Origin of the sequence: Caulobacter sp. BK020 (genome assembly GCF_004342605.1) — a bacterium.
Classification (GTDB): domain Bacteria; phylum Pseudomonadota; class Alphaproteobacteria; order Caulobacterales; family Caulobacteraceae; genus Caulobacter.
The window spans coordinates 1-227,337 of sequence record NZ_SLZL01000009.1; the positions used below are offsets into that span (position 1 = coordinate 1).

The following is a 227,337-nucleotide window of genomic DNA, read 5'->3' on the forward strand; positions in this document are numbered from 1 at the left end:
GCTCCGCGCGCCGGCCTCTTGCCACCCACCAACACCAAGGCTCAAATCAACCCAGGACTCTCGTTATCGCTGGATGAAAAATGGGGGTCACGTCAGTCCGTCGGACCCGCCCTTTTCTTTTGTCCGGTCCAACAAGACTCGCGGCCCGAACGATGGGGCGGCGCGCCGGCGTGTTTCCATGAACAGTCGGGCCGCAGGCAGAGTCGACGCAAATCAAGATGCAGCGGCAGGACTCTCAATCAAATGAACTCGATTCAACGCCACGACTTTCCGCCGAATCGGAATGACTAACGAGGCGTTATCCACCCCGCGAAATTAGCTGCGACACTTTTACTTTATCGAAAGCACGACCGTGGATGCTGGCGATGAGCAAAATGCTCCCGACCGTCAAAATGACGTCGGCAACCTTGAATGGGAAACCGCCGAAATGGCTCTGAACAGCATCAATACGAACTCGGGCGCGATGATCGCCCTGCAAAACCTGAACGCCACCAACAACGAACTTCAGGTCACGCAGCAGCGCATCAACACCGGCAAGAAGGTCGGCAACGCCAAGGACAACGGCGCGATCTGGGCTATCGCCAAGACGCAGTCCTCGACCGCCAGCTCGATGAACGCCGTGAAGGACTCGCTGCAACGCGGCCAGTCGACCATCGACGTGGCCCTGGCCGCCGGCGACACGGTCACCGACCTGCTGGGCAAGATGAAGGAAAAGGCCCTGGCCGCTTCCGACACCTCGCTGAACACCGCCTCGTTCAACGCCCTGAAGTCTGACTTCGACAGCCTGCGCGACCAGATCACCAAGGCCGTCACCAACGCCAAGTTCAACGGCGTCTCGATCGCCGACGGCTCGACCACCAAGCTGGCCTTCCTGGCCAACTCGGACGGCTCGCAGTTCACCGTCAACGCCAAGACCCTGTCGCTCGTCGGCCTGGGCCTGACCGCCACGTCGTCGTTCACGACCGCCGCGGCCGCCAAGACGATGATCACCACCGTCAGCAACGCCCTGGGCACGGCGACCAACAAGCTGGCCTCGCTGGGCACCAGCTCGACGGGCCTGGACACCCACCTGACCTTCGTCGGCAAGCTGCAAGACAGCCTCGACGCCGGCGTGGGCAACCTGGTCGACGCCGACCTGGCCAAGGAAAGCGCCAAGCTGCAGTCGCTGCAAACCAAGCAGCAGCTGGGCATCCAGGCGCTGTCGATCGCGAACCAGTCTTCGTCGTCGATCCTCAGCCTGTTCCGCTAAGAACGGCGTACCGAGTTGCGTAAGAAAGGGCGGGTCCTCGGACCCGCCCTTTTTCTATCGAGGAACGACGCCCGCCAGCGGCTTGCCCATCCGCACCAGCGGCACCTCGACCCCGCGGGAGGTCGGCGCGGTGAACCGCTCGATCTCCTGATAGCCGCAGGCGCGGTACAGCGGCTCGCCGGCCAGGGTGCCGGCCAGTTCGCAGCGCGTAAACCCCTCCCCCGCCGCCGCGGCCTCGCAGGCCTCCAGGATCAGCCGCCCCACCCCTTTGCGGACATGGTCGGGATGGGTGTACATCGCCCGCACCCTGGCTGCGTCGCGGGTCGGATCCAGCAGCGCCGCATCGCGTCCCGCCGAGTGATCGCCGCCGAACAGCGTGGCCCGCCGGCTCCAGCCACCGCAACCGGCCAGCGCCCCGTCGTCCTCGACCACGAAATAGGTCCCATCGGCGACCAGCTGGGTGTCCAGCCCCATGACGTCGAACGAGGCCGCCACCGCGTCCGGCGCCAGGAACGGCCTGAGCAGTTCGCCGATGGAGGCGTTCATTAGCGCGCGCAGCTGCGGCAGATCTTCCGGAACGGCGAGGCGGAGGGTCAGGCTCACAGGCGACTCCAGTCTGAATCCTCCGGAATCTGGCGGCCCGCCGCGTCTTCGCCAAGGCCGTCCGCCCAACAAAACCAGGGTTTTCAGCTCTGCCTGTAAAAAATTCCATGACAACGTTGTCACGTATCGAGTAGTGCGCTATAGAGGTCTCAGCCCTCGTGGGCGTTTCCTCCTATGCGACTTTCGGCCGTCTTCTTCTCCTGTAGAAGGCGGCCTTTCTTTTGCCCGCGGGTCAGGCCCGACGGCCGATGCGGACCAAGACCCCGACCGCCTCGGCCGCGAACAGGCCGCTGCGCCACGCGCTTTCGCGATCCGGCGCCTCGCCGCTGGCGGCGACGCGGGCGTCGAAATCCATCACCTGCCAGGTCCATGCGTCGTTGCCGGCATGGATCACCACGGCGTAGTCGCGCACCTGGGTCTGGGCGAAAGGCATCGGTCGGCTCCCTGTTCGTCGGGAACGGTCTAGGGGCGTGGGGTCTCGTGGACATGACGGGCCCTTCCACGACCAGGAAAGAGGTCATGGAGATCTCGTGCAGACCCGCAACCGCGGTCAGGCCGTGACGATCCACCCATCCTCCACCCTGACCGGCCAAGGCGACAGCCGCGCGCCGACGCAGGGCCCGCCGACGCAGGCGCCGGTCTCCGGCTCGAACAGCGCCCCATGCCAGGAGCAGGCGATCAACTGGCCGTCGTCGGTCAGGTAGCGGTCCAGCACCTGGGCCAGCGGCAGGCCGGCGTGCGGGCAGCGGTCGACATAGCCGAACGCCGCCTCGCCCCGGCGCACCACGAAGCCGTGGAAGCGCTTGTCGCCGATCTGCAGCACATAGTTCCGCGCTCCGGGATCGGCGATCTGGTCGAGCGGGCCCAGCCTGACGCCCGCCGGCGTGGTCCAGGCCCGCCCGACGTTCGCGTCGTCACTCAAGCCTGGCGCCTCAAGCCTGCGCCACCGTCTGCTCGATCGCCCCGAAGATCGTGTGGCCCTTGGCGTCGCGCATCTCGATGCGCACCGTGTCGCCCGCCTTCAGGAACGGGGTCTTGGGATGGCCGGTCTGGATCGTCTCGACCGTGCGGACCTCGGCCAGGCACGAATAGCCCAAGCCGCCCTCGCTGACCGGCTTGCCAGGACCGCCGTCCGGGCCGCGGTTGCTGACCGTGCCCGAGCCGACGATCGTCCCAGCCGCCAGCGACCGCGTCTTGGCGGCGTGGGCCACCAGGGTCGCGAAATCGAAGGTCATGTCGGCGCCGGCGTCGGCCTTGCCGAAATCCTGGCCGTTCAGCTCGACCAGCAGCGCGCCGTGCAGCTTGCCGTCCTTCCAGGCCTCGCCCAGGGCGTCCAGCGAGACCGCGACCGGCGAGAAGGCGCCAGCCGGCTTGGACTGCACGAAGCCGAAACCCTTGGCCAGCTCGGCCGGGATCAGGGCGCGCAGGGAAACGTCGTTGACCAGCATCACCAGGCGGATCGCCGCCAGGGCCTCGTCGCGGCCGGCCCCCAGCGGCACGTCGCCGACGATCACGGCCACCTCGCCCTCCAGGTCGCAGCCCCAGGCCTCGTCGGCCAGCGGGATGGCGTCGCGCGGCCCCAGGAACCCGTCTGAGGCGCCCTGGTACATCAGCGGATCGGTCCAGAAGCTCTCCGGCATCTCGGCCCCGCGGGCCTGCCGCACCAGCTGCACGTGGTTCACATAGGCGCTGCCGTCGAGCCATTGGTAGGCGCGCGGCAAGGGGCTGGCGGCCTCGCGCTCGTGGAAGCGTTCCCGCGGCACGCCCCCGTCCTCCAGGCTCGCGGCCAGGGCCTTCAGCATCGGCTCGCAGCGCTCCCAGTCGTCGAGGGCGGCTTGCAGGGTGGGGGCGATCGTTCCGGCGTCGGTGAACCAGGCCAGGTCGTTGGAGACCACCACCAGCCGGCCGTCGCGGCCGCCCTTCAGGGACGCAAGCTTCATGGGCGCTTCCTCTTTGCTTCGTTGTTGGGGCCGACCGGCGTCCCTAGGGCAGCTTGGCCTTGGGAAAGCCCGTCCAGCAGGCGTCATAGTCGGCCTGAAGCGCCGAAGTCTCCAGCGCGAACTTCGTCGGCCGGATCACCCAGCGGCTCTCGAACATGAAGGCCATGGTTCCATCGATCTTGTGCGGAGCCAGCTGCGCCTCCGTCGCGGCCTGGTGGCTGGCCAGATCGGGGCCATGGTCGCTCATCGCGTTGTGCAGCGACGCCCCGCCGGGCGAGAAGCCGCCGGCCTTGGCGTCGTAGGCGCCGTGGACCAGCCCCATGAACTCGCTCATCACGTTGCGGTGGAACCAGGGTGGCCGAAAGGTGTGTTCGGCCACCATCCAGCGCGGCGGAAAGATCACGAAGTCGACATTGGCCGTGCCCGGGATTTCGCTGGGCGCAGTCAGGACGGTGAAGATCGACGGGTCGGGATGGTCGAAACTGACGGTGTTGATCGTGTTGAACCGCGCCAGGTCGTACTTGTAGGGCGCGAGGGTCCCGTGCCAGGCCACCACGTCCAGCGGGCTGTGGTCCCAGGTCGCCGCCCACAGGCCGCCCTGGAACTTCTGGATCACCTCGGTGGGGCGCTCCAGGTCCTCGAAGGCGGCGACCGGCGCCAGGAAGTCGCGGCTGTTGGCCAGGCCGTTCGAGCCGATCGGCCCCAGCTCCGGCAAGTGGAAGGCCGCGCCGTAAGTCTCGCAGACATAGCCGCGCGCCGGGCCGTCCAGCTCGACGCGGAACCGCACGCCGCGGGGAATGACCACGATCTCGCCCGGCGCGACGTCGAGGCGGCCGAACTCGGTGATGAAGCGCAAGGCGCCTTGCTGCGGCGCGACCAGCAGCTCGCCGTCGGCGTTCTGGAACACCCGGTCGGTCATCGAGCGGTTGGCCAGGTAGAGGTGCGCGGCCATGCCGGCCTGGGCCGCCACATCGCCATTGCCCCCGATCGTGACCAGGCCGTCGACGAAGTCGACGGGCTCGACGGGAACCTCTATCGGGTCCCAGCGCAGGCGGTTGGGCGTGGGCGGGGCGGCGTCGAACGGGGCGCTCTTCAGCCGGTCGTGGGCGTAGGGCGCATAGGGCCCGTGGCCGGCGCTGGGCCGCAGGCGATAGAGCCAGCTCCTGCGGTTCTCGTGGCGCGGGGCGGTGAAGGCCGTGCCCGACAGCTGCTCGGCATAGAGGCCGAACGGCGGCCTCTGCGGCGAGTTCTGGCCGACCGGCAGGGCGCCGGGGACGGCCTCGGTCGAGAAGTGGTTGCCGAAGCCGGATTGGTAATGGAGCGTGTCGGTCATCTTCTTCTCGCGGCCTCCCCCGCCTTCCGCTCATCCCGGCGAAAGCCGGGACCCAAGCTGCGCCTGGAAGAGATCAGCGGCGGTTCGATCGTTCTTGGCCCATACTGAGAGTCAGCTTGGGTCCCGGCTTTCGCCGGGATGAGCGGAAAGAGAGTAAGCCGCCCCCTCTCCGATCGGAAAGCCCTCAAGCCTCAACCGTGATCACCCCGCGGCGGATCTGGTCCAGCTCGATACTCTCGAACAGGGCCTGGAAGTTGCCGTTGCCGAAGCCCTGGTTGCCCTTGCGTTGGATGATCTCGAAGAAGATCGGCCCGAACAGGTTCTCGGTGAAGATCTGCAGCAGCAGGCCTTCCTCACCGACATTGCCGTCCAGCAGGATGCGGTTCTTCTTCAGCCGCTCCAGGTCCTCGCCGTGGCCGGGCACGCGCTTATCGACCAGCTCGTAATAGGTCTCGATGGTGTCCTGCAGCTTGACGCCCCGGGCCCGCAGCTTCTCGACGGTGTCGTAGATGTCGTCGGTGGTCAGGGCCAGGTGCTGGATGCCCTCGCCGTTGTACTGGCGGATGAACTCCTCGATCTGGCTCTTGTCGTCCTGGCTCTCGTTGAGCGGGATGCGGATGGCCTTGTCGGGGGCGATCATCGCCTGACTGAACAGGCCGGTGGCTTGGCCCTTGATGTCAAAATACTTCTGCTCCTCGAAGCCGAAGACGTCGCGGTAGAAGGTCGACCAGGTGCGCATCTGGCCCCGGCGAACGTTGTGGGTCAGGTGGTCCAGCAGGTCCAGGCCGACGCTGTTGGCGGCTTCGGCCTCGGCGGCGCCGGGGACCGGGGTCCAGCTGGCGAACACCGCCTCGGGGCCGGCCACCAAGTACAGCATCGAACCGCCGATGCCTTCCAGCACCCGCGCGCCCTCGCCCAGCACCGTCCTGGAGGCGTCGGCCGCCACGGCCCCGCGCTTCAGGGCTTCGACATAGGCCTGCTCGACGTCGGCGACGGTGAAGGCCATGCCGTTGGCCGAGGGACCGTGGGCGGCGCGGAACGCGGCGGCCTGGCCGGCGGGCTCGTCATTGACCAACAGGTTGATGCGACCCTGCTTGTAGCGGGTCACGGCCTTGGTCGGGTGGGTCGAGGCGGGCACGAAGCCCAGCTGCTCGAATAGCGCCTTCATGGCCGCCGGCTCGGGGCTGGTGAACTCCACGAAGGCGAAGCCGTCGAGGCCCAGGGGGTTTTCGTTCGTGATGGTCATGGCGAGCTCCGAAAGGTCAGAGAGCAAGGGCGGCCGGCAGGGCGGCGATCAGGCGGTCGTTGTCGGCGGGACGGCCGATGGTGACCCGCACCCAGCCGCCGGGCACGGGCGTGGGACGGATGATAAGCCCTTCGCGCAACAAACGCGCGGCGGCGGCCTCGGCGCCGGTCGGACTGCGCACGAAGACGAAATTGCCGGCGCTGTCGGTGCGCTCGACGCCCAGGGCGTCCAGGGCCGCCTCGACCCGGCCGCGCTCGGCGATCGTCAGGGCCACGGTACGTTCCAGGTGCTCGACATCGTCCCAGGCGGCCAGAGCGGCGGCCTGGCTGACGGCGGTGACGTTGAACGGCGGGCGGATGCGGTCCAGGTAGCCGACCAGTTCGGCCGACGAGCAGATCCCGTAGCCCACCCGCAGGCCGGCCAGGCCATAGGCCTTGGAGAAGGTCCGCGCCGAAACCCAGGTCCCGCCCCAGGCCTTCAGCAGGGCCAGGGTGTCGAAGGCCTGGTGATATTCCCGATAGGCCTCGTCGACGAACACCACGGTCGAGCGCGGGGTGACGGCCAGGATCTCGGCCAGGTCGACGCCACTGGTCGCGTTGCCGGTCGGGTTGTTGGGGGTGCACAGCACCAGCAGCTTGGGGCCCTTGGCCGCCTCGCGCTTGAAGGCCTCGACGTCGAGATCGAAGCTTGGCAGGCGCGGCACGTCGATCAGGCTGGCCTCGGCGCAGCGGGCGAAGATCTCGTAGGCCGGGAAGGTCGGCGAGGACAGCAGGAGGCTGTCGCCGGGATGCAGCACGGCGCGGAACAGGTAGTCGATCAGGGCCTCGGAGCCCGGGGTCATGACGATGCGGGCCGGATCCACCGCCAACCGCTGGCCGATCGCCGCGCGCAGGGTCTCGCAATAGGGGTCGGGATAGATCTCGGGGCTGGCCAGGGCGGCCTGCACCGCCGCCGCGACCTTCGGGCTGGCGCCCAGCAGGTTCTCGTTGCTGGCCAGCTTGGACAGGTCCGCGCGGCCGGCCAGGCGGCCCGCTTCGGCCAGGGTCATGCCGGCCTTGTAGGCGCCGACGCCTTCCAGGGCCGGCCGCACGGGCGACACCAGGGCGGGCGACAGGGACTTTTGATCGACAACCAGCATGCGCCGCGCTCCGGAAAAGGGATACGGCGGCAGGATAGGACGGCGTGAAGGACAGCATCTGGCTATGATGACCACCTTACTGTCTATCACCGTCATTTGATGCTAATTTACGGGTCATTTTTCCATACTTGTGACCGAGCCGATGACGTGACCTTGGGCGTGTCCCTAACAGACGCGACGCATCGCGTGAGGACACGCGCGAGCGCATGTCCCGGCCGGAAAACCCGGCGGGATGGGGAGGCGCGGAGCGGTCCGGGCCGAGCCCGGATGACCGTGGGTAGTGGGTGTGCGTTTCGGCTAGACCTGACCGCTCCGCGAAACCGTTTGTCTCGAGGGACGGCGATTGAGGGCCTGTTTCATCCCGATCGACGTTCCCCCTCGGACGGGCAGGATCAAAGTCGCCCGGAAGGGGCCGTCGACGACTCCGACAGATCCTGGAACAGGCCGGTTTGAACTCCCGGCCCCGTCGACCCGCCTGTCCCGCCATCGTCCCCGCCGGGCCTTGAAGCCTTCTGAGCCCCGCCGCCCGCCGCGGTCCGATCGCCAGGCCCAGGCGGCCCCGCTCGGTTCCATCCCCATCGCCTGCTTGGGCCGGTACCAAGAGCCCTCCCCCGCGATGGGGACGGCTATCATTGTGCAGGCGGTTCGAGGTCCGAGGATCGGTGACGCTTATTATTTTTCCGGGCGTTGAAAGGGTTGAGGTTTTCGGCGGCGTCGGCGGGGATGGACGGCGCTCGACCCCCCTAAATCACCTTCCCGCCCTTATCGCATATGCCTCAGAACGGCTGGCATCCCGGATGAGCGCGCAGCGCGAAAATCCGGGACTGGAGCGTGAGCTCAGCGCTTCCGGCGGTCCCGGCTCGGCGCTCGCCCAAAACAGATATTCGCCTGAGGCTGCGGAACGGACGCTCCGAAGGTCGCCGAAGGGTGGTCTGCGGACCTTCACTACGGACGGTCGACCGCCGTTTTAGGCGTGAGCGACACGTAGGTGGAATGGATCTCTACCTTGGCCTCTTTCACGCCTTCGTCCCAAAGCGACACCCAGTTGCCAGGATGAAAGTCGATGGAATGTGGCTTCCCATCTTCTAGTGTCGCGATGGCTTCTCCTCCTGGTGGAATTTCGTGCTGGTCGCAATACGGCTCGATGGAGAGCGTCAGTGGAACCGCACTGTAATTCCTGATCGAAAAGTCCATGCTGGTCCTCGCTTCGCTCTCACTTCAAGCTCCCGCATCGCCAAAGCACTGGCAATGTCCGACTAGGGTAGAAGAGACCTAGGCTAGGAGATCTGAACCCTGATGCGCCTCGCCTGCTCAGCGACTTGGCGCAGCCCGTCGAGAAGGGACCCACCTGCTGAGGTGCGAAGTTCTGAAAGAGCTTCGGTGTGCTGGAACGCCAGCACTACCTCTCCTGGCCAGCCCGGGCCGCCGCCTTCGATGGCATCCCAGAACGCGTCCAGATTGCGCCCGAATTGCTCGCCACCATCGGGTCGTGTCGCGTCGAGATAGCGTCGCCAGAATTCATCGGCGGAACTCACGCCCGCACAGTCGATGGTGATCGTTTTCATGACCGCATGATCGCGGCCAGCGATGCCGTCCGCAACGGGTCGAAGCCGGAAATCAGTTGCGCCCCCTACTCTAGATAGTCCAGCGGCAGCGCCGTGGCGTCCTTGATGGTCTCCAGCACGAAGGACGAGCGAATGTCCTTGACCGCCGGCATCTTCAGCAGGCGCTTCATGGTGAAGTCGGCATAGGCGTCGAGATTGGGGGCGACCACCCGCAGCAGGTAGTCGTAGCCGCCGGTCATGGCATGGCAGCCCACCACCATCGGCTCGCGGCGCACGGCGTCGGCGAAGGCCTCGGCGGCGGTCTCGCTGTGGCGGTCGACCTGGACCTCGACATAGGCCAGCAGGTCCAGCCGCGCCTTGCGGCGGTCCAGCAGCGCCACATAGCCGGCGATCAGGCCCGAGGCCTCCAGCTGCTTGACCCGGCGCAGGCACGGACTGGGCGACAGCCCCACCCGCTCGGCCAGCTCCACGTTCGTGACCGAGCTGTCCTGCTGGAGGATCTCCAAAATCTTTCGATCGGCGCGGGTGAGCTTCATCGTGACCGGGTCAGTCCAAGAGTTGGCACTTCATGACCCTTAGCATGGAGTGAGCAGAGGGTCATAACACTTGCCCCCACCTGACCGCTTCGCGGTCTGTCCGCCCCCATAGGGGGCGGAGCCTCACGCACTGGCGCTCTTCCCCCTCTGGGGGAAGACGGTCGCGAAGCGACCCGTAGGGGGCAAGTGGTCGCCCCGCCACGGAAGGGCTAAGGCCCAAAACAAAACCCCCGGGGCTTTCGCCCCGGGGGTCTCGGTTACGCTTACAGGTACGCCACTAAACTTTCGGAGACTTTCAGTTGGCCAGGCGGCGCAGGAAGGACGGGATCTCCAGATCCTCGCCTTCGTCGGTGGTCGGCTGGTCCAGCGGCTGCAGCTGCGGACGGGCCGAACCCGTCTGGCGCGGCGGCTGGGCCGGTTGCTGTTCGTAGCGCTGCTGGCGACCGCCGCCGAACAGGCTCATCCAGCCGCCGGACTTCTGCTGCCGGCGATCCTCGTAGGTCTCGCTGTACAGCGGCTCGTCCTCGGCCTCCGCGACCATCGGGTCGACGATGCGGGTGACGCGCGGGGCCGGGGCGGCGATGCGCGGCTCTTCCATCACCGGCTCTTCGAAGCGCAGGTCTTCCTGGGCCTCGACGACCGGGGCGGGTTCCTCATAGGCCGGCTCGGGCGCGTAGGACGCGACCGGAGCCGCGGCGGGACGCTCGATCGGACGCGGCTCGTAGCGCATGCCCGGACGGGTGGTCTCGGCGACCGTCGGGGCCGGGGCCGGGGCGGGCTGCGGCGCGGCCGGGCGGGTCTCGGCGATCAGCGGTTGGGCCGTGGTGTTGCGCGAGACGGGCTTGGGCTCGATCTGGGCGATCGACGCGCCGTCCATGCCGGTGGCGACCACCGACACGCGGATCACGCCGTCCAGCGACGGATCGAAGGCCGCGCCGAAGATGATGTTGGCTTCCGGATCGACCTGGTCCGAGATCGCGTTGGCGGCCTCGTCGACTTCCAGCAGGGTCATGTCCATGCCGCCGGTCACATTGACCAGCACGGCCTTGGCGCCCTTCAGGGAGACTTCGTCCAGCAGCGGGTTGGCGATGGCGTTCTGGGCGGCCATCAGGGCGCGGTCCTCGCCGGTGCCCTCGCCGGTGCCCATCATCGCCTTGCCCATCTCGGTCATGACCGTGCGGACGTCGGCGAAGTCGAGGTTGATCAGGCCCGGCAGCACCATCAGGTCGGTGATCGAGCGGACGCCCGAGTGCAGCACCTGGTCGGCCATGCCGAAGGCTTCGGCGAAGGTCGTGCGCTCGTTGGCGACGCGGAACAGGTTCTGGTTCGGAATGACGATCAGGGTGTCGACATAGCGCTGCAGCTCGCCGATGCCGGCGTCGGCCAGGCGCATGCGGTGGCGGCCTTCGAAGTGGAAGGGCTTGGTGACCACGCCGACGGTCAGGATGCCGCGCTCGCGAGCGCACTTGGCGATGATCGGAGCCGCGCCGGTGCCGGTGCCGCCGCCCATGCCGGCGGTGATGAACACCATGTGCGCGCCGTCCAGGTGCTCGCCGATCTCGGGGAAGCTTTCCTCGGCCGCGCTCATGCCGACCTCGGGGTGTGCGCCCGCGCCCAGGCCTTGCGTGACCTGCACGCCCAGCTGGATGCGGCGGTCCGTCTTGGCGAACTGGAGCTGTTGCGCGTCGGTGTTGGCCACCACGAACTCAACACCCTCGAGGCCGGCCTCGATCATGTTGTTGACAGCATTGCCACCGGCCCCACCGACGCCGAACACCACGATACGCGGCTTCAGTTCAGTGGTACGCGGCGCGGAAAGAGAAATTGCCATGGGACCCTCGCGTCCTAAACGCCGAATTCGTCAACTACCGAGCGGATCAACCGCCGGGAGTCATCTCGACGATCGGGTTAACAGAACAACCACCAACCTTAATCGGTGGTTAACTGCATAAGCTGAGTCGGCGTCCGGTCGATCCCAAGGCAGCCGAAAAAATCCAGTTATCCAAAGGAATCGCCTGGGATTCCTTGGGTTCCCGAACCTAGCCGGGACCGCCGTGCGGCGGAACGCCGCTGAGCGAAAAACCCTTGGAAAACCCCGTTTCCGACGCCTCGAAAACTAGGCTTTCAGGTGTTTCCGACACTTAGATCGTAAACGGTCATGCTTAAGAGCGGTTAAGACTTGGCCGCTGTTCTTAACGAGCTTGGCCAAGACGAAAAAATCATCGGATCACAAAAATTTACAATCGCACGCCGGCGGGCGCGGCTCAGCCAAGCTGGCGCGAAGCTCACCGCAATGCGGGGCCACGCCCCGCGACCGTCCGATCAAAGATTGTCGCGCAGCCAAGCCGCGGCCCGGGCGACCGGGCTGGCGTTGGGGTCGAGCGGACGCTTGCGGATCGCCGCCCCGGCCAGCGCCTTGGGCGAGACCACCTCGCGCGGGCCGAAGGCCGTGCGGTGCAGGACGCCGGCGGCGGCGCAGAAGGCCGGTCCGGAGGCGGCGTCGGCCAGGTGCGGCACCCGACGCGGACGGCCCAGGCGGACGGGACGGTCGAAGACGCGCACGGCCACCTCGCGCACGCCGGCCAGCTGACTGGCGCCGCCGGTCAGGACGATGCCCGCCCCCGGCTCGACGGGCGCGCCCGAGGCCTTCAGGCGTTCGCGCAGCAGTTCCAGCGTCTCCTCGACGCGGGGCTGGATGATGCCCTTCAGCAAGCTGCGGGGCGCGATGACCGGGCCCGCGCCCGGATCGTCGCCGCGCGGCGGGGCCTCGATCATCTCGCGGTCCTCGTTGGCCGAGGCGATGGCCGATCCGTGCAGGGTCTTGATGCGCTCGGCGCCGGCGACCGAGGTCTGCAGGCCGCGGGCGATGTCCTGGGTGACGTGTCCGCCGCCGACGGCCAGACTGTCGACGTGGCACAGGGCGCCGTTGTTGAACACCGCCACCGAGGTCGAGCCGCCGCCCATGTCGATGCAGACGGCGCCCAGGTCCATCTCGTCCTCTTCCAGGGCCGCCAGGGCCGAGGCGAACGGCGCGGCGACCACGCCCTCGAAGCTGAGGTGGGCGCGCTCGACGCAGTGGGCCAGGGTGTGGAAGATGTTCTCGTTGACCGAGACGACCAGCAGTTCGAGTCCGAGCGCGCGACCAAACATCGCTCGAGGATCTCGGATGCCGCGCTGGCCGTCGACGGACCAGGCGATCGGCAGCAGGTGGATCGGCTTGCGGCCGGGAATGCGGACCTGGGCCAGGGCCGAGGCGATGGCGCGCGACAGGTCGGCGTCGCCGATCGGCCGGGCGCCGAGGGACACCTGGGTGTGGACGCGGTGGCTGGCCAGCTGGCCGCCGGCCGTGCAGACGCTGACGCCCTGGACGTTGACGCCGGCCACGGTCTCGGCCCGCTCGACGGCCTGGGCGATGGCCTGGGCGGCCTCGTCCAGATTGACGATCGCCCCGCCGCGCACGCCGCGCGACTGCACATAGCCGACGCCGGCCGTGCTGAGGGTGCGGTTGTCGCGGTGGATCCCGTCGGCCTTCATGATGAAGCAGGTGACCTTGGACGCGCCAAGATCGACGGCCGCGACCGCCGGCTGACGCACGAGCGTCGCCTTCAAGCCTTCGCGGGCTTGCTTCCGGTCATCCAGTCGCGACATCGCTACAGTCACCTCACACACAAGTTCATGTTCAGGCCCCTCCGGCCACGGGCTGCCCGGGCAGCACCGCGTCGCGAGGCCTTACGGCCACCATCTCGGGGTCGCGCAGGTCGATGCGCGCGAAACCGAGATCGAGGATTCGTTGTCGTTGATCGAGCTGATCCAATTGAATCAGCGCGGACTCTTCGTCAATGGCCGGCAGCTGGATCAGCGAACCATCTTTCAGGCGCAGGTCCCAGCGGCGGTCGTCGACCCGCACCAGGGCCTCCAGGCGGTCGCGCAGCCGCGGCCGGGCGTTGACGGCCGGCAGGATGGCGCCGGCGGCCTGGTCGGCGCCCTGCCCCACCACCAGCGGCAGCTGCGGGAAGCGCGCGGCGTCGGCCTCGCGGATGATGCGGCCCTCGCCGTCGATCACCCGCATGGCGCCGGAATGCTGCCAGACGGCCAGGGCCGGGCGCTCTTCGACGGAGATGAACACGGTGTCGGGCAGCAGGCGCACGACCTTGGCGCTCTTGACCCAGCCCACGCCTTCGACGCGGGCGCGCAGGTCGGCCAGGTCCAGGCCCAGGGTCGGCTGGTCCTGGTACAGGGCCGTGGCGTTCAGGATGTCGGCCTTGGCCATCGGCGAGGCGCCCTCGATGTGCACGGTCTTCAGCTTGAAGCCCAGATCCGCGAACTCGCCGTCGACGCCGCGGGCCATGGCCTGGCCCAGGCGCTCGGCCCGGTGGCCGGTGGCCAGGGTGGCGACCAGGGCGACGACCAGGGCGCCGCCGGCCACGCTGAGGGCCAGGCCGGGCGACACGCCCACGCCGCCGCGCGCAGCTTGCAGCTTTCCAGCCGGCGGCGCGGCGTTGCGCGCGGCCGGTCGAGCCTTCGGACTTGCGGGCCCTTCGGCCCGGGGGCGCGTTGGCTTACGCGGTCCCCCCCGCACGCTTGCGGGCATAAGCGTCCTCCACGATCCAGAACACTAAACGATCAAACGAGACTCCGGCGTGATCCGCCTGCTCGGGGACGAGCGAAGTGGGTGTCATGCCAGGCTGCGTATTGACCTCTAGAAGGACCAGAAGGTCGTTAATGTCGTCATAACGAAAGTCCGCCCTGGTCACACCTCGGCAACCAAGACTTGCATGGCCAAGCTCGGCCAGGCGCATCGCCCGGTCCCTGACGGCGTTCGGGATTGGGGCGGGCAGAAGGTGGACCGAGCCGCCTTCGGCGTACTTGGCGGCATAGTCGTAGAAACCTGTGGACGAGCGGATTTCGGTGACCGCCAGGGCTCTGGGACCGGTTGGCTGGCCAAGGGTTGCGACGGAAAGCTCCAACCCGGGGATGTAGGGCTCGACCATCACCTCTTCTCCGAAAGCCCAGTCCGGCGCGGCCAGGTCGCGCGGCGGCCCGTTGGCGCCCTCGCGCACGACGAACACCCCGACCGACGAGCCCTCGGCGTTGGGTTTGACCACGTAGGGCGGCTGCATCACATGGTCGCGCGCGACATCGTGGCGGTCGAACAGGCCGCCGCCGGGCACGGGGATCCCCGCCGCCGCCAGCACCGCCTTGCTGCGGGCCTTGTCCATGGCCAGGGCCGAGGCCAGGACGCCGGAGTGGGTGTAGGCCAGGCCCAGGGTCTCCAGCACGCCCTGCATGCAGCCGTCCTCGCCCCACCGGCCGTGCAGGCCGTTGAACACCAGGTCGGGCTTGAGAGCGGTCAGGACCTGGGCGACGTCGCGACCGGGGTCGACCCGGCTGACCCGCGCGCCCAGCCGCTCGAGCGCGTCGGCATAGGCCGCGCCGGTGGCCAGGCTGACCTCGCGCTCGGCCGACGGGCCGCCGAGCAGGACGACGATGTGCTGGTCGGCGAGCGGGCGTTCGGCTGAGGTCATGGACCGCAGCGGTAGCGCCGTCAGGTGGAGAGCCCAGGGAGACGGCGGGGAATTTCCATGCACCTTCTCCGCGGCGGCTCGATCAGGGATACGCCGCCCCTACCGGAACGGATGCTCGCCCCACTCCGGCCAGACATCGGGAAGATCGGCCGAGACCCTGTCGGGATAGACCGGCGCGCGCTTCTCCAGGAAGGAGCTGACGCCCTCCTTGGCGTCGCCGGCCGCGCCGCGCGACTGGATGGCGCGGCTGTCGGCCTTGTGGGCCTCCATCGGATGGTCGGCGCCGGCCATGCGCCAGAGCAGCTGGCGGCTCAGCGCCACCGAGACCGGGGCGGTGTTGTCGGCGATCTCGCGGGCCAGGGCCCGGGCGGCGGGCAGCAGGTCCTCGGGCGCATGCAGCGAGCGGACCAGACCGCGCTCAAGGGCCTCCTGCGCGCCGAACACCCGGCTGGTGAAGCACCATTCCAGCGCCGTCTGCATCCCCACCAGCCGCGGCAGAAACCAGGACGAGCAGGCCTCGGGCGTGATGCCGCGGCGGGCGAACACGAAGCCGAACCTGGCGTCGGTCGAGGCCAGGCGGATGTCCATCGGCAGCTGCATGGTCACGCCCACCCCGACCGCCGGACCGTTGACGGCGGCGATGATCGGCTTGAGGCTTTCGTACATCCGCAGCACCACCCGGCCGCCGCCGTCGCGATAGACGTCGCCGACCTTGCCCTCCTCGCGCTCCAGGGCCTGGGGGCTGGTGCGGTCGAAGGTGGCCCCGCCGGCGGACAGGTCGGCCCCGGCGCAGAAGGCCCGCCCGGCGCCGGTGACGATCACCACCCGCACGGCGTCGTCGGCGTCGGTGAGGTCGAAGACCTCGATCAGCTCCTTCATCATCCGGGCGGTGAAGGCGTTCAGCTTGTCCGGACGGTTCAGGGTGACGGTCGCGATCCCTGCCTCCACGGCATAGATCAGGGTCTCGAAGCTGGGCGCGGCCATGGTGTTCCTCCGGGTTTCGCGCAATCAAACATGTGTATGAATGATCGGCAACTCCGGCTGGCTCTGTCGCCCCCAATGCAGACGCGAAAAGTTATACGCACGATCTGGATTTGCGTATAACCTACAACCATGATCGAGCGGCTGCCCCTTTCCGCCCACACCAGCTATGCTGAGCTGATGGAGCGACTGCGGCTGGCGCGGTTCGGCGAATATCCGGTCGGCTCGACCTTCGTCTCCAAGACCGTGAAGGGCCGGCTCTACTGGTACGTCCAGATGCCGACTGGCGGCGCCCACAGTCGGCGCCAGATCTACGCTGGACCCGACAGCGAAGCCCTGCGCGAGCGGATCGCCAGACACGGAGAACATCGCGCGGATGTGGACGACCGCCGCCGTCTCGTGGCCGCGATCGTGGCCTCGGGAGCTCCCCGTCCGGACCGCACGAGCGCCCAGATCATCCAGGCCCTGGCCGAGGCCGGCGTCTTTCGCCTGCGCGCCCTGCTGATTGGCACGGTCGCGTTCCAGACCTATGCCGCGCATCTGGGCGTGCGCCTGCCCGTCTCCAGCCTGGCGACCCTGGACCTGGACATCGCCCAGGACTTCGGTATCGCCTCGAACCTGGATGAAACGCTCGACAGGCCGATCCTCGACATCCTGCGCGGTCTGGATCCGCGCTTCTCGCCGGTGAGCTACGCCTTCGACTCGACCCGCACCACGAGCTATGCGCTGGGCGAGCGCTATCGGGTCGATGTCCTGACCACCAATCGTGGCGCGCCGCGCGACACGCCATCTTACCTGCCCACCTTGGGCAGCGACGCCGTGCCCTTGCCCTATATGGATTTTCTGCTGCGCGAGCCGGTGGAGACGGCGGTTCTGCAAGGCGCCGGCGTTCTCGTGAACGTCCCCGCTCCCGCGCGGTACGCCGTTCACAAACTGATTGTCAGTCGCGACCGCAAGGTCAATCCGGAGAAGGGGCTCAAGGACCGGCTCCAGGCCACCCAGCTCATCCAAGCCCTCGCCCAGGACGATCCCTTCGCCCTGCGCGAGGCCTATGGCGAGGCGCGGGATCGGGGCGAGACCTGGCGAAAGCTGCTGGATGAGGCGATCAGCCTCCTGCCCAAGACCGCCAAGGCCGCCCTGGAAGCGTGAGCATGAACCATCTCGAAACCCTTCACGACACGCCGGTGCTGGTCTTCGCGGGCGAAGATCCCAAGCTGGATGTGCGTTCGGTCAACGACTTCCTGAGCGAGGCCTGGACGCGGGACGTTCAGTGGCTAGCCATCCCGCTGGAACGGCTTGACCCAGACTTTCTCGACCTGAAGACCCGCATCGCCGGCGAGGTGATCCAGAAGTTCACCAACTACCGTCTGAACGTCGCCTTCGTCGGCGAGATCACGCCCTGGACGCAGGCCAGCAACAGCCTGCGTGACTTCGTCCACGAGTCGAACCGCGGCCGCACGGTATGGTTCGTGCGCGACATGGCCGAACTGGGAAGGCGACTGGCGAAGGGCTGAAGCGCCTTTCCCTTCTATACGCCGCGCGAATCCACGCTAACGCTTGGGCCATGTTCGCCCTGCCCAAGACCGCCACCGCGCCGTTCTGTCCCGCCGAGGTGCGCGGCGCCGTCGCCGTGCCCGACGGTCTCCCGCCCTGGAAGCGGGCGCTGCGCTTCGCCGGGCCCGGCCTGCTGGTCAGCGTCGGCTACATGGACCCGGGCAACTGGGCGACCGACATCGAGGCCGGGTCGCGCTATGGGACGGCCTTGCTGTTCGTGGTGGTGCTGTCCAGCCTGGCGGCCATCGTCCTGCAGACCCTGAGCCTGCGCCTGGGCCTGGTCACCGGCCGCGACCTGGCCCAGATGTCGCGCGACCGCTATGGCTCGCGCACGGTCAAGGTCCAGTGGCTGCTGGCCGAGATCGCCATCATTGCCTGCGACATCGCCGAGGTGTTGGGCAGCGCCCTGGCCTTCAAGCTGTTGCTGGGCGTGCCGCTATGGGCCGGCGTTCTGCTGACGGGCCTGGATACGGTCATCGTGCTGGGCCTGAAGGGCAAGGGCTTCCGCCAGCTGGAGGCGATCATCCTGGGCCTGGTCGGCACGATCGGGATCTGCTTCCTGGTCCAGCTGATCCTGGTCAGGCCCGACGCCGCGGCGGTGGCGCGCGGCCTGGTCCCGTCGTTGGACGCCCTCAAGCAAGGCAACGCCCTCTATCTGGCCATCGGCGTCGTCGGGGCGACGATCATGCCGCATAACCTCTATCTGCACTCGTCGATCATCCAGACCCGAGTCGTTCCCGTCGACGAAGCCGGCAAGCGGGCGGCCCTGCGGCTGGCGACGCTCGACACCGTGGCCTCCCTGGCCGCGGCCCTGTTCATCAACGCCGCCATCCTGATCCTGGCGGCCTCGGCCTTCCACCGGACGGGCAATACCGAGGTGGCCGGCATCGAGGAGGCCCATCGCCTGCTCGCCCCGCTGACCGGCGCGGCGGTGGCCGGTGCGCTGTTCGCCATAGCCCTGTTCGCTTCGGGCCAGAGCTCGACCTTCACCGGCACCATCGCCGGCCAAGTGATCCTGGAGGGCTTCCTGAACCTGTCGATCCCCTGCTGGCAGCGGCGGCTGATCACCCGAGGCCTGGCCATCGCGCCGGCCCTGGCCGGGGTGCTGACCCTGGGCGAGCACTCGGTCAGCAAGCTGCTGGTCCTGACCCAGGTGGTGCTGAGCGCCCAGCTGCCGTTCGCGATCTTTCCCCTGCTGCGCTTCACCGATGACAAGGCGCTGATGGGCGTGTTCGCCAACGGCCTGGCCACCAAGGCCGTGGCCTGGAGCCTGTTCGCGGTGATCTCGTCGGCCAATGTCTGGCTGGTGTTCCAGACCTTCGCGGGTTGACCGCGAGCCCCGCGACTGGTCTCTATCCAAACAAATGTTTGGGAGCAGAAACACCATGAAGGAAGTCGCCTACGCCGACGTCGCCAGCCTGGTCGGCCAGGAGATCGGGGTCTCCGACTGGGTCGAGATCAGCCAGGAACGGGTCAACCAGTTCGCCGAGGCGACCGGCGACCACCAGTGGATCCACGTCGACGTCGAGCGCGCCACCCGCGAGATCGGCGGCCCCATCGCCCACGGCTTTCTCACCCTGTCGCTGATCCCGATGCTGGGCGAGGCCATCCTGCGTGTCACCGGCGTGACGCGCGGCATCAACTACGGCTGCGACAAGGTGCGGTTCACCGGCATGGTTCGGGTGGGCAAGAGGGTGCGGATGCGCCAGAAGCTGCTCAGCGTCGAGCCCAAGGCTGGCGGCCTGCAGATGAAGAACGAGTGCACCATCGAGATCGAAGGCGAGGAACGCCCCGCCTGCGTGGCCGAGACGATCGCGATCATCTACGGCTAGCCGGATGAAAAAGGCCGCGGGATTGCTCCACGCGGCCTCGTTTCGTCAGCGAAGAACCAAGTCTAATGCTTGATCGCGTCGCCGATCTTGTCCTGGGCCTGGCCGACCTTGTTCTGGAGGTCGCCCTTGGCCTTCTGGGCCTTGCCTTCGGCTTCCAGGCGTTCGTTGTCTGTGGCCTTGCCGGCGGCTTCCTTGACGGCGCCGACGCCCTTGTCGACCGCGCCTTCGACTCGATTGGTGCTCATGGTTCGCTCCTGCGGGGTTTGAACGTCCGCTAGAAACGAGGGGGCCGGAGCGAGGTTCCTGTGTCGGCCAGCCTACCGTGCGACGGCGATAGCGGTGGCCGACACCGCCGCGGCGGCCTGGGTCGCCGCCTGGGTGGAGGGTACGACCGGCTTGGCGGGACTGGCCTGGATCAGCGGCGGGCCCGCCAGCTTGTCCAGCATGGCCACGGTCTCCCGGATGTACTTGGCGTGGGTGACGATGCCGATTTCCAGGCGTTCGCCCGACAGCTCGACCTGCTGGGTCAGCATCCCGGCCACGAACTGCACCTCCTGGCTCTCGGTCGAGCCGGGCCGGCGCCGCGCCCCCTGGGCCATGAACACCGGCCCGCCCGAATTGCCGGGAAACACCGAAAAATCCATCAGGAAGGTCGGGAACACGCTGGCCGGGGCCAGCGGGTAGGAAGCCACCCGACCGGACCGCAGGATCGGGAAGCCGGCCGGGTTGGCCGAAAGGCCGCGCGGAAAGCCCAGGGCCATCATCTCGTCGCCGGGCCCGAGGCTGTACTTGTTGAAGGTGTCGTCCTGGGCCAGCCAGGCGAGAGGGATCGCCGCCTTGGCGAACTCCGGCGGGGCCTCCACCTCGATGGCGGCCACGTCACGGGTGGGATGCTTGACCCACAGGGGATGGTCGCCGTCGCGGATCTTCAGGGTGTGGGGGTCATAGCGCCAGACGCCGTCGGCGCTCTGGATGCGATAGCCGATCTTGGCCGAGGCCGAGGGCATCTTGTCGAAGACGTGGGCGGCGGTGACCAGAATGGTGCGAGGCCGGCCGTCGGGGGTGGGATTCTCGATCAGGAAACCCGTGCCCACGGTCCGCGACCCGTCGCCGAGCGGCTGCTCGAGCTGCACGGTAGCCTGGATCAGATCGACCGACAGATCCCAAGCCATCTAAGCCCTCAAGCCCCCGATTCACCCTACGCGAGGGTCAGTTTGACCAGCGCCGTCAGGACGCACAAGTTGGCGTTCTGACGCATCGCGGGGGAAAATCTGATCATGAACCGGCGCAAAATGATGACGAGCGTGGCGGCGGTCATTACCTCGGTGTCGGTCCTCCAGCCCGAGAGCGCAATGTCCGAGTCTTCCCCCTCCCCTGGCAAACCCGTCCCGCCCGTCGCCCGCAAGATCCCCAAGCGCACCGAACAGCTGGGCCGGGTCCGCGTAGACGACTACGCCTGGATGAAGGACGACAACTGGCAGAAGGTCCTGCGCGACCCGACCCTGATCAAGCCGGAGGTCAAGGAACACCTGACGGCCGAAAACGCCTATGTGAAGGCCCTGCTCGCTCCGACCGAAGCTCTGCAGGCGGCGATGTTCGAGGAGATGAAGGGCCGCATCAAGGAGGACGACGCCAGCGTCCCCGCCCCCGACGGCCCGTGGGAATACTATTCGCGCTTCAACATCGGCGGCCAGCACCCGATCTTCTGCCGCCGACCGAGAGGCGGGACGGATAGCGAGGAGATCCTGCTGGACTGCGACGCCCTGGCCAAGGGCAAGGCCTACAGCCAGGTCAGCGCCGCCGACCACAGCCCCGACCACAGGCTGTTCGCCTATGCCGAGGACGCACAAGGCTCGGAAGTCCACCACATCTATGTGAAAGACCTGGCGACCGGCGAGGTTCTGAAGGAGCCCGTCGAGAGCAGCACCGGCGACTTCGCCTGGTCGCCCGACAGCCAGTGGCTGTTCTGGACCCATCGCGACGACAACGGCCGCTCCGACAAGATCTATCGCCGCCCCGCGCGCGGCGGTCTGAAGGACGACGTGCTGGTCTATGACGAGCCCGACGACGGCTTCTTCGTCAGCGTGGGCACGACGGGCTCGGACGCCTTCATCACCATCACCGCCGGCGACCACGAGACGTCCGAAACCCTGCTGATCCCGGCGTCCGACCCGACCGCCGCGCCCAAGGTGGTCGAGCCGCGCACCGTGGGCCTGCGTTATTCGGTCGAGCACTGGGACGGCCGGTTCGTGATCCTGACCAACGCCGACGACGCCATAGACTTCAAGCTGGTCGTGGCCCCGGTCGCCACGCCGGACCGAGCGCACTGGAAGGATTTCGTCCCCCACAAACCCGGCCATTTCATCACGGGGCTCGCCGCCTACAAGGATCACCTGGTCCGGGTCGAGCGGGTCAACGCCAACACCCGCATCGTCGTCACCGACCGCGCCAGCCAGGCCGAAAAGCCGATCGTCATCGACGAGGAGGCCTATGTCCTGAGCCTGGAAGGCGGCTACGAGTTCGACACGCCGGTCATGCGCTATGTCTACCAGTCGCCGACCACGCCCCGGCAATGGTTCGACTACGACATGGCGACGGGCGAAAAGACCCTGCGCAAGACCCAGGAGATTCCCTCGGGCCACGATCCGGCGGCCTATGTGACCAAGCGGCTCTACGCCAAGGCCGAGGACGGCGCCAAGGTGCCGATCACCGTGCTGATGAAGAAGGGCGTCAAGCTCGACGGCCAGGCGCCGCTGCTGCTGTACGGCTATGGCAGCTACGGCATGTCGATGGACCCGTCGTTCTCGATCCGTAACCTCAGCCTGGTCGACCGCGGCTGGATCTGGGCCACGGCCCATGTCCGCGGCGGCTCGGAAAAGGGCTACGGCTGGTTCCTGGACGGGCGGAAGTTCAAGAAGAAGAACACGTTCACCGACTTCATCGCCTGCGCCGAGCACCTGCATGCGGCGGGCTACGGGGCCAAGGGCCGCACGGTGGCCTATGGCGGCTCGGCCGGCGGCATGCTGATGGGGGCGATCACCAACCTGAGGCCCGACCTGTGGGCCGGGATCATCGGGGCGGTGCCGTTCGTCGACGTGCTCAACACCATGAGCGACACTTCCCTGCCCCTGACCCCGCCGGAATGGCCCGAATGGGGCAATCCGCTGGAGGACAACGAGGCCTACGACTACATCGCCAGCTATTCGCCGTACGACAATGTCGCCGCCAAGGCCTATCCGGCCGTGCTGGCCACCGGCGGCCTGTCGGACCCGCGGGTCACCTATTGGGAGCCGGAGAAGTGGACGGCCAGGCTGCGCGAACACACCACAAGCGGCGCCCCGATCCTGCTCAAGATCAACATGGAGGCCGGCCACGGCGGCGCTTCGGGCCGGTTCGACTTCCTCAAGGAGATCGCCCTGGACTACGCCTTCGCTGTGTGGGCGGTCGAGAAGGGATGGACCAAGGCGTGAGCGGAATGGCGACCAGAAAGACCCTCCCCCTGTGGGGGAGGCGGCCGAAGGCCGGTGGGGGGAATTGCCGGATCGTCGGTAGCCGTCTTCCTATCACTCCCCCCTCCGTCGGCTGCGCCGACACCTCCCCCATGGGGGGAGGAACTCGATGACCGTCACCGTCCGCCCCTCCACCGACGCCGACCTCCCCGCGATCGCCGCCATCTACGGCTGGAACGTCCTCAACGGCCTGGGCACCTTCGAGGAGGTTCCGCCGGACGCGGCCGAGATCGGCCGCCGCCGCGCAACCTTCCTGGCCAGGGGCCTGCCCTATCTGGTCGCCGAACGGGACGGCGTGGTGCTGGGCTACGCCTATGCCGGCCCGTTCCGCCTGCGCGCCGCCTATCGCTACACGGTCGAGGACAGCGTCTATGTCGGCCCGGACGCGGTCGGCCTGGGCGTGGGCAAGGCCCTGCTCGCCGCCGTGATCGCGGCCTGCGAGGCCCTGGGCCTGCGCCAGATCTGCGCGGTGATCGGCGACAGCGGCAACGCCGCCTCGATCGGCCTGCACGCCGCCCTGGGCTTCGAACGCAAGGGCGTGTTCCCCGACATGGGCTACAAGTTCGGCCGCTGGGTCGACCTGGTGTGGATGCAGCGCCCGCTGAACGGCGGCGGCTCGCGCGAGCCCGACACGCCGGGCCTGGAACTCAACGGCGTCTGAGCCGCCAGCCAAACAAAAACCCCCGCCGTCGCCGGCGGGGGTCTTGCTCGATATCGGCCTCTATAGAGGACCGATCAGCCCTTGCGGCCGCGCGGAGCCTTGGCCTTGCGGCCGCCCTGGCCCAGGCCCAGGGCCTTGGCCATGGCCGAGCGGGCTTCGCTATAGGCCGGGGCGGTGGTGGGATAGTCGTTCGGCAGACCCCACTTGGCCTTGTATTCGGCGACAGTCATGCCATGCGTCGTAAGGTGACGCTTCAGCGTCTTGTACGGCTTGCCGTCTTCGAAGCTGATCAGGGCGTCCGGCGTAATGCTGCGACGGATTTGCGCCGGCGTAGCCTTCGTAACGGTTTCAACCGGAGCCGCTTCCGGCGAGCCAATACCGGCCAGAGCATCGTGAGTCGCCCGGATCAGGGCCGGCAGATCGGAGACCGACGTGCTGTTATTGGCCACGTAATTGGCGACGATCTCGGCGGTGAGCTCGATCAGGGTAGCTTTGTCTTCCACGAGTGTCTCTCCGGTGGTTCTTTGACTTGGAAATACACCCGCCCTGTCGAAATACAAGTACTCCATGTGGATAATCGTGCTTGCCGAGCCCTTAAGGCAACGAATCTTGAGAACAGAAACGAGAAATCCATCGCGATTCTAAACCATGAAGCGCGGCCGAAGATCGGTTTTTCCATCTCGAACAAGCGCTGTCAGGGCGACGTTGCTGGGACAAAGGTTTCAGCGTCGCAATGATTCGAGCGCCAGCAGATGAGGCGAAGATCAGTGGCTTTTTGAAGCCGAAGCTTGTCGAAGCTGCGCCTTGCCCTTGAAAACACAAAGACTTGCGAGCGCTCAGAGGCTTTGAGAGGCGGTGGATCATGACAGACGCGGCCTTGGCCTCTGAAGCCAGGGGCGGTCCCGGCGAGCTGGAAGGACTTCAAACCAAAGCCTGAGCGCGGCGCGCGACGGAGGATCGCCTCCGGCAGGAATCCCCGACGCGGGACGCATGGACCAATTTCTGTGGAAAACTGCGACGGAGCGTCAGTTCGGCGGCCGAAGCCACGCAGGGCCCGTCCGGCGCGGATCGATTAGAGAAGAAGAAGTGGCTGGGGAACTAGGACTCGAACCTAGAATGACGGTACCAAAAACCGCAGTGTTACCATTACACCATTCCCCAGCAGGAACGGCGAGACCCGTCTGGGCCCGGCGAGGCGGTGGAGATAGCGCAGGAGTCGGACGGATGCAACGCTGCTTTGAACTTCTTTTTTCCCGCCGTTTTTCTTTTTGTGGAGGGATTTTTGTCGCTTGCGAGAGCGACGAGGCCTGTCTATAAGCCGCCCTCCAAGTCGGAGTGTGGCTCAGTCTGGTAGAGCACTGCGTTCGGGACGCAGGGGTCGCAGGTTCAAATCCTGCCACTCCGACCATTCCTTTCCCGAGATTTCCAAGAGAATAAGACGGCGCGGCGTCGCCCCTGACGGGGGGCGCGAGAGCCGCTGTCCGGCGCCCGCTCGCGAACTTCGCGGCCTTGTGAAACAAGGGTTGCGCGCAGTTCATTTGACCGCGACGCCAGGGTCGCTACTAGCTTGCGCGACACGAGGCAGCAGGACGTCCGATGAAGCAGTTTCTCATGACCGTGGCCGGCGTTTTCGTCGGCTTGGTGTTGTTCCTGGTCGGCGTCCCCTTCCTCCTGATCGTCATGGCGGCCAGCGCCGCCCGCCCCGCCCCGATCCCCGCTCACACGGTGCTGCAGCTGGACCTGCGCGGCGGCCTGTCCGACCAGGAGCCGCAGAATCCGTTCGCGGCGCTCGGCGGCGGCGGCGGCCAGTCGGTGATGTCGATCATCGAGACGCTGCGCCGCGCCGAGACCGACGACAAGGTCGAGGCGGTGCTGGTGCGCCTGCCCGAGGGCGGTATGGCCCCGGCCGCGGCCGACGAGCTGCGCCTGGCCTTCAAGCACTTCCGCGCGGTCGGCAAGAAGCCGATCTTCGCCCACAGCCAGGGGCTCTATCCGTCGGGCCTGGTCACCTCGACCTACATGCTGGGCTCGGCGGCCAGTGAATTCTGGATGCAGCCCGACAGCTCGCTGCAGGCCGTGGGCGCCGCCAGCGAGGAGATGTTCTTCAAGCGCTTCTTCGACAAGTACGGCGTCAAGGCCGACTACGAGCAGCGCTACGAGTACAAGAACGCGGTCAATCCCTACCTCTATAGCGACTACACGCCGGCTCACCGCGAATCGACGCTGTCGTGGATGGGCTCGGTCTACACCTCGGCCCTGACCACGGCCGCCCAGGACCGCAAGGTCGATCCGGCCGCCCTGATCAAGACCATCGAGGCGGGCCCCTACAGCGCCGAGGAGGCCAAGGCCAAGGGCCTGATCGACCGGGTCGGCCAGGTGAAGGACATCCAGGACGCCATGCTGGCCCGCGCCGGCAAGGGCGCCAAGCTGCTGGACTTCGACGACTATGTTACGCGCGCCAGGAAGACCCCGCCCAAGACCGGCCCGACCATCGCGGTCGTCTCGGCGGAGGGGGCGATCATGACCGGCAGCGGCGACGGCGGCTCGCCGTTCGGCGGCGACAGCACGATCTATTCCGACCAGGTGGCCAAGGCGCTGTATGACGCGGTCGACGACAAGGACGTCAAGGCGATCGTGTTCCGCGTCTCCTCCCCCGGCGGCTCGGACACCGCGTCCGAGCAGATCCTGGCCGCCGTCAAGGCGGCGAAGAAAGCGGGCAAGCCGATCGTGGTCAGCATGGGAACCTATGCGGCCTCGGGCGGCTACTGGATCAGCTCGGGCGCCTCGGCGATCGTCGCCGAACCCACCACCCTGACCGGCTCGATCGGGGTGTTCGGCGGCAAGTTCGCCCTGGGCGACGCCCTGGCGCGGTTCGGCGTCGACGTGAAGCAGGTTCATGTCGGCGGCGACTATTCCGGCGCGTTCGGCACGGGCCAGGGCTTCACCCCCGACCAGCGGGCCCGGTTCGCCGGCTGGATGGACCGCATCTATGCCGGCTTCGTGCACCGGGTGGCCGAAGGCCGAAACCTGCCCGAGGCGCGGGTTCGCGAGATCGCCAAGGGCCGGGTCTGGACGGGCGTCCAGGCCAAGCAGCTGGGCCTGGTGGACGAGCTGGGCGGCTTCTACGAGGCCGTCGACAAGGCCAAGAGCCTGGCCAAGATCAAGGGCGAGGTGAAGCTCAAGAAGGTCGGCGGCACCAACTCGCCGTTCGAGGCGCTGGAGAAGATCCTGGGCGTCAGCGAGACCTCGGTCCGCACCCTGGCCGCCTCGGCCTGGCTGCTGGGCGACCCGCGCTCGCAGTCGATCCTGGACGAAATGGCCAAGGCCCGCCTGCGCTCGACCCCCAGTGGGGCGGCGGTGCTGGCGGACACGCCGGTGCGGTAGGACGTCGACATCGAGGATCGAAGGGGCCGTCCGGGAGACCGGGCGGCCCTTTTTCGTGCGGCGATCACTTGCCCCCTACGGGTCGCTTCGCGACCGTCTTCCCCCAGAGGGGGAAGAGCGCTCCGCCCCCTGTGGGGGCGGACAGACCGCGAAGCGGTCAGGTGGGGGCAAGTTGTTCGCCGGCATGGCTTTTCGGCATCGCGCCTGAAGCTGCGAAGTTGGGAAGGGTGCGAAGCGCCCGGGCCTCGCCCGGAGGATTTGCAGTTATGTGTACCGTTTCGACGAAGTTCGAGCGCTTCGCGTGGAGCCGTTATCCGGAAGCCTTCGGGTCGCGGATTCTTAACCCGCTCCGATGGAGGCCTCCGACGGGCGGAGCGTTGGCGCACTCCGGACCGCCCGGGCGATTTCAGCCCGGGCCTGCTGGCCTGATCCGCCTATCCAAGGCGCCGAAGCTTCGTCGCGACTGAGGCGAACCTGCTGCGAACCAACCTGGGACGTCCTCGTGAGACGCGACGGACAAGCCTACCCGCTCGTCCACCCCTGAAAGCCGCATCGGTCGCCGTACGTGCGCCCTCCCCATGCTCTCAGGTGGGAGCATTATGGGGGCGGTCTGGAAGGGTGAGGACAGATCTGGGTCGAGAAAATTTAGAGCGTTGAAATCGCTGAGCTTAGCTCCCTATCCGCCGAGCATGGACCGCCCGCCCGGAAAGCCTTCCCGACACCCGGACGACGCCCAAAGAAAAACGGCGGGCTCCGAAGAGCCCGCCGCCATTCCCAGACTAGCTGAGGACTTGACCTTAGAATTCCAGGTCGAAGCCGAACCGCACGTAGCGCGGGTCCTGGTAGGCGATCGGCAGACCGTATTGCGAGCGACGGGCGCCGCCGTTGGTCTCGCCGCGCTCTTCGAACGAGGTGACGCCGTCGGCGTTCAGCACGTTGAAGACATCGGCGCGCAGGACCAGGTTGCCGCCCAGCGGGATGATCTTTTCCGGCACGGTGTAGCGGAGCGAGAGATCCAGCGAGGTGGTCCAGTCGGTCTCGAGGGCCGAACCGCGCGGCACCGGCAGCTTCTGGCCGGTGGCGAAGTTCGTGCACCAGCGCGAAGCCGCGCCGTAGGCCTGTGACGGACCGTCCGTCGGGTGGACGCCGAAGCAGCCTTGGTGCTTGGGCGAGATCACCCGCAGGTTGGCGCCGAACATCAGGGCGTCGGTCACGGCGTAGGTGCCGAAGGCCTTGAACTGATGGGCGTGGTGGTTCGGCAGCAGGCCGTACTGGTAGTCCGTCAGACCGACGAAATCGTAGAGCACCGTCGAGCCCGCATCGGCCTGAGCGTTGTCGGACAGAACCGTACCTTCGTAGTTCCCCTTGCTTTCCGACAGGGTGTAGGACCCCTTCAGGCCCCACTTGCCGTCAAAGGCGCGCTCGAAGGTGAACTCCAGAGCCACATATTCGCGCTTCGGAGCCGGGAAGCCCAGTTCGCTCTTGCTGAAGGTGAGCTCCTTGGGCAGGGCGGCCGCCGCGGCGATCGTGGCCGCGTCATGGACGCGGGGATCGGCCTGGCGGAGCTTGATCGTCAGATCTTCGCCAGGGTTGAAGACGATATACTGCCAGGAGTTGTTGTAGATGGTGTTGCAAGCCGCCAGCGTGGCGCCGGTGACGTGCGCGTTACACCACTTCACGACGAACGGATCGAGGGTGGTGTCTTCCGAGATGCGGTTCAGCTTGCGGTAGGTCAGGTTGACCCCGCCCTTCCACAGTTCGTTGAACTGCCGCTCGTAACCGACCGAGAACTCGTCTTCCTGGCTGGCCTTGATGCCTTGAGCGGCCTTCGAATAGGCCGGTTCGGCGACGCCGAGGCCGAAGGCGACCGTACAACCCGGAACGCCGGGGGTGCCGGCGACGACGGTGCCGGTCGGGCAGTTGACCAGGGTGCCGGGATCCAGGCCGGGGTTGGTGGTGGTGGTGATCTGCGTGCCCAGCCCGGTCGGCGCGCCGTTGGCGCCGCGCGTGAAGTTCGGCGCGGTGCTGCCCGAACCCGGCACGTAACCCGGAGCATAGAAGAAGGTGCTATAGCCCAGGTCGGCGCCGCGATAGCTCAGGTTCGAAGCCGGCGGGATGTAGTAGCGGCCGAACGAAGCCGAGATCTTGTCCTTGCCCTCGCCGACCGGGTCCCAGGTCACGCCGATGCGCGGGCCCCAGTTGTTCTTCAGGTTCAGAACCCGCTCGCCCAGGAGGTTGTCCAGGGTGAACTTGTCGTTGCGGATGCCCAGCTGCAGGCTCAGGGCGGGGGTGATGTCCCAGGCGTCCTGGACGTACCAGGCCGCGTTCACGCCATGCACCGGCGCGCCGCCGAACCGGTTGGTCGAGATTTCGACGTAGTTGACGCCGTCCGGAACCCCGTACGTGTCGCCCGCCGAACCCTGGTGATAGATGTAGGCGACGCCCGTAGGGCCGGCGCCGGTGTCGATCGACGCGTGGTTGAGCGTCGTCTTTTCATGGTCGTAGCCGCCACGAACGTGGTGGTCGCCCAGCAGGTTGAAGTACAGGTCGCCGTCGACGCGATAGAATTCGCGCAGCGTCTTGCGGGTTTCGATCGTGCCCTGCTTCTGGGCGCTGATCGTGTTCAGCGAACCGGTGGTGTAGTCTTCTTGGACCAGCGGATCGACCGTGTTGCCCGGCAGGACGCTATTGGAGTCGCGGTTCTTGCCGTAGGCGGCCGACAGGGTGAACCAGTCGGTGAAGGTGCCGGTATAGCGGGCCACGTAGTTGACGCCGCCTTGGCGATAGACCGTCGAAGGCAGGGCCGCGCCGATGGTGTCGGTACCCGCGGTGTAGGCGTAGGCGCTGCGATTGATGGTCTTCTGGGTGTCGAAATAGGTCAGTTCGACACGTTGCCGATCGGTGATGTAGCCGTCCAGCTTTGCGCCCCAGAACGGGTCGTTCGACTTGTCGACGGTGTACTGGCCCAGGGTCTTGAAGGCCGTCTTCTGCTCCGTGTCGCGCTGTTGGTTCAGCACGTAGAAGAACAGGTGATCCTTGATGACCGGGCCGCTGACCTCGAACGTGCCGCTCTTGGAGGACTGGCCGCCGCGATGGTTGGCGATCAGGTAGGTGTCCGGCGAGTCCTGGCGCATGCTGTCCAGCTCGAAGTTGCCGTGCACGGCGACCTTGAAGTCGTTGGAGCCGGACTTGGTGACGGCGTTGATCACGCCGCCGGTGGCGCGGCCGAACTCGGCGGGATAACCGCCGGTCTTCACTTCGACCGACTTGTAGAAGTCGAACGGCACCTCAGCAGCGCCGATGTAGTTGTCGAAGTTCGTGATGTTCAGACCGTTGATGTAGAACGCGTTTTCAGCGACCGAACCACCACCGACCGAGGGCTGGCCGCCGAAGTTCGCGGCGCTCGGGGCGGTGCCCACGCGCGCGGCCGAACCGGTGACGACGCCGGGCGCCAGTTGAACCACCGCGGTCAGCGAGCGGCCGATCGGCGCCTGCTTGGTCAGGGTGTCCAGGTCGACGGTCAGACCCTTGGTCGTCGCGGCGAAGTCCAGCTGCGGGTTGGCGGTGGCGGTGACGACCACTTCGCTGACCGAGCCGCCGACTTCCGTCAGGGTGAAGGAGTAGGCGGTCGAACCGCCCAGGCCGACGCGGACGTTGCCGTCGCTGGTCGGCTGGTAGCCTTCCTTGGCGATCGAGACCGAATAGCCGCCGATCGGAATCAGGGGAACGCGGAACTGACCGGCGCCGTCGGTGGTGACGGTGCGGGTGAAGCCTTGGTCCAGCGACTTAACCGTGACGGTCGCGTCCGGGACGGTGACGCCGGCCGAATCCTTGACCGTGCCGATCAGCGAACCGGAGCTGTAGTCCTGGGCGCTGGCCAGGGTCGGGATCGCCGTGGCGACCGCGGTGACGGCCAGCGGCGCGGCGACGGTGGCCAGGCCGGCCAGCAGCGTCGACGTCAAGAGACGCGCGCGCGCGCCGCCCTTGGTGGAAATCATCTTCATCGTATCCCCTCTTGCATGGCGAAGCATCCCGGCCGCCCGCACGCGCCCGTTTCGGGGGCGTTACGTTCGGCCTGTCTGGATTTTTGCCCCAACTCCACCACGAGAACTTAGGTGTCCCGGAAAACATTTCCCCGGTTGCATGGACGTTAGGAGGCCCGCCGCGGGCCGGTCAATTCCCATTACCAATCCGTAATCACATCGCCTTGGGCTGTCGCATTATCGCAACACGATCGCCGCATTTCCGACGAACGCCGCTCAGATTTTCCTCAAACTGACGGATAACGCGGATCTCTCCCCCCGTATCCCGTTGGGCTGAAAGGCAAATTCCACCTGCATGGACACACGCGGCTCCCACGAACGGATGGGCGCGATCTGGGAGGTAAAAACACCCCTCATCCAATTGACTTTCGAGGAATTGGCCCCGGAAACGGCATTTGCGTCGCTATCAAATGCCGGGCGCTGACGATCGCGGGGAGATTCTTCCGATTCATCGCTCAAATTTCGGACACACTTTCGTCGCAGCCGACCGTTGCATGGGCGCCCGGGCGCCGGGATGATGGCCCCCGGCCGTTCCGGCGGCGCCCCCAGCCCTTCCACGAGTGATCAAAACCCATGACCGCCTTCCGACGTGTAACCGACTCGCTTTCGGTCAGTCCCCAGATCGCGCTCGACGACCTGGAGCGCGCCGCCGGCGAGGGCTTCGTGCTGGTGATCAACAACCGCCCCGACGACGAGGAGCCGGGCCAGCCGTCCAGCGCCCAGATCGAGGCCGCAGCCCGGGCGGCGGGCCTGGACTATCTGCATGTTCCGGTGCGCGGCGGGCCAACCTTCGACCAGGTGGAGGCCGTGCGACGGGCGGTCGAGGGCGCGGAGGGTCCGGTCCTGGCCTTCTGCCGTTCGGGCACGCGCTCGATCGTCACCTGGTCCCTGGGCCAGGCGGCCTCGGGCGCGGCCGATCGCGCCACCCTGGTGCGTCAGGGCGCGGACGCCGGCTACGACCTGTCCGGCGTGCTGGGCGGCTAGAGCAAGTCGCGCGATTCAGGAATCGCACGACTTGCTCTAGATTTTTGTTTTCGCATCGCTTTTGCGGAAAACCGGCGTCCACTTTTCCGCGCGATGCTCTAGATCGGCGCTCTGCTAATAGCGGTGGCTGAAGGCGACCCGGGCCGCCATCGGCGAGGGCTCGGGCTCGCAGCTGGCCAGCACGAACTGGGCCGCGATGAGACACAGGATGGCGAACGCCGGGCGCTGGAGCCGTTTTGAGACAAAAATCGCTGCGTCGGCGGTCATGATCCGTACTCCGGGAGGTTAACGCCCCGTTTACCGCAAGTCCGGCGCCGCGCACCTTCCCCGCCATTGTCCCCAGAGGCCGCCATGATCCCCTTCGTCCGCGAGATCGAGTTCGAATACGGCCGCTGCGACCAGGTCTCGCCGTCGATCCGCCGGGTGATCGCCGACAATCCAGGCCCGTTCACCTATGTCGGCACCGGGACCTACATCGTCGGGCGCGGAACGGTGGCGGTGATCGATCCCGGCCCGGACCTCGACAGCCACCTCCAGGCGCTGCTGGCGGCGCTGGAGGGCGAGACGGTCAGCCACATCCTGGTCACCCACCACCACAGCGACCACTCTCCCCTCGCCCGCCCGCTGCGGGCGGCGACCGGGGCAACAGTCTACGGCCGCCGCGCGCCGCATCTGGCCGAGCTGGCGCCGGGCCTGGCGCTGGAGGCCGGCGAGGACGAGGGCTTCCGGCCCGATGTGGAGATCGCCGACGGCGACCTTTTCGAGGGGCCGGGCTGGACCCTGCGGGCGGTGACCACGCCGGGCCACACCTCCAACCACGTCTGCTTCGCCCTGGAGGAAGAGAACGCCCTGTTCTCCGGCGACCACGTGATGGGCTGGTCGACCACGGTGATCACCCCGCCCGACGGCGACATGGGCGACTATTTCGCCAGCCTGGAAAAGGTGCGGGCCAAGGATTTCGACACCCTGTGGCCGACCCACGGCTCGCCGGTCCGCGAGGTCGCGCCGTTCCTCCAGGCCTATGCCGACCATCGCCGGGCGCGCGAGGCCCAGGTGCTGGCCGCCCTGGCTCAGGGGCCGACCACGATCAAGGCCATGGTGCCGACGCTCTACGCCGCCGTGGATCCCCGGCTGCACCCGGCCGCGGCCATGTCGGTGCTGGCCCACATGCTGCTGCTGGTGAAGCAGGGCCGGGCAGCGTGCGAGGGCGCGCCGGGGCTGGACAGCGTCTACCGCCTGGCCTGACGGCTTCACCCCGTCGGCGAGCCGCCCAGGACATGGGTCGCAGCCATCAGGCCCAGGATGGCGACGGTGATCGCCACGGCCAGCAGCGCCTTCTTCCAGAACCGCGGGACACCGCCGAACGCGGCGACGAACAGGGCGAGCACGCCGGTGACGACGCCGAGCACGGCGGCCTTGGGAGCCCAGTCCAGGGTCATCCGGGCGTGGCCGAGCGCCGGCGGGAGGATCCCGAGCTTCACGCCCAGCGTCCCGACCGCCACCAGCACGGCCGGAACCACGGCGACCACCAGCGCCAGGTCGAGCAGGATCGAGGCCGCGCCGCCCTTGTCCGCCTTGTCGGCCTTTCCGTCCTCTTGCGGGGCGGTCGCCAGCATGGCCTGCGGCGGCGACTCGGAGACGAACACCGGATCGGCGTGGAAGGCGTCTTCCGGCACCGGTTCGAATGGCGGCTCGGGAGCCGCGGCGTCCAGCGGCTCCAGCGGGAAGCCGGCCGCCTCGCCCTCGACTTCGGCCGGCGGTTCGCCGTCCGCTTGGGCCAGGGCCTCGACGACCTGCGGCTCGGGCAGCGGCGGCGGTTCCGACAGCGGCTCCTCCGGCTCGGGCGCATAGATCCGCGCCGCCTGCGCCCCGTCGGCGGCGGCCAGGGCGGCGGCCGGCGGCTCAGGCTTGGGTTCGGCCCCCGACTCCGCCGCGCCCTTGTCGGCGCCCGCCACGGCCACCGTCGGCAGCACGTAGTCCTTCATGCGCTGGCGGATCAGCTTCTTGTCGATCTTGCCGGTCGCCCCCAGCGGGATCTCGTCGACGAAGACCACGTCGTCGGGCGTCCACCACTTGGCGATCTTGCCGTGCAGGAAATCGAGGAACTCGTCCTTGGTCGCGGTCTGGCCGTCCTTCAGTTTGACCAGCAGGATCGGCCGCTCGTCCCACTTGGGGTGCGGCACGCCGATCACCGCCGTCATCGCCGCCTTGGGATGGCCCAGGGCGATGTTCTCGATGTCGATCGTGCTGATCCACTCTCCGCCCGACTTGACCACGTCCTTGGCCCGATCGGTGATCTGCATGAAGCCGTGGTCGTCGATGGTGGCCACGTCGCCGGTGTCGAAGAAACCCTCGTCGTCGAGGATCTTGCCGCCCGCGCCGCGGAAGTATTCGGCGGCGATGATCGGGCCCCGGATCTTCAGGTTGCCGAAGCTCTTGCCGTCGTGCGGCAGGCGCCAGCCGGCGTCGTCGGTCAGCTTCAGCTCCACCCCCAACGGCGGCCGGCCCTGCTTGAGCCGGTACGGCATCTGCTGGTCATAGGGCAGCTTTTCCAGTTCGTCGGTCATCACCGACAGCGTGCCGACCGGCGAGGTCTCGGTCATGCCCCAGGCGTGGACCACCTCGACGTCGTAGTCTTCGTGGAAGGCGCGGATGATGTGCTCGGGACAGGCCGCCCCGCCGATCACCACCTTCTTCAGCGCCGGCAGCCTGGCGCCGGTTTCCTTCAGGTGCTGCAGCAGCATCTGCCAGACCGTCGGCACGGCGGCCGAGAACGTGACCCCCTCGCCGTCCAGCAGTTCGAAGATCGAGGCGCCATCCATCTTCGCGCCCGGCATGACCATCTTGGCGCCCGTGCCGGGAGCCGAGAACGCCACGCCCCAGGCGTTGGCGTGGAACATCGGCACCACCGGCAGGATCACGTCCTTCTGCGACAGGCCCATCACGTCGGGCTGCAGGGTGATCAGGGTGTGCAGGACGTTGGAGCGGTGCGAATAGAGCACCCCCTTGGGATCGCCGGTCGTGCCCGAGGTGTAGCAGAGCCCCGCGGCCGTGCCCTCGTCGAAACCGCCCCAGGCGCAGTCGGCGTGGTGCTGCTCGACCAGGTCCTCGAAGCACAGCAGGCCCTTGAAGTTCGGCGTCTCACCCGCGGGCCGGAAATCGGCCGGCATGTGCTCGCGATCGGTCAGCAGCACCACATGCTCGACCGCCGGCAGATGCCGCAGGACGCCCGTGATGATCGGCAGGAAGGTCAGGTCGACGAAGATCACGCGGTCGCCGGCGTGATTGGCGATCCAGGCGATCTGCTCGGGGAACAGGCGCGGGTTCAGGGTGTGGCACACCGCCCCGATGCCCATGATCCCGTACCAGGCCTCCATGTGGCGGCCGGTGTTCCAGGCCAGGGTGCCGACCCGCTCGCCCGGCTTGATCCCCAGGGCCAGCAGGGCGTTGGACACCCGCTTGGCGCGGTCGTGGATCGCGCCGTAGGTGGTGCGGACGATCGGCCCCTCGACCGACCGGGTGACCACCTCGCGCGCGCCATGCCACTGGGCGGCGTGGTCGAGGATCTTGTCGACCGTCAAGGCCCCGTGCTGCATCAAGCCCTGCATCGTCGCGCGCTCCCGGTCCATTATCATTGTTCAGGCGAGGCTAGCGGGGCCACGCCCGCCGCGCAACGCGCCGCGCCCGCGACGCGAACCTTGGCCGACCCAGATCGATCGGCGCCTATCGCCGGCCAGCGTCCGGACGATAGCCGACATCGGGCCTGCCCGGGGTCTGCCAGGGGTCTGCCAGGGGGAGCGGAGTCAGTTTCTTCGAACTGAACCAAGGGGCGCGCACAGATCGCAGGCTCCCGGGCGGCTCCAGAACACGACGCGCGATCTCAAGCCGAGGCCGCCCAGGAAGCTGGCGGCCGTCGCGCCGCGCGATGCGCGAAGTGCGTCGTGTAACGGCCCAGGTGTCGCCTATGGCCAAATCCGCGATGTCACTCGCCTGCAGATAGTTTCCAGCCGTGACGTGATCGGCATAGACATGCACCATCCCCGCTGGCTACCGCTTTGCTCGTTTTATCGAGCGATTGGCCGCTTTGTCGCCGCGCCGAGGTGGGGGCCTTCATGACCGTTGTCACGCTGCACAAACCGATCACGTTTGACGGCTATTTTTATGGCGACAAGAAGGGCGAGGCGAACTGGCTGCTGAGCGTCTTCTATTCGGCGGAAGGCTACAACCTGGTTTCGATCGCCGCCGACAAGGTAGTCTTCAAGGCCACGGCGGCTTCGGGCTTTGCCGGCTACACCGTGGTCCTGACGCCCGACACCAGCTTCACGGCCAGCATCAACCCCGTCGACCTGTTCTTCGGCACGGTCCAGACAGCTCAACTCTACGACCCCAACAACCAACTGGTGGCCAGCGCCAGCCAATTCCCCGGCAACACCCGTTACGACCAGTTGGGCAGTTATGGGATTTACGGCCCGGGCGGCGAGATCGACGGCTCGGCGGGCGGCGACGTCATCCACGCATTCGGTTCGGGTTTTACCCTCGTCGACGGGGGGGCCGGCGACGACGTGATCTACGGCGGTCGCTCGGCGACCGCGGCCAATGGCGCGCAGCCCGACACCTATGTCGACTACCTCATAGGCGGCGCGGGCTCGGACCGTATCTACGGCCTGGGCGGCGACGACGAAATCTCTGCCGACGGCTTGGATTATGTCGACGCCGGCGCCGGCGTCGACGTGGTCTATGTCGACGCCCAAACCCCCGTGGAGATCTGGCTGAACGGACCACGCAACCTAGCCGGAATGCATATCGACAACGCCGAGATTGTCTATCTGGGCGATGGTGGCTTGGTGTTGCACGGCGATGCTGGCGTCACCGCGGTTTTGGGCGGCGCGGGGGCCGACCAGATCGAAGGGGCGGACGGCGACGATCTGCTGGCCGGTCTGGCCGGCGACGACACCCTGCTGGGCGGGTCTGGCGACGACCTGCTGGATGGCGGTTTGGGCGACGACGTCCTCGACGGCGGTTCCGGTTTTGACGAGATCGACTATTCCGCCAGCGCCGTCGGTCTGACCATCGACCTGGCGATCACCGGCCCACAGAACACCGGCATGGGCGTCGATACGCTCAGCGGCTTCGAGCGACTCTACGGCGCCGCCCGCGCGGACCAGCTGATGGGCGGCGAGGCGGGCGAGTTCCTGCATGGCGGCGACGGCGACGACGTGCTGTCTGGCCGCGGCGGAGACGACCTGCTGACTGGCGACGCCGGCGACGACACGATCGTCGGCGGCTTGGGCGCCGACGTCATGACCGGCGACGTGGGTAGCGACCGCTTTGTCTATCTCACCAGCCTGGACTCCACGGCCATCTCCAGCGACGTGATCGGTGACTTCACGACGGGCGTGGACAAGATCGATCTGTCGGCGCTGGACGTCGTCAATGTCGCCATAGCGTCGGGCACGCCCCACGGCGTGCTGACCGTCACCACGACCACGGGCGTCCTGACCATTCTCTACGGTGGCGAACTCAAGACCAGCGACCTGATTCTGCCTACGTCCGGCCGGACCCTCACCGGCAATCTCGCTTACGATCAGCTGACCGGCGAGGCCGGGGCGGATACGATCTGGGGCAAAGGTTCGGCCGACAACCTGACCGGCGGCGGCGGTCCAGATGTGTTCAAATACACAGCTTATGGCGACTCCACCCAGTCGGCCTACGACATCATCACCGACTTCCAGACCGGTATCGACAGGATCGACCTGACCGCTCTGCAGCCCGCCTATATCAGCATGCTGCACTACCAGGGGGCGACTTACTTCTTTCCCCTGACCTCCGACGGCAACATGCTGATCGCGGCCATCGGCGACGTGCGGGCGACCGATGTGCTGACCAACGCGGCGACCAACTACTACATCGTCGGCGATGACGCCGGCATGACGCTGGTCGGCGGCGCCAATGACGACAGCATCGTCGGCGGCGCAGGCAACGATGTCGTAATCGGCGGCGCGGGCGGCGACGCGCTGTTCGGCGGCGCGGGGACCAACATCTTCCGCTATACCTCGGCCATCGAGTCCACCAACGCCCACCTGGACATCATCCACGACTTCAAGGCCAGCGTGGACAAGCTGGACCTCACCGCTCTGAATCCCAAAAACGTCAGCGTCCTGCACTTCAATGGCGGGACGTACATTAATGGTGACGGGACGAACGGCGGCTTCCAGATCGCCTCGATCAACGACCTCAACGCCGCCGACGTTCTAGGTTTGACCAACGGCGCCTATGTTGTCGGCGACAACACCGCCACGACCCTGATCGGCAGCGCCCAAGACGACACCATCATCGGCGGCGGCGGCGGTGACGCCCTGTTCGGCGGGAGGGGCGCGGACACCTTCCTCTACAGCACGGCGACGGAGTCCAATCCCGACGCCGGCCAGCTGGACATCATCCACGACTTCCAGACCGGCGTGGACAAGCTGGACCTGACCGCTCTGAACCCCAGCAATGTCAGCATCCTGCACTACCAGGGCGGCACCTTCATTTCGGGCGGGTCGGCCTCGGGCGTCTTCCAGATCGCCTCGATCCACGACATCAACGCCACCGACATCCAGGGCCTGACCAGCGGGGCCTATGTGGTCGGCGACGAACTGGCCAATACCCTGGTGGGAGGCAATTTCGGCGAAACCATAGTGGGCGGCCCTGGCAATGACATCATCATCGGCGGCGGAGCGGCCGACGCCCTGTTCGGCGGGGCGGGCGTCGACACCTTCCGATACGTTGCGAAGACCGACTCCACCCCGGGCGCAGCGGACATCATCCACGACTTCCAGACCGGCGTGGACAAGATCGACCTGACGGCCCTGCACACCAACGGCGCCAACGACCACTACACCCTGGTCTCCGACGCCAACGCCTCGTACCTGTTCGTCCAGTTGGACGGCAATGCCGGCAACGACCTGCAGATCCTGTTCGCCACACCCAACGTCCAGGCGACCGACATCCTCTGGTAGCACTGTCAGGTTGAGGTGACGGACCAGGATCAAATCCGAGAAGCAATCGCGGGGGCGACCGGAAGGTGGGAATTTGACCAGGGTCGGAAAGCAGCCTTGGCGGCGTCGCCCGACCTTCGCTTGCCGCTCTCCTGACCTTCCCCTACCCCATCGACTCCGCCAACGCCCGCGCCTCGTCCTCGAAGGCGCTGACCGTGTCGACCCGGCGCCAGGTGATGTCGCCGGTGTCGCGGGTCAGCTGGCTTTCCAGCACGGCCACGTCGGCGTCGGAGGCGTCGTTGACGCGGGCGGCGACCCGGGCGCGGAGCACTTCGGGCGGAGCTTCCAGCCAGACGCCCTGGAACGCCACGTCGACGTCCTTGGCCAGGGTCTCCGCCCGAGCCCGCTGCTCGGGCTTGAGGAACACCGCGTCGACCACCACCGAGCGGCCGGCGGCCAGGGTCAGGGCGGCGTCGCGGAACAACTCGTCATAGACCTTGTCGCTCATTTCCGGCGTATAGGCCTCCTTCGGCAGGCGCTGAAGCGAGGGCACGCCGCACAGGCGCTTGCGGATCTCGTCGGTGCGCAGGACCACCGCCCCGGGGGCCGTCCCCAGGCCGGGCGCGCAGACGCGGGCGAAGGTCGACTTGCCCGAGCCGGAGAGGCCGCCAGTGGCCACCAGGCTGACCGGCCGGGGCGCCAGGTGCTCCAGCGCCGTGGCCAGGTAGGCCCGCGCCGCCTCGTCGTCGTTGCTGTAGGCCCAAACGTGGGTGCGCACGGCGGCGCGGACGCTGAGCATCAGCGGAAGAGCGGCAAGACCCGTCCACAGGCCCTCGCCGAACGTGCGAGCCGCCTCGTCCAGATAGGCGTTCAGCACCCGGCCGGCGGCGTCGCGGCGGCGGCGGAAGTCCAGGTCCATCAGCAGGAAAGCCAGGTCGTACTGAATGTCGATGTCCGACAGCGAGTCGTTGAACTCGATGCAGTCGAACAGGATCGGCTTGCCCGCCTCGACCAGGATGTTGCCCAGGTGCAGGTCACCGTGGCAGTGGCGGGCGAAGCCCTGCCCGGCCCGTTCGTTCAGCAGCGGGCCCAGGCGCTCCAGCGCCAGGTCGGTCTCGGCGATCAGCCGTTCGACGGCCTGGGCGCCCAGGCGCGGGGCCAGGCCGCGCAGCAGGTTGGCGTTGGAGGCGATGGTGTAGCCCAGCGCCCCGACCCCGCCGCCCTGCCGCCGCAGCGGCGCACCGGCGTGGAACTGGGCGATGGTGCGGCCCAGCGACTCCTCCAGCGCGTCGTCGATGGCCCAGGGCTGGACCGCCAGCACGCCCTGCTCGTCGAAGCGGCGCATCTCCAGCACGTATTCGACGGTCTCGCCGGCCCCGTCGATCTCGACCCCGCCCGCCGCGGTGCGGGTCAGGCGGCGCACGGCGCGATAGATGTCGGGCGCGGCGGCGCGATTGAAGCTCAGCTCCCGCTCCAGCGACCAGCGGCGCAGTTCCAGGGTCGAATAGTCCAGGAAGCCGAAATTGACCGGGCGCTTGACCTTCCAGGCCGCCTCGCCGACCAGGAACACGCGGGCGCAGGATGTCTCGATCACCCGATCGGCCCGCTCGCCCATCCAGGCGGCTACTTCCTGCTCGCGAACCGTCTCCGCGTCCTTGATCACGCCCAAACCCCGTCAACGGCGCCCGACTTTCGGGCGCGGGCGTCCCCATAGCGGAAAGTTCCAGCCGCGTCGCCTGTGGCGACTTGCTTGCCCTTCGGTTGAGCGACTATGGTTGCGTTAACCTTGACTAGAGTCGCACCCATGCTGATCGGCGCCGTCGTCAATCGATCCGAACGCAAGAAGACCGAGATCCTGGCCGCCGCGCGCGGGGTGTTCCTCCGGGAAGGCTATACCGCCGCCGGCATGGAGACCGTGGCGCGGATGGCGGGGGTGTCCACCGCGACCCTCTACGCCTACTTTCCCAGCAAGGCCAAGCTGTTCGAGATCATCGTCTACGACGCCGTCCAGCATATGGCCGAGCCGGTGCGCGCCAGCGTCCGGGCCAAGGGCGACGCCCGCGCCCGCCTGACCAGCCTGGCCCTGGCCTATGCCGCCTTGATGTCGCAGCCCGCCACCCGGGCGATGTTCCGGATGATCGCCAGCGAGCGTCGACGCTTCGAGGCGCTAGCCGACCACGCCCTCAAGGGCGCCCACAAGGCCTTGGGCGGTACGGCGATCGGGCTGATCGAGGACCTGGTGGCGTCCGGCGAGCTGGCGACCGACCGGCCCGCGGCGGCTGCCGGCCAGCTGCTGGGCATGCTGGAACACGCCACCCTGATGCTGGGCCTGGCGGCCGGCGACGAGGCCCGGCCGGCTCGCCCGCTGCGCGACATCGCCGAAGAAGCGGTGGAGACGTTCCTGGCGCGGTACGGGGTCTAGGGAAACAGCCGCTTGGTCTCCCACCCGTCGCCGGCCCGTTCGTAGACCAGCCGCTCGTGCAGGCGGAACGGCCGGTCGCGCCAGAACTCGATGATCTGGGGAACGACGCGATAGCCCGACCAGTGCGGCGGACGGGGCACCTTGCCGATCCCGAACTTCAGCGCCATTTCGGCCACCCGGCGCTCCAGGGCCAGCCGGTCGGGCAGCGGCCGCGACTGGTCGCTGGCCCAGGCGCCCAGCTGGCTGTGGCGGGCGCGGCTGGCGAAATAGGCGTCGGCCTCTTCCGGCGTGACCGGCTCGACTACGCCGCGCACCCGCACCTGGCGGCGCAGCGACTTCCAGTGGAACAGCAGGGCCGCCTTGGGCTGGCCCGACAGCTCCACGCCCTTGGCGCTTTGGGTGTTGGTGTAGAACACGAAGCCGCGCGCATCGACGCTCTTGAGCAGCACCATGCGCGAGTCCGGCAGGCCGTCGGCGTCGACGGTCGACAGGGCCACGGCGTTGGGGTCGTTCGGCTCGCCCTTGCCGGCCTCGGCCAGCCAGTCCTCGAACAGGCGGATGGGGTCGCCCTCCGGCAGCAGCGGCGGCGGCACAGCCTCGGTCACCTGGCGGACATAGTCGTCCTCGGACGGCGAGGCGGGGATCAGGGGCGCGTCGGTCATGGGACGGATATAGGACACGGCGGAGCGGCGGGCCACGCTTGACGTGGATGGCCGGTCGCGCGCATCTGCCGCGCGACATGAAGGACTCCCTATGAAACTCGGCACGCGGGCGCGACTGGCCTGGCTTCCCCTGGCGCTGTGGTGCGCGGCCGGCCTGTGGATCGGCTATGTCGAGGCGGTCAAGTGGAAGGGCGACGACGTCCAGGACTGGATCATCCTGGCGGCCGGCGGCCTGTTCCTGTTCGCGGCCGGAGCCTGGACCTTGTGGCGGCTGCGCGCCAAGGCCGCCGAGCGGGCGCGGGTCGAGGGCGCCGATGTCGACGAGCCGGTCACCTGGCACCGCAAGAGCGGCTCGTGGGCGGTGATCGTCTTCGTGGCCGGGGTGTTCGGCGTGTTCGGCCTGGTCTGGCTGCTGAGCGGCCAGATCCGTTAAAGTCTTAACTTAACGCCCCGTTGACCAAACGGCGGCAGGGTCGGCGGCATGATCGCCGGCGCTTCTTCCGTTCCAAGTCTCCAGGCCGCCCGCGCCATCCTCGGCGTCGCCCCCGGCGCCGACGAGCGCGAGCTGCGGGCCGCCTATCGCGAAGCCGCCAAGCGCGCCCACCCCGACCGCCCCGGCGGCGACGCGGCCCTGTTCCGCGACGTGCTGGCCGCCTATCGCCTGCTGCAGGACGCTCCGGCCCGCCCGATCCACTTCCCGCCCGCCGTCGCCGAACCGGCCCGGGTCGAGCAGGCCGCCCTGCGGATCGACGCCGCCCTGGCCTTCGCCGGCGGCGGCCTGGACTTGACGCTGGACGCCCGCAAGCTGCGCCTGACCCTGCCCGCCGGCCTGCGCGAGGGTGACAAGGTGCGGGTCGAGAACGTCACCTTTCGCGTCGCGCTGAAGCCCGATCCCGACGCCCTTGTGCGCGGCGACGACCTGTGGCTGACCGCGCGGCTTGACGCCCGCGCCCTGGCCGAGGGCGGCCGGATCGAGGTGGCCACCGCCCTGGGCCCGCGCCTGGTGTGGATCTCGACCAAGGCCGCCGCGCGTGGCCTGGTGCGCCTACCCGGCCAGGGGCTGCCGGCCCGCGGCCCGCATCGGGCCGGCGACCTGTTCCTGCGGCTGGAAGCCCTGGGCGACGGCGCCGAAAGCGCGGCGCGTTCACAGTTGAAGCGCTTCGCGGCCGCCTGGGCGGCTTAGCGCCTCCAAAAGTAGACGTCGTCTCGACAGAAACTCGATCGTCATGGGTTAGCGGGATCCCCTGCAGGAGAAGTCGCCATGTCCACCAGCTTTCGACGACCGATTGCCATCACCCTCTTGATCGGTACGGTTCTGGCGCAAGCAGGATGCTTTGTCGGCGACGAGAACCATTGGGCCAGCCGCGCCCAGATCGCGGATGCGGCGACCCACTGCGGGCTTCGAGATTTCAAGCCCACCAGGGCTGGAGACGCCTGGGCGGCGTGGGTCGGTCCCGGCGTTCCGGGACACGCGGCAAAGGAAGACTGCATCTATGCTGACCTGAACCGCCAAGGACTGCTGGCGACGCGCTGAAAAATCGCGCGCGATAAAATATCACTCACACCTCTTGCATTTATATCGTGCACGATTAAATCGTTCACATCGAACAACGCCAAGGAGGCACCGATGTCCACCCTCTATCAAACCCGCGCCACGGCCACCGGCGGTCGCGAAGGAAGCGCCCGCAGCGACGATGGTCTGCTGGACGTGAAGCTGGCTCTGCCCAAGGCGCTGGGCGGCAACGGTCAGGGCACCAATCCCGAGCAGCTGTTCGCGGCCGGCTACGCTGCCTGCTTCCAGAGCGCCATGGCCTTCGTGGCCCGCCAGCAGAAGATCGGCCTAACCGGCTCGACCGTCACCGGCGTCGTCGGCCTGGCTCCGCTGGAGGTCGGCTTCAAGTTGGAGGTGGCGCTGGAGGTGGAAACCCAGGGCCTGACCCAGGACGAGGCCGAAGCCCTGGTTGCGACGGCGCACAAGGTCTGTCCCTATTCCAACGCCACGCGCGGCAATGTCGATGTCGCGATCACCACAAGGGCCGCATGACCTCTGACAGCGACAAGACCCGCAGCGAACCGGTCGAGGCCCTGCGCCTCGACCGCCAGCTGTGCTTCGCCCTCTATGGCGCCGCCAATCGGATGACCCGGCTCTACCGGCCGATGCTCGACGCCCTGGGCCTGACCTATCCGCAGTACCTGGCCATGCTGGTGCTGTGGGAGGCCAGCCCCCGCACCGTGGGGGCCCTGGGCGAGGCGCTGGACCTGGAGTCCAGCACCCTGACCCCGCTGCTCAAGCGGCTGGAGACCCAGGGCCTGGTGGCGCGCACGCGCGATCCCGAGGACGAGCGCCGGGTGATCGTCGCCCTCACCAAGGCCGGCGCCGCCCTGCGCGACCAGGCGAAAGCCGTGCCCGAGCAGCTTTTCTGCAAGCTGAACCTCCCGCTGGACGAGCTGGGCGACCTGCGCGAGCGGCTCAAGGCGCTGGCGGTCTAGAGCAAATCGCGCGATTCAAGAATCGCACGATTTGCTCTAGATTTTTGTTTTCGCATCGCTTTTGCGGAAAACCGGCGTCCACTTTTCCGCGCGATGCTCTAGCTATCGGCGCCGCCTTCCGCCTCGAAACCATACGGCTCGACGGGCGGCAGGCAGCGGACCAGGATCTGGGCGGTCAGACCAGGTTCGGCGACGACGGGCGGCCGCTCGCCGAACACCGCCTCCCATAGCTTGGCCAGTTCCTGGTATGCGGCGTCGGGCACTCGGCGGTCTCCTTGACGCAACACAATGCCGTCGACCGCCAACGGTTGCCGGTTAACGGCGCGGGCGAGGCCCGCACGCGCCGTTGCCCAAATTTACGGCGCGATCGCCAGTTCAAACGGCGTCGCCGGCAGGCCGGTCGCGCCATAGAGGTTGAGGATCGGGCTGTCGGCCCAGGCGAAGCGGACCTTGACCGGCGCGAAGCCGGCCGGGACCGTCAGCGAGACCTGATCGCCGGCCAGGGCCGCGTCGACGAAGCGGCAGGCGCCGCCCGCGTCGCACAGCTCGAATCCGACCGGGCGGGCGTCGGCCTGCACCACCGCCGGCTGGTCCAGCCGCACGGCCACGGTCGCCCCCGTCCGCGCGGCCGACAGCGGCGCGGGGCCGGCGGCGACCAGGGTCGTCTCGCCATAGGCCAGCTTGCGGGCCTGCAGGGCCAGGCGATGGCCGACCTGCTGCTTGTTGGCCGGGTGGATGTCGTAGATGTCGCCGATGTCGACGGCCGAGGCGATGCCGACCTTCGGATCGGCGGCGGCCACGCGGCGTTCGGCGTCGCGCACCCCGGCCCAGCCGGACTCGGCCGGCCTGGTCTGGCGCGGCCCGAAGTCAGCCAGCTGCACCACCAGGAACGGCAGGTCCGGCCCGCCGAACGACTTGCGCCAGTCGCCGACCAGGGCGGTCAGCAGGCGCTGGTAGTTCTGGGATTCGGCGACGTTGGCCTCGCCCTGGTACCAGGCGAAGCCCTTCAATCCGTACGGGATCAGCGGCGCGATCATGCCGTTTTGCAGGGTCGACAGGCCGCTGGCCCCCACCCACGGCGGCGTCGGCGGCACGCCGCTCTGGGCGACGGTGGACGAGACCTTGTAGCGCCAGCTGGCGCCCAGCGGCGCGAACGAGCCGTCGTCGAACTTCAGCCCCTTCTCGGCGGCCGGCCCCCAGGCCCCGCCGCCGCCGCCGGTGTCGATGGCCCGCACGGCGACGACGTTGGGCCCGGCCTTCAGCACGCCCGGCGCGAGCTTGTAGGCCCGCGGCTTGTCCCAGCCCTGGGTCGCACCCACCTGGCGGCCGTTGACGAAGGTGATGTCCAGGTCGTCGATCGGCCCCAGGGCCAGGACGGCGCCCTGCTTGGCCTGCTTGGCGGTCAGGACGATCGTCGCCCGCAGCCAGATCGTGCCGTCGAAGCTCTCCAGGCCCGGATTGACCTCCCAGAACCCGCCGGCCGGCATGGTCTTCCAGTCGCGGTCGTCGAAGTCCGGCCGGCTCCAGACCGCGGCCTGCGGTTCGGCCTTGGCCGCCCAGCGGTCGAACTGGGCGGTCCACCGGGCCATGCCGGTTTCCGGCGACTTGGCGTAGTCGGCCAGGATGGCCAGGCCCTCTTCATAGCCGCCCAGGGCGTGCAAGCCGTCACGGCTGATCCAGTCCTGGATCACCGACCCGCCCCAGGTGGCGTCGATCAGGCCGACCGGGACCCCGGTGGTCTTCTTGATCTCGCGCCCCATGAAGAAGCAGGCGGCGCTGAAGTTGTTGGCGGTCTCCGGCGTCGCCGGACGCCACGCGACGTCCTTGGCCAAGGCGGTCGTCGGCTCGGGCAGGCTGACATGACCGGTCTGCAGCAGGCGGATGTTCGGGTCGGCCGAATTGGCCGCCTCGGCCTCGCCGTTCAGGGACCGGCGCAGCGGGTATTCCATGTTCGACTGGCCCGAGCACAGCCAGACGTCGCCGACCAGCAGGTCCGAGATCGTCTGGCTGTCGCCGCCAGCCTGGACCGTCAGGGTCAGGGCCTCGCCAGGCTCGCGGGCCGGCAAGGTCGCCGACCAGCGGCCCTGGGCGTCGGCCGTGGCGCCGGCCTTGGCCTCGCCCAGCGCCAGCTCGACCGCTTCGCCGGGCTTGGCCGCGCCCCACACCCGGATGGGCTGCCCCCGCTGCAAGACGGCATGGTCGGTGAAGACCGGGGCCAGCAGCGGGGCGGCCTGGGCGACGCCGGCCAGGCCCGTCAGGGCGGTGACGGCCAGCAGGCCGAGGATCTTCGAGCGCATGGATCTCACCCTAATCTCCGCCCGTCCCGGACACCTGCCGGATCCAGACGAGTTTTATTGTTCCGGGCTCAACGCCCGCCCTGGATCTCGGCTCACCCCAGCCTTCGCCGGGGTGAGCGGGATCGATTATTGCGAGGCCTTGCCGGGGCAGACCGCGCCCGCCGGGTCCGTCGTCAGCTTCACGCTCTGCAGCGAGACCACCAGCTTGCCGGCCGTCGACAGTTCGAACGGCGCGGTGACCTTGGTCACGTCGGTCCCTGCCGCCTGGAAGCACTTGAGCGACACCTTCAGGCTCTTCCACTCGCCGAGCGGCGAGGCCTCAAGCACGGGGGTGACGTCCAGCTTGCCCGCCCCGATCGACAGGGCGACCGGCGCGGTGGGCTTGGCGTCGACGCGATAATCGACCAGCAGGTCGATGTCGGCGTTGGCCTGGAACGACAGGTCGAAGGCCTTGTCGGCCGCCAGGGCCGCGGTGGCCGCGGTGTCGCCCGAGAAGGTCAGCTGGCGGCCGGCCTCCTGCACGTTGCCGGCGTCCACCGGGCGGATCTGAACCGCCGTGGTCGGGGTCAGCCTGAACTCGAACGGTGACGGCGTCTTGCCGCCGACGAAGTAGTTGCTGGTGTTGTCAGCGGCCACCGTGAAGCCCGGCTTTTCCGACAGCCTTCCAACCCGGACCTTCGAGGCGTAGGTCAGGCCGTAACCGTAGGCGAATTGCGGGTCATAGCCCTTGTCGCCGCGGTTCAGGGTGAACTGGCCGGCGGTCTTGGGCCAGCTGAACGACAGCTTGCCGCGGAAGTCGGTGCGCGGCTTGCCCGCCTTGTCGCCGATCAGCACGTCGGCGATCCCGCCGCCTTCCGAACCTGGCAGCCAGGCGGCCACGAAGGCGTCGGTGGCGTTGATCTCGGGGTTCACCCACAGCGGACGGCCCGACAGGAACACGCCCACCACCGGCACGCCGGCCGCCTTCAACTTCTTCAGCAGGGCCAGGTCGGTCTTGTTCCCGGGCTGGTATTCCAGCGTCTTGATGTCGCCCACGCCCTCGGCGTAGGGCGTCTCGCCGAACACCACGATGGCCACGTCGGGCTTCTTGTCGAACGAACCGTCGACGCTGAGCGTCGCCGAGCCGCCCGAGGCCTCGACCGTCTCCTTCAGACCCGAATAGATCGACTGGGCGTTGGGGAAGTCGGCCTTGGTGTTGCCGGTGCCTTGCCAAGACAGCGTCCAGCCGCCGGCCTGCTGGCCGATGTCGTCGGCGCCCGAGCCGGCCACCAGGATATTGGCCGAAGCCTTCACCGGCAGGACGCCGTTGTTCTTCAGCAACACCAGCGACTCGCGAACGGCCTGGCGGGCGATGGCGCGGTGCTCGGCCGAGCCCATCACCGCCTCCTTGCCTTCCACCGGACGGGCCTGCTGGAACAGGCCCATCTTGGCCTTCACGCGCAGGATGCGGCGCACGGCGTCGTCGATGCGGGCCATCGGAATCTCGCCCGATTTCGCCTGGGCCAGGGTGTTGGCGTAGAGGTCCTTCCAGCTGTCGGGGGCCATGTACATGTCCAGGCCCGCATTGGCGGCCTTGGAACAGCTCTTGGGCGTGCAGCCGGCCACCTGGCCGTGGCCGTTCCAGTCGCCGACCACGAAGCCGTCGAAGCCCATCCTGCCCTTCAGCACGTCGGTCAGCAGGCTCTTGTTGCCGTGCATCTTCTCGCCGTTCCAGCTGTTGAACGACGCCATGATGGTCATGGTCCCGGCGTTGATGGCCGGCACATAGCCCTGGGCGTGCAGGCGGATCAGCTCGGCCTCGGAGACCTGGGTGTCGCCCTGATCCTTGCCCAGGTGGGTGCCGCCGTCGCCGAGGAAGTGCTTGGCGCTGGCCGCCACGTGGCCCTGCTGGATCACGCCGCCCCCTCCTCCCTTAAAGGGGCTCACTGCGCCCTGCAGGCCCAGGATCATCTGGCCGGCATAGCTGCGGACGATCTCGGGATCTTCCGAATAGCCCTCATAGGCCCGGCCCCAGCGGTCGTCGCGCGGCACGGTCAGGGTGGGGCCGAACGCCCAGTCGAAGCCGGCGGCGGCCGTCTCCTGGGCGGTGGCCGCACCGATCTTGCGGATCAGCTCGGGGTCGCGGGTGGCGCCCAGGGCGCTGTTGTGCGGAAAGAGCGTGGCCCCCACGGCGTTGCCGTTGCCGTGCACCGAGTCGATGCCGAACATCAGCGGCACCTGCGTGCCGCCCTGGCGCTGGGCGGCGGCGTCGCGGAAGGCCTCGACCGACTTCACCCACGGCCCGATCGGCGAGCGGTCGGGCGCGCCCAGCGGCGGCGAGCTGCCGCCGGCCAGGATCGAACCCAAGGGATAGGTCTTCAGGTCTTCCGGCTTGATCGAGGCGATGTCGGCCTGGATCATCTGGCCGATCTTTTCCTCAAGGGTCAGCTTGGCCAGCACGGCGTCCACGAAGGCCTCGGTCTGGGGATCGACCAGGCCCTGGCTCTTGGCCACTGGCCACAGGGCTGGATGAGCGGTGCTCTGGCTTTCGGCGGCCGACGCCGCGCCGGTCAGAAGGGTGGTCGCCAGCAGCGCTGCGCAAAAGGCCTTGGTGTTCATAACTCCCCGCATCATTATCGTTGGAACTCCGACAACGCTGTCAATTGCATGCCGACGCGTTTCGGGCAATCCGGTCGTTGTCCGGTGGTACCGGTATCTAAAAAGCTCGACGGCGATCCATACACGGTCTAATTTGTGTGACAAATAGAAACGCCAAACAGGCGATGATGGGAGGGGCGAAATGAGAGGATTTGCAGCGGGTTCGACGGCTGGAGGCGTCTTGGCGTTTGGCGCTGCGACCGTTCGCCTCACCCCGGCCCGCTGAGACGGAAGGTCCCGCTTGTCCTGGTTCAAACGCAGTCTCGCCCTGGCGGTCGCCGCCGGGACGCTGGCCATCACCGCGCCCGCCCTCGCCGCCCCGCCGACCGTGCAGCCCTATAACTGGAAGTCCGTCGAGGTGCTGGGCGGCGGCTTCGTCAGCGGCGTGGTCTATCACCCAACCGAGAAGGGGCTGGTCTATATCCGCACCGACATCGGCGGCGCCTATCGCCTGGATCGGGCGACCAACCGCTGGGTGGCGTTGAACGACGACCTCAAGCGCGCCGACGGCCAGCTGGCCGGGGCGCTGAGCCTGGCCGTCGACCCGCAGGATCCCAACCGGCTCTACATGGCCGCCGGCGAATATACCGGTCCCTACGCCCGCGGCGGCGCCCTGCTGCGCTCCACGGATCGGGGGACGACCTGGATCAAAGCCGAGCTGCCGGTCAAGATCGGCGGCAACGAGGATGGCCGCAACACGGGCGAACGGCTGATGGTCGATCCTGTCCAAGGCGCGGTGCTGTTCCTGGGCGCCAAGGACGGCCTCTACCGCAGCACCGACCATGGCGCGAGCTGGTCGCCGGTCGAGACCTTCCCGAAGGTCCACGTCACCCTGGTGGCCTTCGACCCGGTGGAAAGGACCAAGACCGGCGAGACGGCGATCCTCTATGCCGGCTTCGCGACCAGCCATGGCGGCGGGCTGCTGGTCAGCACTGATGGCGGGATCCGCTGGGGTCTGGTCGACGGCCAGCCCAAGGGGCTGATCCCGCACCACCTGGCCTTGGACGCCAACGGCGGCGTCTACATCGCCTACGGCAACGCCCTGGGGCCCAACGGCGTGACCGACGGCGCGGTCTGGAAGATGGATCCCGACAGCGGCGCCTGGACCGACATCAGCCCGATCAAGCCTGACGCCGGCGACGTGTTCGGCTATGGCGGCCTCAGCCTGGACCCGGCCCATCCGGGCGTGATCGTGGTCTCCACCCTCGACCGCTGGGGCCGAGGCGACGAAGTGTTCCGCAGCACCAATGGCGGCAAGACCTGGAAAGGGCTGCGCGAGAAGTCCGAGCACGACACCGGCGGCGCGCCCTGGGTGCGCGGCCTCGAGGGCAAGGCCGCCCGCGCCATGGGCCACTGGATCGGCGACATCGACATCGATCCGACCAATCCCGACGAGGCCATCTACGTCACCGGCTACGGCCTGTGGCGGACCAGGAACCTGACCGAGGCCGACCGTTCGGGGCGGACCGACTGGCGGTTCGACGACGAGGGGCTGGAAGAAACCGTGGCCCTGGGACTGGTCTCCCCGCCCAACGGCGCCTCGGGCGGCGCCCCGCTGGTCAGCGCGATCGGCGACATCGGCGGCTTCCGGCACGACGATCTCGACAGCGCCCGGGGCAGCCGCTACTTCGCCCCGCACGGCGGCACCAATCGCGGCCTCGACTACGCCGAACTGGCGCCCGACATCCTGGTCCGGACCAGCGACCCGACGCCCACCGGCGGCTTCCACTCCACGGACGGCGGCAAGACCTGGACGGCCTTCGCCAGCTCGCCGCCGCGCGGTTCCAACCCCGACACCGGCCGCATCGCCCTTTCGGCCGACGGCAAGCGCATGGTCTGGGCCCTGCGCGGCGCTCCGCCCTATGTATCCAGCGATGACGGCAGGACCTGGCGCCCGGTCCAGGGCGTGGCGCCCGGCGAGCGCCTGGACTTCACCCCGGTCTCGGACCGCGTGAACCCGTCGCGCTTCTATCTCTACGACGCCGCCCAGGGCGCCGTGCTGGCCAGCACCGACGGCGGCGAAAGCTTCAAGACCACGGCGCACAACCTGCCCAGCGGCCGGTCGCTGAAGGCCGTCCCTGGCGCCGAGGGCGAGCTGTGGCTGCCCACCAACCAGGGCCTGATGCGCTCGACCAACGGCGGCGACAGCTTCAAGGCGGTCGGCGGCGTCGACGAGGCCGGCCTGGTCGGCTTCGGCAAGGCCGCGCCGGGCCAGACCCATCCGGCGGTGTTCGTCTGGGGCAAGGTCGACGGCGTCGAGGGCGTGTTCCGCTCCGACGACGTCGGCAAGACCTGGATCAAGCTGCACGACGAACGCTGGGGCTTTGCGGAACTGCGCGCCCTGTCCGGCGACCCCAGCCGTTTCGGCCGGGTCTATCTCGGCGTCCACGGCCGGGGCATCCTCTATGGCGACCCGCCTGCCGACGGCGCGGCGCCGGCCAAGAACTAGGGACCGTACATGAGCCTCAATCGCCGCGACCTGCTGAATCTCGGCGCGGGCCTGGCCGCCGCCTCGGCCGCGCCCGCCCTCGCCGCCCCGCGCAAGGGCGGCTTCCAGCCCAGCTGGGAGTCCCTGGCCCAAGGCTACAAGGTCCCTGATTGGTTCCGCGACGCCAAGCTGGGGATCTGGTCGCACTGGGGCCCGCAGTGCGTGCCCGAATACGGCGACTGGTACGGCCGCCAGATGTATATCCAGGGCAACGGGGTCTACGAGCACCACGTCAAGACCTACGGCCACCCGACCCAGTTCGGCTTCATGGAGTTCATCCCGCGCTGGAAGGCCCAGAACTGGGATCCGGACGGCCTGATGAAGAAGTACAAGGCCGCGGGGGCCCGGTACTTCATGTCGATGGCCAACCACCACGACAACCTCGACATGTTCGCCAGCCGCCATCATGCCTGGAACACGCTGCGCGTCGGCCCGGGGCGGGACATCGTCGGAACCTGGGAAAAGGTCGCTCGCGCCCACGGCATGCGGTTCGCCGTCTCCAACCATTCGGCCCACGCCTGGCACTGGTGGCAGACCGCCTATGGCTACGACGCCGAGGGTCCGCTGAAGGGCCGGCGTTATGACGCCTATCGCCTGACCAAGGCCGACGGCAAGGGCAAGTGGTGGCAGGGCCTGGATCCGCAGGAGCTCTATACCGGCCGCAACATGCTGATCCCTGACGGTATCGACAGTATCGCCGCCGCCAACGCCTGGCACGACAAGCACGACGGCGAATGGCTGGAGACCCCGCCGCCGAACAACCCCGCCTTCGTCGCAAACTGGCTGGCGCGGCAGAACGACCTGGTCGACCGCTACCGGCCCGACATGGTCTATTTCGACAACTACACCCTGCCGCTGGGCCAGGCTGGCCTGTCGGCGACGGCCCGTTATTACAACCAGGCCCTGGCGGCGCGCGGCGCGACCGACGTGGTGGTCACCGGCAAGATGCTTAACCCCCTGCAGCGGCGCGGCATCGTGGAGGACGTCGAGCGCGGCTTCTCCGACCGGATGCGGCCCGAACCCTGGCAGACCGACACCTGCATCGGCAGTTGGCACTATGACCGCGGCCTCTACGACCGCGACGGCTACAAGAGCGCCAGGGACGTGATCCAGCGGCTGATCGACGTCGTGTCCAAGAACGGCTGCCTGATGGTCTCCATCCCCCAGCGTGGCGACGGCACGATCGACGACAAGGAAGAGAAGGTGCTGGAAGGCATGGCCGGCTGGATCGCCGTCAACGGCCCGGCGATCTACGCCTCGCGGCCCTGGCGGATCTATGGCGAGGGGCCGACCCGCCTGATCGAGGGCATGCAGAACGAGGGCGACGCCAAGCCGTTCGGCGCCGCCGACATCCGCTTCACGACCAGGGGCGGCGACCTCTACGCCCTGCCGATGGCTTGGCCGGCGGGCGAGCTGGTCATCGAAAGTCTGGCCGCATCGGGCCCGACCAGCGCCGGCGAGGTGCGTCGCGTGGACCTGTTGGGCGGCGGCGAGCTGGCGTTCAGGCGCGACGACAAGAGCCTGCGCGTGACCCTGCCCGAGACGCGGCCGGCTTTCACGCCGGTAGTGAAGATCTCCGGCCCGGGGCTGGTCTAAGCCGGCGGGCGGGCCCTGCCGGCCTTGCCCCCGGCTAGTCCAGGCCGAGCACCGTCACCGACGCCGGTGCGACGGTGACGGTCAGCTTGCCGCCCGCGACCTTGGCCGACAGCGCCTTGGGGACGACGGTGTTGGGGGCGTCGAAGGTGTTGACGCTGTCGACCTTCGGCGCCGAAAGGGTCTGGCCCGAAGCCTTCGTGGCCTTCACGCCGGCCAGTGAAACGCTGAACGTCGCGGGTGACTTCGGATCGATGTTGGTGACGGCGATCCAGACCTTTCCGGCCTTGTCCCTGGCCGCGACGGCGTCGACGCGCGGCAGGGTGACGCCGTTCGTCGCATAGGCGCCGGCGTCGAAGGTCAGCGGCACGAAGGTCGCGTCCTGGAACGGCACGTACATGTGGAAGACGTGATAGGTCGGCGTCAGCAGCATCTTGTCCTTGTCGGTCAGGATCATGGCCTGCAGGACGTTGACCATCTGCGCGATATTGGCCATGCGGACCCGGTCGGCATGACGCGCGAAGATGTTGAGGGTGAGGGCGGCCAGCACGGCGTCGCGCTGGCTGTTCTGCTGCACCAGGAAGCCCGGGTTCGATCCCGGCGCCGGCGCCAGCCAAGCGCCCCATTCGTCGACCACCAGGGCGACCTTCTTTTCGGGATCGTATCGGTCCATGATCGCCGAATGCGTCTTGATCAGGCCGTCCATGCCGATCGCTTCTTTCAGCAGGACGGCATAGTCCTTTTCGTCAAAGCCCGTACCCGACAAATGCGGCGGCCAGCCGCCCGTCGAATAGGAATGCAGCGACAGGCCTTCGATGTCCCAGGCCCAGGAATGGCCCTTCCACGCCTTCATGACGGCTTCGGTATAGCTGGTGTCGGCGCCGTTCGGCCCGACGGCCACGCGCTTCATCGGCTGGGCGGAATTGTAGTTGTGGACGAAGCGCGCAAAGCGTTTCATCTCGCTGACGTAGAAGTCCGGCGACATCGCGCCGCCGCAGTCCCAGGACTCGTTGCCGAGGCCAAGAATGGCGACCTTGTACGGCTCAGGGTGACCGTTCTTGGCGCGTTCGGCGCCCAGGGCGTCGTCGGTCGACGAGGTCATGTACTCGAGCCATTCGGCCGCTTCCTGCGCGGTGCCGGAGCCGAGATTGACCGAGACATAGGCTTCGGTTCCGATCTGCTGGGCGAAGTCCATGAACTCGTCGGTGCCGAACGTGTTGGGCTCGACCACCCCGCCCCAGTTGCTGTTAACCGCGGCCTTGCGCTCAGGACCGACCCCGCGGCGCCAGTTGTACTCGTCGGCGAAGCATCCCCCCGGCCAGCGCACGTTCGGGACTTTGAGCGCCTTCAAGGCTCCCACGACATCGTTGCGGATACCGCGCGTGTTGGGGATCGTGGACTCCTTGCCCACCCAGATCCCGCCATAGATGCCGCTGCCCAGGTGCTCGGCGAACTGGCCGAAGACATGGCGGTCGATCACGGCGCCGGGCTTGGACGCATCGAGCGTCACCTGAACCGGAGCCTCGGCGGCCCGGGTCGCGACCGGCAGGATCAGGGCGGCGGCGAGCGCGGCCGCGGAGGTCAGAAGGCGCATTGATGGACTCCCCGGTGGGTTATCGCGCCGTGGTCCGGCGCGTTCATTTGTCTGATTAATTGACCGACGGAGGCGGCGCGGACACGCCGGCCTCGGTCTGGACGACGGGCTTCAACGTGCCGTCCGGATTATATCGCAGATACTCGACCGTCACGGCCCGGCGGCCGATGGCGCCGCCCTGGTCTCCCACCGTAAGCGTCGCATTGTGCAGGAAGATGTACCACTGGCCCTTGAACTCGGCGATGCCGGCATGGATGGTGAAACTGTTCTTGGCCGATTTGGCCAGTTCGCCACGATAGGTCCATGGACCGTCCAGCGAGGTCGCGGTGGCGTAGGACACGTGTTCGTCGCTCTGGGTCGTGCGGTCCAGCGACGCATAGGTGAGGTAGTAGAGGCCGCCGCGCTTGTGCAGCCAGGGACCTTCCTCGAAATGCGGCGGGGTGATCCTGCGGATCGGGCCGTCGATTTCCGTCATGTTGGCCTTGAGTTTGGCGATGTAGCAGTCGCGATTGCCCCAGGCGATCCAGGTCACGCCGTCATCGTCGGTGAAGACGGTGGGGTCGATATCCTCCCAGCTGTGCTTGCCTTCCGGCGTCATCTGGTTGGTGATCAGGGCTGATCCCCGCGCGTCGGTGAACGGACCGGTCGGACGGTCCGAAACGGCGACGCCGATGGCCTTGCCCGGATGACTGTCGTCGTGTTCGACGGCGGCGTAGAAGTAGAACTTGCCGTTCTTCTCGATCGCCTGCGACGCCCAGGCGTCCTGCTTGGCCCACTTGAAGTCCTTGACGTTCATGATCGGGGCGTGCGGCGTCCAGGTCTTCATGTCCTTGGTCGAGAAGACCAGCCATTCGCGCATGTCGAACATGGCGTCGCCCCGGGCCTGATCATGGCCGGTGTAGAGATACAACGTGTCGCCGACGACCAGCGGGGCGGGATCGGCGGTGAACCGGTCGCGGATGATCGGGTTGCCCCGACTGACGATGACCGGCTCGGGACCGGCCGCCCGAACGAGCGACGGCGTGGCGCTTGAGGCGAGCGCCGCCAAGCCGGCGAGCGCAACAGACAGATTTCGCTTCACCCAAATCCTCCCGTTCGCCAATAGGCTCCAGGACATTACTCAGACAATTTGGATGCGTAAAGCGATTGCAGCGACCTAACGTCGTGGGAGACCGCATCCGCGGGCGGCTCAGGGCCGTCTCACCGCGCCGGGCCGAACCGCGCGACCAGATCGTAGGCCTCGCCCGGGAACAGCTGGCGCACCCAGGTCACCGGCTCGCCCGCCCGCCAGGTGCGGCGCTCGACGGCCAGCAGGGCCGCGCCTTCGTCCAGCGCCAGGAGACGCGCCTCCTCGCCCGAGGCTCCGACGGCGCTGATGCGATTCTCGGCCTCGGTCCAGGGAACGTGGTGCAGCAGCCAGGCCCCCGGCGACTCGTCGGCGAAGTCGAGGCCCGCCGCCTCCGGCACGGCGGCCAGGCTGATCAGCCGGTCCTCAAGCGCGAACGGCCGATCGCCGGCCACGTGCAGGCCCCGCAGGGCCAGCAGGTCGCCCGCCAGGGCCGCCTCCTCCGCCCTGGCCTCGCGTCGCCGCCTGTCCAGCAGGTCGAACCGATAGGCCTCGCCGCGCGCCACGATCTCGGCCTGGATGTCGGGGATGTCGAGCACGGCGGAGTGCACGCGCGGGCGGGCCACGAACGAGCCGGCGCGACGGCGGCGGACGATCAGACCCTCGTCCGCCAGGGCCGACATCGCCTTGTTGACGGTCATCCGCGAACAGCCGAACTGGCCCATCAGTTCGAGCTCGGACGGAACCTTGCGGCCCGGCGCCCAGGCGCCCGAGCGGATCAGGTCCTCGATCTCGCCGCGGATGCGCTGGGACAGCGTCCCTTCGGCGCCGCTCAAGCCAGCACGCTCCCCAAGGCCGTCCGGTAGCGGGCCAGGATGGCCTCGCGCGCAGAGTGACGACCGCCGCTGACCACCTGGCGGCCGCCGCGCCAGACGCCGTCGATCGCCCCGTGCCGGCCGGCGAACACCAGGCTGTCCAGCAGGGCGTCGCCATCGCGGCCGATCATCGCCGGATGCGCGCGGTCCAGGGTCACGAAGTCGGCTGGACGCCCGCGCCGCAAGCCGCCGACGACGCCGAGCGCCTGGGCCCCGCCGCTCACGGCCGCCCGGAACAGCGCGCCGCCGGTCGAGCTTCCCGGCGCCCTGGCCAGCACGTTTCGGGCCCGCCGGGTCAGGCGCTGGGCGTATTCCAGGGTCCGCAGCTCCACGGCCGCGTCGATCAGCACGTTGCTGTCCGAGCCGATCCCGAACGGCCCGCCGGCCGCCAGGTAGTCGTGGGCCGGGAAGATCCCGTCACCCAGATTGGCCTCAGTGATCGGGCACAGGCCGGCGACCGCGCCGCTCTTGGCCAGCCGCTCGGTTTCCATGGCGTTCAGGTGGGTGGCGTGGACCAGGCACCAGCGCTTGTCGACCGGGGCGTTGTTCATCAACCAGCGCACCGGCCGCGCGCCGGTGGCGGCCAGGCAGTCTTCGACCTCCTGCGTCTGCTCGGCGATGTGGATGTGGATCGGCGCCGCGCCCGCCAGCGGCAGGATCGCCGTCAGCTCCTCGCCGGTCACCGCCCGCAGGCTGTGCGGCGCGATCCCGACCACCGCGTCGGCCAGGTCGGCGACCGCCGCGCGGCTGGCCTCGACCAGCCGGCCGTAGCCGTCGACATCGTGGACGAACCGCCGCTGGCCCTCGCCGGGCGCTGCGCCGCCGAAGCCCGTATGAGCGTAAAACACCGGCAGCAGGGTCAGGCCGATTCCCGTCTCGTCAGCCGCCGCCGCGATCCGCGCCGCCATCTCGGCCGGGTTCGCATAGGGCGAGCCGTCCCTGTCGTGATGCAGGTAGTGGAACTCGCCCACCCGGGTCGAGCCGGTCTCCAGCATCTCCATATAGGCCAGGGCGGCGATGGCCTGGACGTCGTCGGGGCCCAGCCGGTCGACGAAACGGTACATCAGTTCGCGCCAGGTCCAGAAGCTGTCGCCGGACGGTCCCCGCGTCTCGGTCAGGCCCGCCATGGCCCGCTGGAAGGCGTGGCTGTGCAGGTTGGGCAGGCCGGGCAGGCACGGCCCATGGGCCGTCTCGCCGGCCTGGCGGGCGACGTCGGTGTCGATGCGGGCGATCAGGCCGTCGGTGATCGTGAACCGCACCGCCTTGGCCCAGCCGTCGGCCAGCAGAGCCTGCTCGAACCACAGGGTCTGGGGATCCGAAGGCGCGGCGCGTTCCGGCTCGGGCTCATGCCGAGGCGCGGCCTCCACCTCGTGCGGCGGCGTATAGATCGGCGCATCGGCCTGGGGCTCGGCTTCGGGTTCTGGCGGAAACGCGTCGTCGGTCACTGGACAATCCTCGGGTCGCGCGAATATGTCTATACATATTGAAGCCGCCGGCAAGGGACCGGATCGGCGTCGGGAGATCCCAGGCCATGCGCTGCGATCGGCTGTGGAGCAAGGCCCGCCTGGCGACCTTCGCCGCCGACCGGCCCGGCATGGGCGTGGTCGAGGACGGCGTCGTCGCCAGCCTGGACGGCCGCATCGCCTATGCCGGCCCGGCCGCCGAGGCTCCCGCCTTCGAGGCGGCCGAGACCATCGACTGCGAAGGCCGCTGGATCACGCCGGGCCTGATCGATCCCCACACCCACCTGGTGTTCGGCGGCGACCGAGCCCACGAGTTCGAGCTGCGGCTGGCCGGCGCCTCCTATGAAGAGATCGCCCGGGCCGGCGGCGGCATTGTCTCGACCATGAAGGCCACCCGCGCCGCCTCGGAAGCCCAGTTGATCGCCAGCGCCCTGCCCCGTCTGGACGCCCTGATCGCCGAGGGCCTGACCACGATCGAGGTCAAGTCCGGCTACGGCCTGTCGCTGGACGACGAGCTGAAGAGCCTGCGCGCCGCCCGGGCCCTGGCCCAGGCTCGCCGAGTGTCGGTGACCACCACCTTGCTCGGCGCCCACGCCTTGCCGCCCGAGTTCGCCGGTGATCCCGACGGCTATATCGACCTGGTCTGCCGTGAGATGATTCCCGCCGTCGCCGCCCCCGAATTGGGGGGATGGGGCCTGGCCGAGGCGGTGGACGCCTTCTGCGAGGGCATCGGCTTCACCCCCGTCCAGACCCGCCGGGTGTTCGAGGCGGCCCGCGCCCACGGCCTGCCGGTCAAGCTGCACGCCGAGCAGCTGTCCAACCAGCACGGCGCGGCCCTGGCGGCCGAGTTCGGAGCGCTGTCGGCCGATCACCTGGAGCACCTGGACGCGGTGGGGATCGCCGCCATGGCGAAGGCCGGCACGACGGCGGTGCTGCTGCCGGGGGCCTTCTACTTCGTGCGCGAGACCAGGCTGCCGCCGATCCAGGCCCTGCGCGCCGCCGGCGTGCCGATGGCCCTGGCCACCGACTGCAATCCGGGCACCTCGCCCCTGACCAGCCTGCTGCTGACGATGAACATGGCCGCCACCCTGTTCCGGATGACCGTCGACGAATGCCTGGCCGGCGTCACGCGCGAGGCGGCGCGGGCGTTGGGCCGCCTCGACAGGGTCGGGACGCTGGAGGCCGGCAAGGCCTGCGACCTGGCCGTCTGGGACGTCGAGCGTCCCGCCGAACTTGTCTATCGCATGGGCTTGAACCCGCTCCATGCCCGCGTCTGGAAGGGTGAAATCGCGTGACCGAAGTCGTTCTCAATCCCGGTGAAGTGTCGCTGGTCGACTGGAAAGCCGTCTATCGCGGCGCTCCCGCCCGGCTGCATCCCAGCGCCGGGTCGGTGATCGCCGAAAGCGCCGCCGCCGTCGAGCGCATCCTGGCCAAGGGCGCGCCGGTCTACGGGATCAACACCGGCTTCGGAAAGCTGGCCAGCGTGCGCATCGGCGACACGGACCTGGAGACCCTGCAGCGCAATATCGTGCTGTCGCACGCCGCCGGCACAGGCGCGCCGTCCCCCGTTCCCGTGGTCCGGCTGATGATGGCCCTGAAGCTGGCCAGCCTGGCCCAGGGCGCCTCGGGCGTGCGGCCGGCGACGACGGACCTGCTGGAGGCCCTGCTGGTCAAGAGCCTGACGCCGGTCGTCCCATGCCAGGGCTCCGTGGGTGCGTCTGGCGACCTGGCGCCGCTGGCCCATATGGCGGCGACGATGATCGGGGTCGGCGAGATGTTCGTCGGCGACCGGCGCCTGCCGGCCGCCCAGGCCCTGGCCGAGGCGGGCCTCAAGCCCCTGACGCTGGGTCCAAAGGAGGGCCTCGCCTTGCTGAACGGCACCCAGTTCTCGACGGCCAACGCCTTGGCCGCCCTGTTCGACGCCGAGCGCCTGTTCCAATCGGCCCTGGTCACCGGCGCCCTGGCCACCGAGGCCGCCAAGGGCTCGGACACGCCGTTCGATCCGCGCATCCACGCCCTGCGCCGACAACCCGGCCAGATCGAGACCGCCGCCGCCCTGCGCGCCCTGATGGTCGGCTCGGCGATCCGCGACTCGCACCGCGAGGGCGACGCGCGGGTGCAGGATCCCTACTGCCTGCGCTGCCAGCCCCAGGTGATGGGCGCGGCGCTCGACGTGCTGCGCCAGGCGGCCGTGACCCTGTCGACCGAGGCCAACGGGGTCTCCGACAACCCGCTGATCTTCCCAGACACCGACGAAGCCCTGTCGGGCGGCAACTTCCATGCCGAGCCCGTGGCCTTCGCCGCCGACATGATCGCCCTGGCGGTCTGCGAGATCGGCTCGATCGCCGAACGCCGGATCGCCATGCTGGTCGACCCCGCCTGCTCGGGCCTGCCGGCCTTCCTGACCCCTAGGCCGGGCCTGAACTCCGGCTTCATGATCCCGCAGGTCACCGCCGCCGCCCTGGTCTCGGAGAACAAGCAGAAGGCCTATCCGGCCAGCGTCGACTCCATCCCGACCTCCGCCAACCAGGAGGACCACGTCTCGATGGCCGCCCACGGCGCGAGGCGCCTGCTGGCCATGGTCGAGACGGCCGAGGCGGTGATCGGCATCGAGCTGCTGGCCGCCGCGCAAGGCTGCGACTTCCACGCGCCGCTGGCGTCCAGCGCGCCGCTGGAGAGCGTGCGCCGCCTGCTGCGCGTGGAGGTCCCGCACCTGAGCGACGACCGCCACTTCCATCCGGACATGGAGGCCGCCAATACGCTGGTGCGGTCGGGGGCGATCGTCGGGGCGGCTTCCGGCGTCGCGCTGCCGGGGGTGGCGGCGTGAGCTCGACCGACTGGCTCCATGTCACTCGCGGCGACGCCCCGCTGGTCGTCAGCATCCCGCACGCCGGCGCGGCCATCCCCGCCGACATCGAGGCGCGGCTGGTCTCGCCGTGGTTGGCGCGCAAGGACGCCGACTGGTGGCTGGGCGAGCTCTACGCCTTCGCCGAGGGCCTGGGCGCCACCGTCGTCCGCACCGAGGTCTCGCGCACCGTGATCGACGTCAACCGCGACCCGTCCGGCGTATCGCTGTATCCCGGCCAGGTCACCACCAGCCTGTGCCCGGTCGACACCTTCGACGGCGAGCCGCTGTATCGCCCCGGCCAGGAACCGGACGCCGCCGAGATCACCGCGCGCCGCGCCGCCTTCTTCGATCCATATCACTCAAGCCTCCAGGCCGAGCTCGACCGGCTGGTCGCACGCCACGGCAAGGTGGTGCTGTACGACGCCCACTCGATCCGCTCGCGCGCCCCGCGGCTGTTCGATGGGGAGCTGCCGCAGTTCAATATCGGCACGAACAGCGGCCCGGCCTGCGATCCGGGCCTGACCCGCGCCGTCGAGGCCGCTTGCGACGCGGCCGGCCTGTCGCGCGTCACCAATGGCCGGTTCAAGGGCGGCTGGATCACGCGTCACTTCGGGCGGCCCGACAAGGGCGTCCACGCTGTGCAGATGGAGCTGGCCTGCCGCGGCTACATCGACGAGCCGACGGAGCTGACGCCGGACAATTGGCCCACGCCGTTCCACCCGTCCCGCGCCGCGTCTCTGCAGGCGACGCTCAGTAATGTGATGAGGGCGTGCGTCGCGTTCGCCAACACCGCCTGACCTTGGAGCGAAGCCTCGTCCTTCGACCGGCTCAGGATGAGGTTTCGAATGATCGCCTCGAGCCCTTCAGCAGCCCTCATCCTGAGCTTGTCGAAGGACGAGGGCGGTCCCAACCGAGACCTCACCATGACTCGCCTCGACAACACCCGCGTCATCCGCCCCGCCACCGGCCCCCAGCTCACCGCCAAGTCCTGGCTGACCGAGGCCCCGTTGCGGATGCTGATGAACAACCTGCACCCCGACGTCGCCGAGCGGCCAGAGGAGCTGGTCGTCTACGGCGGCATCGGTCGCGCCGCCCGCGACTGGGAGAGCTACGACAAGATCGTCGAGACCCTGCAGCGGTTGGAGGACGACGAGACGCTGCTAGTCCAATCCGGCAAGCCGGTCGGGGTGTTCCGCACCCACCCCGACGCGCCGCGCGTGCTGATCGCCAATTCCAACCTGGTCCCGCGCTGGGCCAACTGGGAGCACTTCAACGAACTGGATCGCAAGGGCCTGGCCATGTACGGCCAGATGACCGCCGGCTCGTGGATCTATATCGGCGCCCAGGGCATCGTGCAGGGCACCTACGAGACCTTCGTCGAGATGGGCCGCCAGCATCACGGCGGCGATCTGGCCGGCAAGTGGCTGCTGACCGCCGGCCTGGGCGGCATGGGCGGGGCCCAGCCCCTGGCGGCGGTGATGGCCGGGGCCTCGTGCCTGGCTGTCGAATGCCAGCCGTCTCGGATCGAGATGCGGCTGCGCACCGGCTATCTGGACAAGGCGACGGATAACCTGGACGAAGCCCTGGCCTGGATCGAGCGGTCGTGCGCCGACAAGGCCCCGCTCTCGGTCGGCCTGCTAGGCAACGCCGCCGAGCTGCTGCCGCTGATGTTCGAGCGTGGGATCCGCCCCGACCTGCTGACCGACCAGACCAGCGCCCATGATCCGATCAACGGCTACCTGCCGGCCGGCTGGACCCTGGACCAGTGGGCCGCCGCCAAGGAGCGCGAGCCTGAGACCGTCAACCGCGCCGCCCGCGCCTCGATGGCGGTGCATGTGAAGGCCATGCTCGACTTCCAGGCGGCCGGCGTGCCCACCGTCGACTACGGCAACAACATCCGCCAGATGGCGCTGGAGGAAGGCGTGACCAACGCCTTCGACTTCCACGGCTTCGTGCCGGCCTATATCCGCCCGCTGTTCTGCCGGGGCGTCGGGCCGTTCCGCTGGGCGGCGCTGTCGGGCGATCCGGAGGACATCAAGAAGACCGACGCCAAGGTCAAGGAACTGATCCCCGACAATCCCCACCTGCACCACTGGCTGGACATGGCCGCCGAGAAGATCAAGTTCCAGGGCCTGCCCGCCCGGATCTGCTGGGTCGGGCTGGGCGACCGTCACCGGCTGGGCCTGGCGTTCAACGAAATGGTCGCCAGCGGCGAACTGAAAGCCCCGGTGGTGATCGGCCGCGATCACCTCGACAGCGGCTCGGTCGCCTCGCCCAACCGCGAGACGGAGGGGATGACGGACGGGTCGGACGCAGTGTCGGACTGGCCGCTGCTGAACGCCCTGCTCAACACCGCCTCGGGGGCCACCTGGGTGTCGCTGCACCATGGCGGCGGGGTGGGCATGGGTTTTTCGCAGCATGCGGGAATGGTCATCGTCTGCGACGGGACCGAGGCGGCCGCTAGGCGGCTGGAGCGCGTGCTGTGGAACGACCCGGCCAGCGGCGTCATGCGCCATGCCGACGCGGGCTACGAGATCGCCAAGGACTGCGCCCGCGAGCACGGCCTGGACCTGCCGGGCATCCTGTAATGCGCGTCCTGCGCGCCGCCGACCGGGTCGCCACGCCGTGGAAGAACGGCGGCGGCGTCACCCGCGAGGTGCTCGCCTGGCCGCCCGGCGCGAGGCTGGACGGCTTCGACTGGCGGGTCAGCCTGGCCGACGTCGCGACCGACGGACCGTTCTCGGCTTTTCCGGGCGTCGACCGGGTGCTGACGGTGATCGCGGGTGATGGCCTGGTGCTGGAGATCGACGGCCGACCAATGCGCCTGGAACGCTTCGCGCCCCTGGCCTTTCCCGGCGAGGCCGCCATCATGGCGCGCCTGGCCAGCGGCCCGATCCGCGATCTCAACGTTATGGTCCGGCGGGGCGCCTGGACCGCGCGAGTCGAGCCTTGGCGCGGAAATCCCGTCCCGATCTCGGACGGGCCGACGCTGGTCGTGCTGTTGGAAGAGGTCGAGGATTTCGCCCCACTGGACGTGATGCTTATCAACGCGGGCGAAACGGCGACGCTTGATCTTCCCGCCAAGATCAGAGCATTGACCGTCGCCTTGCACGCGATGCATCCGAATATTCGCTGACAACGTTCAGTAGAGCTTCAAGCATAACCATGGACGCGCGCGACCGTCGGCCGCACTTGGCTTGCCATGTCTTCGCCTTATCTGGCGATTAACCCACCAAAACGCCCACACCGCCAAAACGATCCACCAACAACTTCAGGACGATTTGATGCAAGCATCGGATGCGAAGAAACTCGCCGCGCACAAACTCGCTCCCTGGGCGCGCGGCGCGCTGGGCCTGGCCCTGGTCTTTGCTCCGATGGTGGTGGCGGCGATGGAGAACCCGCACAAGGCCGCGCGGGGCTCCTCGCCCATGGTCCAGCGCCTGCTGGCCGACATGGCCGCCAAGCCGCAGAAGCCGGTTCGCAAGGAGCTGGTCTGGAGCGGTTCGGACATCGACGGCGACGGCGCTCCCGACTTCGCCAACCCGACCGGCGGCGTTCCGCGCGGCCATGACGAGTTCGGCGACGGCCAGTTCGGCGCCCGCCGCGACGGCGGCTCGCGCAGTCACGAGGGCGTCGACTACGTGGCCACGGCCGGCCAGGACGTGAAGGCCCCGATGTCGGGCTACGTGACGAAGATCGGCTACGCCTATGCCGGCGACAGCGGCCTGACGTTCGTCGAGATCACCAATCCCGCGCTCGGCTACGTCGCCCGCGCCTTCTACGTGAAGCCCAGCGTCGAGGTCGGCCAGACCGTGCGCCTGGGCGAGACGATCGGCGCCGACCAGAGTCTGCAGGGCCACTATCCCGGCATCACCGACCACGTCCACCTGGAGGTCATGCAGCCCGGCGGCGAACGCGTGAACGCGGCCGAGCTGATCACGCGCAAGCTGGTGGTGCAGGCCTAGGGCAAGTGATCGTCATCATCGGGGTCGACGCCGCCTGACCGCGACATCAACTGGTCGAAGGCGGCGAAGTCGGCTTTCGATCGCCGCTCGGCGAAGAAGGCCGCGGTGTTCATGACGGCCAGCTTTTCCGCCACGGCCGTCGCCACGAACTGATTGACGCTGGCGCCCTCAGCCTTGGCCCGGCGCTCGACCTCGGCGCGCACCGAGGTCGGCAGGCGAAGCGGATAGGTGCTTTGACGCGCCGTCATGGTGTCTGTCTCCTCAAGGCTTCGAGCGGCTGCCAGACTTCGACCCCAAATCGCGCGGGCGCGGCGATATCATATCCCAACGCATGTGCACATGCGCACGAAAAAGCCCCGGTCCCGCTGGACCAGGGCTTCAACGCGCAACGATCGAATGCCGACTACTTCCGCGTCACCACCACCGGCTGGCCGTTGTAGGCCACGGTCTCGTCCACGGTGTCGAAGTCGACCGGCTTGGCGCCCGAGCCGATGAAGCGGACCTTGATCGTCCGGTTCTCGACCATGCCTTTGAACGATCCCGAGCGGGCGCCGATGGTCAGGCGGCCGGTGGCGTTGTCGAAGCTCATCGGGATCCGGCTCCAGGCGCCGCGGGCGTAGCCGTTGCTGAGGCCGTCGTCCTCGTAGAGCTCGAACTTGCCGTCGGCCCCGGTGTAGACCACCACGGTCAGCGGCGCGTCGGGCTGTTCGCCGACATATTGCTGGACCACCGTGGTCGGCACGATCGAGCCGGCCTTCACGAACAGCGGCATGCGCGACAGCGGCGCGTCGGCCTTGATGGTCTGGCCGCCCTTGAACGCCTTGCCGGTCTCGAAGTCGTACCAGCTGGTTCCTGCCGGCAGATAGACCTGCCGCGAGCGCGCCTTGAACTGCGTCACCGGGGCGACCAGGAACGCCTTGCCGAACAGGTACTCGTCATTGACGCCGCGGGCAGTCGTGTCGGACGGGAAGTCCATCACCAGGCCGCGCATCATGATCCCGTCGCGCTGATAGGTGTCGGCCGCCAGGGTGTAGACGTAGGGCATCAGCCGGTAGCGCAGCTCGTCGTACCAGGCCAGGCTCTTGTAGACCTCAGTCCCCTCGTCGGCGAGGTTGTAGATTTCGCGGTACGGGAACTCGCCGTGGCTGCGGAACAGCGGGCTGAAGGCGCCGAACTGGAACCAGCGCAGGTTCAGCTCCTGCCATTCAGCCCAGTGCGCCGGGTCCTTGTTGGTGTAGCGATCCTCGACCGAGAAGCCGCCGATGTCGGTGGTCCAGTTGGGAATGCCCGACATGGACAGGTTCACCCCGGCCGAGATCTGGTCCTTCAGGTCGTCCCAGCGCGCGACCACGTCGCCGCTCCACAGGGCCACGCCGTTGCGCTGGATGCCGCCGAAGCCCGAGCGCGACAGGATGAAGCTGCGCTTGTCGGGGTCGGTCTGGCGCTCGCCATCGAACACGCCCTGGGTGTGGATCAGCGGGTAGGAGTTGTAGAATTCCGCCCCCGGGCCGATCGCCGTAGGCCCCATGCGCAGGGTGCGCTCGGGGATGTCGAGATTGGAGTGCATGTCCGGCTCGTCGCTGTCCATCCACCAGGCGTCGATGCCGAAGCCCTTCAGGCTCTCCTTGACCTGGCGCCAGTAGATGTCGCGCGCTTCCTTCGCATAGGGGTCGTAGAACGAGTTCAGGTAGCCCGGGCCGACCCAGTCCAGGGCGCCCTGCTCGATGTTACGCTTGTACATGAAGCCCTTGGCGTCCAGCTCCTTGAAGTGCTCCGTGGTCGGATAGAACTTCGGCCAGATCGAAATCATGATGTGGCCGTTCATCCCGTGGATGTCGTCCACCATCTTCTTGGGGTCGGCGAAGCGGGTCTCGTCGAACTTGTGGCTGCCCCAGGCGTCGTCCTTCCAGTAGCGCCAGTCCATGACCACGTTGTCGATCGGCAGCTTGCGGTCGCGATATTCCTTGAGCACGCCGACGATCTGGTCCTGGGTCTCGTAGCGCTGGCGGCTCTGCCAGAAGCCGTAGGCCCAGCGCGGCAGGGCCACGGCCTTGCCGGTCAGTTCGCGATAGCCGCTCACCACCTGGTCCAGGTCGCCGCCCGTCACGAAGTAGTAGTCGACCGCATGGGCGACGCCCGAGGTCATGGTCAGCGACTTCTGGTCGGCCGCCGGCATCGGATTGTTGTGCAGCAGGCCAATATAGCCCTCGTTGGGATCCCACTCGACGCGAATCTTGTGGCGGGTCCCGGCTTTCATCGGGGCGGTGAAGTTGTGGAACCACGGGTTCCAGTTCTGCCGCCAGCGGTCGATCGTCAGCTTGCCGTCGACATAGACCTTGGCGTAGCTGGACGAGTAGAGCTTGAACTTCTGGACGCCGCTGACCGAGGGCTCGACCGAGCCTTCCCAGACCACGGTGGCGCCCTTGACCGGCTTCTTGTCAGGACCGGTCAGCTCGGCCGGCCAGTTGGGCAGATCCTTCAGGAAGCGATAGTCGATGTCCTTCTCGGTCCGGGTCAGCTTCAGCGCGCCGTTGACATAGTACTTGGCGGTGAAGCCGCCGGCCTTGCCGGCCGCGTCGAAGATCTTCAGGTCGCGCGAGGCGACGTCATAGGGCGTCGGGTCGCCGAACCGGGTGATGCCGTTGTTTTCCCACAGCAGGCCGTAGTTGCGGGTGGACAGTACGAACGGCACGGCGATGTCGCGATTGTACTGCGCCAGTTCGACGTCCTGGCCGTTGTAGTTCATCTGGCCGTTCTGGTGCTGGCCCAGGCCGTAGAAGGCCTCGTCCGTACCCGGATTGAACTGCTGGCTGACGCTGTAGAAGGTCTTGCCGTCGATGGTCTCGGGCTTGAACGGACGCCGGCCGTTCTCGGCCAGGACCACCTTGCCGGCCGTGTCGCGGAAGCTGACCTGGCCGTCGGCCAGCGAGACCTCGGCCGAGGCCTTGCCGGCCTTGACCACCACCTTGCCGCCCGCCTCCGTCACCGTGAACGGGCCGCCCGGCCTGGCCGTCACCATCAGGCTGGGGGGCGTGTCGAGGCTGTCGGTCGGCGTGGCCGTGACGTGGATGATCCGCTCGCCCATCACCTGAAGCCGCACCTTCTTGGCGGGCCCCGAGGCGGGGGTGACGACCACGCCGTCGGCGGTCTTTTCGAAGGCGCCGTCCAGCGCGAACGCGCTGGTCGAGGCCATCAGGGCGAGTGTGAGGCCGGCCAGAAGGGCCTTGGGCAGCATGCGCATCGTTCTTCCCCTGGGATCTTGGATTTTTATCGCCGCCGATCCCGGTAATCCCCGGGACCGACGCTTGAACTACGAACGTCAGTACGTGGCCAGCTTGACTTTCAGCACCTGCGGTAATGTCGTCAGGTTCAGGCCATAGTCGACCTGATCGCCGTTCCACACCCGGTCGAACACCCATTGGCCGTTGTCGAAGTGGCCTTCCTCGACCCGGGCCAGCATGAACCGCTCGTCCTTGGCCGAGCCGAAGGTGACGCGGGCGCGATAGCCGGTGACCAGGAACTCGTTGGCCGAGAGCCGGGCGATCAGGGCGCCGCCGTCGGGGACCTCGCGGCCCGGCTGCTTCTCGGCCTTGCCCATCCAGGGAGCGTCCATCGAGCCGAACTGCCATTCGCCGTACGAGATCGTGGCTGTCCAGCGGTCGCCCAGCTTCAGGGTCTCGGCCTTGCGGTCGTCAGCCTCGCCCGCGCCCCAGACCTCGCCCGTGTAGGACAGCCTGGCCCACTCGCGGGCCATTGGGGCCAGCAGGCGATAGTGGACGCCGAAGTTCTCCAGCGCCTGGGCATCCACCGTCTTGGCGCCGAGCGGGTAGTTGGAATAGCCGGTGTAGTCGAGGCCAAACGGCGAGAAGCCGATTCCGTGATGGCCCAGCACGTCGTAGACGTGGCGGGCGTAGCCCTTGTCGCTGCCGATCTCGGGCACGAACAGAGCGTTATCGGGCCGGCCGTACTGCTCCAGCGTCTTCCGTACGCTGGCGCTCTCGCGCATGTAGATGTCGGGCGCGATGGCGTCGATCGACGGCGCGGCGGCCTTCCAGACGTCCAGCACGTTCCAGGTCGGCCCGCCCGACGAATAGGTGAACGGGTCCTGATACTTGAAGGGGTCGCGCAGGGCGGCGTTGACGTACATCGGCAGCGGCAGCTCGCGCTTGCCGGCGGCGGCGACCTCGTCGACGAACCGGCCGATCGACCAGGCGTGGAAGAACTCGTCGGCGTCCTTGCCGAACACCGCCGTCCAGGTTCCCGGCTTCTTGCCCATGGCCTTGACCAGTTGGGCCGGCACGGGGCCTTCGAACAGCTTCTGGGCGGTGGGGGAATAGTCGCGGATGGCGCTGTAGGTGCCGGTCTCGTTCTCGGGCTGGATCATGATCACCGTGTGATCGGGATCGGCCGCCTTCAGGTGACGCATCAGGGCGACGAAGGCCTTCTTGTCGGCTTCCAGCGTGGCCGGAAAGTGCGGCGACAGCGAGTTCTTGACTTCGCTCTTGGCGTTGATCACCCGCGGGAAGCGCTTGTTGTCCAGCTTGACCCATTCAGGCGCGTATTGCGGACCGTTGTTCTTCCAGGTGCCGAACCACAGCAGCACCAGCTTCACGTCGTTGTCGCGGGCCTGTTTCAGCAGCAGGTCGACATACGAAAAGTCGAACTGGCCTTCGACCGGCTCGATCTGCTCCCAGGCGATTGGGATCTCCAGGGTGTTGGCGTGCATCGCCTTCACCGCTGGCCACACCTTGGGCAACTGCGAGGGATAGTTGGCGGCGTTGTTGGCCTGGACGCCCAGCATCAAGTACGGCGCGCCGTCGACCATCAGGGCGTGCCGGCCGTCCTTGGCGACCAACCTGGGCAGGTCGGCGGCGTGGGCGGGCGCGGAGGCTGCCATGCCGGCCAGGGTCGTGGCGGCCAGCAGCGCCGCAACGCGCGCCACGGGGCGGTCCTGTCCTGGCCGAGTTCTATCCTGAAGCCGCAAGCTCGCCTCCCACTAGGTCGTCATTCCAGAGGCTCACCTCGTCGCGACAACCTGTTACCGCTATCACTAGTATAAGTAGGACAATTGACTGGCAAGGTGGGAGGTCGTGGTCCCGTCTCGTCCGCTAGATCGGATCAGCCTTGCAATGACGAGCGATGAACTCGTCGTGCGTGATCAGGCGATCGGCGATATGGACCATCTTGTCCCGGATATTGAACAGCGTGCGCTCGACGTCGGCGATCGGCGGGACGTCGGCCAGGCGGTCGTGGTCGCGGGGCTCGATCCCCTGCCCCAGGAACACGGCGATCCAGCTGGGTTCGGCGAACAGCTGGTCGTCATAGCGGGCGACCTTGCCGCGCTCGCGGAAGAGCTCGATCTTGTGGGTCAGCGCCTCGGGCAGCGCCATGTTCGCGCAATAGCGCCATAGCTCGGAATCGTCCCGTTCCGTGGCGCAGTAGTGCAGGATGATGAAGTCGCGGATCTGCTCGTACTCGACCTTCGACAAACGATTATATTCCGCGACCGCAGCCGCGTCGTAGGTTCGGGTCGGCAGCAGGGAGAGCAGGCGCATCACTCCCGTCTGGATCAGGTGGATGCTGGTGGATTCCAGCGGTTCCATGAAACCGCTGGCTAGGCCCAGGGCGACGACGTTCTTGTTCCAGGCCTGCTTGCGCCGGCCCGTCGTGAACCGCAGCAGCCGCGGCTCGGCCCGCGGCGCGCCGTCCAGATTGGCCATCAGGGTGGCGGCCGCCTCGTCGTCGCTGATGAACGGGCTGGAATAGACGTAGCCGTTGCCGGTCCGGTGCTGCAGCGGAATGCGCCATTGCCAGCCGGCGGCGCGCGCGGTCGAGCGGGTATAGGGCGTCAGCGGCGTGACGCTGTCGCAAGGCACGGCCAGCGCCCGGTCGCAGGGCAGCCAGTGGGTCCAGTCCTCGTAGCCGGTCTTCAGGGTCTGTTCGATCAGCAGGCCCCGGAACCCCGAACAGTCCACGAAGAAATCGCCCTCGACACGTCGGCCGCCCTCCAGCTCGACCGCTTCGATGAAGCCGTCGGCGGCGCGCTGCTTGACCTCGACGATCTTGCCCTCGGTCCGCTTGACGCCTCGCGCCTCGGCGTACTCGCGCAGGAAGCGGGCGTAGAGGCCGGCGTCGAAATGGTAGGCGTAGGCCAGCGGCGGCACGCCGGGCGGCAGCTCGCGCGGCGCGATGACGAACTTGCCTTTCCGGGCCGCGACGGCCGACATCGAATAGTCGTAGAGATCGGTGGCGTCGCCGTGCTCACGCAGGCGATGCCAGTAATGGTGGAAGCCCACGCCGTCGATCGGCGTCCCGATCGGACCGAAGGGATGGAGATAGCTGTGGTCCAGCTTCTTCCAGTCGCGGAACTCGATGCCCAGCTTGAAGGTGGCTTGAGTCTTCTTGACGAAGTCGATCTCGTCGATACCCAGCATACTGTTGAGAAACTGGATCGGCGGGATGGTGGCCTCGCCGACCCCGACGGTGCCGATCTCCTCGGATTCGACGAGTTCGATCTCGGCGACCTTCCCCTTGACCGCATGGGCCAACGCGGCGGCGGCCATCCAACCCGCGGTGCCCCCGCCGACGATCACGAACTTGAAGGGAGACTGCCCGGTCATGGCGCGGATTTTCCGTCGTTAGGTCACGCGCGCAGGCTAGCGTCTTCTCCAGCCGGCGCGACGAATAAAAAGGCCCCCGCCCCACCCCGGTCGGGCCGGGACGGAACGGGGGCCTGTTCAGCGGCTCGCGAGCGAGACCCTAGAACGTGCCGCGCAGCACGATCGAGTAGCGGCGGTCCGCCACGATCCAGTTGTGGCCGGTCAGACCCTCTTCAGGCCGGCCGGGATAGCTGACCAGGATCTTGCTCTTGGCGTTGGCCAGGTTCGCCGCCTGGAAGCCGATCTTCAGCGCGTCGTTGACCGTGTAGAAGACCGAACCGTCCAGCTGGCCGTAGTCGTCGTACCAGGCCGGAATGTTGATGTTCGCGGCCGTGGTGGTCAGCAGGTAGCGCTCACGCCAGTTGTAGGCCAGGCGCGCCGACACCTTGCCCAGGTCGTAGAGCGCCGCGACATTGTAGCTGGTCTTCGACATGCCCTCGAGCGGGAGATCTTCCGCCGCGCTGTTGGTGATCTGGGTGTTGTCGTACGGGTTGACCGCCCCGTTTCGCGTGCCCTTGCTGTCGATATAGGTGAAGTTGGCCTGTACGCCGAAACCGCGCAGCGCGCCGGGCAGGAAGTCATAATACTGCTGGTAGGCGACTTCGAAGCCCTTAACCTTTCCGTGGCCGGCGTTGTACGGCTGGATCACCTGGACGGTGCGGGTCACGCCGTTGTTGGTGAAGCTGAGGTTGGTCGGACTGTTGGCGATGAAGTTGTAGATGTCCTTGTAGAACACCGTCGCCGTCACGCTGCCGGTCGAGTTGAAGTACCACTCGTACGACAGGTCGTACTGGGTGGAGCGGATCGGCTTCAGCTCGGGATTACCGGCGTTGGCCGTGTATTGATAGACGCAGTTGGCCTGGGAACCGCCGGGGATGCTGTTCGTGCAGACGCCGCCGGAGATGAAGCCGTTGGTGGCGCCGATCGAGTAGTTCGGCTGCAACTGTTGGAAGTCCGGACGGACGATCGACTTGGCCGTCGCGAAGCGGATGAACATCTCCGGAGTGAGCTTCAGGCGCACGTTCAGGCTGGGCAGAACGCTCACATAGTCGCGGCCGCCCTTGATGGGGCTGGAGGCCCCGTTTCCGAACGCCTGGTCGGCCGCCGGAAGGTTGGAGCTGCTGCTACCGTTGTTGACCGGGAAGGTCTGGGTGCCCTGGCCCTGGCTCTCGGTCTTGACGACGCGCAGGCCGATGTTGCCGTCGATCTCGCGCTGGTCGCCCCATAGCGAGACGTCGTGTCCGAACCGCAGCAGGCCGTAGGCCGCCAGGGTCTCTTCCTTCTGGTGGTTGATGCTGCCCCGGCCACCAGCCGGGGTTTGCTCGTCGAACACGCCGTTGAAGGCGCGCCAGCCGCCGCCGTTCGCCTGTGCGATCCGTTGCAGCAACTGCGAGGTGTCGCCGTAGTTGTTCACGAAGGCCGCGGTCGGCATCACGAACGGTGCGGGCAGCTTAGTCTTGCCGCGGAAGTAGTTGTCGAACGCGAAGACCCCGTAATAGCCCTGGTAGGCGTCCAGCGTGGTGATCGGACCGCTCGCCGACCAGCTCGGCGCCACCGTGTCCCAACGATAGGTGGTTTCGCGGGTAGTGGCTTGGCGGAAGGTGTGGCGGACGCCGAAGCGGAACGACTTCAGCCAGCTGCCCTCGTCGAAGCTGTACTCGCCGTCGAAGCGCTCGGCCCACTCGGCGGCGTCGTTGCGATCGTGGTGATCCATCGCCGCTTGCAGGTAGTAGTTGGCCGGATTGGCCAGGAACGCTGCGTCGTTATTGACCGTGATCTGGGGCAGGTCCCCGGTCAGGTCCAGCGTTGCCGGCAGGGTCGAGCCGTTCAACGAGTTGAACGCGGTGTTATCGACCGTCTTGGTCTTGGCGTAGATGTACTGAATGTCGGCGGTGAACGCCCACTTGTCGTTCGGATTGTACTTCACGTTCAGTGAGTAGTCCGAGGTCACCGAGCTGCGGTCGGCGAAGCGGGTGTCGATCAACGACGAGCCGAGGGTGTCGCCGCCCGGCGCGTTGGCCATCGTGCCCTTGAGGAAGTGGCCGGTATCGCTGTAGGTGAAGCTGGTCCCGGCGGCCGGGCCGTTGCCCGATCCCGGATTGAAGCCGTTGGCCCGTTCGGTCGAGGCCTGCGACGCCGACGAGCGCAGGAAATGCAAGGTGGCTTCCCACTGCTCGTTGGGGCGCCATTGCAGAGCGGCGTCGATGCCCTTGCGCTCGCGTTCGAAGTCCAGGCTGCGATAGCCGTAGCCGCCGGGGACGTACACCGTCTTGCCCGGAACCAGGTCGGTGCGGACGTTGTACGGATCGACCGACATGGTGTCGGTGCGGCTGGAGAGCTTGGAATCGGACAGGTCGACCAGGAAGCCCAGCTCGCCGATATTGGTGTCCCAGCGGTTGCTGTACAGGATCGAGCCGCTCGGCTCCCACTTCCGGGCCAGGTCGCCCCAGCTGGAGTCGAGCGAATAGGCCAGGACGCTCTTCTTGGAATCGAACGGCATGCGCGTGCGCAGGTTGACGGTGCCGCCCACCCCGCCTTCGATGATGTCGGCCGACGGGTTCTTGTAAACGTCGACGCCGGCCATCAGCTCGGGCGGCACGTCTTCGAAGCTCAGGGTGCGGCCGGCCTTGGCCGAGAAGCTGTCGCGGCCGTTCAGTTCGCCGCGGACCCAGCTGAGACCGCGAACCTGCACGCCGCTGCCCTCGACCGAAATGCGGTCGGCGTCGCGAGGATCCGAGGTTCGGCCGATGGTGACGCCCGAGATGCGCTGTAGCGCCTCGGTGACGCTGCGGTCCGGCAGGGCCCCGATGTCGGTCGAGGTGATCGAATCGACCATCTGCTCGGCGTTTTGCTTCAGCTTCTGCGCCGACTGGATGGCGGCGCGCTGGCCGGTGACGACGATTTCTTCGACAGTGTCCACGCTCTGCGCGGGAGCGGCGGCCGTCTGAGCGGCGGCGATGGCGGGCAGAGCCGCGCAGATGACGAGCGCTGACGCGCCCATGAGCATGGCGTTGCGACGGGTATTGCGAGACGACATTCCGGTTTCCTTCCCCAGGTGAGATCCGTCCCGACGCTCTCAAAGGCGTCGGTGACGTGCGCCGCACGCAGCGGTCACACGATCTGTTTTGGACCTTTAGTCATATAATTCGGACTGACAAGCCGAAATTGATAGCGCTATCATTTCGGCCGGCCACGGCGACTTTTGAGCCACAGGCCTCGCAGCAAACCCGTCTGCCGCCTGGAGAATTACAGCCTCAGGTCGTCTTTCGCAGCGCGCCACGACGTTCCAGGCGTTTGCGATCATCATTATAATACTATAAATGCACGGAACGAATTCGAGCGGCTCGGCCGCGGCGTCAGGGCGGGTCATGAGTCAGGGAAGCGGGGGCGGTCGATTCCGCAGCGGTCACAGCTATGGGAAGCTGGATCGCGACGGGTTCATCCATCGCAGTTGGATGAAGAGCCAAGGCTTGCCGGACGATGTGTTCGACGGCCGTCCGGTGATTGGCATCTGCAATACCTGGTCGGAGATCACCCCCTGCAACGCCGGCCTGCGCGACCTGGCCGAGCATGTGAAGCGCGGCGTGTGGGAGGCCGGCGGCCTGCCGCTGGAATTCCCGGCGATGTCGCTGGGCGAGACCCAGATGCGGCCAACGGCCATGCTGTTCCGCAACCTGCTGGCGATGGACGTCGAGGAGTCGATTCGTGGCAATCCGATCGACGGCGTCGTGCTGCTGGGCGGCTGCGACAAGACCACCCCGGGCCAGATGATGGGCGCGGCCAGCGTCGACCTGCCCACCATCGTCGTCTCGACCGGCCCGATGCTGAACGGCAAGTTCCGCGGCAAGGACATCGGTTCGGGCACCGACGTGTGGAAATTCTCCGAGGCCGTCCGAGCGGGCGAGATGACCCTGCCGGAATTCATGTCGGCCGAAAGCGGCATGAGCCGCTCGCCCGGCACCTGCATGACCATGGGCACCGCCTCGACCATGGCGGCCATCGTTGAGGCCATGGGCCTGTGCCTGCCCTACAACGCCTCCATTCCCGCCGTCGACGCCCGCCGCGCGGCCATGGCCCACCACACCGGCCGCACCATCGTGCGCATGGTGCATGACGGCCTGACCATGTCGCAGGTGGCCACCCGGGCCGCCTTCGAGAACGCCCTGCGCGTGCACGCCGCGATCGGCGGCTCGACCAACGCCGTGGTCCACCTGCTGGCCCTGGCCGGCCGTCTGGGCGTGGAGCTGTCGCTGGAGGACTTCGACAACCTGTCGCGCGACGTGCCGCTGCTGGTCGATCTGCAGCCGTCGGGCCGCTTCCTGATGGAGGACCTGCACTACGCCGGCGGCCTGCCGGCGGTGATGAAGCAGATGGCCCCGTTCCTGAACCCCGAAGCCCTCACCGTCTCGGGCCAGCGGATCGGCGAGCAGTACGAAAAGGCCGAGGTGTTCAACGCCGAGGTCATCCGCAGCATCGAGGCGCCGGTGAAGCCCGACAGCGGCATCTGGGTGCTGCGCGGCAACCTGGCCCCGGGCGGCGCCGTGATGAAGCCCAGCGCCGCCAGCCCCGAACTGTGCAGCCACCGGGGCAAGGCGGTCGTCTTCGAGACCATCGAGGACTTCCGCGCCCGCATCGACGACCCGACTCTGGACGTCGACGCCAGCTCGATCCTGGTGCTCAAGGGCTGCGGTCCCAAGGGCTATCCCGGCATGCCGGAAGTGGGCAACATGCCCCTGCCGACCAAGCTGCTGGAGAAGGGCGTCAAGGACATGGTCCGCATCAGCGACGCGCGGATGAGCGGCACGGCGTTCGGGACGGTGATCCTGCATGTCTCGCCCGAGTCCGACGCCGGCGGCCCGCTGGCCGTGGTGCGCGACGGCGACGAGATCGCGCTGGACGGCCCGTCCCGGTCGCTGAACCTGCTGATTTCCGACGAGGAACTGGCCAGCCGCCTGGCCGCCTGGCGCGCCAATCCGCCGGCGCCCAAGGCGACCCGCGGCTATGCCAAGCTCTACATCGACCACGTGCTGGGCGCCGACAAGGGCGCGGACCTGGACTTCCTGGTCGGCGCCAGCGGCTCGGTCGTCACCCGCGAGTCGCACTAGATGAACCCCATGGACAGTTCGATCACGATCTTCGGCGACTGGGGCACCTCGCGCCTGCGGCTCTATCTGCGGCAGGGCAAGAGCGTGCTGGACCGGCGCGACGGACCCGGCATCGGCGCGCTCAAGGCCTCGCCGCGCGAGATCTTCCTGGAGCTGGTCGGCGACTGGCGCGAGGCCAAGCCCTCGCTGGCCCTGCTGTGCGGCATGGTCGGCTCGCGCAACGGCTGGCAGGAAGCGGCCTACGCCCCCTGCCCGGCCAACGCCGCCGACATCCGCGAGCGGCTGTTGCAGATCGACGTCGAGGGCCTGCCGGTGGCCATCGTGCCCGGCCTGTCGTGCCGCAACGCCCTGGGCGGGCCGGACGTCATGCGCGGCGAGGAGACCCAGATCCTGGGCGCGCTCGAACTGGATCCCGCCCTCAAGCAGGGCCGGCGCCTGCTGGCCCTGCCCGGCACCCACACCAAGTGGGTCGTGGTCGAGGACGGCGCGATCACCAGCTTCCTGACCGCGCCGGTCGGTGAGCTCTACGCCCTGCTGCGCGAGCACTCGATCCTGGCCAAGGCGACCCCGGGGGACGGCCCGGAATCACCCGAGGGCTTCGCCCGCGGTGTCGCCCGGATCGTCGAACAGGGCCCCGCGCGCCTGCCGCACCTGATCTTCGAGACCCGGAGCCGACAGCTTCTGGACGGCCTGCCCAAGGACGAGGCCATGGGCTTTCTGTCCGGCCTGCTGATCGGCAGCGACATCGCGACCACCGCCAGCTGGTTCGGGGATCTAGGCCAGGTGTCGCTGATCGGCGCCCCGGCGCTCGGCGCGCTCTACGCCCAGGCCATCGCCGCCCATGGCGGTTCCAGCGCGGCCGTCGACGGCGATTCCGCCGTCCTGGCCGGACTTGCAACCTTGTCGCCAGCCCAGAACAGTGGAGTTCACGTCCTTGCCTAGCACCACCCCCAAGGCGGCTCCGCCGATCGTCGCCATCCTGCGCGGCGTCAAGCACGACGAGATCCTCGACATCGCCGCGGCCCTGGTCGAGGCTGGGATCGAAGCCATCGAAGTGCCGCTGAACTCGCCCGACCCGCTGGTGACCATCGGCAAGCTGTGCGCCACGTTCGGCGACCAGGTGCTCTGCGGCGCGGGCACCGTCCTGTCGCCGGAAGCGGTCGACCAGGTGGCCGGCGTCGGCGGCAAGCTGATCGTCACCCCCAACACTGATCCTTCCGTCATCACCCACGCCGTCGGCCTGGGCCTGACCGTGATGCCCGGCTTCGCCACACCCAGCGAGGCCTTCGTCGCCGTCAAGGCCGGGGCCAGGGCCCTGAAGCTCTATCCGGCCGGCACCTACGGCCCCGGCCATATCAAGGCCGTGCGTGATGTGCTGCCCAAGGACATCGCGGTCTACGCCGTCGGCGGCGTGGGCGCGGCCAATCTGAAGCCCTGGATCGACGCCGGCGTGGCCGGCATCGGCGTCGGCGGCGAACTCTATCGACCCGGCTACACCGCCCAGGAGGTGGGCCAGCGCGCCAAGGCCCTGGTGGCGGCCTGGGCGGAACAGACCGCGCAGTAACAACAAGAACGGCCCGAAGGGGGGACCCCAGTGAGAACCATCGACTTCGTCATCCTAGCGATCTACGCCGTCGCCATCTTCGGCCTGGCCCAGTGGGTCAGCCGCGACAAGGGCGGCCACAAGAAGGACTCCACCGACTACTTCCTGGCCGGCAAGGCGCTGCCCTGGTGGGCGATCGGCGCCTCGCTGATCGCCGCCAACATTTCGGCCGAGCAGATCATCGGCATGAGCGGCTCCGGCTACGCCCTGGGCCTGGCCATCGCCTCCTACGAGTGGATGGCGGCCCTGACCCTGCTGATCGTCGGCAAGTTCTTCCTGCCGATCTTCCTGAAGAACAACATCTCGACCATGCCCCAGTTCCTGGAGCAGCGGTATGGCCCCAGCGTCCGCAACGTGATGGCCGTGTTCTGGCTGGTGCTTTACGTCTTCGTGAACCTGACCTCGATCCTGTGGCTGGGCTCGATCGCCATCCATACCGTGGCCGGCATCGACCAGATGCAGGCCCTGGTGATCATCGGCGTGTTCGCCCTGGCCTACCAGCTTTGGGGCGGGCTGAAGGCCGTGGCCCTGACCGACATCGTCCAGGTGGCCCTGCTGATCACCGGCGGCCTGATCATCGTCTTCCTGTCGCTGAGCAAGATCGGCCACGGCGACGTCCTGGCGGGCTTCCACCAGCTGACCGTCCAGTTCCCCGAAAAGTTCGACATGATCCTCAGCAAGGACAACCCGCACTACAAGGATCTGCCCGGCCTTAGCGTCCTGTTCGGGGGCCTGTGGGTGATGAACGTCTCGTACTGGGGCTTCAACCAGTACATCATCCAGCGCGCCCTGGGCGCCAAGGACATCGCCGAGGCCCAGAAGGGCATCGCCCTGGCCGCCTATCTGAAGCTGCTGATGCCGGTGATCGTGGTGCTGCCGGGCATCGCCGCCCTGGTCCTGGCGCCGGGCCTGGCCAAGCCCGACCAGGCCTATCCGGAGATGATGAAGCTGCTGCCGCCCGGCGTGCTGGGCGTGGTGTTCTCGGCCCTGGTCGCCGCGATCGTCGCGTCGCTGGCCGCCAAGATCAACTCGATCGCCACCATCTTCACCCTGGACGTCTACGCCAAGGTCAGGACCGGCTCCAGCGAGCGCCACCTGGTCACCGTGGGCCGGATAACGGCCGTCGTCGCGGTGATCGTCGGCATCCTCATGGCCAGGCCGTTGCTGGGCAAGGCTGAGCAGGCCTTCCAGTTCATCCAGGACTTCACCGGCTTCTTCACCCCGGGCATTGTGGTGATCTTTATGCTGGGCCTGTTCTGGAAGCGCGCCACCACCGCTTCGGCCCTGGTGGCCGCGATCGGCGGCGCGGCCCTGTCGGGCGCCTTCTTCGTCGCCGACAAGATGGGTCTTTTCGTGATCCCGTTCATGAACCGCGTGGGCCTGGTCTTCCTGCTGACCCTGGCCGCGGCGATCATCGTCTCGCTGGTCGCGCCTCAGAAGAAGGAGGTCAACGTCGTGTCGCTGGACGGCGTCAGCTACAAGACCACCGCCGGCTTCAACATCGCCGGCCTGGGCGTGATCGTGATCCTGGTCGCCCTCTACGCCATGTGGTGGTGAGGAATTCGGCGGTGTTTCGACCAAAAACCGCCGAAGCCTGAGTCGAAGGCCTCGCCACAGTTGTTGTGGCGGGGCTTTCATCTTTGACATGATTGTTCCGGGCGTGGACGAAGCACGCTACACAAGGTCAGACCTATTCCGACGACGACCGGTTCGAGAAGCGTTTTGGGGGCGACAACTTGGTGATCCGTACGCAGCCAGGCCTCAGTCTGACCTATGGACTCGTCGAGTCCCTGGGCCAGGCCATCGTCACGGGCGAATACGCCCAAGTCGGTTTCCCCACCGAGGGCGAGCTGTCCAAGCAGTTCGGCGCCAGCCGGACGGTCACGCGCGAAGCGGTCAAGATGCTGACCGCCAAGGGCCTGCTCAGCGCCCGCCCTCGCCACGGCACCGTGGTCGAGCCCGAAACCGAGTGGAACCTGCTGGATCCCGACGTCCTGCGCTGGATGCTGGAGCGCAAGTTCTCCCTGCGCCTGCTGGCCGAGTTCACCGAGATGCGCCTGGGCATCGAGCCCGCCGCCGCCGGCTTGGCGGCCCGCAACGCCGACGAGGCGGGGCTGGAGGGCATCCGCAAGGCGCTGAACCGCATGAAGACCGCGGCCGAGGGCGAGGACGACCCGCTGACCGCCGACATCGCCTTCCACGTGGCGATCCTCAACGCCACGAAGAACCCGTTCTATCGCGACCTGCACGAGCTGGTGAACACCGCCTTGCGGATCTCGATCCGCTTCACCAACCGCATCAAGGGCCGCACCGCCTCGATCCCCTCGCACGAGGACGTCGCCAACGCCATCTTCGCCCGCAACGCCGAGGCGGCGCAGAAGGCCATGCAGGTGATCTTGGTCGACGTTCTGGACCTGATCCGCGCGGCCTCGCCCGAGACCGAGTCCGAAGCCGCCCGCCGCGACGCCTGATCGGTCCGCCGGATCGGCCTTGCGCGCCCGCGACTTCAGGCTAAGACTGACAACGTTGTCAGACGAAAGCCCGCAGAGGCTGTTTGAGGAAACGCCATGCTCAAAGCCCTTCAGGCCGTAACCCGTCCCTTGGCCGCCCTGGCTCTGCTCTCGGCCTTGGTCGCCGTGCCCGCCGCGGCGCGCGAAATCTCGGCCCAGGATCAGGTCAGGACGATGACCCGAGGGATCAACGTCCTGGGCTACGACCCGCTGTGGAAGGATGCCGCCAAGGGCCGCTTCCAGATGCGGCACTTCAAGACGATCAAGGCCGGCGGATTCGATACGGTGCGGCTGAACCTGCACGCCTTTGAGCACATGGACGCCGACAACCGGCTGGACCCCGCCTGGCTGAAGACCCTGGATCAGGTAGTCGACGCCGCCCTGGCCCAGAAACTGACCGTCATTCTCGACGAGCACGACTTCGACGCCTGCGGCGAGGCCCCCGCAGCCTGCAAGCCCAGGCTGGTCGCCTTCTGGAAACAGATCGGCGAGCACTACAGGGACGCGCCGGACCGGGTAGTGTTCGAACTGCTGAACGAGCCCTGCAAGGGCCTGATCGACGACGTATGGAACGCTTGGATCGCCGAGCTCCTGCCGGTCGTGCGAGCGAGCAATCCCACGCGCAACGTCGTGGTCGGCCCCGCCTTCTGGAACAATATCGGCCACCTTGACCAGTTGAAGCTGCCGGAAAGTGACCGGCACCTGATCGCCACCGTCCACTATTATCTGCCCATGGAGTTCACCCACCAGGGCGCGTCGTGGAATCCCGCCACGCCCAAGACCGGCGTCACCTGGGGCACGGACGCCGAGCGCCAGCGGATGAAGGCCGACTTCGACGGCGTCCAGGCCTGGGCCAAGGCCCATGAACGACCCATGCTGCTGGGCGAGTTCGGGGCCTACGACAAGGGCGACATGGCCTCGCGCGTCGCCTACACCGCCGCCGCCGCCCGCGAGGCCGAGGCGCGCGGCTGGGCCTGGGCCTATTGGCAGTTCGACAGCGACTTCATCGCCTATGACATCAAGAAGGACGCCTGGGTGGCGCCGATCCATGGGGCGCTGGTTCCGCGCTGAGCGGCCAACGACATCGGCTGAAACCCGGCCAGACGACTAATGACAGGGCGCCTGTTTCGCGCCATCCATCCCCGCGCTTCGTCCCTCCCCAGGAACCCCGCCATGCAAAAGCCCTACGTCGCCGCCCCGACCCGCTATGACGCCATGCCCTATCGCCGCACCGGCCGCAGCGGGCTGGATCTGCCGGCGATCTCGCTGGGCCTGTGGCAGAACTTCGGGGGCGCCGACGTGTTCGAGACGGGCCGCGCCATCCTGCGCCGCGCCTTCGACCTGGGCGTCACCCACTTCGACCTGGCCAACAACTACGGCCCGCCCTACGGCTCGGCCGAGGAGAACTTCGGCAAGGTGATGGCCAGCGACTTCGCCGCCCATCGTGACGAGCTGGTGATCTCCACCAAGGCCGGCTGGGACATGTGGCCGGGGCCGTACGGCGGGATCGGCGGCTCGCGCAAGTACCTGATCGCCAGCTGCGACCAGAGCCTCAAGCGCATGGGCCTGGACTATGTAGACATCTTCTACTCGCACCGCGTGGACCCGACGACGCCGCTGGAGGAGACCATGGGCGCCCTGGCCCACCTGCACCGCCAGGGCAAGGCGCTGTACGTGGGCATATCGTCCTATTCGCCGGAACTGACCCGCCAGGCGGCCGCGATCCTGAAGTCGGAAGGCGTGCCGTTGCTGATCCACCAGCCGTCCTATTCGATGCTGAACCGCTGGATCGAGGACGAGCTGCTGGACGCCCTGGAGGATCTGGGCGTCGGTTGCATCGCCTTCTCGCCCCTGGCCCAGGGCATGCTGACCAGCAAGTACCTGGGCGGGGTGCCCCAGGACTCCCGCGCGGCCCGCGAGGGTTCGCTGGGCGGCCACCTGCTCAGCGCCGACAACCTGGCCCGCATCCAGGCGCTAAACCAGATCGCCCAGGCGCGCGGCCAGAGCCTGGCCCAGATGGCCCTGGCCTGGGTGCTGCGCGACCCGCGCGTCACTTCGGCGCTGATCGGCGCGCGCACCGTGGCCCAGCTTGAAGACTCGCTGGCGGCGTTGAACACCTTGGGCTTCACGCCCGAGGAGCTGGCCGAGATCGACCGCCACGCCACCGAAGGCGCGATCGACCTCTGGAAGGTCTCGTCCAGCCTGGCGGTCTCGGACCTGCCAAAGGGCTGATTACACCTTGCGGTAGAATGACGTCGGACTACAATCACCCCATGATCGTGGGGGCCGCCGACTTGGACCAGACAGCGAGCGGTATGGAGCGGCTGACTGGGCGCTGTAGCCCCGCACGACATCGGCCTCACGGCCGTCTGGTTCAGCGGGGGCGACGAGACGTCCCCGTTTTCCCGATCGGCGGCCTTCGGGTGACGCCGACGACGCGCGAAGCCGCCTGACCTCCCCACTCAGGCCTCGCGCCGCGGGCCCGGTCATGACCCCCCACATATGATCGGGCCCGCACCTTCACGGATCGGCATCGGCGGATGTCGCGAGAAATCAGGGCCGAGGGCGTTCGCCCGACACCGTTTTGTCTCCTTACGATCATTTAATCCGGTGAACGGCGTTTCTCGGTTAGAAGGCGGTGGCTGTTCAAAATCATCGGAGCTGAGGTGGTCGTGCATCAACGGATCTATGGGCGCGGCCTGCGTTCGACGGCTTTACCCGTGGCGCTCTGCATCGGCGCTTTGGGGCTGTCGGCCTGCGACCATGGCGACAAGGCCAAGGCCAAGACGCCCAAGCCCTCCCTGACCGCCAGCCAGACCGTCAGCGTGGCCGTGGTGAGCGTCCAGTCCCTGCCGCGGATCATCAACGCTTCCGGCACCGTCACCCCCTGGGAAGAGGTGCCGGTCGGAGCCGAGACCGGCGGCCTGACCGCCGTGGCCGTCAACGCCGATGAAGGCCAGGTCGTGCGCCAGGGGCAGATTCTGGTCGCCCTGAACGACACCATGCTGCGCGCCCAGCTGCACCAGCAGGAAGCCGCCGTCGCCAGCGCCAAGGCCACCCTGGCCGAGGCCCAAGCCGCCCTGGGCCGCTCGCGCGAGCTGCAGGCCAAGGGCTATCTGTCCCAGGCCTCGCTCGACACCGCGATCGCCCGCCAGCAGACCGCCGCCGCCCAGCTGGCGGCCGCCGACGCCGCGCGCAACGAAACCGTCGCCCGCCTGGGCCAGGCCGCCGTCCGCGCGCCGGTCTCGGGCCTGATCAGCCGCCGCAGCGTCACCAAGGGCCAGATCGTCTCGGCCGGGACGGAGCTGTTCCGCATCGTCCGCGACGGCCGCCTGGAGCTGGACGCCGAGGTCCCGGAAGCCGACCTGCTGTCCGTCAAGGCGGGCATGCCGGCCACCGTCAGTTCTGACCAGGTCGGCCAGACGACGGGCACGGTCCGCATCGTCACCTCCGAGGTCAACGCCCAGACCCGGGTCGGCCTGGCCCGCATCAGCTTGGCGCCCGGGGGCGGCTTCCGCTCGGGCATGTTCGCCCGCGCCCAGATCGCCGCCGGCGATCGCCCAGCCCCGACCATCCCGACCGCCGCCATCCTCTATCGCCAGAACCAGCCCGGCGTCTTCGTGGTCGACGCCAACAACCACGCCCGCTTCCGGCGCGTCGACATCCTGGCGCGCAACACCGATCAGAGCTCTGTCGAGGGCCTGAACGCCGGCGAGCGCGTCGTGGTCGAGGGTGCGGGCTTCCTGGGTGACAACGACGCAGTGCGCATCGCCGCGACGACGGCGGCCCCGTCGATCGCCGCCGCCAAGCGCTAGGGGGTCGCGATGGAAAATCCGAGCCCCAACATCAACAACATCTCGCGCTGGGCGATCAAGAACCCGATCCCCGTCCTGCTGTTGTTCGTGCTGCTGACCATCGCCGGCATCTCCGGCTTCACCAGCATGCGGATCAACGACAATCCGGACGTCGATCTGCCGCTGGTGGTGGTCAACGCCTCGCGCCCCGGGGCCGCGCCGACCGAACTGGAGACCCAGGTCACCCGCCTGATCGAGGACTCGATCGCCGGCCTCGGCCAGGTGCGCCACATCAGTTCCACCGTCGGCGACGGCTTCTCGTCGACCTTCATCGAGTTCGAGCTGGGCGTCGACCACGAACGGGTCACCAACGACGTCCGCAACGCCATGTCCAACCTGCAGAGCTCCCTGCCGCAGGACATGCAGATCCCCAACGTCACGCGGATCGACATCTCGGGCAATCCGCTGATCACCTACGTGGTCCAGGCCCCGACCCTGACGCCCGAGCAACGCAGCTGGTTCGTCGACCATGACGTCAGTCGCGCCTTGCTGGCCATCAAGGGCATCGGCGAGGTCAACCGCCAGGGCGGCGTCACCCGCGAGATCCAGGTGGCTCTGGATCCCGACCGCTTGGCCGCGCGCGGCGTGACGGCGGCCGAGGTCAGCCAGGCCCTGCAATCGGCCAACGCCGACCTGCCGGGCGGCCGCGTGACGGTTTCCGGCTCCGAGCGGGCCATCCGCACCCTGGGCGCGGCCAACACCGTCGACCAGCTGCGCGAGACCCGCGTCCAGCTGAACAACGGCGAGACCGTGCGCCTGGGCGACCTGGGCGAGGTCACCGACCACTGGGCGGAGCCGCGCAACCAGGCGCGCTTCAACAACCAGGAAGTCGTCACCTTCAACATGGTCCGCTCGCGCGGCGCTTCCGAGGTCAAGGTTGCAGAGAAGGTCCGCAAGGAGGTCGAAAAGCTCGACAAGGCCCATCCGGAGCTGAAGATCGTCGAACTGACCTCGAACGTGAAATACATCGAGGAAAGCTATTACGCGTCGCTGGAGGCCCTGGGCCTGGGCGCCCTGCTGGCCGTGCTGGTGGTGTTGCTGTTCCTGCGCGACTGGCGCGCCACTTTCCTGGCGGCCGTGGCCATTCCGCTGTCGCTGTTCCCGACCTTCGCGGTCATGGCGCCGCTGGGTCAGTCGCTGAACGGCGTCACCCTGCTGGCCCTGTCGCTGACCGTCGGGATCCTGGTCGACGACGCCATCGTCGAGATCGAGAACATCGTCCGCCACATGCGCGGGGGCAAGTCGCCCTATCACGCGGCCATGGAGGCGGCCGACGAGATCGGCCTGGCGGTCGTGGCCACCACCTTCACCATCGTGGCGGTGTTCGCCCCTGTCGGCTTCATGCCCGGGATCATCGGCCAGTTCTTCAAGGCCTTCGCCCTGGCCGCCTGCGTCTCGGTGCTGTTCTCGCTGGTGGTCGCCCGCATGCTGACGCCGCTGATGGGCGCCTACATGCTCAAGGCGCACCACAAGCCCGACAAGGATCCGCCGTGGATGGGTCCCTACCTGAAGAGCCTGGACTGGGCGCTGTCGCACAAGATCGTCGTGGCCCTGCTGGCCATTCCGATGCTGATCGGCACCGTCGTCCTGGCCACGCGCCTGCCGTTCGAGTTCCAGCCGGCGGCCGACCGCGGCCGCGCGCCGTTCAGCGTCGAGCTGCCCCCCGGCGCCACGCTGAACGAAACCGACGCCATCGCCCAGCGCATGACCCGCGCCCTGCTGGCCCGCCCCGAAGTCACCGGCGTTTACGCCTCGGTCGGCGCCGATGGAGTCAACAAGGCCGAACTGACCGCCGACCTGACGCCCAAGGGCGAACGGATGAGCCAGCGCGACTTCAGCCGCCAGATGGTCGACCAGTTCAAGGCGATCCCCGGCGCGCGGATCGGGGCCGGCAGCAACAACGGCGGCGGTCCCAGCGACGGTTCCAGCTACACGTTGCGGCTGGTCGGCGACAACGGTCCGCAGCTGGAAGCCGCCGCCCGCGCCGTCGAGTCCCAGATGCGCACCGTTCCGGGCCTGGCCAACGTGGTCAACACGGCCGCGATCGCCCGTCCGGAGATCATCGTCTCGCCCAAGCCCGACCAGGCCGCGCGGGCCGGGGTCTCGGCCGGCGCCATCTCGCAGGCCGTGCGGGTCGCCACGATCGGCGACATCGACCAGTCTCTGCCCAAGTACAATCTGGGCGACCGCCAGGTGCCGATCCGCCTGCGCCTGACCGATGACGCGCGCGAGAACATGTCGGTGCTGGAGACCCTCAAGGTCCCGTCCAGCCATGGCGGTTCGGTGCCGCTGAACGCGGTGGCCGACGTGCGCTACGGCGCGGGCCCGTCGCAGATCTCGCGCCAGGACCGCTCGCGGGTGGCCGAGATCACCGCCGAACTCGACGGCATCGTGGTCGGCGAGGCCAGCAAGCGGGTCCACGCCCTGGTCTCGGTCAAGAACCTGCCCCCGGGCGTCAAGGAAGTGGCGGCGGGCGACGCCGAGTTCATCCAGGAGATGGTCACCGGCTTCGTCGCCGCCCTCGTGACCGGCATTCTGCTGATGTACGTCGTGCTGGTGCTGCTGTTCCGCAGCTTCGCCCACCCGGTGACCATCATGGCCGCCCTGCCCCTGGCGATCGGCGGCGCGTTCGGCCTGCTGGTGCTGGTCAAGAGCAGCTTCTCGATGTCGACCCTGATCGGCATCCTGATGCTGCTGGGCATCGCGGCCAAGAACTCGATCCTGCTGGTCGAGTACGCGATCATGGCCATGAAGGGCGGCATGACCCGCCGTGAGGCCCTGCTCGACGCCGCCCACAAACGGGCGCGGCCGATCATCATGACCACGGTCGCCATGGCGGCCGGCATGTTCCCGGTCGCGGTCGGCTTCGGGGCCGACACCGAGTTCCGCGCCCCGATGGCCATCGCGGTGATCGGTGGCCTGATCACCTCGACCTTCCTGTCGCTGCTCTACATCCCGGTGGTGTTCGTGTTCATGGACAAGCTGAAGAACTGGTCGGGCAAGATCGTCGACCGGATGTTCAGGCACCAGCACGCCGCACCTGGCCACGCGGTCCACCAGCCTGAGCCTATTGTCAGCGGCGGCGGGCGCGAACTCTAACGCCGCCGCCTCTCCGTCGTCCCGGGCCGCAAGCCGGGGATGACGGAAAAGACGCCGGGCTCAAAGGCGCGAGACGATGCTTTCGATGGTCATCGCCCGGGCGGCGCTGTCTTCGGCCAGGCGGCGGGCAAGATCACGAACGCCCGCCGGATAGGCCTCGCCGCCATTGGCGATCTCCTCGGCGACCCGCTGAGTCTGGAGCAGGCTGGCTTGGAGGGCGTCGATATGGTCTCCGGCCAGGCGCTTGGCCTCGGCCTGGAGATGCTGGACCCGCTCGCTCAGGCCTGCGGTCGCTTCCACCGCCACCTTCGCCCGCTGACCGGCCGTAACCACGCGAAGAGATGCCGACATCGCAATCATTCCGTTCCACGCCGTGGATGTTCACGGCCACGGTCACCTTTTGCGGGGCGGCGGCTGAACGCGTTGTGAGGCTTTCGTTAGCCGCCGTTCAGAAACGGGCCCAAGCCTTGTCCCGCCGACAGAGGGGTTCGGCGCCGATTTTTCTTGTCCGCTCCCCACGCATCGGCTCTCGATCCCTGATGACCGGCGCGACTCGCCAGTCCAGGGCCCGACCATGAACTCCGACCTCGACACCGACACCGCCGCCGCGCGGGCGCTCTTCCAGTCGCTGGAGGGCATGGAGGGGCTGTCGCGACCGGAGCCGGCCGCCCCGACGGTCGGGACCCGGTTCCTGGGCCAGACGGCCCTGATCAAGCTCTATCCCGGCGTGCTGGTGGCGGTGACCATAGCCCTGGCTTCGCAATGGCTGGCTCAACACTACGGCGCGCCGGTGATGCTGTTCGCCCTGCTGTTCGGCATGACCTTCCACTTCCTGCACCAGGAAGGCCGCTGCATCCCCGGCATCGAGTTCTCGTCCAAGGCCGTGCTGCGGTTCGGCGTCGCCCTGCTGGGCGCGCGGATCACCGCCAGCCAGATCCTGGGCCTGGGCCTGACGCCGATCGTCACGGTTATCCTCGGCATCGGCTCGACCATCGCCCTGGGCGCGTTCCTGGCCAGGCGGATGGGCCTGAGGTCCAGCTTCGGCGTATTGTCGGGCGGGGCGGTCGGCATCTGCGGCGCCTCGGCGGCCCTGGCCATCGCCTCGGTCCTGCCGCGCGGCAAGGACGCCGAGCGCGACACCATCCTGGCCGTGGTCACCGTCACGGCCCTGTCGACCATCGCCATGATCACCTATCCGCTGCTGACCGCGGCCTTGCACCTGGACCACACCCGGGCGGGGATCTTCCTGGGCGGCACCATCCACGACGTCGCCCAGGTGGTCGGGGCCGGCTACATGATCTCGCCCCACACCGGCGACGTGGCCACCTATGTGAAACTGCTGCGGGTGACCATGCTGTTGCCGGTGGTCTTCACGATCGCCTTCGTCGTGGCCCGCATGGGGCCCGGGGTCAGCGGCGGAGCCAAGGCGACCGTGCCGCTGTTCCTGCTCGGCTTCGCGGCCCTGGTGATCGTCAACAGCCTGGGCTGGCTGGCCAAGCCTGTCACCGACGCCGCCAACGAGGTCTCCCGCTGGTGCCTGGTCACGGCCATCGCCGGCCTGGGCATGAAGACCTCGTTCAAGGACCTGATGACCGCCGGGTGGCGGCCCGTGGCCCTGATGATCTTCGAGACCGTGTGGATCGCCGGGGTGGTGCTGGTGGCGGTGGCGTTCTTCACCTAGCGGCGGTCTGGGTGGGCATCGCCTTCAGCGCCTGGGCCACCAGCGGCGCCAGCCTGCCGCCGATGATCCGGGCGCCGGCCGCGTTGGGATGGATGCCGTCGCCCTGCATCAGTTGGCGCGAGCCGCCGACCCCGGCCAGGATGTTGGGATAGAGCGGGACCGAGAACTCCCGCGCCAGGGCCGGATAGAGGGCGTTGAATTCGCGGGCGTAGGCCGCGCCGATCAGCGGCGGTGCGCCGACTCCGACCAGGACGACGGCGATCCGGCGCTGACGCAGGCTCTGCAGGATGCCGCGCAGGTTGGCCTTGGTGAGGCGGGGCTCGATCCCCTGCAGCAGGTCGTTGCCGCCCAGGGCCACCACGCATAGGGCGGTGTCCGGCGCGACGCTGAAGTTGACCCGGGCCAGGCCGCCGCCGCTGGTGTCGCCCGACACCCCGGCCGCTCGCACGGTGGCCAGGACGCCCATCCGGGTCAGCGCCGCCTGCAGCTGGGCGGGCATGGCGTCCCTGGCCGGCAGGCCCAGGCCGGCCGTGATCGAGTCACCCAGGACGGTGACCACCGGCGGCCTGGGGGCCGCCTTGAGCTGGGTCCGGGGCGCCGCCGCGGCCTGGGTGGCCAGCAACAGTCCGGCGAGAACGGCGCGGCGGTCCGGAAAGCGTGCGGTGAAGCTCATGGCCTGCTCATCGGCGCGGTCGGGAGGCGAGCCGGCGCGCGCGCGCTCCGCCGTGTTGCTGCACAAGCAATCCTGGACAATTGGATCGTCACCGCATTCAGGCTCATGGCTTCCTATGTAGGTTCGGTTCCGTCCAGACAATGACCAGGAAATCAGGAAGTTTCATGGCTGAAGGCTCAACGCCCGTCCTGGCCCTTGAGGCCGTGACCCTCACCCTGCCCTCGGCGGCCGGACCCGTGAACATCCTGCGCGGCGTGGACCTGGCGGTCGCGCCCGGCGAGCGGCTGGCGGTGATCGGTCCGTCGGGCTCGGGCAAGTCGTCGCTGATCGCGGTCGGGGCCGGACTGGAGCAACCGACCTCGGGAGCGGTGCGCCTGTTCGGCCAGGATCTGGCCAGACTCGACGAGGACGGCCGGGCGCGCCTGCGCCGGGGCCGCGCCGCCCTGGTTTTCCAGGCCTTCCACCTCCTGCCCGACATGACCGCCGAGGAGAACGTCGCCACCCCGCTGGAGATCGCCGGCGCCAGGGAGGCGCTGACCACCGCCCGCCAGTGGCTGGGACGCGTGGGACTGTCGGGCCGGCTGACCCACTATCCGCACCAGTTGTCCGGCGGCGAGCAGCAGCGCGTCGCCCTGGCCCGCGCCCTGGCCGCCCGCCCTGCCCTGCTGTTCGCCGACGAGCCGACCGGAAATCTGGACTCCCGGACGGCCGCCATCGTCGCCGACCTGATGTTCGACCTCGTCGCCGAGGCGGGCGCGGCCCTGGTCATGGTCACCCACGACCCGGTCCTGGCCGAGCGCGCGGACCGCCTCGTGCGCATGGCCGACGGCCAGATCGAAACCCGGACGATCGAAGCCTGATGGCCGCCCTCTCCTTCCGCCTGGCCGCCCGCGAGCTGCGCTCGGGGGTACGCGGCTTTCGCATCTTCCTGGCCTGCCTGGCCCTGGGCGTGGCCGCCATCGCCGCGGCCGGCTCGACCGCCGAGGCCTTCCGGCACGGCCTGTCGAGCCAGGCCCGCGAGATCCTGGGCGGCGACCTCTACGTCTCGGTCGAGAACCGCGACTTCACGCCCGCCGAGCGCGCCGCCTTCGATGGGCTGGGCACCACCACCTACACCGCCGCCGCGAGGGCGATGGCCGAGGCGCCCAACGGCGACCGGCGGCTGGTCAGCCTGCGCGGCGTCGACGGCCGTTTCCCCTTGGCCGGGACCGTCAAGCTCGATGGCGCTTCCAACCTGGGGGCCGCTCTGGCCGACCGCGACGGCGCGCCTGGCGCGGCGGTCGAGCCGGCCCTGCTGGACCGCCTGCACCTGAAGCTGGGCGACCGCTTCACGGCCGGTCCGGTGACCTTGAGGGCCAGCGCCGTGCTGGTCAGCGAGCCCGACGGCCTGTCGCGCGGCTTCGCCCTGGGGCCGCGCGTGCTGGTGCGGCGCGAGGTGCTGGAGCGTTCGGGCCTGCTGGCGCCCGGCGGCCTGTCCGGTCGCGCGGTCCGCATCGCCTTGCCCGCCGGCCAGGATCCGCGCGCCGTGGGCAAGGCGATCCAGGCCCGGTTCCCCGAGGCGGGCTTCGAGGTCCGCGACCGCCTGGACGCCGCGCCCGGCGCGCGGATCCTGATCGACCAGCTGGAATATTTCCTCGGCTTCATCGGCCTGGCCTCGCTGGTGGCCGGCGGCCTGGGCGTGGCGGGCGCCGTCAGCGCCTACCTGGCGACCCGCGAACCGTCGATCGCCGTGCTCAAGGCCCTCGGCGCCGACGGGGCCCTGATCCGCAACCTCTACCTGATCCAGATCGGCCTGCTGGCCGTGCTGGGCGTCGCCATCGGGCTGGCGATCGGGGCGGTGGCGCCGCTGATCCTCGGACAGCTGGCGGGCTCGTCCCTGCCGATCCCCGCCCTGTTCGCGGTCTATCCGCTGCCCCTGGCCAAGGCCGGGCTGTTCGGCCTGCTGGCCGCCGCCGCCTTTTCCCTGGTTCCTCTGGCCCGGGCCCGCCGCACCCCGCCCTCGGCCCTGTTCCGCCGCAGCCTGGGCGGCCGCCTTCCCCTGAGCCTGGAAACCCTGGGCGCGGTGCTGGCCGGCGCGGGACTGGCCGCCCTGGCCGTGGCCACCGCCCCCACGCCGATCGCGGCCGCGATCATGATCGCCGGGGTCGCCGTGGCGTTCGCGGTCCTCTGGGCCCTGGGCCGCGTCGCCGCCTGGGGCGCGGGCCGGGCGCGTCGCCTGGTCCACGGTCCCGGCCGGCTCGGCCTGGCCAACCTGGCCGGACCGCGCTCGGCCGCCCGCACCGCCAGTCCGGCCATCGGCCTGGGCGTCGCCCTGCTGGCCTGCGTGGTGCTGATCCAGTCGGCCCTGCTGACCCAGATCACCACCACCGCCCCGCGCACCGCCCCGGCCATGGTGTTCACCGAGATCCCCGGCGGCGAGGCCGCCGCCTTCGACGCCGAGGTCGCTCAAGTCATGCCGCTGACGCCCGAGACCTATCTGCGCCTGCCGTTCGTCACGGGCCGGATCAGCGGCCTGAAGGGCCGGCCCGTGGAGAAGGACAAGATCAAGCCCGGCCAGCGCTGGGCCTTCGACAACGATATCGGCATGACCCTGCTGAGCGGCGCGCCGAAAGACGGCGAGACCGCCGCCGGCCGATGGTGGACGCCCGACTACGCCGGCCCGCCGCTGCTGGCCCTGAACGCCGAACTGGCTCAGGGCGCGGGGCTGAAGGTCGGCGACACAGTCACCCTGACCGTCCTGGGCCGCGACATCGAGGCGCGCATCGCGGTGCTGCGCCGGATCGAGTTCGGCGGCTTCGGCCCCAACTTCAACGTCGTGCTGAACGCCCGGGCCCTGGAGGGCGCCGACCTGCGCAACGTCGCCATCGCCCGGCTGGGCAAGCCACAGGAAGCCGCCCTGACCCGCCGCCTGGGCGACAGCTTTCCCGGCGTCAACGTGATCAGCGTCCGCGAGCAGCTGGACGCCGCCGCCGCCCTGTTCGGCCGCCTGGCCCTGGCCGTGCGCGGCGCGGCGGCGGTGGCGGGCCTGGCCGGGCTGCTGGTGCTGGCCGGGGCCATCGCCGCCGGGGCCAGGGCCAGGGCGCGCGAGGCTGCGACCCTGAAGGTGCTGGGGGCGACGCGCGGCCAGATCCTGGCCGCCTACGCCATCGAATACGGCGCCGTCGGGCTGATCGCCGGGGCGGCGGGCGTCGCCCTGGGCTTCGCCGCCGCCTGGCCGGTGGTGGTCAAGGTGTTCGAGGCCCGCTGGAGCGTCGACTGGGGCGGGGTCATGATCCTGCTGAGCGGCGCGGCGGGGCTTTCGATGGCGGGGGGCCTTTTGGCGGCGGCTTTGGCCCTGTCGCAGCGGCCGGCGCCGGTGCTGCGGGCGGATTGAGCAGCGGGTCGCCCGGACGGCCCGAACCCGCCAGCGGCAGGCTGGCGATCGGCACGCCCGGCAGCATCGGCTCGCCCGTCCACTCCCAGTGCCAGGGCTCAAACACGTAGTTGACGAAGCCGAACCGCCCTGCGTTGGCGACCAGCCAGCGATAGAGGTCCGAGCGACTCATCGCCAGCCGGTTGGGATCGGCGCTTGAGTCCGGTCCGAAGCCCGGCGCGGCGGCTATGAACAGGTCCATGGCCAGGCCCGTGCGGTGGGCCGAGCAGATGGTGCGGGACACGCCCTGGCAGTTGTTGTCGCGGGCGCAACGGGCGGCGTCGGCGGCGGGGTCGCGGAAGCCGGAAAACAGGGTCAGGGCGCGCGGATCACGCACGACGCCGGCCGCCTTGGCCTCGACCACCATCCGGCGGTAGGCGTCCAGGGCTCCAGGCCGCAGCTGGATGGCCTTGCCGCCGTAGCTTTCCTCCGGCCTGGCCGTGGATAGAAGGGCGACGGAGGGCGCGCCGGGGCAGATCCCCTCGCCATTGACCTTCACGAACGGCCGCGCCCGGTGCCAGCGCGTCAGCATGACCTTGAAGGTCTCCGGATCGAAGGTCCCCGTCGACTTCAGGCCATGACCGCCCTGCCAGCGCGCCAGGGCGGCGGCGAAGCGCGGCGTGTCCGGAGCGCAGGCGGTCTGGATCTCGTGGGCGACGCGCGGCGCGTAGATCTCCCAACCGGTCTCGGCGCGGCCGAACGGCGCCCAGGCCAGGGTGGTCAGGGAGGCGGCGTTGACCGGGGCGGCGCTGACCGAGGCGCCGCCGGCGTTGCAGTCCTCCGGCGAGTCGCCGGGCGCCGCCCCAAGGGCCGGGCTGGCCGGCGGGTCGTTCGACGGCAGATAGGTTGGGGGCTGATAGGCCAGCGGCTCGCGCGGGGCCGAGGCCGAGGGCGGCGGCGAGGCCGGCGCGGGTCTGTTGCTCGGCCACATCACCCACGCGACGAACGCGGCGGTCAGCACCGCCAGTCCGCCCAGAACCCAGATCAGCCGCCGCAGGATCTTCAAGCAGGTCTCCTTGGCCACGGGAGCCGGTGGTGGAACTTCGCCATGGCTCAAGGCTTGAGAGGGGCAAGGCGTTCCCGCCCCGGAGTTGTTTGCATGCCCTCGACCCTGCGTCCCGTCGTACTGCTGCTCGGCTGCCTGGCGGCCACGGCCGCCTGTTCGGACCCCGCCCCGAAGTCGGACAAGCCGGCCGCGTCGAAACCCGCCGCGCCGCCCGCCAAGCCCCAGACACCGGTGGTCACCGCCCCGGCCGCGCCCTCGCCCCTGGCCCAGGCCGTGAACGCGGCCGCCTTCGATCCCGCCGCCCTGACGCCGCAGGCCAAGCAGGCCTATCTGGTCCGCGCCCAGGTGCTGCTGGACCGCGCCCATTTCTCGCCCGGGGTGATCGACGGCCGGGAAGGCTCGAACCTGACCCTGGCGCTCAGCGCCTTCCAGGAGGCCCGTCGCCTGACCGCCGACGGCCAGCTGAACCCCGCGACCTGGGACGCCCTGGTCGCCGACGCCGGTCCCGCCCTGACTGACTACGTGATCACGCCGCAGGACGTCGCCGGCCCCTTCACGCCGGACATTCCCAAGGACGACTACGAGGCCATGGCCAGGTTGCCGGCCCTCGGCTACGGCTCGCCGCTGGAGGCCCTGGCCGAGAAGTTCCACATGGACGAGCCGCTGCTGCAGGCGCTCAACCCCGGAGTCGACTTTTCCAGGGCCGGGACCACGATCATCGTCGCCGCCCTGGGGCCCGACGGCCTTCCCGGCAAGGTGACCCGGATCGAGATCGACAACGCCAAGGGCGTGCTCAAGGCCTATGCCGACGACGACAGCCTGCTGGCGGTCTATCCCGCCACGGTGGGCAGCACCGAGCGTCCGGCCCCGGTCGGCGAATGGGCGGTCAACACCGTGGCCCCGCGCCCGACCTACACCTACGACCCCTCGCGCCTGACCTTCGGCAAGCCCAAGGCCAAGCTGACCATCAAGCCCGGGCCCAACAATCCGGTGGGCTCCACCTGGATCGACCTGACCAAGGACACCTACGGCATCCATGGCACGCCCGATCCCAAGCTGGTCAACAAGCGGGCCTCGCACGGCTGCGTGCGGCTGACCAACTGGGACGCGGCGGAGCTGGGCGCGGCGGTGCAGAAGGGCGCCAAAGTCGTGTTCCAGGGCAAGCCGGTGCGTTAGCCCTGGGGACACGCCCTTGCGGCGTGTCCCCCGGCGCTAGATCGCCAGCCTCAGCCCCACCCGCACTATCCTCGGCGCCGCATATCCCGCCACGCCATCCGCCGTGCGCGAGGTTTGGATATTGGCGTCCAGCAGGTTGTCGCCGGCCAGGTACAGCGTCACCAGTGGCTTCACACGCCAGTCCAGCCGGGCGTCCAGCCGCCAGGCCGGATCGAGCACGCGGCTGTTGAGGTCGTCGTCGAACCGCTTGCCCTCCCAGGTCAGGTCGGCGGCCAGGGCCAGGGTCTCGGTCAGCTCGGCCGACAAACCCGCCGTGGCGCTCCAAACCGGGGCCTGGGCCGGGCGTTTGCCGGTCAGTTGCGGCGCAGTCGACCCGCCGTCGAGCCGGGCGTCGGTGACCGACAGGGCTGAGCTCAAGGTCACGACGCCGACCTTGCGCTCGGCCCGCCCCTCGAGCCCGATCGCGTCGATCGTCCCCGCGTTCTGGCGCTGACGCAGCACGCCGCCGGCCGGGACGAAGCCGCCGATCGGGAAGGTCCCCGGCCCGGCGCCGAGGGTGACATTGACGATCGGGTCTTCGATCCGGTTCCAGAACGCCGTGGCCTGGACCAGGCCCTTGTCGCCCTTGTGCGAAACGCCGGCCTCCAGCCCCTGCAGCCGCTCGGGCTTCAGCCCCGCATTGGCCTCGGTGACGTCGTTGCCCACCCGGAACGGTCGGTAGAGCTCGTTGAGGCTGGCGGGCCGGAAGCCGATATAGCCGGCCAGGCGCGCCGTCGTCCCGCCGCCCAGGTCGCGGGTCAGGCCCAGGCGCCCGCTGGCCACCTCGCCGTCGCGGTCGGCGGGACGCTGGTCCAGCAGCACGGCCCCGGTCAGGGCGTTGCGCTCGGTCCGGAAGCCGTCGGTGGTCGCCCAGTGGTCAAGACGCAGGCCGCCGGCCACCAGCCACGGGCCGGTCGACCACGACCCGTCGGCATAGGCTCCGACCACCCAAGTCTTGCCGCCGGCGACGCGGTTGCGCGTGTAGGTCCGGCCCGAATAGCCGTAGCGCTCGCGTTCCTCGCCGTCGTTCAGCCGAGCGTCGGCGCCCAGCTCCCACTCCAGCCCGCCGACCTTGCGGCGCAGGGCGCCGTTCAGGCCCCAGCCGGTGGCCGGCGTCTTGTCCTGGCTGTTGGCCGGGGTGGTGGCCGAGCGGTCGGCGGCCACGGCGACCGAGCTGTTGAACAGGTCGCTGGTGCGCCGCCAGGCCTGCAGCTTCCAACCCAGCGCCGCGCCGCGCGGGGTGCGCACCAGGGTGGCGCTGAACACGTTGCCCGAGGCGTTGGCGCGGGCGCCGGCCAGCCCCGCCCCGCGGTCCTCCTCGAAGAAGCCGCCGCGCAGCGACAGCAGGCCCAGGCCCGTGGCCATGTCAATCCGGCCCGAGATGCTCTTGGCCTCGAGATCCGTCTTGGTGTCGGCCGCGCCCCGGGCGTCGCCGCGCACCGGCACGTAGCCGTTGGACTTGTCGTAGAAGGCCGCGCCGGTGAACTCGAACCGTCCGAAGGTCGAGGTGGCCGCGGCGGAGGCGCGCTGGGAGCCCAGCTCGCCGACCGAGACGTCGCCAGCGATGCCGGCGTCGCGCTCCTTGAGCCCGATGACGCCCGTCAGGGCCCCGGCGCCATAGGGTCCCGCCCCCGCGCCGCGCACGATGTCGATCCCCGACAGGGAGTCCGGGGCCAGCTGGGACCAGATCACCCAGCCGCCGAACGGGTCATTCAGCGGCACGCCGTCCAGGATGACCAGGGTCCGCCCGGCGCCGGACGGCGCGATGGCCCTCAGGCTGATCCCCTGGGTGGTCGGATTGGCCGACAGGCTGGAGGTGCGGCGAAACAGCGACACGCCCGGCGTCTGGTCCACCGCCTCGTCCACCCGCTGGGTCCTGGCCAAGTCGCCCTCGCCCAGATGGACGACGGAGAACGCCGCCTCGGCCGCAGCCGGCGGCAGGCGGGCGGCGGTGACGATCACCTGCTCAATGGGAGGCGGCGTGTCGAAGGGCATGGACAGTCTCGTGCAGGACGCGTTGGCACGACCTACACCGCTTCACGCGGCGGAAGAACGGCGCCGGACGCCCGTGCTTCTCCTTTCGTACGGCCCTACATCCGGAACGTTCAAACCTTCCCATGTCGGCCCACGGCGGTTGGGGAGGCTTGGAGCGGCCCTGAACCCGCTCCGCTCTCCCGGTCGCACGTCCGTCGGTGACACAACCTCCTACTGCCGAGCAAGGCTCCGAAAACGCTAGCAGCTTCCCGGATTATCCCGCTTCAGCACGCAGATCATCTTGGCGCCGCGCGGCGCGCCGTAGACGGCGATCAGGCGGCTCTCGAAATAGGTCCACTTGGCCCGGGTGTCCTGGGCGGCGACGTCCATGGCGCGGTTGTAGGCCGGCAGGCCGCGCGCCGTGCCGGTCGTGTCCTTGTTGAGCACCGCGTGCCTGATCCGTCCATCGCAGTGCCGCGACTCGGGGAATCCTTCGTAGCAGCCGCTGATCAGACCTGCGGGAAACGCGCTACCGGCCGGCGACAACCATGGCGCCGGCGCGGTGTGGTTCAAGCCCTGGGGATCGGTGATCGACGGCGTGGCTCGCGGCGTGTCGATCCAGTTGCTGTGCGAGTAGAAGTCTTGGGAGGCGTGGAAGGCCATGCCCATGTCCTCGAACACGTTGCACTTGGCCCGGCCCTTGACGCCATTGAACGAGCAACCGCCGAAGATGCTGGTGCTGTCCAGTTGCAGGTTCGGCTTCACCAGACCTGCGGCGTCGGTCACCGCCGCGTTGATGCTGTTGTAGATGTAGGTGCGGCACGACGTCAGGATGCTCTGGGCCGTGGCGGCGCTCTGCGGATAGGCGCCCGGCGTGAAGAAGTCGCCGCCGTCGCAATGGGCGGGCTTGCTGCTCATCAGGCCGCGCGTCGGGTTGTCCGGCGCGCCGACCGCGCCCCAGGTTCCGTTCCTGCCAGCCAGTTGGTCCAGGGAGTCCGAGCCGAAACCGAACGTGGCCAAGCCGCTGCGCGTGATGCGCTCGTGCTCGGCGTTCTGGCCGAATCCACGGATCGTGCCGAAGGCCTGGGCCTTGGGGGTGAGCGCCTGCGGCGTGAGCAAGATCGAGGCGGCGACGGCCGCCATGGCCACGGAACACTTACGCATGACGATAACCCCCTGACTATTCAATCAAGAGTTACATCCATGCGTGCAAAAGTACAGCCCAGGTTCGGCGTTTCGCACACGCCGTCCGGCGTTCAGAGCCACAGGCCCGTCGACGTCACCCCATCGCCCCAGAACCCCTCGGCGGGCCGCGTCATCCGCCCGTCCGCCACCCGGCAGCCGCCTGGGTGGTCCTGCGCCAGCCACCACGGCCCGTCCAGATCGGCGAAAGCGCACGAGCCGGCCAGATGCAAGGCGGGCGCGATGGCAAGGGACGAAGCCACCATGCAGCCGACCATCAGCGTGAAGCCGTGGTTGCGAGCCTCCTCCAGCATCAGCAGGGCTTCGGACAGTCCGCCAGCCTTGTCGAGCTTGAGATTGACAGCGCGATAGCGGCCCTTCAGCCCCGGCAAGTCCTCGGCCACGTGCACCGACTCGTCGGCGCAGATCGGGTAAGGCGGGTCGTAGCCCTCCAGCGCCTGGTCCTGGCCGGCCGGCAGGGGCTGCTCGACCAAGGCGATGTTGAGGTCCGACAGCACCGGCCTGAGGCCGTCGAGCGTTGCGAAGTCCCAGCCCTCGTTGGGATCGACGATCAGCCGGGCGTCCGGCGCGGCCCGGGCCACGGCCAGCAGGCGGGCGGCGGGATCGTCGGCCGACAGCTTGACCTTGATCAGCGGGGCCGAGGCCACGGCCCGGGCGGCCGCGCCCATCGCTTCGACGCTGTCCAGGCTGACCGTGACCGCGGTGACCAGGCTGTCGGGAACGCGCAGGGCGGTCAGGGCCTCGACGCTGAGCCCCTCCCGCTTGGCCCGCAGGTCCCAGAGGGCGCAGTCCAAGGCGTTGCGCGCCGCGCCGGCCGTCAGCGGGACCAGGGCGTCGTGCGGCCGCGCGCCCTCGCGCAAGGCCTGGGCGGCCGGCTGGAGCTGGGCGACCACGCTGTCCACCGTCTCGCCATAGCGGGCGTAGGGCACGCTCTCGCCCCGTCCAATCCACTCGCCCTCGACCACCTCGACCACCACCACCTCGGCGGCGGTCTTGACCCCGCGCGAGATGCGGAACGGAGCCTTCAAGCGGTGGCTGACATGGGCGATCGAGACGGTGCGCTGCATGTCCCTGCCATCCCACCGATCGCCCGGCTTGGCTAGCCTAGAGCAAATCGCGCGATACAGAAATCGCACGATTTGCTCTAGGCTTTTGTTTTCGCATCACTTTTACGGAAAACCGGCGTCCACTTTTCCGCGCGCTGCTCTAGTGGCGACGGCGGATCGGGGAGTCGGCGCGGCGCTCACGGAACACCTGCATCGCCAGACCGGGCCGCACCACGAACAGAGCGGCCCAGACCAGCAGCACGCCGGCGTAGTTCAGCGCGCCGAGCGCGCCGCCGGGGCGGCCGGGACGCGTGAAGCGGACCGAGCGCGGCTGGGGCTGGAAAAGGCTGGGCATGGCGATGTCGGTCATGGCGTCCTCCGTGGATGCGACGACCTTCACCCACTGATGCGTCAGATCCGGACGTAGAGACGAACGCTGCTCGACCCCATATGTCCCTCGCGGGCATCAAGCCCACGGACTTAGGCCCACGGACAGGGAGCGCCACGCGCATGAGCAAGCCGGTGACCATCACCATTCCCCACCAGCTGGGGGCCGCCGAGGCGCGCCGCCGCATCGAGGAAGGGTTCGGCCAGCTGCTCAACCAGACGGGCGGCATGGTCAAGGACGTCCAGAAGGCCTGGGCCGGCGACGCCCTGACCTTCTCGGCCCAGGCCATGGGCCAGCCGATCTCCGGCGTGCTGACCGTGTTCGACCAGTCGGTGCGAATGGACCTCGTCCTACCCGGCCTGCTGGGCGTGATCGCCGGCAAGATCACCGGCCAGGTCAAGAAACAGGGCCAGCTGCTGTTGGAGAAGAAATAGGTCTACGCCCTAAGCGCTCCAGGGATTGGTTCGGCGACCGTGAATCCTAGGACGCCTTCACTCGCCGCGCCGGCGCGTTCTTGGCGGGCGGGCGCTTGGCGCGGGCGCGCTTGGCCTTTGGCGCGGCCTTGGCCTCGTTCCGCGACTCGCGCACGGCGGACACCTTGTCGAGGCGCTCCTGGGCGATCCTGGCGTGCTCGACGCAGCGTGCGTGCATCGCCGCAAGCTCCTTCTCGGTCAGCTTCTCGATGCCCATGAAGTCGTTCTCGGCCGCGGAGGTCAGGATCAGCTCGTCCAGCTTGGTCTGGACCGCCGCGCCGTCGCGGTTCTGGGTGTTCTGGATCAGGAACACCATCAGGAAGGTGATGATCGTGGTGCCGGTGTTGATCACCAGTTGCCAGGTCTCGGAGAACTTGAAGATCGGTCCACTGGCGGCCCAGGCCAACACCACCAGAACGCAGAGGAGAAAGGCCTGCGGGCTGCCGGTGACGCGCGCCGTGGCGTTGGCGAATTTGGCGAACAGCTTGTCCATGACGCTCCAACTCCCTGGCCTGATAGCCCGGGCATAACGCCCACCAGCGCCGCTCGGTTCGGTCCTCCCATGGCTCCGGTCCCCCGCCCCGCGCGTTAGGGACGGATGTTCGATCCGTACCTGCTGTTCCTTCTGGGTCTGGGCGTTGTCGTCCTGCTGGTCGCGTGGCTGCCGATGGCGCTGAGCCGCCTGCCGCTGTCCCTGGCCATTCTCTGTGTGTTGATCGGCGTGGTGGTGTTCCATGGCGACGTCCTGCCGTTCCGCTCCGATCCCTTGCGGTTCTCGACCCTGACCGAGCGGCTGACCGAGATCGTGGTGATCGTTTCGCTGATGGGCGCAGGGCTGAAGATCGACCGACGGATCGGTTGGCGACGCTGGGAATCGTCGTGGCGACTGATCGCGGTCACCATGCCGCTCAGCATCCTGGCCGTGACGCTGATGGGCGTGCACGGCCTGGGCCTGCCGCTGGCCGCCGCCCTGCTGCTGGGCGGCGCGCTGGCGCCCACCGATCCGGTGCTGGCCTCGGACGTCCAGGTCGGGCCGCCCCGGTCGGGCGAGGACGGCGAAGCGCGGTTCGCCCTGACCTCCGAGGCCGGCCTCAACGACGGCTTCGCCTTTCCGTTCGTGCATCTGGCCGTGGCCATCGCCCTGGCCCAGGGGACGGTCGCGCCCGCCCTGCTGACCCATTGGCTTGTCCTGGACGTGCTGTGGCGCGTGGCGGCCGGGGCCGGCGTGGGCTGGGCGGTGGGCCGCGCGCTGGGCTGGGCCACGTTCAAGGCTCCGCACGCCCGGATCTCGGGCACCGGCGACGGCCTGGTGGCCCTGGGCGCGACCCTGGTGGCCTACGGCCTGGCCGAAGCCGCCCACGGCTACGGCTTCCTGGCGGTGTTCGTCGCCGCTCTGGCCCTGCGGGAGACCGAGCGCGACCACGAATTCCACGAGGCCATGCACGACTTCGCCGAACAGGTTGAGCGCCTGCTGATGATGCTGGTGCTGGTCCTGCTGGGCGGGGCGGTGGCCGGCGGCCTGCTGGACTCCCTGACCTGGAAGGAGATCGCGTTCGGCTTGGCCCTGGTCTTCCTCATCCGCCCGCTGGCCGGCTGGATTGGCCTGATCGGCGCGCCCCACTCGATGCGGGAGCGCGCGGTGGTGGCCTTCTTCGGCATCCGCGGGCTCGGGTCGTTCTACTACCTGGCCTATGGCCTCAACCACGGCGACTTTCATCGCTGGGACCGGCTATGGGCGATCACCGGCTTTGTGGTGCTCTGCTCGATCCTGGTCCACGGCGTCACCGCCACCCCGCTGATGACGCGGATCGACGCCTGGCGACGGAGGGAAGTCCTGCGGAAAGATGAAGCGCAACCGTGACGCGATTGCGCTGCACCCCAGGATGCGGCAAAGCGTCACAGCGCCGCCTATCGAAGAACCGTAGTGGCTCGGTTCGCGTATTTGTCCCGTCCGGGGAACGGGAACACCCATGCAGGCTAACGTCGCCCATCAGGAACAGCGGCGACAGGATCGGATCCTGTTCGTCCTGGCTATGGCGTTGCTGGCCAGCCAGGCCTTCAGCGACTTCCTGACCCGCAACGCGCTCGGCATAGCAACGCTGTGGCCGACGAACGCCCTGCTGGCCGGCGGCCTGCTGGTGCTGAACCCCCGCCGCCGGGTCGTCCTGACGGTCGTCGCGGTGGTCAGCCATCTGGCTATCGACCTGATGGTTGGCGACAGCCTGGGGCGCGCCGCTCTCTACACCCTGGTCGACGTCGGCGAGGCCCTGCTGGTCTGGTGGGTGGTCAAGCGCTTCTTCGGTCCCCCGCGCGTGCGGACCATGCGGCAGCTGGCCCTGCTGACCACCCTGACCGCGCCCGTCATCCTGGCCATGGCCACGGTCGCCGCGACCGTGCTGACCCTGGCCTATGGCCTGCCCTTCGTGGCGGTGCTGACCGACCGGTTCGTATGCGGGGTGCTGGGCATGGCCATCGTGCTGCCCGCCGTGCTGGTGCTGCTGGACGGCGAGCATCGCCGGGCCTTCCATCGCCCGCTGCTGGAGCAGCTGGGCCTGGCCCTGCTGGCGGCCGCCCTGTCGGCGCTGGTGTTCCACGGCAAGGGGCTGCCCGTGCCCTTCATGCTGTTCCCCGTCGCCCTGCTGACCGCCTTCCGCCTGGGTCCGCGCGGGGCGGCGCAGACATCGCTGATCGTCGCCTGCGTGGCCATTCCGCTGACCGTCCACGGCCTGTGGAACTCGCAGATCCAGACCGACTGGTCGCAGGCCCACCAGAACCGGCTGGTCCAGGTGTTCGTCGGCGTGCTGTTCGTCACCAGCCTGGCCACTGGCCTGGCCCTGGCCCAGCAGGAGCGTCTGCGTCGCCTGCTGGTGCGGCGCGAGCAGCTGACCCGCGCCGCGCGGGCGCGCGCCCTGGCCGCCAACGAAGCCAAGACCGAATTCCTGGCCACCATGAGCCACGAGATCCGCACGCCGCTGAACAGCATGCTCGGTTTCTCGCAACTGCTGGTGGAACGCCGCGACCTGCCGCCCGACGTCCGCCGGCAATTGACCCTGATCGACAGCGCCGGCACGGCCCTGCTGACGGTCGTCAACGACATCCTCGACTTCTCGCGGGTCGAGGCCGGTCAGGTGGAGCTCCTGTTCCAGCCCACCTCGGCGGCGGCGGTGCTGCACGACGCGGTGGGCATCATCCGGCCCGAGGCCGAAAACAAGGGTTTGGCGCTCGAGGTCGATGTCGTTGATCCCGTCGGCGGCCTTCACGACCTCGACGGCCTGCGCCTGCGACAGGTGTTGCTGAACCTGCTGAACAACGCGGTGAAGTTCACCGAGGCGGGGCGGATCCGGGCCTGCCTGACCGTCGAGCCCGGTGAGATCGAGGACCGGTTGAAGTTCGAAATCGTCGACACCGGTGTCGGCATCGCCGTCGAGCGGCAGGGCCGGCTGTTCCAGCGCTTCAGCCAGGTCGACAGCTCGGCCAGCCGTCCGTATGGCGGCGCGGGCCTGGGCCTGGCGATCAGCAAGGCGCTGGTCGAGCTGATGGGCGGCAAGATCGGCTTCGACAGCGCCCCGGGCCACGGCTCGGCCTTCTGGCTGGAGCTGCAGGCGCCGCAGGTCGAACCCTATGACGTCGGCGAACCACAGCCGGCCGCCGCTCCCGGCGCGGCCCGCATCCTGCTGGTCGACGACCACCCGATGAACCGCGAGATCGGCGCGGCCCTGCTGAGTCTGGTCGGCTGTCAGGTCGAAACCGCCGACAACGGCGAGCAGGCCGTGGCCAAGGCGGCGCGCGGCGGGTTCGACATCATCCTGATGGACATCCACATGCCGCAGATGGACGGCCTGGCCGCCACCCGCGCCATCCGCGCCCTCGACGGCGGGGCGGGCGAGGTGCCGATCATCGCCATGAGCGCCGACGCCCTGCCCCAGCAAGTCGAGCGCTGCTACGCCGCCGGCATGGTCGACCACGTGGCCAAGCCGGTGCAACGCGAGGTGCTGTACGCCAAGGTCAACCGCTGGTTGGCGCGGACGTAGGGACGCTCTTGGAGAGGCATGAATCCCTGACCGGACTTCCCAGGCCGCGCCTCGACCACTAGGTTCACCCCGCACCTCGGGGAGACCATGATGAAGATCCTGCGCCTGGCCGCCGTGGCTTTCTGCGCCGCCCTGGCCGCCTGCTCGCCCGCCAAGCAGGAGACCGCCGAACCCGCCGGCCGCACCGCCCTGAAACTGGCCACCGACTGGAAAGGCGAGGCCGAGCTGGGCGGCTACTACCAGGCCCTGGCGACCGGCGAATACGCCAAGCGCGGCCTGGACGTGACCCTGATCCAGGGCGGCCCGGGCGTGAACGTGCCCCAGCTGCTGGCCACCGGCGCGGTCGATGTCGGCGTCGGTTCCAACAGCTTCATCGTGCTGAACCTGGCCAAGGAGAAGGTTCCCGTCAAAGCCGTGGCCGCCTTCATGGACAAGGACCCCCAGGTGCTGATCGCCCACGACGGCGTGGGCATCAGTTCGATCGCCGACATGAAGGGCCACCCGATCCTGTTGTCGGACGCCTCGATCACCGCCTTCTGGGTCTGGCTGAAGGCCAAGCACGGCTTCACCGACGCCCAGGTGCGCAAGTACAACTACTCGGCCGCGCCGTTCCTGGCCGACAAGTCGGTGGTCCAGCAAGGCTACGCCACCTCCGAGCCCTACCTGATCCAGAAGGAGGGCAAGATCACGCCCAAGGTCTTCCTGCTGGCCGATGACGGCTACCCCGCCTACGCCTCGTTCGCCCTGGTCCCCGACGCCCTGATCGCCAAGAATCCGGCCGCGGTGAAGGCCTTCGTCGAGGCCACGGCCGCCGGCTGGACCAGCTACCTCTACGGCGATCCCAAGCCGGGCGACGCCCTGATCCTCAAGGACAATCCGGAAATGACCCAGGACGTCCTGGACCAGGCCCGCGAGAAGATGCGATCCTACGGCATCGTGTCCCGTCAGGGCGTGGGCAAGATGGACGACGCCCGCTGGGCCGAGTTCTTCAAGGTGGCGTCCGAACAGGGCGTCTACCCCAAGGACATGGACTACAAGCGCGCCTACACGCTGGATTTCCTGCCGAAGTGAGTGCGAACGCCCCCTCAGTCGGCTTCGCCGACGGCTCCCCCAGAGGGGGAGCATCCGTACGACGTAGATCCTGCCCCTCCGGGGGAGGTGACCCGAAGGGCCGGAGGGGGCTCGCGTGATCGCCGCCCTGAACCAGGTCGAGGTCGACTACGCCCGTGGCCGCGCCCTGGGACCGATCGATCTCGCCCTTTCGCCCGGCGAGATCGTCGCCCTGGTCGGGCCGTCGGGCTGCGGCAAGTCCACAGCCCTGCGGCTGCTGGCGGGCCTTGAGGCGCCGACGCGCGGGACCGTCCTCCGCACAGCCGGCAAGGGCGAGACCTCGGTGGTCTTCCAGGCCCCGACCTTGGCCCCGTGGCTGAGCGCGGCGGCCAATGTCGCCCTGCCGCTGGAATTGGCAGGGGTGTCGAGGGCCCAGGCCAAGGCCCAGGCCGTCGACGCCCTGGTCAAGGTGGGGCTGAAGAGGGCCGAGACGGCCCGCCCCGCCCAGCTGTCGGGGGGCATGGCCATGCGCGCGTCGCTGGCCCGCGCCCTGGTCACCCGCCCGCGCCTGCTGCTGCTGGACGAGCCGTTCGCGGCCCTGGACGAGATCACCCGCCGCGCCCTGGCCGACGACGTCCTGGCCCTGGCGGCGGAGCTCACCCCGGCCGTGGTCTTCGTCACCCACAATGTCGAGGAGGCCGTCTACATGGCCCGCCGGGTCGTGGTGATGAGCCCCGGACCGGGCCGCGTCGCCGGCGAGGTGGCGGTCGAGGGCCCGATGGTCCGGCCGCCGGGCTTTCGCACCACCGCCGCGTTTCGGGAGACGGCGGAGCAGGTGTCGCGGCTGCTGGCGCTTCATGGAGCCGTCGCGTGAGCTCCCTCAGCCGCTCCGCGACAGCTCCCCCAGAGGGGGAGCCTCCACGCTCCGATAGCTCCTCCCCCTCTGGGGGAGGTGGCCCTAAGGGCCGGAGGGGGCCAGCGGCATGACCCGCCTCCTCGCCCCGATCATCCTCATCGCCCTTCTCCTCGCGGCCTGGGAAGCGGCCTGCCGAGTCCTGGCTGTCCCCGTCTACCTGCTGCCCACGCCGTCGGCGATCGGCGCGGCCTTGGCCGAAGGCTGGCCGCTGCTGCTGGCCAGCGCCTGGACCACCCTGTCGACCGCCCTGGTCGGCTTGGCTCTGGCCAGCGTCCTGGCGTGCGGTCTGGCCCTGGCGGTCAGCCTGAACCCGACCGTCGAGGACGCCGTGCGGCCGGTCGCCGTCACCCTGCAGGTCACGCCGCTGGTCGCCATCGGGCCGCTGATGACCATCTGGGCCGGGATCGAGCACCCGCAGCGCGCCGTCGTCGCCCTGGCGGCGGTGGCGGCCTTCTTCCCGATCTTCTCGGGCGCCCTGACCGGCCTCAAGGCGGTCGATCCGGATCTGGCCCGACTGTTCGACCTCTATGGCGCCCGCCGGATCCAGCGCCTGTGGCGGCTGCGGCTGCCCTCGGCCGTGCCCGCCCTGCTGGAAGGTCACAAGGTGGCGGCCGGCCTGGCCGTGGTCGGAGCCGTGGTCGCCGAGTTCGTGGCCGGATCGGGCGGGAACCAGGGACTGGCCTGGCGAATCCTGGAGGCGTCGAACCGCCTGCAGACCGCGCGGGTGTTCGCCGCCCTGGCGATCCTGGCTATCCTCGGTGTGGCCCTGCACGGGCTGCTCAGCCTGGCCGAACGCCGCCTGCTGACGTGGTGGCGCGGCCGCTGAGGCCTGAAGGCCGAGTCGAAAACACGACACAAACCGCACAATCTTGCAGTGTGGCCGGGCCGCGTTAGGTCAAGATTAAGTCCCGATATCTATCAATTGGACCGATCCCGCGACCTGTCGGACCGGTTCAATGCGTCTCGCCCTGCTCCTGCCCGTGCTGTTCTGCGTCGCCGCTCCGGCCCATGCTGAGGGCGCGCGCGAGAGCCGCTACGGCCCGACGACGCCGCGCCAGACTTCCGCCGCAGCGACCGCCGTCGCCACGCGCTACGACGGCCCGATGCTCAGCTGGGCCAACAAGCGCGAAGCGCCGAGCGACCCGGTCACCGCTGCGACGCCAACGTCAACACCAGCTCAGCCCGCCCCGCTCGCCGCCTGGGCGGGCTACAGCGCGCGACCGGAGCCCGTCGCCTACGCTCCGCCCGTGGCGCCCACCTTTGCGCCACGCCCCACGGCGCTGCCGACCAGCCTCTACGCCGCGCCCCGCCCATCGCCGGTCGCCGTCGCGACGCCCGCGCCAGCTCGCCCCGCGCCGCTCCGCGACCGGGCCAGCTATGACAGGCCTCCAGCGCCCGCCGCCGTGCAGCCCGCCGCGAGCCGCCCGTCGCCGGTGGTCGGGGCTACCCCCGGCCCCGCCAGGGACTGGTCCAGCTATCGCAGCGTCCGCATGGCGACCGCCGCCTCTGCGCCTGCCGCCGCGCCGGTATCGGCCCCAGCGCCCGCGCCAGCCCCCCCGCCGCCCGCACCCCGCCAGATCGCCGCCGCCAATACCGGCGTGACCGGGGCCCGCTTCTATTCCGTGGCCCGCGAGTCCGGCCTGACGCCCGATCCGATCCCGCCGGCCGGTCCCGACCATCAGGTGTTGATCACCACCGACGCGCCGCCCTCGCCGGCCGAGGACGCCGCTCCGATGCACGGCTCGGCCGACTGGCTGGCGGCCGGAGCGCGTGGCGACGACGACGGTGATGGCGACGACAGCGCCGCCCGCCGCGCCAAGCCCCGGAAACAAGGCCTTTGATCCAGTCGCGCCTCCACGACCTCATCGCCCTGGCCGATGAGCCGTCCAGCTCGCGCCGCCGCGAACTGCTGCGCGGGGTCACTGACCTGTTCTTCACCGCCGAGGGCCATGGCGACGTGGAGATGGGCCTGTTCGACGACGTGCTGGGCCAACTGGCCGGCGAGATGGAAGAGGCCGTGCGGATCGAGCTGGCCGAACGGCTGGGCACGAGCGCCACCCCGCCGCCGACCCTGACCCGCGCCCTGGCCAGCGACAGCATCGCCGTCGCCCGTCCTATCCTTCAAGGCGCTCCCCAGCTCAGCGAGGCCGACCTGCTGCACGTGGCCCGCACCCAGGGCCAGGACCACCTGCGGGCCATCTCGCAGCGTTCCGTCGTGCCCAGCCAGGTGTCCGACGCCATCGTCCAGCGCGGCGACGACACCACCCTGGGCGTGCTGCTGCGCAACGAGGGCGCGGTGCTGTCACGCCAGGCCCACGAGGCGGCCGTCGACCGCGCCGCAGCCAATCCCGAACTGCACGAGGCGGTGATCGATCGCCAGGCCCTGCCGATGGACCTGCTCAACGAGATGTACTTCGTGGCCGAGGCGCGACTGCGCGACCGGATCATGGAGCGCAACGCCAATGTCGATCCGGCCATCCTGGAAGCCGCCCTCAAGGCTGGCCGCAACCGCGTCGCGGCCAGCGACGGCGCCCTGCCGGCCGACTATGACGCGGCGGTCAAGGAGGTCACCGCCCTGAAGGCGCGCGGCGCCGTCACGCCCCAGGCCCTGGTCGCCATGCTCCGCGCCAACCGCACCACCATCTTCCTGGTCGCCCTGGCCGAACTGGCCGACGTCGACTTCCACACCGCCCGCAAGATTATCGAGCGCCGCGAACTGGACGCCCTGTCCGTAATCTGCAAGGCGGCGGACTTCGATCGCGCCCTGTTCCTGACCTTCGCCCTGCTGATCCTCGATCCCAACGACAACGCCATGGGCAAGGCCAAGGAATATGGCAAGCTCTACGCTGCCCTGCCCCGCGACGCGGCCCTGCGCACCATCCGCTTCTGGCGCATGCGCCGCACGACGGGCGACGTCGCGGCGGCTTGACGCATCGCGCGGAACTGGCGTCCCCTCAACGCCGTTCCCTCATGTCGAGAGGCCTTCCGTCTCCGGAGCGCCCTGGTGAAATTGCCCGAAAACAAGAAAGTCCTGATCGCTGGCGTCGCCGCGGCGGCGGTGGTGACGACGGCCGCCGCGGTGATGGCGGTCTGGCCCGCCCTGACGCGACCCGACCCGCCGGCGGAGGCGGCCGGGGACGGCGGCCTGCGCATCCGCGTGGTCGAACCGCCCAAGGCGGCTGTCCCCCGCGCCGGTCCATTGGATGTCGGCCTGTCCGAGGCCGCCCAGGCCATGGCGAAGAGCCGCGAGGCCCTATTCACCGGAACGTCGACCTATCTTCCGGCGTCGCCTTCCCTGCCTGTTCGGAACACGCGGGCGGACGAGGATGGCGGCCCGCCGTCCCTCGGGCCTGCCGACGACCATTGGGAGCGCGAGCGAGCTGGAAGCGGCTTCGAGCTTGCCCGGCGACTGCGGCAAGAGGAACGGGCGGCCAGCCGCGAACGCGCGCGCCGCGAGGCTTGGGAAGAGACCGAACGCGACCGCCGCTGGGACGAGGAGCACGAGCGGGAGTCCGCCGACGCCCAGCGCCGTGACGATGGCTATGATCCCCCGCCCTCCCCCGACGACGACCGCCCGCCGCCCGAACCCCAGTGAGGCGGAGCGTCGGGACGAGCGGATCGGGAAAGCGGTGACGCAAGACCCGGGAGCCGCGCCCTAGCCGCGTCGCCGATGCATTAAGGTCAACAGCCAGCCGACGCCCAGACCGCCCACGACGGTCAGCGGCAGGGTCAGCGGGTCAGGCGTGGGCGCGTGCAGCCACAGGTCCCTGCCGGCCACCAGGCCCCAGACGATCAGGCCCCAGATCGCGCCGTACACCGCCCACGGATACTGGTCCACCCAGCCCCGCAGACCCGGCCGCGGCTCGGGCTCACGCGCCGGCTCGACCGGCCCGCCGCAGGCGCGGCAGGTCCAGCCGCCCCAGGGCCCCAGAGGCGCGGCGTCCGCCTCGACCGGCGCTTCGCAGGCCTTGCAGCGCGGCGGCTCGGCGCGCCGACGCACCATCGACGGCAGGCCGCGCAGCCCCATGATCACGATGAACAGATAGAGGACGAGATAGAGCGCCTGGGAGACGTCCACGTCCTTGAAATTCTCGCCCATGTCGCCCCCGAAACGCTACGCCACCAAGCTAGGGCGTGTCGCGCCTCGGGTCGAGCGGCCGATCAGCGAATGCGGATGCGGACCGGGACGTCGATGAACGAGCCGGCGCGGCTCTTGCCGTCGGGGCCCATCAGGTCGACCTGGAACTGCGACGCCATGGTCAGGGCCGCCTTGCCCACGCCCATTTCCGCCGGGAATTCGCTCTGCACCGAACAGGCGGTCAGGCCGCCGTCGCGCTTGACCATGCAGCTCAGCAGCGCCTCGGCGATCTGCGGCTGTACGTCCTTGACCTGGGTGACGGCGGGCTGGGCCACGGGCGTCGGAACGATCGAGACAGCGGCGGCGGCGAGCAACGAAGCGATCACTGGGTCTTCCCTACTGGTGCTTGGGTCCGGCCCGTTCGGGACCGTCCGGTTTCATTCTGGGTCAGGCGGCGTGCGCCTGCTTGACCCTTTGCAACCCCTGGGCCGCGAGGTCGGTCAGAGACCGCAGGCCCAGTTCGGCGAAGATGTCGAAGGCGCTGGCCAGGGCCGTGGCGGCCCGGGTCAGCCGGCCGTCGTCGCGGCCGGTAATCTCGACCCGGGCCTCGTAGAGCCGGGCCAGGTTCATCTGGGTCACGGCCCAGGCGGCTGGATCGCGAGACCCTGGGGTCGCGGTCAGTTCGGCCTTGAAGGCCATCTCGGCGGCGTCCAGCACGGCCAGGTCGGCGGTCAGCTCAGCGCAGCGGGCCAGACTGAGGGCGCGGTTGTTGGCGACCACGGCGCGCAGGGCCAGGGCCGGCTGGGTCTTGAGGATGTGCGAGGCGCGGTCGTAGCACGTGACCGCCCGCTCGAAGCAGCGCTCCGAGGTGGTGGCCTCGCCCATGGCCTGCAGGCCGGCGCCCAGGGCGGCCTGGGCCCGGGCCCAGTCCATTGGGCTGTGATCGGCGGTGACCGGCTCCAGCGCCTGGGCCAGGGCTTCGACGCCGTCGGCGATGAAGTTGATCTCGCCGTCCAGCTCGCCCAGCTGCACCAGGGCGGTCCCGCGCAGGGACTCCAGCCGCGACCAGGCCAGGGGTTCGAAGTCGGGATCCAGGCCCGCCTCGGCCTCCCTGGCCTCAGCCAGGGCCACCTCGGTGAGGGCGCGGTCCTTCAGGCGGGCGGCGCAGGCCAGCAGCAGCTCGACGCGGGCGGCGCGCTGGTCGGCCAGCAGCAGGCGCGAGGCTCCGCCCTTGACCCGGCGGGCGGCCGACAGGCCCCGCAGCGGCGCCTCGAAGGCCTCGGCGGCGGCCAGGGCGCGATCCAGGTCGTTCTCGCCCAGAGCCACGCGGCCCTCCAATCCGGCCAGCAGGGCCTCGACCATGGCGCAGCGGTGCCCCGGGGCGGTCTTGGCCAGGGTCAGGGTGGCCCCGGCGGCGGCGTGCAGTCCCTCGTCGCCGAACAGGTCGGCGCCCAGCACGGCCAGGGTCGCCTGCTCGCAGCGCGCGGCGGCCAGGCTCTCCGGCTTGTGCTCGGCTTCGAAGATCTTGGCGGCGGCTTCGGCCTGGGCCGCGCCCTTGCGCAGGGCGGCGGCGTCGCCCGAGCGGCGGGCCAGCTCGCGCCAGACGACGGCGGCTTCGAGCAGCCGGTGGCCGCGATCCTTCGCCCCGATCCGGCCGGCCGCGACATCGGCCGCGCGGGCCTCGTTGACCAGCAGGCGCAGGTCCAGCAGCTCCAGCAGCGAGGTGTCGCCGCCGGTCAGTCCGTCGCGATGCGCCGCGGCCCGCGCGGGAGCGGCGGCGTCGACTCCGAAGAGTCTTTTCAGGTCACGACCGAAATCGAACATCGCTGCGTACTCCGGACACGGAACGTCCCAGGCCGGGACGTCCGGCGCAGGTTCAACGCACGACTAGCAAAGCCGGAGCCAACACGTTTAACAAGCCGTTAACGAAGCCTAAGGCGGCGTTAACCATAAATATTTGCAACGCGCTTGCACTTCGTTCCTCAAGGGGGTCCAAACCCCCGTTTTTGCACCGATTTGGCACACTTCTTGCTTGACCGTCCCCGGCCGAGAAACGGACTCCGACGCGCTCGTTAGAACATTGTTCACCGAAGTGAAAATGACGTTAACCATAGATTTTAAGATCGAGTTTACCTTCTGTTCCGGCCCGGCTGCTCAACGGCGCCCGGAACGCGACTCCCTCGCCGGCTAGAGGCCGTAGCCGCGAGCCATGGCGGCGGCGAAGATCGGGATCAGAGCGAAGACCAGAAGCTCGGCCAGCATCACCTTGCGGACCTTGGCGACCTCGGTGTCCGACGGGGTGAAGGCGGAATCGGCCTTGGCCTGCTTGCGCCATTTCAGAATGGCGATCGTCGGGGCGATCGACAGCAGCCCCACCGCCGCGAAGGCGGCGATCTTGGCCCAGAACACCGGGTTGTGCAGATAGAAGTCCGCCCCCTTGGCGCCCAGATAGACCCGGCAGAAGCCGACCACCAGGATCAGGGTCGCCGTCCCGCCGTAGCTGGCGTCGATCCCGGCCAGGGCCTTGAGACTTGCTCCGCTCACGCCGGGCCTGACCAGCACGAACCCGGCCATCATCAGCCCGGCCAGCGACAGGATCAGCAGGTGGTGCAGGACGGCCAGGACGAGATCCAGCATGGCGGGCTCCGACTCGGTGGAACGTTGGACCAGCATGGCCGGAAGAACGGCGTTCGTCACGGGCCCGCCTGCTCTGGCCAGCCCTCGCCTCCCCCTCTAAACAGGGGCCATGACCGCTTCCGTCGACCTCTGGACCGCCTCGCTCTGCAAACCCGATCCCGGCTATGGCGGCTGGGCCCATGTGCGCCGGAACGCCGACGGGACCCTGGCCGGCGCGGCGGGCGGCGAGCGACGGGTCAGCGGCGCCAGGATGGTGCTGACCGGAGTGATCGAGGCGCTGGCGGCCCTGGGCGACCTGCCGGCCGACACGGCCGTCACCCTGCACTTCGCCGATCCGGCCCTGGCGGCGGAACTGGTCGCCAGCGACGGCGCCTGGGCCACGGCCGAGCCCGAGGCCTGGGCCGCAGCCCGCCAGCGGCTGGCCGCTCGGCCGGTGCTGACCTTGTCGCCCCTGGCCGATGCGACGCCCGCCGCCGGCTTCCTGAAGGCCTGGGCCGACTTCGGGCTCGACACCGCCAAGACGCGGGGCACGTTCAAGGCGGCGATCCCGCGGCCGAACCTGCTGAAGTTTCCCGGCTAGCCACGTGGACCCGCCGCATGGGCGTTCGGCGTCGCAGGGAGCCACCGGGGCGGCGAGGCGTCGCTCCGCCTAGCGCACGACCCCGTGCCGATTTCCCTGCCCGGCGGACTGCGGCATGTAGGACGGGCGGCGGGGCAGTATCTTGTCGGACAGGCTGTCGGCGCCATTGGCGATCCGCCCGCGGACGGAAACCCGGCCGACGGCATAGTCGCCGGCCTGCCAGCTCGGCTGGTCGAGGTTGGTCTGCTCAATGTCCACGAGGCCAACGATCGCCAGCATTTCCTTGAGACAAGGAAGGTTCGGCGTCCACCAATTGGAGGGATTTTCGTCCAGAGTATCGCCTGGATGGAAGATCATGAGCGGATGTTCCGAGGGACCGATGGCGACGGTCGTCTCAATGTGCATCGCGCCCCCAAGCTTTCCGAGCTTCCTGAGACGAAACAGCAGGGAGAGCGGATTTTCGACGTGATAGAGCACGCCAGCGCAGCGCACGATGTCGAATTCAGGAAGCTGCAGCGCCTTTTCCGAGAGAATGTCGAGCTGGAGGAAGGAGAAGTTGGACCGCTCCATGGTCATCTTGAGGTGGGGCGAGGTGCAGTAGTCGACCCCCAGCACGGGTGAGGCGCCACGCGTCACCGCCTCGGCGCAGATCCCGCCTTCCCAACACCCCACGTCGATGAAACTCAGACCTTCCAGACGTTCGGGCAGGCCGTCGCGAGACCACACGTCCATTGCAGCTCCTTCAATCGAAGTTCGATTATCCCAAGACATACAGCGACTGGTAGATTCGGAAACACGGCCTTTGGGCCGCCCGGCCCAGAGCAGGCACGGCAAGCTCCTGGTCCTGATCGCGGCGCTTCACCGTCCCGCCACGATCAGATCCGCCGTGGCCGGATTGCAGGCGAAGGGGATGTCGGCCAGGGTCGCCATGCGGATCAGCGCCTTGACGTCGACGTCGTGCGGCTGCGGCGACAGCGGGTCGACGAAGAACACCAGCATGTCCAGCAGCCCCTCGGCCAACAGCGCGCCCAGCTGCTGGTCGCCGCCCAGCGGGCCGCTCTTCAGCCGGGTGAGGTCCAGGTCCGGCAAGGCCTGCAGGATCCGTCCGCCGGTGGTGCCCGTGGCGTACAGCCGGTGCCGCGACAGGAACGCCTGGTGGGCCACGGACCAGTCGACCAGGGCGGTCTTCTTGTCGTCGTGGGCGACCAATCCGATGGAAAGGGAGCCGATGGCGTGCGAGGCGGCGGCGGGCATGGGGATTCTCCAGGATCCTGCTCTCTCCTAGCCCTTCCCCGCGGACCTGGAAAAGTCGAACCTTGGTAGACACGGCGGAGGCCCTTCATCAGGCGAACCGGATCCTGGCCGGGGCCGCGAATTCCGGGGTCGCCTTCTCGACCAGCACCTGGTCGTGCAGCGACAACTTGGCGTTGGCCGAGAACACCCCGGCCGTGGCGCAGACCACCTTTCCGGCGCGCACCTCCAGCCTCACGCCCTTGGCCTTCAGGGCCAGCTCGATCTCGAAATCCAGATCCGCCACCTTGACCGCGCCGTAGCGCAACTCGATCCGCGGCTTGTGGGTGGAGGCGATCTCGTGGTCGTCGAGGTCCTGGAAAAAGGCGTCTTCGGGATTGACCTTGGACTCCTCGACGCATTTTTTGAACCGTTCCAGCTTCATCCAGCCATCGAACAGCACCCGTTCGACCGACAGGTCCAGCAGCTTGCCGACCTCGTCGCGGCAACCGCTCTCGACGTCGTTCCAACAGGCGCTGGGAAACTTCTGGGCCGCCTTGGTGATGGCCTGGGTCAGGGGCGGGGCGTTCTTGCAGGCGTCCAACGGATCGCCGCCGTCGTCGGCGAACAGGGCCCGCCAGGTCGTGGCGCCGGAGGCCGGCGGATGGGGGGCCGCCTGGGTCATGGCGCGGTCTCCAGCGCGGGATAGTCCAGCCTCACCTCGCCGGCGTCGGCGGCAAGGGCGAACCGCAGCGACACCGCCATGCCGGCGCGGGGCGGACCGTCGGGTTTCAGGACCACGACGCCGGGGTCGGGAACCAGGGCGATCTCCGGCGCGCAGGGGACGGACGCGGCGTGCGACGACGCGGGCCGCGCTCGGCCCAGCCAGCGGGCGAGACCGAACCCGCCCCCGGCGGCCACGGCCAGGGCGACCAGCCACAGCCAGATCGGAATGGTTGGGGCCTTGGCGGGAAGCGGCGCAGGCGGCGCGATGGGCGGCGGCGCGACGGGCGGCGGCGCGGCGACGGAGGGCGGCGGCTCAGCGGCCGCGACCGGCGGAGACTGGGGCTCGACGACGGGCGTGGGCTGAACCGGCTCCGGCTCGACCGGCCGGGACGTGAGGGTCGGCGGCGCCCGGGCGGGCCGCGTCTGGACTCGTGGCGTCTGGACTGGCGGCTTCGACTGCACGACCGGCGGCGTGGGCCGGGGCTCGACGGGCGCCGGTTCGACGGTGGGCGGGGTCTGCAGAACCAGCGGCGGTTGGCCGCGCAGCCCCGCTTGGCGCCACCTGTCGGCCGTGCAGCGTCGCCAGCGCTCCGGGGTGTCGGCATAGGCCGCGCAAGCGGCCTGGATATCGGGAATGACCGCCAGGGGGTCGGCGGGCGGGCTGGGCGTGGCCGGCGGCGGTCTGGGACGGTTGCGCCAGGCGTCGATCAGCCGCTCGATCTGGGGGGTGACGTCCACCGGCTCGCGAGTTGGCGCCTGCGTCGAGTCGCCGGGCGTGGTCGTCGCCCCCGGGGCGGTCGTCGACGGCGCCGTGTCGGGGAACCGTCGGCGGCAATAGGCCGTCGGATCGGTCCGACCGGCATAGGACCGCAGGCATTCATCGTAGGTTCTGGGCGCGGTCGGGGCGGCGGAGGCGGCGTAGGGAGCGGTCGGAACCGCTGTCGTCGTCATCGGGCGGATCGGCTGCTGGAACGCGGCGGCCGATGTCGCGATCGCCAGCAGCGCCAACGCCGCGACCAAGCCGCCAGCCCTGCCCGGATCCCGTGCCACTCCAGACGACCTTTCATCGCGGGGAAGCTCCCCGGCAGCGTCCGCCCGCGTTGATGCGCGGTCAAGTAGAATCGATCCTCGACAGCAACTCACACGCGCCAGCACGGCGAGCAGACGCCGACCTGATGGTCCCCGCCGCGGCGATCTCTGCCCAAGCAGCAGGCAATCGAACTCGGTGGTCGTTCTCGCCCCTTGCCCTCGACGGCGCGAGGGCTCGTGGTGGGCCCGCCCGCGCGGGCGGGGCAAGATCAGGGAGATGACCATGGACACGCCTCCGTCGAGCCGATCGGCGATCGGCCGCCGATCCCTCCTGCGGGCCGCGGCCCTGGCGGCCGCGGCGCCGATCCTGACCGAGGCCGCCCTGGCGCGCGCCGCCGCCGCCGATCCCGCCAAGCCCGGCGCCCCGCCCTCGGGCATGGCCCTGCACGGCCAGGGTCCGAACATTCCGCCGCCCGGCGCGGTGCTGATCAACGCCAACGAAAATCCGCTGGGCCCGTCCAAGGCCGCCTGCGAGGCGATCGCCCGCATGGCCCCGCTGGGCGGACGCTACGACCGCAACGGCGAGACCGAGCTGCTGGCCATGACCTTCGCCGCCCAGAACGGGCTGAAGGTCGAGAACGTGGCGGTCTATGCCGGCTCGTCCGAACCGCTGCACTACAGCGTGCTGGCCTTCACCTCGCCCGAGCGCAGCTTCGTCACCGCCGACCCGTCCTACGAGGCGGGCATGTACGCGGCCATGACCAGCAAGGCCAAGATCGTCAAGGTTCCCCTGGCCGCCGACTACGGCCACGACGTCAAGGCGATGGTCGCCGCCGACCCCAACGCCGGCGTCATCTACATCTGCAACCCCAACAATCCGACCGGCACGACCACCGCCAAGCAGGACATCGTCTGGGCGCTGGACAACAAGCCGGCCGGTTCGATCCTGCTGGTCGACGAGGCCTATATCCACCTGTCCGACGCCCAGGACGCCCTGGACCTGGTGGCGGCCGGCAAGGACCTGATCGTCCTGCGGACCTTCTCCAAGATCTACGGCATGGCCGGCATCCGCTGCGGCTTCGCGGTGGCCCGGCCCGACCTGCTGGCCAAGCTCAAGCCGTTCGGCCAGAACGCCATGCCGATCACCGGCTCGGCCGCCGCCCGCGCCTCGCTGGAAGACAAGGGCCTGGTCGCCGAGCGCAAGACGATCATCGGCGACACCCGCCGCGACACCCTGGCTTGGCTGAAGGCCAACAATTACAAGGTCATCGGCGCGCCCGAGACCAACTGCTTCATGATCGACACCGGCCGCGACGGCAAGTCGGTGATCGCCGCCATGAAGGCACGAGGCGTCTATATCGGCCGCACCTGGCCGATCTGGCCCAACGCCGTGCGGGTGTCGGTGGGGACGCCAGAGGAGATGGCCGCGTTTAAGACGGCGTTCAAGGCGGTGATGGACAGCAAGGCGGTGGCGCTCGAGACGCATGACCCGGGCGGGCATCGGGCTGACCTCGGATACCACGCGACCGCCTGAAGCCGCCGTCGCCAACACCGCACCCTGGGCTGGGGCCGTCAGGCGTCGTCGGGCGAGTCCGCTTTTCGTGGCGCTCCCGAGCGGCTCGCGGCGTAGGCGGCTTCCACCGCCTCCAGCCGCAGAAGTCGCCGGCGAATCTCGCGACGGACATAGTCGACGCTCGCGGGCGTGCGCCCGCTGTCGTCCACTCCAGTGCGTTCCCATTCCGCGCGCGGGCGGCGCGAGCAAGCGCGCGGGTCTTGGATCTGGGCATCGGGGTCTCCTCTCGGGCATGGCCTGGCCGCCTCACGCGGCGGGCCGCTGAAGGTGCGGGGAGGGTTGCGGAGCGCCGGGCCAGGCCCGGAAGCTTTTGAAGAAATACCGTTTCGACCAGGACCGACGCTCCGCGCGATCGTTATCCGGGAGCGTCCGGCGGTGGATCCTGTTCGGACCTCGCCGGTCTAAAGCCCCCGACGGGCGGGCCAGGCTTGCGTCGCCCGGTCCCGGACGCCTGCGTCACCGCAAGCCTGTCGCGCCCTTCGGCCCTCATCCAACGCCGTATCTGTGTTCCAGGCCCGGCCGGCACCAGATGGATGAGGTTTGGCGGCCCCTGACGAGACCGCCGCCGACGAGCGCGCCCGCTCGACCGCCCCCCAAGGCCGCGAAGGTCGCAGGCCTTAGCGCCCTCCCCATCGCCTTGAGGTGAGTTGATTATGCTGTGGCGCGAAAGGGGGAGGATAAGTGATTTTTAGGCGTTGAATTCGTTCAAGAAACACGCCGGGAGCGATGGGCGCAAGCCTTTCGGCGCAGCGCTGGCGTCCGCTTCTTGGCACGGCGACGATTTGGGCTTTCGCCCCTCAGCTGACGTTGCGCGCGCCTGCGGCGCCTGGCCAGATCGCTGTCAGGTGGAGGCGCGGGCCGCATCGCGGATGGCCAATGCAATCTCGTCTTCGCTGCGTCCCCCGTTGATGGCGATGCGCCCACCGAAGACGAAGTGAGGAACCGACCGCACCCCGGCCACCGTCGACCGTGCCGCCTCCTGCTCGACGAGTCGATGTTGTTCGCGATCAAGCGCGATCGCACGGGCTTCTTCGCGTTCGAACCCATGGGACACAGCGATATCGGCGAGGATATCAGCGTCAGAGATGTTCCTGGCTTCCAGAAAATGGGCGTCGGTGATCGCGACCGCGAGCCGGTGCTGCGTGCCTCGCGCACGGGCCGCGAGGATGAGCCCGTGCGCCGCCTGCGTCCTGTAGGTCCAGAGCTGGCGGCTGAGGTCGAGGTCAAGGCCGGACGCGCGGGCTTCCGCCTCGGGCCGGGCGAACGACGCCTTCGGATCCGTCACGCCATAGCGCGCGCGGAGAAGATCGGGAATGTAGAGGCCTTCCGTTGGCGCATCGGGGAGCAGAAGCACCGGGTGCTGGCGGATATCGACGTCCAGATCAGGGAAGCGTTCCGCCAGGACCTTGTCGAGACGGTGATGCCCGATAATGCACCAGGGGCAGGAGATCTCGGTGTAAAAATCGATTTGCAGCATGATGTGATCCCTCCGCTTTGCTCGCGGTTAGGCGGCCTTTTCCAGGACCGAGCGAACCTGGGCTTCGGTGGCGGCGATGGCGGCCTTGGCCGCCTCCGGCCCGAAGACGGTGCCCTCCACCTGGATGATTTCGATGTCGGTCAGGCCGATGAAGCCTAAGAGGTGGCGTAGATTGCCGGTCTGGAAATCAAAGGGCGCCCAGTCGCCTTCGGAGAAGACGCCGCCCGCGGCGGTGACGAGATAGACCTTCTTGCCGGTCAGCGTCCCCCGCGGCCGGCCGTCTTCGCCATAACCGAAGGTTACGCCAGGCCAGGTGATATGATCGAACCAGGCCTTCAGCTGCGAGGACGGGCCGAAATTGATCATGCCCGAACCCAGGACGATCACGTCGGCGGCCTTCACCTCATCGACGAGTTGCTGGGCGAGGGCGACAGCCTTGACCTGCTCGGGCGTGCGCGCCTCGGGGGGCGTGACGCGGCCGTGAATATAAGCCTCGGTGATGTGCGGCGGCGGGTTGGTCGCGAGGTCGCGGGTCAAAAGGACGCCGCCCAAGCGAGCCTTGAGGCCTTCGGCGATCTCGGCCGCGAAACGGGTGGACAGGCTCTCGGCGCCGCGAGGGCTGGACGTCACGAGGAGGATGCTGGTCATGATTGCTCCGACGGAAACAGGGCAGTAACTTCTTGTTACCGACACTATTAAGGTGACTGCCCAGTCGCCCGCAAGAAGGCACTCCGATGACCCTTAGTGACATTGATTTTCCTACCCCCGGCGAAGGGGACGACTGCCGGATGGTTCGGGAAATCCTTGATCTCGTCGGCGACAAGTGGACCCTGTACATCATCGCGACGCTCAAGGACGGGCCCGTGCGGTTCAATGAACTGCGGCGTCGGATCGACGGCATCTCGCAGCGGATGCTGACGATCAACCTGCGCGGGCTGGAACGTGACGGGCTGGTGAAGCGGACCTTGTTTCCGACTATTCCGCCGCGCGTCGATTACGAGCTGACGGCTGTAGGGCGCACGCTTCTCGCGCCCGTCATGGCGCTCGTGACCTGGGCGAACGCCAACCAGGAGAACATCAAAGGCGCTCGCGTCCGATACGACGCCAGCTAGTTGGTATCGCGGTATCACTTGTGCGGCTTTGGCGCGCGGTCGCGGGACGAAGGTAGATCGAAGGGCTGCTTCCCCCTCTTCCCAGACAAGTCATCAGTCCGCCGTCGGGCCTGACCTCGCTCCGCCGGCAGCCTCGCACGCCGGCGGCGAGCAGGCGTCAGCCCCGCTCCTTGGTCCGCTCGAACCGCACCTTGGGGTATCGCTCGGCCACATAGCCGATCTCCCAGCTGGACTTGCCCAGGAACACCGGCTGTTCGTCGATGTCGTGGGCCATGGCCGAACGGTGCTTGTTGGTGAAGTCCTCGACGTCGGCGCGCTCGCCGGCGATCCAGCGGGCCTCGGCGTAGGGCGCCGCCTCGAAGAGGCACTCCAGGGCGTATTCGTTGGCCAGACGGTCGGCCATGACCTCGAACTGCAGCTGGCCCACGGCGCCGACGATGAAGTCCGAGCTGCCGATCATCGGGCGGAACAGCTGGGTCACGCCCTCCTCGGCCAGGCCTTCCAGCGCCTTCTTCAGGTGCTTGGCCTTCAGCGGGTCCTTGACCCGCACGCGGCGCAGGATTTCCGGGGCGAAATTGGGCAGGCCGGCGAAGCGCAGGGTCCCGCTCTCCGACAGGCTGTCGCCCACCCGCAGCACGCCGTGGTTGGGAATGCCGATCACGTCGCCGGCGAAGGCGTCCTCGGCCAGTTCGCGGTCGCTGGCGAAGAACATGATCGGCGCGTTGACGCTCATGGCCTTGCCGGTGTTCTGGGCTTTCAGCTTCATGCCGCGCGTGAAGCGGCCGCTGGTCAGGCGCAGGAAGGCGATCCGGTCGCGGTGGTTGGGGTCCATATTGGCCTGGACCTTGAACACGAAGCCCGAGACTTCGCCGTCGCCGGGGGCCACGTGGGTATCGACGCCGGCCTTGCTGACCTTGGCCGGGTGCGGCGCGGGGGCGTAGCTGCCGATGCCGGCCAGCAGCTCGCTGACGCCGAAATGGCGCAGGGCCGAGCCGAAGAACACCGGCGTCATGTGGCCTTCCAGGAACGACTGCACGTCGAACGGCTTGGCGGCCTCGGACACCAGCAGGGCGCCCTCCTCCACCTCGGCCAGCTCCTCGGGGTCGAGGTACTGCACCACGGCGTTCGACTTCAGGGCCACCGGGTCGGGATGGCCTTCCTCGTCGGTCGAGCTCTTCTTGGCGTACGGGATGAACTTCTGGCCGCGCAGGTCCAGCATGCCCTTGAACCGCCCGCCCGAGCCGGCCGGCCAGTAGAGCGGGGCCGGATCCAGGGCCAGCTTGGACGACACCTCGTCCAGCAACTCGAACGGGTCCTGGGCCTCGCGGTCCATCTTGTTGATGAAGGTGATGATCGGGATGTCGCGCAGGCGGCAGACCTCGAACAGCTTCAGGGTCTGGGGCTCGATGCCCTTGGCGGCGTCCAGCACCATGATCGCCGCGTCGGCGGCTGTCAGGGTGCGGTAGGTGTCTTCCGAGAAGTCCTCGTGGCCCGGGGTGTCCAGCAAGTTGAACATCAGGCCGTCGTGGTCGAACGTCATGACACTGGCCGACACCGAGATGCCGCGCTCGCGCTCGATCTTCATCCAGTCGGACTGGGTGCGGCGGGCCTGGCCGCGGGCGCGCACCGCGCCGGCCGCGCGGATCGCCCCGCCGGCCAGCAGCAGGTTCTCGGTCAGGGTGGTCTTGCCGGCGTCGGGGTGGCTGATGATGGCGAAGGTGCGCCGACGGGCGGCCTCGAGGGCGAGGGAAGTGCTCATCCCCGGGGGTTAGCTTCCCGAGGCCGCCTTGTCACCCTCCGCCGACGCCTTGTCGGCGGACTTCGGCCCATCGGACGCCTCGTCGCCGGCCTTGGCGTCGATGGTCTTGAGCATGGCCTGGGCCGCCTCGACCTCGCCGCCGCCATGCGGATTGCTGGCCAGGGGCGTCAGCATGGCGCGAGCCGTGTCCAGGTCCTTGACCTGGATCAGGGCCCTGGCCGCGTCCAGGCGCAGGTGGCCGACCTGCGGCGCCAAGACCACGGCCCGGACGCGGATGTCGGCCATGGCTTCGGTCATCGGCTCCAGGCTGTGGGCCTCGGCATAGCCGTGCAGGGTCTCCGGATTGTCCGGATCGACCTTGAAGGCCCGCGCGAACAGCTTGCCGGCCTGGGCGAAGGCGGCGGCGCGCTGGGCCGGGTCGTCCGGCGCCGCGGCAAGCCGGCTTTCGCCCAGGGCCACCAGCGCGTCCTCGTCCTTGGGATCAGCGGCCAGCAGGTCGTCGAGGATCGCCTCGCCCGCCTTGCGGTCGCCGAACGCCGTCTCGGCCTTGGCCAGGACCAGCTGGCTGAAGCGGTCCTTCGGCCGCTTGGCGGCGGCCGCGCGGATGTCGGCCAGGGTCTCGGCCCGGTCGTCCTTGGGCACGCCCAGCTTCAGCCGCTGGCCCTCCAGGATCAGGTCGTCGGCGCCCGGCGGCAGATGGGTCACCGTCATCGCCGGTTCCAGCGGCCCCGTCCGCGGCAAGGCCCCTGCCGGGATCGGCCGGTTCATGTAGGTCTGCAGCTTGCGGCGCAGGCCCTCCGGATCGTCGCCATAGACGGCGTCCCAGGCCTTCACCGGGTCGTCGCCGTCGCGCACGGCTTTCAGATAGGCGCCCAGCTGCCTGTGCCGCGCCGGGTCGGACAGGATGTAGTGGGTCAGCAGCCAGGCCTGGGCGTAGTAGGCGTAGATGTCGCGTTCCTTCAGGGCGCCGGGACGCTTGCCCAGCACGTCCTCCATCGGGATCCATCCGCCCGGCTGGGTCAGGCTGTAGGCCCGTCCCCGATTGACGCCGCCCACCACCATCCGGGTCTTGGCCAGGTCGACGGTCATGTAATATTCGGCATAGCCCTCGACCAGCCAGGCCGGGTAGGCGCTGGGATAGTACTGCAGCATGAAGTGGTGCACGTATTCGTGCAGCACCGTGTCGTCGCCCTTGTTCTGGTCGAGCTCGTCGCCGTCGCGGATCGCCACCACGAAGACCTCGGGCACGGTCGACAGATAGACCCCGGCCATGCCCTCCTTGGCGCTGGGCAGCACCCGCTTCAGCTGGCCGAGATTGGAGACCAGATAGACCGGCAGCTTGCGGGGCGTGACCTCGTCCTTGGGCCGGCCGTGCAGGCGACGCAGCAGGGAGTCGAAGTCCTCCAGCATGGTGGCGTATTCGCGCACCGACCTCTCGCTGCGGCCATAGACCACGAAGTGGTCGCTCTCGGCCCGCAGCCACTCGGCTCTGGCCGGCGATCCAGCGGCCAGAAATGCCGCCGCCGCCAAACCCAACAGGACCTTGCGGCCTCCCCAAAGGCCCTTCCGGCGCATTATGCATCCCCCCACAACGTCGCGTTGAACATGCCGGGACGAAAGAGGCGAGGCAAGGCTGAAAGCCGTCCGCCGCCGGGCCGGCGCCAGCCCGCCGGGACTGCGACATCTCGCCCCATACCCGTCCTACGAATGGCCCGAAACGACCCTAGTCATTGTGGGGTTTTAGAGTCATGCTCAGGCTACTGCGGACCGTTCCCCGCCAGAGGGAAGGCCGCGAAAGAGGAAATGACAATGGCAATGGTCCACGAGCCGCGTCACAAGCGCGGCGCCTGCACCCCCCAAGGAAACGCCCTCTGCCTCGGCGTCGCGTTCGCCGGGCTGGTGATCGTGGCGATGATCCTGACCTGGCTGTTCAGCCTGGTCGGTCTGTTCCTTTAGGCCATCGAACGCTCCGAGCGGACGGCCTTCGCGGGAGCCCGTGGCCGCGCTGCGTGACGGTCAGGCCGCCAGGCGCCGCCAGACCTGGCGATCGGCCTCGACATTGCTCAGGGCGCCGGCCTTCTGGCGCTCGAACAGCGATCCCATGATCTCCAGGCTCAGCTGGGCGTAGCGCACCTGCACCTGGTCGACCAGGCAGCCGCGCGACGGCGCGATGAACAGCGCCGCGTTGACGTCCGGCGCCTTGGCGATGATCAGGGCCGCCAGGCGCTGGGCCTTCTCCAGGTCCTTGTGGTGCAGCAGCGGCTCGGCGGCGTACAGCTCCTGGCCCAGCTGGCCGACATAGCTCAGCGACACCTTGGCGAAACGCTCGCGGGTGAGCGGCGGGGCCAGTTCGGCCGCGTCGAGGCTGAGAACGACGTCGTTGAGCAGGAAGAGCATCGGAACCTTGCTGAGGCCTGGCGGCGGCTGCGGGGGAATCGGACGGCTGGAAAGTCGTTGCGTCACCCTGCCGCATCGAGCTTTCGCTCCGGTTTAGGAGCAGGGTTAACGGGGCGGGAAATGGGATTCCGGGTTAAAGGTCGGGACACGGAACAAGGCTTGGCGCGAGGGCCTTGGCGCCCCATCTGGAGACTTCGTCCCGCTGGAGGCCACGCTTGATCCACCCCGACCCCGCCTCGCCGGACAGCCTGACGCACGACATCGCCGCCGCCCTGGACGAGACAGGCTTTCGCCGGCTCGCCCCGGCGGAAACCGACCTCCTGCTCGGGGCGGACGCCGTGGCCGGCTGGCAAGCCTTCGCCGACAGCTGGAACGACCTGGGCCTGGACCGCTTCATGGCCGACGGCGGTCGCTATCGCCGGCGGCGCTTCGCGGCCTTCTCCGCCTCGCCCGCCGGGGTGGTCCGCAAGCCGCACCAGCCGCACTACCAGAGCCGCGACTACAACGGCTTGAACGGCGGCGTGCAGCGCTGGTTCGAGCCTGTGCTCGACACGGTGGCCGAGCATCCGGTGACGCAAGGGGTGCTCCGCGCCGGCCTGGCCCTGTTCCATCCCCTGACCGCCGATCCGCCGCGGGCCTGGCACGTGGAGCTGCACCAGTTCCGCATCGAGGCCGGCGACGGCGAGGCGGGCCTGCCCACGCCCGAGGGCGCGCACCGCGACGGGGTCGACTGGGTGATCGTCATGCTGGTCCACCGCCGCAACGTCGCCAGCGGCGTCACCGACATCTTCGCCAACGACGGCGCGCGGCTGGGCGCCTTCACCCTGGAGCGGCCCCGCGACGCGGTCGTCCTGGACGACCACCGCGTGATGCACGGGGTGACGGCGATCCATCCGCTCGAACCGGGCGCTCCCGCCCTGCGCGACGTGCTGGTGGCGACGTTCCGGCGGGAATAGCGGCGCCCTGCGTCCTTCGAGGCCCGCTGCGCGGGCGCCTCAGGATGAGGAGCTTTGCTGCTGCTGATTCCTCATCCTGAGGTGCGAGCCGCAGGCGAGCCTCGAAGGACGCACCGCGCCTCAGCCGTTCGGATCCGCCTCCACCGGCTCCGTCAGGAAATGCCGCCCCTCGCGGTCCTCGATCTCGACCACCCAGATGTCGGGATCGATCCGCGCGGCGCGTTCGGCGTAGGCGTCCAGGTCGGGCTCGAAATCCGAGCGGACCGGCTGCATCCAGAAGCGCTCGCCGTCGCCCCGGGTGGCCTCGCCATAGAGCCGGGCGGTGTTGGCGCGGCGGTCCACGGCCTTGACCAGCACCGCCCCCGCCCGCGGGTCGCCCTTGCGCGCCACCGTGGCGAAGGCCCCGCCCAGCTCGGCGCGTCGGATCAGCGCACCGACCCAGATATCCGTCGAAAGAAGCATCGCTAACCGAACCGCAACCTCGGCGCCGTAAGGCTGCCAGCTGAAACCGCTCTCGCAGAATACGAGATTATGACGTCGAGAAAGACCCCCGAGCGCGCCTGCGCGCGCCCGGATGTACATTGTAGAGCCTTTTCTTCCCTTTCGGGCATAGCCCGAAAGGGAAAGGCTCTACGGGTCGTGACGGCGCGGTGGCTGGGGATTTTCGTCGCGACCGTCGGGATCGGCGCGTCGAGCCAGGCCCATGCCGCCACCGCCGCCGACCAGCTCTACGAACGCACGCTGATGACCTCGGCCGACGCGCGCTGCCGGCTGTTCAAGCCCGCCGTGGGCTCGGCCCTGGACGCCGCCCGCGCCCAGGCGCGGGGCGCGACCCTGCGTTCGGGCGCCAGCGAGGTCCAGGTCCAGGCGCTGGAACAACGGGCCCGGGCCAAGGCCGGCGCGGCGACGTGCGGCTCCAAGGATCTGCAGACCGCCGCCGGCCGCGTGCGCCAGGCGTTCGACGGCTATTCGACCCTGCAGCGGATGAGCTATCCCGGCGATCGCGCCGCCTGGCAGGCCGACCGCTCGATCTCGGCCACCATCCCGATCTGGCGGCTGTCGCAGCCGGCCGGGTTCGGGCGCGACCGGCTGGTGTTCGGCCTGTCGGGACGCTCCAACGACCTGCTGGCCGTGGCCGCCTTCGCCGACGACGCCCAGCCCTATGCGGCCCGGCTGGTGCTGCGCGACACCCTGCGCACCCAGGGCCCCTATCTGAACGGCCGCAACGCCAAGGGCCTGGCCGCCAACGCCGCGCCCCGCAACGCCAGCCGGGTGTTCGCCGCCGAGACCCGCGACATGGCCCCCGTCACCCTGCTGCCGACCGGCGCCAAGACGGGCCTGTCGTTCCGCTTCCCTCGCGAAGCCTCCGATGCGATGGGCCGGCTGGACCCCCGCGAGGCGGCGACCATCGAGTTCCTGTTCACCAGCCGCAACGGCGTGGACGTGGTTCGGCGGGCCTATGTCGAGGTCGGCGACTTCGCGGCCGGCCGGGCGTTCCTGCGGTAGGCGCGCCGGGCTGCCCCCTGCGGGTCGCTTCGCGACCGTCTTCCCCCGGAGGGGGAAGAGCCTCCCGGGCAAGGCTCCGCCCCCTCCGGGGGCGGACAGACCGCGAAGCGGTCAGGTGGGGGCAAGTCGATAAACCACCTATCGCGGCGGCGCGAACTTCACGACGTTGGGGCCCAGTTCCGGCTCTTCCGGCGGCTCTTGCGCCGGTTCCAGCAGCGGCGGCTCCATCGCCGGGCGCGACGGCGCCAGCAGCACCGGCATGCGCACCGAGACGCTGGTCCCCGCGCCCAGGCGGCTTTCGATATTCATCTCGCCGCCGTGCAGCCTGGCGAAGGCGCGGACCAGCGACAGGCCCAGGCCCGTGCCCTTGGCCCGCTGGTCGACGCCGCCGGCCTGCTCGTAGGGACGGCCCAGACGTTCCAGGTCTTCGGGGGAAATGCCGACGCCGGTGTCGGTGACCACCAGCTCCAGCTGGCCGTCCCGCCCCTCGGCGGTGACCGTCACCTGGCCGCCGCGCGGCGTGAACTTCAGGGCGTTGGAGAGGAGGTTCAGCACGATCTGCTTCAGCGCCCGGCGATCGGCGTCGACCTCCAGCTCGCCCGGCGGCAGGACGCCGCGCAGCTGGACGCCGGCCGCGTCGGCCTGGACCCGCAGCAGGCGCATGGCCGCCGTCACCGCCTCGCGGGCGTCGAACTCCCCCCGCTGCAGCTCGAAGCGCTCGGCCTCGATCTTGGACATGTCGAGCACGTCGTTGATCAGGTCCAGCAGGTGGCCGCCCGACTCGTGGATCAGCTCGGCGTATTCGCCGTAGCGGTCGGTCAGCGGGCCGAACATCCGGGCGCGCATGATGTCGGAGAAGCCCATGATAGCGTTCAGCGGCGTCCGCAGCTCGTGGCTCATATTGGCCAGGAACCGGGCGCGGCCGGCGGCCAGGCCCTCAGCCTCGGCGCGAGCCTGGCGCAGGGCGGTTTCGCGGGCCCTGTCCAGCGTGGCGTCGCGCATCACGCCCACCAGCAGGTCGGGCGAGACCTGGCGCAGGTCCAGCCGGACGGTGCGGGTCGGGTCCAGCAGCGGGGCGAAGGCGACGCTGGCCTCGCCGGCGTCCAGGGCGGTCGCCAGGGCGGCGCTGAGCGTCTGGCGATCGCCGGCCACGGCGGCGCAAGCCAGGTCCTCGCCTGTCAGATTGGCGCTCGCCACGCCGCGCGGCGCCGCGCCGCGCACGGTCCGGACCCGGCCGTCGCTCGCCACGACCAGCAGCAGCTGCGGCGCGCCGTCGACCAGGGTCTGGAGGGTGTTCAGTTCGCCGACCTGGCGGGCGCCCTGCTCGCCGGCCCGGCGGTGGGTGAGGATCAGGCCCGAGGCCAGCCCCACCCCGACGGTGGCCACCGACAGGAAGCCCAGGATGAAGGCCAGCGGTCCCGTCGGCGCGGCCGGCGCCAGGCCCGACAGCTGGGTCAGGGCCGCCACCGCCCCGCCGATCAGCGCCAGGCTGGCGCCCTCGGCCAGGCGTCGCGGCGAAGACAGGATCGAGGCCGCCGCCACGGGGGCCAGGATCCAGGCGCTCATCGCGCCCGAGACGCCGCCGGTCACCACCGCCGCCCCCGCGCCGCAGGTGGCCCACAGGACCAGGATCAAGGATTGCAGGCGTTCGTCGCGCCGCTCGCCCACCGCCAAGGCGGCCAAGGCTGGAAGCGCGCCGGCCGCCAGGGCCAGCCAGACCGGAAGGCCGACGACCCCGGGCGTGAAGGCCGCCGCGCCCGTCGCGAAGATCACGGTCGTCAGCCAGCCCAGCCGCCACAGATGGGCCGCGCCGAAGCCGCCCGTCGAGGAAGTCCCCGAGAGCTGGACCTGACCCTGCCGGGGGCCGGTCTGGAGCGAGGCGCCGTCATTGGCCAAGGCCGCGAGAATCCCTTCCGGTGAGTCTTCGTCGTCAAAGCTTAACGCCGGTAGCCCTCTCCCCCAAGGCCGCACAATCGGCGGGCGATCGTTAACGCTGGCGCTTCTTGTGGACGGAAACGGATTCGTAAGCGCCTTGGTTCATCCTGGCGCATCGAAGTAACGGACAGAACGTCCGGGAGTCCCTGATGTCGCCACCGGCGATCACCGACGCGTCGGGCCATGCCGAGACGCCGCGCGAAAACAGCGGCGCCGACACCGGCCTGATGTCGCAGACCACCGCCTTCCGGCGGGCGGCGGCCCGCGCCCGCCGCAAGCAGGCGCTGGACGACCAGAAGCGCTCGTTCCTGCGCATGGTCAGCCACGAGCTGCGCACGCCGCTGAACGCGGTGATCGGCTTTTCCGAGATCCTGTCCTGCGAGCTGTACGGTCCCCTGGGCGCGCCGCAGTACAAGGAATACGCCGCCCTGGTGCATGAGAGCGGCCTGAAGCTGCTGCGCCTGGTCAACCAGATCGTCGAGATCGCCCGGCTGGAAGGCCATGTCACCGACCTGGACCTGGGCGAGGAGAACCTGGACGACGCGGTCGAGGACGTGATCCTGCAGCTGCGCGCCGAGGCCAACGCCCGCGGGGTCAGCATCGTCGCCCCCGAGGCCGGGACCCTGCCCAGCCTGCGGGCCGACGGCCGGGGCCTGCGCACCATCCTGACCAACCTGCTGCAGAACGCCCTCACCCATTCGCCGCAAGGCGGGCTGGTGGTGGTCGAGGCCCGGCAGGTCGGCGGCGGCCAGGTGGAGATCGAGATCCGCGATCATGGCGAGGGCGCCGATCCGGCCGACCTGCCGCGGCTGATCCGCCCGTTCGAACAGGGCGGCGCCACCCTGACACGGGCGTCCGAGGGCGCGGGCCTGGGCCTGCCGATCGTCGACCTGCTGGCCCGGGCGATGGACGGAAGCCTGCGGCTGAAATCGACGCCGGGCCACGGCTTCACCGCCATCGTCACCCTGCCCGACGCCACGGCGCGTCCCTCGACGGCCCGCGCTCGGTTCTAAGGGGCCTTTTCCTTTTGGCCTGGCCGCACTAAGTCCCGCGCCATGCAACGCCCCATCGACGCCGCCCTCGACGAACTGGCCGACGAGTTCGAACTGCTCGGCGACTGGGAAGAGCGCTATCGCTATGTGATCGAGCTGGGCAAGGACCTGGCCCCGCTCAGCGAGGCCGAGCACTCCGAAGCCAACAAGGTGCGCGGCTGCGCGAGCCAGGTGTGGCTGGTGACCGAGCCGCAGGCCGATGGCGCGATCACCTTCCGGGGCGACAGCGACGCCCACATCGTCAGCGGCCTGATCGCCATCCTGCTCCGGCTCTATTCCGGTCGATCAGCCAAGGACATCGTCGATTTCGATGCCGCAGCCGCCATGGCGCGGCTGGGCCTGTCGGAGGCGCTGTCGTCGCAGCGGTCGAACGGGCTGAAGGCGATGGTGGCGCGGATCCAGCGGGACGCCGCGGCGCTGGCGAGCTGACCGCCCCTGCGTCCTTCGAGGCGCGCTTACAGCGCGCACCTCAGGATGAGGAATTCAGCAACAACAACGCTCCTCATCCTGAGGCGCCCGCGCAGCGGGCCTCGAAGGACGCACGCGGCTGCCTAATGGAAGAACCCCGCCCGCGTCCCGATGAACCAGATGGCGATGACGATCAGCACCAGCTGGATCATCCAGTTGACCGGCGACGGAATGGGGCTGCGCTGGACCGTGTAGAGCGCCAGGCCAAGCAGGATCAGGGCGACGAGGACGACGATCAGGATGCTCATGCCGGTGTAACCACCACGCTTGCCGATAGTTCCAGTCAGGCTTGAGAACCAAGCCGCCAGGGCCTATTGCCCCGTCATGAGCTTCCGCGTCGCCGCCCTCTATCGCTTCACCACCTTCGCCGATCCGCTGACCATCATGCGGCCGCTGTCGAAGCTGTGCTGCGGCCTGGGCGTCAAGGGCACGCTGCTGCTGGCCCGCGAAGGGATCAACGGCACGATCGCCGGCGCGCCCGAGGCGATCGACCAGGTGCTGGACCACATCCGCGCCCTGCCCGGCTGCGACACCCTGGAGCTGAAGTTCGCCGACGCCGAGACCCTGCCGTTCCATCGGATGAAGGTGCGGATCAAGCGCGAGATCGTCACCCTCGGCGCCGGCGACCTGGACCCCGCCCACAACGCCGGGACCTATGTCGAGCCCGCCGACTGGAACGCCCTGATCGCCCGCGACGACGTGGTGGTGATCGACACCCGCAACGCCTACGAGGCGGCGATCGGCACGTTCGAGGGCGCGATCGATCCCCGGACCGCCAGCTTCAGCGCGTTCCCGGCCTGGTTCCGGGCCTTCCGCCAGACCTGGGACCCGGCCGCGCCCCCGCCCAAGGTGGCGATGTTCTGCACCGGCGGCATCCGCTGCGAAAAGTCGACGGCCTTCCTGAAGCGCGAGGGCGTCGAAGAGGTCTTCCACCTGAAGGGCGGGATCCTGAACTATCTGGAGACCACGCCGGCCGAGCAGAGCCTGTGGCGCGGCGAGTGCTTCGTGTTCGACGAGCGGGTGGCGGTCGGCCATGGCCTGGCGCCGGGAACCCACGCCCTGTGCCGGGGCTGCCGCAGGCCGGTCAGCCCGCAGGACCGCGCCTCGGAGCACTATGTCGAGGGCGTCTCCTGCCCGGCCTGCCACGACGCCCGCGACGACGATGCCAGGGCCCGCTACGCCGAGCGGCAGAAGCAGGCGAGCCGGGCCCGGGAACTGGGCATCGCCCATGTGGGGGCGGTGATGCCGCCACGCGAACCCTAGCGCCCGTCCGCGACATTGCGCCGGGGCGGGGCCGCCGTCATATGTCGGATATGACCGAACCGGCCGTCACCCTGTCCGAACGGCAGACCGCCCTGATCGCCAAGGCCCTGGCCGAGCCGCGCCGGCTGCAGATCCTCAAGGAAATCGGGGCCAGCAGCGACCCGACGCCCTGCGGCTGCATCGCCCAGACGCTTCCCATCACCGCCGCCACCCTGTCGCACCACATGAAGGAACTGGAGGGCGCGGGCCTGATCCGCATCGCCCGCGAAGGCAAGTTCGCCTTTCTGATCCTTCAGCGCGACGTGCTGAACGCCTATCTGGCCCAGCTCGCCGAAATCTGAAGCCGCCGGCGCTTTTCGTCAGGCGCCGCGCCTTGAATCGCTTCGATGATCATCTAACTATCGAAGTGTCGCCACGAGGCGGCATGGAGACAATTCGATGAGCAAGCTTTCAGGTAAGACCGCCGTCGTGACCGGCGCGTCCAAAGGGATCGGCGCCGACATCGCCAGAGGCCTGGCGCGCGAAGGCGCCGCGGTGGTGGTCAACTACGCGTCCAGCCGCGAAGGGGCCGACAAGGTGGTCGCGCAGATCGTCGCCGGCGGCGGCAAGGCGGTCGCCGTCCGGGCCGACGTGTCCAAACCCGACGACATCACCCGGCTGTTCGCCGAGGCCAAGGCGGCCTTCGGGACGATCGACATCCTGGTCAACAACGCCGGCGTCTATCAGTTCGCCGCGCTGGACGCGGTGACCGCCGACGAGTTCCACCGCCAGTTCGACATCAACGTCCTGGGCCTGCTGCTGGCCACCCAGGAGGCCGCCCGCCACTTCGGTCCGGACGGCGGCAGCGTGATCAACATCAGCTCGGCCGTGACCGCCCTGACCATACCGGAAAGCTCCATCTACACCGCCACCAAGGCGTCGGTGGACTCGATCACCCGGGTGCTGGCCAAGGAGCTGGGACCGCGCAAGATCCGCGTCAACGCCATCAATCCCGGGGTCGTCGAGACCGAGGGCGTGCACGACATGGGCATTCTGGGCACCGACTTCGAAGCCGCCCTGGTGTCCCAGACCCCGCTGGGCCGCACCGGCCAGCCGGGCGACATCACGCCGGTGGCGGTGTTCCTGGCCTCGGCCGACGCCGCCTGGGTGACGGGCGAGACCATCGTCGTCTCCGGCGGCCTGCGCTAGCCGCGCCGAGCGCGCGGGGCGGCGGGATCAACCCCGCCGCCCCGGCGTTATCGAGGCTCCAACCTCTGACGGAGCCTTCCCATGGCCGCCTATGACGCTTCCTACGGCACGCCCGCCCAAGCGCGGCAGGGCCTGCTGTCCACGCTCTCCGACAAGGTCTCGGGCCTGTTCCAGAAGGCCCCGGCCGATCCCTACGCGGTCACGCCGCCGGCCGACTACGCGCTGAGGCCCGACGCCCAGGGCAAGATCACCCTGGCGGGCCGCAAGGTGCCGGTCGCCCTGGCCGTGCTCGGGGCCGGCGCCGTGGCCGTGCTGCTGCTCAATCGCCGCACGCGCGGCCCGGCCATCGCCGCGGCCACCACCGCCTGGAGCTTCCTGGGCAGCAAGCTGCCGATCCGCACGCACTGGAGGCCTCGCTGAAGCCCCGCTTCGAACCTTTCGCGGCCGGCCCGCGTTAGGCCGGTCCCCCTTCATGGAGAGCGCCATGCCTCACACCAACGAAGACCATATCAAGCTCGTCAACAGCCTGGTCGAGACCACCATCGACAGCGCTGACGGCTATGCCGAAGCCGCCAAGGACGCCGAGGGCGCCCGCTACAAGACCCTGTTCGAGCAGCGCGCCCAGGAGCGCCGGACGATCGCCTCCGAGCTGCAGGACGAGGTCCGCCGGCTAGGCGGCGAGGCCAAGGACGACGGCACCATCCTGGCCGCCGCCCACCGCGCCTTCCTGAACCTGAAGGACGCCGTGACCAAGGGCGACGAGGCCGTCGTCAACGAGGTCGAGTCCGGCGAGGACTACATCAAGGCCAAGTTCGAAAAGGCCCTGCAGGACACCGATGTTGAGCCCCAGACCCGCGCCGCGATCGAACGCGCCTGGACCTCGGTCAAGTCCGGCCACGACCAGATGCGCGACATCAAGCACATGCTGAAGCATTAGCGACCGACCTGGGGGACACACACTCGCGGCAAGGCCCTGGCCAATAGGCCGAGCGCCGAGGGCGAGTGTGCGTCCCCTCCTCAAACCATCCGGTAGTGCATCGCCAGCCGCTGCAGCGCCAGTTTCAGCACGGTCTTGCCCGCCCGCCGCGGCAGGCCCAGTTCGCGTTCGGCGACCTGCAGGGCGGTCTCGGCCAGGCACACCCGTTCCAGGATTTCACGCAGGCCCGGCCCCACCGCCGCCAGGGCCGCGGCGATCCGGTCCTTGGCCGCCCGGGCCCGCAAGGCCGGCTCCAGGCCCTGTCCGCCGCCCTCGCCGCGCGGCTGGGCGTCCCAGTTCATGGTCAGGCGGCCCACCGTGCCGGCCTTCTGGAAGTCTTCGCGCAGCCGTTCACCGGCCATGACCTCCACGTCCTCCAGCCCACCGCGCCGGGCCAGCCAGGCCAGGGGCGACTCGCCCAGATTGGCCTTGAGCACCACGTGCTGGCTGCTGCCCTCGATCACCACCCGCTCGCCCTCGATCACCCCCGGACGACCGGGCGGCGGGCTTGGCGGCGTCAGCGGCTTGACCAGTCGCCAGCCGCCCTCGCGGCGCGAGGCCAGGGCGCCGTCGCGGACCAGCACGCGGAAGGCGGCCTCGTCCACGGTCAGCATGGCCCGCCGCCGCGGCCCGAAGCGGACCACATAGCCCAGGCCCTTGACCTCGATCAGCGCTCCGGGCCGCCGCAGCAGCCGCTCGGCGCGGGCGGCCAGGTGCTCGGCCCGCAGCGCCTGCTCGAACGCGCCGCTCACCGGTCGCCTCCCAGCTCGGTCAGCTCAGGAATGGCGTCGGGCGCCTGCTTGATGCACGCCTCCAGCACGCTCATCCGGGCGTCGAAGTCGGCGTTCTCGCGCATGTCCTCGATACGATGGCAGGCGTAGCCGCAGGTGGTGCGGTCGCGGTTGAACGCGAAGGCCACCCGGATCAGCGGCCAGTTGAAATTGACGTGCGCCAGGTAGATGGCGATCTGCCGGGCCCGCGCCGCCGCCTTGCTGGTGCGCTTGGCCGACGCGATGTCGGCCGGCGCGATCCCGGTGGCCAGGGCCACGGCGTGGGTGATGAACGCGGCCGTCAGTCGGTCGCGGCGCGGGTCGGGCGAGATCGCCCACAGATCCTCGAGAGCTTGAGCCAGCATCGGCTTCCCCTGCGAACGGCGTCCCCGTGACACCTTCGACCCAGAGTCTAGGTCGATATTCCGGCAGTGAGGATAACTTTCCTATTACGCGCGTCTAGTAGGAATATAAACCTTTGATTGCGTTGAGCCCGACTACTCTCTATCCCCGCGACCAAACGGGCATCGACGCCTCCGGAATGATCGCGCCCTTGCACCCGACCACCGCCGCGGCCAGGTCGTGGCCGCGCGAGACAGCGGTCTCGACGGGCAGGCCGGCCAGGCGCGAGGACAGGTAGGCGGCGTTGAAACTGTCGCCCGCGCCGGTGGTGTCCAGCGCCCTGACCCGGGCCGGCGCGGGCGTCGCGATCCGCCCCTCGGGGGTATGGACGTTGACCGCGTGACTCTCGTCGCGCGCCACCACCTCGGCCCCAAACCCGGTTCCCGGGGCGGCCCATTCGGCGGCCAGGTCCTCGGCCTCGCGACCGTACAGCGGCCGGCTGTCCTCGCTGCTCAGCGAGACGTAGCGGCAGGCGGGCACCACGCCGTCCAGCGCCTCGCGCGCCGCCTCGGGCGAGGCCCACAGGGCCGGGCGGTAGTTGAAGTCCAGGGCCACGGCCACGCCCAGGGAATGGACATAGGCCAGGATGTCCTTCAGCCGCGCCCGGCCGATGTCGCCGATCACCGCCAGGGTGACGCCGGACAGATAGACCAGGTCGCTGGCCTTGGCGGCGGCGATCAGCTGGTCGGCGGTGTGCTGCGAGAACAGGTCGCGGATCGGAGCCCGCTCGCGCCAGTAGTGGAACTTCCGCTCGCCGGTCTCGTCCAGCACGATGGCGTAGAGGCCCGGCAGGCGGTTCTCGGCCTCGCGCACCAGACGGGTGTCCAGCCCCTCGCGGCGCATGGCGGCCAGGGCCCCGTCGCTGAATGGATCGCCCTTGCCCAGGGCCGTGCAGTAGGCGACGTCGTCGCCCAGTCGCGCCAGGTAGACGGCGGTGTTGAAGGTGTCGCCGGCGAACCCCATCCGGTGCAGCCCCTCGCCCTCCGGCGACAGCTCGACCATGCATTCGCCCAGGACGGTGATGCGCGCCATGTGGTGGAGTCCCCTCGTTTAGGAGGGGTGATAGGCGGTTTCGAGAAGAGCTTCCAGGCGGCCGGTCACCGCCAGAGCCGGTTTCGCCTGGAAGGCTGAATCGATGTTTCCTGCATCCCCTCTGCAAGCCGGCCGCCTAGGATGACTGCCTCAGGAGCGCGATCGCATGAAGGTCAACCGCATCATCGGCCTCGCCGTCGCCTGCGCCGGTCTGCTGGCGGGGTGCGACGACGTGGCGATGTCGCAAGCTGACCTGGCCTTCGACACGGCGCTGACGGCGGCGCTGGCTAAAGACAGGCCCATCGACCTCGTCCTGCTGGAAAAAGGCGATTGGTCTCAGGTCTGCGCGGTCGGCGAAGATCGACCGTCGTCGATGTTTCCGGGCGGACATCCCCGTCCTGGAGAAACCGCGTTCGACACCTTGATGGACCCCGCCTTCCTGTCCGCCGGCCAAGCCGGCGGCGGCGCCCTGGCCTTCGCCTACCCCGACGGGGTGGAAGTTCGTCCACTATCGGGCCTGCCGATCAACATGGGCTCGGCGATCAACCGCTGCGTCCCACGCGAGGCTGCCGTCCTGGTTGACACGCCCGACGCGGGCTGGCGTTTTCGCGGCCATCCGTAGGTACGGCTAAAGCGGGCCCCTACCCCTTCTTCCGATCCGCGATCCACGCGTCGATCTTCGCCTCCAGCACCGCCAGCGGCAGCGAGCCGTTCAGCAGCACCGCATCGTGGAAGGCGCGCTCGTCGAACCTGTCGCCCAGCGCCGCCTCCGCCCGATGGCGCAGCTCCAGGATCTTCAGCTCGCCCACCTTGTAGGCCAGGGCCTGGCCGGGCCAGGAGACGTAGCGGGCCACCTCGACGTCGATATTGGTCGGCGACAGGGCGGTGTTGTCGAGGAAGCAGGCCTTGGCCTGGTCGATCGTCCAGTGCTTGGCGTGGATGCCGGTGTCGGCCACCAGCCGGCAGGCGCGCCACATCTCGTAGGACAGCCGGCCGAACAGCTCGTAGGGGTCGCGATAGAGCCCCATCTCCTCGCCCAGCCACTCGGAATAGAGGCCCCAGCCCTCGCCATAGGCGTTGAAGTAGATGGTCTTGCGGAAGTCCGGGACGCCGGTCTGCTCCTGGGCCAGCGAGGTCTGGATGTGATGGCCGGGCGCGCCCTCGTGCAGCACCAGGGCCGGCAGCTCGTACAGCGGCCGCTGGTCCAGGGCCGAGGTGTTGATCATCAGCCCGCCGGCCCGGCCGGTCTTGGGATCGCCGCCGAAATAGCGGCCGGTGGTGTAGCCCTGCTCGATGCTGGCCGGCACCGGCCGCACGCCGTAGGTCAGACGCGGCAGGGTCCCGAAATGGGCGGGCAACTGGTCGTCGGCCCGCTTGGCGATCTCGCTGGCCTTTTCCAGCAGCTGCTGGCGGCTGGTGGCGTAGAAGCGCGGGTCCTTGCGCAGGAAGGCGATGAAGGCCGGCAGGTCGCCCTGAAAGCCGGCCTGCTTCATCACGACCTCCATTCGGGCCCGGATGCGGGCCACCTCCGACTGGCCCAGGGCGTGGACTTGGTCGGCGGTCAGGGTCGTGGTGGTGTGACGGCGCACCAGGAAGGCGTAGTAGCGCTGGCCGTCGGGCAGGTCCGACACCGCCAGGCTCCTGGCGGCGTGCGGGAGGTATTCGGTCTCCATGAAGGTCACGAAACCGGCGCGGGCCGGGGCGACCTTGTCGGTCACCACCTTCGTCCCCTCGGCCAGCAGGGCGGCCTTGCGCTCGACGGGGATGGCGGCCGGCAGGTTGCGCAGCGGGGCGAGCAGCGGCTCGTCGGCCAGGGGCGTGGCGGCCGTGCGGCGGGCGCGGTCGAGCACCGCCTGGGCCGTCGGGACGGCCTGGACGAAGCCGGTCGCCACCCCGCGCCGGGCGTTGGCGATATTGGCGGCGTACCAGTCGGGCGTCTGGGCCAGCAGGGCGATCCACTGCCTGGCCTCGGCCTCGGACTTCAGCCGCATGCCGTTGGCGCGGTACAGCAGGATGACGTCGAAGCCGCCGTCGGTGCTGAACGGCATCCGGGCCTCGTCGAACGCCAGGCCCTCCAGCCGCTCGTCCAGACTCCATTTCAGGATGGCGTGGGTCAGCCGCTGGTTCGCCGTCAGGGCGGACAGGTCGACGCCGTCCAGCGACTGGCGGGCCGAGGTCAGCAGGGCCTTGCGGTCGGCGTCGGCCTTGGGCCCGACCGGCGGAAATCGGAAGCGCGAGGCGTCGTCGGCCCCGCCCTCCCCGTCGTCCTCGCCCGCGCCGGACGCCTCGTAGGCCTTCACGGCCTGGGCCAGGCGGTCGGACGCGCTCGCGGCGCCGGTCTTGGGCGTCGCGGCCACGGCGGCGCCGTTCAGGGCCAGGGCGATGGCGAGGCCCAGAAGGACGCGTTTGGACATCGGAAACTCCGCAGGTTCACCGCGAAGGTTAGATCAGGAATCGCCCCCGGCTAGAAGCTGGTGCGAAGAGCCGCCGCTAGAACGGCGTCCGGCACTTCTGCTTGGCGTGGACCCCGCGCAGGAAGCCGCGGCGCGCCAGGCCCGCATCGACGGCGGCGTTCATGCGGCGATCGGCGGGGGCCGCGCCGGTCAGTTCGCGCACGATGCCGCGGAACGGGATGATGGTGTTGATCACCGTCTTGCCGCCGGCCTCGGCCAGCTTGCCGGCGCGATTCTCCTTCAGCTCGTTGCCGACCACATAGTCGGGGCCGAGCACCTCGTTGAGGCGGGTGACCTCGGCGGCCAGCTGCTTGCAGGTCTTCAGGCCCTTGAGGCTGTAGGGGTCTTCCTGCGCGGTGATCAGGATCGGCGGGATCTGGCGCTTCATGACGCCGACGTCGCGCGCCGGCTGGGTGCCGATCTCGATGGACTTCTTGCGGGCCTGGGTCCAGCCGGACTCCTCGCCCTCGGGCTTGTCCCCATCCTTCTGCTCGGGCGTCGGTTCCGGCGCCGGCGCCGAGGTGGCGGGCTTCCTGATGGGATATTCGGGCTTGGCGTGCGTCTGGGCCTGGGCCGCGCCCGCCAGGGCCAGCACCGCCGCGATCGCCGCCAGGCGGCCCACGCGCGAGCGTCGAAGAACGAATTCAGTCATGGTCCAGCACCCCAGCCCGTCACCCTTTCACGCGGGTGATCACCGATCCGCAACGACGGCCCCGCGCAATGGGTTCCATAGGCCTATCAGGCCCTGACCGGATGCGTCACGCTTCAAATTCTGGAAGGGAAATTGGAGCGGGCGAAGAGATTCGAACTCTCGACCCCAACCTTGGCAAGGTTGTGCTCTACCACTGAGCTACGCCCGCATCCGGGATATTTCGGGTCTCGTTCCATCGCCGGAGAACCGGAGAATGGAGCGGGCGAAGAGATTCGAACTCTCGACCCCAACCTTGGCAAGGTTGTGCTCTACCACTGAGCTACGCCCGCATCGGCGAGGGCTGAAACAGCGCCCCGCGACGAGGAGGCGGCTTATGGCAGAGCGCCTTGCGATTGGCAAGCGGTCAAAGCGGGGTTGTTGGGGATGAAGCGGTGGCGGCCCCCTCAGTCGGCTTCGCCGACAGCTCCCCCAGAGGGGGAGCAGCTCGCATGGCGTTGCTCCTCCCCCGCTGCGGGAGGTGGCCCGAAGGGCCGGAGGGGGTTGCGCGAACGCTCGTTTTGACCGTCAATCGCCGCTCTTTTCGGGGGACTTTAGCGTCTTGCGTCTGTTCGTGTTCGGATTGGGCTATGTCGGCCAGGCCTTCGCCGAGGCCCTGACAGCCAGGGGCTGGAGCGTCGCGGCGACGGCGCGGGACGCCGAGGGCGCCGCGCGGCTGCGCGCTCTGGGGATCGAGCCCGTCGACCCCGAGGACCGCGCCGCCATGACTGCCGCCATGACCGGCGTCAACGCCGTGCTGGTCACCGCCCCGCCCACCGCCGAGGGCTGCCCGGGCCTGGAGGCGACCATCCCCGCCCTGGCCGCCGCCCAGGCGTTCCCCGACTGGATCGGCTACCTGTCGACCACCGGCGTCTATGGCGACTTCGAGGGTCGCTGGGTGTTCGAGAGCTCGCCTTTGAAAGCCCAGTCGGTCGAGGGCGCGCGCCGGGTGGGGGCCGAGCGCGACTGGCGCCAGGTGGGGCGCGGCATGGGCCTGACGGTGACCACCTTCCGCCTGCCGGGCATCTACGGCCCCGGCCGCAGCGCTCTGGATCGCCTGCGGGCCGGCGAGGGTCGCCGCATCGTCAAGCCCGGCCAGGTGTTCAGCCGCATCCACCTGGAGGACATCGTCTCGGGCCTGCTGGCCTCGCTGGACCGCCCCCGGGCCGGCGGCGTCTACAACCTGGTCGACGACGAACCGGCCCCGCCGCAGGACGTGATGGAGCACGCCGCCAGCCTGCTGGGCGTTGCGGCGCCGCCCGACCTGCCGTTCAACGAACTGGGCCTGTCGCCCGCCACCCGCCGCTTCTACGCCGAGAACAAGCGCGTCTCGAACGCCCTGGCCAAGGCCGAGCTGGGCTGGCGGCCGAAGTATCCGACCTACCGCGAAGGTCTGGCGGCGATCCTGAAGGCGGGGGGTTAGGTGCGCGGACCCGCTCTTTCAGCTATGCTGGTGTCATGAGAGCCCGGCTGTCAGCAACCGAAATAGATCAGGCCCGCTATCGCAGGCTGGGCGCCATGCGATTGCAGGAGATCGAGGGCAACCCGCTGTCGAGCGATGACATCGCGATGTTCGAGATGTTCGAGCGCGAAGCTTGGCCGCACGACCGACGCCTAGCGCACATCCTCGCGGCCGTGGCGCCGCTGCCGGCCGAGTGAGCGGACGAGACCCGTACCTCCACCCCGCTCGACCGGTCCTCAGAAATAAACTTGGCGTTCTAGACGTCGATCGGCTGGCGCAAGTCGAGCGCCGCCTAGTGACGCAACGCATTGCCGAGGGCTCGCCCTCAGGCGCGTTCGATTTGGCCCATCTGCGCGCCATCCACCGCCACTTGTTCCAAGACATCTATGATTGGGCTGGAGAAATCCGGACCGTCGAGATCGCCAAGGACGGCCACCAGTTCCAGCTTCGTCGCTTCATCCCGGTCGGCATGGCCGACGTCCACCAAAGGCTCGTGGCGACCGACTTTCTACGCGGCCTGACCCGACGAAACTTCGCCGAAGCGGCGGGCGTCATCGTCGGGGATCTGAACTACGTACATCCGTTTCGAGACGGCAATGGTCGAACGCAGTTGCAGTACCTCGACGCCTTGGCGCGCCAGGCCGGCCATCCCCTTGAGCTCGTACGGTTGTCGCCGACCGGTTGGCTGGCCGCATCCCGAGCCGCGCACAAGGGCGATTATCGGTTGATGGTCGAGGAGATCGACAGGGCGACCGGTGGCTGAGGTCATTCCTCCTCCTCGCTCGCCCATGGCGCCGGCGCCAGCGCCTCCAGGTTCGGGGCGCCGCGCAGACGCGCCGCTCGGGCCAGGCGGCGGGAGACCAGATCGCCTTCCCCGTCCAGCTCGACCAGCCTCCGCGCCTCGGCCACGGCCGCGGCCAGCCGCTCCAGGTCCTGGGGCCGCGACAGGCGGTGGTCGCCGTCCTTGACCAGGGTGAAGACCACGTCGTCCGATTTCAAGCCGTTGGCCAGCTCCAGGGCGTGGGTCCACGGCACGTCGGGGTCGGCCCCGCCCTGCAGCACGCGCACCGGGACGTCGATCGGCACGGGCCCCGGCAGGATCGACCAGCGGGCTCCATCGTCCAGCAGGTCGCGGGTGATCGGATAGCCGCCGTCGTCGTATTCCGAAGGCCGGATCCAGCGGCCGTCGCGGGCGATCGCCGCCCGGGCCTCGTCCGACAGCTCCGGCGCCATCAGCTTCTCGGTGAAGTCCGGCGCGGGGGCGACCAGCACCAGGGCCTTGACCCGGTCGGGGCGGGCGATGGCGGCCAGGCAGGCCAGCCAGCCGCCCATCGACGAGCCCACCAGCACCAGCGGCCCCTGCGTCAGTTCGTCGATCACCGCCAGAACGTCCTCGCGCCAGCGGCTGATCGTGCCGTCCTCGAAGGCGCCGTCCGACTCGCCGTGGCCGAAATAGTCGAACCGCAGGTAGCCGCCGCCGGTCGCCCGGGCCTGGTCGGCCAGGACCTGGGCCTTGGTCCCGGCCATGTCGGAGTGGAATCCGCCCAGCCACACGACCGTGGGTTGGGTTCCGTGGACGACGCGATACGCCAACCGCAGATTGTCGTTGCGAACGAGGTGCTGAAGGGAATCGGTCATGGCGCGGCCTTGTTCATTTCGGTAACTACGACCCCTCAAACCTCGTTAGGGCAACGCGTGTCCATCCTCCCCGACGATTTCACGCTTTTGCAGGTCACCCCGGAACTGGAAACCGGCGGCGCCGAGCAGACGACCATCGACGTGGCCCACGGCGTGATCGCCCAGGGCGGCAAGGCCCTGGTGGCCACCAAGGGCGGGCGCATGGCCGCGCGGCTGGAAGCCGACGGCGGCCGCCTGGCCCAGATGCCGGCCCAGTCGAAGAACCCGCTGATCATGCTGGGCAATGCCGCGCGGATGATCGACCTGATCCGCCGCGAGAAAGTCAGCTTGGTCCACGCCCGCTCGCGCGCCCCGGCCTTCAGCGCCCTGTGGGCGGCCCACGCGACCAAGACGCCGTTCGTGGCCACCTATCACGGGGTCTACAACGCCAAGTCCAACCTCAAGCGCTGGTACAACGCGGTGATGACCAAGGGCGACCTGGTGATCGCCAATTCGGAATATACCCGCGCCCATGTGATCGCCGAGCATGGCGTTCCGGCCGACCGGGTGGTGGCCATCCCGCGCGGCGTCGACCTGACCCGCTTCGAGCCGGGCCTGGTTTCGGCCGAGCGGATCAAGGCGCTGCGCGACGCCTGGGGCGTCCAGGCCGAGGATCGCCGGCTGAAGGTGCTGCTGGCCGGCCGGCTGACGCGCTGGAAGGGCCAGGCCCTTGTCATCGAGGCCATGGCGCGGCTGAAGGCGATCTCCGACACCCGCATCCTGCTGCTGCTGGTCGGCGACGACCAGGGCCGCAAGGCCTATCGCGCCGAGCTGGAGCACATGATCGCCCAGGCTGGACTGCAGGACAGCGTCAAGCTGGTGGGCCACTGCGACGACATGCCGGCCGCCTACCTGGTGGCCGACCTGGCCATCGCCCCGTCGCTGGAGCCCGAGGCCTTCGGCCGCACGGCGGTCGAGCCGCAGGTGATGGGCAAGCCGGTGATGGCCGCCGACCATGGGGCGGCGCGCGAGACCGTGGTCAATGGCGAGACCGGCTGGCTGGTGGCCCCAGGCGACGTCGAGGCCTGGGCCGCCGCCCTGTCCAACGCCTGCGAGTCAGGCGCGGCCCGGCGCCAGGCCATGGGCATGGCCGCCCGTTCGCGCGCCCGGAAACTCTATTCGGTTGACGCGATGGTCGAAGCAACGCTCAAGGTCTACGCACGGGTCCTGGAGACGAAGCGTTGAGCAAGGAAATCAAGAAGGTCCTGGTGATCAAACTGGGCGCCCTCGGCGATTTCGTTCTGGCCCTGGCGGCGATGAAGAAGATCCGCGAAGCCCATCCGCGCGCCAAGATCACCCTGCTGACCACCCCGCCCTTCGAAGCCCTGGCCAAGCTGTCGCCCTACTTCAACAGCGTCGAGACCGACGGCCGGCCCAGCGACTTCGGCGACCTGACCGCCCTGCTCAGCCGTCTGCGCCAGGCCCGCTACGACCGCGTCTACGACCTGCAGACCAACAGCCGCACCAACTGGTACTTCCAGGCCCTGCGGCCCTTCCCGCCGGCCTGGTCGGGCATAGCGGCCGGCTGTTCCCTGCCCCAGCGCGGCAAGGCGCGCTACCGCATGCACACCCTGGAACGACAGGCCGACCAGCTGAAGCAGGCCGGCGTCTGGCCCGACGCGCCGACCGAGCCGGGCAGCGCCCCGCCGCCCGACCTGTCGTGGATCCTGCGCCGGACCAAGGAGCCGCGCCCCGTGGTCGGCGCCCCGGCCCCGCGTCCCTATGTGCTGCTGGTGCCGGGCGGCTCGGCCCACCGGCCCGAGAAGCGCTGGCCGACGGAGAGCTACGCCCAGCTGGCGGCGCTGCTCAAGGCGCGCGGCCTGGACATCGTGATCATCGGCGGCCCGCAGGAAAGCGCCATGGCCCGCCAGATCCAGAAGGCCGTAAGCCAGGCCCGCGACCTGACCGGCCGCACCGACTTCGCCCAGCTGGCGGTTCTGGGCGCCAAGGCCGTCCTGGCCGTCGGCAACGACACCGGCCCGACCCACCTGCTGGCCGCGGCCGGCGCCCCGACCATCGCCCTGTTCTCCGACGCCTCGGACCCGGAACTGTGCGGCCCCCGCGGCCACGTGACGGTGATCCGCTCGCCGGACCTGAAGGCCCTGCCGGTCAGCACCGTGGCCAGCGCGGCGATCTCGCTGCTGCCGCACTGAATTCCCACTGGCCGGTCGATCACCGTCTCATCCACGCGAGGGCGCCTTGTCACGCCTGAGAAATAGGCGCACCTTGGGTTGAATAATCCAACATAAAATCCTTAACGTTGAGGGACGACATGAGCTTCAAGAAGCACCTGTCGAGGTTCGTCGTCGCGGCTGCGCTCGTAACGGGGCTCTGCTCCGTCGGAAACGCCCAGAGCCCGCCGGTGCGCCATCTCAGCTTCTATGGCATGGGCGATTGGGATGGCGACGGCCACCTCGATCTCGTCGCCCGCAACGCCGCCGGCGACCTGATGCTCTATCCCGGCGAAGGCCGGCGCGGCTACAGCCAGACCCAGCCGATCAAGATCGGCAATGGCTGGAACGCTCTCAGCTTCTACGGCATGGGCGATTGGGACGGCGACGGCCACCTCGATCTCGTCGCCCGCAACGCCGCCGGCGACCTGATGCTCTATCCCGGCGAAGGCCGACGCGGCTACAGCCAGCCCCAGCCGATCAAGATCGGCAATGGCTGGAACGCCCTCACCTACTACGGCATGGGTGATTGGGACGGCGACGGCCACCTCGATCTTGTCGGCCGCAACGCCGCTGGCGACCTGATGCTCTATCCCGGCGAAAGCCGGCGCGGCTACAGCCAGACCCAGCCGATCAAGATCGGCAATGGCTGGAACGCCCTCACCTACTACGGCATGGGTGATTGGGACGGCGACGGCCACGTGGACCTCGTCGGCCGCAACGCCGCCGGCGACCTGATGCTCTATCCCGGCGAAAGCCGGCGCGACTACAGCCAGACCCAGCCGGTCAAGATCGGCAATGGCTGGTGACCTCGCTGCGGAGCGCGCGCCGGTAACGATTGGAGGCTAATACCCCTCGTACCGCCCCGGCTTGTGGTTGGCGATGATCACCACGCTGAGCGCCACGGCCGAGAGGATCGACAGCAGGAGCTTGTCCCAGCTGACCACCGCGAAGGCCGCGGCCACGATCAGGCAGTCGGACGCCATCTGCACCTTGCCGGCGCTGATCCCGCGCTTTTCGTAGAGCCACAGGGCCAGCACCCCGATCCCGCCGACGCTGGACTTGTGCCGGGCCAGGGCCAGGATGCCCATGCCGATGATCGTGCCGCCGAAGACCGCGGCGAAGACCGGATCGACCGTGGTGATCTTCAGCCAGGCCGGCATGCCCAGGGCCAGGCCGGCCAGCAGCAGGTTGGTGACCAGGGTCTTGCCCGTGAACACCCAGCCCAGGGCGCGCTGGGCCAGCACGTAGAACGGGATGTTCAGCAGGAAGAACAGCACCCCGACCGGCCAGTGGGTCAGGTAGGAGAGGATCAGCGCCACCCCCGCCATCCCGCCCGTGGTCAGGCCGGCCGCCTTCAGCAGGGTCAGGCCCACGGCGATGAAGCTGGAGCCGATCAGCAGGGCGTGGACGTCCTCGATCGGCGTGTGGCGGGCGGCGGCGGTGGGGGTGCTCATGGGCGGGTGAAATAGGTCGCGATTGGAAAAGGAGGCCGACCCGACCCGACGTTTCGCTCCCAGCGTCCCTTCTCGGCGCATCCGGTCCCGCAAAAGGGGGACTTGGACGCGCATGCGCCTTGATAGCGCGGGAGTCCTTCGTCATATATCACTTGCGAACGCGGCGTCCCCCGGACTCCGCGCGAACTCATTCAACGATACGCTTCCGGATCATCAGGTCCGGCGGCAAACGCCCTTAAACAACACCGGAGCCGCCCTATTCGCCGTCCTATGCAAACGCCGCCCGTCAAGGATGGTCCGCGTATCAACGAAGACATTCGGGTCCCCCGCGTCCTGCTGATCGACCAGAACGGCGAGAAGCAAGGCGAGATGCCGATTTCCGCCGCCCTGGAGGCGGCCGAGGAAGCCGGCCTGGACCTGGTCGAGATCGTGCCGAACGCGAACCCTCCGGTCTGCAAGATCCTGGACTACGGCAAGTTCAAGTTCCAGGAGCAGAAGAAGAAGAACGAGGCTCGCAAGCGGCAGAAGATCGTCGAGCTCAAGGAAATCAAGCTGCGCCCCAACATCGACATTCACGACTACGACGTGAAGGCCAAGTCGATGCACCGGTTCTTCGAGGAAGGCGACAAGGTCAAGGTGACCCTGCGCTTCCGCGGCCGGGAAATGGCCCACCCCGAACTGGGCATGAAGCTGCTGCTCAAGGTCAAGGCCGACTTCGAAGAAGTGGCCAAGGTCGAATACGAGCCGCGCATGGAAGGCCGCCAGATGATCATGATCCTGGCCCCGCGCTAAAGGATCGGCGATTCCGTCAAGCTTTTCGAGACGCCCCGGCCCGCAAGGCCGGGGCGTTTTTCTTGCCCCCTCGCGCAACCAGGCGGTGCGAAACAAGCTCGACAGTAAGGCGAGCCTTGCTATCTTGCGCGGAGCTTGGGGGATCTACGCGTGTTGAAGAGTGGGTTGGCCGCCGCGACGGCCGGTTTCGTCATGGCTGCGGTCGCCGGCGCCGCGTCGGCGGAGGCCCCACCGCTTTCGGTCTATGGCCGCCTGCCCAATGTCGAGCAGGTCGAGATTTCGCCGGACGGCACGAAGCTGGCGATCGCCGTCACCGACGGCGAGAACCGCATGCTGGCCATCCGCGAGGCCGCCGAGGGCAACAAGGTGATCACGGCCATGAAGTTCGGCTCCACCAAGCTGCGCGGCGTGCAGTGGGCCGGCCCGGAGCACGTGCTGATCACCACCTCCAGCACCGCCGAAGTCTACGGCCTGGCCGGACCCAAGCGCGAATACCTGATGGCCTTCGACTTCAACCTGGTCACCAAGAAGCAGCGCCTGCTGATCAGCGACCAGGAGGACGCCATGAACATCGTCCTGGCTTCGCCGGCGGTCCGCATCATCGACGGCGTGCCGTTCGCCTTCGCCCAAGGTGTCCATTTCATCGACAGCCAAGGCGAGAACACCCTCTACAAGATCAATCTGAAGACCGGGATCACCCGTCGGATGGACAGCGGCGGTTCGCAGGACACCGACGAGTGGCTGGTCGCGCCCGACGGCCAGCCCCTGGCCCAGTCGCTCTACGACGAGAAGCAGGGCGCCTGGTCGCTGAAGATCAAGGCTGAGCGCGGCTGGACCACGGCCGAGAAGGCCATCTCGAAGATGGGCTCGCGGGGACTTAGCGGCCTGGGCCGCGACGGCCGCTCGGTGCTGGTCTGGTTCGACGACGAGAACGACGAGGATAAGACTTACCTGCGCGAATACGCGCTCGACGGCTCGCACGTCACGGTGCCGGACAGCGAGAAGTTCGACAGCCTGATCCACGCCCCCGACGGTTCCAGCCTGGTCGGCGCCTTCAGCCTGGTCGGCGACGACCGCCGCTACACCTTCTTCGACGCCAAGCTGCAGGCCAGCTGGAACGCCGTGGTCAAGGCGTTCCCGGGCGATCAGGTCTCGCTGGCCTCCTGGTCGGACGACAAGCGTCAACTGGTGGTGGAGGTCGATTCCCCGACCCAGGGTCCGGCCTACGCCCTGGTCGACCTGAACACCAAGAGCGCCCGCTTCCTGACTGACGTCTATCTGGACCTGACGCCGGAGGGCGTCTCCAAGGTCGAGCCGATCAAGTACAAGGCCGCCGACGGCCTGGAGATCACCGGCTACCTGACCCTGCCCAACGGCAAAGATCCCAAGAACCTGCCGCTGGTGGTGCTGCCGCACGGCGGCCCCCAGGGCCGCGACAGCCTGGGCTTCGACTGGTGGAGCCAGGCCCTGGCCTCGCGCGGCTACGCCGTGCTCCAGCCCAACTTCCGGGGCTCGCAGGGCTTCGGCTACAGCTTCGTCAAGGCCGGCTTCGGCCAATGGGGCAAGGCCATGCAGACCGACCTGTCCGACGGCGTGCGCTTTCTGGCCAAGCAGGGAACGATCGATCCCAAGCGCGTCTGCATCGTCGGCGCCAGCTACGGCGGCTACGCGGCCCTGGCCGGCGCGACCCTGGACAAGGGCGTCTATCGCTGCGCCGCCTCGGTGGCCGGCCCGGCCGACCTGAAGCGCATGCTGGTCGACAGCAACAAGCTTTATTCGACCAGCAACAATTCCACCCTGCGCTACTGGCTGCGGTTCATGGGCGCAGAGGGGCTCAAGGACCCCGACCTGACCGCCATTTCGCCAGCCAGGCTCGCCGACAAGGTCGAGATCCCCGTGCTGCTGATCCATGGCAAGGACGACACCGTGGTTCCCTACGTCCAGAGCACCCTGATGGCCGACGCTCTGAAGAAAGCCGGCAAGCCGGTCGAGCTGGTCACCCTGCCCAGCGAGGACCACTGGCTGTCGCGCGGCGCCACCCGCCTGCAGATGCTGACCTCGGTGGTCGGCTTCCTGGAGAAGAACAACCCGCCGAACTGACAGATCGTCACCCCGCGCGAGGGACGGAGACGGCGCTTGCCTTCCGCGTCCCTTTCCCGTACTAACCCCGCCTTTCCGGAACCGCCTGGCCAGTTTGGCATGCCATGGCGGTTCGTCATGCTATCTCAAGAGGACGGGGCCGTTAAACGCTCCGACGCGAAATGCCTAAGTTGAAGACCAAGTCGGGCGCGAAGAAGCGCTTCAAGATCACCGCCACGGGCAAGCTGAAGGCCGGCGTCGCCGGCAAGCGCCACCGCCTGATCGGCCACAACGGCAAGTACATCCGCCAAAACCGCGGAACGAAGGTGATGAGCGAGGCTGACGCCAAGACCATCCGTTCGTACCTGCCCTACGGCCTTTAAGAGGAGCGCTGACACATGGCTCGCGTTAAACGTGGCGTCACCGCCCACGCCAAGCACAAGAAGGTTCTTGAACAGGCGAAGGGCTTCTACGGCCGCCGCAAGAACACCATCCGCACCGCCAAGGCCGCCGTCGACAAGGCCGGCCAGTACGCCTATCGCGACCGCAAGGTGCGCAAGCGCGCCTTCCGCTCGCTGTGGATCCAGCGCATCAACGCCGGCGCCCGCACCGAGGGCTTCACCTACTCGCAGTTTATCCACGGCCTGGACGTGGCGGGTATCGTGATCGACCGCAAGGTGCTGTCGGACATCGCGGGCAACGACCCGGTCGCGTTCAAGGCCATCGCCGACAAGGTCCGCGCCGCCCTGGCCGCTTAAGGTCTTCTGTCGGGTTCGTCCCGATTGCGATCTGAAGAGCCCTCCGGTACGAGCCGGAGGGCTTTTTGCTGCGCGTCGTGCGGCAAACCCCCTCCGGCCCTTCGGGCCACCTCCCCCAGAGGGGGACGATCTACGCCGAGCCGATGCTCCCCCTCTGGGGGAGCTGTCGGCGAAGCCGACTGAGGGGGTCTCGCCCCCCCGCTCCAAATCCTCTAGACGGAACCCCGTCATGACCGATCTCACCACTCTCGAAGCCGACGTGCTGGCGCAAGTCGCCGCCGCCGGCGATCTCGCCGCCCTCGACGCCGTCCGCGTCGCCGCCCTGGGCAAAACCGGCTCGATCTCGGGCCTGCTCAAGACCCTGGGGTCGATGAGCCCCGACGAGCGCAAGGAACGCGGGGCGGCGATCAACGTCCTGCGCGACCGCGTGCAGGCGGCGTTGAACGACCGCAAGGCCGCGCTGGAGACCGCCGCCCTCGACGCGCGCCTGGCCAGCGAGACCCTGGACCTGACGCTGCCCGCCCCGCGCCGGCGTCGCGGCGGCGTCCATCCGACCATGCAGACCATGGACGAAATGATCGCCATCTTCGCCGAGATGGGTTTCGCGGTGGCCGAAGGTCCCGACATCGAGGACGACTTCCACAACTTCACGGCCCTGAACTTCCCCGAGAAGCACCCGGCCCGCGAGATGCACGACACCTTCTTCTTCAATCCGAAGGAGTCGGGCGAGCGCATGCTGCTGCGCACCCACACCAGCCCCGTGCAGGTGCGGACCATGCTGTCGCAGAAGCCGCCGATCCGGATCATCGCCCCGGGCCGCACCTATCGCTGCGACAGCGACGCCACCCACACGCCGATGTTCCACCAGGTCGAGGGCCTGGTGATCGACAAGGGAATCCACATGGGCCACCTGAAGTGGACCCTGGAGACCTTCATCGCCCGGTTCTTCGAGACCGACGCGGTGACCACCCAGTTCCGGCCGCACCACTTCCCGTTCACCGAGCCCTCGGCCGAGATGGACGTGCAGTGCGACCGCTCGGGCGGCGAGATCCGCATCGGCCAGGGGACCAGCTGGCTGGAGATCCTGGGCTGCGGCATGGTCCATCCGAACGTGCTGCGCGCCTGCGGCATCGATCCGGACGAGTATCAGGGCTTCGCCTTCGGCATGGGCGTCGACCGGCTGGGAATGCTGAAATACGGCATGCCCGACCTGCGCGACATGTTCAGCTCGGACGGCCGCTGGCTGGACCACTACGGCTTCTCTGCGTTCGCCGCGCCGAACGTGGCGAGCGGCTTGAGCTGATTGATGCTCCCCCTCTGGGGGAGCTCCCGGCGAAGCCGGGTGAGGGGGGAGTTGGCGCCGATCGCGCGGCCGCCTCCCCCTCCACCACTTCGCGGTCCCCCTCCCCCAGAGGGGGAGGATTTTGCAGAGATTGAACCGATGAAATTCACCCTCTCCTGGCTCAAGGACCACCTCGACACCGAGGCCTCCGCCACCGACGTCGTCGCCGCCATGACCATGGCCGGCCTCGAGGTCGAGCACGTCACCGACCCGGCGTCCAAGCTGGCCGCCTTCACGGTGGCCAAGATCGTCGAGGCGGTGCAGCACCCCAACGCCGACCGCCTGCGCGTCTGCCAGGTCGACACCGTCGACGGCCGCAAGGAGATCGTCTGCGGCGCGCCCAACGCCCGGCCGGGCCTGACCACCGTCTACGCGCCGATCGGCGCCTATGTGCCGGGCCTGGGCGTGACCCTGGTCGAGAAGCCGGTGCGCGGCGTGGTCTCCAACGGCATGCTGTGCTCGGGCTCCGAGCTGGAGGCCGACGACGGCTCCGAGGGCATCCTGGAGCTGCCGGACGCCCTGGCCGTCGGGACCCCGGCCGCCCAGGCCCTGGGCCTGGAAGCGGTGATCGACTTCGAGGTCACTCCCAACCGTCCCGACTGGCTGGGCGTGGCCGGCATCGCCCGCGACCTGGCCGCGGCCGGGGTCGGGACGCTGAAGGATCTGTCGATCGCCCCCGTGCCGGGGACCTTCCCCTGCCCGATCGCGATCAAGGTCGACGGCGACGCCTGCCCGGTGTTCAGCGGCCGTCTGATCAGGGGCGTCAAGAACGGCCCGTCGCCCAAGTGGCTGGCCGACCGGCTCAAGGCCATCGGCCTGCGCCCGATCAACACCCTGGTCGACATCACCAACCTGATCACCTACGACCGCGCCCGCCCGCTGCACGTCTATGACGCCGCCAAGCTGGTCGGGACGACGATCGAGGCGCGCCTGGGCCGGCACGGCGTCAACGGCGACGAGCATTTGATCGCCCTGGACGGCAAGACCTACGAGCTGACCCCGGAGATGTCGGTGATCTCCGACGCCGACGGCGAGCGCCCGGTCGGCCTCGGCGGGGTGATGGGCGGCGAGAGCACCGGCTGCTCGGACGACACCACCGACGTCTTCCTGGAAAGCGCCTGGTTCGACCCGATCCGCACGGCCCAGACCGGCCGCGTGACCGGCATCAACAGCGACGCCCAGTACCGGTTCGCCCGCACGGTCGACACCGGCTCGCTCGTGCCCGGCCTGGAGCTGGCCACGAAGCTGATCCTGGAGCTGTGCGGCGGCGAGGCCTCGGAGATCGTGGTGGCCGGCCAGGCCCCGGCCGCGCCGGGTCCGATCCTGTTCGACCCGGCCTATGTCGAGGCCCTGTCGGGCCTGACCATCGCGCCGGAGCGCACGTTGAAGATCCTGACGGACCTGGGCTTCACCCTGTCGCCGCCGACCGACGTGCCAGCGACCGAGTTCGCCACCCACGCCGAAAGCCTGGTCTGCGTCACGCCGCCGACCTTCCGCCGCGACGTGCAGGGCAAGGCCGACCTCGTCGAGGAAGTGGCCCGCATCGCCGGCTACGCCGCCCTGCCCTCCACTCCGCTGCCGGAAGTCCCGCGCGCGGTCGGCGGCGTGCTGACCCCGCGCCAGGCCCGGACCCGCATCGCCCGCCGCGCCCTGGCCGCGGCCGGCTACAGCGAGGCGGTCACCTGGAGCTTCACCAGCCAGAAGATCGCGGCCCTGTTCGGCGGCGGTTCGCCCGAGCTGGTGCTGGCCAATCCGATCGCCTCGGAACTGGACTGCATGCGCCCGTCGATCCTGCCCAACCTGATCGAGGCGGCCGGCCGCAACGCCCGCCAGGGCTTCCCGGACGTGGCCCTGTTCGAGGTCGGGCCGGTGTTCTTCGGCGACCGGCCGCAGGACCAGAAGACCACGATCGCCGCCATCCTGGCCCCCCGCGCCCCGCGCGGCTGGGACAAGGCCAAGCCGGAAGACGTGTTCACGGTGAAGGCCGACCTGCTGGCCCTGCTGGAGGAGATCGGCGCACCGGTCGCCTCGCTGCAGACCGCCCAGGGAACGGCCTCGTCCTGGTGGCACCCCGGTCGCTCGGCGCGGCTGCAGCTGGGTCCCAAGGCGGTGCTGGCCGAGTTCGGCGAGCTGCACCCGGCCGTGCTGAAGGCCCTGGACGTGGCCGGCCCGGTCTACGGCTTCGAGATCACCCTGGAGGCCGTGCCCGAGCCGAAGAAGAAGTCGGTCAAGACCAAGCCGGCCTTCACGCCTTCGCCGCTGATGCCCCTGACCCGCGATTTCGCCTTCGTGGCCGACAAGGCCAAGGCGGCGGGCGACCTGGTCAAGGCCGCGGCCGGCGCCGACAAGGCGCTGATCGCCGCCGTGCGGGTGTTCGACGTCTATGAGGGCCCCGGCGTGCCGGACGGCTCCAAGTCGGTCGCCCTGGAGGTGGTGATCCAGCCGCGCGAAAAGACCCTGGCCGAAGCCGAGATCGAGGCCCTGTCGGCCCGGATCGTGGCGGCGGTCGAGAAGGTGGGCGGCAAGCTGCGGGGTTAATCTCCACACTTGCCCCCACCTGGCGACTACGTCGCCTGTCCGCCCCCATAGGGGGCGGAGCGCTCGCGAGAAGGCTCCGCCCCCTGTGGGGGCGGACAGACCGCGAAGCGGTCAGGTGGGGGCAAGTGATCACCACCGGAGCACCACCGCACATTCCTTGCCCATCCCGCGCCATTCGCCGCATCAATGCGCCCAGACCTTGCGCCTGCCCCACGCCCACGCTACCTGTAACGTCGCACACGGAGTTTTACCGCCAAGATGCTCTCGCAGCTGGCCATGAACGTTCTGATCGCCACCGGCCTCACCGCCGGCGTCGCGATCGCGTGCGCGCGCAGCATTATGATGCAAGCCAAGATTAAAACCGTTCGTGTGCGAACGGGGCAGCACAGGCGCGCGGTCGACTAGACGACCAACAAGCCGAAGATCGCAAGATCCGCAAAGCCCCGCTTCCCACCAGGAGCGGGGTTTTTGCTGTGCGGTCATCGGTCCCTTCAAATCCTCTTAAAATTTAGGGACCTTGAACCCATGAGCTACCTGCCTTCCCCACCCGCCTTCAATTCCGACCACGAAGGCGTCACCGTCCACCAGCTGCTGCTGGCCGCCCACGACGCGCCCTCGGCGCTGGAGGCCGTCCGCCAGGGCCTGGCCGACAGCGGCGCCGAGCTGTGCGCCCTGTCGATGAAGCCGGTCGGCCAGATCGTCGAGGGTTCGCTGCGCGTGCGCCATCTCAGCGACCAGGCCGCCCGCCTGCTGGCTCGCGACCTGGCCGCCTGGCCCGGCGTCACCTCGGCCAGCGTCGAGCATCAGTGGGTGCGGCCATGAGCCTGGTTGAGCCCGCCAAACCGGACGAGGACAAGCGCCGGCTCTTCCTGGTGATCGCCGACGACACGCCCGACGCCCTGATGCGGGTGCTGGGCGTGGCCAACGTCCAGCAGACCCGCCTGCGGGCCCTCAGCGCCCAGCCGGACGGCGCGGGGCTCAGCATCCGCCTGGAGCTGGACGATCAGGGCGACGAGCGGGCTCAGACCCTGGCCGCCCGCCTGTCGGCCTGCCCCTCGGTGCGCGGCGTCGGATTTGGTTGGCGCTAGGCTGTAACCTTCGGGCCGCCTGATCCGTATTCAGAGGCAGGTCCCCCCGGAGTTCCCCGATGATCCGCCGCCTCTTCATCTTGGCCGCCAGTTTCGCCGCCATCCTGCTGCCCGCCGACGTGCTGGCGGCCGGCAAGCCCGCCCCGCCCCAGACCGCCGTGTTCGCCGGCGGCTGCTTCTGGTGCATGGAGAACGACATGCGCGGCGTTCCCGGCGTGCTGAAGGTCGAGAGCGGCTATACCGGCGGCCATGTGGACCGGCCCACCTATCGCGACGTGACCAGCGAGACCTCGGGCCATTACGAGTCGGTGCGGGTCACCTACGACCCGGCCAAGCTCGACTACGGCTACCTGCTCTACCGCTACTGGAAGCTGGTCGACCCCACCGACGATGGCGGCCAGTTCTGCGACCGTGGCCCGTCCTACCGTCCGGCGGTGTTCGTCACCCCGGTCCAGCGGCCGATCGCCGAAAAGTCGCGCGCCGAGGCCGCCCAGCGGCTGAAGACCGGGACGATGAAGGCCCAGATCCTGCCGCTGCAAACCTTCTGGCCGGCCGAGGCCTATCACCGCGACTACGCCAGGAACCACGCCATCGAATACCACGCCTACCGCTTGGGCTGCGGCCGCGACCTGCGGCTGAAGCAGGTGTGGGGCGGGTAAGGACGCCATCCGCCAAGGTGGCGCTTTGCTAGAGGACTGATAAGGTCGTCCGTATGATCGACGGCGCATCGCAACCGACCAGTCTTGAGGACATCAGCGCTGGCCTGCTCAATGGCGCCCTGTTAGCGCTGCTGGGCAGCACCGTCGCCGGCTTCATCGCCTGGCAGATCGTGGCGCAACTTTCGGGTTGGCTGCCCGACCTGAAGGCCATGACGGCGGGCCTCCCGCCCGTCGATTTCAAGGCCATGACGGTCGGTGAACGACGCGCTGTGATCTGGGACAGCGTGACCGGAGTCATGCTGCTCGTGCTGGCCGGTGGCTTCATCCGGTCTGGCATCCGGCTCATTGGAAAAAGCCTGGCGCTGCTACGCGCCCGCCGAGGCTAGGGAAGCGCTCCCTTCAGATCGGAAGAGCGAGCAAAGCAAAATTATACCTGTAATTTCGCACTCGACTTCCGGCTGAACGCGTGAAACCTTGAGCGCCAAAACCGGGAGGCGCTCTTTCATGTTCCGTCACGCGTTGCTGGCCACGGCCGCTCTTGCGCTCAGCACCACCGCGCACGCCCAGACCGAGCCCAGGCTGTCCGTGACCATCTACAACAACGACCTGGCCCTGGTGCAGGACGTGCGCGAGACCAACCTCGCCGTCGGTCGCCAGAAGCTGGAGTTCAAGGACGTCTCGGCCGCCATCCGTCCCGAGACCGTCAGCCTGTCGGCGGCCGGCCTGTCGGTGGTGGAGCAGAACTTCGACTACGACCTCTTGACCCCCGACAAACTGATGGAAAAGGCGGTCGGCCAGCAGGTGAAGATCGTCCGCACCAATCCCGGCGACGGCAAGGAGACCACCGAGACCGCCACCGTCCTGGCGGCCAACGAGGGCGTGGTGCTGAAGATCGGCGACCGCATCGAGGTGCTGCGCGACGACGGCGTGCCCACCCGGGTGATCTTCGACAAGGTGCCCGAGACCCTCCGCGCCCGCCCGACCCTGTCGGTGACGGTCGAGGCCGACAAGGCCGGCCCCCGCCCGACCACGCTCAGCTACCTGACCACCGGCCTGTCGTGGAAGGCCGACTATGTGGCGATGTTCGACGAGACCAAGGGGGCCCTGGACCTGCAGGGCTGGATCACCCTGGGCAACCAGTCGGGCACGGCCTTCGTCGACGCCGAGACCCAGCTGGTGGCCGGCTCGGTCAATACCCTGGCCAATGACAACGGCGGCTATCGCCCGCCCCGGCCGCCGACGATCCAGGCGGCCGGGACCGAGAGCGGGACCGGCGAGCGGGTCGCCGACTACTATCTCTACCCCCTGCCCCACCGCACGACGATCGCCGCCAACCAGAACAAGCAGGTCGGCTTCCTCAGCGCCCAGGGCGTGGCGGCCCGGAAGGTCTACGAGATCCGCCAGGGCTGGTTCTCCAGCCAGGCCCAGCCGGAGTCGGCCACCGTCGCCATCCAGTTCAGCAACGCCAGGCTGGCGGGCCTGGGCAACCAGCTGCCGGCGGGGGTGATGCGGGTCTATGTGCGCGACAAGGCCGGCGATCCGAAGTTCGTCGGCGAGAACGCGATCGACCACACGCCGGCCGGCTCGGAGCTGTCGATCAAGACCGGCGACGCCTTCGACGTCACCAGCCAGGCCACGCTGGTCAGCGACGAGAAGGTGTCCAGGACCCGATCGCGCTATACGATGAAATACCTGATCCGCAACGCCCGGCCCGAGCCGGTGACGGTCGAGCTGCGCCAGGGCGGCCTGGGGCGTGACGGCGAGGTCAAGGCCGAGAGCCTCAAGAGCCGCCGCATCGACGCCCGCACCCTGGGCTGGAGCGTGCCGACGCCCGCCAACGGCGAGACGACGCTGACCTTCACGGTCGAGACGGGCTGGTGATCGGCCAAGCCTTCAGGAGAGCGACCTTCTCCTTCCTTCACCCCTTGCGGGAGAAGGTGGCGGCGAAGCCGACGGATGAGGGGTCGACGGACGACCGCCGGCTGGCTTCGAGCGCTTGCCGGACAGGGCGGCGCGTCCCCTCATCCGACCTCCTGTGGAGGCCACCTTCTCCCGCAAGGGGAGAAGGAAGGCGGAAGATCGCTCTCGCCGCGGCGTTCCTGCTCTCCCTCCCCACGCAGGCCCTGGCCGACACCATCGCCTCGCCCGGACCGGACAAGGTGGCCGTCACCCTCTATCGCGGCGGCGACGGGCCGTTCCAGGCGCTGGAGGACTGGCAGCGCGAGGAGGCCATGGCCAAGGGCCTGATCCAGGTCACCGAGACGCGGTCGGTGTTCCTGCCCGCCGGCCGCCACACCCTGCGCTTCGACGGCGTCGCCGACGCCCTGATCCCCCAGAGCGCCACGGTGGAAGGGCTGCCCGGCCCGACCGTCGAGCGCAACTACGACTACGCCCTGCTCAGCCCCGGAACCCTGGTCGAGCGCTCGCTGGGCCAGGCGGTGAAGATCGTCCGCACCAATCGCCGGACCGGCCGTCGGACCGAAGAGGCCGCGACCCTGCGCCAGGGGCCCGAAGGGGTGGTGCTGCAGACCGCCGGCGGGGTCGAGGCCCTGGGCTGCTCCGGCGGCGCCGAAGCCCTGGTGTTCGACAAGGTCCCGGCCGGCCTGTCGGACAAGCCGGCGCTGTCGACCGTGGTCGACGTCGCCGCGCCGACCCAGGCGACCCTGACCCTGTCCTACCTGGCGATCGGCGTGAACTGGCAGGCCGACTACGTGGCCCACATCCATCCCGACGGCAAGGCGCTGGACCTGACCGGCTGGCTGACCCTGGTCAACGCCAGCGGCACCAGCTTCGCCGACGCCCCCACCCAGGCCGTGGCCGGCCGGCTGGCGCGCGAGGAGGTGGACGTGAAGCGGGGCGAAGCCAAGCGGCTGGCGCGCGGCTGCTGGCCGATGGACACCACCCATCACGGCCGGCGCCTGGCCCCTCCACCGCCGCCCGCGCCGCCGATGATGATGGCGCCGGCCCCGGCGATGATGGAAGGCGGGCTCGACGAGGTCGTGGTCACCGGCCAGCGCGCCAAGCTGGCCGAGCAATCCGAGCTGGGCGACTACAAGCTCTATACCCTGCCCGAGCCGGTCACCGTCGCCGCGCGCCAGACCAAGCAGGTGGCCTTCCTCGACCAGAAGGACGTCGCCTTCCAGCGGCTCTACGTCTTCCAGCTCGACACCTGGAACGACTATGACGACGCCGATGATCCGCCGGCCGCCCAGGTCGTGCTGCGGCTGGACAACAAGCCCGCCGAGGGCCTGGGCAAGCCCCTGCCGTCCGGCGCCCTGGCGGTGTTCGAGACGGCCAACGGCCGCCCCGCCTTCGCCGGCGAGCAGGCCATGCGCGACGTGCCCGTCGGCCAGCCCTTCGACCTGGCGATCGGCGAGGCCATGGACGTGCGGATCCGCCCGCGCCTGGTCGCCGAGCAGGATCGCCGCCGCGATCGCGTGCGGAAGGTCTACGAGGTCGACCTAGCCAACGCCAAGACCGTTCCGATCGCCGTGGAGGTGCGAACCCCCACCGACCGGTCAGGCTTCAAGATCATCGCCGAGCCCGCCGCCCACGATATTCGCGACGGCGCCGCGGCCTGGCGATTCTCCGTGCCCCCCAACGGTCGCAAGACCGCCCGCTTTGTGGTGGAGTACGACGACTAGAGCCCCGACCCGACTGCGTCGAGTCGGGGCTCTGGATATTTGTTTTGGGCATCTTCTGACGACGAACCGGTGTCCACTTCGTCGGAAAATGCTCTCGTCCACAAGGTCGCCGGCCCGATGCAGAAACCCTTCCTCGAAACCTGGTTGGAACGCGGTCTGTTCGCCTCACGCTGGCTGATGGCGCCGTTCTACGTCGGGCTGGTCGTAGCCCTGGCGGCGCTGATCGTGGTGTTCTTCCAGGAACTGGGCCACGAATTGCCGCGCCTGCCGGAGATGAAGCCGGAGGACGCGATTCTGCTGGCCCTGTCTCTGATCGACCTGTCGCTGGCCGCCAACCTGCTCGTGATCGTCATCCTGTCGGGCTACGAAAACTTCGTCTCCAAGATCGACACCGCCAGCCACGAGGACCGTCCCGAGTGGATGGGAACCGTCGACTTCTCGGGCCTGAAGATGAAGTTGATCGCCTCGATCGTCGCGATCTCCGCCATCGCCTTGTTGAAGTCGTTCCTAAAGCTGACCGAACCGGAGGCGCCGCTCGACCAGCCCCGCCTGATGTGGCTGGTGATCGTCCACCTGTCGTTCGTGGTGTCGGGCGTGCTGCTGGCGCTGATGGACTACATCAACGGCCGGGTCGCCAAGCACTAGAGCAAATCGCGCGACATAGGAATCGCACGACTTGCTCTAGATTTTTGTTTTCGCATCGCTTTTGCGGAAAACCGTCCACTTTTCCGCGCGATGCTCTAGAACCGCTGAACCTCGCGCCCCGCCAGCCGTTGTCTGGCCTGAACGAAGGGGCGGACCATGCGCGTGCATGTCGAGGCGCGGCTGGACTACGACTTCCCCGAACGGGTGGACTCCCTGCTGCAGATCGAGGCGGCGGTCGCCGACGACCAGGCGGTGCGCGACGAGCGGCTGGTGTTCGACCCGCCCCTGGCCTTCACCCGCCGCGACGACCCGGCCACCGGCGAGCGGCGCGTGGCCTTCACCTGCCAGGGACGGCTGGCGATCGCCTATGACGCCGTGGTCGAGATCGCCGATCGCGACATGGCCCTGGCCGGCGCCGCCCCGCACGCCGTCGCCGACCTGCCGATCGGCGCCCTGTCCTATCTGCGCGGCAGCCGCTACTGCCCGTCCGACATCTTCGAGACCATCGCCGACCAGAAGTTCGGCGCCCTGCACGGCGGCGCGCGGGTGGCGGCGATCGCCGAGTGGATCGCCGGCCACCTGGAGTACCGGATCGGCTGCAGCGACGCCCGCACCACCGCCCTGGAGACCTACGTCCAGCGGGCCGGGGTTTGCCGCGACTTCGCGCACCTGGCCGTCACCCTGTGCCGGGCCAGCGACATCCCGGCCCGCGTGGCCAGCGTTTACGCCCCGGCCCTGGAGCGGCCGGACTTCCACGCCGTGGCCGAGGTCTTCGTCGGCGGTCGCTGGCGCCTGCTGGACCCCACCGGCCTGGCGCCGGTCGACGGCCTGGTCCGCATCGCCTACGGCCGCGACGCGGCCGACGTGGCCTTCCTGACCATCTTCGGCAAGGCGACGATGGTGGCGCAGAGCGTGGCCGCGACGAAGGTTTGATCCTCCTCGCCCAAGGGAAGAAGGCTCACGCCGCCTTCCTCCGCCGCGGCTTCGACTTCTTCCCGAACACCCGCTCGAACAGCACGAAGGCCGCCGGCAGGGTCAGCAGGAACGAGGCCAGTCCCGCCGCGCCCTTGGCGACCAGCACCGTGGCCTTGGGCACGCCATAGATCGTGAACACCTTCACCGGCAGCAGGATCTGCGGATCGCCGCCTTGCGCCTGGCCGTTGGCCGAGATCGGAACAGCCTTGAACGTGGCCGGGCTGACATTGAACCGCACCAGCAGCATGTGGTCGCCCTCAGTCTTGGGCGTGATGATCCATTTCACCCGCTCGACGCCGGTGGCGGCGATGCGCTGGATGTCGAATGCGTGGCTTGGTCCCGGCGTCAGGGTCAGGTCGGCGCCGCTGAGTTCGACCTTCAGGCCGGCGGGCGGCTGGACGTCGCCATGGCCATAGGCGCCGCCAGTTTTCCACGACGCGCCGCCGGTCGTGTATTCGGCCTCCAGAACCCCCTCCTCGTTCTCGCGGATCGCGCGGGGATAGGTGATGTTCAGCCAGCCGATGGCCGTTCCGGCCGGGTCACGGACGACGAAGCGCGGCGCGACGGCGGCCGCCGCTGGCGGCCGGCCCGCGGCCGCGCCGGCGTCGATCGCCCGGGGCAGCAGCACGGCGCAGGCCGCCGCCAGCCCAAGCCAGACGAACCAGGTACGCTTGAGCCACTGCGACATGGCGCTTCCCCGCGTCGGGCCGCCGCGAACCGACGTCTCCGCGCTTCCCGTGGAGATTGATAATGACGGGGAACTCGCGCAAATCCAAGCGGCGGGTGGGGCGCGTGGATTCGCCCTTGCCCCCACCTGACCGCTCCGCGGTCTGTCCCCCCATAGGGGGCGGAGCGCCCCCGTGAGCCCCTAGAACGGCAGGATGTTGCGCTGGCGACTATAGGCCAGGTAGCCGACATTGGCCCCCAGGCGCAGGCCGACGCCGGCGCGGATCGGGGCCAGGGTGATGGTGTCGGCGCGCTGGTAATTCACGCCCAGGCCGCCGACCAGATAGGCGGTGCCCTCCACGCCGGGGAAACGGCGGAAGATGGCGTCCGGATACTGCAGGTTATAGCACAGGGTGAAGACCCGGCTGGCGTTGCCGCCCCAGTCCCAGCCCACCGACGGGCCCTGCCAGAACACCTCCTGGGTGTCCTTGCCCTTCATGTACAGCAGGCCCCGGCCGTAGCGCAGGCCCACGCCGATCGCGCCCGAACCCTCCTCGCCCGCGACATAGCCGGTGGGCTGGCCGTTGTCGCGGAAGGCGCGCTCGATTACGGCGCCGATGCTTTCGGCGGTGACGCCCAGGAAGTCCGAGCCGCTGCGGATCATCTCGTCGGCCGAATAGGTCTGGGCCCGGCCGGTGTCGTACTGCGACCGGGGCGGCGGGTCGCCCGGGCGTTCCTGGGCCGTGCTGGCGCAGGCGCTCAGCCCGGCGGTGGCCATGCCCGAAAGGATCAGCTTGCGGCGGTCCATGTGCTCTCTCGCGATTCCAACGGCCTGGACTGTCTCAGCCCTTTGAGTCGGGTTTGCGGCTGGAAGCTTAACGGCGGGTTAACCATGAGGGGCCAGGACGCTCTCAGGCGTTCCAATCCAGCCACTCGCCGGGCTTGAGCGCCTGGACGGCCACGCCGCGGCGGGCGCCCTCGGTCCGGGTGCGCTGGAGGGCGTCGGACAGCTCTTCGTAGCCGTCGGCGCCATGAACCCCGTAGTGGATCGGGACCAGGGTCTTGGCGCCAAGGATCTTGGCTGCGGCGACCGCCTGGTCCGGCGTCATGACGCTGGACACCTCAGCGGCGGGTTCGCGCCAGGCGAACCGCGCGCCGTTGATGGGCAGAAACACCGCGTCGAACGGACCAAATTGTCGGCCAATCTGCCACCAGGCGCCATGCCAGAGCGTGTCGCCGGCATGCAGGATGCGCCGCCCGCCGCCGCTGATCACCCACGAGGCCTGCGGATCGCCATAGCCGTCGACGGCCGGGACGGCGGTGGCGACAAAGGCGCCGCCCAACATCTGCGGCTCCCAGAGAGGAGCGGATCGAATGCGGCTCACCCCCGGCGCGACGATCGCGCCGAGATTGGCGGGATACAGCAGCAGGCCCTGGTCGCCGAGCGCCTTGGCGACGGCCTTGGCGTCGAAATGATCGGAATGGCGGTGGGTGATCAGCGCATAGCGGTCACCCTCGAAATCGCCCAGGTCGGGCAAGGGATCGGACAGCGCGGTCCCCCAGACGGAGGGATCGGCCAGGAGATCCACGCCCAGGGTCGCGCCTGGAAGGGCCAGCTTGAGTCCCGCCCAGGCCAGGCGCTGGATCCGCAGCCTCCGGTCATCGGCGGCGGACGCCGATTGAGCGGCGAGCAGCCCCGCAAAGCCGCCGCCAAGAAGCCCGCGGCGGGTGAGCGCGGTCTTGACGGGCGGGACGGGCTGGGGATTGAGATGCGTGGGCATGGATCGCCTCCGGTTTCGCGAAGCGCGACCCTAGGGGGCGCGAACGCCGGAAATCGCCGCGATTGTGTCGCCTGGACCGGCGATTCGCCGGCATGGAGGACGCTTGCAGGTGCTGGACGACAAGGACGAAGCCCTGATTCTCGCCCTGGAACGGGACGCGCGGGCCAGCGTCGTGGCCCTGGCCCGGGAGATCGGCCTGTCACGCAGCGCCACCCAGGAGCGCCTGGGCCGCCTCCAGCGCGGCGGGGCGATCGCCGGCTTCACGGTGGTGCGCGGCCGGGCCGATGGACGCACGCGCCTTGCCGCCTGGCTGATGATCCGCCATGCGCGCGGCGGAACCTGCGCGCGCTCGGTCGTCCCCCTGAAGCGGATTCCGGAGGTGAAGGCCGTCCAGTCGCTGGCTGGCGATCCCGACCTGCTGGTGCAGGTCAGCGCCGCCGACGCCGCCGATCTGAACCGGATCGCCGAAGCCGTCCGCGCCCTGCCGGGCATCGGCGAGGTCACCACGCACGTCGTCCTCACCGACCATCTGCGCCGGCCCTGACGGACGCCGGCCTCCCGTCACATCCGCCGGGGTAGCGCGGCGCCCCATTTCAGCCGAACCCCGATCCGTCCTATCTAGAACCCCATGACCGACGCCATCGCCCCCGATTCCAACGCCCAGGCCTATTCGGTCTCGGAACTGGCCTTCGCCCTGAAGCGGACGCTCGAGGATCGGTACAGCTTCGTGCGGCTGCGCGGCGAGCTCTCCAAGGTCACCCACCATTCCAACGGCCACGTCTACCTGACCATCAAGGACGACAAGGCCGCCATCGACGGGGTGGTCTGGAAGGGCAATGTCCGCCAGCTGCAGATCCGGCCCGAGCACGGGCTGGAGGTCATCGTCACCGGCAAGATCACCACCTATCCGGCCGGCTCGCGCTACCAGATCGTCATCGAGACCATGGAGGCCGCCGGCGTCGGCGCGCTGCTCGCCCAGCTGGAGCGCCTGAAGGGCAAGCTCCAGGCCGAGGGGCTGTTCGCGCCGGACCGCAAGCGTCCCCTGCCGGCCATGCCGGCCGTGATCGGGGTGATCACCAGCCCGACCGGGGCGGTGATCCGCGACATCCTGCACCGCATCCGCGACCGCTGGCCGTGCCGGGTGCTGGTCTGGCCCTGCGTGGTCCAGGGCGACGCCGCGGCCGGCCAGGTCAGCGCCGCGATCCGGGGCTTCAACGCCATAACGCCAAACCACGAAGGAGGAGGCGGTCCCGTGCCGCGTCCCGACATCCTGATCGTCGCCCGGGGCGGCGGCTCGGTCGAGGACCTGTGGGCCTTCAACGACGAGGGCCTGGCCCGCACGGTGGCCGAGGGGACGATCCCGCTGATCTCGGCCGTGGGCCACGAGACCGACACCACCCTGATCGACTTCGTCTCCGACCGCCGCGCCCCGACCCCCACCGCCGCGGCCGAGATGGCCACCCCGGTGCTGGCCGAGTTGCGGGCCCTGGTCAGCGACTACGACCGCCGCCTGAACACCTGCGGCGGCCGGGCCGTCGAGGAGCGGCGCACCCGCCTGATCGGCGCCGCGCGCGGCCTGCCCCGCCCGGCCGACCTGCTGGCCCTAGCCCAGCAGCGCCTGGACCTGGCGGTGCGCGGCCTGCCGCGCCTGGACGACCTGACCGCCCCATCCGAGCGCCGGTTCAGGGAGGTGGCCGCCCGGCTGGACGCGGCCCTGCAGCGCAACACCGACATCCACGCCCGTGACCTCTTGAAGGTCACCGCCCGCCTGTCGCCCGACACCCTGCATCGCCAGCGCGCCGACTGCGGCCGCCGGGTCGGGGACCTGTCGCGGCGGCTGGACCTGGCGGCCCGCCGCGTTCCCGAGCGCGTGGCCCAGCACGCCCGCCTGCCCGCCCTGCAGGACCGGATGAACAACTGCGCCACGCGGCGGCTGGAGCGCGAGGCCGACCGGCTGATCGCCCTGGACAAGCTGCGGCTGTCGCTCAATCCCGAGCGGCCGCTGGAACTGGGCTTCGCCCTGGTCCGCAAGGCCGATGGCGCGATCGCCCGCTCGGCGGCCGAACTGACCAGCGGCGAACGCGTGAACCTGAAGTTCAAGGCCGGCGACCGCGACGCGGTGATCGACGGCGAGGGCGCGACCTCGGCCCCGCCGCCGACCGTGGCTCCGCCTCCGCCTCGCCCCGCGCCGAAACCCAAGGCGCCGCCGTCGCCGGATCAGGGAAGCCTGTTTTGACCTCGCCCCGCCCCTCCCCGGCGAACGCCGGGATGGGCGGACCATGATCCCGGCGCCTGTTCCCCAGCCGCCAACTGGCGTAAAAGACTCCCATGAACGCGTTCGATCCCAATCTCGGCAAGTCCGGCGGCCCGGCCACCCTGCACTATGGCGACGGCGAGTTCGCCATCATGAGCCCGGGCCAGTACGTGCTGTGCGCCGTCACCGGCGCCAGGGTCGCGCTGGAGAACCTGCGCTACTGGAGTCCCGAGCTGCAGGAAGCCTATGCCGGTCCCGCCGAAGCCCTGAAGCGCTGGCGCGAAAGCCGGGGCTGAGGCGCCGCCCCGCCACACGCTTGGCGCGAGCGCCTCGCGACGAATTCGCCCGCCCGGGGATCGACAGGTCGTTGACCGTACAGTATCCCCCGCCATCCCCTTTGGCGATGGAGGTCCGCCCGCATGTCCGCGACGCTGGAACAGCTGCGGTTTCTGCTGGTGGACGACAACCATCACATGCGGGCGATCGTCTCGACGATCCTGAAGGGCGTGGGCGTGCGCCACGTTCTGGAGGCCATGGACGGGGCCGAGGCCCTGCAGGTGGTCCGCGACCACCAGATCGACATCGCCATCGTCGACTTCCGGATGTCGCCCCTGGACGGGGTGCAGTTCACCCAGCTGGTGCGCCAGTCGCCCGACAGCCCCGACCCGTTCCTGCCGATCATCATGCTGACCGGCTTCGCCGAGCGCCACCGGGTGTTCGAGGCCCGGGACGCCGGGGTCACCGAGATCGTCGTCAAGCCGGTCACCGCCCGCTCGCTGCTGGACCGGATCAACACGGTGATCTTCAAGCCCAGACCGTTCATCCGTGTCGACGACTATTTCGGCCCCTGTCGCCGCCGCCGGGACGATCCGGCCTATGACGGCCCGCGCCGCCGCAGCCACGAGCGGGCGCTGGAGCTTTAGCTCAATCGCCCCGCGCGGCCAGGGCGGCGTAGACCTCGTTGGGCCAGCGACGATGAACCCAGAACCACTCCTCGGGCCGCTCGCGGATGCGCTCTTCCATGAAGGCGTTGACCAGCCGCACCCCGGCCTCGATGTCGGCGGTGCGGTCGCCCGTATTGGGCAGATGGATCGGATCGTGGACAACCGCCCGGAAGCGCGCGCCCTTGATCCGCTGCACCGACATCGGCTGCAGCACCGTCCCAAAGCGGATCGCCAGGCGCGAGGGCCCCGGGGCGGTGCGCACCGGATGGCCGAAGAACAGGCCCTCGACGCCGGTGTTGAACTTCTGGTCGTTCATCAGGGCCACCGACTTGCCCTGCTTCATGCCTTCCAGCAGCTCGCGCGCCCCGTCCCCGCCCTTGGGCGCGAACAGCCGCACGCCGTAGCGGAAGCGGCTGGCCTTGATCCGCTCGTCGACATACGGATTGTTGGCCGCCCGATAGGTCATCTCGCAGACGACGCCGGAATCGACGATCGCGGCGGGCATCACCTCCCAGTTCGACAGGTGTCCCGAAACGAAGACCACCGGAACCTTGTCGGAGGCGATCTGGAACAGGCGCTCCTGGTTGACCACCTCGACCCGACCGGTGGACGGCAGGATTTTGTCCATCAGCGGAAACTCGGCGAAGGTGCGGCCAAGGCCGTCCCACTGCGCCTTGAGCATGGCCGCCCGCCAGGCCTCGTCCTTGTCCGGGAAGGCCAGTTTGAGATTGCGGACGGCCACCTTGTGCGCGCCGCTCAGGGGACCGACCGTGCGTCCCAGCCAGCCGCCGAACGCCGAGGCGGCGTCGACGCCCAGCAGGCGCACCACGCCGATGAACAGGTCGAAACCCAGCGCTTCCGCGCGCCACAACAGATCCTGAGCCCAAGGCCGACGCTTATCCGACATGAACCCTTACTAGCCTGCTTCGCGCACGAGGGGGACTCGCGGCGTAGGTGCAGTCGCGCGGTTCGCTCGGCACGCGACTTGCGGACCACAACCCAGACCGTTCCGTTTCGGGACGGAGTCGGAAATCGGGGCGTCATCATGAGTAACGACATCGATGTGTATCTGGGCAAGCGGTTGCGGCGTCGCCGCCGCCTGCTGGGCCTGACCCAACAACAGCTGGCCGGCACTGTCGGGGTGCGCTTCCAGCAGATCCAGAAATACGAGTGCGGCGCCAACCGCATCTCGGCCGCGCGGCTGTGGCAGCTTTCCGAAGCGCTGGAAGTCCCGGTCGGCTATTTCTACGACGGCCTGTCGGACCGGATGGAGAAGGAAACCAACCTCGAGGCCGAAGGCGGTGGCGAGATGTTCGCCCGCAAGGAGACGCTGGACCTGGTGCGCGCCTATTACCTGCTGGGCGAGCGCCCGCGTCGTCGCCTGCTGGACCTGGCCAAGTCGCTGAACGGCGGCGAGGTGCTGGAAGCCTAGGGGGTCCTGCTTGGCGATCGCGAACGGTGGCGTCGAGTCGAAGGGCGGGCTAAGTCCTCGTCCATGACCCTCGCCGCCACCTCTCTCGCCCAGCTCGACGCCTTCGTCATCGACCTCAACCGCGCTTCGGCGGCGGCGATCCTGCCGCTGTTCCGGGCCGATCACGGGCTGGAAGACAAGGGGGCGGGCAAGAACCTGCCGCGCGAAAGCCACGCGGCCTTCGATCCGGTGACGGAAGCCGACCGCGGCGCCGAGGCGGCGATCCGCAAGCTGATCGCCGAACGCTATCCCGAGCACGGGGTGATCGGCGAGGAGTACGGCGAAGACCGTCCGGACGCCGAGTTCGTCTGGGTGCTGGACCCGATCGACGGCACCCGCGCCTTCATCTCCGGCCTGCCGCTGTGGACCACCCTGATCGGCCTGCGCCACCAGGGCCGTCCGGTGCTGGGCTCGATCGGCCAGCCCTATACGGGCGAGATCTTCATCGGCTCGGCGGCGGGCTCGCGCCTGCTCTCGCGAGGGTCGGAGCGCGCCATCCGGGTGCGCGAATGTCCGCTGCTGACCGACGCGATCATCGCCACTACCGACCCCGACGCCTGTTTCGACGGGGCCGAGCGCGGCGCCTGGCTGCAGGTGCGCGCCGCCGCCAAACTGGCCCGCCTGGGCTGCGACGCCTATGCCTACGCCATGGTGGCCATGGGCAAGATGGACATGGTCATCGAGGCCGGCCTGAAGGCCTGGGACATCGAGGCGGCCATTCCGCTGATCGAGGGCGCGGGCGGGATCGTCACCGACTGGCGCGGCGAGCCGATCGGCCAGGACGGCGGCCAGATGGTGATCTCGGGCGACCGCCGATGCCTGGACGAGGCGCTGGTGTCGCTGCGGCGGTCGGCGAAGTAGCGTTCGCTCAGAGAACCCCTTCCACCGTCTCGTCGAACGCCTTCCAGAACACGGCCCGGCGGTCATCCGTCTCGATCAGGATCTCGTGGAAGGCGTCAGGGATCTCGACGTAGCGGCCGTTCGGGATGCGGCCGGCGATCGACTTCTCGTCGGCGACCAGCACGCGGCTGTCCTGCCCGGCGGCGACGATGGTCACCGGGATCGACACGGCCTCGACTCCCTTGGTGCGGCGCAGGAAGGCGCAGGCCGAGAAGGCGAAGTCGGTCCAGCCCCAGGTGATGCCGCCCAGGGCTATGTCCGGGTTCGCCTTGATCTGAGCCCGATGACGGGCGTAGCGGGCCGCGTCATGGGTCAGGGCGTCCTTGGGAAAGCTCTGGACGAACGGGTCGCCGGCGTCGCCCAGCACATATTCGCCCCGATAACGCGAACGGCTCATCAGCCAGGCCAGGGCGCGGGCCCCGCCGGCGGGCTTGCCGCCGGTGTTCAGGCCCAGCATCGGCGCCGACAGCACGGCGGCGGCGAAGCGCTGCTCGCCGGTGGCCAGGACCAGCATCGTCAGGCAGCCGCCCATCGAGTGTCCCAGGGCGATCCAGGGTCTGGGCAACCGCGTCTCGAACGCGGCGAGCAGGGCCTGATAGTCGCCGAGGAATTCCTTGAAGCCGGCCGCGTGGCCCTTCAGCCGGTCCGGCAAGGCACGATGCGACAGGCCCTGCCCGCGCCAATCGTGAACCAGGACGACGAAGCGACGGTCCAGCAGATCCTGGACGACCTCGAAATACTTCTCGATCGGCTCGCTGCGGCCCGGGCTGACCACGACCGAGCCTCGGGATGGGCCCGCCGGTGAAAACAAGGCGGCGCGGAGGGTCGCCCCGTCCGCGCCGCTGAACCACTCGGCCTTTCCATGGTCGGGAACGGGCGCCTCGGGAATCGAGACCAGCGGCGCCGCGTCCCCCATCGATCAGCGCATCTTGGCGAAGAGGGCCGCCATCTTCGACTGCAGGGCCATGGCCGTGCCCATGTCCGACAGCTTCAGCTTGCCGGTCATGACCGCCATGGTCGGGTCGAGCGCGCCGGCGCCGATGGCCAGCAGGTCATCCATCGACAGGGTCATGGTCAGGTCGGCCGGCTTGTCTTCGTTGGTCACCGAGCCGCCATCGATGTGGATGACGCCGGCGTCCTTCAGGTCGAACTTCAGGCTCTTGCCCAGGCCGCTGTCCTCGCCGACGGCGGCCTTCATGCGATCGGTGATTTCCTGCAACGTAGCCATTAGCGCGTCTCCCTCTGTGGCGCGTGGATTCTGCGGCGGCAGACTGGCCGCTGGATCGCCGCGAGTAAACACTGTTCAGACGCGCCGGCGGCTTATTTCTTCCTGTCGTAATAATCCACCGCCGTCGGGGTTTTGGCCAGGCGAACCCGGGCCGCGCCCTTGAACTGGCTGGGCTCGAAGACGACCGCTCCGGCTTCCGTCGGAAGCGGCCTGGAGCTTCCGTTGGGGAAGATGGCGACGCCGGACTCGGCTTTCTGGAAGGCCAGGCCCTCCATCTGCGGCGCCAGCAGGGCCATGGCGCCGGCGGCCTTGCGGATCGCGCTGTTGGACTCCTCGACCGTCGCCACAAGGTCGTGGGAGTCGTAATCCGCTGACGGCTTGAGTACGGGGTCCAGCAGCATCGCCGTGCCGAACTTGGCGTCCGCCGGAACGTCGAGATGCAGCTGCGCCTTGGCCTGAAGCTGGGCCAGGGTCGGCAAACGTTCGAACCGCCCCTGATCGTCGATCGGCAGAGGGGTGCGCGCGCCGCTCGCCTCGATCAGGGCGGCCTTCACCCCGGCGGCGGGCTTGCCGTCGCGCCGCAGGGCGTAGGTGACCTTTATCCGGGCCCGTTCGGCCGGCGACAGCTTCAGCATCGATTCCAGGAACGGAAAGACCTTGGTCGCCGGCACGGTCTTGCCGGCGTCGGCCTGGGCCAACGGCGCGAGGGCCAGGACCATCAGACCCACAAGGGCGGCGCGATGTCTCAAGAGCGTCCTCACTTCGGCTTGACGAACTTCAGGGTCATGCGATCGCTCTCGCCGATCGCGTCGTACTTGGCGTGGTCGAACCCCGGCTCGGCGGGCTCGCCGCGCGGCGCCGAGAGGCGGGTCGGCGGCAGGGTCCAGACGCCGAACGGATGGTCCTTGGTGTCCTTGGGATTGGCGTTGATCTCGCTCTCGCCGGCCAGGACGAAACCCGCCTCCCGGGCCATCTCGACCACATAGGCCTGCTGGACATAGCCGTCGGCGGCCAGGACGTCCTGCACCCGCCCGGGCTCGCCGCGATGCTCCTCGATCCCCAGAACCCCGCCCGGCTTGAGTGCGTTCAGCGCCTCACGGAAGGCCTTTTCGGCCAGGCCGGCCGCCATCCAGTTGTGGAGGTTGCGCAGGAACAGCACGAGGTCGGCGGATCCCGCCGGCGCCACCGGGCCGCTGGTCGGCCCGAAGGCCGTGACGACGACGTCGCCATAGAGCTTCTTCTTGTCGGCCAGCTTGCGCCGGTATTCCTCGACCGCGACCTTGGCGGCGGGGTCGTCCGGCAGGTCGGTCTGCAGCGAGGCGGCGTAAAGCTTGCCGCCGGTCGCCGCCAGGTAGGGAGCCAGGATGTCGGTGTACCAACCAGCTCCCGGCCAGAACTCGACCACCGTCTGTCCCGGCTTGAGCCCCCAGAATTCCAGGCTCTCGACGGGATGACGCCAGACGTCGCGCGCCTTGTCGGCGGGCGAGCGCCAGGCGCCCTTCGCCGCCGTCGCCAGGGTCATGGGCCCCGCCTTGGCCGCCGGCTTGTCGGCCTCGGGCTTGGCGTCCTTTCGGCCACAGCCGGTCAGGCCCAGCGCGGCAGCCCCCGCCAGCAAGCCCCGCCGCGACCATCGAAGTCCTGAAGCCATGCCTTCCCCCGCCACCAACTCGCACCCTGATCATGCACCCGACCTTGGCGAAACGGCGCCGGTCGGCACGTTTTCGGCAAGCTGCCTCAACCCGGCTTGCGGAAGCGCAACGTCATGCGGTCGCTCTCGCCGATGGCGTCGTACTTGGCGCGATCGAAGGCCGGATCGGCCGGCTGGCCGTCCGGCGCGCTCTGCCGGGTGGGCGGCAGGGTCCAGACGCCGAACGGGTAGTCCTTGGTGTCCCTGGGATTGGCGTTGATCTCGGACTTGGCGTCGAGCTTGAAGCCGGCCTTTTCCGCCAGGGCCACCACCGTGGCCGTGGCGAGATAACCGTCCGCCCCCTTGTCGGTTTCCGACTTGGGATCGGCGCGATGGTCCTCGACCGCCAGGATCCCGCCGGGCTTCAGCACCGCGAAGAAGTCGGCGAAGATCTTGTCGGCCACGCCCGGCTGGACGGTCCAGTTGTGGACGTTGCGCGCGGTCAGGACCAGATCGGCCGAGCCCGGCGCGCCGAGGGGGGCGGCCACCGGGCCGAAGTTCACGAACTGCACGCTTCCGTACTTGTCGGGGTTCGCGAACCGGGCCTCGAAGTTCGCCCGCCCTTTGCGCGCGCCATCCGAGGTCTTCGGATTGGCCAGGTCGGCCACGCCGGCGACATAGGTCCCGCCCGTCGCCTTGGCGTAAGGCGCCAGGATTTCGGTCCAGTAGCCGCCGCCCGGCGACACCTCGATCACGGCCCGGCCGGGTTTCAGGCCCCAGAAGGTCAGGCTGTCATAAGGATGGCGTGCGCCGTCGCGGGCCACATTGGCCGGCGTCCGGTCGGGCGAGGCGATGGCCGCCCTCAGCGCGGCGTCTTCGGCGGCAAGTACGGGGGAGGCGGAGAGGCAAAAGGTCGCGGCGGCGACCAGGAGGAGATGGCGGCGGCAGGTCATCGTCGAGGTCTCCGGGGCGGCCCAGGGGGCGGGCGAGCCGACCTTAACGGTGGCCGATCCTCGATCAAGCGATTCACCACCGGGGCGTTCATTCACCCCCTTGAAGTCGAAAAACGGCTCACCACCTTGATCACGAAGGCGCTGGAAACCCGGGCCTTCCGGACCGTCGGCGACGCCAATCCGGGTCGCCAAAGGACTGAACAGACTGAACAACCTTGCTTGATGAGAAGGATGTGACCATGCGTACGATCGACCTGTCCCCCCTGTATCGCTCCGTCGTCGGTTTCGACCGGCTGGCCGCCCTGCTGGACGCCGCCGCCTCGAACGAAGCCGCCTCGGGCTATCCCCCCTACAATATCGAGCGCACCGGCGAGAACGCCTACCGCATCGAGATCGCTGTCGCCGGCTTCAAGTCGGAAGAGCTCGGCATCGAGGTGAAGGAAAACCTCCTCACCGTCACCGGCCGCAAACCGGCCAATGACGAGACCAAGCGCTACCTGCATCGCGGCCTGGCCGAGCGCAATTTCGAGCGCCGGTTCCAGCTGGCCGACTATGTGGTCGTGACCGACGCGGCCCTCTCCGACGGCCTGCTGTCGATCTCGCTGAAGCGCGAACTGCCCGAAGCGCTGAAGCCGCGCACGATCGAGATCAAGTCGGCCGCTCCGCTGATCGAGGGCGACAAGATCGAAGGCGAGAAGGCAGCCTAACACTACCTTCGCGCGTTACTCTGTTCCCCCTCTAGAACTTCCAGGGCGGCGCGATGCGCCGCCCTTTTTTCTGGCGGAAAGCAGCCAGCCTAGGCGGGCGCTAGGTCCAGGCCCTGGACCTGATTGAGATCGCAGTCGCGCAGGCTGATCCGGTCCAGCCGCGCGCCGGTGAAGTCCGCGCCGCGCAGGTCGGCGCCGTCGAGCACGGCCTCGCTGAGATCGGCGGCCTGCATCTGAACGTAGCGCAGCCGGGCGGCTTTCAGGTCGACCAGGGTCTTGCGCTGGGGCCCCAGGGGCAAGGGCGACAGGAAGGCCTGGCGCAGGTCGGCCTTGGTCAGGTTGGCGCCCGTCAGCTTGGCGCCGCGCAGGTCCGCGCCGCGCAGATTGGCCGTCCTCAGATCGGCGTTCCGCAGATCCGCGCCCTGAAGCTGGGTTCCCGACAGGTCGATCCCGACCAGGCAGGCCCCCGCGGCGCTCATCGCCGTCAGCCGCAGGCCTTTGAGCCGCTCGCCGAGCGGGCGCAGGTCCTCGCCGTCGAGCCGCGCGGGTTGGCCCTCCTTGCCGCCGGTCCGGCACCAGGCCTGGTTGGCCAGGCAGCGCTGGTAGATCTCCTCGGCCCGAGACACGGCCTGTTCGGTCGACGACGCCAGGCAGCCCTGCATCGCCGCGCCGCTGGTCCGAGCGGTGGAGGTGTCGACCCCCGCCATGACCGCGCCGGTGAGGTTGGCCCCTTCGAGATTGGCGCCCTTGACGTCGGCGCCTTCCAGGATCGCGCCGCTCAGATTGGCTTCCTTCAGGTTGGCGCCCGACAGCTTGGCCCCACGCAGCGAACAGTCGCTGAAGTCAGCCTTGAACGCCGAGACGCCGGCGAATTGCGAGCCGTCCAGGGTGGCGCCCGAGAAGTTGACCTCGTCGGCCTCGCCGTTGCGGGTTTCGTGGCGGAGGGTGTCGAACCCCTTTCGGGGGTGGGGGACGGCCACCTGGCCTTCGCGAAAATCGGCCTGGGTCAGGTCGGCCAGGGACAGGTTGGCGCCGCGCAGGCAGGCGCCCCGCAGGTCGGCCCTGACCAGCACGGCCTGACGCAGGTCGGCCTGGCGCAGGTCGGCGCCGAACAGGTTGGCCCGCTCCAGCCGCGTGCGGACCATGCGGCAGCCGTCGAGAATCGAGGCGGAAAAGTCGGCGTCGGCCAGGTTGCGGAACGACAGGTCCAGGCCCGCCAGGTTCATGAAGCGCAGGGACGCCCGCTTGCCGCCCTGCTTGCCTGTTACGAATTTCTCGTGGGCCGACACGATCAAGTCGAGCTCGGCCTGGCTCAGGCGTCGTCGCCCCGCGATACTCTGCGCCGCATTCATGTCCTACGCTTCTCCCCCGAGAAACCCCTTGATCCGCCTGCGAAAATACCAGCGATCGACGAGCGAAGCGTTAAGGCCGCGCGGTTTTGTCGCAACTTTGGCGAACGGGCTGTGGAAACTTCGCCGTTAGCGCTAACGGAGACTAGATCACGTCATCCAGGCCGCGAGCGCCCATGCGGATCGCGCCGGTGACATCCACATCCTTGAGCAGGGCGTTGGTGAAGTTGGCGCGCGACAGGTCGGCGCCGCTCAGGCAGGCCTGGCGCAGGTCCGCCCGGGCGAAGTCGGCGTTGGTCAGCAGGGCCCCGGTCAGGTCGCTGGGCAGCAGGCGGTCGCGGCCGATCAGCAGCGGCCCCAGCTGGGCCTCGCGCAGGTCCGACCCGGCCAGCTTCGCGCCCTTGAGGCGAGCCCCGCGCAGGTCGGCCCGGCGCAGGTTGCACGAGCGCAGATCGGCGCCTTCCAGCTGCGCGCCCTGCATCTGCACACTTTCCATGTCCAGGCCGTAGAACACCGCCCCCTTGGCCGAGAGGGCCGTGAGGTTGAAGCCACGCACGGATTTCAGATTGCGCAGGTCGGCCTTGTCGAACACCGAAGGCGCCCCCTCCGCGCCGCCGGTCTCGCACCAGCGGGCGTGGTCGGCGATCATCTGCTCGTAGGGCATGTCGGACACGTCCTTGCCCGCCGCCTTGTCGGTCAGGGCGCCGTCCATGTTGGTGTCGTTGATGTTCCACGACATGGTCTTGGCGCCGACCAGGACCGCGTTGCGCAGGTCGGCCCCGACCAGGTTGGCGCCCGACAGGTCGGCTCCGGCCAGGTTCGCGCCGTTGAAATTGGCCTGCTTAAGGTTGGCCCGAACCAGCTTGGCGTCCTTGAGGATCGCGTCGCTGAAGTCGGCCTTGGTGGCGATGATCCCCGACAGGCGCGAGCGTTCCAGGTTGGCCCCGGCCAGGATGGCGCCGGTGGCCATGGCCTCGCGCTGGACAGGTTCGATGATGCGATAGCCTTCCTTGCGGTCGGCGGCGGCGATCTGGCCCTCGCGCAGGTCGGCCTCGAACAGGTCGGCGCCGGTGAGGTTGGCGCCGCGCAGGCTGGAGCCGCGCAGGTCGGCGCGTCGCAGCGAGGCGTCGGTCAGGTCCGAGCCCTGCATGTCCGCGCCGTACATGTTGGCGTTGTCGAGCTTGGCCTTGCGCAGGTCGCAGCCGACCATCAGGGCGCCGGTGAAATCGGCGTCGCACAGGTTGCGGCCCGTGACCGACAGGCCCGACAGGTCGCAGAAGGCGAAGACGGCCCGCGCCCCGCCCATCCGAGCCGACCACAGGCGGTCATGCTTGGCGCAGATCACGTCGACGTCGTGTTGCGTCAGGCGCTTATGCTCTTGGCCTGCCGCGGGAGGGGCGCTCATGGCTGCTCTTGTCGCTCCCCGAAGGGCTGGACCCCTACAATGCGCGCCCCGCATTAACGCTGAGTTTCCAGGCATTTCGGGACACCGGAGCCTGATCTGCCCCGGTGTCCGAACGCCGGATCAGCGCGCCGTCGGCAGCGGCTGAGCCCGGCTCTCGTCGAGGTAGCGGGCGCCGGTCGGCTTGAGCGCGCCGTCCAGGTCGATGACCAGCGGATTGCCGGTCGGGATCTCGACATGGACGATGTCGGCGTCGGGCACGTTGAACAGGTGCTTGACGATGGCCCGCAGCGAATTGCCGTGCGCGGCCACCAGGATCGTCTCGCCGGCCGACAGCTTGGGGGCGATGGCCGCCTCCCAGTAGGGCAGGACGCGGACCAGGGTGGTCTTCAGGCTTTCGGTGCTGGGCAGGTCCTTGCCGGCGTAGCGGCGGTCCTTGCTGAAGTCGTACTCGCCGCCCGGAGCCAGCTCCGGCGGCGGGATGTCGTAGGAGCGGCGCCAGATCGTGACCTGCTCCTCGCCGTGCTTCTGCGCGGTCTCGGCCTTGTTCAGCCCGGTCAGGCCGCCGTAGTGGCGCTCGTTCAGCCGCCAGTCCTTGGTCACCGGCACGAAGCTCTGGCCAGCCGCGTCGAGCGCGAGGTTGCAGGTGCGGATGGCCCGGGTCTGGACTGAGGTGAAGGCCTCGTCGATCTCGACGCCTGCGGCCTTGATCAGTTCGCCGCCCTTGCGAGCCTGGGCCTCGCCCTCGGCGGTCAGGTCGACGTCCACCCAGCCGGTGAAGCGGTTTTCGAGATTCCATTGGCTCTGGCCATGGCGCAGCAGGACGAGAACGGGCATCGGACCTCCAGGATGTGACGCAGCGCGGGCTAAGCCCCGGCCGGCCCCGCGTCAAGCGTCCCGCCCTTTCCTCGCCCCGCTCTCGCCCTTCTCTCCTCCGGGGGGCGTGCTATAGGCAGGCCATGCCTGATCGCATCCTCATGCCTTTCCTGGCGCTCGTCGGCCTGGCCCTCGTCGCGTTCTCGCTTGTCTGGCCCCAGGGCTACGGCGCTCGCTCGCCGGGGCCGTTCGGCTCGGTGCCGATCCAGCAGACGCCGGAGATGCAGGCCAAGATCCAGCGCGAGAAGGACGCCGCCGCCCAGCACGACCGGCAGGCCCGCCAGCAGGTGAGCGACGCCCGCGCCGCCGAGGCGGGGGCTCCGTGAGCGCTTTCGACGCCGTCGCCGTCGGCCGGCGGGTCCTGAACGCCGAGGCCGAGGCCCTGGGGCTGCTGTCGCAGTCGCTGGACGAATCGTTCGTCCGCGCCGTCGAGACCCTGTTCGACGCCAAGGGCCGGGTGGTCTGCACCGGGGTCGGCAAGTCCGGCCACGTGGCCCGCAAGATCGCCGCCACCCTGGCCTCGACCGGATCGCCGGCCATGTTCGTGCACGCCGCCGAGGCCAGCCATGGCGACCTGGGCATGATCGGCCAGGGCGACGTGGTGCTGGCCCTGTCGAAGTCCGGCGAGGCCCGCGAGCTGTCCGACACCCTGGCCTACGCCAAGCGGTTCTCGATCCCGACCATCGCCGTCACCGCCGTGGCCGACAGCCAGCTGGGCCGGGCCGGCGACATCCTGCTGCTGCTGCCCGACGCGCCGGAAGCCACCGCCGAGGTCAGCGCCCCGACCACCTCGACCACCCTGCAGATGGCCCTGGGCGACGCCCTGGCCGTGGCGCTGCTGGAGCGGCGCGGCTTCACCGCCAGCGACTTCCGGGTCTTCCACCCGGGCGGCAAACTGGGGGCCATGCTGCGCACGGTCGCCGACCTGATGCATGGAGAGGGCGAGCTGCCCCTGACCCGCGAGGACGCCTCGATGTCCGAGGCGTTGCTGGTGATGAGCGAGAAGCGGTTCGGCGCGGTCGGGGTGGTCGCGCCGGACGGATCGCTGAGCGGCCTGATCACCGACGGCGACCTGCGCCGCCACATGGACGGGCTGATGGGCCATGTCGCCGGCGAGGTCATGACCCGGGGGCCGCTGACCATCGCGCCCGGCGCCCTGGCGGCCGAAGCCCTGAAGCTGATGAACGAGCGGCGGATCACCGTGCTGTTCGTCGTCGACCAGGGCCGCCCGGTCGGCATCCTGCACGTCCATGACCTGCTGCGCGCCGGAGTGATCTGAGACTAGGACGCGCCCGCCGCGGCGGTGGCCCGTCTGGCCGCGACCCGGCCTGACCCGAACCCCGAGATCATGCGAAACACCCTCGTCCTGGCCCTGCGCGGCCGCCAGCCTATCCGCCCGCAGGACCTCCTGCGCTCGGGCCTGGGCGCCCTGATCGGCATTCCGGCCACCGGCCTGCTGGCCCACCTGATCGCCAGCGGGCGGCCGTCGGCCCTGCCGCTGCTGATTCCGCCGATCGGCGCTTCGGCCGTGCTGGCCTTCGCGGTGCCGGCCAGTCCGCTGGCCCAGCCCCGCGCCGTGGTCGGCGGCAACATGGTCTCAGCCCTGGCCGGCGTGACCTGCGCCCTGGCCTTCCATCCGCATCCGGCCCTGGCGGCGGCGGCCGCCGTGGCCTGCGCGATCATCGCCATGGGCCTGCTGGGCTGCCTGCATCCACCGGGCGGCGCCGTCGCCCTGGGCGCGGCCCTGGTCGCCGGCCCGGTCGGCCCGGCCTCGTTCGGCTACGTCTTCGTGCCGGTGGGCCTGTGCTCTTTGCTGCTGGTGCTGTCAGCCATGGCCTATGCCCGCCTCGTCGGGCGGTCCTATCCCCACCGCGTCGCGCCGCCCGCCAACGTCCACGACACCCACGACGTCCCGCCCCTGCGGCGCGTCGGCTTCACCCAGGCCGACATCGACAACGCCCTGGCCCACTATGGCGACCTGCTGGACGTCGACCGCGAGGACCTTGACGCCCTGTTCCGCGAGGTCGAGCTGCAGGCCCACCGCCGGATCCACGCCCACATCCTGTGCAGCGACATCATGTCCCGCGACGTACTCAGCGTGGACCTGCACCAGAGCGCCGAGAGCGCCCTGGCCTATATGCGCGCCCACGACCTGCGTAGCGCCCCGGTGGTCGACGCCGACCGCAAGGTGGTCGGCATGGTGCGCCGCGCCGAACTCCAGACCGGGCGGGAAGGCCCGGTCGAGGCGGTGCTGGACCCGTTCGTGCACAAGGTCCGGCCCGGCACGGCGATCGAGGCCCTGCTGCCGATCCTGTCCAGCGGGATGGCGCACGAAGCCATGGTGGTCGACGAGAACCGGGTGCTGCTGGGGATCATCACCCAAACCGACCTGCTGGGCGTGCTCTACCGGGCCCACATCGTCGAGGCGGTGGCCCTGCAGCGGGCCGAGGCGTCCGACGCGATAGACCCGGCTATCTAGGCGGATCGGCCTTCAAAGCCGTGCGTGCTCCTCGTCCTTCGACAAGCTCGGGATGAGGAGCATTTACAGGCCCGGTCGGTAGAAAACCTCATCCTGAGCCTGTCGAAGGACCAGGTTTTCGGTTCCAGAGCGAAATGTCGAGCCCTTCCAGGCCAACGAATTCCGCTTGCGCCTTGCCTTCGCGACACCTTCGCGCGACTGAATCGGGCCGCGCACAGAGGGGTCGCGGTCATGATCACCGTTTTCGGCGAGGGACGAGGCTTCCGGGTCGTCTGGCTGCTGGAAGAGATGGGGCTGCCCTATCGGCTGAGGCCGGTCGACCTGCTGGTCGGGGTCGAGAACGATCCGGTATTCCTGGCGATCAATCCCGCCGGCTTCATCCCGGCGCTCCAGGACGGCGACGTCACCCTGGTCGAGTCGATCGCGATCATGGAATATCTGATGGCCCGCCACGGACCGACGCCGCTGGCGCCCGAGCCCCGCGATCCGGCCTTCGCGGCCTACCAGCAGTTCCTGCACCTGGGCGAGGCGGGCCTGGCCGCGTCGATGTACTTCGTGGTGGTCAGCCGCAACCTCGCGCCCGAGGCCGAGCGCCGCAACTGGGGCGCGCGCAAGGCGCTGGAGGTGTTCGAAAGCCGGCTGGGCCTGGTGACCCGACAGCTGGCAAGCTCGCCCTACCTGGCGGGCGAGGCGTTCACGGCGGCCGACATCTCGGTGACCTACGCCCTGGAGTTCGCCCAGCGCGCCGGCGGCTACAGCCTCGGCGGGGTTGAGCAGGCCTATGTCGCCCGCACCACCGGCCGCGACGCCTACCGGCGCGCCATGGACGTCTGCCAGGCCACCAAGGCCTGGGCGGAAGCGGCGAAGGCGGCGGCCCGATGAGCGGACACCGGATCTACGCCACTTGCTTCGCCAGCGTCTATCCGCTCTACGTCGCCAAGGCGGAACGGAAGGGGCGCACCAAGGCCGAGGTCGACCAGATCATCCTCTGGCTGACCGGCTTCAGCCCGGAGGGGTTCGAGGCCCAGCTGGCCGAGAAGACCGACTTCCAGACCTTCTTCGCCCAGGCGCCCGCGCTGAACCCGGCCCGGAACCAGATCAAGGGCCTGGTCTGCGGCGTGCGCGTCGAGGAGGTCGCCGAGCCGCTGATGCGGGAGATCCGCTATCTGGACAAGCTGATCGACGAACTGGCCAAGGGCAAGGCGATGGACAAGATCCTGCGGGACTGACGGCCGTCAGCGCGTGCCGAAGGTCCGGTCGCCGGCGTCGCCGAGGCCCGGCACGATATAGCCGTGGTCGTTCAGCTGGGCGTCCACCGCGGCTGTCCAGATCGGCACGTCGGGATGGGCGGCGCGCAGGGTCTCCACGCCCTGGACCGAGGCCACCAGGCAGACGAAGCGCAGGTCGGCCACCCCCGACCGCTTGAGCAGGTTCAGGGCCGCCACGGCCGTGTGGCCGGTGGCCAGCATCGGGTCGACCACGATGACCAGCCGGTCGGCGATGTCCTCGGGGGTCTTGTAGTAGTACTCCACCGCCTCCAGCGAGGCCGGGTCGCGGAACAGGCCGATGTGCGCCACCCGGGCCGAGGGCACCAGATCCAGCATGCCCTCGGCCATGCCCAGGCCGGCGCGCAGGATCGGGGCGAAGACCAGCTTCTTGCCGGAAATCTCCTCAGCCGCCGTCGGGGCCACCGGGGTCTGGATCTCGACCGTATGGGTTGGCAGGGCGCGGGTGACCTCGTAGCACAGCAGGGTCGCGGTCTCGCGCATCAGGGCGCGGAAGGTCTTGGTCGAGGTCTCCCGGTCGCGCATCCGGGTCAGCTTGTGGCGGACCAAGGGGTGGTCGACGATGGTGACGCCTTGCATGGACGGGCCTTCCTCTCGCGGGGGCCGGACGGCGGCGCCCCTCTCGACGGACCAGTGCCGCCTCGCGGCCTCCGCGCCAAGCGAAAACCGCCTAGCGCTTCGCCCCATAGGCGGCGAGGAACACCCTGACGGCCGGCAACACCTCGCGGTCGATCTCCTCCGGCGTCGGCGCGTCCATGGCGTTGCACAGCCGCGCCTTCAGCAGGCGGTTCTGGCACAGGCCGATGAACTGCTGGGCGGCGTGGACCGGGTCGTCGATCTCCAGCTGGCCGCTGTCGACCGCCTTCTGCAGGGTCGCGCCCAGCAGTTTCGATCCGCTCCTGGGGCCCGCCTCGAAGAAGGCGTGGCCGATCTCGGGCGTGCGCTGGGCCTCGGCGACGATCACCCGGAAATTGGCCATGCTGAAGTCGCTCAGCACGATCGACAGATAGGTGCGCCCGACCTTGATCAGGGCCTCGCGGATGTCGCCCAGCTCGGACTCGATCTTGAACATGGCGTCGCGCTGCCAGGCGCAGTGGCGCACCACATAGGCGGCGAACAGCTGCTCCTTGTTCTTGAAATAGTTGTAGAGCGTGCCCTTGGAGCCGCCGAGGCGGGCGGCGATCGTCGACATGGACGCGTTGGCGTAGCCCTCCTCCAGGAAGACGTCGCTGGCGACGTCGAGGATGGCCTCGCGGCGGGCGTCTCGGTCGAGACGCGACTTCACGTCCTGCATCATTTGTTTTCCTTCGGGAGCCCCCTTGATCCCGTCAAGCTCGCGGTTATATCAGCGCCACTATGTGACCGTACAGTACGGTCAATTCAAGGTCAGCGCCGATGACTCCCAACGCCCTGGACAAGCTTTCCGCCTCCAAGTCGCCAGGATCCCGCGCGATCGGCGCCACGGTCTCGATCCTGCTGGCCGCCCTGCTGACCAGCGCCTGCGCGACGATGCCGGCCGCGACGCCGGCCCGGGTCGCCAAGGCCCCAGAGACCTACGCCACGACCCAGACCTTGGCTGCTTCCGAGGCCGCCGCCTGGCCGGCCGACGCCTGGTGGAAGGCCTACGGCGACGCCCAGCTGAACGCCCTGGTCGACGAGGCCCTGGCCGGCTCGCCCACCCTGGCCCAGGCCGAGGCCCGCCTGCGCCGCGCCCAGGCCCTGGCCAACCAGGCCAAGGCCGCCCAGTTGCCCAGCGTCGAGGCCAACGGCTCGGTCGAGCGGTCCAAGCAGAGCTACAACACCGGCATTCCCGCCCCCTTCGTGCCTCAGGGCTACAACGCCTATGGCCGGCTGAGCCTGGACTTCAGCTGGGAGCTGGACTTCTGGGGCAAGAACCGCGCGGCCGTCGCCGCCGCCACATCCGAGGCCCGGGCCGCCCAGGCCGACGCCGCCCAGGCCCGGCTGATGCTAGCCACCTCGGTGGCCGGCGCCTATGCCGACCTGGCGCGCCTCTATGCCGAGCGCGACGTGGCCGAGCGGTCGGTGGCCCTGCGCCAGGAGACCCTGACCCTGGTCAGCGACCGGGTGACCAACGGGCTCGACACGCGCGGCGAGCTGCGTCAGGCCGAGGCCGGTCCGCCCACCGCCCGCGCCGAGCTGGCCGCCCTGGACGAACAGATCGCCCAGACCCGCAACGGCCTGGCCGCCCTGCTGGGCGCCGGACCCGACCGCGGCCTGGCCATCGCCCGCCCCTCGGTGGCGGCCCTCAAGCCGTTCGGCCTGCCCGCCAACCTCGCCGCCGACCTGATCGGCCGCCGCCCCGACGTGGTCGCCGCCAAGTGGCGGGCCGAGGCCGCCAGCAAGCGGATCGGCCAGGCCAAGGCGGCCTTCTACCCGAACGTCAACCTGGCCGCCGCGATCGGCGTGCAGTCGCTGCACCTGGACAAGCTGTTCGACAGCGGCTCGGACATCGGCAGCGTCGGCCCCGCCGTCAGCCTGCCGATCTTCGAGGGCGGACGGCTGAAGGCCAATCTGCGGGCCGCCGAGGCGGACCGCGACGGCGCGGTGGCCGCCTACGACGCCGCCGTCACCCAGGCCCTGCGCGACGTGGCCGACGTCGCCGCCAGCGAGCGGGCCCTGAGCACCCGGCTCAGCGAAAGCCGCGCAGCCCTGGCCGCCAGCGAGGACGGCTTCCGCATCGCCAAGCTGCGCTACCAGGGCGGCCTGTCGACCTATCAGAACGTGCTGATCGCCGAACAGGCGGTGCTGTCCCAGCGCCGGATCGTCGCCGACCTGGAAAGCCGCGCCCTGACCCTGGACGTCGCCCTGGTGCGCGCCCTGGGCGGCGGCTTCGCCCCCGCCTGACCCCGTTCGAACCCGCTTTCCGCCCTTCGCTTTCGCGCCTCCAGGACCTCCCCCCATGGCCGACACCACCGCCTCCCCCACCCAATTCGGCGCCAAATCCGGCGTCAAACCGGCCGCCAGCCGTCGCCAGCTCCTGACCGGCCTCGCGGTCGTGGTCGTGGTCGGCGTGGCCGGCTGGGGCCTTTACCAGGTCCTCGTGGGCTCGCACCATGTCGAGACCGACAACGCCTATGTCGGGGCCGAGGTCGCCCAGGTGACGCCGCTGGTCAGCGGGCCGGTCGCCAAGGTGCTGGTCTCTGAGACCCAGACCGTGACCGCCGGCCAGTCGCTGGTGGTGATCGACGACGCCGACGCCCGGATCGCCGTCCTCGCCGCCCAGGCCGCCCTGGGCCAGGCGCAGCGCAAGGTGCAGGGCTATTTCGCCAGCGACGACGCCCTGGCCGGCCAGGTGGCGGCCCGCGACGCCGACATCGCCCGCGCCAACGCGGCGGTGACCGGCGCCCAGGCCAGCCTGGAGCAGGCCCGCGTCGAGCTCACGCGGCGCAAGGCCCTGGCCGACTCTGGCGCGGTCTCCGGCGAGGAGCTGACCACCGCCCAGAGCCAGTTCACCAACGCCCAGTCGGCCCTGGTCGAGGCCAAGGCGGCCCTGGCCCAGGCCAAGGCCACCCGCGCCGCCGCCGAGGGCAGCCGCGAGGTCAACACCGCCCTGATCTCCGGCCTGCCGGCCAGCAAGAACCCGGAAATCGCCGCCGCCGAAGCCCGCCTGGCCAGCGCCCAGCTGGCCTTGGACCGCACCGTGCTGCGCGCCCCGCTGGCCGGCGTGGTGTCCAAGAAGAACGTCCAGGTCGGCCAGCAGGTGCAGGTCGGCGCGCCGCTGATGGCCATCGTCCCGACGACCAGCGCCTATGTCGACGCCAACTTCAAGGAAGTGCAGCTGGACAAGGTGCGCGTCGGCCAGCCGGTGACCCTGACCTCCGACCTCTACGGCGGCGGCGTCAAGTTCCACGGCCGGGTGAAGGGCCTGTCGGGCGGCACCGGTTCGGCCTTCTCGCTGATCCCGGCCCAGAACGCCTCGGGCAACTGGATCAAGGTGGTGCAGCGCCTGCCCGTCCGCATCACCCTGGATCCGGCCGAACTGAAGGACCATCCGCTGCGCGTGGGCCTGTCGATGAAGGCCACCATCGACACCTCCAAATAGTCCGCGCTCAAGCCCTGCAAGGAAGCGTCGCATGGCCGACCAGGACTCCTCCCCCGCCGCCGCGTCGGCCCCGCCCCCGACGGCGGGACCCGCGTCGCTGACCGGCGTGACGCTGGGCGTGACCGCCATCGCCCTGGCGCTGGGCACCTTCATGCAGGTGCTGGACAGCACCATCGCCAACGTCTCGATCCCGACCATCGCCGGCAATCTGGGCGTCAGCACCAGCCAGGGCACCTGGGTGATCACCTCGTTCGCCGTGGCCAACGGCGTGTCGGTGCCCCTGACCGGCTGGCTGATGGGCCGCTACGGCGTGGTCAAGACCTTCGTGGCCTCGGTCCTGATGTTCACCATCGCCTCGTTCCTGTGCGGCGTGTCGTGGAACCTGCCGTCGCTGATCGTCTTCCGCATCCTGCAGGGCCTGGTCTCGGGCCCGATGATCCCCGGCTCGCAAGCCCTGCTGATCATGATCTTCCCGCCCAACAAGCGGGGCACGGCCCTGGCCATCTGGTCGATGACCACCCTGGTGGCGCCGATCTGCGGCCCGATCCTGGGGGGCTACATCTCCGACAACATCGCCTGGCCATGGATCTTCCTGATCAACGTGCCCATCGGCCTGATCTGCGCCTTCCTCTGCTGGCGGCCGCTGGCCAGCCGCGAGACACCCACCCGCAAGGTCCCGATCGACACCGCCGGCTTCATGCTGCTGCTGATCTGGGTCGGCGCGCTGCAGGTGATGCTGGACACCGGCAAGGAGGCCGACTGGTTCAACTCGCCGGCCATCGTGGTGGAAACCTTGGTGGCGATCATCGGCTTCATCGCCTGGGTCATCTGGGAGCTGGGCGAAAAGCACCCGATCGTCGACCTGTCACTGTTCAAGTCGCGTAACTTCGCCCTGGGCACAGTGGCCCTGTGCCTGGGCTATGCGGTGTTCTTCGGCAGCAATCTGCTGCAGCCGCTGTGGCTACAGACCCGCATGGGCTACATCGCCACCTGGGCCGGGCTGGTGGCCGCCCCCAGCGGCGTGGTCGCCGTGATTCTCACCCCGTTCGCCGCCCGCATCATGCAGAAGGTCGACGCCCGCTGGACCGCCACCCTGTCGATGCTGGCCTTCGCCCTGTCGTTCTACATGCGCTCCGGCTTCACGCCCGATGTCGATTTCAGATCGCTGGTCTGGCCGATGCTGGTCCAGGGGGTGGCGATGAGCACCTTCTTCATCTCGATGGTCACCATCTCGCTGAACGGCGTGCCGCCCCACCAGCTGCCGTCGGCTTCGGGCCTGTCGAACTTCTCGCGGATCACCGCCGGCAGCTTCGCCGCCTCCCTGACCACCACGGTCTGGGATCGCAGCGAGTCCTTGCACCAGACCCGGCTGGCCGAAACCATGGGCTCCAACGACCCGGCCTGGCTGGCGGCGATCGAGCGCATGCAGGCCGTGGGTCTCAGCCACGCCCAGGCGGTGGGCGCGGCGACCAGCCAGGTGGTCAACCAGGCCTATCTGCTGGCCACGCTGGACTTCTTCCGCGCCTCGGCCTGGCTGACGGTGCTGCTGATCCCCTGCATCTGGCTGACCAACAAGGCGATGAGCGGCGGCGGCGCACCGCCGCCGGCCGACTAGCCCGGCTGTCGTTCGGACGCCGGCGCCGCCGGCGCCGGTGGAGCGCTGATCACCGGAGCGGGCGGCGCCGCCGGCGCATCTGGCGCGGGCGGAACCGATCCCTCCGCCAGCGGAACCTCGCCGCCTTCGGGGACCGAGCCGTCGACCGGCGTCCCGTCGGGATTGAGCAGCGTCGGGTCCTCGGCGGCCGAGACCGCGTCGTCGTCCTCGGGTTCGGCGGCCCTGGGCGCGTCGCGATTGACCGCATAGGTGGCCACGCTCTTCCAGATCTTGGCCGGCAGGCCGCCGCCGACCACGCCGTTCATGGGCCTGTTGTCGTCGTTGCCGACCCAGACGCCGATCACCAGGTCGCCGACATAACCGACGAACAGGGCGTCGCGATAATCCTGGCTGGTGCCGGTCTTGCCGAACGCGCCGGGGATCGCCGCCTCGACGCCCGTGCCGCGCTGGGTGGCCGAGCGCAGCAGGTCGCGCATGCTGGCCAGTTCGGCCTTGGTCAGCGGATGGACGCCGGCGGGCTTCTTCCAGTCGGCCAGGCCGTGCGGGATCACCGGCGCCTCGCCGGCGTCGATCGCCGCATAGGCGGCCGTCAGCCGCACCAGGCTCATCGGCCCGGTGCCCAGGGCCAGGGTCAGGTCGTTGGGGATCGGATCGGTGACGCCCAGGTCGCGGGCGGTGCGGACGATCGCATCGCGGCCGATGTCATGCGCCAGCCGCACGGCCGCCACGTTGGACGAAGCGGCGAAGGCGGTGATCAGCGGCACCTCGCGGCCGGCGTACTTGCCCTCGTGGTTCTTGGGCGTCCAGCCGCTGACCTGCACCGGCGCGTCGAGGATCGGGCTGGTCGGGGTCATGCCCTGGCGGATCGCCGCCAGATAGACGAACAGCTTGAAGGCCGAGCCCGGCGGGCGCTGGGCGTCGGCGCGGTTGAACTGGCTGGCCTTGTAGTCGCGACCGCCGACCATGGCGACGATCCGGCCGTCGGTGCGCATGGCCACGATCGCGCCCTGGGTGACGTTCAGCGCCTTGCCGTCGCGAGCGATCGCCTGGTCGAGGATCTTCTCGGCCTGGGCCTGCAGCTTGGGGTCCAGCGTGGTGCGCACCACCGTCTCGCCATAGGTGTTCTCGAACACCGCCTTGGCCTGGGGGAACACCCAGTCGGCGAAATAGGAGCCGACCGGCAGCTTGGGGCGGCCCGTCTGGACATGGACCTGGGTCGCCGCGCGGTCGGCCTGGGCCTGGGTGATCACCCCGGTGTCGACCATCGCGCCCAGCACGGTCTTCATCCGCGTCCTGGCGCCGTCGAAGTTCTCGGTCGGGGCCCAGCGGGACGGCGCCTTGACCAGGCCCGCCAGCATGGCCGCCTCGCCGATCGACAGCTGCTGGGGCGTCTTGTCGAAATAGTGCCGCGACGCCGCGCCCAGGCCGAAGGTGCCGTCGCCGAAATAGACCGACGACAGGTAGCGCGACAGGATCTCGTCCTTGGACAGGCGGGCGTCCAGATAGAGGGCGATCAGCACCTCCTGGATCTTGCGCCGGAAGGTGCGCTTGTTGGACAGGAAGGCGTTCTTGGCCAACTGCTGGGTGATGGTCGAGCCGCCCTCCGACACCCCGCCGGCCTTGGCGTTGGCGCCCATGGCCCGCAGGATGGCCTTCGGATCCACGCCGATGTGCCTGTAGAAGCGCCGGTCCTCGATGGCGACGAAGGCTCCCGCGACGTAGGGCGGCAGCTTGGCGACGTCGACCGGCGCTTCCTTGTACGAGCCGCGGCGGGCGATCGGCGAGCCGTCGGCGGCCACGATCACCAGGGTGGGGTTGGCCAGGGGCTCCAGCGCCCGGCCCAGCGGCAGCGACCACAGCAGCGAGGCGACGACAGCGACCACGGCCAGCAAGACGGCCGCCGTCCCGCCGATCAGCCAGGGCCGCCGCTTCCAGATCGGCGGCTTGCCGCGCGGCGGCGCGGGTTTCGGCGTCGTCGGGTCGGCGGGGGCGAGGTCGGCGGCGTCGGACATTCGGGGTCGCACTCGTTCAGGCGCAAGTTCGCCAGGATCAGCGCGGCAATAGCACAGGCGATCCGTCCCGCGGCACGCCCCGCTCGCAAAAAAGTGGCCGCCCGTCGGCGCCCTGGCCGCGCCGGGCCGTCCGTGGACGACCGACGGCGGCGCTGGCGCCCCGCCTCCCGTCCCCGCTAGGATGCCCGACATGACCACCGGCGCGACCGATCCCCAGAAGCTCCACCAGCAGATCGCCCGAGCGATCGCCACGGCCATCGGCAACGGCCGCCACGCCCCCGGCGGCAAATTGCCGTCCGGGCGCGAGTTGGCCCGCCGCCCCCGGATCTGACCCATTTTCTCCAATCGCCACGAGCTCGCCCGATGACCAAGCCCCTGCTTCCCCTCGCCCTGGCCGCCGCGCTTCTCGGCCCGGTCCTGGCCGCGCCCCCGCCGGCCTCGGCCCAGGCCGCGCCGACGATGCCGCCGATCGTCGCGCCGCTGCCCAAACCTGACGCCGAGGGCCAGAAGCCGCGCGCCGTCGTGGTCTATGCCGACTATCGCTACGGCGACATCCTGTGGGAGAACGACCGCACCGCCCACCGCATCTACGGCCCGGCGCTGCAGGCGGCCGAACCGCCGTCGACCTCCGGCATCGACGCCTGGGGCAAGAACGTCCGCTGGCCGTTCATGGACCGCCAGCTGCGCACCGGCGACCAGCACTCGTTCCACGGCGAGGGCCTGGACTTCTACGACGTCAACACGTTCCGCGGGGCCGGCGGCCTGGGCGTGTGGCAGGACAACAAGCTGTGGACCTCGCGCAACTGGAAGTCCTACCAGATCCTGCAGACCGGCGGCGACGTCGCCCAGTTCAAGGTCGACTACGCGCCCTGGCCGGTCGACGTGGACCGCAAGGTCTGGGAGACCCGCACCTTCACCCTGCCGCTGGGCACGAATTTCACGCGGATGGTCTCGACGATCAGCTCCGACAAGCCCGGCCCGCTGGTGGTCGGCATCGGGATCAGCAAGCGCAAGCCCGCCCACGACGGCGCGGGCGGGGTGTTCACCAAGGACCTCGGCGCGGGCCGGGTGTCCTACTGGGAGCCGACCGATCCGGTGAAGGGCACGATGGCCATCGCCCTGATGGTCGATCCCAAGGCCCTGGTCGAGGTGCGCCAGGACGCCGACAACTACCTGGTCCTGGTCAAGGTCGAGCCCGGCAAGCCGTTCGTCTACTATATGGGCGCGGCCTGGGACAAAGGCCTGGACTTCCACGACCGGGCCAGCTGGGAGGCCTATGTCCGCTCGGCAAAGGCCGACTTCGACCCGGCGCACTGAGCTTCAGCGGAACCGCCGGCGGCCGATGAACGCTTCTCCAGGGGGCGTGAACAGGCGAAACGACCGTGGGCAAGCGATCACGAGCCATAGCGACGGCGGCCAAACGGCCGATGCACGCCTCCCTGTCGACCGCCGCCCTCGTCCTCGACTGGGCCACCCTGGCCGCCCTCGGCGCCGCGACGCTGGCCCTGATGGTCACGACGTGGCGACCACGCGGCGGGAAGGGTTCCTGAGTTCAAAGGAGTTGGTGCGGGCGGTCGGGGTCGAACCGACACTCCTTTCGGAACCGGATTTTAGTCCGGCTCCAGAACCCCGTAAAATCAGTTAGTTGGCTATGCTGCGCGTCCTTTGCGCACCAGCACTCAACTCACATAGTCAAGCAGCCCCGCCGAGTTTAGCTCTACAGTCCCACGCCATTCCCCAATACCCTGCAGCGCTCGTGAGCAGTGCACGGCGGAATCCAAGCGGGTGAGAAAGGCAGGGACCATGATCCGGAAAGGCGTGTTGGGATAGGGAGGTTTAACTTCGATTCCTGCCCAGACTGAGACGGGCATGCCGGCCTCGCTGTGGCCATGTAGGCCGACAGTTGCGCCGTCATCAAAGCCGATCACGGACCCATGCATTACTGAGACGGTGAAAGCCGACACCAAATCTTCAATGGCTACAAAGTCTTCAAGTTGGTGAGGTCGAATTATTTCACCTTCTACCAACATCACGCCCAAATCTCCTACAAGTCTTTCAGGCGTAAAAATCGGGCGCGCGGGTGCCTCCTTGATAAGCAGCGACAAAAGTTTCTGCTCTTTCTGATTTAGCTCCCGACGCCCGCCTTGTTGCTTTACCCCATAACGTTTCGACCTCATCCGACCTAACATCGAGGCCGCATTAGCTTTGTTGACGCCTACCTCGTCTAGAAGCGTCTGCTCATCATGGAGCCTTAACGAGGCTTGAGCTGCGATATCGACGACCGATAGGCCCTCTGAATCTCCAGACTGAAGAGCGGAGATGGCGCGCGTACACATTAACATAGCTCGGGCGTAGCGATGGGTCTCACCCCGGTCCCTCCGATCCCTGTGAGCAATAAAATCGCCGACTTCGGTCACCGAAACTCGCGCGTTCGGCTTATCTCTCTGGCTGAGAAAGATCGTTGATAAGTCGTGGAAACTACGGCTCCCCCTCAAAAGTCGTTCTGCTCTCCGCCGTAGATCGCTCTGAATTGCCGACATTCCCCCTCCTCGATCGCTGGCCGCCTATGGCACGGCTCTTCCACACGCTCAGCAAGCACTGAGAAGCGCGGCGCATTTCGCGCGGGGATGGGAGTCGCCCGGACCGCCAGCGCGCGCGCGATGTCGGTCAGCTTCGCCGACCGCTCATGCCGTTTAAACATAGTCCGATAGGCCTTCGCCAGAGTCACTGTTAAGCTAGAATGCACAACCGGCCGCCCTTGAGGGGCGCTTTCGGGAGCAATGGCCGATGACCGGGCCTGACATTGTGGGCGCAATCCTTATGCTGCCCGACGCATCCCCGACTGTTACCCCGTGGTAGTCATCAACCGAACTGGTCGCTGCGCTGCTGGGGTCGTTGATAGGCGGCTCCGTAACGCTTGCGGCGACTACATTGGCCAATAGACACACGCGCCTCCTGGCAGATCGGGCCAGGATCCAAGCTCAGTCCGACGCAGATGAGGCCGGTCTTTGGCGACTGTTTCACAACCTTGCGCAAGATCTACGGCCAAGTCTGCGGGGTGCAGCTCGGCTTGAACTACCAAATTAAGAAGGCCGAGCCACATGCCACCTTACCGTTGAAAGCGACGAAACACTTTCAATGGCGATTGCAGCGTCGTCTTGGGTCGCACTAAATAGCATAAGAACTAGGAAGAAAATGTCCAACCAAAGAACAAAAAATCAACACTACGTGCCGCGCCTTCACCTGAGAAAGTTCACGTCCGACGAAATCGGTGGCAAGGTATGGGTTTACGATATTGAAAAAGAAGAGTTCCGCACTTCTACGGTGGAAAACGTTGGATCGCAAACAAACTACTACTCTCTTAAGAGGGCGGACGGAACATATTATGATGATATCGATCACTGGCTAACTGACATTGAATCGGAGGCTGCTCCCATCTACGAACACCTTCTCCAAGGAAGAATGCCATTAGGGAAGGAACGCTTAACATTTTCGCTTTTTCTAGCTACTCAATTCTATAGGACGCCGCGACGCATAAACGCAGCGGCAGAGTTGATTGGGAGACAGATTAAATCCGCTGTCGACGGAATCCTGACTGGCGATGAAAAATACGCCGAAATCATCGCGGATCTTGAGAAAAATCCGTTGCCGAACATCGATATAGCAAAACTAAAACGTTATTCTGCGCAATCAAGGAACTATGAGCTTTCAATCAGTGCTAAAGTTGGATTGGAAATCCTCAAATTCAGCGAACAAATCGCACCACTAATCGCGCAGAAGCATTGGGAGGTCAGGCAGGCAATTGGCGGCCATTTTATTACCTCGGACTCGCCCGTCCATGCTGCGACACCACCTCGGCCACCCGGTGACGCTCGCCCGTTGAATTTTTCCGACCCATTCGTCCAGATTAGCTACCCGCTGTCGCCCACAAGGATGCTGTTCATCACTGGGGCGTCTGCTCCCTCGGGCTGGGTGCTCGCACATGAGATTGAGAATTTTAACCGCGCCCGTTCCTGGGACGCAACTCGACACATCATCTCGCACGTTCATGACGACCAGATCATGTCGAGGTCGAAGCTCGACGGCCATCGCCGCCTCCAGCTTCGGTCGCCGAAGATCAATCCTCAGGCAAAGGCCCGCGTCAGGCGATAAGTTTCTTTGATCCGTTTGGACGATCGTTGCCGGCGCCAGAGGTGCGACCTAGTTCGCATGGGCCGACCTTCAGGCGATCGAGACGGTCTACTCGATCGGCAACGCCGATCCCGGCGCGCCGGCCCGCGAGTTGCTGATCTCCCGAGGCATCAACCTCGCGGCGGCGACGCCTCAGGCGATGTTGCGCTCGACGCAGAACAGAGTCGGAACTTTTGTGCGCTCTCCGTGCGCTCGGCGCTCGTGGTCATTTTGGCAAAAGCTGAGAAAACTGAACAAAATCAACGCAAGGCTGGCGAACGCACAAAACCGCCCCGATGGGGCAGTTTCACGGTGCTAAGCCACTGAATTTGCAGTTGGTGCGGGCGGTCGGGGTCGAACCGACACTCCTTTCGGAACCGGATTTTGAGTCCGGCGCGTCTACCAGTTTCACCACGCCCGCGCTTCGCGGCGACGCAAGGTCGGCGAAGGAGGGGTTGTCTAGCAAACGCCCGCGGGAAGTTCCAGCGTCGCTTTTCGCCAAACCTGCCAGGCGAAGACGCCTTAAGCCCCCGGCGCGGTGTCGGCGCCGTAGAGCGTGCCCGCCGCCGACTCCAGCTGGCCCAGCAGGCGCTTGAGGGTCGCCACTTCGCTGGGGGCCAGGCCGGCCAGCAGGGCCGCCTCGTAGGCGCGGGCCAGGGGCACGATCTCGGCGAACAGGCGGCGGCCGGCGGCGGTCAGTTCCAGGCTGTGCGAGCGGCGGTCGACGCGGTTGCTCAGGCGCACGGCCAGGCGGCGCTCGACCAGGTCCTGGGCGGCGCGGCTGACGCGCACCTTGTCCATGGCGGTGCGCACGACGGCGGCCTGCTGGGTCAGCGGCCCCTCGGCCAGCACCGACATCAGCCGCCACTGCGGGATGCTGAGGCCGAACCGGTCCTCGTAGGCGCGGGACACCAGCCGCGTCACGGCATTGGCGGCGACGACCAGCTGGTAGGGCAGATAATCGGCCAGCGAGACGTGCTCGGGGGCGCCTTCGGGGGGAATCTGAGTCATGAGTGAGACCGTCGCGGCCATGGCCTTCCTTTCGTCCTCCTTACGCCCGCGACTCTGGCGGTCGCTCGCGTCGACAAGGCTCGATCTGGCGCGGCCCGTCGGCCCCGCTCAATCACGGCCAAGCCTGAGGCCAGGAAAGCGGGCGTTTCGCCCGGTGGTTGTGCATCCAGGCCTCCGGACGCCCAGCGAAGGGGCGCCGCCGGAAAGTCTCGCGGCGTCGAAGTTCGTCGCAACAATCGCCCCGCCTCCAGAGGTCAAAAAATTTCACTGCTCCCATGCGGACTTGGCGAGAATTGTCCTTGTGGTCAAGAACCTTCGGCGCTTCGTGCGACCAGGTTATCCGAGTCGGCGGGAAATCACGCCGCGGGCCCGGCCGCCCTGGTCGTAGCGGCTGGGGCCGCCGTAGACGGCCACCTCGCACAGGATGTCGCCGCCGGGCTGGTCGGCCCAGAGATAACTTCGTTCCACTTCCACGTTGCGCCCGGCCGGCGAGATGCCCTCGAAGGTGTCGCCCCAGGGAATCACCTTGTTCAGGTCGCGCCAGGTCAGGGTCATGGCGCGCGCCAGCTCGTCCTGGGCCATGGCTTCGAGGTCGGGATCGCTCATCAGGGTCTTTCCAAGGTCAGTCGTCGCCTCGACAACGTCCGCCGCGCGCGATAGGCCCGCAAGAGAACGTAGGAGGCGACGATGGGTGCTCCCAAGGGCAAGCGGGACTTCCGCGACGAGGATCGCCTGGATCCGCGCGAACGCCATCAGGTCGAATACTGGATGAAGCGCTGGGGCGTGACCAAGGACCAGCTGGTCGCCGCCCACCGCAAGGTCGGCAATTCGATCAAGGACATCGGCGCCGAGCTGGGGAAGAAGCGCTAGGCGCCGTGCGTCCTTCGAGGCTCGCCTACGGCTCGCACCTCAGGATGAGGACTTTACAGCCAAAACGCTCCTCATCCTGAGGCGCCCGCCCCCTCTTGGCTTGAAGAAGGGCGGGCCTCGAAGGACGCACGGGACCTACCGCTTGTCCCGCCGGAACTTGGCCGCCTCGGCGGCCAGGGACGAGGCCCCGGGATCGAAATCCTCCGGCTCGGGCTCGAACGGCAGATGGCCGGCGACGCCGCGCAGGGCCAACCACAGCGGATGGCTGAAATGGCCCAGGATCCGCAGCGGCCGACGCTTGTCGTCGGTGACGTCCCAGCCTTCCCGCTCGAACGCCTCGGCCTGCTCGCGCATCGATTTCACGTCGATCCCGTCCCAGCCCGGCGGATCGGCGACCAGGGCGGCCTCGTCGGCGGTGAGGCCGAAGGTGTCGCGCGCCAGCTGGTCGATCTCCGGGAACTGGGCCCGCGCCTCCGGATCGGCGAACGACGGCTTCATCAGCGCCCGGGTCTCCAGGTCGGCGAAGCCGGGCAGGTCGATCAGGCGGCGCGGGGCCATCGGGCTCAGCCTTCGGCGTTGTCGTTGCGGAAGTAGGGCTTGACCTCGCCCTGCAGCTTGATGGTCATCGGGTTGCCCTTGCGGTCGACGGCCTTGCCGGCGGTGACGCGGATCCAGCCCTCGCTGACGCAGTACTCGTCGACATTGGTCTTCTCGACGCCGTTGAACACGATGCCCACGCCGCGCTCGAGGATCTCGGCGTCGTAGTGCGGACTGGAGGGGTTGGAGGCCAGGCGGTCGGGAGGCGTGTCGCTCATGGGATCGTCTTTCGAAATTTGGACGGGCAAAGCCATCGAACGCGCGTGATAGCCACCCAAGCCCGCAATTCCAATAGGATTGCACGCGATCGCATCATGCGCCGCGACAACGTCATGGTCGCCTGCTAGCTACGGCCGTCCTCATTTCGGAGTCCGCATGCTGCGTCGCCTCTACGACTGGGTCATGGGCCTGGCCGCCTCCCGTCACGCCCCGGCCAGCCTGTTCGCCATCTCGTTCGCCGAGAGCTCGTTCTTCCCCGTGCCGCCCGACGTGATGCTGGCGCCCATGGTGCTGGCCAAGCCGGACAAGGCCTGGCGCTACGCCGCCCTCTGCACCCTGGCGTCGGTTCTCGGCGGGATCCTGGGCTACGGCATCGGCTTCTTCTTCCACGACGCGGCGCAGAAGCTGCTGGCGGTGCTGGGCAAGCCGACAGCCCTGGCCGACGCGGAATGCTGGTACCGCCAGTGGGGCTCGTGGGTGATCATCGCCAAGGGCTTCACCCCCATCCCGTTCAAGCTGGTGACCATCACCTCGGGCCTGCTGCAGTTCAGCTTCCCGATCTTCATCGCCGCCTGCGTGGTCACCCGCGCCGCCCGTTTCTTCCTGGTGGCCTTCGTGGTCAAGAAGTTCGGCCCGGCCATGATGCCGGTGATCGAGCGGCGCCTGGCCCTGTTCGCCGGCATCCTGATCGCCCTGCTTGTCATCGGCCTCACGGCGAGCCACTTCTTGGGGGGAAGCGGCGGTGGAGCGTGCGCGGGATGACGATCGAACACACCAGCGAAGCCGGCGCGGCGGGCGCCCTGGCCCCCAATCGCTCGCCGATCGGCTGGGCCGCCGACCACTGGCCGCTGCTGGCCTTCATCGCCTGCGCCGCCATGCTGGGCGCCGCCCACGCCTTCGAGACCTTCGGCAAGCTGGCCCCCTGCCTGCTGTGCCTGAAGCAGCGCGAAGCCTACTGGGTCACCGGGGCGGTGGCGCTGGTGACGATCCTCCTCAGCCGCACCGCCTGGGTCGACAAGGTGCGGCGGCCGCTGATCCTGCTGATCGGCCTGGGCTTCCTCTATGGCGCGGGCCTGGCGGTCTATCATGCCGGCGCCGAGTGGAAGTGGTGGCCCGGGCCCGCCGCCTGCGCGGCCGGCGGCGCGGCCTCGGCCGACGATCTGGTGGCCATGCTGAAGGGCGCCAAGATCGCCGCCCCGTCCTGCGACAAGGCCGTCTGGATCTTCCTGGGCCTGTCGATGGCCGGCTGGAACGCCCTGATCTCCCTGGGCCTGGCCGCCGCCTCGTTCTTCGCCTGCCTGCGCCCCCAGGCCGCGCCCAAGGCGGCTTGAAATGAGCCAGCCCGTCCCTCCCCGTCCGGGCGCCGGCGCCCAGAAGGCGCGCCTGGCCGAGATCCTTAGGGTCGACCAGGCCGGCGAGCTGGCGGCCGTCCATATCTATCGCGGCCAGCAGGCGGTGATGCGCAACGCGCCCGGACGAGAACGGATCGCCGGCCAACTGCAGGAAATGGAGGGCCACGAGCAGGTCCACCTGAGCCGCTTCAACGACCTGCTGGGCGAGCGCCGGGTGCGGCCCACCCTGATGTCGCCGGTCTGGCGCGCCGCCGCCTTCGCCCTGGGCGCGGGCACGGCCCTGCTGGGCGACAAGGCCGCCCACGCCTGCACTGAGGCGGTGGAGACGGTGATCGAGCAGCACTATGCCGGCCAGATCGCCGAACTGGAGGCGCGCGATCCCTCGCTGGCCGCCGAGCTCAGCCAGTTCCGCGACGACGAGCTGCATCACAAGGACATCGCCGTCGGCGAAGGGGCCCTGGAGGCGCCGGCCTATCCGCTGCTGTCGGCGGTGATCCGCGCCGGCTGCCGCGCGGCGATCAAGATCAGCGAAAAGATCTGATCAACGTTTGCTGTAACGCCGAAAGAACCATCCCCGAAACTTCCGGCTTGGCGACCTGCGTGGCCGCGCTTACCCATGTCGCCGAAAGTTCGCGTCGCGAGGGGAGTTTGCTTTGCCTATCCAGTTTCACCGCCGGGCCGCGGCCCTGTGCGCCGTCTCGCTGCTGGCCCTGACCGGCGCCGCTCAGGCCGCGCCCGCCGCCAAGCCGGCCCCGACCACGGCCCTGACCCTGAGCACCGGCGGCCAGATGCCGGCCGAGGAAGCGGCGGTGACGATCGAGCATGTCGACCTGAAGCTGAAGATCCTTCCCGAGCGCAAGGCGATCGAAGGCGACGCCACCCTGACCCTGGCGGCCAAGAGCGCCCTGCCCCGCATCGTTCTGGATTTCGACAGGAACTTCGCGGTCAGCGCCCTGATCGTCGACGGCAAGACCCTGCCGGTCTCGGCCTGGACCAATCCCGAGGGCCGCCTGACCATCACCCCGCCCGCCCCGATCGCCGCCGGGGCCAGGACGGTGGTCCAGATCCGCTACGCCGGCCAGCCGCACGAGGCCGAGAAGGCGCCGTGGGACGGCGGCTTCGTCTGGAAAACCGCCCCGACCGGAGAGCCCTGGATCGCCAGCGCCGTGCAGGGCGACGGCTGCGACCTGTTCTGGCCGTGCATCGACTTCCCGACCGGCGAGCCGCTGCTGGTCGACTTCTACGTCACCGTCCCCGCCCCCCTGTCGGCCCCGGCCGGCGGCGTGCTGGTGGGCGTCACGGAAAAGGACGGCTGGCGCACCTTCCACTGGCGCCAGAAGCAGCCCGACACCTACGCCATCGCCGTCAATGTCGGCCCCTATGTGAAGTTGGAGGACACCTACAAGAGCCGGTTCGGCGACAGCTTCCCGATCGAATACTGGTACCTGAAGAGCGACGATCCGGCCAAGGCCAGGGCCCTGTTCGCCGAGTTCCCGACCACCCTGGACTTCTTCGAACAGATGATCGGCCCCTACCCGTTCCGCTCGGAAAAGCTGGGGGTGGTGGAGACGCCGCACCTGGGCATGGAACACCAGACGATGAACGCCTACGGCAACGAGTACAAAAAGGACGTCTACGGCTACGACTGGCTGTTCCAGCACGAGCTGTCGCACGAGTGGTTCGGCAACCAGGTGACCAATGTCGACTGGGACGACATGTGGATCCACGAGGGCCTGGGCAGCTACATGCAACCCCTGTTCTCGCAATGGCTGCACGGCGACATGGAGTACATGACCCGCCTGAACGCCCAGCGGGTGGGCAGCAAGAACCAGTTCCCGATCGTCGCCGACAAGGTGATGACCGAGGATCAGGTCTACAAGCCCGAGGGCGGGCCGGCGAACGACATCTACGCCAAGGGTTCGAACGTCATGCACACCCTGCGCGCCACGATCGGCGACGCGGCCTTCTTCAAGGCGGTGCGCATCCTGGTCTATGGCCGCCCCGACCCCAAGCCCGGCAACTTCGCACCGCGCTACGCCACGACCCGGGACTTCATCAAGATCGTCAACGACGTGACGGGGAAGGACTACCAGTGGTTCTTCGACGCCTATTTCTACCAGGCCAAGCTGCCGGAACTGCGGACAGCGCGCGATGGCGACGACCTGGTGCTGAGCTGGAAGACGCCCTCGGGCAAGGCCTTCCCGATGCCGGTCGAGGTCAAGGTCGGCGACAAGATCGTCACGGCGCCGATGACCGACAACACCGGCCGCATCAAGGTGGGCGACGCCGTGCCGGTGATCGTCGACCCGGCCTCCAAGATCCTGCGCCGCCAGCCCTATCTGGAAGAGTACGCCGCCTGGAAGAAGGCGGCGGACGAGGCGGTCAAGGCGGCTGAAACCGCCAAGCCGGCCAAGCAGAAGTAGACGCCGGCGCCGGGCCGGTTCTGAACGCGACCTCTACGCCCCCGCCGGCAGCTTCAGGAACGCCTCCGGCTTGAGCGCGACTGGGGTGAAGCGGGCCTGGCGGATCGCGCCCTTGAAGTAGTCGACCCGGTTCATCCGCACGCCCACCGAGGCCCGCCCGGGGCCTTGCGGGGTGAAGGCGATCTTCGCCTCGCCCTGCAGCTGGCCGTCGGCATAGGCGCGATAGGTCTCGCCGTCATAGGTCTGGGCCACGTGACGCCAGCGGCCGACGGGGAACAGCTTGTCGGGAGCGACCAGGGTCTGCTTGTAGCCCGGCCCGTTGACGAAGGCGTCCAGGTACCATTGGTCCCCGACCACCCGTAGCTCGAACAGCATCCGGGTGTTGGACGGCGTGGCGGGCGCGGGGACCGGCTCGTCGGAGGCCAGGTGGAACCAGCGCTGGGCGAAGGCGCCGCCGTCCGGCCGGATAAGAGCCTCGAAGGTGAAGGTGGCCGCGCCGGCCAGGGGATGGCGGTCGAAGAACAGGGCGTCGTCGACGCCGTCGAACAGCACCGCCTTGCCCAGCGGCGTGTCGATCACGGTCGGCGCGCCCTCGACATGAGTGACCTCGCCGCCGATGCGGTCCAGCCGGTCGAAGGTCCAGACGACGCAGCCCGCCTTGGCGGCCGCCAAGGCCGGGCCGGCGGCCAGGCTGGCGGCGGCGCCGAGCAGAAGGTCGCGGCGGATCATCGCGTTGCCGGCCATCTTAGAATCCCGTCCTGCCGTCGAGCACCATCGGGATCGTATAGGCCCGCGCCCGCGTCGCTGTCAGCTGGCGCGGACTGTTTCGTTTCGCGCCAGATCGCGGATCGTCAGTCGACGATCACGCTGGCTTCCCGCACCGGAGACGCTTCGGCGCCCCGCGCCAGCAGGCTGGAGCGACGGCTGTAGGCCAGGTAGACGACCAGGCCGACCAGGTTCCAGGCCACGAACCGGACCAAGGTGGCCGACGGCAGGCTGGCCATGAAATAGAGGCAGCCGACCACCGCCAGCGGGCCGACGACCCAGGCCGCCGGACAGCGGAACAGCCGCGGCAGGTCCGGCCGGCTCACCCTCAGCACCATCAGGCACACCGCCACGCAGATGAAGGCCAGCAGGGTGCCGGCGTTGGACAGTTCGGCGATCTGGTCCAGCGGCAGGAACCCGCCGACCAGGGCCACGACCGCCCCGGTGATCAGGGTCAGGGTGACCGGCGCGCCGCTCTTGGGATGCAGCCGGCCCATGCCGCGCGGCAGCAGGCCGTCGCGGGCCATGACGAAGAACACCCGGGTCTGGCCGAACATCATCACCAGGATGACGCTGGGCAGGGCGATGATGGCGGCGGCGGCGATGCCGAAGGCGGCGGCCGGATGGCCCAGGCCGCGCAGGATGAAGGCCAGCGGCTCGCCCGACCGCGCGAACTCGGCATAGGGCCAGGCCCCGACCGCGCAGGCGGCGACCAGCATGTAGATCGCCGTGCAGATCACCATCGAGCCGATGATGCCGATTGTCAGGTCGCGCTTGGGGTTCTTGACCTCCTCGGCCGAGGTCGAGACCGCGTCGAAGCCGAAGAAGGCGAAGAACACGATGGCGGCGGCGGCCATCACGCCGCGCGGATGGCCGCCCTCGGTGTGGGCGGCGAAGCCGTAGGGCATGAACGGCGTGAAGTTGTGCGCCTTGATGACCGTGACGGTCAGGCCGATGAACACGGCCAGGGCGACGATCTTGATCACCACCAGGCCGATGTTGAGCGTGGCGCTCTCGCGCGCCCCCTTGGCCAGCAAGGCGGTGATGGCGACGGTGATCAGCACGGCCGGCAGGTTGATGATCCCGCCCGCGTGCGGCCCGGCCAGGATCTGCGGCGGCAGATGGACGCCCAGGCTCTGCAGCAAGCCGACCATGTAGCCCGACCAGCCGACGGCCACGGCCGCGCAGGTGACGGCGTATTCCAGGACCAGGCTCCAGCCGACGACCCAGGCCAGTCCCTCGCCCAGCACCGCATAGGCATAGGTATAGGCGCTGCCGGCGGCCGGGATCAGGGTCGCCACCTCGGCATAGGCCAGGGCGGCGAACACGCACAGCACGCCGCAGGCGGCGAAGGCCAGGATCACCGCCGGTCCGGCGCGCTCGGCGCCGATGCCGGTCAGGGTGTAGATGCCCGTGCCGATGATGGCGCCAATGCCCAGGGCCAGCAGGTGTGGCCACGACAGGGTCGGCTTCAGCCGTCGGTCGGCCTCCACCGAGACGATCGCGTCGAGCGCCTTGCGGCGGGTCCAGAAGTTCATGCGATTACCCCCAAAGGTGTCTTTGACGGGCCGGGGACGACCGGCCGGATGGCGTGGAAACGGGCCTCACGACGAACCGAACGGCGCGTCGATCGACGGCGAGGGCTCGGTGAACCAGGCCGCGCCGTCCTCGGTGACGTGGAAGTGGTCCTCCAGTCGCACGCCGAAGCGGTCGGGGATGACGATCATCGGCTCGTTGGAGAAGCACATCCCCGGCGCCAAAGGCGTGGTGTCGCCCCGCACCAGGTAAGGGCCCTCGTGGATCGACAGGCCGATGCCGTGACCCGTGCGGTGCGGCAGGCCCGGAAGGGCGTAGTCCGGGCCCAGGCCGTGGCGCGCCAGCACCCGGCGCGCGGTCTCATCGACGACCTCGCAAGGCGCGCCGGGCCGCACGGCGGCGAAGGCGGCGGCCTGGGCCTCGTGCTCGATGTCCCAGATCCGCCGGTGCTCGTCGTCCGGTTCGCCGAACACATAGGTGCGGGTGATGTCGGCGTTGTAGCCTTCGACCTGGCAGCCGGTGTCGATCAGCACCAGCTCGTCCTCCCCCAGCGCCTGGTCGCCCGGCAGGCCGTGCGGATAGGCGGTGGCGCGGCCGAACTGCACCGCGCAGAAGGTCGAGCCGCCATCGGCGCCGGCGGCGCGGTGGGCGGTGTCGATGAACCGCTTGACGGCGCTGGCGGCGATCCCCGGCGCCAGCACGGCGGCGGCGCGCCGGTGGACGTCCAGGGTGATAGCCTTGGCGTAGCGCATCAGGGCCAGCTCCGCCGGCGACTTGACGCCCCGGCAGCCGTCGATCACCGGCGTGGCGTCGACCGCCTGCAGCGACGGCGCGGCCTTGTCCAGGGCGCTGAACAGCGAGAACGGCGCGGCCGGGTCCAGGGCCAGGACGTCGGCGCCGATCTCGGACAGCGCCCGGGCCACCAGGGCGGCGGGACTGTCGTGCTCCTGCCAGAGGCGAATGTCGGCCTCGATCTTCAGGTCGGCCTGCAGCGACCCCAGCTCGAAGCCGGGGCAGATCATGATCGGCCGCCCGTCGCACGGCAGCAGCAGGGCCACCAGCCGCTCGGTCGCGCCCCACGGCACGCCGGTGAAATAGCGCAGGCTGGCCCCCGCCCCGACCAGCAGCGCGTCGCCCCCGAGCGCGGCGGTCAGGGCCCGCGCCCGCTCCAGCCGCGCCTCGTATTCGGAAAGCGCGATCGGCGGCGGCCGTCCGGGCCGGGGCGACAAGCCCGCCAGCTGCAGGTCCATGGTCGAGCCGCCGACGCCCAGGGTCATGCCGCGTTCCTCTTGCGTAGGTCGCGCCCTCGCGCGAACCGGTCCAGGTCAAAGGGTGTCAGGTCGACCGCCGGGGCCGCGCCGCCCATCAGGGCCGCGACCAGCTCCCCGGTCACCGCCGCGAGGGTCAGGCCCAGATGCTGGTGACCGAAGGCGTAGTAAAGGTTGTCGGCCCGCTGGCTGAGGCCGATGGCAGGAAGATAGTCAGGCAGGGTCGGCCGGGCGCCCATCCATTCGGCGACGGGCCCCTCCATCCGCACGCCCAGCTCGGCCAGGTGGCGACGCAGGCGCGCCCACTTGCGGGGATCGGGCGGCGAGGATTCGCGGCCGAACTCCACGAAGCTGGCGGCCCGCAGCCGGTCGCCGAACCGGGTGAGGATCAGCGAACGGTCCTCGAACACCACCGGCGGCAGATCGCCCCAGTGCTCCGCCCCGCCTTCGAGATGATAGCCGCGCTCGGCGATCACCGGGGCGGCATGGCCCAGGTCGCGCAGCAAGGCGCCCGACCCCACGCCGCCGGCGACCAGCACCCGCTCCGGCGCCAGCTGCTGACCGTCCTTGAGCAGGACCTCGACTCGGCGACCGACGGCCCGCAGGCGCACCGCGCGGCCGGCCCGCCGCTGTCCGCCCAATGCCGTGAAGGCCTCGTCCAGCAAGCCCAGGACCAGGGCGGGATCGCGTACCTGGCCCGTGTTCTCGAACTGCGCGCCGCCGGCGACCGGGGCTGTGATCCATTGTCGCACCTGCCGCGCCAGCGGATCGGACAGGGCGCTGACCCGGGCCTGGCCGATGTCGGCGGCGCGCCAGGCCTCAAGGCCCGCCCGGGCGGTCTCGGGGCTTTCCCAGACGACGAGGTGGCCGCGTTCGACCAGCAAATCGGGACGGTCCAGGCTCGACGCCAGGCGGCGCCAGGCCGGCAGGGCCTCGTACAGCAGGCTCTTCAGCGCCTGCCTGCCGTGAGCCGCGCCTGTTGGGGTCGAGGCCCTGATGAAACGCGCCGCCCACGGCCCCCAGGCGGCGATGTCGGCCAGGCGGAAATCCAGCGCGCCGCCCAGCGGAAACAGCCGCCCCAACGCCGAGGCCAAGGCGGCCGGCGAGGCCAGGGGCTCGACCTGCTCCGTCGCGATGTGGCCGGCGTTACCATAGGAGGCCGGACGGGAGGGACCTTGCGGATCGAGCGTCAGCACCGTCTCGCCGGTGCGACGCAGGGCCAGAGCGCAAGCCTTGCCAACCACGCCGCCGCCAATCACCAATGTTCCGGCCGTCTGTCCCACCCGGGCTTTACCTCTGCATCGCCATTTCGTATACCGTAGACGAAGCAGTGAGAGGTGCAAGCCGTATGAGCTCCATGAATTGGTCGGGTGTGTTCCCGGCCGCCACGACCCAATTCAAGACCGACCTGTCGGTCGACATCGACGCCAGCCAGCAGGTGCTCGACGCCCTGGTCCGCGACGGCGTGCACGGCCTCGTGGTCCTGGGCACCTGCGGCGAAAACAATTCGCTCGAAGCCGACGAGAAGCGCCAGCTGCTGCAGGCCGCCGTCGAGGTGGTGGCCGGCCGGGTCCCGATCATCGTCGGCGTCTCGGAACTGACCACCGCGCGCGCCGCCGCCTTCGCCAAGGACGCCCAGTCGCTGGGCGCCGATGCGCTGATGGTCCTGCCCGCCATGGTCTATGTCCCCACCGAGGCCGAACTCGAAGCCCACTTCCGCACCGTCGCCCAGGCCTCCGCCTTGCCGATCATGCTCTACAACAATCCGCCCGCCTATCGCGCCGCGATCACCCTGGACGTGCTGGCGGGCCTGGCCAGCGAGCCGACCATCGTGGCCGTCAAGGAAAGCGCGCCCGATACGCGGCGCTTCACCGACCTGGCCCGCGCCTTCGGCGAGCGCTTCATCCTGATGGCCGGCCTCGACGACGTCGCCCTGGAAGGCCTGCTGATGGGCGCCCGCGGCTGGGTCTCGGGCCTGACAAGCGCCTTCCCGCAGGAATCGGTGGCCCTGGTCGCCGCCGTCGATCGCGGCGACCTGGAGGAAGCCCGGCGCATCTATCGCTGGTTCATGCCGCTGCTGCACCTGGACGCCGAACACGACCTGGTGCAGTCGATCAAGCTGGCCGAGCAGATCATGGGCCGCGGATCGGAGCGGGTGCGCATGCCCCGCCTGCCCCTGGCCGGCGCCCGTCGCGCCCAGGTGATCGCCATGGTCGAGGAAGCCGCCGCCACCCGGCCGCTCCTGACCCAGGCGGCCGCCTGACCCTCGCCGTCGGAGCGTAAGAGTAAGAGGAAGTCCATGCGTCACACGTTCTTCTGCATCGACGGCCACACGGCGGGCAATCCCGTGCGCCTGGCGGCCGGCGGCGCCCCGCTGCTGCGGGGCGACACGATGAGCGCACGGCGGCAGGACTTCCTCGCCCGCTTTGACTGGATCCGCACCGGCCTGATGTTCGAGCCGCGCGGCCACGACATGATGTCGGGCGGCTTCCTCTATCCGCCCACCCTGCCCGACTGCGACGCCGGCATCCTGTTCATCGAGACCAGCGGCTGCCTGCCAATGTGCGGGCACGGCACGATCGGCATCGTCACCTTCGCGCTTGAGAACGGCCTGATCACCCCGCGCGAGCCGGGCAAGCTGCGGCTGGAGGTGCCGGCCGGGGTCATCGACATCGCCTACGAGACGGCGGGCGACCGGGTCACGGCGGTGAAGATCCGCAACGTCCCGGCCTATCTGGCCGAGGAAGGAGTGGCGATCGACGTCCCGGGCTTCGGCCCGTTGACGATCGACGTGTCCTATGGCGGTAACTTCTACGCCATCATCGAACCCCAGGGCGCCTATACGGGCATCGACGCCCTGGGCGCGGCCGAGATCCTGCAGCTCAGCCCGATCATCCGGTCGCTGGTCCGCGACAAGGTCGAGCCGATCCATCCGCTGGACCCGACCATCCGCGGGGTCAGCCACGTACTGTGGGCCGACGCGCCCCGGGCTCCGGACGCCGACGGCCGCAACGCGGTGTTCTACGGCGACCGCGCCATCGACCGCAGCCCTTGCGGCACCGGCACCTCGGCGCGCCTGGCCCACTTGGCGGCCAAGGGCAAGCTGAAGGTCGGCGACGCCTTCGTGCACGAGAGCATCATCGGCAGCCGCTTCGTTGGACGTGTCGAGGACCGGGTCGAACTGGGCGGACGGGACGCGATCATCCCGTCGATCCAGGGATCGGCGATCGCCACCGGCCACAACATCCTCTGGATCGACCGCGCCGACCCGTTCTGGGCGGGCTTCCAGGTGATCTAGACTCCCGCTGATCCGCCGCGTCGAGTATACGATAAGGCTCACACCGCACGGGGGCGGTCGCCAAGAGGTTCAGCCTGCGCCAATGAACATCGTCGTCCGCACGCTGTCCGACCAGACCTATGAAATCGTCCGGCGCCGCATCCTGGTTGGCGCGATGCAGCCGGGGACCGCCGTTCGCCAGGACGTCATCGCCGCCGAGCTGGGCGTCAGCAAGATCCCGCTGCGCGAGGCCCTGGGTCGCCTGGAGCAAGACGGCCTGCTCAGCTCCTATCCCAATCGCGGCTACGTGGTCCGCGACCTGTCGACCGACGAGGCCAGCGAGGTCTTCGCCCTGCGCCTGAAGCTCGAGCCCGGCGCGGTCGCCGAGGCCTGCCTGCGCGCCACCCCGGCCGACCACGCGGCCGCCGAAAAGGCGCTCTCGGCGTTGGAAGCCGAACTGGCCAGGCCCGACGGCGACCATGTCAGCTTCAACCGCGCCTTCCACCTGGCCTTGGTGCGCCCTGGCGGTCACATCACCTACCAGCTGATGGAACGGCTGCAGATCCTGGCCGAACGCTATGTGCGGGTGCATCTGGAGCCCCTGGGGCGCGACGAGCGGGCCAGCCAGGAGCACCGCGAGATCCTGGCCGCCTGGATCCGGGGCGATGCGGCGGCGGTCGAATCCCTGACCGTCAACCACATCCTCGGCACCCTGTCGGACCTCAAGCAGCAGCTGTCGGCCTGACACCCCAAACTCAATCGAGGCAGTGAACCCGAGGATTTTCGGGGCGTCGATGCGCGCCCTCACGGCGTCACGCAACTGCGGACAAATTGTCGGAGTTATCAGGCAGATAATACCGGTCCTCCCGCACGAAAGGCGACCTGGAAGAGTCGCTTCTTGCACATGCGGGTTGAATTGGCGGAGCCGCCAACTGGTCTTGGAACGACATATTCCGGTCGCTCCATAGCGTTTCAAGGTCCTTTTTCGCGCGCCAAATTCTAAAATAAATATTGTGAAAACAATCGGTTACTCACGACACAACCGACCAGCCGAACTCATGGCGCGGCCCAGGGTCAATATGGCATTTGTCTGATCGTCGAATGTATATTGTATAATTTTTTTGACGCCGACCTGGAGATGTGTCCAATTTGCAGCCTGGTAATTGTCAGGGGAGAGGACAGTCCATGAGCAGCAGGCACGCCATGATGGTGGCGACGGCCCTAATCGCGATCACCCTGTGTTCGCCGGCCGTCGCGCAGGACATCAAGTCGACCGACGCAGCGGCCAAGGCGACCGCCGCCGACGAAGCCAACGCCGACGATCCGACACTGGTCGACACCGTCATCGTCAAGGGCATCCGGGGCAGCCTGGACGCGGCGACGAAGCGAAAGAAGAACGCGGCCCAGATCGTCGAATCCATCGAGTCCGAAGACGTCGGCAAGCTGCCCGACAACAACGTCCCCGAAGCCCTGTCGCGCGTCACTGGCGTCCAGATCGAGCGCATCCACGGCGAGGGCACGAACATCACCATCCGCGGGATGCAGGGCGTCGCGACGACGATCAACGGCAACAGCAACACCGTCGGCGAAGGGCGCTCGGCCAACCTGGCCGACATCCCCGCCGAACTGCTGAAGTCCGTCCAGGTCTACAAGACCCGCACCGCCGACCAGGTCGAGGGCGGCATCGCCGGCACGGTCAATGTCGAGCTGCGGCGTCCGCTGGACCTGAGGAACGGCCTGACGGTCGCCGGCAGCGTCAAGAACGTCTACGGCAGCACCGGCGACACCAAGAGCCCCTATGCCAGCCTGCTGATCGGCGACCGGTTCGACACCGGGATCGGCGAGATGGGCTTCCTGATCAACGGCTCCTACACCAGGAACAACTACGAGGAAGACTTCGTCGAGAGCGAGTCGCCCAATACGTTCTTCGGCACGACTCAGGCGTCCCTACCCGTTAGTCAGCAGAACATCATCGCGCCTTACGCGGTGAACTATGGCGTCGAGACGGGCAAGATCATCCGCCCGTCGATCAACCTAGTGGGCCAATGGCGCGCCAACGAACATCTGGACTTCGTGATCGAGGGTTCGTACTTCGGCAGCAAGGAAAAGCGCGCGCGCGACCGCCTGCACGTCACCACCCGACAGGACGGCCATACGGTTTCGAACGTGGTTCTGGCCGACGACGACCGTACCGTCCAGTCGCTGACCCTCAGCCGCGCGGCCGGCGTCGACGCCAGCGCCCAGTCTTACTATGAGGACGTGACATCGAACAACTACACGACCAATGCCGAGATGCATTGGCACAATGACAGGATCCAGATCAACGCCTCGACGCAGTACAACTGGAGCGACACAAAATATTATGGCGTTCTGACCCTGTCGCATTTCCTGGACGCCGGCGGTAATCCGATAAACACCGTCAACGTCGATTTGAACTCCGACAAGGTGCCGGGCCGCGGCCCCTACATCACCTTCCCCACCACCGACCTGTCGAAGATCAACAACTACCAGCTCTTCCAGACGCACGACGAGCGGACCTACGCCAAGAGCCATGAATTCGTCGCCGCCACGGACGCGACGTACCGCCTGAGCGAGGACAAGTTCTTCCGCAGCGCGATGGTGGGCCTGCGCTACAATGATCGCCATACCACCCGCGACTACGGCTATCGCGACACCTTCCCGACCAGCGGCCTGGCCAATTTCGCACAGGGCGTCGGTGTCGAGCGGTCAAAGCTCGAGGTCGGAAACTTCTCACCCTCCTGGTACCATCTGTCCGGCAAGGACATCATGGCCAACCTGCCCGCGTTCCGCACCGCCGCAGGCTGGGACACGGAAAAGCCGCCCAGCAACCTGGGTCAGAGCTATGTCGATGACGAGAAGTCCCTGGCCGGTTTCGTCAACCTGAACTACGGGGTCAAGAGCCGCTTCCCAATCGACGGCGTGTTTGGGGTCCGGGTGGTCAGAACCAAGGGCACGATCGAGAGCACCAAATACTCGATCGAGAAGTCGCCGACGCCGGAAGACCCCGGTCGCGTCGTGGTCATCATCACACCGACCACTGGGGGCGGCGACTATGTCGACGTGCTGCCCAGCCTCAATGGCGTCATTCACTTCACACCCAAGGTCCAGCTGCGCCTGGCCTACACCTACAACATTCAACGCCCTGACTTCCTGCAGATGTCGTCCTGGAAAACGATCGATACACTGGCTGGCCGGGTCGACTCCGGCAACCCGGACCTCAAGCCGAACCGCTCGCAGAACTACGACGCCTCGCTGGAATACTATTTCGGTCGTGGCGGCATCGTCTCGCTCGGCGCGTTCCTCAAGAAGCCCGACGCCTACATTTATTGGGCGTCGCGCACCGAGTTCGTTCCGGAACTGGGCAAAGACGCGATTGTCTCCAAGGTTCGCAACGCCGGCCCCGGAACGTTCCAGGGCTACGAATTCAACACCTCCGGCTTCTTCGATTTCCTGCCGGGCAAGCTGCATAACTTCGGCGCCAGCGCCAATTTCACCTACATGGCCAAGGCCACGATCGAATACACCGACTTCACGCCGGAACAGCGGCTGATCCCGGGTGTCTTCGACGCCGACAGCACCTCGAAATATACCTACAACCTGGCGCTCTACTACGACACGCCGCAGTTCAGCGCCCGGGTCGCGTACAACTATCGTGACCGCTACAAGATTACGGTTTACCAGGACAATCCCGAATACTCGCCCTACAACGACGCGACCTCGCGCCTTGATGCGGCTGTCAATTGGACGCCGCTCAAGCAACTGACCCTCAGCGTCGAGGGCACCAACCTGACCAAGGAAAACAACAACGTCTATTGGGGCCAGAACCGCATGCTGCCCCTGGGCGCGCGGGTCCAGGCCCGCACCATCCAGGTCAGCGCCCGCTTCCGATACTAGAGAAAATCGCGCGATATAGGAATCGCACGACTTGCTCTAGATTTTTGTTTCGCATCGCTTTTGCGGAAAACCGGCGTCCACTTTTCCGCGCGATGCTCTAGGTTTGAATATAGGTATCTCGTATCGATACGTACGAGCGCTTATAAAACTCTATTTCAGACAATTCATCCGCCCAATCTCTAGTTTGAGTTTGGGCGGATTTTTGTTGACCCAATTTAAGATTGAATTGTGGTTTTAAGTGATGACAAGCGGTCACTCGTTCCGATGGGATGATTAGAATGAAGAAGCTTGCTCTTCCGCTTCTATGGCTGACGCTCGCATCGTCGGCGGCAAATGCTCGTGATCCGGTGTCAGACGCGATGTCGGCTTGCATGAACAGCGCCAACAGCACGTTCATGTTGGAAGACAACATTTGCATGAGCCGCTTCGGGAACGCGACAAGCCCCAACGTTCCGGAGCTGATGAAATGCAAAGACTATGCGAGATCTAAATATTTGAACGCGCAATTGAATTGCCAGAATATCATCGGCTAATCTCGCTAACGACTTCACGGCAGCTCTCCACGGGGCTGCCGTTTTCAAAGAGAAGATATCGCGCTCGCGAACGGCTCGCTCAGGCCGGAGAAGCACGCATAGGCTGCAAAAAGACGAAGCGGCTTAACGCCCCTTTACCTTCAGCAACACCACGCCGTGCTCCGGAACGGCAAAGACCTTCAGCGACGCTTCAAGGTCGACTCCAGCCCACAGATCGCGAACGGCCTGCACCGTCTCCAAGCCCACATCCGCGGGTGTCGCGGTCATCGTCACCGACGCCTCGCCCCGGTTGAACAGCGCCACCGCCACCGCGCCGTCGGCCAGGGGCTTGGTCCACACCTCGGTCGCTCCCTCGCGGCGAACAGCCTTACCCTGGACGCCCAGAGCGTCCTGGTCCACGGCGATCACCTCGCGGTTCTCGAGCATCTTCAGCACCTCGGGGCTGCTCTGGCGCAGGTCGTGGCCCATCATCAGCGGCGCGGCCGACATCGCCCACAGGGTCATGTGGGTGGCGTACTCGTCGTGGCTCATGCCGCCGTTGCCGATCTCCAGCATGTCCGGATCGTTCCAGCCGCCCGGCCCGGCATGCTCGGCGCGGCCGTTCCTGTCGAAGCCGATCCTGGCCATGGTCGCATAGTCGTCGGTGATGTCGCCGGTGGTGCGCCACAGGTGACCGCCCACCTTGCGCCCCCACGAACCAACCTCGAAGCGTCCATACTCGCACAGCGAATAGACGATCGGCCGTCCGGTGGCCCGCAGCGCCGCGCCCATCTCGTAATAGGCGCGCTGGACCTTGTCGGCGTCGTCATAGAACCATTCGCCCGAGCACAGGTCGTACTTCAGGTAGTCGACGCCCCAGTCGGCGAAGGTCTTGGCGTCCTGCTGGACGTGGCCGTAGCTGCCTTCAAAGCCCGCACAGGTCTTGGGCCCTGGCGCGCTATAGAGGCCGAACTTCAGTCCGCGGGCGTGGATGTAGTCGGCCAGGCCCTTCATGTCCGGGAACTTCTCGTTCGGCCGGATCGCGCCGTCCGGTCCGCGCGTCCCCTGCCAGCCATCGTCGATGTTGACATAGACGTAGCCGGCGTCGCGCAGGCCGGTGGCGACCAGGGCGTCGGCCATGGCGCGCACGGTCTTGTCGTCGATCTTCTCGGCGAACTTGTTCCAGCTGCTCCAGCCCATCGGCGGCGTCTTGGCCAGACCGTCGGGCGGCAGGGATCCCAGCGGCGGCAGGACGGTGGTCTTGAAGGTCCGGGCCCGGGCGTCCACGGCGGTCCCGTGGCCGCCGGATTGCTCGACATGGGCGTACCAGATGTCGCCCGACAGCTTGAGGTCCTTGCCCGCCAGCAAGGCCGTCCATTGACGGGTGGCGTGGTCCTTGTCGTTGAGGTTGCGCAGCTCGAAGGTCGCCTTTTCGCCCTGGATCACCAGGTTCCGCATCTCCATCGGGCCGTACCAGGCGGTGGTGACGACGCCGCGCGGCTTGCCGCCGTCGCTGGACAGCTGGACCATCGTCACGCCCGGATAGGAGGGCGCGTTGTCGAACAGCCAGACGCCGTCCAGCGGCGTAGCCGCCTGGACCGTCCCGGCGGCCAGGACCGTGATCCCTAGCGAAAGCGTCATCAGGCCGCGAAGCATGGCGTTCTCCGTTCCATTTCAGGCGCGCCCGGCTGGGCGTTGGTGAGGTCTAGGGCTGGGCGTCGCAGGCCGGGGCCGAGCCGCTCTCGACGCGCGGCGCCTGGGCCGTCGGGGCCAGGACCTCCCACTCCTGTACGGCCAGGCCGGCATAGGTTTCCTGGGCGCCGGAGGCGTCCATCACCGCGCGGACGCACCGCGTGGTCACCGGCGCGAAGGTGGCGGACTGGAAGCTGTCGACGCCGGTCCCGAAGTCCCTGGGGGCGCGGACCGGCTTCCAGCCGTGGTCCCAGTATTCCATCCGCCAGGCCTTCGGCGGGGCGACGCCGACGCTCGACCCGGCCGGCTGGTCGGCCCAGAACCGGATGCGAGCGCCGTTGATCGTCACCGGCTGGTCGAAGCGATATTCGATCCACTGGCTGGCGGGGTTGTGCGGCGTCCAGCTGCCCCACAGGTCGGGCGGCAGGGGCGTGTTGCGGACGACTCCGTCGTTCAGCGCCTTGATCCAGTACTGCACCGGCACGGGGGCGTTGGACGCCGTGGCGGTGGCCTGCCCCGCGATGTTGCGGGTCGGCGCCGGCGGCGCCACTGGGCGACGAGTGGGCGTGACGGGCAGGATGGCCGGCGGGTTGACGCTGTCGTCCCAGGCCATCCTGTCGATCGCCACGCTGCGGCGAAAGTGCCCGCCGCCGGCCGCGTCGGCCGTATGATAGGCCAGCCACCACTGGCCCTTGAACGCCACCGCGCCCGCATGGGACGTGGTCGAGGAGACCGGCCGCAGGATCACGCCGCGATAGGTCCAGGGCCCCAGCGGCGACGGGGCGGTCCCGTAGGCGATGCAAGCATGGTAGACCGCCGGGGTGCAGTCGGACCGTGGTCCGGCCTTGTTGCCGGCGTAGAGCAGGTAGTAGACGCCCTTGCGCTTCATCAGCCAGGGCGCCTCGAAGAAGCCGTCCAGGCTGTCGACCTTCACCTCCGGCCCCTTGGGCGTGACCATGTCGGCGGCCAGTTCCATGCCGCGCAATTGGCCGAACGTGCCCCAGTAGAGATAGACGCGGCCGTCATCGTCGATCATCGCGGTGGGGTCGATGTTCTGGATGTCGTTGGCGACCGGCGCCGTCTGCGAGATGATCGGCCCGGCCGGGTGGGCGTCGATCCAGGGACCGGCGGGACTGTCGGCCACGGCCACGCCGATCGCGAACCGGTCCTTGGCCGGGCTCACCGCCTGCAGGACGGGGGCATAGAGGTAGAACCGTCCGTCACGCCCAGGGACGATCTGGCCGGCATAGGCCCGCCCGGGCTCCGCCCAGCGGAAGACTGCCTCGGGCCGCGCGATCGCCGGGTAGTGCGACCAGTCGCCCGAGGCCGGATCGCGGGTCGAGAGCGCCTGCCACTCGTTCATGATGAAGTCGTTGACGTCAGCCGGCGCCTCGTCGCGGCCGGCCAGGATCCACAGCGTGTCACCGACCACGACGGGAGCCGGGTCGGTCGAATAGTACCGACCATCGGCGAGGATCGGGTTGCCCGGGGCGTGGACCGCGACCGGCTGGGCGGCGGCCGGTGAAAGCGTCGCCAGGGCGCAGGCCAAGCCGGCGCCCCAGGCGGCGGGAGTCAGGTCACTCCTCATCGGGATAGGGCCCCTTGCCGCCGTCGGCGATCAGTTGGTCGACGCGGGCGTCGATCACCGGCAGCGGGACCGAGCCGAGCTCCAGCACGGCGTCGTGGAAGGCGCGGATGTTGAACTTCGGCCCCAGCGCCTGCTCGGCCCGCTTGCGCGCGTCGACGAAGGCCAGCATGCCCATGTAGTAGGACAGCGCCTGGCCCGGCCAGGCGATGTAGCGGTCGACCTCGGTCTGGATCTCGTGGTCGGCCATGGCGGTGTTGTCGTGCAGGTACTGCCGGGCCCGCTCGCGGCTCCAGCCTTGGGTGTGGATGCCGGTGTCGACCACCAGCCGGGCCGCGCGCCACATCTGGTAGCTCAGCATGCCGAACCGGTCGTAGGGCGTCTCGTACAGGCCCATGTCCTCGCCCAGCGCCTCGGAATAGAGCGCCCAGCCCTCGCCGTAGGCCGACAGGTAGGTGTCGCGGCGATAGGCCGGCAGGTCCCTGTTCTCGGCGGCCAGCGGCATCTGGAAGGCATGGCCCGGCGCGCTCTCGTGCAGGGTCAGGGCCATCAGCGAGTACAGCGGCCGGGACGGCAGATTGTAGGTGTTGACCAGATAGATGCCCGGACCGCCGCGGCCGCCGGTGTAGAACGGCGCGATCTCGTCGGGCACCGGGCGGATGGCGAACCGGCTGCGCGGCAGGTGGCCGAACCACTGCGAGGCCACGCCGTCGAAACGCTTGGCGTCCCAGGCCGCACGGTCCAGCAGGTCCTGCGGCGTCTTGGCGTAGAAGCGCGGGTCGGTCCGCAGATAGGTCAGGAAGGCCGGAAGGTCGCCCTCGAACTTCACCGCCTTCATCACCTCCAGCATCCGGGCGTGAATCTTGGCGACCTCGGCAAGGCCGATCTGGTGGATCTGGTCCGGCGTCAGGTCGGTGGTGGTGAACTCGCGGACCTTGGACTGGTAATAGGCCTTGCCGTCGGGGAGTTCGTAGGCGGCGAGAGTCTGCCGGGCGCCAGGAATGTACTCGTCGCGCAGGAAGACCCGCAGCCGGGCGTGGGCTGGGACCACCGCCTGGGTGATCGCCTCGGCGGCCTCGCGGCGCAGGGCCGCCTGCTCGGCCAGGGGGATTTTGGCCGGCAGGGTCTTGAACGGCGCATAGAAGGGCGAGGCCTCGGGCGTGGCCGCGTCGGCCACCAGGGCCACGCCGGCGTCGCGGCCCTGCAAGGTCACCTGGGCCGGGGTAAACCCCCGCGCCAGCCCGGCCCGCATGTTGGCGATCTGCTGGTCGTAATAGCGCGGGATGTCGCGCATCATCGCGATGTAGCCGCGATAGTCCGCCTCGGTCCTGAAGCCGCCGCGCGCCGATTCCGCGACGTCGCCCCAGAAACTGCTGTCGGCGTTCAGCGGCTTTTCGTATTCGCGGTACTGCTGCTCGGCCAGCAGGGCGTCGATCTGGCCCTTGTAGACGGCGTAGTTGACCTGGTTCTTCTTCGACAGCTTGGCGACGGGTAGGTCGGCCAAGTCCTTGGCCACCTTGGTCCAGCGCGCCAGCCGCGCGGCCTGGATCGCCGGGCCGACGTCGGGAAGCTTGAAAGCGTCGGTCTTGGGACCGTCCTCGCTGGGTCCGGTCTGGGCCAGGCGCCAGGCATATTCCTCGCCGGAGATCGCCTCGAAGCGCTTGTCCGCCGATCCGGCCTGCGCGGCCGGAGGGCTGGCCAGGGCCGAAGAGGCGACCAGCATCGGCGCGGCCGCCGCCACGCTCACGACGACCGCCGTATCGAAAAACCCGGTTCGCCGCATCTTCAGCCCTTCCGCTCAAGCAACATCATGATGTCCCGATAAAGCGCGCCAGGGATCACCACCCCCTCCCGCAGGCTGCTGGCCCGCGCGGCGTAGCGGCGCTGGGATGGCAGCCGCGCGCCCTGGGCCTCGATCGTCGCGAACATCGTCTCGGCCCGCGCCAGATGGTCGGCCATTGCGCCGCCCAGGAAGCCCGCCGGATCAAGAGCAATGATCAGTTCGCCGCCGATCGGCGAGCCGCCGCGACCCGCGTCGGCGGCCAGCGACTCCTGGCTGGTCATGTCGCCGATCAGCGGCCCGGCCAGCAGTTCGACCATCGCGGCCAGAGCCGAGCCCTTGTGACCGCCGAAGGTGCGCATGGCGCCGCCCAGCACCGCTTGGGCCACCGTCGTGGCGGCTCCGTCGGCGTCGTAGCCCCAGTGATCCGGAACCGGCCGGCCGGCGCGTCGATGCAGCTCGATCTCGCCCCGGGCCACGACGCTGGTGGCGAAGTCGAAGACGAACGGGTCCCGACCTGGCCGCGGCCAGCCGAAGGCGATGGGATTGGTGCCGAACACCGGCCGCGTCCCGCCCTCCGGCGCGACCCACGCGTGGCTGGGCGTGAACGCCAGCGCGGCCAGGCCTTCGCGCGCCAAGGTCTCGACCTCCGGCCACAAGGCCGCGAAGTGCACGACGTTGTTCAGCGCCAGGGCGGCGATCCCGAAGCGCCGCGCCTTGTCGGCCAGCAGCGGGCGTCCACGTTCGAAGGCCAGTTGCGCGAAACCGCCGCCGCCGTCGACCCGCACCAGGGCTGGCGCGGGCTCGTCCAGCACCGGTTCGGCGTCCACCGAAACCACGCCCTTGGCGACGCTGTTGGCGGCCACGAGCAGCCGATAGACGCCGTGCGAGGCGCAGCCGTCCCGCTCGCCGGCCACCATGGTCTCGGCGACGGCGTCGACATGGGCCGCCGACAGGCCGGTGGCGCTCAGAACTTGACGCGCCAGCGCCCGCACCTCGTCGAGCGAGAGCCGGACGCCGTCCGGCCCCTCGCCCCCGACCTCCGAGCTCACGCCGTGGACGCGGGCTTGGCGGCGAACAGCTGCACGCCGAACACCGGCCCGGCCGTGCTGCGGTCGCGCGGCACGAACCGCACCCGAACCTTGGTCTTGCCCTTGGTCATGGCCTCCGGCAGCGGATATTCGACGTCGAAGAACTTGCCGGGGCGGTCGGCCTCCAGGTGCTGGGAGGCGACCTTGACGTTGTCGACCAGGATGTCAAAGTCGCGCTTGCGCTCGTCGCCCCAATAGGTGGCCTGCAGGATCAGCGGGCCGGGCCGCAGCTTCATGTCGAACTCGAAGAACCCGCCCGAACGGGCGTCGCGGCCGTTGCGGTTGCGATAGGCCACCGGATAGGAGAGCTCGGAGGTCAGGTTGTGGTCGCGCTCGGGCTGCATCTCGCCCAGGTGCATGATGTCGACCGAGCGGGCGCTGATGTCCTTGGCCCGCGCCTGCTCGGCCAGGAACGCGGCTTCCTCGGTCTTCCACGCGTCCTCGGTGAAGCGCTTGAAATAGACGGCGCTGCGGCGCTCGTACTGGCTGTAGAACGGCACGAAATTCAGGTCGCCGGGCCGGCCGACCCCACGGGCGACATAGAGCGCCTTTTCCGGCGCCGTGGCCTGGAAGCCCGTCAGCACCGCCTCGCCGACCAGGGCCGGATCCACACCCTTCCAGGGTTCGCTGTTGGGGCCCAGGTCGGCCGCCAGCACCATCGGTCCGCGCACCACCGCCACCGTCGTGTCGTCTCCCGGCGTCGCCTCCAGGCGCAGGTCCAGCGGCAGGGTGATGGCCACCACGTCGCCGGCCCGCCAGCGACGGTCCACCAGGGCGTAGCCGCCGGCCATCTCGGCCGTGACGGCCTGGCCGTTGACGCTGACCTTGGCCTGGCCCTTCGCCCAACCCGGCACGCGCAGGGCGATCGTGAAGCGTCCCGGCTTGGCCAGCTTGGTCAGGGTCAGGCGCGATTCCGGCTCGTACGGATAACGGGTCTCCAGCTTCAACCCCGCGCCGCGCGCCTTCCACTGGGCTTCGGCCGGGATGTAGAGGTTGACCAGCAAGGCCCCCTCGCCTTCCCAGAAGATCGACTCCCCGTGCTTGGCGTGGCTTTCCATGCCCGTGCCGACGCAGCACCAGAAGGCGTCGTCGTCATTGGTGGAATAGCCTCGGTCCGCTCCGGTCAGCAGCGGCGTCATGTAGGTGAAACCGCCGGTCTTCGGGTTCTGGGCCGCCATCACATGGTTCAGGTGGGCGCGCTCGTAATAGTCGAACAGCCCGCCTTCCGGCCGCCAGCTGTAGAGCTGCCGGGTCAGCTTGAGCATGTTGTAGGTGTTGCAGTGCTCGCAGGTCTGCTCGCTGATGTGGGCGGCGATGGTGTCGGGCGCGGCGAAGTACTCGCGGTCGGCGTTGCCGCCGATCACGTAGCTGTGGTGCTGGGTGACCGTGGTCCAGAAGAACCGCGCGGCCGCCGCGTCCCGCGGCTTGCCGGTCAGCTCGTACAGCCGTCCCAGCCCGATCAGCTTGGGCACCTGGGTGTTGGCGTGGAAGTTGGCCAGTTGATCCTGCTGGGCGACCAGGGGATCCAACACCTTGCGGTCGTAGAGCCGCTCGGCCACGAGCAGCCAGCGACGATCGCCGGTGCGGGCGTAGAGCTCGGCGTAGCTCTCGTTGAGCCCGCCATATTCGCAGCCCAGCAGGGTCTGCATCTGCTCGTCGTTCAGCGCCGCGAACACGCGCTCGAAATAGCCGCCCAGCCCCACCGCGACGTCGAGCGCCTGCCTGTTTCCCCAGGCGCGATGGACGTCCAGCAGGCCGGCGAAGGTCTTGTGCACGGTATAGAGCGGCGACCACGAGCCGTTCAGGTCGAAGCCGCCCGAGCGGATGTCGCCCTTCATCACTTCGCCGAAGATCTCCTCGCCGTCGACGACCGTACCGTCCTTGCGCTTGCGCTGCAGCGCGCCGACGTAACCCGTGCCACGCTTGGCCTGGGCCCGGGCCAGTTCGCTAACGATATAGTCGGCCCGCCGGCGGCATTCGGCGTCGCCGGTCTGCTCGTACATGACGACCAGGGCCGACATGTAGTGGCCCAGGGTATGGCCGGCGATGGTGTCGGACTCCCAGCCGCCATAGATCTCGCCCTTGGCCGGCAGGCCGGCGAAGGTCATAAAGTTGTGCAGGAAGCGGTCGGGGCTCAGCCGTAGCAGATAGGCGCGATTGACCTCCACCGCGGTCGCGTAGTCCGACGGCAGCAGGCGGACCGAGGACAGCGGCAAGGGGGCGGCCTTGGCGGGAAGGGAAGTTCCCCGGGCCTTGGCCACGGCCCCGATCGGCCGGGCCATTCCGGCGAACGCCGCGGCCGTCAGCATCAGATCACGGCGTGTCGCCATTGCTCTTCCCTCAAATTTAATACCGTATACGATCCTACGGTCGCGCCGTTCGCTCGTCAATCTGGCCTGTGGCGCCGCCGGTCGGGACACCTCCGGTCACGCTCTTGCCAGAGAGGTTATTCGTCTGACTATATATCGTATAATCTTCTTGACGCTGCGGTGGTGAACCGGTTTGTGCGAAATCGGATGGGGAGGCGCGGCATGCCGGTGAACGGAACATCGAGGACCAGGCCGAGAACGGCCTGCCTTGGCTTCACGGCCCTGGCCCTGGTTCTGGCGACCGCCTCGGCGGCGGCCGCCCAACCCCTGGCTTCCAATTCGACGACGTCCGCCAGCCCCGCGCCTCTGCCACCGATCGCTGAGCGTTACCGGCGCGCGGACCTGTTCCTGCGCGGCGGCCTGGGCCAGTTCGTCATCGATGACAACCTGCAGCCCCGGTTCGCCGCCGACGGTCGGGGCGTTCTCTATCGCCACGGCAAGGCCGGCCAGCGGGTCATCACCTATCTGAGCCTGGCTGACCGCAAGCAGACGACAGTCGCCCTCGAGGCCGACCTGGTCCGCCAGGTCTCAGCGGCCCTGCCCGCGCCGCCCGTCGCTCCGCCGCGCATCGATCTCGTCGACTTCGATCCGCGCGCCGACGCCCTGGCCTTCACCGCCGCCGACAAGTCGTGGAAGTCCACGCGGGGCGTCCTCGCCGAGGATCCGATCCAGGCGTTCGATCCGGCCCTGTCTCCCGATAAACGGTTCAAGCTGGTCGCCCGGGACTTCAACCTGTTCGCGGTCGACACAAAGAGCGGACAAGAAGTCGCCCTGACCACCGACGGCTCGCGCAAGCAGCCCTATGGCCGCGACATCCCGCAGCTGTCGCAGATCCTCAAGGCTGGGACCGAAGAGCCGGACATGCCGGTCTCGGCTCAGTGGTCGCCCGACAGCCGGCGCATCCTGACCTGGCGGCTCGACACCCGGGGGGTCAAGCGGCTGTCGATCACCCAGCAGAACCCGGGCGGTCTCTATCCGCGCAGCTTCTCCTACATCTATCCCCTGGCCGGCGCCGAAAAACTGCCCCAGGCCCAGCGGCTGGTGATCGACGTCGAGCAGGCCTTCCGTGACGGCGCCGGCAAGATCGTGCCGCTGGCCATCCCATCCGAGTCCCCGCTCTATCCCGCCGCGCCAGAGATGGGCTGGGACGGCGACCGTGTCCGCGCCCAATGGACCCAGCGCGGCTACGGCCAGCTGGTCGTCTATTCGGCCGATCCCGTCAGCGGCGCGGCCAAGATCGTGGCCCGCGAGAAGATCGCGCCGCTGGTCACCGTCACCTCGTCCAGCCTGCAGCCAGCCCCCGCCCTGGGCGGCGAGCTGGCGATCTCCGAACGCACGGGCTGGGCCCAGCTCTACCTGGTCAAGCCCGACGCCCCCGACGGCGGCAAGGCCCTGACCACTGGGACCTGGGAGGTGCTGGCGGTCGATCATGTTGACGCTCGTGATGGCCTGCTGGTCACCGGCGTCGGCCGCGAGAAGGACCGCAATCCCTATTTCAAGGCGCTCTATCGCGTCGGCCTGGATGGCGCGCCGCCCAGGCTGCTGACGCCCGAACCGCTCGACCACGAGACCACGGTCTCGGCTGACGGCCGCTGGATCCTCGACGAAATGTCGAGCCCGACCGAGCCGCCCCGCACCGTGCTGCGGGACGCTCGCGACGGACGCGTGGTCGTGGAACTGGGCCGGGCCGATCCCAGCGCGCTGTGGGCCACCGGCTTCCGGCCGCCCGAGCCGTTCACCGGCGTGGCGGCCGACGGCGTCACCCCGCTGTACGGCATGATCTACCGGCCGATCGGCTATGACCCGGCGCGACGCTATCCGGTGATCGACAATGTCTATACCGGCCCGACCACCACCCAGACCCCGACCTCGTGGCGTGACTCGGTCTCGGCCGCCGGCGCCAGCGTCGCCCAGATCGGCGCGGTGGTGGTGATGATCGACGGCCGCGGGACCTCGCGCCGGGGCCAGGCCTTCCGCCTGCCGGCCTACCAGAACCTGGGCGAGGTCGGGCTGGACGACCACATCGCCATGATCCGGCAGATGGCCCAGAAGGATCCGGGGCTCGACATCAGCCGGGTGGGCGTGTTCGGCGGCTCGGCCGGCGGCTATGACGCCGCGCGGTTCGTGCTGCGGCGGCCGGAATTCTTCAAGGTCGCCGTCGCCTCATCGGGCAACCACGATCTGCGCCTGGACAAGGCCTGGTGGCCGGAAGTGTCGATGGGCCTGGCGGACGACGCCACCTGGGAGCGCAATTCCAACATGTCGGTGGCCGGCAACCTGCAGGGCAAGCTGCTGCTGGTGCACGGCGACATCGACGACAACGTCCCGGTCACCGAAAGCGTCCGCCTGGCCAATGCGATCATCCAGGCCGGCAAGGACGTCGACCTGGTGATCCTGCCCAACACCACCCACGCGGTCTACCAGCCCTTCTTCTGGCGCAAGCTGCGCGACTACTTCACCCGCAACCTGCTCGACGAAGCGCCGCCGGCCGGCCAGCCGCCGGCGCGCCTCGCCGCCGCCACCACCGCGAAATGACGAGGCTCCGATGACGAACCTTCGCCCGCTGGCCCTGACGGCCCTGCTGCTGGCCACCACGCCGCTGGGCCTCTCCGCGACCGGCCTGGCCCGCGCCGAGGAGTCGGCGCCCGCCCCGCAGCCGCCCAAGAAGGTTTTCGCGCCGATCGCCCGGACGACCTATCGCACCGCCCAGTTCCGGCTGGACCTGCGCACCGACACCCAGACCCTGGCGCGGCTGTCGCCCACGGCCGACGCCGGCTTCGACTTCGTGCCCGGCGCCCGGGAAGCCGAACGCCAGGGCGACGGCTACGTCCATGTCGGCGACATCCACCTGCGCCTGCGGACCGAGGGCGGGGCCTGGCGCGACTTCAGCTCGGCCCATCAGCGCAAACCCATCCGCCGCTTGCCGTCCGGCGGCGCGGTCCTGGCGGCGGCCGACATCACCGCGTCGCTTGGCGCGGACTCGCCGCTGCGAGTCGAACGGCGTTGGGTCGCCGAAGGCGGGGCCCTGGCCCTGCGCTTCGTGCTGACCAACACGTCCAAGCAGGCCGTGGAGGTCGGGGGGCTGGGCCTGCCGATGGTGTTCGACAACATCATCACCGACCGCTCGCTGGAGGAGGCCCACGCCCAGGCCAGCTTCGTGGATCCCTATATCGGCCGCGACGCCGGCTACCTGCAGGTGACGCGCCTGAACGGCAAGGGTCCCGCCCTGCTGGTCCTGCCGGAAAAGGCGACGCCGCTGGAGGCCTATCGCCCGATCCAACAGGCCGGGCGCGGCGCCAGGCCCGGCGACGTCTTCACCGACCGCAGCGAGCGGGGCCAGACCTCGGAAGGCTTCTACGACTGGACCGTGGCCAGCAAGGGCTTCGCCGAGCAGGACTGGAAGTCCGCCGGCGAGCAATGGAACACGCCGACCAGCTTCTCGCTCGCCCCCGGCGCCAGCCGCACGATCGGCGTGCGCCTGGTCACCGCGCCCTCGATCCGGGCGATCGAGGAAACCCTGGTCGCCAACCGCCGCCCGGTGGCGGTCGGCGTTCCCGGCTATGTCGTGCCCACTGACCAGGATGCGGCGCTGTTCCTGAAGTCGCCCAAGCCGGTGGCCAGGATCGACAGCTATCCGGCCGGGGCGCTGACCGCCACGGCCGTCAAAGCTCCCCTTGGCAAGTCCGGCTCGGGATGGTCGCGCTACGCCGTCCGGGCGTCGGGCTGGGGCCGGGCGACGCTGTCGATCACCTATGCCGACGACACGGTCCAGACCGTCTCCTACTTCATCACCAAGCCACTCGACCAGACCATGGCCGACCTCGGCCGGTTCTCGACGACCAAGCAGTGGTTCGAGGATCCGTCCGACCCGTTCAAGCGCTCGCCGGGCATCCTCACCTACGACCGCCAGGCCGAGAAGATCGTCACCCAGGACCCGCGGGTCTGGATCTCGGGCATGAGCGACGAAGGCGGCGCCGGCAGCTGGGTCGCGGCGATGATGAAACAGCTGGACAATCCAGACGCCGGCGAGGTGGCCAAGCTGGAGCGGGTGGTCAACGAGACCATCGTCGGCGGGCTGCAGGTCGCCGACGGCGAGCACGCCGGGGCGGTCAAGAAGAGCCTGTTCTACTACGCCCCCGACGAATTCCCGACCTATTACGACCCCAAGACCAACTGGAAGTCCTGGACCTCGTGGTCGAAGAAAGACGCTGGCGACCTGGGCCGGTCCTATAACTATCCGCACGTGGCCATCGGCCACTGGGTGCTCTACCGCCTGGCCCGCAACCACGACGGCCTGGTCAAGGCCCACGACTGGCGCTGGTATCTGGACCACGCCCAGACGACCGCCGTGGCGATGATGCGCGACGCCCCCTACTACGCCCAGTTCGGCCAGATGGAGGGCGACGTCTTCGTCGACATCCTGAAGGACCTGCGCCGCGAGGGCCTGACCGACAAGGCCAGCGAGCTCGAAGGCCTGATGAAGGGCCGCGCCGACCACTGGATGACCCTGCCCTATCCGTTCGGCAGCGAGATGGCCTGGGATTCCACGGGCCAGGCCGAGGTCTATGCCTGGATGCGCTTCTTCGGCCACCAGAAGCAGGCCGACGAGACCCGCGAGGTGATCCTGGCCTATGATCCGACCGTCCCCAGCTGGGGTTATAACGGCAACGCCCGGCGCTACTGGGACTTCCTGTACGGCGGCAAGGTTCCGCGGATCGAGCGGCAGATCCATCACTACGGCTCGACCCTGAACGCCGTGCCGCTGTTCGACGCCTACCGCGCCGACCCCGGCGACCTGCACCTGCTGCGGGTCGCCTATGGCGGCCTGATGGGCGGGATCACCAATATCGACCAGGACGGCTTCTCGTCGGCCGCCTTCCACTCGGCGCCGGACATGATGTCCTGGGACCCCTACAGCGGCGACTACGGCATGGGCTTCTTCGGCCACGCCTATGCGGCGGCGACCTATCTGGTCAACGACCCGACGTTCGGCTGGCTGGGCTTCGGCGGCAATGTCAGCCAGGCCGACGGGACGGTGCGGATCGAGCCCAGGGACGGGGCGCGGACCCGGCTGTTCGTGGCCCCGATCGGCGCCTGGCTGACCCTTGAGGCCGGCAAGATCGACGCCGCCGCCTACACGCCGGCCACGGGCAAGCTGACCCTGACCCTGGGAGCGCGCGACGAGGCCACCCCGGCCGCCCGCTTGCTGATCGAGGCCACCACCAAGGGCGCCCGCCCCTATCGCCCCGCCGAGGCGGTTCTCGAGCGCGGGGCCTATACCCTGCCTCTGAAGGATGGGCCGACCACGATCGAGCTGGCCCCGAACTGATCGGCGAGGACGCAGGCGAATGACCAGGATCCTACAGCGCAAGGCCCATCCATGAACATCGTCATCGTCATGGGCGTCCTGGTCACGGTCCTGACCGGCGTCCCGGTGCTGATCCAGCTGCTGCGGGATCATCCCCGGGGGCTGCTGGTGCTGTTCTTCGCCGAGATGTGGGAGCGCTTTTCCTATTACGGCATGCGCAGCATCCTGATCTTCTACCTGACCCAGCACTTCCTGTTCGACCCGAAGACGGCCAGCGCCCACTACGGATCGTACACCTCGCTGGTCTATCTGCTGCCGCTGATCGGCGGCTTCCTGGCCGACCGCTATCTTGGGGCCCGCAAGGCGGTGATCTTCGGCGCCGTCCTGCTGATCGCCGGCCACCTGACCATGGCCATCGAGGGCGCACCGGCCACCCAGACCCTGGCCTATGGCGGCCACACCTACGAATTCGTGTCCGAGGGCCGCGGCGAGGGCCGGGTCTCCCGGCTGGTCGTCGAGGGCAAGCCCTACGCCGTGGCGGCCTCCAAGACCGGCGACTTCGCCGTGCAGGGCCTGCCGGCCGGCGCCCCGATCCCGGCCGTTCTGGCCAAGGGCCAGTACAAGCTGGGCGTCACCGGCCGAGACCCGCTCTATCTGAATGTCTTCTGGTTCGCCCTGGCCCTGATCATCGTCGGCGTCGGCTTCCTCAAGCCCAACATCTCGACCATCGTCGGCCAGCTCTATCCGGCGGGCGACCGCCATCGCGACCCGGGCTTCACCCTCTATTATTACGGCATCAATCTCGGCTCGTTCTGGGCCTCGATCCTCTGCGGATTCCTGGGGGTGACGGTCGGCTGGTGGGCGGGCTTCGGCCTGGCGGGCCTCGGCATGGTCGCCGGCTTCGTGGTCTTCGTGCTGGGCCGACCGCTGCTGCGGGGAAAGGGCGAGCCGCCCGCCGCCCAGCAACTGGACCGGCCGCTGGTCGGACCGGTGAACCGCGAGGGGCTGATCTACCTGCTGTCCCTGGTCGGGGTCGGGGCGGTGTGCCTGCTGGTGCGCTACACGGTGATGGTCAACTGGACCCTGATCGCCGGCATGCTGGCCTCGCTGGGCTACATCCTGTGGTTCATGATCGCCAGGTGCGACAGGGTCGAGCGCGAGCGCCTGGGCCTGGCGGTGTTCCTGATCTTCGGCGCGGTGATCTTCTGGACCCTGTTCGACCAGGCGGGCTCGTCGCTGAACCTGTTCGCGGCGACCAATGTCGACCTCGATCTGGTCGCCCGGCCGGTGCGGTTGCTGAACGGCGCCGTCACCCTGGCCGCGCCCGAACAGCTGGCGGCCGCGGGGATCGACCGGACCTCGACCTTCTGGATCAACACCAGCTTCAACGCCGCCCAGACCCAGGCCCTGGGCTCGGGCTGGCTGCTGGTCTTCGCCCCGGTCTTCGCCTTCCTGTGGACCTGGCTGGGCCAGCGCGGCAAGGACCCCAATCCGGTCGCCAAGTTCGGCCTGGCCCTGCTGCAGGTGGGGGCCGGCTTCCTGCTGCTGCAGCTGGGCGCGCACCTGGTCGACGGCGCCTTCCGGATGCCGCTGGTCTTCCTGCTGCTGATGTACCTGCTGCACACCACCGGCGAGCTGTGCCTGTCGCCGGTGGGCCTGTCGCAGATGACCAAGCTGTCGCCGGCGGCGATGGTGTCGTTCGTGATGGCCGTGTGGTTCATGGCCGTGTCGATCGCCGGCAAGGTCGGCGGCTTCGTCGCCGGCCTGACCGCCACCGAAACGGTCGGCGGCCAGGTGCTGGACCCGGCCGTCGCCCTGGCCCGCTCGCTGACGGTGTTCAACTGGATCGGCGGCATCGCCATGGTGATCGGCCTGGGCTTCCTGGCCCTGGCGCCTGTTCTGAGGAAATGGTCGCACCGCGCGGACGAGACGGATCACCACGCGCCGGTGGACACCGCGACAGACGCGGGCTGAACCGCCAACGCCGCGATCCCCCTCCGGCCCCTTCGGGGCCTCCTCCCCCAGAGGGGGATCTGGTCGGCCGACTGA

Annotated in this window: 208 protein-coding genes, 5 tRNA genes and 3 pseudogenes; 115 read left to right on the forward strand and 101 right to left on the reverse strand. The window is 68.7% G+C overall.

Features of this window, described 5'->3' with window-relative positions; translation table 11 throughout:
* Positions 1-427 precede the first annotated feature (427 nt).
* On the forward strand, positions 428-1,249 hold the full coding sequence (locus tag EV278_RS12495) for a flagellin (protein WP_132091584.1): 822 nt from the start codon (positions 428-430) through the stop codon (positions 1,247-1,249).
* Between the two features lie 54 nt (positions 1,250-1,303).
* Here the strand turns inward: EV278_RS12495 and EV278_RS12500 are convergent, their stop codons facing one another.
* From EV278_RS12500 to EV278_RS12570, 15 genes are all read right to left on the reverse strand, one after another.
* Positions 1,304-1,852, reverse strand: a complete 549-nt coding sequence (locus tag EV278_RS12500; RefSeq protein WP_243692177.1) for a GNAT family N-acetyltransferase — start codon at positions 1,850-1,852, stop codon at positions 1,304-1,306.
* Between the two features lie 232 nt (positions 1,853-2,084).
* Positions 2,085-2,285 carry a hypothetical protein gene (locus tag EV278_RS12505; protein ID WP_132091587.1) on the reverse strand — a complete coding sequence of 67 codons (201 nt, stop codon included), beginning with the start codon at positions 2,283-2,285 and terminating at the stop codon, positions 2,085-2,087.
* A gap of 117 nt (positions 2,286-2,402) precedes the next feature.
* Positions 2,403-2,774, reverse strand: coding sequence for a Rieske (2Fe-2S) protein (locus EV278_RS12510; RefSeq protein ID WP_132091590.1), 372 nt, complete (start codon positions 2,772-2,774; stop codon positions 2,403-2,405).
* A 10-nt stretch (positions 2,775-2,784) separates the two neighbouring features.
* Complete coding sequence (locus tag EV278_RS12515; RefSeq protein ID WP_132091593.1) at positions 2,785-3,792, reverse strand: fumarylacetoacetate hydrolase family protein; 1,008 nt, start codon at positions 3,790-3,792, stop codon at positions 2,785-2,787.
* A 43-nt stretch (positions 3,793-3,835) separates the two neighbouring features.
* Positions 3,836-5,125, reverse strand: coding sequence for a homogentisate 1,2-dioxygenase (gene hmgA, locus EV278_RS12520; protein ID WP_132091595.1), 1,290 nt, complete (start codon positions 5,123-5,125; stop codon positions 3,836-3,838).
* A 184-nt stretch (positions 5,126-5,309) separates the two neighbouring features.
* Positions 5,310-6,371 (reverse strand): 4-hydroxyphenylpyruvate dioxygenase, encoded by a 1,062-nt coding sequence (gene hppD / locus EV278_RS12525; RefSeq protein WP_132091598.1) that lies wholly within the window; start codon positions 6,369-6,371, stop codon positions 5,310-5,312.
* A 16-nt stretch (positions 6,372-6,387) separates the two neighbouring features.
* Entirely contained in the window at positions 6,388-7,509 is a 1,122-nt protein-coding gene (locus tag EV278_RS12530; RefSeq protein ID WP_132091601.1) for an aminotransferase class I/II-fold pyridoxal phosphate-dependent enzyme, read from the reverse strand.
* Positions 7,510-8,454: 945 nt separating this feature from the next.
* A complete protein-coding gene (locus tag EV278_RS12535) occupies positions 8,455-8,703 on the reverse strand; it encodes a hypothetical protein (RefSeq protein WP_132091604.1) in 249 nt (82 codons plus the stop codon).
* A gap of 83 nt (positions 8,704-8,786) precedes the next feature.
* A complete protein-coding gene (locus tag EV278_RS12540; RefSeq protein WP_132091607.1) occupies positions 8,787-9,074 on the reverse strand; it encodes a barstar family protein in 288 nt (95 codons plus the stop codon).
* Between the two features lie 65 nt (positions 9,075-9,139).
* Positions 9,140-9,610, reverse strand: a complete 471-nt coding sequence (locus EV278_RS12545; RefSeq protein WP_056760809.1) for an Lrp/AsnC family transcriptional regulator — start codon at positions 9,608-9,610, stop codon at positions 9,140-9,142.
* Between the two features lie 295 nt (positions 9,611-9,905).
* Complete coding sequence (gene ftsZ, locus EV278_RS12550) at positions 9,906-11,441, reverse strand: cell division protein FtsZ (protein WP_132091610.1); 1,536 nt, start codon at positions 11,439-11,441, stop codon at positions 9,906-9,908.
* A gap of 491 nt (positions 11,442-11,932) precedes the next feature.
* Complete coding sequence (gene ftsA, locus EV278_RS12555) at positions 11,933-13,258, reverse strand: cell division protein FtsA (RefSeq protein ID WP_132091613.1); 1,326 nt, start codon at positions 13,256-13,258, stop codon at positions 11,933-11,935.
* Between the two features lie 31 nt (positions 13,259-13,289).
* The gene (locus EV278_RS12560; RefSeq protein ID WP_132091616.1) at positions 13,290-14,201 is read right to left on the reverse strand and encodes a cell division protein FtsQ/DivIB; all 912 of its coding nucleotides are present in this window, start codon (positions 14,199-14,201) and stop codon (positions 13,290-13,292) included.
* Entirely contained in the window at positions 14,170-15,135 is a 966-nt protein-coding gene (locus tag EV278_RS12565; protein WP_132091619.1) for a D-alanine--D-alanine ligase, read from the reverse strand. Before EV278_RS12565 ends, EV278_RS12560 begins: the two co-directional genes overlap by 32 nt.
* Before the next feature lie 99 nt (positions 15,136-15,234).
* On the reverse strand, positions 15,235-16,119 hold the full coding sequence (locus tag EV278_RS12570; RefSeq protein WP_132091622.1) for a crotonase/enoyl-CoA hydratase family protein: 885 nt from the start codon (positions 16,117-16,119) through the stop codon (positions 15,235-15,237).
* Positions 16,120-16,248: 129 nt separating this feature from the next.
* Here EV278_RS12570 and EV278_RS12575 point away from each other — a divergent pair, with 129 nt between their 5' ends.
* Genes EV278_RS12575 through EV278_RS12590 form a run of 4 tightly spaced genes read left to right on the forward strand, consistent with a single transcriptional unit; the run spans position 16,249 to position 19,502 of the window.
* The gene (locus EV278_RS12575) at positions 16,249-17,265 is read left to right on the forward strand and encodes a GSU2403 family nucleotidyltransferase fold protein (RefSeq protein WP_132091625.1); all 1,017 of its coding nucleotides are present in this window, start codon (positions 16,249-16,251) and stop codon (positions 17,263-17,265) included.
* A gap of 2 nt (positions 17,266-17,267) precedes the next feature.
* The gene (locus tag EV278_RS12580) at positions 17,268-17,630 is read left to right on the forward strand and encodes a DUF4180 domain-containing protein (protein WP_132091628.1); all 363 of its coding nucleotides are present in this window, start codon (positions 17,268-17,270) and stop codon (positions 17,628-17,630) included.
* Between the two features lie 50 nt (positions 17,631-17,680).
* A complete protein-coding gene (locus EV278_RS12585) occupies positions 17,681-19,000 on the forward strand; it encodes an Nramp family divalent metal transporter (protein ID WP_132091631.1) in 1,320 nt (439 codons plus the stop codon).
* Positions 19,001-19,055: 55 nt separating this feature from the next.
* Positions 19,056-19,502, forward strand: coding sequence for a MaoC family dehydratase (locus EV278_RS12590; protein WP_132091634.1), 447 nt, complete (start codon positions 19,056-19,058; stop codon positions 19,500-19,502).
* A gap of 45 nt (positions 19,503-19,547) precedes the next feature.
* Here the strand turns inward: EV278_RS12590 and EV278_RS12595 are convergent.
* Together EV278_RS12595 and EV278_RS12600 are read right to left on the reverse strand one after the other, a co-directional pair.
* Positions 19,548-19,747 (reverse strand): annotated as a pseudogene (locus tag EV278_RS12595) (CsbD family protein).
* Positions 19,748-19,819: 72 nt separating this feature from the next.
* Positions 19,820-20,674: a serine protease gene (locus EV278_RS12600; RefSeq protein ID WP_132091640.1), complete on the reverse strand. Its 855-nt coding sequence runs from the start codon at positions 20,672-20,674 to the stop codon at positions 19,820-19,822.
* A 105-nt stretch (positions 20,675-20,779) separates the two neighbouring features.
* Here EV278_RS12600 and EV278_RS12605 point away from each other — a divergent pair, with 105 nt between their 5' ends.
* On the forward strand, positions 20,780-22,972 hold the full coding sequence (locus EV278_RS12605; protein WP_132091643.1) for a S9 family peptidase: 2,193 nt from the start codon (positions 20,780-20,782) through the stop codon (positions 22,970-22,972).
* A 148-nt stretch (positions 22,973-23,120) separates the two neighbouring features.
* Entirely contained in the window at positions 23,121-23,672 is a 552-nt protein-coding gene (locus tag EV278_RS12610; RefSeq protein ID WP_132091646.1) for a GNAT family N-acetyltransferase, read from the forward strand.
* A gap of 74 nt (positions 23,673-23,746) precedes the next feature.
* On the opposite strand, the gene EV278_RS12615 is transcribed toward EV278_RS12610, so the two are convergent.
* On the reverse strand, positions 23,747-24,175 hold the full coding sequence (locus EV278_RS12615; protein ID WP_012285398.1) for a MucR family transcriptional regulator: 429 nt from the start codon (positions 24,173-24,175) through the stop codon (positions 23,747-23,749).
* A 584-nt stretch (positions 24,176-24,759) separates the two neighbouring features.
* Positions 24,760-24,833: transfer RNA gene (locus EV278_RS12620), tRNA-Gln, on the reverse strand.
* A gap of 170 nt (positions 24,834-25,003) precedes the next feature.
* Between EV278_RS12620 and EV278_RS12625 the strand changes: the two genes are divergently transcribed.
* Together EV278_RS12625 and sppA are read left to right on the forward strand one after the other, a co-directional pair.
* Positions 25,004-25,080: transfer RNA gene (locus EV278_RS12625), tRNA-Pro, on the forward strand.
* Between the two features lie 188 nt (positions 25,081-25,268).
* A complete protein-coding gene (gene sppA, locus EV278_RS12630; RefSeq protein ID WP_132091649.1) occupies positions 25,269-27,056 on the forward strand; it encodes a signal peptide peptidase SppA in 1,788 nt (595 codons plus the stop codon).
* A gap of 797 nt (positions 27,057-27,853) precedes the next feature.
* Here the strand turns inward: sppA and EV278_RS12635 are convergent.
* Positions 27,854-31,060, reverse strand: coding sequence for a TonB-dependent receptor (locus EV278_RS12635; protein ID WP_132091652.1), 3,207 nt, complete (start codon positions 31,058-31,060; stop codon positions 27,854-27,856).
* Between the two features lie 612 nt (positions 31,061-31,672).
* Between EV278_RS12635 and EV278_RS12640 the strand changes: the two genes are divergently transcribed.
* Positions 31,673-32,083: a TIGR01244 family sulfur transferase gene (locus EV278_RS12640; protein WP_132091655.1), complete on the forward strand. Its 411-nt coding sequence runs from the start codon at positions 31,673-31,675 to the stop codon at positions 32,081-32,083.
* Between the two features lie 114 nt (positions 32,084-32,197).
* Here the strand turns inward: EV278_RS12640 and EV278_RS12645 are convergent, their stop codons facing one another.
* Positions 32,198-32,350, reverse strand: coding sequence for a hypothetical protein (locus EV278_RS12645; protein ID WP_132091658.1), 153 nt, complete (start codon positions 32,348-32,350; stop codon positions 32,198-32,200).
* A gap of 84 nt (positions 32,351-32,434) precedes the next feature.
* On the opposite strand from EV278_RS12645, the gene EV278_RS12650 reads away from it, so the two are divergent.
* Entirely contained in the window at positions 32,435-33,328 is an 894-nt protein-coding gene (locus EV278_RS12650; protein WP_132091661.1) for an MBL fold metallo-hydrolase, read from the forward strand.
* 5 nt (positions 33,329-33,333) lie between these two features.
* Here the strand turns inward: EV278_RS12650 and EV278_RS12655 are convergent, their stop codons facing one another.
* On the reverse strand, positions 33,334-35,691 hold the full coding sequence (locus tag EV278_RS12655; protein ID WP_243692178.1) for a long-chain-fatty-acid--CoA ligase: 2,358 nt from the start codon (positions 35,689-35,691) through the stop codon (positions 33,334-33,336).
* A 504-nt stretch (positions 35,692-36,195) separates the two neighbouring features.
* On the opposite strand from EV278_RS12655, the gene EV278_RS24630 reads away from it, so the two are divergent.
* Positions 36,196-39,084, forward strand: coding sequence for a calcium-binding protein (locus EV278_RS24630; protein WP_132091664.1), 2,889 nt, complete (start codon positions 36,196-36,198; stop codon positions 39,082-39,084).
* 142 nt (positions 39,085-39,226) lie between these two features.
* On the opposite strand, the gene EV278_RS12665 is transcribed toward EV278_RS24630, so the two are convergent.
* On the reverse strand, positions 39,227-40,726 hold the full coding sequence (locus EV278_RS12665) for a bifunctional aminoglycoside phosphotransferase/ATP-binding protein (protein WP_132091667.1): 1,500 nt from the start codon (positions 40,724-40,726) through the stop codon (positions 39,227-39,229).
* Between the two features lie 141 nt (positions 40,727-40,867).
* Here EV278_RS12665 and EV278_RS12670 point away from each other — a divergent pair, with 141 nt between their 5' ends.
* Positions 40,868-41,485, forward strand: a complete 618-nt coding sequence (locus tag EV278_RS12670; protein ID WP_132091670.1) for a TetR/AcrR family transcriptional regulator — start codon at positions 40,868-40,870, stop codon at positions 41,483-41,485.
* Here EV278_RS12670 and pdxH read toward each other — a convergent pair.
* Positions 41,482-42,147, reverse strand: coding sequence for a pyridoxamine 5'-phosphate oxidase (gene pdxH / locus EV278_RS12675; RefSeq protein WP_132091673.1), 666 nt, complete (start codon positions 42,145-42,147; stop codon positions 41,482-41,484). The two genes, EV278_RS12670 and pdxH, sit on opposite strands and share 4 nt — an antisense overlap.
* Before the next feature lie 91 nt (positions 42,148-42,238).
* On the opposite strand from pdxH, the gene EV278_RS12680 reads away from it, so the two are divergent.
* The 5 genes from EV278_RS12680 (at position 42,239) to EV278_RS12700 (ending at position 44,637) form a co-directional block, all read left to right on the forward strand.
* On the forward strand, positions 42,239-42,580 hold the full coding sequence (locus tag EV278_RS12680; protein WP_132091676.1) for a hypothetical protein: 342 nt from the start codon (positions 42,239-42,241) through the stop codon (positions 42,578-42,580).
* Between the two features lie 48 nt (positions 42,581-42,628).
* Positions 42,629-43,330: a DnaJ domain-containing protein gene (locus EV278_RS12685; RefSeq protein ID WP_132091679.1), complete on the forward strand. Its 702-nt coding sequence runs from the start codon at positions 42,629-42,631 to the stop codon at positions 43,328-43,330.
* A 78-nt stretch (positions 43,331-43,408) separates the two neighbouring features.
* Complete coding sequence (locus EV278_RS12690; protein ID WP_132091682.1) at positions 43,409-43,681, forward strand: hypothetical protein; 273 nt, start codon at positions 43,409-43,411, stop codon at positions 43,679-43,681.
* Positions 43,682-43,774: 93 nt separating this feature from the next.
* Positions 43,775-44,191 (forward strand): organic hydroperoxide resistance protein, encoded by a 417-nt coding sequence (locus EV278_RS12695; RefSeq protein ID WP_132091685.1) that lies wholly within the window; start codon positions 43,775-43,777, stop codon positions 44,189-44,191.
* Positions 44,188-44,637 (forward strand): MarR family transcriptional regulator, encoded by a 450-nt coding sequence (locus tag EV278_RS12700; protein WP_132091688.1) that lies wholly within the window; start codon positions 44,188-44,190, stop codon positions 44,635-44,637. The genes EV278_RS12695 and EV278_RS12700 overlap by 4 nt, the downstream gene beginning before the upstream one ends.
* Before the next feature lie 98 nt (positions 44,638-44,735).
* Here the strand turns inward: EV278_RS12700 and EV278_RS24020 are convergent, their stop codons facing one another.
* From EV278_RS24020 to EV278_RS12710, 3 genes are all read right to left on the reverse strand, one after another.
* Positions 44,736-44,900, reverse strand: coding sequence for a hypothetical protein (locus EV278_RS24020; RefSeq protein ID WP_165916628.1), 165 nt, complete (start codon positions 44,898-44,900; stop codon positions 44,736-44,738).
* A gap of 93 nt (positions 44,901-44,993) precedes the next feature.
* Positions 44,994-46,934, reverse strand: coding sequence for a sialate O-acetylesterase (locus EV278_RS12705; RefSeq protein ID WP_132091691.1), 1,941 nt, complete (start codon positions 46,932-46,934; stop codon positions 44,994-44,996).
* Between the two features lie 126 nt (positions 46,935-47,060).
* Positions 47,061-49,544 carry a glycoside hydrolase family 3 protein gene (locus EV278_RS12710; protein ID WP_165916638.1) on the reverse strand — a complete coding sequence of 828 codons (2,484 nt, stop codon included), beginning with the start codon at positions 49,542-49,544 and terminating at the stop codon, positions 47,061-47,063.
* 268 nt (positions 49,545-49,812) lie between these two features.
* Here EV278_RS12710 and EV278_RS12715 point away from each other — a divergent pair, with 268 nt between their 5' ends.
* Positions 49,813-52,020 carry a hypothetical protein gene (locus EV278_RS12715; protein WP_132091697.1) on the forward strand — a complete coding sequence of 736 codons (2,208 nt, stop codon included), beginning with the start codon at positions 49,813-49,815 and terminating at the stop codon, positions 52,018-52,020.
* A gap of 9 nt (positions 52,021-52,029) precedes the next feature.
* A complete protein-coding gene (locus EV278_RS12720) occupies positions 52,030-53,655 on the forward strand; it encodes an alpha-L-fucosidase (protein WP_132091700.1) in 1,626 nt (541 codons plus the stop codon).
* A gap of 34 nt (positions 53,656-53,689) precedes the next feature.
* On the opposite strand, the gene EV278_RS12725 is transcribed toward EV278_RS12720, so the two are convergent.
* The 4 genes from EV278_RS12725 to EV278_RS12740 form a co-directional block, all read right to left on the reverse strand.
* Positions 53,690-55,246 (reverse strand): alpha-L-arabinofuranosidase C-terminal domain-containing protein, encoded by a 1,557-nt coding sequence (locus tag EV278_RS12725; protein ID WP_132091703.1) that lies wholly within the window; start codon positions 55,244-55,246, stop codon positions 53,690-53,692.
* Positions 55,247-55,301: 55 nt separating this feature from the next.
* A complete protein-coding gene (locus EV278_RS12730) occupies positions 55,302-56,327 on the reverse strand; it encodes a glycoside hydrolase family 43 protein (RefSeq protein WP_243692179.1) in 1,026 nt (341 codons plus the stop codon).
* Between the two features lie 119 nt (positions 56,328-56,446).
* A complete protein-coding gene (gene hutC, locus EV278_RS12735; protein ID WP_132091709.1) occupies positions 56,447-57,148 on the reverse strand; it encodes a histidine utilization repressor in 702 nt (233 codons plus the stop codon).
* Positions 57,145-58,554, reverse strand: a complete 1,410-nt coding sequence (locus tag EV278_RS12740) for a formimidoylglutamate deiminase (protein ID WP_132092116.1) — start codon at positions 58,552-58,554, stop codon at positions 57,145-57,147. The genes hutC and EV278_RS12740 overlap by 4 nt, the downstream gene beginning before the upstream one ends.
* Positions 58,555-58,718: 164 nt before the next feature.
* On the opposite strand from EV278_RS12740, the gene hutI reads away from it, so the two are divergent.
* The 6 genes from hutI to EV278_RS12770 all read left to right on the forward strand — a co-directional run bounded on the left by hutI (position 58,719) and on the right by EV278_RS12770 (position 65,463).
* Complete coding sequence (hutI, locus tag EV278_RS12745; protein WP_132091712.1) at positions 58,719-59,945, forward strand: imidazolonepropionase; 1,227 nt, start codon at positions 58,719-58,721, stop codon at positions 59,943-59,945.
* Positions 59,942-61,477 carry a histidine ammonia-lyase gene (gene hutH, locus EV278_RS12750; RefSeq protein ID WP_132091715.1) on the forward strand — a complete coding sequence of 512 codons (1,536 nt, stop codon included), beginning with the start codon at positions 59,942-59,944 and terminating at the stop codon, positions 61,475-61,477. The genes hutI and hutH overlap by 4 nt, the downstream gene beginning before the upstream one ends.
* Complete coding sequence (hutG, locus tag EV278_RS12755; protein WP_132091718.1) at positions 61,474-62,295, forward strand: N-formylglutamate deformylase; 822 nt, start codon at positions 61,474-61,476, stop codon at positions 62,293-62,295. Before hutH ends, hutG begins: the two co-directional genes overlap by 4 nt.
* Positions 62,296-62,421: 126 nt before the next feature.
* Positions 62,422-64,086 carry a urocanate hydratase gene (gene hutU / locus EV278_RS12760; RefSeq protein WP_132091721.1) on the forward strand — a complete coding sequence of 555 codons (1,665 nt, stop codon included), beginning with the start codon at positions 62,422-62,424 and terminating at the stop codon, positions 64,084-64,086.
* Positions 64,086-64,634, forward strand: a complete 549-nt coding sequence (locus tag EV278_RS12765) for a HutD family protein (RefSeq protein ID WP_132091724.1) — start codon at positions 64,086-64,088, stop codon at positions 64,632-64,634. The genes hutU and EV278_RS12765 overlap by 1 nt, the downstream gene beginning before the upstream one ends.
* A gap of 148 nt (positions 64,635-64,782) precedes the next feature.
* Positions 64,783-65,463: a M23 family metallopeptidase gene (locus EV278_RS12770; RefSeq protein WP_132091728.1), complete on the forward strand. Its 681-nt coding sequence runs from the start codon at positions 64,783-64,785 to the stop codon at positions 65,461-65,463.
* Here EV278_RS12770 and EV278_RS12775 read toward each other — a convergent pair.
* From EV278_RS12775 to EV278_RS12795, 5 genes are all read right to left on the reverse strand, one after another.
* Complete coding sequence (locus tag EV278_RS12775; protein ID WP_132091731.1) at positions 65,460-65,711, reverse strand: YlcI/YnfO family protein; 252 nt, start codon at positions 65,709-65,711, stop codon at positions 65,460-65,462. The genes EV278_RS12770 and EV278_RS12775 overlap by 4 nt on opposite strands.
* 155 nt (positions 65,712-65,866) lie before the next feature.
* On the reverse strand, positions 65,867-68,704 hold the full coding sequence (locus tag EV278_RS12780) for a TIM-barrel domain-containing protein (protein ID WP_243692180.1): 2,838 nt from the start codon (positions 68,702-68,704) through the stop codon (positions 65,867-65,869).
* Between the two features lie 78 nt (positions 68,705-68,782).
* Positions 68,783-70,360 carry a DUF5597 domain-containing protein gene (locus EV278_RS12785; protein ID WP_243692193.1) on the reverse strand — a complete coding sequence of 526 codons (1,578 nt, stop codon included), beginning with the start codon at positions 70,358-70,360 and terminating at the stop codon, positions 68,783-68,785.
* 211 nt (positions 70,361-70,571) lie between these two features.
* A complete protein-coding gene (locus EV278_RS12790; protein WP_132091737.1) occupies positions 70,572-72,083 on the reverse strand; it encodes a tryptophan halogenase family protein in 1,512 nt (503 codons plus the stop codon).
* Positions 72,084-72,222: 139 nt separating this feature from the next.
* Positions 72,223-75,159 (reverse strand): TonB-dependent receptor, encoded by a 2,937-nt coding sequence (locus EV278_RS12795; RefSeq protein ID WP_132091740.1) that lies wholly within the window; start codon positions 75,157-75,159, stop codon positions 72,223-72,225.
* 331 nt (positions 75,160-75,490) lie between these two features.
* Between EV278_RS12795 and EV278_RS12800 the strand changes: the two genes are divergently transcribed.
* From EV278_RS12800 to EV278_RS12840, 9 genes are all read left to right on the forward strand, one after another.
* Positions 75,491-77,227 (forward strand): IlvD/Edd family dehydratase, encoded by a 1,737-nt coding sequence (locus tag EV278_RS12800; RefSeq protein WP_132091743.1) that lies wholly within the window; start codon positions 75,491-75,493, stop codon positions 77,225-77,227.
* Between the two features lie 9 nt (positions 77,228-77,236).
* Complete coding sequence (locus EV278_RS12805; RefSeq protein ID WP_132091746.1) at positions 77,237-78,169, forward strand: 2-dehydro-3-deoxygalactonokinase; 933 nt, start codon at positions 77,237-77,239, stop codon at positions 78,167-78,169.
* On the forward strand, positions 78,162-78,791 hold the full coding sequence (locus EV278_RS12810) for a 2-dehydro-3-deoxy-6-phosphogalactonate aldolase (protein WP_243692181.1): 630 nt from the start codon (positions 78,162-78,164) through the stop codon (positions 78,789-78,791). Before EV278_RS12805 ends, EV278_RS12810 begins: the two co-directional genes overlap by 8 nt.
* Positions 78,792-78,821: 30 nt before the next feature.
* On the forward strand, positions 78,822-80,387 hold the full coding sequence (locus EV278_RS12815; protein ID WP_132091752.1) for a sodium/sugar symporter: 1,566 nt from the start codon (positions 78,822-78,824) through the stop codon (positions 80,385-80,387).
* A gap of 185 nt (positions 80,388-80,572) precedes the next feature.
* Positions 80,573-81,301 carry a FadR/GntR family transcriptional regulator gene (locus EV278_RS12820; protein ID WP_132092122.1) on the forward strand — a complete coding sequence of 243 codons (729 nt, stop codon included), beginning with the start codon at positions 80,573-80,575 and terminating at the stop codon, positions 81,299-81,301.
* Between the two features lie 96 nt (positions 81,302-81,397).
* Positions 81,398-82,411, forward strand: coding sequence for a glycoside hydrolase family 5 protein (locus tag EV278_RS12825; RefSeq protein WP_132091755.1), 1,014 nt, complete (start codon positions 81,398-81,400; stop codon positions 82,409-82,411).
* Positions 82,412-82,513: 102 nt separating this feature from the next.
* Positions 82,514-83,572, forward strand: coding sequence for an L-glyceraldehyde 3-phosphate reductase (gene mgrA, locus EV278_RS12830; protein WP_132091757.1), 1,059 nt, complete (start codon positions 82,514-82,516; stop codon positions 83,570-83,572).
* A gap of 488 nt (positions 83,573-84,060) precedes the next feature.
* A complete protein-coding gene (locus tag EV278_RS12835; RefSeq protein ID WP_243692182.1) occupies positions 84,061-85,155 on the forward strand; it encodes an efflux RND transporter periplasmic adaptor subunit in 1,095 nt (364 codons plus the stop codon).
* Positions 85,156-85,164: 9 nt separating this feature from the next.
* A complete protein-coding gene (locus tag EV278_RS12840) occupies positions 85,165-88,293 on the forward strand; it encodes an efflux RND transporter permease subunit (protein WP_243692183.1) in 3,129 nt (1,042 codons plus the stop codon).
* Between the two features lie 60 nt (positions 88,294-88,353).
* On the opposite strand, the gene EV278_RS12845 is transcribed toward EV278_RS12840, so the two are convergent.
* Positions 88,354-88,593, reverse strand: coding sequence for a hypothetical protein (locus EV278_RS12845; protein ID WP_132091764.1), 240 nt, complete (start codon positions 88,591-88,593; stop codon positions 88,354-88,356).
* Positions 88,594-88,867: 274 nt separating this feature from the next.
* On the opposite strand from EV278_RS12845, the gene EV278_RS12850 reads away from it, so the two are divergent.
* Positions 88,868-89,974, forward strand: coding sequence for a YeiH family protein (locus EV278_RS12850; protein WP_132091767.1), 1,107 nt, complete (start codon positions 88,868-88,870; stop codon positions 89,972-89,974).
* Here EV278_RS12850 and EV278_RS12855 read toward each other — a convergent pair.
* Positions 89,967-90,647, reverse strand: a complete 681-nt coding sequence (locus EV278_RS12855) for an arylesterase (protein WP_132091770.1) — start codon at positions 90,645-90,647, stop codon at positions 89,967-89,969. The two genes, EV278_RS12850 and EV278_RS12855, sit on opposite strands and share 8 nt — an antisense overlap.
* Positions 90,648-90,811: 164 nt before the next feature.
* Between EV278_RS12855 and EV278_RS12860 the strand changes: the two genes are divergently transcribed.
* Together EV278_RS12860 and EV278_RS12865 are read left to right on the forward strand one after the other, a co-directional pair.
* A complete protein-coding gene (locus EV278_RS12860) occupies positions 90,812-91,507 on the forward strand; it encodes an ATP-binding cassette domain-containing protein (protein ID WP_132091773.1) in 696 nt (231 codons plus the stop codon).
* Positions 91,507-94,020, forward strand: a complete 2,514-nt coding sequence (locus EV278_RS12865) for an FtsX-like permease family protein (protein ID WP_132091776.1) — start codon at positions 91,507-91,509, stop codon at positions 94,018-94,020. Before EV278_RS12860 ends, EV278_RS12865 begins: the two co-directional genes overlap by 1 nt.
* On the opposite strand, the gene EV278_RS12870 is transcribed toward EV278_RS12865, so the two are convergent.
* On the reverse strand, positions 93,914-95,065 hold the full coding sequence (locus tag EV278_RS12870) for a D-alanyl-D-alanine carboxypeptidase family protein (RefSeq protein WP_132091779.1): 1,152 nt from the start codon (positions 95,063-95,065) through the stop codon (positions 93,914-93,916). The two genes, EV278_RS12865 and EV278_RS12870, sit on opposite strands and share 107 nt — an antisense overlap.
* A 93-nt stretch (positions 95,066-95,158) precedes the next feature.
* Between EV278_RS12870 and EV278_RS12875 the strand changes: the two genes are divergently transcribed.
* The gene (locus tag EV278_RS12875) at positions 95,159-96,241 is read left to right on the forward strand and encodes a L,D-transpeptidase (protein ID WP_132091782.1); all 1,083 of its coding nucleotides are present in this window, start codon (positions 95,159-95,161) and stop codon (positions 96,239-96,241) included.
* Between the two features lie 36 nt (positions 96,242-96,277).
* Here EV278_RS12875 and EV278_RS12880 read toward each other — a convergent pair whose 3' ends face one another.
* The 4 genes from EV278_RS12880 to didA form a co-directional block, all read right to left on the reverse strand.
* The gene (locus EV278_RS12880) at positions 96,278-98,275 is read right to left on the reverse strand and encodes a TonB-dependent receptor (RefSeq protein ID WP_132091785.1); all 1,998 of its coding nucleotides are present in this window, start codon (positions 98,273-98,275) and stop codon (positions 96,278-96,280) included.
* 237 nt (positions 98,276-98,512) lie between these two features.
* Positions 98,513-99,418, reverse strand: coding sequence for a CinY protein (locus tag EV278_RS12885; RefSeq protein WP_132091788.1), 906 nt, complete (start codon positions 99,416-99,418; stop codon positions 98,513-98,515).
* A gap of 92 nt (positions 99,419-99,510) precedes the next feature.
* Positions 99,511-100,524, reverse strand: coding sequence for an N-acetyl-D-Glu racemase DgcA (gene dgcA, locus EV278_RS12890; protein WP_132091791.1), 1,014 nt, complete (start codon positions 100,522-100,524; stop codon positions 99,511-99,513).
* A gap of 139 nt (positions 100,525-100,663) precedes the next feature.
* On the reverse strand, positions 100,664-100,873 hold the full coding sequence (gene didA, locus EV278_RS12895; protein WP_132091794.1) for a DNA damage-induced SOS-independent cell division inhibitor A: 210 nt from the start codon (positions 100,871-100,873) through the stop codon (positions 100,664-100,666).
* 140 nt (positions 100,874-101,013) lie between these two features.
* Between didA and EV278_RS12900 the strand changes: the two genes are divergently transcribed.
* The gene (locus tag EV278_RS12900) at positions 101,014-101,325 is read left to right on the forward strand and encodes a polyhydroxyalkanoic acid system family protein (RefSeq protein WP_132091797.1); all 312 of its coding nucleotides are present in this window, start codon (positions 101,014-101,016) and stop codon (positions 101,323-101,325) included.
* A 46-nt stretch (positions 101,326-101,371) separates the two neighbouring features.
* Here EV278_RS12900 and EV278_RS12905 read toward each other — a convergent pair whose 3' ends face one another.
* Positions 101,372-101,857, reverse strand: a complete 486-nt coding sequence (locus EV278_RS12905; protein WP_132091800.1) for a low affinity iron permease family protein — start codon at positions 101,855-101,857, stop codon at positions 101,372-101,374.
* A 105-nt stretch (positions 101,858-101,962) separates the two neighbouring features.
* Between EV278_RS12905 and EV278_RS12910 the strand changes: the two genes are divergently transcribed.
* The 8 genes from EV278_RS12910 (at position 101,963) to EV278_RS12945 (ending at position 110,956) form a co-directional block, all read left to right on the forward strand.
* Entirely contained in the window at positions 101,963-103,225 is a 1,263-nt protein-coding gene (locus EV278_RS12910; RefSeq protein WP_132091803.1) for a cation:proton antiporter, read from the forward strand.
* A gap of 109 nt (positions 103,226-103,334) precedes the next feature.
* Positions 103,335-105,395 (forward strand): ATP-binding protein, encoded by a 2,061-nt coding sequence (locus EV278_RS12915; protein ID WP_132091806.1) that lies wholly within the window; start codon positions 103,335-103,337, stop codon positions 105,393-105,395.
* A gap of 90 nt (positions 105,396-105,485) precedes the next feature.
* On the forward strand, positions 105,486-106,466 hold the full coding sequence (locus tag EV278_RS12920) for an ABC transporter substrate-binding protein (RefSeq protein ID WP_207905485.1): 981 nt from the start codon (positions 105,486-105,488) through the stop codon (positions 106,464-106,466).
* Between the two features lie 115 nt (positions 106,467-106,581).
* Positions 106,582-107,319, forward strand: coding sequence for an ABC transporter ATP-binding protein (locus EV278_RS12925; RefSeq protein WP_132091812.1), 738 nt, complete (start codon positions 106,582-106,584; stop codon positions 107,317-107,319).
* 109 nt (positions 107,320-107,428) lie between these two features.
* A complete protein-coding gene (locus tag EV278_RS12930) occupies positions 107,429-108,187 on the forward strand; it encodes an ABC transporter permease (RefSeq protein ID WP_132091815.1) in 759 nt (252 codons plus the stop codon).
* Positions 108,188-108,317: 130 nt separating this feature from the next.
* The gene (locus tag EV278_RS12935) at positions 108,318-109,202 is read left to right on the forward strand and encodes a hypothetical protein (protein ID WP_132091818.1); all 885 of its coding nucleotides are present in this window, start codon (positions 108,318-108,320) and stop codon (positions 109,200-109,202) included.
* Positions 109,199-110,290, forward strand: coding sequence for a DUF2336 domain-containing protein (locus EV278_RS12940; RefSeq protein ID WP_132091821.1), 1,092 nt, complete (start codon positions 109,199-109,201; stop codon positions 110,288-110,290). Before EV278_RS12935 ends, EV278_RS12940 begins: the two co-directional genes overlap by 4 nt.
* Positions 110,291-110,365: 75 nt before the next feature.
* The gene (locus EV278_RS12945) at positions 110,366-110,956 is read left to right on the forward strand and encodes a hypothetical protein (RefSeq protein WP_132091824.1); all 591 of its coding nucleotides are present in this window, start codon (positions 110,366-110,368) and stop codon (positions 110,954-110,956) included.
* A 60-nt stretch (positions 110,957-111,016) separates the two neighbouring features.
* On the opposite strand, the gene EV278_RS12950 is transcribed toward EV278_RS12945, so the two are convergent.
* The 4 genes from EV278_RS12950 to EV278_RS12965 form a co-directional block, all read right to left on the reverse strand.
* The gene (locus tag EV278_RS12950; RefSeq protein WP_132091827.1) at positions 111,017-111,460 is read right to left on the reverse strand and encodes a hypothetical protein; all 444 of its coding nucleotides are present in this window, start codon (positions 111,458-111,460) and stop codon (positions 111,017-111,019) included.
* 62 nt (positions 111,461-111,522) lie between these two features.
* A complete protein-coding gene (locus tag EV278_RS12955; RefSeq protein ID WP_243692194.1) occupies positions 111,523-111,789 on the reverse strand; it encodes a hypothetical protein in 267 nt (88 codons plus the stop codon).
* 97 nt (positions 111,790-111,886) lie between these two features.
* Positions 111,887-113,263 (reverse strand): hypothetical protein, encoded by a 1,377-nt coding sequence (locus EV278_RS12960; protein WP_132091832.1) that lies wholly within the window; start codon positions 113,261-113,263, stop codon positions 111,887-111,889.
* Positions 113,264-113,626: 363 nt separating this feature from the next.
* The gene (locus tag EV278_RS12965) at positions 113,627-114,076 is read right to left on the reverse strand and encodes a DUF2214 family protein (RefSeq protein ID WP_132091835.1); all 450 of its coding nucleotides are present in this window, start codon (positions 114,074-114,076) and stop codon (positions 113,627-113,629) included.
* Between the two features lie 109 nt (positions 114,077-114,185).
* On the opposite strand from EV278_RS12965, the gene EV278_RS12970 reads away from it, so the two are divergent.
* Complete coding sequence (locus EV278_RS12970; RefSeq protein WP_132091838.1) at positions 114,186-114,656, forward strand: ribonuclease H; 471 nt, start codon at positions 114,186-114,188, stop codon at positions 114,654-114,656.
* 69 nt (positions 114,657-114,725) lie between these two features.
* Here the strand turns inward: EV278_RS12970 and EV278_RS12975 are convergent, their stop codons facing one another.
* The 4 genes from EV278_RS12975 to EV278_RS12990 form a co-directional block, all read right to left on the reverse strand.
* A complete protein-coding gene (locus EV278_RS12975) occupies positions 114,726-115,388 on the reverse strand; it encodes a DUF1698 domain-containing protein (RefSeq protein ID WP_165916629.1) in 663 nt (220 codons plus the stop codon).
* A gap of 126 nt (positions 115,389-115,514) precedes the next feature.
* On the reverse strand, positions 115,515-115,910 hold the full coding sequence (locus EV278_RS12980; protein WP_132091844.1) for a methylglyoxal synthase: 396 nt from the start codon (positions 115,908-115,910) through the stop codon (positions 115,515-115,517).
* A gap of 88 nt (positions 115,911-115,998) precedes the next feature.
* Complete coding sequence (locus EV278_RS12985) at positions 115,999-116,571, reverse strand: hypothetical protein (protein WP_132091847.1); 573 nt, start codon at positions 116,569-116,571, stop codon at positions 115,999-116,001.
* Positions 116,568-117,632, reverse strand: a complete 1,065-nt coding sequence (locus EV278_RS12990) for a hypothetical protein (RefSeq protein WP_132091850.1) — start codon at positions 117,630-117,632, stop codon at positions 116,568-116,570. Before EV278_RS12990 ends, EV278_RS12985 begins: the two co-directional genes overlap by 4 nt.
* 292 nt (positions 117,633-117,924) lie before the next feature.
* On the opposite strand from EV278_RS12990, the gene EV278_RS12995 reads away from it, so the two are divergent.
* Entirely contained in the window at positions 117,925-119,175 is a 1,251-nt protein-coding gene (locus EV278_RS12995; protein WP_132091853.1) for a pyridoxal phosphate-dependent aminotransferase, read from the forward strand.
* 880 nt (positions 119,176-120,055) lie between these two features.
* On the opposite strand, the gene EV278_RS13000 is transcribed toward EV278_RS12995, so the two are convergent.
* The gene (locus EV278_RS13000; RefSeq protein ID WP_132091856.1) at positions 120,056-120,691 is read right to left on the reverse strand and encodes a DsbA family protein; all 636 of its coding nucleotides are present in this window, start codon (positions 120,689-120,691) and stop codon (positions 120,056-120,058) included.
* Positions 120,692-120,718: 27 nt separating this feature from the next.
* Complete coding sequence (locus EV278_RS13005) at positions 120,719-121,339, reverse strand: NAD(P)H-dependent oxidoreductase (RefSeq protein ID WP_132091859.1); 621 nt, start codon at positions 121,337-121,339, stop codon at positions 120,719-120,721.
* A gap of 86 nt (positions 121,340-121,425) precedes the next feature.
* Here EV278_RS13005 and EV278_RS13010 point away from each other — a divergent pair, with 86 nt between their 5' ends.
* The gene (locus EV278_RS13010; protein WP_132091862.1) at positions 121,426-121,803 is read left to right on the forward strand and encodes a helix-turn-helix domain-containing protein; all 378 of its coding nucleotides are present in this window, start codon (positions 121,426-121,428) and stop codon (positions 121,801-121,803) included.
* 157 nt (positions 121,804-121,960) lie between these two features.
* On the opposite strand, the gene EV278_RS13015 is transcribed toward EV278_RS13010, so the two are convergent.
* Positions 121,961-123,562 (reverse strand): peptide chain release factor 3, encoded by a 1,602-nt coding sequence (locus EV278_RS13015; protein ID WP_132091865.1) that lies wholly within the window; start codon positions 123,560-123,562, stop codon positions 121,961-121,963.
* Positions 123,563-123,571: 9 nt separating this feature from the next.
* Complete coding sequence (locus EV278_RS13020) at positions 123,572-125,137, reverse strand: hypothetical protein (RefSeq protein ID WP_132091868.1); 1,566 nt, start codon at positions 125,135-125,137, stop codon at positions 123,572-123,574.
* Positions 125,138-125,371: 234 nt separating this feature from the next.
* Between EV278_RS13020 and EV278_RS24025 the strand changes: the two genes are divergently transcribed.
* Positions 125,372-125,518, forward strand: a complete 147-nt coding sequence (locus tag EV278_RS24025; protein WP_165916631.1) for a hypothetical protein — start codon at positions 125,372-125,374, stop codon at positions 125,516-125,518.
* 60 nt (positions 125,519-125,578) lie between these two features.
* Here EV278_RS24025 and EV278_RS13025 read toward each other — a convergent pair whose 3' ends face one another.
* The gene (locus EV278_RS13025; RefSeq protein ID WP_132091870.1) at positions 125,579-125,959 is read right to left on the reverse strand and encodes a hypothetical protein; all 381 of its coding nucleotides are present in this window, start codon (positions 125,957-125,959) and stop codon (positions 125,579-125,581) included.
* Between the two features lie 260 nt (positions 125,960-126,219).
* On the opposite strand from EV278_RS13025, the gene EV278_RS13030 reads away from it, so the two are divergent.
* Positions 126,220-126,915: a 2OG-Fe dioxygenase family protein gene (locus tag EV278_RS13030; RefSeq protein ID WP_243692195.1), complete on the forward strand. Its 696-nt coding sequence runs from the start codon at positions 126,220-126,222 to the stop codon at positions 126,913-126,915.
* Positions 126,916-126,917: 2 nt separating this feature from the next.
* On the opposite strand, the pseudogene EV278_RS13035 reads toward EV278_RS13030, so the two are convergent.
* Together EV278_RS13035 and EV278_RS13040 are read right to left on the reverse strand one after the other, a co-directional pair.
* Positions 126,918-127,039: pseudogene (locus tag EV278_RS13035) on the reverse strand (hypothetical protein); the annotation flags it as partial.
* Complete coding sequence (locus EV278_RS13040; protein ID WP_132091873.1) at positions 127,036-127,377, reverse strand: DUF1491 family protein; 342 nt, start codon at positions 127,375-127,377, stop codon at positions 127,036-127,038. The pseudogene EV278_RS13035 and the gene EV278_RS13040, both read right to left, overlap by 4 nt.
* Positions 127,378-127,659: 282 nt before the next feature.
* Between EV278_RS13040 and EV278_RS13045 the strand changes: the two genes are divergently transcribed.
* Positions 127,660-128,421 carry a hypothetical protein gene (locus EV278_RS13045; RefSeq protein ID WP_347812827.1) on the forward strand — a complete coding sequence of 254 codons (762 nt, stop codon included), beginning with the start codon at positions 127,660-127,662 and terminating at the stop codon, positions 128,419-128,421.
* A gap of 138 nt (positions 128,422-128,559) precedes the next feature.
* Here the strand turns inward: EV278_RS13045 and EV278_RS13050 are convergent, their stop codons facing one another.
* Entirely contained in the window at positions 128,560-130,317 is a 1,758-nt protein-coding gene (locus tag EV278_RS13050; RefSeq protein WP_132091876.1) for a HAMP domain-containing sensor histidine kinase, read from the reverse strand.
* A gap of 188 nt (positions 130,318-130,505) precedes the next feature.
* Between EV278_RS13050 and EV278_RS13055 the strand changes: the two genes are divergently transcribed.
* From EV278_RS13055 to EV278_RS13065, 3 genes and pseudogenes are all read left to right on the forward strand, one after another.
* Entirely contained in the window at positions 130,506-131,369 is an 864-nt protein-coding gene (locus EV278_RS13055) for a HAMP domain-containing sensor histidine kinase (protein WP_132091878.1), read from the forward strand.
* 42 nt (positions 131,370-131,411) lie between these two features.
* Positions 131,412-131,837 (forward strand): SufE family protein, encoded by a 426-nt coding sequence (locus tag EV278_RS13060; protein ID WP_132091881.1) that lies wholly within the window; start codon positions 131,412-131,414, stop codon positions 131,835-131,837.
* Positions 131,834-131,950: pseudogene (locus EV278_RS13065) on the forward strand (hypothetical protein); the annotation flags it as partial. The gene EV278_RS13060 and the pseudogene EV278_RS13065, both read left to right, overlap by 4 nt.
* Before the next feature lie 9 nt (positions 131,951-131,959).
* Here EV278_RS13065 and EV278_RS24030 read toward each other — a convergent pair.
* Positions 131,960-132,124, reverse strand: coding sequence for a hypothetical protein (locus tag EV278_RS24030; protein ID WP_165916632.1), 165 nt, complete (start codon positions 132,122-132,124; stop codon positions 131,960-131,962).
* Between the two features lie 76 nt (positions 132,125-132,200).
* Between EV278_RS24030 and EV278_RS13070 the strand changes: the two genes are divergently transcribed.
* The 5 genes from EV278_RS13070 (at position 132,201) to EV278_RS13090 (ending at position 135,264) form a co-directional block, all read left to right on the forward strand.
* Complete coding sequence (locus EV278_RS13070; RefSeq protein WP_132091884.1) at positions 132,201-133,139, forward strand: rhodanese-related sulfurtransferase; 939 nt, start codon at positions 132,201-132,203, stop codon at positions 133,137-133,139.
* Positions 133,140-133,180: 41 nt separating this feature from the next.
* The gene (locus EV278_RS13075) at positions 133,181-133,480 is read left to right on the forward strand and encodes a helix-turn-helix domain-containing protein (protein WP_132091887.1); all 300 of its coding nucleotides are present in this window, start codon (positions 133,181-133,183) and stop codon (positions 133,478-133,480) included.
* 97 nt (positions 133,481-133,577) lie between these two features.
* Positions 133,578-134,327, forward strand: a complete 750-nt coding sequence (locus tag EV278_RS13080) for a glucose 1-dehydrogenase (protein WP_132091890.1) — start codon at positions 133,578-133,580, stop codon at positions 134,325-134,327.
* Between the two features lie 81 nt (positions 134,328-134,408).
* Positions 134,409-134,747: a hypothetical protein gene (locus EV278_RS13085; protein WP_132091893.1), complete on the forward strand. Its 339-nt coding sequence runs from the start codon at positions 134,409-134,411 to the stop codon at positions 134,745-134,747.
* Between the two features lie 64 nt (positions 134,748-134,811).
* Positions 134,812-135,264, forward strand: coding sequence for a PA2169 family four-helix-bundle protein (locus EV278_RS13090; protein ID WP_132091896.1), 453 nt, complete (start codon positions 134,812-134,814; stop codon positions 135,262-135,264).
* Between the two features lie 80 nt (positions 135,265-135,344).
* Here EV278_RS13090 and EV278_RS13095 read toward each other — a convergent pair whose 3' ends face one another.
* From EV278_RS13095 to EV278_RS13105, 3 genes are all read right to left on the reverse strand, one after another.
* Entirely contained in the window at positions 135,345-136,055 is a 711-nt protein-coding gene (locus EV278_RS13095; RefSeq protein WP_132091899.1) for a DUF6456 domain-containing protein, read from the reverse strand.
* Positions 136,052-136,438, reverse strand: a complete 387-nt coding sequence (locus EV278_RS13100) for a helix-turn-helix domain-containing protein (RefSeq protein ID WP_132091902.1) — start codon at positions 136,436-136,438, stop codon at positions 136,052-136,054. The genes EV278_RS13095 and EV278_RS13100 overlap by 4 nt, the downstream gene beginning before the upstream one ends.
* Before the next feature lie 139 nt (positions 136,439-136,577).
* Positions 136,578-137,507, reverse strand: coding sequence for a sugar kinase (locus EV278_RS13105; protein WP_132091905.1), 930 nt, complete (start codon positions 137,505-137,507; stop codon positions 136,578-136,580).
* A gap of 166 nt (positions 137,508-137,673) precedes the next feature.
* Here EV278_RS13105 and EV278_RS13110 point away from each other — a divergent pair, with 166 nt between their 5' ends.
* Complete coding sequence (locus EV278_RS13110; RefSeq protein WP_132091908.1) at positions 137,674-138,129, forward strand: hypothetical protein; 456 nt, start codon at positions 137,674-137,676, stop codon at positions 138,127-138,129.
* Between the two features lie 19 nt (positions 138,130-138,148).
* On the opposite strand, the gene EV278_RS13115 is transcribed toward EV278_RS13110, so the two are convergent.
* The 4 genes from EV278_RS13115 to EV278_RS13130 form a co-directional block, all read right to left on the reverse strand.
* Positions 138,149-139,921 (reverse strand): DUF885 family protein, encoded by a 1,773-nt coding sequence (locus tag EV278_RS13115; protein ID WP_132091911.1) that lies wholly within the window; start codon positions 139,919-139,921, stop codon positions 138,149-138,151.
* A 76-nt stretch (positions 139,922-139,997) separates the two neighbouring features.
* Positions 139,998-140,612, reverse strand: coding sequence for a hypothetical protein (locus tag EV278_RS13120; RefSeq protein WP_132091914.1), 615 nt, complete (start codon positions 140,610-140,612; stop codon positions 139,998-140,000).
* A gap of 133 nt (positions 140,613-140,745) precedes the next feature.
* Positions 140,746-140,820, reverse strand: a tRNA-Gly gene (locus EV278_RS13125).
* A 46-nt stretch (positions 140,821-140,866) separates the two neighbouring features.
* Positions 140,867-140,941 (reverse strand) — tRNA-Gly (locus tag EV278_RS13130).
* A gap of 269 nt (positions 140,942-141,210) precedes the next feature.
* On the opposite strand from EV278_RS13130, the gene EV278_RS13135 reads away from it, so the two are divergent.
* The 3 genes from EV278_RS13135 (at position 141,211) to EV278_RS13145 (ending at position 142,873) form a co-directional block, all read left to right on the forward strand.
* Positions 141,211-142,071, forward strand: a complete 861-nt coding sequence (locus tag EV278_RS13135; protein WP_132091917.1) for an SDR family oxidoreductase — start codon at positions 141,211-141,213, stop codon at positions 142,069-142,071.
* A gap of 95 nt (positions 142,072-142,166) precedes the next feature.
* Complete coding sequence (locus tag EV278_RS13140; RefSeq protein WP_165916633.1) at positions 142,167-142,307, forward strand: hypothetical protein; 141 nt, start codon at positions 142,167-142,169, stop codon at positions 142,305-142,307.
* A gap of 98 nt (positions 142,308-142,405) precedes the next feature.
* The gene (locus tag EV278_RS13145; RefSeq protein WP_243692185.1) at positions 142,406-142,873 is read left to right on the forward strand and encodes a Fic family protein; all 468 of its coding nucleotides are present in this window, start codon (positions 142,406-142,408) and stop codon (positions 142,871-142,873) included.
* Positions 142,874-142,875: 2 nt separating this feature from the next.
* Here EV278_RS13145 and EV278_RS13150 read toward each other — a convergent pair whose 3' ends face one another.
* Positions 142,876-143,748, reverse strand: a complete 873-nt coding sequence (locus EV278_RS13150; RefSeq protein WP_132091926.1) for an alpha/beta hydrolase — start codon at positions 143,746-143,748, stop codon at positions 142,876-142,878.
* Between the two features lie 57 nt (positions 143,749-143,805).
* Here EV278_RS13150 and EV278_RS13155 point away from each other — a divergent pair, with 57 nt between their 5' ends.
* From EV278_RS13155 to EV278_RS13165, 3 genes are all read left to right on the forward strand, one after another.
* Positions 143,806-144,972, forward strand: a complete 1,167-nt coding sequence (locus tag EV278_RS13155) for a glycosyltransferase family 4 protein (protein WP_132091929.1) — start codon at positions 143,806-143,808, stop codon at positions 144,970-144,972.
* On the forward strand, positions 144,969-145,940 hold the full coding sequence (locus EV278_RS13160; RefSeq protein WP_132091932.1) for a glycosyltransferase family 9 protein: 972 nt from the start codon (positions 144,969-144,971) through the stop codon (positions 145,938-145,940). Before EV278_RS13155 ends, EV278_RS13160 begins: the two co-directional genes overlap by 4 nt.
* Before the next feature lie 119 nt (positions 145,941-146,059).
* Positions 146,060-146,767 (forward strand): VCBS repeat-containing protein, encoded by a 708-nt coding sequence (locus tag EV278_RS13165; RefSeq protein ID WP_132091935.1) that lies wholly within the window; start codon positions 146,060-146,062, stop codon positions 146,765-146,767.
* Between the two features lie 36 nt (positions 146,768-146,803).
* Here EV278_RS13165 and EV278_RS13170 read toward each other — a convergent pair whose 3' ends face one another.
* On the reverse strand, positions 146,804-147,415 hold the full coding sequence (locus EV278_RS13170; RefSeq protein WP_132091938.1) for a YitT family protein: 612 nt from the start codon (positions 147,413-147,415) through the stop codon (positions 146,804-146,806).
* A 270-nt stretch (positions 147,416-147,685) separates the two neighbouring features.
* Here EV278_RS13170 and infC point away from each other — a divergent pair, with 270 nt between their 5' ends.
* From infC to EV278_RS13240, 15 genes are all read left to right on the forward strand, one after another.
* Positions 147,686-148,207, forward strand: a complete 522-nt coding sequence (gene infC / locus EV278_RS13175; RefSeq protein WP_035072784.1) for a translation initiation factor IF-3 — start codon at positions 147,686-147,688, stop codon at positions 148,205-148,207.
* A 192-nt stretch (positions 148,208-148,399) separates the two neighbouring features.
* Complete coding sequence (locus EV278_RS13180) at positions 148,400-150,307, forward strand: S9 family peptidase (protein WP_165916642.1); 1,908 nt, start codon at positions 148,400-148,402, stop codon at positions 150,305-150,307.
* Positions 150,308-150,468: 161 nt separating this feature from the next.
* Positions 150,469-150,669 carry a 50S ribosomal protein L35 gene (rpmI, locus tag EV278_RS13185; RefSeq protein WP_018061454.1) on the forward strand — a complete coding sequence of 67 codons (201 nt, stop codon included), beginning with the start codon at positions 150,469-150,471 and terminating at the stop codon, positions 150,667-150,669.
* Positions 150,670-150,684: 15 nt separating this feature from the next.
* Entirely contained in the window at positions 150,685-151,044 is a 360-nt protein-coding gene (rplT, locus tag EV278_RS13190; RefSeq protein ID WP_018061453.1) for a 50S ribosomal protein L20, read from the forward strand.
* A 229-nt stretch (positions 151,045-151,273) separates the two neighbouring features.
* On the forward strand, positions 151,274-152,347 hold the full coding sequence (pheS, locus tag EV278_RS13195) for a phenylalanine--tRNA ligase subunit alpha (protein WP_132091940.1): 1,074 nt from the start codon (positions 151,274-151,276) through the stop codon (positions 152,345-152,347).
* Between the two features lie 138 nt (positions 152,348-152,485).
* Positions 152,486-154,924, forward strand: coding sequence for a phenylalanine--tRNA ligase subunit beta (gene pheT / locus EV278_RS13200; RefSeq protein ID WP_132091943.1), 2,439 nt, complete (start codon positions 152,486-152,488; stop codon positions 154,922-154,924).
* A 258-nt stretch (positions 154,925-155,182) separates the two neighbouring features.
* Positions 155,183-155,329 (forward strand): hypothetical protein, encoded by a 147-nt coding sequence (locus EV278_RS24035; protein WP_165916634.1) that lies wholly within the window; start codon positions 155,183-155,185, stop codon positions 155,327-155,329.
* Between the two features lie 120 nt (positions 155,330-155,449).
* A complete protein-coding gene (locus EV278_RS13205; protein WP_056762867.1) occupies positions 155,450-155,746 on the forward strand; it encodes a hypothetical protein in 297 nt (98 codons plus the stop codon).
* On the forward strand, positions 155,743-156,012 hold the full coding sequence (locus EV278_RS13210; protein WP_132091946.1) for a hypothetical protein: 270 nt from the start codon (positions 155,743-155,745) through the stop codon (positions 156,010-156,012). Before EV278_RS13205 ends, EV278_RS13210 begins: the two co-directional genes overlap by 4 nt.
* A 62-nt stretch (positions 156,013-156,074) precedes the next feature.
* A complete protein-coding gene (gene msrA / locus EV278_RS13215; RefSeq protein ID WP_132092137.1) occupies positions 156,075-156,671 on the forward strand; it encodes a peptide-methionine (S)-S-oxide reductase MsrA in 597 nt (198 codons plus the stop codon).
* A 53-nt stretch (positions 156,672-156,724) separates the two neighbouring features.
* Entirely contained in the window at positions 156,725-157,057 is a 333-nt protein-coding gene (locus tag EV278_RS13220; protein WP_132091949.1) for a hypothetical protein, read from the forward strand.
* 118 nt (positions 157,058-157,175) lie between these two features.
* A complete protein-coding gene (locus EV278_RS13225; protein WP_132091951.1) occupies positions 157,176-158,552 on the forward strand; it encodes a DUF4139 domain-containing protein in 1,377 nt (458 codons plus the stop codon).
* A gap of 278 nt (positions 158,553-158,830) precedes the next feature.
* Positions 158,831-160,315, forward strand: coding sequence for a DUF4139 domain-containing protein (locus EV278_RS13230; protein ID WP_243692186.1), 1,485 nt, complete (start codon positions 158,831-158,833; stop codon positions 160,313-160,315).
* Positions 160,316-160,432: 117 nt separating this feature from the next.
* Positions 160,433-160,960, forward strand: coding sequence for a TIGR00645 family protein (locus tag EV278_RS13235; RefSeq protein WP_132091954.1), 528 nt, complete (start codon positions 160,433-160,435; stop codon positions 160,958-160,960).
* A 156-nt stretch (positions 160,961-161,116) separates the two neighbouring features.
* Complete coding sequence (locus EV278_RS13240) at positions 161,117-161,893, forward strand: transglutaminase family protein (RefSeq protein WP_132091957.1); 777 nt, start codon at positions 161,117-161,119, stop codon at positions 161,891-161,893.
* A gap of 25 nt (positions 161,894-161,918) precedes the next feature.
* On the opposite strand, the gene EV278_RS13245 is transcribed toward EV278_RS13240, so the two are convergent.
* From EV278_RS13245 to EV278_RS13255, 3 genes are all read right to left on the reverse strand, one after another.
* Complete coding sequence (locus tag EV278_RS13245; RefSeq protein ID WP_132091960.1) at positions 161,919-162,623, reverse strand: hypothetical protein; 705 nt, start codon at positions 162,621-162,623, stop codon at positions 161,919-161,921.
* A gap of 180 nt (positions 162,624-162,803) precedes the next feature.
* On the reverse strand, positions 162,804-163,409 hold the full coding sequence (locus EV278_RS13250; RefSeq protein ID WP_132091963.1) for an EipA family protein: 606 nt from the start codon (positions 163,407-163,409) through the stop codon (positions 162,804-162,806).
* A gap of 103 nt (positions 163,410-163,512) precedes the next feature.
* Positions 163,513-164,382, reverse strand: coding sequence for an MBL fold metallo-hydrolase (locus EV278_RS13255; protein ID WP_132091966.1), 870 nt, complete (start codon positions 164,380-164,382; stop codon positions 163,513-163,515).
* 109 nt (positions 164,383-164,491) lie between these two features.
* On the opposite strand from EV278_RS13255, the gene EV278_RS13260 reads away from it, so the two are divergent.
* The 4 genes from EV278_RS13260 to EV278_RS13275 all read left to right on the forward strand — a co-directional run bounded on the left by EV278_RS13260 (position 164,492) and on the right by EV278_RS13275 (position 167,559).
* Complete coding sequence (locus EV278_RS13260) at positions 164,492-164,926, forward strand: Lrp/AsnC family transcriptional regulator (RefSeq protein ID WP_243692196.1); 435 nt, start codon at positions 164,492-164,494, stop codon at positions 164,924-164,926.
* A gap of 84 nt (positions 164,927-165,010) precedes the next feature.
* Complete coding sequence (gene xseA / locus EV278_RS13265) at positions 165,011-166,618, forward strand: exodeoxyribonuclease VII large subunit (RefSeq protein ID WP_132091968.1); 1,608 nt, start codon at positions 165,011-165,013, stop codon at positions 166,616-166,618.
* 92 nt (positions 166,619-166,710) lie between these two features.
* Positions 166,711-166,932: a DUF2093 domain-containing protein gene (locus EV278_RS13270; RefSeq protein WP_132091971.1), complete on the forward strand. Its 222-nt coding sequence runs from the start codon at positions 166,711-166,713 to the stop codon at positions 166,930-166,932.
* A 123-nt stretch (positions 166,933-167,055) separates the two neighbouring features.
* Positions 167,056-167,559, forward strand: coding sequence for a response regulator (locus EV278_RS13275; protein WP_132091974.1), 504 nt, complete (start codon positions 167,056-167,058; stop codon positions 167,557-167,559).
* A 1-nt stretch (position 167,560) separates the two neighbouring features.
* Here the strand turns inward: EV278_RS13275 and EV278_RS13280 are convergent, their stop codons facing one another.
* Complete coding sequence (locus EV278_RS13280; RefSeq protein WP_132091977.1) at positions 167,561-168,487, reverse strand: lysophospholipid acyltransferase family protein; 927 nt, start codon at positions 168,485-168,487, stop codon at positions 167,561-167,563.
* Between the two features lie 138 nt (positions 168,488-168,625).
* On the opposite strand from EV278_RS13280, the gene EV278_RS13285 reads away from it, so the two are divergent.
* Together EV278_RS13285 and hisN are read left to right on the forward strand one after the other, a co-directional pair.
* The gene (locus EV278_RS13285; protein WP_132091980.1) at positions 168,626-169,012 is read left to right on the forward strand and encodes a helix-turn-helix transcriptional regulator; all 387 of its coding nucleotides are present in this window, start codon (positions 168,626-168,628) and stop codon (positions 169,010-169,012) included.
* Positions 169,013-169,075: 63 nt separating this feature from the next.
* A complete protein-coding gene (gene hisN / locus EV278_RS13290; RefSeq protein ID WP_132091983.1) occupies positions 169,076-169,912 on the forward strand; it encodes a histidinol-phosphatase in 837 nt (278 codons plus the stop codon).
* A 7-nt stretch (positions 169,913-169,919) separates the two neighbouring features.
* Here hisN and EV278_RS13295 read toward each other — a convergent pair whose 3' ends face one another.
* The 5 genes from EV278_RS13295 to EV278_RS13315 form a co-directional block, all read right to left on the reverse strand.
* Positions 169,920-170,867 carry an alpha/beta hydrolase gene (locus tag EV278_RS13295; RefSeq protein WP_132091986.1) on the reverse strand — a complete coding sequence of 316 codons (948 nt, stop codon included), beginning with the start codon at positions 170,865-170,867 and terminating at the stop codon, positions 169,920-169,922.
* A gap of 3 nt (positions 170,868-170,870) precedes the next feature.
* Positions 170,871-171,179: an SCP2 sterol-binding domain-containing protein gene (locus EV278_RS13300; protein ID WP_035070458.1), complete on the reverse strand. Its 309-nt coding sequence runs from the start codon at positions 171,177-171,179 to the stop codon at positions 170,871-170,873.
* A 92-nt stretch (positions 171,180-171,271) separates the two neighbouring features.
* The gene (locus EV278_RS13305) at positions 171,272-171,898 is read right to left on the reverse strand and encodes a hypothetical protein (protein ID WP_243692187.1); all 627 of its coding nucleotides are present in this window, start codon (positions 171,896-171,898) and stop codon (positions 171,272-171,274) included.
* 38 nt (positions 171,899-171,936) lie between these two features.
* Positions 171,937-172,827 carry a class I SAM-dependent methyltransferase gene (locus tag EV278_RS13310; protein WP_132091992.1) on the reverse strand — a complete coding sequence of 297 codons (891 nt, stop codon included), beginning with the start codon at positions 172,825-172,827 and terminating at the stop codon, positions 171,937-171,939.
* A gap of 86 nt (positions 172,828-172,913) precedes the next feature.
* On the reverse strand, positions 172,914-173,759 hold the full coding sequence (locus tag EV278_RS13315; protein WP_132091995.1) for a class I SAM-dependent methyltransferase: 846 nt from the start codon (positions 173,757-173,759) through the stop codon (positions 172,914-172,916).
* 239 nt (positions 173,760-173,998) lie between these two features.
* On the opposite strand from EV278_RS13315, the gene EV278_RS13320 reads away from it, so the two are divergent.
* Complete coding sequence (locus EV278_RS13320; RefSeq protein WP_132091998.1) at positions 173,999-174,466, forward strand: Hsp20 family protein; 468 nt, start codon at positions 173,999-174,001, stop codon at positions 174,464-174,466.
* Positions 174,467-174,555: 89 nt separating this feature from the next.
* Here EV278_RS13320 and EV278_RS13325 read toward each other — a convergent pair whose 3' ends face one another.
* The 3 genes from EV278_RS13325 to gpmA all read right to left on the reverse strand — a co-directional run bounded on the left by EV278_RS13325 (position 174,556) and on the right by gpmA (position 178,054).
* Positions 174,556-175,818, reverse strand: a complete 1,263-nt coding sequence (locus tag EV278_RS13325) for a pentapeptide repeat-containing protein (protein ID WP_132092001.1) — start codon at positions 175,816-175,818, stop codon at positions 174,556-174,558.
* Positions 175,819-175,960: 142 nt separating this feature from the next.
* Positions 175,961-177,220 (reverse strand): pentapeptide repeat-containing protein, encoded by a 1,260-nt coding sequence (locus EV278_RS13330; RefSeq protein WP_132092004.1) that lies wholly within the window; start codon positions 177,218-177,220, stop codon positions 175,961-175,963.
* A 120-nt stretch (positions 177,221-177,340) separates the two neighbouring features.
* On the reverse strand, positions 177,341-178,054 hold the full coding sequence (gpmA, locus tag EV278_RS13335) for a 2,3-diphosphoglycerate-dependent phosphoglycerate mutase (protein ID WP_132092007.1): 714 nt from the start codon (positions 178,052-178,054) through the stop codon (positions 177,341-177,343).
* Positions 178,055-178,176: 122 nt separating this feature from the next.
* Between gpmA and EV278_RS13340 the strand changes: the two genes are divergently transcribed.
* The 5 genes from EV278_RS13340 (at position 178,177) to EV278_RS13360 (ending at position 181,801) form a co-directional block, all read left to right on the forward strand.
* A complete protein-coding gene (locus tag EV278_RS13340) occupies positions 178,177-178,419 on the forward strand; it encodes a hypothetical protein (RefSeq protein ID WP_132092010.1) in 243 nt (80 codons plus the stop codon).
* Entirely contained in the window at positions 178,416-179,372 is a 957-nt protein-coding gene (locus EV278_RS13345) for a KpsF/GutQ family sugar-phosphate isomerase (RefSeq protein ID WP_132092013.1), read from the forward strand. The genes EV278_RS13340 and EV278_RS13345 overlap by 4 nt, the downstream gene beginning before the upstream one ends.
* A 69-nt stretch (positions 179,373-179,441) precedes the next feature.
* On the forward strand, positions 179,442-180,572 hold the full coding sequence (locus tag EV278_RS13350; protein ID WP_132092016.1) for an HPP family protein: 1,131 nt from the start codon (positions 179,442-179,444) through the stop codon (positions 180,570-180,572).
* Positions 180,573-180,803: 231 nt separating this feature from the next.
* Complete coding sequence (locus EV278_RS13355) at positions 180,804-181,454, forward strand: glutathione S-transferase family protein (RefSeq protein ID WP_132092019.1); 651 nt, start codon at positions 180,804-180,806, stop codon at positions 181,452-181,454.
* A complete protein-coding gene (locus EV278_RS13360; protein ID WP_132092022.1) occupies positions 181,451-181,801 on the forward strand; it encodes a DUF2200 domain-containing protein in 351 nt (116 codons plus the stop codon). Before EV278_RS13355 ends, EV278_RS13360 begins: the two co-directional genes overlap by 4 nt.
* A 6-nt stretch (positions 181,802-181,807) precedes the next feature.
* Here the strand turns inward: EV278_RS13360 and upp are convergent, their stop codons facing one another.
* Positions 181,808-182,437 (reverse strand): uracil phosphoribosyltransferase, encoded by a 630-nt coding sequence (upp, locus tag EV278_RS13365; RefSeq protein ID WP_132092025.1) that lies wholly within the window; start codon positions 182,435-182,437, stop codon positions 181,808-181,810.
* 91 nt (positions 182,438-182,528) lie between these two features.
* Positions 182,529-183,155, reverse strand: coding sequence for a TetR/AcrR family transcriptional regulator (locus EV278_RS13370; RefSeq protein WP_132092028.1), 627 nt, complete (start codon positions 183,153-183,155; stop codon positions 182,529-182,531).
* A gap of 98 nt (positions 183,156-183,253) precedes the next feature.
* Between EV278_RS13370 and EV278_RS13375 the strand changes: the two genes are divergently transcribed.
* Genes EV278_RS13375 through EV278_RS13385 form a run of 3 tightly spaced genes read left to right on the forward strand, consistent with a single transcriptional unit; the run spans position 183,254 to position 187,536 of the window.
* Complete coding sequence (locus EV278_RS13375; RefSeq protein WP_165916635.1) at positions 183,254-184,723, forward strand: efflux transporter outer membrane subunit; 1,470 nt, start codon at positions 183,254-183,256, stop codon at positions 184,721-184,723.
* A gap of 55 nt (positions 184,724-184,778) precedes the next feature.
* Complete coding sequence (locus EV278_RS13380; protein ID WP_132092030.1) at positions 184,779-185,921, forward strand: HlyD family efflux transporter periplasmic adaptor subunit; 1,143 nt, start codon at positions 184,779-184,781, stop codon at positions 185,919-185,921.
* 31 nt (positions 185,922-185,952) lie between these two features.
* Positions 185,953-187,536 (forward strand): DHA2 family efflux MFS transporter permease subunit, encoded by a 1,584-nt coding sequence (locus EV278_RS13385; RefSeq protein ID WP_132092032.1) that lies wholly within the window; start codon positions 185,953-185,955, stop codon positions 187,534-187,536.
* On the opposite strand, the gene EV278_RS13390 is transcribed toward EV278_RS13385, so the two are convergent.
* Positions 187,533-189,548: a transglycosylase domain-containing protein gene (locus EV278_RS13390; RefSeq protein ID WP_243692188.1), complete on the reverse strand. Its 2,016-nt coding sequence runs from the start codon at positions 189,546-189,548 to the stop codon at positions 187,533-187,535. The two genes, EV278_RS13385 and EV278_RS13390, sit on opposite strands and share 4 nt — an antisense overlap.
* Before the next feature lie 190 nt (positions 189,549-189,738).
* Between EV278_RS13390 and EV278_RS13395 the strand changes: the two genes are divergently transcribed.
* From EV278_RS13395 to EV278_RS24635, 3 genes are all read left to right on the forward strand, one after another.
* Entirely contained in the window at positions 189,739-189,879 is a 141-nt protein-coding gene (locus EV278_RS13395) for a GntR family transcriptional regulator (RefSeq protein WP_243692189.1), read from the forward strand.
* A 32-nt stretch (positions 189,880-189,911) separates the two neighbouring features.
* Entirely contained in the window at positions 189,912-190,865 is a 954-nt protein-coding gene (locus tag EV278_RS13400; RefSeq protein WP_132092038.1) for a DUF4861 family protein, read from the forward strand.
* Between the two features lie 110 nt (positions 190,866-190,975).
* Entirely contained in the window at positions 190,976-191,098 is a 123-nt protein-coding gene (locus tag EV278_RS24635; protein ID WP_279389376.1) for a hypothetical protein, read from the forward strand.
* Positions 191,099-191,227: 129 nt separating this feature from the next.
* Here EV278_RS24635 and EV278_RS13405 read toward each other — a convergent pair whose 3' ends face one another.
* On the reverse strand, positions 191,228-191,965 hold the full coding sequence (locus tag EV278_RS13405) for a hypothetical protein (protein ID WP_132092041.1): 738 nt from the start codon (positions 191,963-191,965) through the stop codon (positions 191,228-191,230).
* A gap of 778 nt (positions 191,966-192,743) precedes the next feature.
* Here EV278_RS13405 and EV278_RS13410 point away from each other — a divergent pair.
* The gene (locus tag EV278_RS13410) at positions 192,744-193,700 is read left to right on the forward strand and encodes a DUF4238 domain-containing protein (protein WP_165916636.1); all 957 of its coding nucleotides are present in this window, start codon (positions 192,744-192,746) and stop codon (positions 193,698-193,700) included.
* Between the two features lie 354 nt (positions 193,701-194,054).
* On the opposite strand, the gene EV278_RS13415 is transcribed toward EV278_RS13410, so the two are convergent.
* The 3 genes from EV278_RS13415 to EV278_RS13430 form a co-directional block, all read right to left on the reverse strand.
* Positions 194,055-194,139, reverse strand: a tRNA-Leu gene (locus EV278_RS13415).
* 101 nt (positions 194,140-194,240) lie between these two features.
* On the reverse strand, positions 194,241-194,750 hold the full coding sequence (locus EV278_RS13420; protein ID WP_132092047.1) for a MarR family winged helix-turn-helix transcriptional regulator: 510 nt from the start codon (positions 194,748-194,750) through the stop codon (positions 194,241-194,243).
* Positions 194,751-195,065: 315 nt separating this feature from the next.
* Complete coding sequence (locus tag EV278_RS13430) at positions 195,066-195,311, reverse strand: hypothetical protein (protein WP_132092146.1); 246 nt, start codon at positions 195,309-195,311, stop codon at positions 195,066-195,068.
* A 105-nt stretch (positions 195,312-195,416) separates the two neighbouring features.
* Between EV278_RS13430 and EV278_RS13435 the strand changes: the two genes are divergently transcribed.
* The gene (locus tag EV278_RS13435) at positions 195,417-195,599 is read left to right on the forward strand and encodes a DUF3606 domain-containing protein (protein ID WP_018112967.1); all 183 of its coding nucleotides are present in this window, start codon (positions 195,417-195,419) and stop codon (positions 195,597-195,599) included.
* Between the two features lie 135 nt (positions 195,600-195,734).
* Here the strand turns inward: EV278_RS13435 and EV278_RS13440 are convergent, their stop codons facing one another.
* Both EV278_RS13440 and EV278_RS13445 read right to left on the reverse strand, forming a co-directional pair.
* Complete coding sequence (locus EV278_RS13440; RefSeq protein ID WP_132092054.1) at positions 195,735-196,157, reverse strand: hypothetical protein; 423 nt, start codon at positions 196,155-196,157, stop codon at positions 195,735-195,737.
* 5 nt (positions 196,158-196,162) lie between these two features.
* Positions 196,163-196,414: a DUF3297 family protein gene (locus EV278_RS13445; RefSeq protein WP_018112969.1), complete on the reverse strand. Its 252-nt coding sequence runs from the start codon at positions 196,412-196,414 to the stop codon at positions 196,163-196,165.
* 157 nt (positions 196,415-196,571) lie between these two features.
* Between EV278_RS13445 and EV278_RS13450 the strand changes: the two genes are divergently transcribed.
* From EV278_RS13450 to EV278_RS13465, 4 genes are all read left to right on the forward strand, one after another.
* Complete coding sequence (locus EV278_RS13450; protein WP_132092057.1) at positions 196,572-197,177, forward strand: YqaA family protein; 606 nt, start codon at positions 196,572-196,574, stop codon at positions 197,175-197,177.
* Complete coding sequence (locus tag EV278_RS13455) at positions 197,174-197,746, forward strand: disulfide bond formation protein B (protein ID WP_132092060.1); 573 nt, start codon at positions 197,174-197,176, stop codon at positions 197,744-197,746. Before EV278_RS13450 ends, EV278_RS13455 begins: the two co-directional genes overlap by 4 nt.
* 1 nt (position 197,747) lies before the next feature.
* Positions 197,748-198,308 (forward strand): demethoxyubiquinone hydroxylase family protein, encoded by a 561-nt coding sequence (locus EV278_RS13460; RefSeq protein WP_132092063.1) that lies wholly within the window; start codon positions 197,748-197,750, stop codon positions 198,306-198,308.
* A 112-nt stretch (positions 198,309-198,420) separates the two neighbouring features.
* The gene (locus EV278_RS13465) at positions 198,421-200,190 is read left to right on the forward strand and encodes a M1 family metallopeptidase (RefSeq protein ID WP_132092066.1); all 1,770 of its coding nucleotides are present in this window, start codon (positions 198,421-198,423) and stop codon (positions 200,188-200,190) included.
* 33 nt (positions 200,191-200,223) lie between these two features.
* On the opposite strand, the gene EV278_RS13470 is transcribed toward EV278_RS13465, so the two are convergent.
* From EV278_RS13470 to EV278_RS13485, 4 genes are all read right to left on the reverse strand, one after another.
* Positions 200,224-200,934: a LamG domain-containing protein gene (locus EV278_RS13470; RefSeq protein WP_243692190.1), complete on the reverse strand. Its 711-nt coding sequence runs from the start codon at positions 200,932-200,934 to the stop codon at positions 200,224-200,226.
* Positions 200,935-201,041: 107 nt separating this feature from the next.
* Positions 201,042-202,493, reverse strand: coding sequence for an amino acid permease (locus EV278_RS13475; protein WP_132092069.1), 1,452 nt, complete (start codon positions 202,491-202,493; stop codon positions 201,042-201,044).
* Between the two features lie 66 nt (positions 202,494-202,559).
* The gene (locus EV278_RS13480) at positions 202,560-203,768 is read right to left on the reverse strand and encodes a Xaa-Pro peptidase family protein (RefSeq protein ID WP_132092072.1); all 1,209 of its coding nucleotides are present in this window, start codon (positions 203,766-203,768) and stop codon (positions 202,560-202,562) included.
* Positions 203,765-205,042 carry an FAD-binding oxidoreductase gene (locus EV278_RS13485; protein WP_279389377.1) on the reverse strand — a complete coding sequence of 426 codons (1,278 nt, stop codon included), beginning with the start codon at positions 205,040-205,042 and terminating at the stop codon, positions 203,765-203,767. Before EV278_RS13485 ends, EV278_RS13480 begins: the two co-directional genes overlap by 4 nt.
* A gap of 65 nt (positions 205,043-205,107) precedes the next feature.
* On the opposite strand from EV278_RS13485, the gene EV278_RS13490 reads away from it, so the two are divergent.
* The 4 genes from EV278_RS13490 to EV278_RS13505 all read left to right on the forward strand — a co-directional run bounded on the left by EV278_RS13490 (position 205,108) and on the right by EV278_RS13505 (position 210,951).
* The gene (locus EV278_RS13490) at positions 205,108-206,022 is read left to right on the forward strand and encodes a dihydrodipicolinate synthase family protein (protein WP_207905487.1); all 915 of its coding nucleotides are present in this window, start codon (positions 205,108-205,110) and stop codon (positions 206,020-206,022) included.
* A gap of 36 nt (positions 206,023-206,058) precedes the next feature.
* Positions 206,059-207,057, forward strand: a complete 999-nt coding sequence (locus EV278_RS13495; protein ID WP_132092075.1) for a 4-hydroxyproline epimerase — start codon at positions 206,059-206,061, stop codon at positions 207,055-207,057.
* Between the two features lie 82 nt (positions 207,058-207,139).
* A complete protein-coding gene (locus tag EV278_RS13500) occupies positions 207,140-207,781 on the forward strand; it encodes a GntR family transcriptional regulator (protein ID WP_132092078.1) in 642 nt (213 codons plus the stop codon).
* Positions 207,782-208,221: 440 nt separating this feature from the next.
* Positions 208,222-210,951, forward strand: coding sequence for a TonB-dependent receptor (locus EV278_RS13505; protein WP_132092080.1), 2,730 nt, complete (start codon positions 208,222-208,224; stop codon positions 210,949-210,951).
* 97 nt (positions 210,952-211,048) lie between these two features.
* On the opposite strand, the gene EV278_RS13510 is transcribed toward EV278_RS13505, so the two are convergent.
* From EV278_RS13510 to EV278_RS13535, 6 genes are all read right to left on the reverse strand, one after another.
* Positions 211,049-211,369 carry a hypothetical protein gene (locus tag EV278_RS13510; protein ID WP_132092083.1) on the reverse strand — a complete coding sequence of 107 codons (321 nt, stop codon included), beginning with the start codon at positions 211,367-211,369 and terminating at the stop codon, positions 211,049-211,051.
* Between the two features lie 238 nt (positions 211,370-211,607).
* Complete coding sequence (locus EV278_RS13515; protein ID WP_132092086.1) at positions 211,608-213,119, reverse strand: glycoside hydrolase family 27 protein; 1,512 nt, start codon at positions 213,117-213,119, stop codon at positions 211,608-211,610.
* Positions 213,120-213,168: 49 nt separating this feature from the next.
* The gene (locus EV278_RS13520; RefSeq protein WP_132092089.1) at positions 213,169-214,743 is read right to left on the reverse strand and encodes a family 43 glycosylhydrolase; all 1,575 of its coding nucleotides are present in this window, start codon (positions 214,741-214,743) and stop codon (positions 213,169-213,171) included.
* On the reverse strand, positions 214,733-216,523 hold the full coding sequence (locus tag EV278_RS13525) for a DUF885 family protein (protein ID WP_132092091.1): 1,791 nt from the start codon (positions 216,521-216,523) through the stop codon (positions 214,733-214,735). The genes EV278_RS13520 and EV278_RS13525 overlap by 11 nt, the downstream gene beginning before the upstream one ends.
* 2 nt (positions 216,524-216,525) lie before the next feature.
* Positions 216,526-217,572 carry an Ldh family oxidoreductase gene (locus tag EV278_RS13530; RefSeq protein WP_132092094.1) on the reverse strand — a complete coding sequence of 349 codons (1,047 nt, stop codon included), beginning with the start codon at positions 217,570-217,572 and terminating at the stop codon, positions 216,526-216,528.
* Positions 217,569-219,941: a glycoside hydrolase family 127 protein gene (locus EV278_RS13535; RefSeq protein WP_132092097.1), complete on the reverse strand. Its 2,373-nt coding sequence runs from the start codon at positions 219,939-219,941 to the stop codon at positions 217,569-217,571. Before EV278_RS13535 ends, EV278_RS13530 begins: the two co-directional genes overlap by 4 nt.
* A gap of 201 nt (positions 219,942-220,142) precedes the next feature.
* Here EV278_RS13535 and EV278_RS13540 point away from each other — a divergent pair, with 201 nt between their 5' ends.
* The 3 genes from EV278_RS13540 to EV278_RS13550 are packed head-to-tail and all read left to right on the forward strand — an operon-like array spanning position 220,143 to position 227,262.
* Positions 220,143-222,515 carry a prolyl oligopeptidase family serine peptidase gene (locus tag EV278_RS13540; protein WP_165916637.1) on the forward strand — a complete coding sequence of 791 codons (2,373 nt, stop codon included), beginning with the start codon at positions 220,143-220,145 and terminating at the stop codon, positions 222,513-222,515.
* Between the two features lie 10 nt (positions 222,516-222,525).
* On the forward strand, positions 222,526-225,309 hold the full coding sequence (locus EV278_RS13545; protein WP_132092103.1) for a DUF5695 domain-containing protein: 2,784 nt from the start codon (positions 222,526-222,528) through the stop codon (positions 225,307-225,309).
* Between the two features lie 51 nt (positions 225,310-225,360).
* A complete protein-coding gene (locus tag EV278_RS13550; protein WP_132092106.1) occupies positions 225,361-227,262 on the forward strand; it encodes an MFS transporter in 1,902 nt (633 codons plus the stop codon).
* The last annotated feature ends 75 nt before the right edge of the window (positions 227,263-227,337 follow it).

Bases quoted from the DNA above. Each gene is read 5' to 3' on its own strand.
- EV278_RS12605 (WP_132091643.1), top strand. From the start codon at position 20,780: ATGAACCGGCGCAAAATGATGACGAGCGTGGCGGCGGTCATTACCTCG.
- EV278_RS12560 (WP_132091616.1), bottom strand. From the start codon at position 14,201: ATGCCCGCAAGCGTGCGGGGGGGACCGCGTAAGCCAACGCGCCCCCGG.
- EV278_RS12725 (WP_132091703.1), bottom strand. From the start codon at position 55,246: ATGCGCCTTCTGACCTCCGCGGCCGCGCTCGCCGCCGCCCTGATCCTG.
- EV278_RS12600 (WP_132091640.1), bottom strand. From the start codon at position 20,674: ATGGCTTGGGATCTGTCGGTCGATCTGATCCAGGCTACCGTGCAGCTC.
- EV278_RS13310 (WP_132091992.1), bottom strand. From the start codon at position 172,827: ATGGCTTCAGGACTTCGATGGTCGCGGCGGGGCTTGCTGGCGGGGGCT.
- EV278_RS13080 (WP_132091890.1), top strand. From the start codon at position 133,578: ATGAGCAAGCTTTCAGGTAAGACCGCCGTCGTGACCGGCGCGTCCAAA.
- hmgA (WP_132091595.1), bottom strand. From the start codon at position 5,125: ATGACCGACACGCTCCATTACCAATCCGGCTTCGGCAACCACTTCTCG.
- EV278_RS13100 (WP_132091902.1), bottom strand. From the start codon at position 136,438: ATGCTGGCTCAAGCTCTCGAGGATCTGTGGGCGATCTCGCCCGACCCG.
- EV278_RS12680 (WP_132091676.1), top strand. From the start codon at position 42,239: ATGAAACTCGGCACGCGGGCGCGACTGGCCTGGCTTCCCCTGGCGCTG.
- EV278_RS24635 (WP_279389376.1), top strand. From the start codon at position 190,976: ATGCACGCCTCCCTGTCGACCGCCGCCCTCGTCCTCGACTGGGCCACC.
- gpmA (WP_132092007.1), bottom strand. From the start codon at position 178,054: ATGCCCGTTCTCGTCCTGCTGCGCCATGGCCAGAGCCAATGGAATCTC.
- ftsA (WP_132091613.1), bottom strand. From the start codon at position 13,258: ATGTCGCGACTGGATGACCGGAAGCAAGCCCGCGAAGGCTTGAAGGCG.
- EV278_RS13540 (WP_165916637.1), top strand. From the start codon at position 220,143: ATGCCGGTGAACGGAACATCGAGGACCAGGCCGAGAACGGCCTGCCTT.
- EV278_RS12635 (WP_132091652.1), bottom strand. From the start codon at position 31,060: ATGAAGATGATTTCCACCAAGGGCGGCGCGCGCGCGCGTCTCTTGACG.
- EV278_RS13025 (WP_132091870.1), bottom strand. From the start codon at position 125,959: ATGCTCTTCCTGCTCAACGACGTCGTTCTCAGCCTCGACGCGGCCGAA.
- EV278_RS12805 (WP_132091746.1), top strand. From the start codon at position 77,237: ATGGACAGTTCGATCACGATCTTCGGCGACTGGGGCACCTCGCGCCTG.
- EV278_RS13360 (WP_132092022.1), top strand. From the start codon at position 181,451: ATGAGCGGACACCGGATCTACGCCACTTGCTTCGCCAGCGTCTATCCG.
- EV278_RS12650 (WP_132091661.1), top strand. From the start codon at position 32,435: ATGATCCCCTTCGTCCGCGAGATCGAGTTCGAATACGGCCGCTGCGAC.
- EV278_RS13075 (WP_132091887.1), top strand. From the start codon at position 133,181: ATGTCGGATATGACCGAACCGGCCGTCACCCTGTCCGAACGGCAGACC.
- EV278_RS12685 (WP_132091679.1), top strand. From the start codon at position 42,629: ATGATCGCCGGCGCTTCTTCCGTTCCAAGTCTCCAGGCCGCCCGCGCC.
- EV278_RS12770 (WP_132091728.1), top strand. From the start codon at position 64,783: ATGCAAGCATCGGATGCGAAGAAACTCGCCGCGCACAAACTCGCTCCC.
- EV278_RS13285 (WP_132091980.1), top strand. From the start codon at position 168,626: ATGAGTAACGACATCGATGTGTATCTGGGCAAGCGGTTGCGGCGTCGC.
- EV278_RS12995 (WP_132091853.1), top strand. From the start codon at position 117,925: ATGGACACGCCTCCGTCGAGCCGATCGGCGATCGGCCGCCGATCCCTC.
- EV278_RS13475 (WP_132092069.1), bottom strand. From the start codon at position 202,493: ATGAACTTCTGGACCCGCCGCAAGGCGCTCGACGCGATCGTCTCGGTG.
- pdxH (WP_132091673.1), bottom strand. From the start codon at position 42,147: ATGACCGACGCGCCCCTGATCCCCGCCTCGCCGTCCGAGGACGACTAT.
- hutI (WP_132091712.1), top strand. From the start codon at position 58,719: ATGCGCTGCGATCGGCTGTGGAGCAAGGCCCGCCTGGCGACCTTCGCC.
- EV278_RS13510 (WP_132092083.1), bottom strand. From the start codon at position 211,369: ATGCAAATGTTGTCTTCCAACATGAACGTGCTGTTGGCGCTGTTCATG.
- EV278_RS12850 (WP_132091767.1), top strand. From the start codon at position 88,868: ATGAACTCCGACCTCGACACCGACACCGCCGCCGCGCGGGCGCTCTTC.
- EV278_RS12590 (WP_132091634.1), top strand. From the start codon at position 19,056: ATGAAGGAAGTCGCCTACGCCGACGTCGCCAGCCTGGTCGGCCAGGAG.
- EV278_RS13275 (WP_132091974.1), top strand. From the start codon at position 167,056: ATGTCCGCGACGCTGGAACAGCTGCGGTTTCTGCTGGTGGACGACAAC.
- EV278_RS13545 (WP_132092103.1), top strand. From the start codon at position 222,526: ATGACGAACCTTCGCCCGCTGGCCCTGACGGCCCTGCTGCTGGCCACC.
- EV278_RS12825 (WP_132091755.1), top strand. From the start codon at position 81,398: ATGCTCAAAGCCCTTCAGGCCGTAACCCGTCCCTTGGCCGCCCTGGCT.
- EV278_RS12935 (WP_132091818.1), top strand. From the start codon at position 108,318: ATGCGTCTCGCCCTGCTCCTGCCCGTGCTGTTCTGCGTCGCCGCTCCG.
- EV278_RS12780 (WP_243692180.1), bottom strand. From the start codon at position 68,704: ATGCGCATGCTGCCCAAGGCCCTTCTGGCCGGCCTCACACTCGCCCTG.
- EV278_RS12765 (WP_132091724.1), top strand. From the start codon at position 64,086: ATGCGCGTCCTGCGCGCCGCCGACCGGGTCGCCACGCCGTGGAAGAAC.
- EV278_RS13385 (WP_132092032.1), top strand. From the start codon at position 185,953: ATGGCCGACCAGGACTCCTCCCCCGCCGCCGCGTCGGCCCCGCCCCCG.
- EV278_RS24025 (WP_165916631.1), top strand. From the start codon at position 125,372: ATGGCAATGGTCCACGAGCCGCGTCACAAGCGCGGCGCCTGCACCCCC.
- EV278_RS13315 (WP_132091995.1), bottom strand. From the start codon at position 173,759: ATGACCTGCCGCCGCCATCTCCTCCTGGTCGCCGCCGCGACCTTTTGC.
- EV278_RS13435 (WP_018112967.1), top strand. From the start codon at position 195,417: ATGGGTGCTCCCAAGGGCAAGCGGGACTTCCGCGACGAGGATCGCCTG.
- EV278_RS13295 (WP_132091986.1), bottom strand. From the start codon at position 170,867: ATGGGGGACGCGGCGCCGCTGGTCTCGATTCCCGAGGCGCCCGTTCCC.
- EV278_RS12530 (WP_132091601.1), bottom strand. From the start codon at position 7,509: ATGCTGGTTGTCGATCAAAAGTCCCTGTCGCCCGCCCTGGTGTCGCCC.
- EV278_RS13410 (WP_165916636.1), top strand. From the start codon at position 192,744: ATGTCCAACCAAAGAACAAAAAATCAACACTACGTGCCGCGCCTTCAC.
- EV278_RS13105 (WP_132091905.1), bottom strand. From the start codon at position 137,507: ATGGCGCGCATCACCGTCCTGGGCGAATGCATGGTCGAGCTGTCGCCG.
- hppD (WP_132091598.1), bottom strand. From the start codon at position 6,371: ATGACCATCACGAACGAAAACCCCCTGGGCCTCGACGGCTTCGCCTTC.
- EV278_RS12575 (WP_132091625.1), top strand. From the start codon at position 16,249: ATGATCGAGCGGCTGCCCCTTTCCGCCCACACCAGCTATGCTGAGCTG.
- EV278_RS12930 (WP_132091815.1), top strand. From the start codon at position 107,429: ATGACCCGCCTCCTCGCCCCGATCATCCTCATCGCCCTTCTCCTCGCG.
- EV278_RS12710 (WP_165916638.1), bottom strand. From the start codon at position 49,544: ATGCGGGGAGTTATGAACACCAAGGCCTTTTGCGCAGCGCTGCTGGCG.
- EV278_RS13420 (WP_132092047.1), bottom strand. From the start codon at position 194,750: ATGGCCGCGACGGTCTCACTCATGACTCAGATTCCCCCCGAAGGCGCC.
- EV278_RS13390 (WP_243692188.1), bottom strand. From the start codon at position 189,548: ATGTCCGACGCCGCCGACCTCGCCCCCGCCGACCCGACGACGCCGAAA.
- EV278_RS13330 (WP_132092004.1), bottom strand. From the start codon at position 177,220: ATGAGCGCCCCTCCCGCGGCAGGCCAAGAGCATAAGCGCCTGACGCAA.
- EV278_RS12915 (WP_132091806.1), top strand. From the start codon at position 103,335: ATGCAGGCTAACGTCGCCCATCAGGAACAGCGGCGACAGGATCGGATC.
- EV278_RS13370 (WP_132092028.1), bottom strand. From the start codon at position 183,155: ATGATGCAGGACGTGAAGTCGCGTCTCGACCGAGACGCCCGCCGCGAG.
- EV278_RS13535 (WP_132092097.1), bottom strand. From the start codon at position 219,941: ATGGCGACACGCCGTGATCTGATGCTGACGGCCGCGGCGTTCGCCGGA.
- EV278_RS12800 (WP_132091743.1), top strand. From the start codon at position 75,491: ATGAGTCAGGGAAGCGGGGGCGGTCGATTCCGCAGCGGTCACAGCTAT.
- EV278_RS12705 (WP_132091691.1), bottom strand. From the start codon at position 46,934: ATGCGCTCGAAGATCCTCGGCCTGCTGGCCGTCACCGCCCTGACGGGC.
- hisN (WP_132091983.1), top strand. From the start codon at position 169,076: ATGACCCTCGCCGCCACCTCTCTCGCCCAGCTCGACGCCTTCGTCATC.
- EV278_RS13355 (WP_132092019.1), top strand. From the start codon at position 180,804: ATGATCACCGTTTTCGGCGAGGGACGAGGCTTCCGGGTCGTCTGGCTG.
- EV278_RS13450 (WP_132092057.1), top strand. From the start codon at position 196,572: ATGCTGCGTCGCCTCTACGACTGGGTCATGGGCCTGGCCGCCTCCCGT.
- EV278_RS12775 (WP_132091731.1), bottom strand. From the start codon at position 65,711: ATGACGGCGCGTCAAAGCACCTATCCGCTTCGCCTGCCGACCTCGGTG.
- EV278_RS24030 (WP_165916632.1), bottom strand. From the start codon at position 132,124: ATGAGCATCCTGATCGTCGTCCTCGTCGCCCTGATCCTGCTTGGCCTG.
- EV278_RS13250 (WP_132091963.1), bottom strand. From the start codon at position 163,409: ATGGACCGCCGCAAGCTGATCCTTTCGGGCATGGCCACCGCCGGGCTG.
- EV278_RS13240 (WP_132091957.1), top strand. From the start codon at position 161,117: ATGCGCGTGCATGTCGAGGCGCGGCTGGACTACGACTTCCCCGAACGG.
- EV278_RS12970 (WP_132091838.1), top strand. From the start codon at position 114,186: ATGACCGCTTCCGTCGACCTCTGGACCGCCTCGCTCTGCAAACCCGAT.
- hutU (WP_132091721.1), top strand. From the start codon at position 62,422: ATGACTCGCCTCGACAACACCCGCGTCATCCGCCCCGCCACCGGCCCC.
- EV278_RS13500 (WP_132092078.1), top strand. From the start codon at position 207,140: ATGAACATCGTCGTCCGCACGCTGTCCGACCAGACCTATGAAATCGTC.
- EV278_RS13350 (WP_132092016.1), top strand. From the start codon at position 179,442: ATGCGAAACACCCTCGTCCTGGCCCTGCGCGGCCGCCAGCCTATCCGC.
- EV278_RS13180 (WP_165916642.1), top strand. From the start codon at position 148,400: ATGGCTGCGGTCGCCGGCGCCGCGTCGGCGGAGGCCCCACCGCTTTCG.
- EV278_RS12960 (WP_132091832.1), bottom strand. From the start codon at position 113,263: ATGTTCGATTTCGGTCGTGACCTGAAAAGACTCTTCGGAGTCGACGCC.
- EV278_RS13120 (WP_132091914.1), bottom strand. From the start codon at position 140,612: ATGACTGAATTCGTTCTTCGACGCTCGCGCGTGGGCCGCCTGGCGGCG.
- EV278_RS12790 (WP_132091737.1), bottom strand. From the start codon at position 72,083: ATGACCGGGCAGTCTCCCTTCAAGTTCGTGATCGTCGGCGGGGGCACC.
- EV278_RS12855 (WP_132091770.1), bottom strand. From the start codon at position 90,647: ATGAGCTTCACCGCACGCTTTCCGGACCGCCGCGCCGTTCTCGCCGGA.
- EV278_RS13020 (WP_132091868.1), bottom strand. From the start codon at position 125,137: ATGCGCCGGAAGGGCCTTTGGGGAGGCCGCAAGGTCCTGTTGGGTTTG.
- infC (WP_035072784.1), top strand. From the start codon at position 147,686: ATGCAAACGCCGCCCGTCAAGGATGGTCCGCGTATCAACGAAGACATT.
- EV278_RS13000 (WP_132091856.1), bottom strand. From the start codon at position 120,691: ATGCTGCAAATCGATTTTTACACCGAGATCTCCTGCCCCTGGTGCATT.
- pheT (WP_132091943.1), top strand. From the start codon at position 152,486: ATGAAATTCACCCTCTCCTGGCTCAAGGACCACCTCGACACCGAGGCC.
- EV278_RS13460 (WP_132092063.1), top strand. From the start codon at position 197,748: ATGAGCCAGCCCGTCCCTCCCCGTCCGGGCGCCGGCGCCCAGAAGGCG.
- EV278_RS13340 (WP_132092010.1), top strand. From the start codon at position 178,177: ATGCCTGATCGCATCCTCATGCCTTTCCTGGCGCTCGTCGGCCTGGCC.
- EV278_RS13110 (WP_132091908.1), top strand. From the start codon at position 137,674: ATGAAGGTCAACCGCATCATCGGCCTCGCCGTCGCCTGCGCCGGTCTG.
- EV278_RS12880 (WP_132091785.1), bottom strand. From the start codon at position 98,275: ATGCCCTTCGACACGCCGCCTCCCATTGAGCAGGTGATCGTCACCGCC.
- EV278_RS12645 (WP_132091658.1), bottom strand. From the start codon at position 32,350: ATGACCGCCGACGCAGCGATTTTTGTCTCAAAACGGCTCCAGCGCCCG.
- EV278_RS12585 (WP_132091631.1), top strand. From the start codon at position 17,681: ATGTTCGCCCTGCCCAAGACCGCCACCGCGCCGTTCTGTCCCGCCGAG.
- EV278_RS12670 (WP_132091670.1), top strand. From the start codon at position 40,868: ATGCTGATCGGCGCCGTCGTCAATCGATCCGAACGCAAGAAGACCGAG.
- EV278_RS12655 (WP_243692178.1), bottom strand. From the start codon at position 35,691: ATGCAGGGCTTGATGCAGCACGGGGCCTTGACGGTCGACAAGATCCTC.
- EV278_RS12875 (WP_132091782.1), top strand. From the start codon at position 95,159: ATGCCCTCGACCCTGCGTCCCGTCGTACTGCTGCTCGGCTGCCTGGCG.
- EV278_RS24035 (WP_165916634.1), top strand. From the start codon at position 155,183: ATGCTCTCGCAGCTGGCCATGAACGTTCTGATCGCCACCGGCCTCACC.
- EV278_RS12950 (WP_132091827.1), bottom strand. From the start codon at position 111,460: ATGGGCGAGAATTTCAAGGACGTGGACGTCTCCCAGGCGCTCTATCTC.
- EV278_RS13440 (WP_132092054.1), bottom strand. From the start codon at position 196,157: ATGGCCCCGCGCCGCCTGATCGACCTGCCCGGCTTCGCCGACCTGGAG.
- EV278_RS13235 (WP_132091954.1), top strand. From the start codon at position 160,433: ATGCAGAAACCCTTCCTCGAAACCTGGTTGGAACGCGGTCTGTTCGCC.
- upp (WP_132092025.1), bottom strand. From the start codon at position 182,437: ATGCAAGGCGTCACCATCGTCGACCACCCCTTGGTCCGCCACAAGCTG.
- EV278_RS13010 (WP_132091862.1), top strand. From the start codon at position 121,426: ATGACCCTTAGTGACATTGATTTTCCTACCCCCGGCGAAGGGGACGAC.
- EV278_RS12690 (WP_132091682.1), top strand. From the start codon at position 43,409: ATGTCCACCAGCTTTCGACGACCGATTGCCATCACCCTCTTGATCGGT.
- EV278_RS13115 (WP_132091911.1), bottom strand. From the start codon at position 139,921: ATGTCCAAACGCGTCCTTCTGGGCCTCGCCATCGCCCTGGCCCTGAAC.
- mgrA (WP_132091757.1), top strand. From the start codon at position 82,514: ATGCAAAAGCCCTACGTCGCCGCCCCGACCCGCTATGACGCCATGCCC.
- EV278_RS12905 (WP_132091800.1), bottom strand. From the start codon at position 101,857: ATGGACAAGCTGTTCGCCAAATTCGCCAACGCCACGGCGCGCGTCACC.
- sppA (WP_132091649.1), top strand. From the start codon at position 25,269: ATGAAGCAGTTTCTCATGACCGTGGCCGGCGTTTTCGTCGGCTTGGTG.
- EV278_RS12965 (WP_132091835.1), bottom strand. From the start codon at position 114,076: ATGCTGGATCTCGTCCTGGCCGTCCTGCACCACCTGCTGATCCTGTCG.
- EV278_RS13170 (WP_132091938.1), bottom strand. From the start codon at position 147,415: ATGAGCACCCCCACCGCCGCCGCCCGCCACACGCCGATCGAGGACGTC.
- EV278_RS12860 (WP_132091773.1), top strand. From the start codon at position 90,812: ATGGCTGAAGGCTCAACGCCCGTCCTGGCCCTTGAGGCCGTGACCCTC.
- EV278_RS12720 (WP_132091700.1), top strand. From the start codon at position 52,030: ATGAGCCTCAATCGCCGCGACCTGCTGAATCTCGGCGCGGGCCTGGCC.
- rpmI (WP_018061454.1), top strand. From the start codon at position 150,469: ATGCCTAAGTTGAAGACCAAGTCGGGCGCGAAGAAGCGCTTCAAGATC.
- EV278_RS13550 (WP_132092106.1), top strand. From the start codon at position 225,361: ATGAACATCGTCATCGTCATGGGCGTCCTGGTCACGGTCCTGACCGGC.
- EV278_RS12795 (WP_132091740.1), bottom strand. From the start codon at position 75,159: ATGTCGTCTCGCAATACCCGTCGCAACGCCATGCTCATGGGCGCGTCA.
- EV278_RS12515 (WP_132091593.1), bottom strand. From the start codon at position 3,792: ATGAAGCTTGCGTCCCTGAAGGGCGGCCGCGACGGCCGGCTGGTGGTG.
- EV278_RS12535 (WP_132091604.1), bottom strand. From the start codon at position 8,703: ATGGACTTTTCGATCAGGAATTACAGTGCGGTTCCACTGACGCTCTCC.
- EV278_RS12505 (WP_132091587.1), bottom strand. From the start codon at position 2,285: ATGCCTTTCGCCCAGACCCAGGTGCGCGACTACGCCGTGGTGATCCAT.
- EV278_RS12640 (WP_132091655.1), top strand. From the start codon at position 31,673: ATGACCGCCTTCCGACGTGTAACCGACTCGCTTTCGGTCAGTCCCCAG.
- EV278_RS13300 (WP_035070458.1), bottom strand. From the start codon at position 171,179: ATGGCTACGTTGCAGGAAATCACCGATCGCATGAAGGCCGCCGTCGGC.
- EV278_RS13005 (WP_132091859.1), bottom strand. From the start codon at position 121,339: ATGACCAGCATCCTCCTCGTGACGTCCAGCCCTCGCGGCGCCGAGAGC.
- rplT (WP_018061453.1), top strand. From the start codon at position 150,685: ATGGCTCGCGTTAAACGTGGCGTCACCGCCCACGCCAAGCACAAGAAG.
- EV278_RS13270 (WP_132091971.1), top strand. From the start codon at position 166,711: ATGAACGCGTTCGATCCCAATCTCGGCAAGTCCGGCGGCCCGGCCACC.
- EV278_RS12985 (WP_132091847.1), bottom strand. From the start codon at position 116,571: ATGACCCAGGCGGCCCCCCATCCGCCGGCCTCCGGCGCCACGACCTGG.
- dgcA (WP_132091791.1), bottom strand. From the start codon at position 100,524: ATGCAGCGCACCGTCTCGATCGCCCATGTCAGCCACCGCTTGAAGGCT.
- EV278_RS13165 (WP_132091935.1), top strand. From the start codon at position 146,060: ATGAGCTTCAAGAAGCACCTGTCGAGGTTCGTCGTCGCGGCTGCGCTC.
- EV278_RS13520 (WP_132092089.1), bottom strand. From the start codon at position 214,743: ATGAGGAGTGACCTGACTCCCGCCGCCTGGGGCGCCGGCTTGGCCTGC.
- EV278_RS13140 (WP_165916633.1), top strand. From the start codon at position 142,167: ATGCGATTGCAGGAGATCGAGGGCAACCCGCTGTCGAGCGATGACATC.
- EV278_RS13320 (WP_132091998.1), top strand. From the start codon at position 173,999: ATGCGTACGATCGACCTGTCCCCCCTGTATCGCTCCGTCGTCGGTTTC.
- EV278_RS13305 (WP_243692187.1), bottom strand. From the start codon at position 171,898: ATGGTCCTGGCCCTCGCGCCGTTGGCCCAGGCCGACGCCGGCAAGACC.
- EV278_RS13245 (WP_132091960.1), bottom strand. From the start codon at position 162,623: ATGTCGCAGTGGCTCAAGCGTACCTGGTTCGTCTGGCTTGGGCTGGCG.
- EV278_RS13495 (WP_132092075.1), top strand. From the start codon at position 206,059: ATGCGTCACACGTTCTTCTGCATCGACGGCCACACGGCGGGCAATCCC.
- EV278_RS12695 (WP_132091685.1), top strand. From the start codon at position 43,775: ATGTCCACCCTCTATCAAACCCGCGCCACGGCCACCGGCGGTCGCGAA.
- EV278_RS13150 (WP_132091926.1), bottom strand. From the start codon at position 143,748: ATGACCGATTCCCTTCAGCACCTCGTTCGCAACGACAATCTGCGGTTG.
- EV278_RS13055 (WP_132091878.1), top strand. From the start codon at position 130,506: ATGTCGCCACCGGCGATCACCGACGCGTCGGGCCATGCCGAGACGCCG.
- EV278_RS12920 (WP_207905485.1), top strand. From the start codon at position 105,486: ATGAAGATCCTGCGCCTGGCCGCCGTGGCTTTCTGCGCCGCCCTGGCC.
- didA (WP_132091794.1), bottom strand. From the start codon at position 100,873: ATGACCGACATCGCCATGCCCAGCCTTTTCCAGCCCCAGCCGCGCTCG.
- EV278_RS13015 (WP_132091865.1), bottom strand. From the start codon at position 123,562: ATGAGCACTTCCCTCGCCCTCGAGGCCGCCCGTCGGCGCACCTTCGCC.
- EV278_RS13090 (WP_132091896.1), top strand. From the start codon at position 134,812: ATGCCTCACACCAACGAAGACCATATCAAGCTCGTCAACAGCCTGGTC.
- EV278_RS13395 (WP_243692189.1), top strand. From the start codon at position 189,739: ATGACCACCGGCGCGACCGATCCCCAGAAGCTCCACCAGCAGATCGCC.
- EV278_RS12545 (WP_056760809.1), bottom strand. From the start codon at position 9,610: ATGAAGCTCACCCGCGCCGATCGAAAGATTTTGGAGATCCTCCAGCAG.
- EV278_RS13380 (WP_132092030.1), top strand. From the start codon at position 184,779: ATGGCCGACACCACCGCCTCCCCCACCCAATTCGGCGCCAAATCCGGC.
- EV278_RS13325 (WP_132092001.1), bottom strand. From the start codon at position 175,818: ATGAATGCGGCGCAGAGTATCGCGGGGCGACGACGCCTGAGCCAGGCC.
- EV278_RS13375 (WP_165916635.1), top strand. From the start codon at position 183,254: ATGACTCCCAACGCCCTGGACAAGCTTTCCGCCTCCAAGTCGCCAGGA.
- EV278_RS24630 (WP_132091664.1), top strand. From the start codon at position 36,196: ATGACCGTTGTCACGCTGCACAAACCGATCACGTTTGACGGCTATTTT.
- EV278_RS13480 (WP_132092072.1), bottom strand. From the start codon at position 203,768: ATGACCCTGGGCGTCGGCGGCTCGACCATGGACCTGCAGCTGGCGGGC.
- EV278_RS12910 (WP_132091803.1), top strand. From the start codon at position 101,963: ATGTTCGATCCGTACCTGCTGTTCCTTCTGGGTCTGGGCGTTGTCGTC.
- EV278_RS12580 (WP_132091628.1), top strand. From the start codon at position 17,268: ATGAACCATCTCGAAACCCTTCACGACACGCCGGTGCTGGTCTTCGCG.
- EV278_RS13060 (WP_132091881.1), top strand. From the start codon at position 131,412: ATGCAACGCCCCATCGACGCCGCCCTCGACGAACTGGCCGACGAGTTC.
- EV278_RS12885 (WP_132091788.1), bottom strand. From the start codon at position 99,418: ATGCGTAAGTGTTCCGTGGCCATGGCGGCCGTCGCCGCCTCGATCTTG.
- EV278_RS13070 (WP_132091884.1), top strand. From the start codon at position 132,201: ATGAGCTTCCGCGTCGCCGCCCTCTATCGCTTCACCACCTTCGCCGAT.
- EV278_RS13085 (WP_132091893.1), top strand. From the start codon at position 134,409: ATGGCCGCCTATGACGCTTCCTACGGCACGCCCGCCCAAGCGCGGCAG.
- EV278_RS12900 (WP_132091797.1), top strand. From the start codon at position 101,014: ATGAGCAAGCCGGTGACCATCACCATTCCCCACCAGCTGGGGGCCGCC.
- EV278_RS12610 (WP_132091646.1), top strand. From the start codon at position 23,121: ATGACCGTCACCGTCCGCCCCTCCACCGACGCCGACCTCCCCGCGATC.
- EV278_RS13040 (WP_132091873.1), bottom strand. From the start codon at position 127,377: ATGCTTCTTTCGACGGATATCTGGGTCGGTGCGCTGATCCGACGCGCC.
- ftsZ (WP_132091610.1), bottom strand. From the start codon at position 11,441: ATGGCAATTTCTCTTTCCGCGCCGCGTACCACTGAACTGAAGCCGCGT.
- EV278_RS12700 (WP_132091688.1), top strand. From the start codon at position 44,188: ATGACCTCTGACAGCGACAAGACCCGCAGCGAACCGGTCGAGGCCCTG.
- EV278_RS13225 (WP_132091951.1), top strand. From the start codon at position 157,176: ATGTTCCGTCACGCGTTGCTGGCCACGGCCGCTCTTGCGCTCAGCACC.
- EV278_RS13430 (WP_132092146.1), bottom strand. From the start codon at position 195,311: ATGGCCCAGGACGAGCTGGCGCGCGCCATGACCCTGACCTGGCGCGAC.
- EV278_RS13220 (WP_132091949.1), top strand. From the start codon at position 156,725: ATGATCGACGGCGCATCGCAACCGACCAGTCTTGAGGACATCAGCGCT.
- EV278_RS13045 (WP_347812827.1), top strand. From the start codon at position 127,660: ATGACCTCGGCCGACGCGCGCTGCCGGCTGTTCAAGCCCGCCGTGGGC.
- EV278_RS13525 (WP_132092091.1), bottom strand. From the start codon at position 216,523: ATGCGGCGAACCGGGTTTTTCGATACGGCGGTCGTCGTGAGCGTGGCG.
- EV278_RS12570 (WP_132091622.1), bottom strand. From the start codon at position 16,119: ATGGCCGCGCCCAGCTTCGAGACCCTGATCTATGCCGTGGAGGCAGGG.
- EV278_RS13490 (WP_207905487.1), top strand. From the start codon at position 205,108: ATGAGCTCCATGAATTGGTCGGGTGTGTTCCCGGCCGCCACGACCCAA.
- EV278_RS13210 (WP_132091946.1), top strand. From the start codon at position 155,743: ATGAGCCTGGTTGAGCCCGCCAAACCGGACGAGGACAAGCGCCGGCTC.
- EV278_RS12565 (WP_132091619.1), bottom strand. From the start codon at position 15,135: ATGACCTCAGCCGAACGCCCGCTCGCCGACCAGCACATCGTCGTCCTG.
- EV278_RS13280 (WP_132091977.1), bottom strand. From the start codon at position 168,487: ATGTCGGATAAGCGTCGGCCTTGGGCTCAGGATCTGTTGTGGCGCGCG.
- EV278_RS13470 (WP_243692190.1), bottom strand. From the start codon at position 200,934: ATGGCCGGCAACGCGATGATCCGCCGCGACCTTCTGCTCGGCGCCGCC.
- EV278_RS13455 (WP_132092060.1), top strand. From the start codon at position 197,174: ATGACGATCGAACACACCAGCGAAGCCGGCGCGGCGGGCGCCCTGGCC.
- xseA (WP_132091968.1), top strand. From the start codon at position 165,011: ATGACCGACGCCATCGCCCCCGATTCCAACGCCCAGGCCTATTCGGTC.
- EV278_RS13515 (WP_132092086.1), bottom strand. From the start codon at position 213,119: ATGCTTCGCGGCCTGATGACGCTTTCGCTAGGGATCACGGTCCTGGCC.
- EV278_RS12540 (WP_132091607.1), bottom strand. From the start codon at position 9,074: ATGAAAACGATCACCATCGACTGTGCGGGCGTGAGTTCCGCCGATGAA.
- EV278_RS12975 (WP_165916629.1), bottom strand. From the start codon at position 115,388: ATGGACGTGTGGTCTCGCGACGGCCTGCCCGAACGTCTGGAAGGTCTG.
- EV278_RS12495 (WP_132091584.1), top strand. From the start codon at position 428: ATGGCTCTGAACAGCATCAATACGAACTCGGGCGCGATGATCGCCCTG.
- EV278_RS13205 (WP_056762867.1), top strand. From the start codon at position 155,450: ATGAGCTACCTGCCTTCCCCACCCGCCTTCAATTCCGACCACGAAGGC.
- EV278_RS13445 (WP_018112969.1), bottom strand. From the start codon at position 196,414: ATGAGCGACACGCCTCCCGACCGCCTGGCCTCCAACCCCTCCAGTCCG.
- EV278_RS13505 (WP_132092080.1), top strand. From the start codon at position 208,222: ATGAGCAGCAGGCACGCCATGATGGTGGCGACGGCCCTAATCGCGATC.
- EV278_RS12840 (WP_243692183.1), top strand. From the start codon at position 85,165: ATGGAAAATCCGAGCCCCAACATCAACAACATCTCGCGCTGGGCGATC.
- EV278_RS13400 (WP_132092038.1), top strand. From the start codon at position 189,912: ATGACCAAGCCCCTGCTTCCCCTCGCCCTGGCCGCCGCGCTTCTCGGC.
- pheS (WP_132091940.1), top strand. From the start codon at position 151,274: ATGACCGATCTCACCACTCTCGAAGCCGACGTGCTGGCGCAAGTCGCC.
- EV278_RS12980 (WP_132091844.1), bottom strand. From the start codon at position 115,910: ATGCCCGCCGCCGCCTCGCACGCCATCGGCTCCCTTTCCATCGGATTG.
- EV278_RS12785 (WP_243692193.1), bottom strand. From the start codon at position 70,360: ATGGCAGCCTCCGCGCCCGCCCACGCCGCCGACCTGCCCAGGTTGGTC.
- EV278_RS12865 (WP_132091776.1), top strand. From the start codon at position 91,507: ATGGCCGCCCTCTCCTTCCGCCTGGCCGCCCGCGAGCTGCGCTCGGGG.
- EV278_RS13255 (WP_132091966.1), bottom strand. From the start codon at position 164,382: ATGCCCACGCATCTCAATCCCCAGCCCGTCCCGCCCGTCAAGACCGCG.